This is a genomic window from Actinokineospora diospyrosa, assembly GCF_024171925.1.
GTDB lineage: Bacteria > Actinomycetota > Actinomycetes > Mycobacteriales > Pseudonocardiaceae > Actinokineospora > Actinokineospora diospyrosa.
On sequence record NZ_JAMTCO010000014.1, the window covers coordinates 79380 to 262041 of the forward strand.

The 182662-nt window shown below is 71.1% G+C and carries 173 protein-coding genes and 1 riboswitch (1 of these 174 running past the window's edge); of the genes, 122 read left to right on the forward strand and 51 right to left on the reverse strand.

Annotated features, from left to right (window positions below; genetic code table 11):
- The 7 genes from thyX to LV75_RS26610 form a co-directional block, all read left to right on the forward strand.
- Window positions 1-296 carry the final stretch of an FAD-dependent thymidylate synthase gene (gene thyX, locus LV75_RS26580; RefSeq protein ID WP_253889777.1) on the forward strand. It extends 457 nt beyond the left edge of the window, so only the last 296 of its 753 coding nucleotides appear in the window; the start codon falls outside the window, past its left edge; the stop codon is at window positions 294-296.
- Between the two features lie 3 nt (window positions 297-299).
- On the forward strand, window positions 300-689 hold the full coding sequence (locus tag LV75_RS26585) for an ACT domain-containing protein (protein ID WP_253889778.1): 390 nt from the start codon (window positions 300-302) through the stop codon (window positions 687-689).
- 63 nt (window positions 690-752) lie between these two features.
- Window positions 753-2219 (forward strand): serine/threonine-protein kinase, encoded by a 1467-nt coding sequence (locus LV75_RS26590; RefSeq protein ID WP_253889779.1) that lies wholly within the window; start codon window positions 753-755, stop codon window positions 2217-2219.
- 43 nt (window positions 2220-2262) lie between these two features.
- Window positions 2263-2883 carry a TIGR03085 family metal-binding protein gene (locus tag LV75_RS26595; protein WP_253889780.1) on the forward strand — a complete coding sequence of 207 codons (621 nt, stop codon included), beginning with the start codon at window positions 2263-2265 and terminating at the stop codon, window positions 2881-2883.
- Between the two features lie 105 nt (window positions 2884-2988).
- Window positions 2989-4002: a 4-hydroxy-tetrahydrodipicolinate synthase gene (dapA, locus tag LV75_RS26600; protein ID WP_253889781.1), complete on the forward strand. Its 1014-nt coding sequence runs from the start codon at window positions 2989-2991 to the stop codon at window positions 4000-4002.
- A 73-nt stretch (window positions 4003-4075) separates the two neighbouring features.
- A complete protein-coding gene (locus tag LV75_RS26605) occupies window positions 4076-5776 on the forward strand; it encodes a ribonuclease J (protein WP_253889782.1) in 1701 nt (566 codons plus the stop codon).
- A gap of 238 nt (window positions 5777-6014) precedes the next feature.
- Window positions 6015-6980, forward strand: a complete 966-nt coding sequence (locus LV75_RS26610) for a serine hydrolase (protein ID WP_253889783.1) — start codon at window positions 6015-6017, stop codon at window positions 6978-6980.
- A 72-nt stretch (window positions 6981-7052) separates the two neighbouring features.
- On the opposite strand, the gene LV75_RS26615 is transcribed toward LV75_RS26610, so the two are convergent.
- From LV75_RS26615 to LV75_RS26625, 3 genes are all read right to left on the reverse strand, one after another.
- Window positions 7053-9311 (reverse strand): SulP family inorganic anion transporter, encoded by a 2259-nt coding sequence (locus tag LV75_RS26615; protein ID WP_253889784.1) that lies wholly within the window; start codon window positions 9309-9311, stop codon window positions 7053-7055.
- Between the two features lie 204 nt (window positions 9312-9515).
- Window positions 9516-10478, reverse strand: a complete 963-nt coding sequence (locus LV75_RS26620) for an EamA family transporter (protein ID WP_253889785.1) — start codon at window positions 10476-10478, stop codon at window positions 9516-9518.
- Between the two features lie 69 nt (window positions 10479-10547).
- On the reverse strand, window positions 10548-11372 hold the full coding sequence (locus LV75_RS26625; RefSeq protein WP_253889786.1) for a lysophospholipid acyltransferase family protein: 825 nt from the start codon (window positions 11370-11372) through the stop codon (window positions 10548-10550).
- A 96-nt stretch (window positions 11373-11468) separates the two neighbouring features.
- Between LV75_RS26625 and LV75_RS26630 the strand changes: the two genes are divergently transcribed.
- The 3 genes from LV75_RS26630 to LV75_RS26640 all read left to right on the forward strand — a co-directional run bounded on the left by LV75_RS26630 (window position 11469) and on the right by LV75_RS26640 (window position 15166).
- Window positions 11469-13895 carry a DNA translocase FtsK gene (locus LV75_RS26630; protein WP_253889787.1) on the forward strand — a complete coding sequence of 809 codons (2427 nt, stop codon included), beginning with the start codon at window positions 11469-11471 and terminating at the stop codon, window positions 13893-13895.
- A gap of 148 nt (window positions 13896-14043) precedes the next feature.
- Entirely contained in the window at window positions 14044-14670 is a 627-nt protein-coding gene (locus LV75_RS26635) for a DUF5684 domain-containing protein (protein ID WP_253889788.1), read from the forward strand.
- A 64-nt stretch (window positions 14671-14734) separates the two neighbouring features.
- Window positions 14735-15166 (forward strand): hypothetical protein, encoded by a 432-nt coding sequence (locus LV75_RS26640; protein ID WP_253889789.1) that lies wholly within the window; start codon window positions 14735-14737, stop codon window positions 15164-15166.
- Window positions 15167-15219: 53 nt separating this feature from the next.
- On the opposite strand, the gene LV75_RS26645 is transcribed toward LV75_RS26640, so the two are convergent.
- The 3 genes from LV75_RS26645 to LV75_RS26655 all read right to left on the reverse strand — a co-directional run bounded on the left by LV75_RS26645 (window position 15220) and on the right by LV75_RS26655 (window position 17323).
- The gene (locus LV75_RS26645; RefSeq protein WP_253889790.1) at window positions 15220-15675 is read right to left on the reverse strand and encodes a phospholipase; all 456 of its coding nucleotides are present in this window, start codon (window positions 15673-15675) and stop codon (window positions 15220-15222) included.
- A gap of 140 nt (window positions 15676-15815) precedes the next feature.
- On the reverse strand, window positions 15816-16766 hold the full coding sequence (locus LV75_RS26650) for a MerR family transcriptional regulator (protein ID WP_253889791.1): 951 nt from the start codon (window positions 16764-16766) through the stop codon (window positions 15816-15818).
- A 62-nt stretch (window positions 16767-16828) separates the two neighbouring features.
- Window positions 16829-17323: an amino-acid N-acetyltransferase gene (locus tag LV75_RS26655; RefSeq protein ID WP_308211045.1), complete on the reverse strand. Its 495-nt coding sequence runs from the start codon at window positions 17321-17323 to the stop codon at window positions 16829-16831.
- Window positions 17324-17406: 83 nt separating this feature from the next.
- Here LV75_RS26655 and LV75_RS26660 point away from each other — a divergent pair, with 83 nt between their 5' ends.
- Window positions 17407-18591, forward strand: a complete 1185-nt coding sequence (locus LV75_RS26660) for an acetyl-CoA C-acetyltransferase (RefSeq protein ID WP_253889792.1) — start codon at window positions 17407-17409, stop codon at window positions 18589-18591.
- 411 nt (window positions 18592-19002) lie between these two features.
- Here LV75_RS26660 and LV75_RS26665 read toward each other — a convergent pair whose 3' ends face one another.
- Complete coding sequence (locus LV75_RS26665; RefSeq protein ID WP_253889793.1) at window positions 19003-19341, reverse strand: MmcQ/YjbR family DNA-binding protein; 339 nt, start codon at window positions 19339-19341, stop codon at window positions 19003-19005.
- A gap of 107 nt (window positions 19342-19448) precedes the next feature.
- On the opposite strand from LV75_RS26665, the gene rimO reads away from it, so the two are divergent.
- The 8 genes from rimO to LV75_RS26705 all read left to right on the forward strand — a co-directional run bounded on the left by rimO (window position 19449) and on the right by LV75_RS26705 (window position 27495).
- The gene (gene rimO / locus LV75_RS26670) at window positions 19449-20852 is read left to right on the forward strand and encodes a 30S ribosomal protein S12 methylthiotransferase RimO (protein WP_253889993.1); all 1404 of its coding nucleotides are present in this window, start codon (window positions 19449-19451) and stop codon (window positions 20850-20852) included.
- A 185-nt stretch (window positions 20853-21037) separates the two neighbouring features.
- Window positions 21038-21568 carry a CDP-diacylglycerol--glycerol-3-phosphate 3-phosphatidyltransferase gene (pgsA, locus tag LV75_RS26675; protein WP_372504238.1) on the forward strand — a complete coding sequence of 177 codons (531 nt, stop codon included), beginning with the start codon at window positions 21038-21040 and terminating at the stop codon, window positions 21566-21568.
- Window positions 21565-22038: a CinA family protein gene (locus tag LV75_RS26680; RefSeq protein ID WP_253889795.1), complete on the forward strand. Its 474-nt coding sequence runs from the start codon at window positions 21565-21567 to the stop codon at window positions 22036-22038. Before pgsA ends, LV75_RS26680 begins: the two co-directional genes overlap by 4 nt.
- 190 nt (window positions 22039-22228) lie before the next feature.
- Window positions 22229-22696 carry a helix-turn-helix domain-containing protein gene (locus LV75_RS26685; RefSeq protein WP_253889796.1) on the forward strand — a complete coding sequence of 156 codons (468 nt, stop codon included), beginning with the start codon at window positions 22229-22231 and terminating at the stop codon, window positions 22694-22696.
- A gap of 1200 nt (window positions 22697-23896) precedes the next feature.
- Complete coding sequence (locus LV75_RS26690; RefSeq protein WP_253889797.1) at window positions 23897-24739, forward strand: PspA/IM30 family protein; 843 nt, start codon at window positions 23897-23899, stop codon at window positions 24737-24739.
- Window positions 24740-24749: 10 nt separating this feature from the next.
- Window positions 24750-25526: a phage shock envelope stress response protein PspM gene (gene pspM, locus LV75_RS26695; protein ID WP_253889798.1), complete on the forward strand. Its 777-nt coding sequence runs from the start codon at window positions 24750-24752 to the stop codon at window positions 25524-25526.
- Window positions 25527-25850: 324 nt separating this feature from the next.
- Window positions 25851-26060 carry a hypothetical protein gene (locus LV75_RS26700; protein WP_253889799.1) on the forward strand — a complete coding sequence of 70 codons (210 nt, stop codon included), beginning with the start codon at window positions 25851-25853 and terminating at the stop codon, window positions 26058-26060.
- 151 nt (window positions 26061-26211) lie between these two features.
- Entirely contained in the window at window positions 26212-27495 is a 1284-nt protein-coding gene (locus tag LV75_RS26705; RefSeq protein WP_253889800.1) for a uracil-xanthine permease family protein, read from the forward strand.
- On the opposite strand, the gene LV75_RS26710 is transcribed toward LV75_RS26705, so the two are convergent.
- Entirely contained in the window at window positions 27470-28513 is a 1044-nt protein-coding gene (locus LV75_RS26710; RefSeq protein ID WP_253889801.1) for a quinone-dependent dihydroorotate dehydrogenase, read from the reverse strand. The two genes, LV75_RS26705 and LV75_RS26710, sit on opposite strands and share 26 nt — an antisense overlap.
- A gap of 176 nt (window positions 28514-28689) precedes the next feature.
- Here LV75_RS26710 and LV75_RS26715 point away from each other — a divergent pair, with 176 nt between their 5' ends.
- The gene (locus tag LV75_RS26715; protein ID WP_253889802.1) at window positions 28690-29478 is read left to right on the forward strand and encodes a hypothetical protein; all 789 of its coding nucleotides are present in this window, start codon (window positions 28690-28692) and stop codon (window positions 29476-29478) included.
- Window positions 29479-29944: 466 nt separating this feature from the next.
- On the opposite strand, the gene LV75_RS26720 is transcribed toward LV75_RS26715, so the two are convergent.
- The 3 genes from LV75_RS26720 to LV75_RS26730 all read right to left on the reverse strand — a co-directional run bounded on the left by LV75_RS26720 (window position 29945) and on the right by LV75_RS26730 (window position 32830).
- Window positions 29945-30253 carry a hypothetical protein gene (locus LV75_RS26720; protein WP_253889803.1) on the reverse strand — a complete coding sequence of 103 codons (309 nt, stop codon included), beginning with the start codon at window positions 30251-30253 and terminating at the stop codon, window positions 29945-29947.
- Between the two features lie 920 nt (window positions 30254-31173).
- Complete coding sequence (locus LV75_RS26725) at window positions 31174-31974, reverse strand: DNA-formamidopyrimidine glycosylase family protein (RefSeq protein ID WP_253889804.1); 801 nt, start codon at window positions 31972-31974, stop codon at window positions 31174-31176.
- 4 nt (window positions 31975-31978) lie between these two features.
- Window positions 31979-32830: a ParA family protein gene (locus LV75_RS26730; RefSeq protein WP_253889805.1), complete on the reverse strand. Its 852-nt coding sequence runs from the start codon at window positions 32828-32830 to the stop codon at window positions 31979-31981.
- A gap of 34 nt (window positions 32831-32864) precedes the next feature.
- Between LV75_RS26730 and LV75_RS26735 the strand changes: the two genes are divergently transcribed.
- The 5 genes from LV75_RS26735 (at window position 32865) to LV75_RS26755 (ending at window position 37402) form a co-directional block, all read left to right on the forward strand.
- A complete protein-coding gene (locus tag LV75_RS26735) occupies window positions 32865-33587 on the forward strand; it encodes a class I SAM-dependent methyltransferase (RefSeq protein WP_253889806.1) in 723 nt (240 codons plus the stop codon).
- Window positions 33588-33623: 36 nt separating this feature from the next.
- Window positions 33624-34898 (forward strand): DNA polymerase IV, encoded by a 1275-nt coding sequence (locus LV75_RS26740; RefSeq protein WP_253889807.1) that lies wholly within the window; start codon window positions 33624-33626, stop codon window positions 34896-34898.
- A gap of 150 nt (window positions 34899-35048) precedes the next feature.
- The gene (locus LV75_RS26745) at window positions 35049-36014 is read left to right on the forward strand and encodes a hypothetical protein (protein ID WP_253889808.1); all 966 of its coding nucleotides are present in this window, start codon (window positions 35049-35051) and stop codon (window positions 36012-36014) included.
- A 171-nt stretch (window positions 36015-36185) separates the two neighbouring features.
- On the forward strand, window positions 36186-36623 hold the full coding sequence (locus LV75_RS26750; RefSeq protein ID WP_253889809.1) for an ATP-binding protein: 438 nt from the start codon (window positions 36186-36188) through the stop codon (window positions 36621-36623).
- Window positions 36620-37402, forward strand: coding sequence for a SigB/SigF/SigG family RNA polymerase sigma factor (locus LV75_RS26755; RefSeq protein WP_253889810.1), 783 nt, complete (start codon window positions 36620-36622; stop codon window positions 37400-37402). The genes LV75_RS26750 and LV75_RS26755 overlap by 4 nt, the downstream gene beginning before the upstream one ends.
- A 160-nt stretch (window positions 37403-37562) precedes the next feature.
- On the opposite strand, the gene LV75_RS26760 is transcribed toward LV75_RS26755, so the two are convergent.
- Entirely contained in the window at window positions 37563-37859 is a 297-nt protein-coding gene (locus tag LV75_RS26760) for a WhiB family transcriptional regulator (RefSeq protein ID WP_253889811.1), read from the reverse strand.
- A gap of 214 nt (window positions 37860-38073) precedes the next feature.
- Here LV75_RS26760 and LV75_RS26765 point away from each other — a divergent pair, with 214 nt between their 5' ends.
- The 7 genes from LV75_RS26765 (at window position 38074) to LV75_RS26795 (ending at window position 43487) form a co-directional block, all read left to right on the forward strand.
- Window positions 38074-38400 (forward strand): STAS domain-containing protein, encoded by a 327-nt coding sequence (locus LV75_RS26765; protein ID WP_253889812.1) that lies wholly within the window; start codon window positions 38074-38076, stop codon window positions 38398-38400.
- Window positions 38401-38598: 198 nt separating this feature from the next.
- Window positions 38599-39093, forward strand: coding sequence for an ATP-binding protein (locus tag LV75_RS26770; protein WP_253889813.1), 495 nt, complete (start codon window positions 38599-38601; stop codon window positions 39091-39093).
- Window positions 39094-39141: 48 nt separating this feature from the next.
- Window positions 39142-40500: a PP2C family protein-serine/threonine phosphatase gene (locus tag LV75_RS26775; protein WP_253889995.1), complete on the forward strand. Its 1359-nt coding sequence runs from the start codon at window positions 39142-39144 to the stop codon at window positions 40498-40500.
- A 7-nt stretch (window positions 40501-40507) separates the two neighbouring features.
- Window positions 40508-41545, forward strand: coding sequence for a cobalamin B12-binding domain-containing protein (locus tag LV75_RS26780; RefSeq protein ID WP_253889814.1), 1038 nt, complete (start codon window positions 40508-40510; stop codon window positions 41543-41545).
- The gene (locus tag LV75_RS26785; RefSeq protein ID WP_253889815.1) at window positions 41542-41880 is read left to right on the forward strand and encodes an STAS domain-containing protein; all 339 of its coding nucleotides are present in this window, start codon (window positions 41542-41544) and stop codon (window positions 41878-41880) included. The genes LV75_RS26780 and LV75_RS26785 overlap by 4 nt, the downstream gene beginning before the upstream one ends.
- Before the next feature lie 82 nt (window positions 41881-41962).
- Complete coding sequence (locus LV75_RS35650; RefSeq protein ID WP_253889816.1) at window positions 41963-42571, forward strand: NB-ARC domain-containing protein; 609 nt, start codon at window positions 41963-41965, stop codon at window positions 42569-42571.
- A 40-nt stretch (window positions 42572-42611) separates the two neighbouring features.
- Entirely contained in the window at window positions 42612-43487 is an 876-nt protein-coding gene (locus LV75_RS26795; protein WP_253889817.1) for a hypothetical protein, read from the forward strand.
- 7 nt (window positions 43488-43494) lie between these two features.
- Here LV75_RS26795 and LV75_RS26800 read toward each other — a convergent pair whose 3' ends face one another.
- Window positions 43495-43905, reverse strand: coding sequence for an SCO2097 family morphological protein (locus tag LV75_RS26800; protein WP_253889818.1), 411 nt, complete (start codon window positions 43903-43905; stop codon window positions 43495-43497).
- A 133-nt stretch (window positions 43906-44038) separates the two neighbouring features.
- Window positions 44039-46036, reverse strand: coding sequence for an acyl-CoA dehydrogenase family protein (locus tag LV75_RS26805; RefSeq protein WP_253889819.1), 1998 nt, complete (start codon window positions 46034-46036; stop codon window positions 44039-44041).
- 98 nt (window positions 46037-46134) lie between these two features.
- Between LV75_RS26805 and LV75_RS26810 the strand changes: the two genes are divergently transcribed.
- Window positions 46135-47142 (forward strand): PHP domain-containing protein, encoded by a 1008-nt coding sequence (locus LV75_RS26810; RefSeq protein ID WP_253889820.1) that lies wholly within the window; start codon window positions 46135-46137, stop codon window positions 47140-47142.
- 53 nt (window positions 47143-47195) lie between these two features.
- On the forward strand, window positions 47196-47645 hold the full coding sequence (locus LV75_RS26815) for a MarR family winged helix-turn-helix transcriptional regulator (RefSeq protein WP_253889821.1): 450 nt from the start codon (window positions 47196-47198) through the stop codon (window positions 47643-47645).
- Window positions 47646-48915: 1270 nt separating this feature from the next.
- Here the strand turns inward: LV75_RS26815 and LV75_RS26820 are convergent.
- Genes LV75_RS26820 through LV75_RS26830 form a run of 3 tightly spaced genes read right to left on the reverse strand, consistent with a single transcriptional unit; the run spans window position 48916 to window position 53556 of the window.
- A complete protein-coding gene (locus LV75_RS26820; RefSeq protein WP_253889822.1) occupies window positions 48916-51309 on the reverse strand; it encodes a transglutaminase TgpA family protein in 2394 nt (797 codons plus the stop codon).
- Window positions 51306-52571, reverse strand: coding sequence for a DUF58 domain-containing protein (locus tag LV75_RS26825; protein ID WP_253889823.1), 1266 nt, complete (start codon window positions 52569-52571; stop codon window positions 51306-51308). The genes LV75_RS26820 and LV75_RS26825 overlap by 4 nt, the downstream gene beginning before the upstream one ends.
- Window positions 52572-52581: 10 nt before the next feature.
- Window positions 52582-53556: an AAA family ATPase gene (locus tag LV75_RS26830; protein WP_253889997.1), complete on the reverse strand. Its 975-nt coding sequence runs from the start codon at window positions 53554-53556 to the stop codon at window positions 52582-52584.
- 941 nt (window positions 53557-54497) lie between these two features.
- Between LV75_RS26830 and mraZ the strand changes: the two genes are divergently transcribed.
- The 24 genes from mraZ to LV75_RS26950 all read left to right on the forward strand — a co-directional run bounded on the left by mraZ (window position 54498) and on the right by LV75_RS26950 (window position 86269).
- Window positions 54498-54929, forward strand: coding sequence for a division/cell wall cluster transcriptional repressor MraZ (mraZ, locus tag LV75_RS26835; protein WP_204455291.1), 432 nt, complete (start codon window positions 54498-54500; stop codon window positions 54927-54929).
- Between the two features lie 244 nt (window positions 54930-55173).
- The gene (gene rsmH, locus LV75_RS26840) at window positions 55174-56130 is read left to right on the forward strand and encodes a 16S rRNA (cytosine(1402)-N(4))-methyltransferase RsmH (RefSeq protein WP_253889824.1); all 957 of its coding nucleotides are present in this window, start codon (window positions 55174-55176) and stop codon (window positions 56128-56130) included.
- A complete protein-coding gene (ftsL, locus tag LV75_RS26845) occupies window positions 56127-57590 on the forward strand; it encodes a cell division protein FtsL (protein ID WP_253889825.1) in 1464 nt (487 codons plus the stop codon). The genes rsmH and ftsL overlap by 4 nt, the downstream gene beginning before the upstream one ends.
- A gap of 2806 nt (window positions 57591-60396) precedes the next feature.
- Window positions 60397-62265 (forward strand): peptidoglycan D,D-transpeptidase FtsI family protein, encoded by a 1869-nt coding sequence (locus tag LV75_RS26850; RefSeq protein WP_372504239.1) that lies wholly within the window; start codon window positions 60397-60399, stop codon window positions 62263-62265.
- 271 nt (window positions 62266-62536) lie between these two features.
- On the forward strand, window positions 62537-64132 hold the full coding sequence (locus tag LV75_RS26855) for a UDP-N-acetylmuramoyl-L-alanyl-D-glutamate--2,6-diaminopimelate ligase (protein WP_253889999.1): 1596 nt from the start codon (window positions 62537-62539) through the stop codon (window positions 64130-64132).
- Window positions 64129-65592: a UDP-N-acetylmuramoyl-tripeptide--D-alanyl-D-alanine ligase gene (locus tag LV75_RS26860; protein ID WP_253889827.1), complete on the forward strand. Its 1464-nt coding sequence runs from the start codon at window positions 64129-64131 to the stop codon at window positions 65590-65592. The genes LV75_RS26855 and LV75_RS26860 overlap by 4 nt, the downstream gene beginning before the upstream one ends.
- The gene (gene mraY / locus LV75_RS26865; RefSeq protein ID WP_253889828.1) at window positions 65589-66674 is read left to right on the forward strand and encodes a phospho-N-acetylmuramoyl-pentapeptide-transferase; all 1086 of its coding nucleotides are present in this window, start codon (window positions 65589-65591) and stop codon (window positions 66672-66674) included. The genes LV75_RS26860 and mraY overlap by 4 nt, the downstream gene beginning before the upstream one ends.
- Window positions 66671-68086, forward strand: a complete 1416-nt coding sequence (murD, locus tag LV75_RS26870; protein WP_253889829.1) for a UDP-N-acetylmuramoyl-L-alanine--D-glutamate ligase — start codon at window positions 66671-66673, stop codon at window positions 68084-68086. Before mraY ends, murD begins: the two co-directional genes overlap by 4 nt.
- On the forward strand, window positions 68086-69555 hold the full coding sequence (gene ftsW, locus LV75_RS26875) for a putative lipid II flippase FtsW (RefSeq protein WP_253889830.1): 1470 nt from the start codon (window positions 68086-68088) through the stop codon (window positions 69553-69555). Before murD ends, ftsW begins: the two co-directional genes overlap by 1 nt.
- On the forward strand, window positions 69552-70682 hold the full coding sequence (gene murG / locus LV75_RS26880; protein WP_253889831.1) for an undecaprenyldiphospho-muramoylpentapeptide beta-N-acetylglucosaminyltransferase: 1131 nt from the start codon (window positions 69552-69554) through the stop codon (window positions 70680-70682). Before ftsW ends, murG begins: the two co-directional genes overlap by 4 nt.
- Window positions 70679-72091 carry a UDP-N-acetylmuramate--L-alanine ligase gene (gene murC / locus LV75_RS26885; protein WP_308211046.1) on the forward strand — a complete coding sequence of 471 codons (1413 nt, stop codon included), beginning with the start codon at window positions 70679-70681 and terminating at the stop codon, window positions 72089-72091. Before murG ends, murC begins: the two co-directional genes overlap by 4 nt.
- The gene (locus LV75_RS26890) at window positions 72088-72822 is read left to right on the forward strand and encodes a cell division protein FtsQ/DivIB (RefSeq protein WP_253889832.1); all 735 of its coding nucleotides are present in this window, start codon (window positions 72088-72090) and stop codon (window positions 72820-72822) included. Before murC ends, LV75_RS26890 begins: the two co-directional genes overlap by 4 nt.
- Before the next feature lie 112 nt (window positions 72823-72934).
- Window positions 72935-73450 (forward strand): DinB family protein, encoded by a 516-nt coding sequence (locus LV75_RS26895; protein WP_253889833.1) that lies wholly within the window; start codon window positions 72935-72937, stop codon window positions 73448-73450.
- 214 nt (window positions 73451-73664) lie between these two features.
- A complete protein-coding gene (gene ftsZ / locus LV75_RS26900; protein ID WP_253889834.1) occupies window positions 73665-75020 on the forward strand; it encodes a cell division protein FtsZ in 1356 nt (451 codons plus the stop codon).
- A gap of 65 nt (window positions 75021-75085) precedes the next feature.
- Window positions 75086-75790 (forward strand): peptidoglycan editing factor PgeF, encoded by a 705-nt coding sequence (pgeF, locus tag LV75_RS26905; RefSeq protein WP_253889835.1) that lies wholly within the window; start codon window positions 75086-75088, stop codon window positions 75788-75790.
- Complete coding sequence (locus LV75_RS26910) at window positions 75787-76515, forward strand: YggS family pyridoxal phosphate-dependent enzyme (RefSeq protein WP_253889836.1); 729 nt, start codon at window positions 75787-75789, stop codon at window positions 76513-76515. The genes pgeF and LV75_RS26910 overlap by 4 nt, the downstream gene beginning before the upstream one ends.
- A 111-nt stretch (window positions 76516-76626) precedes the next feature.
- Window positions 76627-77250: a cell division protein SepF gene (locus LV75_RS26915; protein WP_253889837.1), complete on the forward strand. Its 624-nt coding sequence runs from the start codon at window positions 76627-76629 to the stop codon at window positions 77248-77250.
- A 19-nt stretch (window positions 77251-77269) separates the two neighbouring features.
- Window positions 77270-77554, forward strand: coding sequence for a YggT family protein (locus LV75_RS26920; protein WP_372440361.1), 285 nt, complete (start codon window positions 77270-77272; stop codon window positions 77552-77554).
- A 49-nt stretch (window positions 77555-77603) separates the two neighbouring features.
- Window positions 77604-78428, forward strand: coding sequence for a DivIVA-like cell division protein Wag31 (wag31, locus tag LV75_RS26925; protein ID WP_253889838.1), 825 nt, complete (start codon window positions 77604-77606; stop codon window positions 78426-78428).
- Between the two features lie 58 nt (window positions 78429-78486).
- Window positions 78487-79227: a hypothetical protein gene (locus LV75_RS26930; RefSeq protein WP_253889839.1), complete on the forward strand. Its 741-nt coding sequence runs from the start codon at window positions 78487-78489 to the stop codon at window positions 79225-79227.
- 57 nt (window positions 79228-79284) lie between these two features.
- On the forward strand, window positions 79285-80502 hold the full coding sequence (locus tag LV75_RS26935) for an MFS transporter (protein ID WP_253889840.1): 1218 nt from the start codon (window positions 79285-79287) through the stop codon (window positions 80500-80502).
- Between the two features lie 15 nt (window positions 80503-80517).
- Complete coding sequence (locus LV75_RS26940) at window positions 80518-81141, forward strand: hypothetical protein (RefSeq protein ID WP_253889841.1); 624 nt, start codon at window positions 80518-80520, stop codon at window positions 81139-81141.
- Between the two features lie 233 nt (window positions 81142-81374).
- Complete coding sequence (gene ileS, locus LV75_RS26945) at window positions 81375-84512, forward strand: isoleucine--tRNA ligase (protein WP_253889842.1); 3138 nt, start codon at window positions 81375-81377, stop codon at window positions 84510-84512.
- A gap of 152 nt (window positions 84513-84664) precedes the next feature.
- Window positions 84665-86269 carry a penicillin-binding transpeptidase domain-containing protein gene (locus tag LV75_RS26950; RefSeq protein ID WP_253889843.1) on the forward strand — a complete coding sequence of 535 codons (1605 nt, stop codon included), beginning with the start codon at window positions 84665-84667 and terminating at the stop codon, window positions 86267-86269.
- Window positions 86270-86294: 25 nt separating this feature from the next.
- On the opposite strand, the gene LV75_RS26955 is transcribed toward LV75_RS26950, so the two are convergent.
- Together LV75_RS26955 and LV75_RS26960 are read right to left on the reverse strand one after the other, a co-directional pair.
- Window positions 86295-88082 (reverse strand): hypothetical protein, encoded by a 1788-nt coding sequence (locus tag LV75_RS26955; protein WP_253889844.1) that lies wholly within the window; start codon window positions 88080-88082, stop codon window positions 86295-86297.
- Window positions 88083-88726: 644 nt separating this feature from the next.
- On the reverse strand, window positions 88727-89206 hold the full coding sequence (locus LV75_RS26960; RefSeq protein WP_253889845.1) for an SRPBCC family protein: 480 nt from the start codon (window positions 89204-89206) through the stop codon (window positions 88727-88729).
- Between the two features lie 53 nt (window positions 89207-89259).
- On the opposite strand from LV75_RS26960, the gene LV75_RS26965 reads away from it, so the two are divergent.
- From LV75_RS26965 to LV75_RS26990, 6 genes are all read left to right on the forward strand, one after another.
- Window positions 89260-89850, forward strand: coding sequence for a TetR/AcrR family transcriptional regulator (locus LV75_RS26965; RefSeq protein WP_372504234.1), 591 nt, complete (start codon window positions 89260-89262; stop codon window positions 89848-89850).
- Window positions 89847-90134 (forward strand): DUF167 domain-containing protein, encoded by a 288-nt coding sequence (locus LV75_RS26970; protein WP_253889847.1) that lies wholly within the window; start codon window positions 89847-89849, stop codon window positions 90132-90134. Before LV75_RS26965 ends, LV75_RS26970 begins: the two co-directional genes overlap by 4 nt.
- A gap of 85 nt (window positions 90135-90219) precedes the next feature.
- Window positions 90220-91701 (forward strand): potassium/proton antiporter, encoded by a 1482-nt coding sequence (locus tag LV75_RS26975; RefSeq protein WP_344800284.1) that lies wholly within the window; start codon window positions 90220-90222, stop codon window positions 91699-91701.
- 55 nt (window positions 91702-91756) lie between these two features.
- Window positions 91757-91872, forward strand: a riboswitch (SAM riboswitch).
- A 41-nt stretch (window positions 91873-91913) separates the two neighbouring features.
- Entirely contained in the window at window positions 91914-93272 is a 1359-nt protein-coding gene (locus LV75_RS26980) for an aminotransferase class V-fold PLP-dependent enzyme (protein WP_253889849.1), read from the forward strand.
- Between the two features lie 44 nt (window positions 93273-93316).
- Window positions 93317-93925, forward strand: a complete 609-nt coding sequence (lspA, locus tag LV75_RS26985; protein WP_372504235.1) for a signal peptidase II — start codon at window positions 93317-93319, stop codon at window positions 93923-93925.
- Window positions 93922-94851 carry an RluA family pseudouridine synthase gene (locus LV75_RS26990; protein WP_253889850.1) on the forward strand — a complete coding sequence of 310 codons (930 nt, stop codon included), beginning with the start codon at window positions 93922-93924 and terminating at the stop codon, window positions 94849-94851. Before lspA ends, LV75_RS26990 begins: the two co-directional genes overlap by 4 nt.
- Window positions 94852-94954: 103 nt before the next feature.
- Here LV75_RS26990 and LV75_RS26995 read toward each other — a convergent pair whose 3' ends face one another.
- Window positions 94955-95914: an Lrp/AsnC family transcriptional regulator gene (locus LV75_RS26995; RefSeq protein WP_253890005.1), complete on the reverse strand. Its 960-nt coding sequence runs from the start codon at window positions 95912-95914 to the stop codon at window positions 94955-94957.
- 92 nt (window positions 95915-96006) lie between these two features.
- Window positions 96007-96642, reverse strand: a complete 636-nt coding sequence (locus LV75_RS27000) for a nucleoside/nucleotide kinase family protein (protein WP_253889851.1) — start codon at window positions 96640-96642, stop codon at window positions 96007-96009.
- A gap of 129 nt (window positions 96643-96771) precedes the next feature.
- Between LV75_RS27000 and dnaE the strand changes: the two genes are divergently transcribed.
- Window positions 96772-100305: a DNA polymerase III subunit alpha gene (dnaE, locus tag LV75_RS27005; protein ID WP_253889852.1), complete on the forward strand. Its 3534-nt coding sequence runs from the start codon at window positions 96772-96774 to the stop codon at window positions 100303-100305.
- Window positions 100306-100357: 52 nt separating this feature from the next.
- Window positions 100358-101581, forward strand: coding sequence for a cytochrome P450 family protein (locus LV75_RS27010; RefSeq protein ID WP_253889853.1), 1224 nt, complete (start codon window positions 100358-100360; stop codon window positions 101579-101581).
- 49 nt (window positions 101582-101630) lie between these two features.
- On the opposite strand, the gene LV75_RS27015 is transcribed toward LV75_RS27010, so the two are convergent.
- A complete protein-coding gene (locus LV75_RS27015) occupies window positions 101631-102371 on the reverse strand; it encodes a hypothetical protein (protein WP_253889854.1) in 741 nt (246 codons plus the stop codon).
- Window positions 102372-102612: 241 nt separating this feature from the next.
- Here LV75_RS27015 and LV75_RS27020 point away from each other — a divergent pair, with 241 nt between their 5' ends.
- A complete protein-coding gene (locus tag LV75_RS27020; protein WP_253889855.1) occupies window positions 102613-103323 on the forward strand; it encodes a hypothetical protein in 711 nt (236 codons plus the stop codon).
- 57 nt (window positions 103324-103380) lie between these two features.
- Window positions 103381-104649, forward strand: a complete 1269-nt coding sequence (locus LV75_RS27025; RefSeq protein ID WP_253889856.1) for an adenosylmethionine--8-amino-7-oxononanoate transaminase — start codon at window positions 103381-103383, stop codon at window positions 104647-104649.
- Here the strand turns inward: LV75_RS27025 and LV75_RS27030 are convergent.
- Window positions 104646-104888: a glutaredoxin family protein gene (locus LV75_RS27030; RefSeq protein WP_253889857.1), complete on the reverse strand. Its 243-nt coding sequence runs from the start codon at window positions 104886-104888 to the stop codon at window positions 104646-104648. The genes LV75_RS27025 and LV75_RS27030 overlap by 4 nt on opposite strands.
- A 73-nt stretch (window positions 104889-104961) precedes the next feature.
- Between LV75_RS27030 and bioD the strand changes: the two genes are divergently transcribed.
- From bioD to LV75_RS27050, 4 genes are all read left to right on the forward strand, one after another.
- Window positions 104962-105678: a dethiobiotin synthase gene (bioD, locus tag LV75_RS27035; RefSeq protein WP_253889858.1), complete on the forward strand. Its 717-nt coding sequence runs from the start codon at window positions 104962-104964 to the stop codon at window positions 105676-105678.
- Between the two features lie 110 nt (window positions 105679-105788).
- Complete coding sequence (bioB, locus tag LV75_RS27040) at window positions 105789-106841, forward strand: biotin synthase BioB (protein ID WP_253889859.1); 1053 nt, start codon at window positions 105789-105791, stop codon at window positions 106839-106841.
- A gap of 90 nt (window positions 106842-106931) precedes the next feature.
- On the forward strand, window positions 106932-107126 hold the full coding sequence (gene bsaP / locus LV75_RS27045) for a biotin synthase auxiliary protein BsaP (protein WP_253889860.1): 195 nt from the start codon (window positions 106932-106934) through the stop codon (window positions 107124-107126).
- Window positions 107127-107180: 54 nt separating this feature from the next.
- Window positions 107181-107771: a DUF2567 domain-containing protein gene (locus LV75_RS27050; RefSeq protein ID WP_253889861.1), complete on the forward strand. Its 591-nt coding sequence runs from the start codon at window positions 107181-107183 to the stop codon at window positions 107769-107771.
- A 191-nt stretch (window positions 107772-107962) separates the two neighbouring features.
- On the opposite strand, the gene LV75_RS27055 is transcribed toward LV75_RS27050, so the two are convergent.
- Window positions 107963-108643 (reverse strand): LON peptidase substrate-binding domain-containing protein, encoded by a 681-nt coding sequence (locus tag LV75_RS27055; protein WP_253889862.1) that lies wholly within the window; start codon window positions 108641-108643, stop codon window positions 107963-107965.
- A gap of 64 nt (window positions 108644-108707) precedes the next feature.
- The gene (locus tag LV75_RS27060; protein WP_301319848.1) at window positions 108708-109415 is read right to left on the reverse strand and encodes an NUDIX hydrolase; all 708 of its coding nucleotides are present in this window, start codon (window positions 109413-109415) and stop codon (window positions 108708-108710) included.
- 59 nt (window positions 109416-109474) lie between these two features.
- Between LV75_RS27060 and nadA the strand changes: the two genes are divergently transcribed.
- Genes nadA through nadC form a run of 3 tightly spaced genes read left to right on the forward strand, consistent with a single transcriptional unit; the run spans window position 109475 to window position 112940 of the window.
- Window positions 109475-110482 carry a quinolinate synthase NadA gene (nadA, locus tag LV75_RS27065; RefSeq protein ID WP_253889863.1) on the forward strand — a complete coding sequence of 336 codons (1008 nt, stop codon included), beginning with the start codon at window positions 109475-109477 and terminating at the stop codon, window positions 110480-110482.
- Window positions 110479-112101 (forward strand): L-aspartate oxidase, encoded by a 1623-nt coding sequence (locus LV75_RS27070; RefSeq protein ID WP_253889864.1) that lies wholly within the window; start codon window positions 110479-110481, stop codon window positions 112099-112101. Before nadA ends, LV75_RS27070 begins: the two co-directional genes overlap by 4 nt.
- Window positions 112098-112940, forward strand: a complete 843-nt coding sequence (gene nadC / locus LV75_RS27075) for a carboxylating nicotinate-nucleotide diphosphorylase (protein ID WP_253889865.1) — start codon at window positions 112098-112100, stop codon at window positions 112938-112940. Before LV75_RS27070 ends, nadC begins: the two co-directional genes overlap by 4 nt.
- Window positions 112941-112963: 23 nt before the next feature.
- Here nadC and LV75_RS27080 read toward each other — a convergent pair whose 3' ends face one another.
- The gene (locus LV75_RS27080; protein WP_253889866.1) at window positions 112964-113569 is read right to left on the reverse strand and encodes a TetR/AcrR family transcriptional regulator; all 606 of its coding nucleotides are present in this window, start codon (window positions 113567-113569) and stop codon (window positions 112964-112966) included.
- 49 nt (window positions 113570-113618) lie between these two features.
- Between LV75_RS27080 and LV75_RS27085 the strand changes: the two genes are divergently transcribed.
- Window positions 113619-114863, forward strand: coding sequence for a cytochrome P450 (locus LV75_RS27085; protein ID WP_308211047.1), 1245 nt, complete (start codon window positions 113619-113621; stop codon window positions 114861-114863).
- 145 nt (window positions 114864-115008) lie between these two features.
- Here the strand turns inward: LV75_RS27085 and LV75_RS27090 are convergent, their stop codons facing one another.
- A complete protein-coding gene (locus tag LV75_RS27090) occupies window positions 115009-115782 on the reverse strand; it encodes a carbon-nitrogen hydrolase family protein (RefSeq protein ID WP_253889868.1) in 774 nt (257 codons plus the stop codon).
- A gap of 36 nt (window positions 115783-115818) precedes the next feature.
- Here LV75_RS27090 and LV75_RS27095 point away from each other — a divergent pair, with 36 nt between their 5' ends.
- From LV75_RS27095 to LV75_RS27120, 6 genes are all read left to right on the forward strand, one after another.
- Entirely contained in the window at window positions 115819-117312 is a 1494-nt protein-coding gene (locus tag LV75_RS27095) for an ABC transporter substrate-binding protein (protein WP_253889869.1), read from the forward strand.
- Window positions 117297-118478, forward strand: coding sequence for an aminotransferase class V-fold PLP-dependent enzyme (locus LV75_RS27100; RefSeq protein ID WP_253889870.1), 1182 nt, complete (start codon window positions 117297-117299; stop codon window positions 118476-118478). Before LV75_RS27095 ends, LV75_RS27100 begins: the two co-directional genes overlap by 16 nt.
- A 119-nt stretch (window positions 118479-118597) precedes the next feature.
- Window positions 118598-119920, forward strand: coding sequence for a histidinol dehydrogenase (gene hisD, locus LV75_RS27105; protein WP_253889872.1), 1323 nt, complete (start codon window positions 118598-118600; stop codon window positions 119918-119920).
- Entirely contained in the window at window positions 119917-121020 is a 1104-nt protein-coding gene (locus tag LV75_RS27110; RefSeq protein ID WP_253889875.1) for a histidinol-phosphate transaminase, read from the forward strand. The genes hisD and LV75_RS27110 overlap by 4 nt, the downstream gene beginning before the upstream one ends.
- Window positions 121017-121619: an imidazoleglycerol-phosphate dehydratase HisB gene (hisB, locus tag LV75_RS27115; protein WP_253889876.1), complete on the forward strand. Its 603-nt coding sequence runs from the start codon at window positions 121017-121019 to the stop codon at window positions 121617-121619. The genes LV75_RS27110 and hisB overlap by 4 nt, the downstream gene beginning before the upstream one ends.
- Entirely contained in the window at window positions 121619-121771 is a 153-nt protein-coding gene (locus LV75_RS27120; protein WP_253889877.1) for a CG2302 family histidine operon protein, read from the forward strand. The genes hisB and LV75_RS27120 overlap by 1 nt, the downstream gene beginning before the upstream one ends.
- Here LV75_RS27120 and soxR read toward each other — a convergent pair.
- Window positions 121768-122232, reverse strand: coding sequence for a redox-sensitive transcriptional activator SoxR (soxR, locus tag LV75_RS27125; protein WP_253889878.1), 465 nt, complete (start codon window positions 122230-122232; stop codon window positions 121768-121770). The genes LV75_RS27120 and soxR overlap by 4 nt on opposite strands.
- Window positions 122233-122242: 10 nt before the next feature.
- Window positions 122243-122782: an RNA 2'-phosphotransferase gene (locus tag LV75_RS27130; RefSeq protein WP_253890009.1), complete on the reverse strand. Its 540-nt coding sequence runs from the start codon at window positions 122780-122782 to the stop codon at window positions 122243-122245.
- Here LV75_RS27130 and LV75_RS35655 point away from each other — a divergent pair.
- The 6 genes from LV75_RS35655 (at window position 122663) to LV75_RS27160 (ending at window position 125383) form a co-directional block, all read left to right on the forward strand.
- Entirely contained in the window at window positions 122663-122932 is a 270-nt protein-coding gene (locus tag LV75_RS35655; RefSeq protein ID WP_253890019.1) for a hypothetical protein, read from the forward strand. The two genes, LV75_RS27130 and LV75_RS35655, sit on opposite strands and share 120 nt — an antisense overlap.
- Window positions 122925-123311 carry a hypothetical protein gene (locus tag LV75_RS27140; RefSeq protein ID WP_253889879.1) on the forward strand — a complete coding sequence of 129 codons (387 nt, stop codon included), beginning with the start codon at window positions 122925-122927 and terminating at the stop codon, window positions 123309-123311. The genes LV75_RS35655 and LV75_RS27140 overlap by 8 nt, the downstream gene beginning before the upstream one ends.
- 55 nt (window positions 123312-123366) lie before the next feature.
- Entirely contained in the window at window positions 123367-123864 is a 498-nt protein-coding gene (locus tag LV75_RS27145) for a DUF3558 domain-containing protein (protein ID WP_308211050.1), read from the forward strand.
- 95 nt (window positions 123865-123959) lie between these two features.
- Entirely contained in the window at window positions 123960-124352 is a 393-nt protein-coding gene (locus LV75_RS27150) for a hypothetical protein (RefSeq protein ID WP_253889881.1), read from the forward strand.
- A gap of 9 nt (window positions 124353-124361) precedes the next feature.
- The gene (locus tag LV75_RS27155; protein ID WP_308211048.1) at window positions 124362-124895 is read left to right on the forward strand and encodes a DUF3558 family protein; all 534 of its coding nucleotides are present in this window, start codon (window positions 124362-124364) and stop codon (window positions 124893-124895) included.
- Between the two features lie 95 nt (window positions 124896-124990).
- The gene (locus LV75_RS27160; RefSeq protein WP_253889882.1) at window positions 124991-125383 is read left to right on the forward strand and encodes a hypothetical protein; all 393 of its coding nucleotides are present in this window, start codon (window positions 124991-124993) and stop codon (window positions 125381-125383) included.
- A gap of 5 nt (window positions 125384-125388) precedes the next feature.
- Here the strand turns inward: LV75_RS27160 and LV75_RS27165 are convergent, their stop codons facing one another.
- Entirely contained in the window at window positions 125389-125562 is a 174-nt protein-coding gene (locus LV75_RS27165; protein ID WP_253889883.1) for a hypothetical protein, read from the reverse strand.
- On the opposite strand from LV75_RS27165, the gene LV75_RS35950 reads away from it, so the two are divergent.
- Window positions 125477-125944 carry a DUF3558 family protein gene (locus LV75_RS35950; RefSeq protein WP_372504240.1) on the forward strand — a complete coding sequence of 156 codons (468 nt, stop codon included), beginning with the start codon at window positions 125477-125479 and terminating at the stop codon, window positions 125942-125944. The genes LV75_RS27165 and LV75_RS35950 overlap by 86 nt on opposite strands.
- Before the next feature lie 399 nt (window positions 125945-126343).
- Complete coding sequence (locus tag LV75_RS27170) at window positions 126344-126481, forward strand: hypothetical protein (protein WP_253889884.1); 138 nt, start codon at window positions 126344-126346, stop codon at window positions 126479-126481.
- Window positions 126482-126490: 9 nt separating this feature from the next.
- Here the strand turns inward: LV75_RS27170 and LV75_RS27175 are convergent, their stop codons facing one another.
- Window positions 126491-126745: a hypothetical protein gene (locus LV75_RS27175; RefSeq protein WP_253889885.1), complete on the reverse strand. Its 255-nt coding sequence runs from the start codon at window positions 126743-126745 to the stop codon at window positions 126491-126493.
- A 119-nt stretch (window positions 126746-126864) separates the two neighbouring features.
- Between LV75_RS27175 and hisH the strand changes: the two genes are divergently transcribed.
- Complete coding sequence (gene hisH, locus LV75_RS27180; RefSeq protein WP_253889886.1) at window positions 126865-127500, forward strand: imidazole glycerol phosphate synthase subunit HisH; 636 nt, start codon at window positions 126865-126867, stop codon at window positions 127498-127500.
- Between the two features lie 9 nt (window positions 127501-127509).
- The gene (gene priA / locus LV75_RS27185) at window positions 127510-128235 is read left to right on the forward strand and encodes a bifunctional 1-(5-phosphoribosyl)-5-((5-phosphoribosylamino)methylideneamino)imidazole-4-carboxamide isomerase/phosphoribosylanthranilate isomerase PriA (RefSeq protein ID WP_253889887.1); all 726 of its coding nucleotides are present in this window, start codon (window positions 127510-127512) and stop codon (window positions 128233-128235) included.
- 481 nt (window positions 128236-128716) lie between these two features.
- On the opposite strand, the gene LV75_RS27190 is transcribed toward priA, so the two are convergent.
- The 3 genes from LV75_RS27190 to LV75_RS27200 are packed head-to-tail and all read right to left on the reverse strand — an operon-like array spanning window position 128717 to window position 129906.
- The gene (locus LV75_RS27190; RefSeq protein ID WP_253889888.1) at window positions 128717-129094 is read right to left on the reverse strand and encodes a PPOX class F420-dependent oxidoreductase; all 378 of its coding nucleotides are present in this window, start codon (window positions 129092-129094) and stop codon (window positions 128717-128719) included.
- Window positions 129095-129103: 9 nt separating this feature from the next.
- Window positions 129104-129580 carry an SRPBCC family protein gene (locus LV75_RS27195; RefSeq protein WP_253889889.1) on the reverse strand — a complete coding sequence of 159 codons (477 nt, stop codon included), beginning with the start codon at window positions 129578-129580 and terminating at the stop codon, window positions 129104-129106.
- Complete coding sequence (locus LV75_RS27200; protein WP_253889890.1) at window positions 129577-129906, reverse strand: ArsR/SmtB family transcription factor; 330 nt, start codon at window positions 129904-129906, stop codon at window positions 129577-129579. The genes LV75_RS27195 and LV75_RS27200 overlap by 4 nt, the downstream gene beginning before the upstream one ends.
- A gap of 146 nt (window positions 129907-130052) precedes the next feature.
- Between LV75_RS27200 and LV75_RS27205 the strand changes: the two genes are divergently transcribed.
- A complete protein-coding gene (locus LV75_RS27205) occupies window positions 130053-131741 on the forward strand; it encodes an alkaline phosphatase D family protein (RefSeq protein WP_253889891.1) in 1689 nt (562 codons plus the stop codon).
- Window positions 131742-131762: 21 nt separating this feature from the next.
- Here LV75_RS27205 and LV75_RS27210 read toward each other — a convergent pair whose 3' ends face one another.
- The 4 genes from LV75_RS27210 to LV75_RS27225 form a co-directional block, all read right to left on the reverse strand.
- Entirely contained in the window at window positions 131763-132713 is a 951-nt protein-coding gene (locus LV75_RS27210; protein WP_253889892.1) for a hypothetical protein, read from the reverse strand.
- A gap of 52 nt (window positions 132714-132765) precedes the next feature.
- Window positions 132766-133359 carry a S1 family peptidase gene (locus LV75_RS27215; RefSeq protein WP_253889893.1) on the reverse strand — a complete coding sequence of 198 codons (594 nt, stop codon included), beginning with the start codon at window positions 133357-133359 and terminating at the stop codon, window positions 132766-132768.
- Window positions 133360-133450: 91 nt separating this feature from the next.
- Entirely contained in the window at window positions 133451-134176 is a 726-nt protein-coding gene (locus tag LV75_RS27220) for an ABC transporter permease (protein WP_253889894.1), read from the reverse strand.
- Window positions 134173-134886 (reverse strand): ABC transporter ATP-binding protein, encoded by a 714-nt coding sequence (locus tag LV75_RS27225; protein WP_253889895.1) that lies wholly within the window; start codon window positions 134884-134886, stop codon window positions 134173-134175. The genes LV75_RS27220 and LV75_RS27225 overlap by 4 nt, the downstream gene beginning before the upstream one ends.
- Window positions 134887-134986: 100 nt before the next feature.
- Between LV75_RS27225 and LV75_RS27230 the strand changes: the two genes are divergently transcribed.
- Complete coding sequence (locus LV75_RS27230; RefSeq protein WP_253889896.1) at window positions 134987-135505, forward strand: hypothetical protein; 519 nt, start codon at window positions 134987-134989, stop codon at window positions 135503-135505.
- 108 nt (window positions 135506-135613) lie between these two features.
- Here the strand turns inward: LV75_RS27230 and LV75_RS27235 are convergent, their stop codons facing one another.
- Window positions 135614-136189, reverse strand: coding sequence for a TetR/AcrR family transcriptional regulator (locus LV75_RS27235; protein ID WP_253889897.1), 576 nt, complete (start codon window positions 136187-136189; stop codon window positions 135614-135616).
- Between the two features lie 58 nt (window positions 136190-136247).
- On the opposite strand from LV75_RS27235, the gene hisF reads away from it, so the two are divergent.
- From hisF to hisI, 3 genes are read left to right on the forward strand one after another with little or no spacing between them, the layout of a single operon-like run.
- Window positions 136248-137021: an imidazole glycerol phosphate synthase subunit HisF gene (gene hisF / locus LV75_RS27240; RefSeq protein WP_253889898.1), complete on the forward strand. Its 774-nt coding sequence runs from the start codon at window positions 136248-136250 to the stop codon at window positions 137019-137021.
- Window positions 137018-137374, forward strand: coding sequence for a hypothetical protein (locus tag LV75_RS27245; RefSeq protein ID WP_253889899.1), 357 nt, complete (start codon window positions 137018-137020; stop codon window positions 137372-137374). The genes hisF and LV75_RS27245 overlap by 4 nt, the downstream gene beginning before the upstream one ends.
- Window positions 137361-137726 carry a phosphoribosyl-AMP cyclohydrolase gene (hisI, locus tag LV75_RS27250; protein WP_253889900.1) on the forward strand — a complete coding sequence of 122 codons (366 nt, stop codon included), beginning with the start codon at window positions 137361-137363 and terminating at the stop codon, window positions 137724-137726. Before LV75_RS27245 ends, hisI begins: the two co-directional genes overlap by 14 nt.
- Here the strand turns inward: hisI and LV75_RS27255 are convergent.
- Window positions 137707-138312, reverse strand: a complete 606-nt coding sequence (locus LV75_RS27255) for a TetR/AcrR family transcriptional regulator (protein WP_253889901.1) — start codon at window positions 138310-138312, stop codon at window positions 137707-137709. The genes hisI and LV75_RS27255 overlap by 20 nt on opposite strands.
- Window positions 138313-138406: 94 nt before the next feature.
- Between LV75_RS27255 and LV75_RS27260 the strand changes: the two genes are divergently transcribed.
- The 13 genes from LV75_RS27260 (at window position 138407) to tesB (ending at window position 156346) form a co-directional block, all read left to right on the forward strand.
- Window positions 138407-139966 carry an anthranilate synthase component I gene (locus tag LV75_RS27260; RefSeq protein ID WP_253889902.1) on the forward strand — a complete coding sequence of 520 codons (1560 nt, stop codon included), beginning with the start codon at window positions 138407-138409 and terminating at the stop codon, window positions 139964-139966.
- A gap of 76 nt (window positions 139967-140042) precedes the next feature.
- Window positions 140043-140528, forward strand: coding sequence for a Trp biosynthesis-associated membrane protein (locus tag LV75_RS27265; RefSeq protein ID WP_253889903.1), 486 nt, complete (start codon window positions 140043-140045; stop codon window positions 140526-140528).
- A gap of 113 nt (window positions 140529-140641) precedes the next feature.
- On the forward strand, window positions 140642-141451 hold the full coding sequence (trpC, locus tag LV75_RS27270; RefSeq protein WP_253889904.1) for an indole-3-glycerol phosphate synthase TrpC: 810 nt from the start codon (window positions 140642-140644) through the stop codon (window positions 141449-141451).
- Window positions 141430-142695: a tryptophan synthase subunit beta gene (trpB, locus tag LV75_RS27275; RefSeq protein ID WP_372504236.1), complete on the forward strand. Its 1266-nt coding sequence runs from the start codon at window positions 141430-141432 to the stop codon at window positions 142693-142695. Before trpC ends, trpB begins: the two co-directional genes overlap by 22 nt.
- Window positions 142695-143489 carry a tryptophan synthase subunit alpha gene (gene trpA, locus LV75_RS27280; RefSeq protein ID WP_253889906.1) on the forward strand — a complete coding sequence of 265 codons (795 nt, stop codon included), beginning with the start codon at window positions 142695-142697 and terminating at the stop codon, window positions 143487-143489. The genes trpB and trpA overlap by 1 nt, the downstream gene beginning before the upstream one ends.
- Before the next feature lie 83 nt (window positions 143490-143572).
- Window positions 143573-144688: a prolipoprotein diacylglyceryl transferase gene (lgt, locus tag LV75_RS27285; protein WP_253889907.1), complete on the forward strand. Its 1116-nt coding sequence runs from the start codon at window positions 143573-143575 to the stop codon at window positions 144686-144688.
- 188 nt (window positions 144689-144876) lie between these two features.
- The gene (gltB, locus tag LV75_RS27290; protein ID WP_253889908.1) at window positions 144877-149442 is read left to right on the forward strand and encodes a glutamate synthase large subunit; all 4566 of its coding nucleotides are present in this window, start codon (window positions 144877-144879) and stop codon (window positions 149440-149442) included.
- On the forward strand, window positions 149435-150937 hold the full coding sequence (locus tag LV75_RS27295; RefSeq protein WP_253889909.1) for a glutamate synthase subunit beta: 1503 nt from the start codon (window positions 149435-149437) through the stop codon (window positions 150935-150937). The genes gltB and LV75_RS27295 overlap by 8 nt, the downstream gene beginning before the upstream one ends.
- 116 nt (window positions 150938-151053) lie before the next feature.
- Entirely contained in the window at window positions 151054-152178 is a 1125-nt protein-coding gene (locus LV75_RS27300) for a S8 family peptidase (protein WP_253889910.1), read from the forward strand.
- Between the two features lie 200 nt (window positions 152179-152378).
- Window positions 152379-153152 carry an aminotransferase class IV gene (locus LV75_RS27305; RefSeq protein ID WP_253889911.1) on the forward strand — a complete coding sequence of 258 codons (774 nt, stop codon included), beginning with the start codon at window positions 152379-152381 and terminating at the stop codon, window positions 153150-153152.
- Entirely contained in the window at window positions 153149-153811 is a 663-nt protein-coding gene (locus LV75_RS27310; protein WP_253889912.1) for a DUF2461 domain-containing protein, read from the forward strand. The genes LV75_RS27305 and LV75_RS27310 overlap by 4 nt, the downstream gene beginning before the upstream one ends.
- Before the next feature lie 96 nt (window positions 153812-153907).
- On the forward strand, window positions 153908-155332 hold the full coding sequence (gene pyk, locus LV75_RS27315; protein WP_253889913.1) for a pyruvate kinase: 1425 nt from the start codon (window positions 153908-153910) through the stop codon (window positions 155330-155332).
- 123 nt (window positions 155333-155455) lie between these two features.
- A complete protein-coding gene (gene tesB / locus LV75_RS27320) occupies window positions 155456-156346 on the forward strand; it encodes an acyl-CoA thioesterase II (RefSeq protein ID WP_253889914.1) in 891 nt (296 codons plus the stop codon).
- Between the two features lie 111 nt (window positions 156347-156457).
- Here the strand turns inward: tesB and LV75_RS27325 are convergent, their stop codons facing one another.
- Complete coding sequence (locus LV75_RS27325; protein WP_253889915.1) at window positions 156458-156805, reverse strand: hypothetical protein; 348 nt, start codon at window positions 156803-156805, stop codon at window positions 156458-156460.
- 540 nt (window positions 156806-157345) lie between these two features.
- Between LV75_RS27325 and LV75_RS27330 the strand changes: the two genes are divergently transcribed.
- The 4 genes from LV75_RS27330 to LV75_RS27345 all read left to right on the forward strand — a co-directional run bounded on the left by LV75_RS27330 (window position 157346) and on the right by LV75_RS27345 (window position 162501).
- The gene (locus LV75_RS27330) at window positions 157346-158203 is read left to right on the forward strand and encodes a helix-turn-helix domain-containing protein (RefSeq protein WP_253889916.1); all 858 of its coding nucleotides are present in this window, start codon (window positions 157346-157348) and stop codon (window positions 158201-158203) included.
- A gap of 21 nt (window positions 158204-158224) precedes the next feature.
- Window positions 158225-158428 (forward strand): DUF397 domain-containing protein, encoded by a 204-nt coding sequence (locus tag LV75_RS27335; RefSeq protein WP_253889931.1) that lies wholly within the window; start codon window positions 158225-158227, stop codon window positions 158426-158428.
- Between the two features lie 902 nt (window positions 158429-159330).
- Complete coding sequence (locus LV75_RS27340) at window positions 159331-159495, forward strand: hypothetical protein (RefSeq protein ID WP_253890021.1); 165 nt, start codon at window positions 159331-159333, stop codon at window positions 159493-159495.
- A gap of 30 nt (window positions 159496-159525) precedes the next feature.
- On the forward strand, window positions 159526-162501 hold the full coding sequence (locus LV75_RS27345; protein WP_253889933.1) for a helix-turn-helix transcriptional regulator: 2976 nt from the start codon (window positions 159526-159528) through the stop codon (window positions 162499-162501).
- Window positions 162502-162870: 369 nt separating this feature from the next.
- On the opposite strand, the gene LV75_RS27350 is transcribed toward LV75_RS27345, so the two are convergent.
- From LV75_RS27350 to LV75_RS27360, 3 genes are all read right to left on the reverse strand, one after another.
- Window positions 162871-164436: a succinic semialdehyde dehydrogenase gene (locus LV75_RS27350; protein ID WP_253889935.1), complete on the reverse strand. Its 1566-nt coding sequence runs from the start codon at window positions 164434-164436 to the stop codon at window positions 162871-162873.
- Window positions 164437-164469: 33 nt separating this feature from the next.
- Window positions 164470-165534 carry a GNAT family N-acetyltransferase gene (locus LV75_RS27355; RefSeq protein WP_301319851.1) on the reverse strand — a complete coding sequence of 355 codons (1065 nt, stop codon included), beginning with the start codon at window positions 165532-165534 and terminating at the stop codon, window positions 164470-164472.
- 1102 nt (window positions 165535-166636) lie between these two features.
- The gene (locus LV75_RS27360) at window positions 166637-167899 is read right to left on the reverse strand and encodes an MFS transporter (protein ID WP_253889939.1); all 1263 of its coding nucleotides are present in this window, start codon (window positions 167897-167899) and stop codon (window positions 166637-166639) included.
- A gap of 103 nt (window positions 167900-168002) precedes the next feature.
- On the opposite strand from LV75_RS27360, the gene LV75_RS27365 reads away from it, so the two are divergent.
- The 3 genes from LV75_RS27365 to LV75_RS27375 are packed head-to-tail and all read left to right on the forward strand — an operon-like array spanning window position 168003 to window position 170430.
- Window positions 168003-169169, forward strand: a complete 1167-nt coding sequence (locus LV75_RS27365) for a type III PLP-dependent enzyme (RefSeq protein WP_253889941.1) — start codon at window positions 168003-168005, stop codon at window positions 169167-169169.
- Between the two features lie 23 nt (window positions 169170-169192).
- Complete coding sequence (gene speD, locus LV75_RS27370) at window positions 169193-169594, forward strand: adenosylmethionine decarboxylase (protein WP_253889943.1); 402 nt, start codon at window positions 169193-169195, stop codon at window positions 169592-169594.
- Window positions 169591-170430, forward strand: a complete 840-nt coding sequence (locus LV75_RS27375) for a spermidine synthase (RefSeq protein WP_253889945.1) — start codon at window positions 169591-169593, stop codon at window positions 170428-170430. The genes speD and LV75_RS27375 overlap by 4 nt, the downstream gene beginning before the upstream one ends.
- 22 nt (window positions 170431-170452) lie before the next feature.
- Here the strand turns inward: LV75_RS27375 and LV75_RS27380 are convergent, their stop codons facing one another.
- The 5 genes from LV75_RS27380 to LV75_RS27400 form a co-directional block, all read right to left on the reverse strand.
- Window positions 170453-170800, reverse strand: a complete 348-nt coding sequence (locus LV75_RS27380) for a DUF3817 domain-containing protein (RefSeq protein WP_372504241.1) — start codon at window positions 170798-170800, stop codon at window positions 170453-170455.
- Window positions 170801-170802: 2 nt separating this feature from the next.
- A complete protein-coding gene (locus LV75_RS27385) occupies window positions 170803-171156 on the reverse strand; it encodes a hypothetical protein (RefSeq protein ID WP_253889949.1) in 354 nt (117 codons plus the stop codon).
- 47 nt (window positions 171157-171203) lie between these two features.
- Entirely contained in the window at window positions 171204-172070 is an 867-nt protein-coding gene (locus LV75_RS27390; RefSeq protein WP_253889951.1) for a lytic murein transglycosylase, read from the reverse strand.
- A gap of 200 nt (window positions 172071-172270) precedes the next feature.
- Window positions 172271-172762, reverse strand: a complete 492-nt coding sequence (locus tag LV75_RS27395; RefSeq protein ID WP_253889953.1) for a helix-turn-helix transcriptional regulator — start codon at window positions 172760-172762, stop codon at window positions 172271-172273.
- Between the two features lie 232 nt (window positions 172763-172994).
- Window positions 172995-173156, reverse strand: coding sequence for a hypothetical protein (locus tag LV75_RS27400; protein WP_253889955.1), 162 nt, complete (start codon window positions 173154-173156; stop codon window positions 172995-172997).
- A 1664-nt stretch (window positions 173157-174820) separates the two neighbouring features.
- Here LV75_RS27400 and metG point away from each other — a divergent pair.
- On the forward strand, window positions 174821-176335 hold the full coding sequence (gene metG, locus LV75_RS27405) for a methionine--tRNA ligase (RefSeq protein ID WP_253889957.1): 1515 nt from the start codon (window positions 174821-174823) through the stop codon (window positions 176333-176335).
- On the opposite strand, the gene LV75_RS27410 is transcribed toward metG, so the two are convergent.
- Both LV75_RS27410 and LV75_RS27415 read right to left on the reverse strand, forming a co-directional pair.
- Window positions 176332-177462, reverse strand: coding sequence for a CaiB/BaiF CoA transferase family protein (locus tag LV75_RS27410; protein WP_253889959.1), 1131 nt, complete (start codon window positions 177460-177462; stop codon window positions 176332-176334). The genes metG and LV75_RS27410 overlap by 4 nt on opposite strands.
- Window positions 177463-177485: 23 nt before the next feature.
- A complete protein-coding gene (locus LV75_RS27415) occupies window positions 177486-178607 on the reverse strand; it encodes an acyl-CoA dehydrogenase family protein (protein ID WP_253890013.1) in 1122 nt (373 codons plus the stop codon).
- A gap of 153 nt (window positions 178608-178760) precedes the next feature.
- Here LV75_RS27415 and LV75_RS27420 point away from each other — a divergent pair, with 153 nt between their 5' ends.
- The 4 genes from LV75_RS27420 to LV75_RS27450 all read left to right on the forward strand — a co-directional run bounded on the left by LV75_RS27420 (window position 178761) and on the right by LV75_RS27450 (window position 181983).
- On the forward strand, window positions 178761-179375 hold the full coding sequence (locus tag LV75_RS27420) for a TetR/AcrR family transcriptional regulator (RefSeq protein WP_253889960.1): 615 nt from the start codon (window positions 178761-178763) through the stop codon (window positions 179373-179375).
- Window positions 179376-179605: 230 nt separating this feature from the next.
- Window positions 179606-180523: a hypothetical protein gene (locus tag LV75_RS27425; protein ID WP_253889962.1), complete on the forward strand. Its 918-nt coding sequence runs from the start codon at window positions 179606-179608 to the stop codon at window positions 180521-180523.
- Between the two features lie 256 nt (window positions 180524-180779).
- Window positions 180780-181721 (forward strand): cold-shock protein, encoded by a 942-nt coding sequence (locus LV75_RS35660; protein WP_308211049.1) that lies wholly within the window; start codon window positions 180780-180782, stop codon window positions 181719-181721.
- Between the two features lie 121 nt (window positions 181722-181842).
- Window positions 181843-181983 carry a hypothetical protein gene (locus LV75_RS27450; RefSeq protein WP_253889964.1) on the forward strand — a complete coding sequence of 47 codons (141 nt, stop codon included), beginning with the start codon at window positions 181843-181845 and terminating at the stop codon, window positions 181981-181983.
- Window positions 181984-182662: the final 679 nt, after the last annotated feature.

Consider the following 182662-nt stretch of genomic DNA (forward strand, 5'->3'; position numbering starts at 1 on the left):
AGTTCGCCGACGTGCCCAGCGCGACCCTGCGCAAGAAGCAGGCCCGCCAGGCCGCCCGCGCGATCCTGCCCAACGCCACCGAGACCCGCATCGTGGTCACCGGCAACTACCGCGCCTGGCGCCACTTCATCGCCATGCGCGCCACCGAGCACGCCGACGTCGAGATCCGCGCGCTGGCCATCGAGTGCCTGCGCCAACTGCAGAAGGCCGCGGGCAACGCGTTCGCCGACTTCGTGATCTCCGCGCTGCCCGACGGCACCGAGGTCGCCTCCAGCCCGCTCGTCGCCGAGGGCTGAGCCGTGCGCCGACTCGTCATCGACGTGGTCGCCGGTGACTACGCGGTGACCCGGTTCGACCCGGGCACCGCCGTGTCCCCCGAGCTGTTCACCACCGCGGGCCTGGTGGCGGTCACCAGCACCCCCGACGAGCTCTCCATCGTGGCGCCCGCGAGCGCGACCCCCGGGGGCGGCCGGACCGAGCCGGGCTGGCGCCTGCTCACCGTGCGCGGCCCGCTGGAGTTCACCCTCACCGGCATCATGGCCTCGATCGCCGGATCGCTCGCCGCGGCGGGGGTGTCGCTGTTCGCGCTGTCCACCTACGACACCGACCACGTGCTGGTGCACGACGCTGACCTGGACCGCGCGGTGGCCGCGCTGCGCGAGGCCGGTCACGACGTGCACACGAGTTAGCCGGATCGTCCTCGCCAACGGGGGTGGCGCACTAGGATTCCCGCGGCCAGAGGAGGTTTGCCGGTGTCGCAAGATCAGGGTCCCACCGTCGCGCATGGACCCCGGGTGGTGGCGGGTCGCTACGCGATCCTCAACGAGCTCGGCCGCGGCGGCATGGGCGTGGTGTGGCTCGCCGAGGACCGCATGATCGGGCGGCACGTGGCGATCAAGGAGCTGCACCTGCCCGACGGGGTGCCCGGCAGCGAGCGCGCGGTGTTCGAGGAACGGGTGCTGCGCGAGGCCCGCACCGCCGGTCGGCTCAACGACCCCGCTGTGGTCACGGTGTTCGACGTCGTCCAAGAGGCGGGCGCGACCTACATCGTGATGGAGCTGATCCAGGCCCCGACGCTGTCGGACATCGTCCGCGAGCGCGGTCCGCTGCCCGCCGCGCAGGTCGCCAAGCTGGCCGAACAGCTGCTCTCGGCGTTGGAAGCCGCGCACCAGGCGGGCGTGGTGCACCGCGACGTCAAGCCGAGCAACATCATGCTGGCCGCCAATGGCCGGGCGAAGCTCACCGACTTCGGCATCGCCCAGTCCCTCGACGACCCGCGGCTGACCAGCAGCGGGATCCTCATCGGCTCACCCACTTACATGGCCCCCGAACGCATCCGCGGCGAGGAGGCGGGCGCGAGCTCGGACCTGTGGGCGCTGGGCGCGGTGCTGTTCTACGCGATCGAGGGCTACAACCCGTTCGAGCGGCCCACCACCGCCGCGACCATGCACGCGATCCTCGCCGAGGTACCGCACCTGACCAGGGCGCAGGGCGCGCTGGCCTCGGTGATCAGCGGCCTGATGATCGGCACGCCCGCCGCCCGGCTCACCTCGGCGCAGGTGCACGGCCTGCTCACGCACGTGCCGACAGGTCCGCCCACCGGCCCGACGGCGCTGACCGCGGGCGCCCTGCCCTACCCGAACCCCAACTCCACCGCGCCCGCGCCGCTGCCGCCCGGCAGGCCGAAGGCCAAGGTGCTCGCGATCGCCGCGGTGGTCGTGCTGCTGCTCGGCGCGGTCGGCGGGTACTTCCTCAACACCGCGCTCAACGCCCCCAGCGAGCAGGAGCAGGCCGCCCCGATCGCGAAGTTCACCTACGGCGGCGACTCGGGCGACCTGCCGGAGTTCTCGATCTCCGACGGGTACTGCGCGACCAGCAAGCTGCAGAAGTCCACCGCGTTCAACTCCAACGACGACTGCGCCGAGGTGTTCCAGATCCAGGTCTTCGGCACCTTCGAGCCGGGCAGCTCGTCGGCGCCGTGGAGCTACCGGCAGTCCGAACTGGACGCTCTGGGCGAGTCCTACTGCGGCTGGCTGTTCAGCACGGAACGGGTGAAGGACGACATCAAGAAGGAGCTCACCTACGCGGTCATCCTGCCCTCCAAGGACAGCTGGGAGGCCAAGGACTCCTCCTCGGGGCGCGACCACACCGTGCACTGCGCGCTGCTGCGGGCCAACGGCGCGAAGATCACCGGCAGCCAGGTCGAGTCGCCGTCCTGACGGAGCCGCCGCCTCGCTGCTACCTGTCGGTAGGGTGGGTGGCATGGGTGTCGCGAGGGATGAACGCGCGCGGTTGTGCGAGCTGTTCACCGAGGTAGGGCCGGACGCGCCGACGCTGTGCGGCGGGTGGGAGACCAGGGACCTGGCCGCCCACCTGGTCATCCGCGAGCGCCGGGTGGACGCGGCGCCGGGGATCCTGATCAAGGCGCTGGCCGGGCACACCGAGCGGGTCCAGCGCGCCTACGCGACCCGGCCGTGGGCGGAGCTGGTCGAGCTGGTGCGCACCGGCCCGCCGCCGTTCTCGCCGTTGCGCCTGCTCGACGCGCAGGTCAACACCACCGAGTTCTTCATCCACCACGAGGACGTCCGCCGCGCCGTCCCCGGCTGGGAGCCGCGCCCGGCCGACCCGCGCCGCGACGGCGCGCTGTGGACCGCGCTCACCCGCACCGCGAAGCTCCACTTCCGACGCAGCCCGGTCGGCGTCGTGCTGCGCACCCCGGACGGTCGCGCCACCACCGCCCGACCGGGGCCCGACCAGGTGACCATCACCGGCGCCCCCGGCGAGCTGCTGCTGGACGCCTTCGGCCGCGCCCAGACCCGGGTCGACTACACCGGACCCGAGTCCGCCGTGGCCGCCGCGCGGGCCGTGCGCCGCGGACTCTAGGCAGGTCGCCGCCCAGGTGCCCCGAGTTGTCCACAAGCCCCCGAACCGTGCACAAGTTGGCAGTGGTAGACGTCACGCCGGTGCCCAGCGGGTAGCGTCAGCACCATGACCGCATGTCCCACCGCCGCTCCCGGCCGACCCTTCGGCCGGGTGCTGACCGCCATGGCCACCCCGTTCGCCGCCGACGGGTCGATCGACCTCGACCGCGTCCAGGCCCTCGCCGAGCACCTCGTCGAGCTGGGCAACGACGGCCTGGTGGTCAACGGCACCACCGGCGAGTCGCCCACCACCACCGACCGGGAGAAGGCGGACGCGGTCCGCGCCGTGGTCGAGGCGGTCGGGAACCGGGCGACGGTGATCGGGTCGGTCGGCACCTACGACACCGCGCACACCGTGGAGTTGGCCCGCCAGGCGGAGAAGGCCGGTGCGCACGGCCTGCTCGTGGTCACCCCGTACTACTCCCGGCCGCCGCAGGCCGGGCTGATCGCGCACTTCACCGCGGCAGCCGACGCCACCCCGCTGCCGGTCATGCTCTACGACATCCCACCGCGCTCGGTCGTGCCGATCGAGGTCGACACGCTGCGCAGGCTGGCCGAGCACCCGCGCATCGCCGCGGTCAAGGACGCCAAGGGCGACCTGCTCGCGGGCAGCCAGGTCATCGCCAGCACCGACCTGGCCTACTACTCCGGTGACGACGCGCTCAACCTGCCGTGGCTGTCCATCGGCGGCGTCGGCTACGTCAGCGTGATCGGCCACGTGGTCGCCGGTCGGCTGCGGTCCATGTTGGACACCTACGAGAACGGCGAGGTCAGCGCCGCTCGCAACATCCACAACGGACTGCTGCCGGTGCTGCGCGCGTTCAGCCGGGTCGGTGGCGTGGTGTTCAGCAAGACCGCGCTGCGGTTGCGCGGGCAGGACGCGGGCGACCCGCGGTTGCCGCTGCCGCCCGCCACCCCCGACCAGGTCGCGGCCATCGCCGCCGACCTCGCCGAGGCGGGTGTCCCGCTCGCGCAGGCCCCGGCCTCGCACGTGGCCACCGCCAGGGTCGCGCACGCCGACGCCAACGCCGCCTACGTCGCGACCACCACGCACACCAGCACCGGGACGGTGCACCAGTGACGACCCGCCGAACGGCGACCGACGACCAGACGAACGGGCTGGCGAACGGGCTGGCGAACGGGACGGTGCTCCGGTGAGGCAACCGCCCAAGTCCGGCAAGTGGCCCACCAACCCGCCGCCCGCGCTGCCCGAGGGCGGCCTGCGGGTCGTGGCCCTCGGCGGCATCGGCGAGGTCGGCCGGAACATGACCGTCTTCGAGCACGCGGGCAGGCTGCTCATCGTCGACTGCGGGGTGCTCTTCCCCGAGGACCAGCAGCCCGGCGTCGACCTGATCCTGCCCGACTTCCGGCCGATCGAGTCCCGGCTGCACGAGATCGACGCGCTGGTGCTCACGCACGGCCACGAGGACCACATCGGCGCGGTCCCGTTCCTGCTGCGGCTGCGCCCGGACCTGCCCGTGGTCGGCTCCCGGTTCACCCTCGCCCTGGTCGCGGCCAAGTGCAAGGAGCACCGGCTCGACCCGCGGCTGCACGAGGTCAGCGAGGGCGAGAAGGTCACCTACGGCGAGTTCGACTGCGAGTTCTTCGCGGTCAACCACTCCATCCCCGACGCGCTCGCGGTGGCCATCCGCACCCCGGCCGGGATCGTGCTGCACACCGGTGACATCAAGCTCGACCAGCTCCCGCTCGACGGCAGGCTCACCGACCTGGCCGGGTTCTCCCGCCTCGGCGACGAGGGCGTCGACCTGTTCCTGGTCGACTCGACCAACGCCGAGGTGCCCGGGTTCGTCATCTCCGAGCGCGAGATCGGCCCGGTCATCGACGGGGTCATCGCGCGCGCCGGGCAGCGGGTCATCGTGGCCTGCTTCGCCAGCCACGTGCACCGGGTCCAGCAGGTGCTCGACGTGGCCGTCGCGCACGGCCGCCGGGTCGCGCTGGTGGGCCGCTCGATGGTGCGCAACATGGGCATCGCCGCCGACCTCGGCCTGCTGTCGGTGCCGCCCGGGTTGCTGGTCAACCTGGACGAGGCGATGGCCATGCCCGAGGACAAGGTGCTGTTCGTGTCCACCGGGTCGCAGGGCGAGCCGCTCTCGGCGCTGTCGCGGATGGCGCGCGGCGAGCACCGGCAGATCTCCATCCGGCCCGGCGACACCGTCATCCTGGCCAGCTCGCTGATCCCGGGCAACGAGAACGCGGTGTTCGGCGTGGTCAACGGCCTGGTCCGGCTCGGCGCGCACGTGGTGCACCAGGGCAACGCCAAGGTCCACGTGTCCGGGCACGCCCCCGCTGGCGAGCTGCTCTTCCTCTACAACGCGGTCCGCCCGAGCAACGTCATGCCGGTGCACGGCGAGTGGCGGCACCTGCGGGCCAACGCGGAACTGGCGGTCAAGACCGGGGTACCGGCCGACCACGTGGTGATCGCCGAGGACGGCGTCGTGGTCGACCTGGTCGACGGGCGCGCCGCGATCACCGGCCGGGTCGAGGTCGGCCACGTCTACGTCGACGGCCTCTCGGTCGGCGACGTCGGCGAGTCCACCCTGTCCGACCGGCTGGTGCTCGGCGAGGGCGGCTTCATCGCGATCACCATCGTGGTCGACTCCACGACCGGTCGCGCGGTCTCCCCGCCCACCGTCTCCGGCCGCGGCTTCTCCGACGACCCCAAGGCCCTCGACGACGTGGTGTCGCTGGTGGAGATGGAGCTGTCGCACACCGAGTCCGAGGGCATCACCGACACCCACCGCATCGCCCAAGCGGTCCGCCGCGTCGTGGGCCGCTGGGTCGCCGACACCTACCGCCGCCGCCCCATGATCGTCCCCACGGTCATCCCGGTCTGACCCCGCCAGCCCGCTCAACCGATAGCCCGCCCCGCGTCGTGGCACACCTGACGCCGGGCGGGCATCCGGACCTCGGACGGGGAATCGATCGGCCGCCCGCTTTCGCGGACGGCTGGGGAGATCCGTTGTGCCTGGAATCCGTTGTGTGCCTGGAAGCTGCCGGTCGCGCGGGCTCGGGGCGTGGCACGCTCGGTGCCGGGTGTGGGCAGACGGCCCGCTGACGGAGGGGGATCGGGCGATGACGACAGGGATGAACCGGCGGGCGGCGCTGGGGCTGGGGGCGGCCGCGGTGGCCGTGGTGGGGAGCGGGACGCCCGCGGCGGCTGAGCCGTTCACGCCCTTCCCGGTGGGCACCACCCCGGCTCAGCTCATCCAGTGGGTCTACCTGCGCGAGACCCGCGCCGCCCGCGGCGCGTGGCAGTCGCTGATCACCCTCGGCGGCCAGGAGGTCGTCAGCGCGCGCGCCGACGACGTGGTCGAGGCCTACAGCGTCAACAAGGTCGCGGTGGCGGTCGCGGTGCTGGACAAGGTCGACCGCGGCCAGGCGGCGCTGACCCAGCGCCTGGAGGTCACCGCCGACATCATCAACACCGGCGGGGACGGCATCTTCCCGCTCGACGGCGCCTACCCCAGTTCGGTGACCCTCGGCCACGCCATCGCCCTGCTGCTCACCGTCTCCGACGACACCGCGAACCGGCTGGCCGGGCTGGTCACACCCACCACCGAGGTCAACGCCACCCTCGTCGCGAAGGGCTTCCCGAAGACCCAGGTGGTCGGCACCGCCAACCCGAACCGGTTCTACCTGGGCAAGACCACGCCCCGCGAGACCCACGACCTGTTCAACGCCCTCGCCGCGGGCCGCCTGCTGTCCGCCACCTCGACGGCGTACCTGCTCAAGATCCTGCGCTCGCAGGCCGCCCACACCGACGGCGTCCGCCGCAACCTCTCCTCGGACGAGCGCGCCCGGGTGGCCACCAAAGCGGGCTGGTTCAACGACGGTCGCAACGAGGCGGGCATCGTCTTCGACGCCGCCGGGGCACCGGCCCTCACCTACGCCCTCTTCTCCCAGGGCGCGGGCGACCCCGCCGACTTCGGCGGCACCCACGCCGCGGTCAAGGCCCGGGCCACCCTCGGCCGCCCCTTCGTGACCGCCGTCCCCGCGCCCACCGCCCGCGCTGCCTACACCCCCACCAACGGCGGCTGATCAGCGGACGCTCCACTCAGGACAGAACGGGGGCCCGGGGTCGGTCGACCCCGGGCCCCCGTGCCGGGTGGGTCAGCCGGTGAGCGCGGTGTCGGCCAAGGGGGCGATGCGGTCGCCGTCGAGCAGGAGCAGCGAGCCGGTGGGGATGTCGAAGAAGAGGCCGACCACCCGGACGCCGGTGTCGGCCACCTCGGGGATCGCCCGCAGCTTCTCCTGCTGGACCGCCACGTTCACCATCGCCAGCCGGTCGACCTCCGACCAGCCCTCCTCGGCGGCGCGCTCGCCCAGCGGGTGCCCGGCGCGCAGCGCGGCCAGGCTCGGCTCGCCCCAGCGCAGCCACTGGCCCATCGGGTCGTCCTCGGCCAGGGTGGTGCGGTCGCCCAGCAGCGCGGCCATCCCGCCGCAGCCGGAGTGGCCGCAGACCACCAGGGTCGGCACCGCCAGGGCGCGGACCGCGTACAGCACGCCCGCGTGCACCGACTGGTCGCCGGACGGGCCGGGGTCGGGCACCAGGTTGCCCACGTTGCGGATGGTGAACAGGTCACCCGGCCCGGACGCGGTGATCACGTTCGGCACGATGCGCGAGTCGGCGCAGGTCAGGAAGACCGCGTGCGGGGACTGCGAGCCCGCGAGCTTGCGCAGGTGCGGGCGCAGCGCCGGTGCGCCGGTGCGGTGGTACTCGCGGGCGCCCGCCACCAGCGGGCGCAGGATGTGGTCCTCCGGGCCGATGGCGCGCTGGGTCGGGATCAGCAGCCGGTCCTCGGGCTCGGTGTCCTGCCAGTGCGACCACGGCGAGAACCACCGGGGCAGGCCCTCGCGGCGGCGCGGGATGCTGCCGATCTCGTCGACCGCCACCGTCCCGCCGGTGTCCTCGTGCGAGCGCTGCCAGGCCGACAGGTGCTCGTAGGCGGCGTGGTCGAGGTAGTCCACGACCAGTTCCAGCTGCACCGCGCTGCCGTCGGGGACCTGGGTGAGCACCCGGGAGAGCCGGGGCACCGACAGGAAGCTCAGCGTGCCCTCGACGATGACCGCGCACCGGGGCCTGCCGTCCTCGTCGGTGTCATCGCCGGTGCGCACCCGGACCCTGGCCCAGACGACCCGGCGCAGCATGCCCAGCAGCGACACCGCGAGGCCGAGCAGCACGCCCTGCAGCAGGTCGAGCAGCACCACCCCGGCGATGGTGATCAGGTAGACGTGCAGGTCGCCGTGCTTGCGGGCCACCGCGATGTCGGCGGGGCGGACCAGCCGGACGCCCATCACGATCAGCAGCCCGGCCAGCGCCGCGAGCGGGACCTGTTCGACCAGGCCGACCAGCAGCACGGTGAACAGCAGCACCCAGATCCCGTGCAGCACGGCCGAGGCCCTGGTCCGCGCCCCCGCGCGGACGTTGGTGGAGCTGCGCACGATCACCCCGGTGATCGGCAGCCCGCCGAGCAGGCCGGAGGCGATGTTGGCCCCGCCCTGGCCCACCAGTTCCCGGTTCAGGTCGCTGCGGTGCCCCGGGCGCAGCTTGTCGACCGACACCGCCGAGAGCAGGCTCTCCACGCTCGCGATGATCGTCATCGTCGCCACGCCCACGGCGAAGGCGAACCACTGAGCGTCGGGCAGCTGCGGCAGCTGGATGGCCGAGAGCGGGTCGTCGGGCAGCGCCACGTGCGCCACGTCGAGCACCAGCAGCCCGCTGGCGACGGTCACCAGCACGATCGCGACCAGCGGCCCGGGCACGGCGCGCACCCTGGCGGGCATCCGCGGCCACAGCACGAGCAGGCCGATCACCACCAGCCCGGCCGCGGCGGCGGCCAGGTTCGTCGAGCCGGCGGTGGCGGGCAGGTCGCGCACGTTCTCCCAGGCGGTCGCCTCCGCCGCGCCGCCCAGGAGGACGTGCAGCTGGCCGAGGACGATGGTCACGCCGATGCCCGCGAGCATCGCGTGGACGACGGTGGGGGAGATGGCGAGCGCGACGCGGCCGATCCGGCAGGCGCCGAGCACCACCTGGAGCACGCCTGCGAGGACGGTGATCGCGCAGGTGACGGCCCAGCCGAACTGGGCGACCAGCTCGGCGACGACCACGGTCAGCCCGGCGGCGGGGCCGCTGACCTGCAGGGGAGAACCGCCGAGGGATCCGGCGACGACGCCGCCGACGACGGCGGCGATGAGCCCGGCCATGACCGGGGCGTCCGAGGCGGCGGCGATGCCGACCGACAGCGGGATGGCGACGAGGAAGACGACGAGCGAGGCGGACAGGTCGAACCGGGCGTCGGCGCGCAGCCAACGGCTGGCCCGGCGCAGCGGCGGCGCGTGTGCTGGACCGCTGGGGCGGAGCTGGCCCATGGCGGGACCTCCTGGGTCTGGTGAGGGTGATCGCGGGTCGGTCGAACCAGGGGCGGGGATCCGGCCCTAGTGAGCACATGGTGACCGATCGACCACGATGTGTCGCGTCCGTCAGGTAAACGACCCTTTACCTTTCTCGGTTCCGGTGACGGCGTGACAAGGCCCACATTCACTCGTCGGTGTGATTCCGACGTGACCGCGGTCTCATTCGGTGGGCAGTGGTTCTGCTGGTGTGACAGGGACGCGTGCGGCGAGTTGGACCAGCATCGCGCCGGTCAGCAGCACGACCATGCCCGCGATCTGGGCCGGGGCGAGCACCTCGCCGAGCAGCGACCAGGCCAGCAGCGTGGCCACCACGGGCTCGGAGAGCGCGAGCACGCTGGCCACCGTCGAGGGCAGGTGGCGCAGAGAACTGGTGCTCAGGGCGTAGGCGATGGCCGTGCTGATCGCCGCGACGGCCACCAGCAGCCCCCAGATCGGGACCGCCGCGCCGCCGAGCAGCGCGGTGTCGTCGAGCTTGTCGAACGGCAGTTCCCACGGCGGCGCGACGACGAACAGGCCGACCGCGCCCACCGCCATGCCCCAGGTGACCATCCCGATCGGGTGTTGCTCACCGGCACCCTTCTCGCCGAGCAGGTAGTAGCCCGCCGAGCACAGCGCCGCACCGGCCCCGGCCAGCAGCCCGACCCCGTCCAGCCGCAGGCCCGACCAGACCTGCGCGACCAGGGCCAGCCCGCCCAGCGCCAGCCCGGTGCCCAGCCAGGACAGCGCGGGCAGCCGCACCCGGCGCACGAACCGCACCCACAGCGCGACCAGCACCGGCGAGGTGTACTCCAGCAGCATCGCGACCCCGACCGGCAGCCGAGACACCGCGACGAAGAACAGGAACTGCACCGCCGCGACCCCGATGAGCCCGTAGGCGACGACGACCCGCCAGTGCTCCCGGCGGACCCGCAGGACGCGCGGGCGCACCACGGCCACCCCGACCAGCAGCATCAGCGCCGCCAGGCCCGCCCGCGCGCTGGCCACCTGCTCCGGCGCGAACCCGGCCTGCATCACCGGCTTGGCCAGCGGGCCGGAACTGCCGAACGCCGTGGACGCCACGAGGATGAACACGGTGCCGCGGCCGCGGTGCTGACTAACCGGCGTCGTCGTTTTGGTGGTCACGACTGGCAGTCTGTCCGAAGTCGACGGCCAGTGGTAGGACGTTTCCGGCCACCTGTCGGGTGCCCAGCGTCAGGGGCGCCACGGGCTGACCGAGTCGCACGGCCGGGTCGGGTCGTGGAACTTGGGCGCGTCCAGCTCATCGGGGCGCAACGCCACCAGGTCGTCGGTGATCTGCCGCATGATCCGCGCGTGCGCGCGCATCGCGTCGCCCGGCTTGCCCGCCGACAGGTCCGCCAGGTCGACCTCGCCGCCGAAGTGCACCTTGAACACCGGCCGCTTGCGCACCGCCCGGAAGAACGAGGTCACCAGCGGCTTGACGTCGGCTGGCCCGTTGACCACCTCGGTGCCCCAGCAGACGGCCTCGTGCGCGCCCCACTGGCTGACCGTCACCACCGGCACGTTCCCGTGCAACGCCATCCGCGCCGCCCCGGTCTTGCCGCGCTCCGGCCACAGCCCGGGGTCCCGGCTGACCCGGCCCTCGGGGTAGAGCAGCAGCGGCACCCGCGCCGTGGTCAAGGTGTCGGTGGCCCGGCTGAACGCCTCGGCGATGTTGGCCTTGCCCCGGTCGACCCGCAGGTGCCCCGCCTTGCGCAGGAAGTACCCGAGCACCGGCGCGTCCAGCAGCCCGGCGGTGAGCATGAACCGGGGCAGCAGGCCGATCTCGCGCATCGCGGCGATCATGACGAACGGGTCGAACATGCCGATGTGGTTGACCGCGACCAGCACCGGCCGCCCGCGCAGGTGCGCGGGGAACTCGCCGGTGATCTCGATCCGGCCCACCGAGCGCACCAGCGCGGTGTCGATCGCGCACATCGCCCGCCACACCGGCGGGGTCTGCGCGGGCCCGTCCTGGGCGCGCGACGGGCGGGGCGCGGGGCTGCGCAGCGCGGACATGGCGTGAGCATCGCACGGGCGCGCGCGGGTGCCGGTGCGGGGGCGCACGGTGTGGCAAGCGCCGGGCGGGCGGCTCGCCCACTACCGTGTGATCCCATGGCGAGCCGGACGACGACACCGAAGGGCAAGGGCGGGGCGCGCAAACCCGCCGCCTCCCGCGCTCCGGCCAAGCGCACCCCAGCGGCCCGCAAGGCGCCACCGCCGAGCAAGGGGGTCGTGGCCGCCGCCTGGGGCCTGCTCGCCAAGGGCGCGGGCTCGCTGGTCCGCGCGATCAGCCGCACCAAGGAGCTCGACCCCGCGCACCGCCGCGACGGCATCGGCTTCGCCCTGGTCGCCCTCGGGGTGATCCTCGGCGCCGCGGTGTGGTGGCACGTCGGCAAGGTCGGCGGCTACCTCGAGGACGGCGTGCGGACCGTGCTCGGCGCGATGACCGTGGCCATGCCGCTGCTGCTGTTCGTCCTCGGCGTCACCCTGATGCGCACCGACCCGCAGCCGGAGAAGCGCCCCCGCTACACCGTCGGCTCGCTGCTGCTCGCCCTCGCCCTGCTCGGCGTCCTGCACGTCTTCGCGGGCCAGCCCGTGGACAACGACGGCAGGATGTACGCGGGCGGCGCGCTGGGCTACCTGTCCGGCGGTCTGCTCGCCAAGGGCGTCACCGCCTGGGTCGCCATCCCGGTGCTGTTCCTGCTGCTGGGCTTCGGCGTGCTGGTGTTCACCGGCACCCGCATCCGCGACGTCCCCACCCGGCTGCGCGAACTCGGCCGCGACCCGCAGGACGCCGCCGACGGCGCCGACCTGTTCGACGACGAGCCCGAGCTCGTGGAGCCCCCGCTCAAGCCGCGCAAGTCCCCGCGCCGCAAGGTCGCCAGCCAGGCGGAGGACACCGCCGAGCAGCCGCCGCTGCCGCTGGAGGAGCCCGCGCCAGCCAAGCCCGCGCGCAAGCGCCCGGTCGAGGTCAAGGAGACCCCGCAGGTCACCGAGCCCAAGCCGGACGAGAGCCTGATCTCGGTCACCCGGGTCGTCGACGGCGACTACACGCTGCCCGACCCGAACCTGCTCGTCGCCGGGGACGCCCCCAAGGCGCGCAGCAAGGCCAACGACACCATGATCGAGGCCATCACCGGGGTGCTCGACCAGTTCTCCATCGACGCCCAGGTCACCGGGTTCACCCGGGGCCCGACGGTCACCCGCTACGAGGTGGAGCTGGGGCCGGGGGTCAAGGTCGAGAAGATCACCGCGCTGACCAAGAACATCGCCTACGCGGTGGCCACCGACAACGTCCGGCTGCTCGCCCCGATCCCGGGCAAGTCCGCGGTGGGCATCGAGGTGCCCAACGCCGACCGCGAGATGGTCCGCCTCGGCGACGTGCTGCGCTCCTCGACCGCGCTCGGCGACAGCCACCCCATGGTGGTCGGCCTGGGCAAGGACATCGAGGGCCACATGATCACCGCGAACCTGGCCAAGATGCCGCACCTGCTGTGCGCGGGCTCGACCGGGTCCGGCAAGTCGAGCTTCGTCAACTCGATGCTGGTGTCGCTGCTGGCCAGGGCCACCCCGGACGAGGTCAGGATGATCCTGATCGACCCGAAGATGGTCGAGCTGACCCCGTACGAGGGCATCCCGCACCTGATCACGCCCATCATCACCCAGCCCAAGAAGGCGGCGGCCGCGCTGACCTGGCTGGTCGAGGAGATGGAGCAGCGCTACCAGGACATGCAGGTCAACCGGGTTCGCCACATCGACGACTTCAACAAGAAGGTGAAGTCCGGCGAGATCACCGCGCCGCCGGGCAGCGAGCGCGAGTACCGGCCCTACCCCTACATCCTGGCCATCGTCGACGAGCTCGCCGACCTGATGATGACCGCGCCGCGCGACGTCGAGGACGCCATCGTGCGGATCACCCAGAAGGCGCGCGCGGCGGGCATCCACCTGGTGCTGGCCACCCAGCGGCCCTCGGTGGACGTGGTCACCGGCCTGATCAAGACCAACGTGCCGTCCCGGTTGGCGTTCGCGACCTCGTCGCTGACCGACTCCCGGGTCATCCTCGACCAGCCCGGCGCCGAGAAGCTCATCGGCATGGGCGACGGGCTGTACCTGCCGATGGGCGCGGCCAAGCCGGTCCGGGTGCAGGGCGCCTACGTCAGCGACGAGGAGATCGCCGACATCGTGGCGTTCACCAAGGAGCAGGCGCAGCCGGACTACACGGCCGGGGTCACCGCGGCCAAGCCGGGCGAGGCCAAGGAGATCGACCCGGACATCGGCGACGACCTGGAACTGCTGGTGCAGGCCACCGAGCTGATCGTCACCTCGCAGTTCGGCTCGACCTCGATGCTGCAGCGCAAGCTGCGGGTCGGCTTCGCCAAGGCGGGGCGGCTGATGGACCTGCTGGAGACCAGGGGCGTGGTCGGGCCGTCGGAGGGCTCCAAGGCCCGCGAGGTGCTGATCAAGCCGGACGAGCTGGAGAACGTGCTGTGGACACTCCGGGGTGGACCGTCCGCTGTGGAGGACGAGGACGCCGAGTAGGCCGTCCGCTCGGACCGGGGTCCTTTTAGGTCTCGAACAGCTAACGACCCTCGCGAACCGCGGTATCCGGGGCCAGGGTTGGCCAGGGTACCGGCGGATGATTGCGCGCGCCCGCACCCCGGCGCGGCCTGAGGGAGGACCCAGCAGCGTGGACCCGTACGACTACAACTACACGACCACCGAGTTCCCGTGGGGCGTGTTCATCGCCGCCATGGTGGTCGGCCTGGCGTTCGCCGTCATCGGCGTCGTCGCGATGTGGAAGGTGTACACCAAGGCCGGGCAACCGGGCTGGGCGGCGATCGTGCCGTTCTACAACACCTACGTCCTGCTCAAGATCGTCGGGCGGCCCGGCTGGTGGCTGCTGCTGCTGTTCATCCCGCTGGTCAACATCGTGATCCTGATCATCGTGATGGTCGACCTGGCCAAGGCGTTCGGCAAGGACGGCGGGTTCGCCGTGGTGCTGGTCCTGTTCAGCTTCATCGGCCTGCTGATCCTGGCGTTCGGCAGCGCGCGGTACGTGGGCCCGGTCGCCGACCCTGCCTTCGCGGGCGGCGGGTACGGCCCCGGCGGCGGCTACCCGCAGCAGGGCTACGGCGGTTACCCGCAGCAAGGCGGCTACCCCCAGCAGCAGCCCGGTTACCCGGTGCAGGGTGGCTACCCGCAGCAGCAGGGCTACCAGGGCGGTTACCCCCAGCAGCCCCAGCAAGGCGGGTATCCCCAGCAGCCCGGTTACCCGCAGCAAGGTGGCTACCCGCAGCAGCCGTACAACGGCTGATCGACTACTGGTGCAACCCGATCCCTCACCCACACCGTCCAGTGGGTGAGGGTGAGGAGTGGCGATGAAGATGAGTGCGATGACCAAGGTGCTCGTGGCGGTAGGCGCGCTGCTGATGCTGTCCGCGTGCGGCAAGGCCGCGAACGGCGCCACCCCCGGTGGGGGTGGCCCGGCGAGCACACCGCAGCCGACCGTGCAGGTAGGCCCGCCGCTGAACACCGAGTTCGACCTGGAGCGCGGCAAGTCCACCGCGCTGTCGGACTCCGATGTGCTTATCGCGTTCCGCGAGGTGTCGCAGGACAGCCGGTGCAAGCCCGGGCAGGCGTGCGTCTGGGAAGGTGACGCGACCCTGGAGCTGACCCTGGCGGGCTCCGCGGTCCAGGTGCACACGAACAAGCAGTTCCCCACGGAGGCGGAGGCGGGCGGCTACAAGGTCAGCCTCGTCAAGCTCGACGTGCCCGGTGTGGTCGCCACGCTGGTCGTGCGCAAGGCGTGATCCCGGGGGTGTGATCGGGCGCGGGCCCGGTCACACCCGCGGGTCGTCGCTGATCAGCTGTTGCCGAACTGGCGGACCGCCGCGTAGTAGACGTCCGCGGTGCGGTTGCACGACCAGTTGCCCGCGCAGATCGTGTAGAGGTCGGACTTGAAGTTGTTGTCGATCGAGAGCCGCGTGGTCTCGGTGAACCGGCCCTGCTTCTTGTAGTTGCGGTAGCCGAAGTCGTGCCGGTAGCAGGCCTTGACGAAGTTGAAGCCGAACGGGTTGTCGGGGGAGTTCGAGCACCCGTCGGAGGACCAGTCCAGCTGGGTGGCGTACGGGCGGTTCGCGCGCGTGGTCTGGAACTGGGTGAGGCTCTGCGAGAACAGGTAGCTGTCGGTGGTCGAGCGCAGCTGCGCCGGGCTCAGGTCCGCCGCGGCGACCCCGGCTCCGGTGACCAGGGCGGCGCTGACGGCGAACGTCGTGACGACGCCGCGGGCGGCGCGGCGCAGCAGGGTGGGGTTGGGCACGGCGGGCTCCTCGCGGGACGGGGACGCGGTCGGTGGGACAATTACGCACCGCCGGTCCCCGGTCCCGGCACCACCGTTCGGGCGATCCGGGTGGAACGCTCGGTGACCACGTGGTTTCCCTTGTCCGACAAGGGAACCGGTCAACCCGCAGCTCCCCCTTGATCGGCGCCGGGTACCCCTGGTCGTCCACTGTGCTCACTGTGCTCGGTGAACTCACAGTGCTTGGTGGACTCAGTGTGCTCGGTCGGCCCCGGCTCGCTGACGCCGTCGAGGAAGCACTGGATCTCGGCCTCGCTCGGCGCCGGGTCGTCCGGTTCGTCGTGCGGCTGCGCCAGGACCGGCGGTGTGTGCTCGGCCCACGGCGCCTCGCCGTGGTCGGGCAGCAGGCCCTGCTGGGCGGCGAAGTTCTCCGCCGCGGCCCGGATCGCGTCGCGCAGCGCGCCAGCCACCACCGACTGGGCGGTCTCGGTCAGCTCCAGCAGCAGCGCGCGGACCTGCCCCAGTTGGTCCTCCTCGACCGCGTCGGCGGCCAGCGTCGGCCACAGGTGCTTCTCGAACAGCGCGGTGAAGTCGGCGGCGATCGCGGTGCTTGCGGCGTGCACCCGGTCGAAGGTGTCGAGCATCTCGGTCTGCGGGACCCGCAGCCGGGTCAACCGCAGGCCCGCCTCCGCCGCCCACCGCCGGGTGTGCGGCCAGCCGCGGCGCCAGCGCAGGATGCCCACCCTGGTCGCCCGCGCGACCAGGGTCGGTTTCAGCTGCCTGGCGGGCACCGTCGAGAGCAGTTCGCCGACCCGCAGCGGCACCCAGTCGTCCGGCCCGCCCGCCCCGTCGAGGCCGAGCACATCGCCGACGCGGGCCCCCAGGTCTCGCGCGGCGATGAGCTCGGCTATCGCGGGCAGGGAGAAGCCGCGCTGCTGCAACCGGTGCACCAGGCCCAGCCGCTCGACGTGCGTGCTGTCGTAGCGGGCCGTGCGGCCCTGCCGCCGCGGCGCGTGCAGCAGGCCCTTGGTCTGGTACATGCGGATCGTGCTGGTCGGCAGGCCCGCCTCGGCGGCGAGCTGCTCGACGGTCAGCGCGGTGTCCCGTCCCACGATTCGATCATGGCCCGGGTCGGTGGCACGAGTCAAGACTCTTCGAGTGAACACTCGAAGAATCAGAGCTTGAGCAGCATCCTGGTGTTGCCCAGGGTGTTGGGCTTGACGTACTCCAGGTCCAGGAACTCCGCGACGCCCTCGTCCATCGACCGGCGCATCTCGGCGTACACCTCGGGGCTCACCGGTGTCCCGTCGATGGCCACGAAGCCGTGCCTGGCGAAGAAGTCGGTCTCGAAGGTCAGCACGAAGATCCGGCCGAGGCCCAGCTCGCGGGCGACCTCGATCAACTGGCGGGCCAGCACGTGGCCGACCCCCTTGCCGCGCGCCCCGGGCGCCACCGCGATCGTGCGGATCTCGGCGATGTCCTCCCACAGCACGTGCAGCGCGCCGCAGCCGACCAGCTCGCCGCCCACCTCGGCCACCCAGAACTCCTGGATGTCCTCGTACAGCGTCACCAGTGGTTTCTCCAGCAGGACCTTGCCGACGTAGGTGTCGATGACTGCCTTCATGGCGCGGACATCGGTCACCCGGGCCCGCCGTACCAGGGGGTTCACAACGGCCCAACTTAGACCCCGCGACGCGGCGGCCCGGCCACGGGCAGAATCGACACGCCTGCCGAACCAACCAGAGGAGTCCCATGCGCGAGGCCGTGATCTGCGAGCCGCTCCGCACCCCGGTCGGCCGCTTCGGCGGTGTGTTCACCGGGGTCGGGGTCACCACCCTCGCCGCGGCCGTGCTCGGCGAGCTGGTCCGGCGCACCGGCGTCGACCCCGCCCTGGTCGAGGACGTCGTGTTCGGCCAGTGCCACCCCAACGGCGACGCCCCCGCGCTCGGCCGGGTCGCCGCGCTGGACGCGGGCCTGCCGATCTCGGTGCCCGGCACCCAGGTCGACCGCCGCTGCGGCTCCGGCCTGCAGGCCGTCCTCGACGCCGCCATGCGCGTGCAGACCGGCGTCAACGACGTCGTGATCGCCGGTGGCGCGGAGAACATGAGCCAGGTCGAGTTCTACTCCACGGCCATGCGCTGGGGCGTCAAGGGCACCGGGGTGGAACTGCACGACCGGCTGGCGCGCGCCAGGGTGACCGCGGGCGGGGTCAACCACCCGGTGCCCGGCGGCATGGTCGAGACCGCCGAGAACCTGCGCCGCGACTACGGCATCAGCCGCGCGGAGCAGGACGAGCTGTCCCTGCGCTCGCACCAGCGCGCCGTCGCCGCCATCACCGCGGGCCGCTTCGACGACGAGGTCGTCGCCGTCGGCGAGGTCACCCGCGACGAGCACCCGCGCGCCGACGCGAGCCTGGAGTCGCTGGCCAAGCTCAAGCCGATCATGCGCCGCCAAGACCCGGACGCCACGGTCACCGCGGGCAACGCCAGCGGCCAGAACGACGGCGCCGCCGCGTGCCTGGTGACCACCCCGGAGCTCGCCGCCGACCTCGGCCTGCGGCCCTTCGCGCGGCTCGTGAGCTGGTCGGTGTCGGGGGTCGACCCGGCGCGGATGGGGCTCGGGCCGGTCCCGGCCACGGCGCGGGCCCTGGAGCGGGCAGGCCTGACGCTGGCCGACATCGACCTGATCGAGCTCAACGAGGCGTTCGCCGCACAGGTCATCGCGGTCACCCGGGAGTGGAACTTCAAGGACGCCGACTGGGACCGCACCAACGTCAACGGCTCCGGCATCTCGCTCGGGCACCCGCTGGGCGCGACCGGCGCGCGCGTCCTGGCGACCCTGCTGCACCAACTCCGCCGCGCCGACGGGCGCTACGCGCTGGAGACGATGTGCATCGGGGGCGGCCAGGGGCTCGCCGCGGTCTTCGAACGGGTGTGATCACCTCGCCGGTGCCTGGTCTGTGCCGCTGCGCGCTGACCAGGCTCTGCGCGATTCTCTAGCCCGGAGCTTCACCCGTTCCAGCGACAGAAGTTATCCACATGTGGATCTTCGCTGCCCCGCTTCCAAGATCCACTGTCGGCGGGGCCTAGTAGACTGGCCCTGGGGCCGCCCCCCGGAGAGGGTGGGGGCTGCGCCCCCGTCGCGTGTGTGTGCGCGCGGGGTGGGGGAGGGGCGGTAAGGCACCTGGCTCGGCGGGGGCAGGCCTTACGTTGGCGGGCGGGTTCTATAGGTCTGCGGGGCGGGGCCTTGCGTAGGTGAGGACAGGCCAAACCTGGCAGCGTTGCGCACTGCGGCAGAGGGCACGCGGCTCCTCGCACAGGGATCGGACAAGGATCGGGCAGAGCGGGGTCAGGTCGCGTCGAACTCGGCGATCAGGCGGGCGGGGGCTCGGGCGCGCCAGGCTTCCAAGAGGATGTCCTCCAGGTCGGGCACCGCTATCTCCGTCAACCGCACCAGCACCGAGGCGTAGCCGTCGTAGTGCGGGGTGGTGAAGTAGCGCGCGGGGTCTTCGGCGATAAGAGCGTGCTTCTCGGATTCGTCGGCTACCCAGGCCACGAGGGTGGTGGGGTCCTTCAACCGGGCGAAAAGCTTGTCGCGCACTCGGAAGCCCGGGGTGCCGTAAGAGGGCTTCTCGGTCGTGCCAGGTAGTGCCAATGCGGCTGTGCGCACGTCGTCTTCGGTGACCATGGGGTCATCCTGTCCCGGACCCGGTCGGGAAGCACGTGTCCAACCCCTGGACACCGGGCGGTTACCCTTGCCCCGTGTCCTCTCCCACCACACCACGCCGTGTCGCCATGCTCACCCTCGGGTGCGCCCGCAACGAGGTCGACTCCGAGGAGTTGGCGGGTCGGCTGGCCGGGGGCGGCTGGGACTTGGTCGACGCCGAGGAGACCCCGGATGTGATCGTGGTCAACACCTGCGGGTTCGTCGAGTCGGCCAAGAAGGACTCGGTGGACACGCTGCTGGCCGCCGCCGACACCGGGGCCAAGGTCGTCGCGGTGGGGTGCATGGCGCAGCGGTACGGCACGGAGCTCGCCGAGAGCCTGCCCGAGGCGTCCGCCGTCCTGGGCTTCGACCACTACCCGGACCTGGCCGAACGGCTCGGCGACATCGTGGCGGGCCACAGCATCCCCTCGCACGTCCCGGTCGACCGGCGCACGCTGCTGCCGATCTCGCCGGTGGAGCGCCAGCAGACCGACGTCACCGTGCCCGGCCACGCCTGGGGGCCGACGGTGGCCCGCAAGCGGCTCGACGACGGTCCGGTCGCCTCGCTCAAGATCGCCTCCGGCTGCGACCGGCGCTGCTCGTTCTGCGCGATCCCGTCCTTCCGCGGGTCGTTCGTCTCCCGCCTGCCGGACGAGATCGTGGCCGAGGGCGTGTGGTTGGCCAGGGAGGGGGTACGCGAGATTGTGCTGGTCAGCGAGAACTCCACCTCTTACGGCAAGGACCTCGGTCGTGAGCACGCGGGCCAGGGCGCGCTAGAGGCCGTCTTGACCCGTCTAGCGGACATCCCGGGCATAGACCGGGTACGCGTGTCGTACCTGCAGCCCGCGGAGACCCGGCCGAACCTGCTGCGCGCTATAGCCACCACGCACGGCGTCGCGGACTACTTCGACATGTCCTTCCAGCACTCCAGCGAGCCCGTCCTGCGCCGCATGCGCCGCTTCGGCAACACCGAGTCCTTCCTCGGCCTGGTCGAGCAGATCCGCGCGCTGTCCCCGGAGGCGGGCATCCGCAGCAACGTCATCGTCGGCTTCCCCGGCGAGACCGAGGCCGACGTCGACGAGCTCGCCCGGTTCCTCACCGAGGCCAGGCTCGACGCGGTCGGCGTGTTCGGCTACTCCGACGAGGACGGCACCGAGGCCGAGGGCCTCGACGGCAAGCTCGACGCGGACACCATCGGCGCCCGGGTCGCCCGGATCTCGGCGCTGGCCGAGGAGTTGACCGCCCAGCGCGCCGAGGACCGGATCGGCACCGAGGTCGTGGTGCTCGTCGAGCGCGAGGAGACCGACGACGAGGACTGCGTCGGCCGCGCCGCGCACCAGGCGCCCGAGGTCGACGGGGAGTGCGTGGTGCTCGACGGCGAGAAGTACGCCGCCGGGGACCTGCTGCGCGCCCGCGTGGTGGACACCGAGGGCGTCGACCTGGTGGTCGAGGTCATCGAGGTCGTCCCGCGCGCGAACCCGGGGCCGCAATGAGTTCGGCCGCGACCGGCGGCGACACCGTCGGCGGCGAGGACCGCGCCGAGGTGATGACCCCGCTCGTCCCCGACCCGGTCGACCTCACGACCGTCCCGCCGGTCGTCGCGGTGAACGCCACAGCCGTGCCCGAGTTGCCCGAGCCCACCAGGGTCCCGCTGCTGAACGTGGCCAACCTGCTCACCATGACCAGGCTGGTGCTGGTCCCGGTGTTCCTGGCCGCGCTGTTCACCGAGGACGGCACCGACACCACCTGGCGGCTGGTGGCGTTCGCGGTGTTCGCGCTGGCCTCCATCACCGACCACGTCGACGGCAGGCTCGCCCGCAAGCACGGCCTGATCACCGACTTCGGCAAGATCACCGACCCGATCGCGGACAAGGCGCTCACCGGCGCCGCCCTGGTCGGCCTCAGCGCGCTCGGCGAGCTGCCCTGGTGGATCACCATCGTCATCGCCGTGCGCGAGGTGGGCGTCACCCTGCTGCGCTTCTGGGTGATCCGGCACGGCGTCATCCCGGCCAGCCGCGGCGGCAAGCTCAAGACGCTCACCCAGGTCTTCGCCATCGGCGCCTTCCTGCTCCCGCTGCCGGACTGGATGAGCCCGGTCCCCTGGGTGTCGATGGGCCTGGCCGTGGTGCTGACCGTCGTCACCGGCGTCGACTACGTCATCCGCGCCGTCCGGCTGCGCGCCCGCGGCCTGCGCGCCACCGGCAAGTGACCCCGGCCCAGGTCATCGCCGCCCTCAAGGCGGCGGGGCAGACCGTCGCCGCGGCCGAGTCGCTCACCGCGGGCCTGGTCACCGCCACCCTCACCACCGTCCCCGGCGCCAGCGCGGTGGTCCGCGGCGGCCTGGTGGTGTACGCCACAGACCTCAAGGCCACCCTCGCCGGGGTCGACCCGGCCCTGCTCGCCGCCCGCGGCGCGGTGAACGCCGAGGTGGCGGCCCAACTCGCCGCGGGAGCCCGCACCCGCTGCGGCGCCGACATCGGCGTCGGCCTGACCGGCGTCGCGGGCCCGGACCCGCAGGACGGCGTCGCCCCGGGCACCGTGCACATCGCCCTGGTCAGCCCGCGCGGCGAACTCCGCGAGCTGCTCGAGGTCCCCGGCACCCGGGAAAACGTCCGATCAGCGGCCGTCGCGGGCGTCCTCGCGCTCATCGGACGGGACCTCGGTACCCTTTCGGCGTGAACCCAGGGTCGCGCTCCGTGCCCGCCCAGGTCGTTCGCTCTTGGCGGACTACCCGGGAAGTCGCTGCGCGCTGTCTGTTCCCGTGGGTAACGTTGTCGGTGTGACGGCTGCGCGCCGTCCCGCTCCGGCACCTGCTCCAGGGCGGGTGCGGGGCGCGGACCCGGGCCAGTCCGAGGAAGGGAGGTGCGCGATGACCGTGCTGTTGCGCGAGGCGATCGGTGATCGGCTCCGACACGCCCGCACCAACCAGCGGCGCACGCTGCGCGAGGTCTCCCGCTCCGCGCGGGTCAGCCTCGGCTACCTCTCCGAGGTCGAACGCGGCCGCAAGGAGGCCTCCAGCGAGCTGCTGGCCGCCATCTGCGACGCGCTGGAGCTACCGCTGTCGGAACTGCTGCACAAGGTCGCCTCCGACATGGGCGCCCTCACCTCGGTCGAGCACGGCGTCCCCGACCGCGTGGGCCCGGACCCGGTGGAGAAGATCGAGGCCATGGACGCCCTGGCCCCCGACCCCGGCCCAGCCGTCACCGTGGAGGGCGGCCGCCTCCTGCCCGCCGTCATCGGCGAGAACCTGGCCGACCTGCGCATCCAGCCCGTCCTCTCGCACCGCATCGACCCCCCCATGACCAACGCCCACGCAGGCGCCGTCTTCGCCGCCTGACCCAGGCTCCCCGCCCACTGCCCGGGACGCTCGGTGGCCTTTGGCTGCCTGCCCAGCACCACCTGTCGATCCTCGACGCGGCGCAGATCTCTAGGCGCCACGCGGACTGGCCACCCCACTTAGCTGGCTACGGGGCACTCGCTGGTGCCATCCCGGCCTCCGTCAGGTCTGCCCCAGCCCACCTCCGGCCGACCAGCGGACACTCGGACCCGGCGGTGCCACCCGAGCCCCCGCTAGGTCCGCCCCAGCCCACAGTGCCAGCCCGTGGACAGTCGGACCCAGCGGTGCCAACTGGCCTTCCGTCAGGTCCGCCACAGCCCACCTGATCAGCACCTGGACACTCGGACCCCTGCGGTGCCAACCCGCCCCCCGTCAGGTCCGCCCTAACCCACCTTCCCAGCGCCTGGACAGTCGGAACGGCCGGTGCCATCTCAGCCCGTTCTCGGCTGTCCTGCCAGCCCAGCGCCTGGACAGTCGGAGTCGCTGGTGCCAGGTGCTCGATGGGGTGGACCTGTTTTGTGTGGGGGGACGGCACCCGTAGCGTTTCCGCGCGGCAGGGCCAGTCTTTTGGGCCCCTGCTTTGCGGTTCTGCGTCGGGTGTCGTAGGGGCCCCGCACAAAACAGGTCCACCGCATCGAGCTTTTCACCAAAATCGCGGATCGGGCGCCGAGGTCGCCGCTAGGCGACGAGGCCGTCCGATCCGGTGGCCGAGCTCGCCGCCAGGCGACGAGGCCGTCCACCGGAGCCGAAGGCGGAGGCCCGAATCCCTTGCGACGCACTCCCAACCCCGGCCTACGCCAAGATCATCTACCGCAAGAGCCCCCGATATACAGCCTACCGAGCAGCACCGACAAATCGGACACCTCAACCAACCGCCTGTGGATAACTCCCACGGCAAGCCCCGCCAGCCCCCACCACCAGCGACCGCGCAGCGCCACCCAAGCGCCCACCGCAGGACCAGGGTCCGGGGATACCCCGAAGGCCAGTCCGCTTCCTCAGGGGAGATCCATGAGGTGATCCCTGATTTCTGCTGGGTCCGGTGGAACCGCCCGCACGCACCTGACACGATGGAACCCACAGATGGGACCCCCTCCGCCAGCCGGGGGTGGAACCAACATAGGTGCCGGTCCGTTGCCGTGTTGTCGGCACGCGGGGTGAGCAGTGGAACCGGCAGAGGGATGAAGCAGGCGGAGGACGACGATGGCCAACCCGTTCGTGAAGTTCTGGAAGTACCTCATGGCGTCGTTCTCGTCGAAGATCGATGAGCACGCCGACCCGAAGGTGCAGATCCAGCAGGCCATCGAGGAGGCGCAGCGGCAGCACCAAGCGCTCTCGCAGCAGGCCGCCGCGGTGATCGGCAACCAGCGGCAGCTGGAGATGAAGCTCAACCGCCAGCTCGGCGACGTGGAGAAGCTGCAGGCCTCGGCGCGGCAGGCGCTGGTGCTCGCCGACGAGGCGCGCGGCAAGGGCGACGAGCAGAAGGCGCAGCAGTTCGAGAACGCCGCGCAGGGCTTCGCGACCCAGCTGGTGACCGCCGAGCAGGGCATCGAGGACCTCAAGACGCTGCACGACCAGGCGTTGCAGGCGGCGGGGCAGGCCAAGCAGGCCGTCGAGCGCAACGCGATGGTGCTGCAGAACAAGCTGGCCGAGCGGACCAAGCTGCTCAGCCAGCTCGAGCAGGCCAAGATGCAGGAGCAGGTGTCGCGCTCGCTCAACCAGATGAGCGAGCTGGCCGCGCCGGGCAACACGCCCTCCCTCGAGGAGGTCCGGGACAAGATCGAGAAGCGCTACACCACCGCGCTCGGCTCGGCCGAGCTGGCGCAGAACTCGGTGCAGGGTCGGATGATGGAGGTCCAGATCTCCACCACCGAGCTGGCTGGCCAGTCCCGGCTGGAGCAGATCCGCGCCTCGATGGGCGGTGGCCCGGTCGGCCAGGTCACCAGCGGGCCTGCGGCGAACACCGCGGCGGCGTCCAACATCCAGGCCGAGATCCAGCAGCGGGTGGCCCAGGAGCAGAAGGCCAACCCGCAGGCCGGCTCCTGAGCGGGCCGCGATGGGGCCGCGCAGACACGAGCTGATCAGGATGGGCGGCGAGCTGGTCGAGCAGTTGCGCGGCCCGTACGCCCAGCAGGTCCGCGAGGCCATCACCGGCTGGCGCGACCCCCGGGCCAAGGCCCTGCGCCAGCGCCGCCGCGCGCTGCGCCGGGCCCGGCTGTGGACCGCGACCGGCGTCACCACCGGCACCGGCGCGGTCGTGGTCGAGACCGCGGCCATCGCCCCCGGGGTCGCCGCCCCGGCGCTGATCGGGGCGGCGGTGATCTCCGGGATCGCCGCGATCACCACCGGGGTGCGCTCGTGGCGGCTGCACAAGCAGCCGCTGCCCGAGGGCCCACCGCCCCCGGTCGTGCTGCCCGGGCGCGGCTCGCAGGCCCGCGAACCCATGACCCGCCTCGCCGAGGCCGAGGACACCCTGCGCGAACTGCTCGCCCAGCTGTCCCGCGGCGCCCTGGTCCCGCCGGACGCGGTCACCGAGGCCCGCGACACCGGTGCCGAGGCCGCGGCGGCGTTGCGCGCCGTGGCCGCCAAGCTCCAGGTCGTCGAACGGGCCCGCGAACACGCCCCACCCGTGGAGCGCGGTCACCTGACCGAGGGCGTCCGCGCCCTGCGCGTGCAACTGGACAACGGCCTCGACGGCTACGGCGGACTCGTCGCCGCGGCCGCCCGGGCCCTGGCGGCGAGCTCCGTGGCCACCCCCCGGCACGACCTCACCGACGCCACCGACCGCCTCGCGGCGCTGGCCTCGGCCCTGCGCGACCTCTCCCGCGGCTGAGCCGCGACCCCGAACCCGGCGCGGCCCCCCGAGGCGCCCGCCCGGCCACCGCTCAAGAACAAAGCCGCTGAGCAGCCCCCGAATCGAGCCTAGGGGGCTGGGCGGGCGTGGCGGGAGCACGCGGTCGCGATCTGTGGACGGCCACCGACGTTGTGGACAGCTCGGGGTGCGGGTGCGGGTGCGGCCCGGGCTGGGCGCGGGCGCGGAGGACACGGTCGGTGATCAGATGCGTGATCGTCCTCACCTGTTCGGACGCATCATGCGGGCGGTCCGCGTGCGTGTCACCCAGGACGACCGGAGCGCGCTGGCTGAGAGGGGAAGTCGATGGACACCACCGGGATGCGCCGGACCGTGACCGCCGAGATCACCAGGATGGCCGACTACGAGACCGGGTTCTGGGCGATCGTCGACGGCATGGGGGTCGACCGCGGCCAGGCCGGGCGGATGCTGGACGCGGCGGTGGACTGGATCGGCACCGGGCACGGCGCCACCAGCGACCCGTACGCCCTCGTGCTGTCCTGGATGCCGCGCTGACCGCCGGTCACCGAATTCCCAGATCGTCGCAACTGACTAGGTCATCAGTGTGAATATCACGGTGTCGTATCGACTCGCCGACTACGTGCTGTGGCACCATGCACGGCAGTGAGTCGGGGGGCGGGTTCTGCGGGGCGGGGTGGAGGCGGCCTTGGCGTTGTGGTCGGTGCACGGTGACGGCCGCCGTGTGCGTGACGGCGCCGTCGTCGCCCCGGACGAGCGGCTGAGCTGGCCGCTGACCATCGGGTTCGGCGTCCAGCACGTCGCCGCGATGTTCAGCGCGACCGTGCTGGTCCCGGCGATCACCCAGTTCCCGGTGACCACCACCCTGCTGTTCTCCGGGGTGGGCACACTGCTCTTCCTGATCATCACCCGCAACCGGGTCCCGGCCTACCTCGGCTCCTCGTTCGCCTTCATCGGCCCGCTCAGCGCCGCCCAGCACCACGGCATGGCCGCGCAGCTGGGCGGGGTGCTGGTGGCGGGTCTGCTGCTGGTCGGCGTCGGGGTCGCGGTCAAGGCGCTCGGCGTCCGGCTGCTCGAATCGATCATGCCGCCGGTGGTGACCGGCGCGGTGATCGTGCTGGTCGGGTTGAACCTCGCGCCGACGGCCACCAAGGCGTTCGGCGACCAGCCGGTGCTCGCCGCGCTCACCCTCGCCGTCATCGTCGGCTGCACCGTCGTGGCCAAGGGCCTGCTGTCGCGGCTGTCGGTCCTGGTCGGCGTGCTCGTCGGCTGGGTGGCGGCCTGGGCGTCGGGCAACCTCGACGGCACCCGGCTCGACGCGCTCGCGCACGCCGCGTGGTTCGGGCCGCCGCAGTTCACCGCCCCGCAGATCCAGCCCTCGGTCATCCTGCTGGTCATCCCGGTGGTCATCGTGCTGGTCGCGGAGAACGTCGGGCACGTCAAGGCGGTCGCCGCGGTCACCGGGCGCGACCTGGACGGCTCGGTGGGCGACTCGCTCATCGCCGACGGCCTCGCCACCGTGCTGGCCGGGTCCGGCGGCGGGTCCGGCACCACCACCTACGCGGAGAACATCGGCGTCATGGCCGCCACCCGCGTCTACTCGACTGCCGCCTACGGCGTCGCGGGCCTGACCGCGGTCCTGCTGTCGATGAGCCCGAAGTTCGGCGCCCTGGTCAACACCATCCCGGCCGGTGTCCTCGGCGGCGCCACGATCCTGCTCTACGGCATGATCGCCCTGGTCGGCGTGCGGATATGGCTGGCCGACCGGGTCGACTTCGCCGACCCGGTGAACCTGACCGTCGTCGCGGTCGCCGTGGTCGCGGGCGCGGGCAACCTCACCGTGCGCCTCGGTGACGCCGTCTTCGGCGGCATCGCCTGGGGCGCGGTCGCCGTCGTCTGCGGCTACCCGCTGCTGCGCTGGTTGGCCAACCGCGGTGGCCGCGAGGTCAGCGGGCGTCGACCGCGCGATTGATCCGCCGCACCAGCGCCGGACCCTCGAAGACGAACCCCGTGTAGAGCTGCACCAGGCTGGCGCCCGCGTCGAGCATCCGCAGCGCCCCGTCCACGTCGAACACCCCGCCGACGCCGATGATCGGCAACGCGCCGCCGGTCTCGCGCGCCACCAGCGCCACGACCTCCCGGGACCGCTCGGCCAGCGGCCGCCCGCTGAGCCCGCCCGCCTCCTCGCCGGTCGGCGCCTCCGCCGCGGTCAAGCCCGCCCGCCCCAGGGTCGTGTTGGTCGCGATCACCCCGGACACCCGGTGATCGGCGCAGACCTGCAACACCTCGCCGATGGCCTGGTCGGTCAGGTCGGGCGCGATCTTGACCAGCAGCGGCTTCACCGCGGCGCCGCCCGCGAGCCCGTCGGCCTCCCGGCGCAGCTCACCGACGAGCGCGTCGAGCGCCGCCCGGTCCTGCAGGCCGCGCAAGCCGGGGGTGTTGGGGGAGCTGACGTTGATCGCGAAGTAGTCGCCGTGCCGGTAGAGGGCCCGCAACGAGTGCCGGTAGTCCTCGACGGCCTCCTCCACCGGGGTGATTTTCGACTTGCCGATGCTGATGCCCAACGGGATCCCGACCGGCCCCAGCGCCGCCAGCCGCGCGGCGAGCGCGTCGGCACCGGCGTTGTTGAACCCCATCCGGTTGATGATCGCCTCGCTCTCGCGCAACCGGAACAGCCGCGGCCGCGGGTTGCCCGGCTGGGCGTGCCGGGTGACCGTGCCGACCTCCACGTGGCCGAATCCCAGGCCCGGCCAGGCGCGCAGCGCCCTGCCGTCCTTGTCCATCCCCGCCGCCAGGCCGACCACGCCCGGGAAGCGCACGCCGAACACGGTCCGCTCGGCCCGCGACCCGAACAGCCCGCGCAACCCCGAGACCGCGGGGCGGACGCCGCCGAGCCTGATCAACGCCGCCATGGTGCGCTCGTGGGCGATCTCCGGATCGCCGCCGCCGAGGGAGAACAGGGCGCGTCGGAGGAGTTGCTTGTAGGCCACGGCCACCATCGTGTCATTGCCGAGGCGCCCGCCCGGTGGTGGGCGGCATCCGCTGCGCGGGCTCGACTCGGTGCTCGATGAGGTGTTGACACCTGGCGTGCCGCAGGGGCCCGCGCGGCGGTCCACCCCGTCGAGCCCACCGCACTGCCCGCCGCACCGTGGACCATGATGGCGGGGTGAGCGACGTGGACGAGCTGTACGGCCTGCCCAGGGAGGAGTTCGTCCCGGCCCGCCGCGACCTGGTCAAACGCCTGCGCGCGGCGGGGGACCGCGACGCCGCGGCGCGGGTTGAGAAGCTGCCCAAGCCCACCACCTCGGCCTGGCTGGTCAACCGCCTGGTCCGCACCGACCCGGCGGGCGTCGACGACCTCGTGGCGCTGGGCGACGACCTGCGAGCCGCGCACACCCAAGCCGACGGTGCCCGCCTGCGCGAGCTCGCCAAGCGGCGCACTGAACTGGTCGCGGACCTGGTGACCCGCGCGGGCACCGACCTCAGCGAGTCGATCACCCGCGAGCTCGAGGAGATGTTCACCACCGCCATCGCCGACGAGGCCGCCGCGGCCACCCTGCGCGCGGGCCGCCTCGGGTCGGTCCGCGACCTGCAGGTCGAGCAGACCTGGCCCGGCCTGACCCTCGCCCCCGGGCCCACCGCCCCCGCGGCCTCGCCCGCCGCTCCCCGCCGCCCGGCGCGCTCCCGCTCCCGCGAGGCCCTCGCCGAGGCGAAGGCCCTGGTGAAGGACGCCGAGTCCCACCGCGCCGAGGCCGATCGGGCGGTCACCGCCGCCGAGGACGCTGTGACGGCCGCTGAAGAACGGGTCCGCGAACTCAACGCCGAACTGGACGCCGCCGAACACGCGGAACTCGACGCGCGCCGCGCCCTGCAAACAGCCCGCCGCGACGCCAAGGCGGCCGAGCGCACCGCGGGCCAGGCCTGGCGGAAGCTGCAGCAGGTCGAGGCCGAATAGGTTCCTCTGGGTGTCCGGGTCCTGGTCCCGGGCAGCAGACAGCCCCCGGGCGCGCTCCCCCCGACAAGGCGTGCGGGGGGCCCGGGGCGGACTGGGTCCCGGGTGCCCGAGGGCTGGGTGACTGCCTGGTTCTCGCCGGACCACCCCGCCGATGCGGGGTGCCAACCGGCTCCATCGTTCTCGGATGGGTGGTCCTAGCGGACAGCCACCTCACGAGTCCTATGGGAATTCACCGGTGGACCACCTCCTCTCTCGTGTGACCACAACCTATGCGCCGCACCGGACACCGTTCAATCGGTTTTCCGGGCTCCCCCGTGCGGGTGATGCTAGGGTGATCCACCACAAACGCTCGGTGTGTGAATATCACTCACCGTTGGCGAAGGGGGCTCTCGGTGCGCGCTAGTGGGGACCATCCCGGCCGCATCGCCGTCGGGGTGGTGGTGGGGGCCACCGCCGCCGCGCTGTTCTACGAAGGCATCGCAGCGGCGCCACCGGGGGTCCGGCCCGCCGCGGAGTCCGTGTCGGAGCCCATCCCGGCTTCCGCCGAGGCCACCACTGCGCCTGTGTCGACACAGGGATCCACGCTGCCGGTCGTCTTATCCACGTCCTTATCCCCAACGACAGCCCCGACCTCAACCACCTCGGCCACCTCGACGACGTCGACCACGCCCCCGGTCACCACCATCGCGCCAACAACCACGACCACCGCGGTCCCCACCACAACGACCCGGTCGACGACAACAACCACCACGACGACTACGCGCCCGACCCGCACTACGACGCGCGAACCGTGTGGCCTGATCTTCTGCTAGCGGCCCAACTTCGGGCGTTGCGCCCTGCCGAGGCAGTGCGGTGGGCTCGATTTGCGCGGGGACCCTGCAACTCCTCTTAGCGCGCGTCCGCAACGCAGGGGCCCGCAAGCATGGCCAACTCCCCCCCCGCCCCCGCAAAGCATGGCCAGGCTCCCCACGCGCGCGGGTCGGGGGCGCAGCCCCCACCCTCTCCGGGGGGCGGCCCCAGGGCCAGTCTACTGGGCACCACCGACAGTGGATCTTGAAAGAGGGGGCGTGAAGATCTACATGTGGATAACTTTTGTCGCTGGAACGGGTGAATGTCGGGGCGGAGAGGCTGCGGTGACCAGGGGAAACGGGCATTCAGCGGCTACGGCGGGCGGCTGCGGGTGAAACCGGCTCTCGGGTGATCAAGTAGAGCGGGCCCGGAGTCGCGGCACGCCTGCGACCTGCCGCGAGAAACGTTGAGGGTGTTGTCCCAGCGCAGAACGAGTCCGCACAGTCCGAGCAGTTGACGTGGTCGGGGGGCGTTTCGGCGGTGCGGCAGGCGGAGTGAGACGTGTGTCCACGCCGGAGCTGGGAGTGCGGTCGGCTCGATGGGGCCGAGCATCGACGGGGTCCGGTCCGTGCCGGGGCTGGGAGTGCGGTTGGCTCGATGGGGCGAACTTGTTTTGCGCGGGGCCCTACAACACCCGTGGCAGGTCCGCAAAGCAGGGGCCGAAAAGCATGGCCCTGCCGCGAGAAACGCTACGGGTGCCGTCCCCCCGCGCAAAACAAGTCCGCCCCATCGAGCAAGAACAGGAGGCGGGGTTGGTGGGGGTGGGGGCGGGACGTGAGAGGTGGGGGTGAGCACGGCCGGCCCATTGAGCAGGAACAGGAGTGGGGGATGGGGGGCGGGGGTGGGCTAGTGGGCCACTGGGCCGGGTTGGCACACCGGGCAGAAGTAGGCGATCCGTTCTTGCACGTCAGAGCCCTGGGTGGCCGCCACGATCTTTCCGCCGCAGACCAGGCACGGTGTGGTCCTGCGGCCGTACACCCACAGCCGCCGGTCGCGGCGGGGGTCGCCGGTGGTTACCCGGTCGGTGGTCAACTTGTTGCGGTCCAACAGGTCCCGGCTCACCGCCACCGCTCGGTCCAGGTCCACATCGGACACCGGGGTCCACGGTGACACGCCGAGCACGAAGCAGATCTCGGCCTTGAACACGTTGCCCACGCCCGCCAGCACCCGCTGGTCCAGCAACGCCACCCCGATCTCGCGCGCCGGGTCGCTGCCCAGTCGCGCCACCGCCTCGGCGGCGTGGGTGGGGCCCCAGCGCGGGTCCAGCAGGTCCGGTCCCAGGTGCGCGACCAGCCGGTCCTCGTCGGGGGTCGCCACCAGGTCCATCTCCTGCAGCAGGAACCCGATCGCCTGCACGTCCTCGGTCATCAGCACCGCGCGGGCCTGGTGGGCGGGCCGCCGCCAGCGGGTCCGGGCGGCGGCGACCTGCCAGACGCCGTCCATCGCCAGGTGGCTGCGGAAGCTCAGGTTGGTCGAGAAGCGCAGGAACAGGTGCTTGCCGACCGTGCGGGTGCCCAGCACGGTGCGGCCCCGCAGCTCCACAGTGGACAGCCGGGGGTGGCGCAGCTCACCGCCGGTCAGCACCCGCGACACCAGCGCCTCCGCCAACACGGCGGCGGTGCGGTAGACGGTGTCGCCCTCGGGCATCGGCTCAGTCGTCCGCGCTGTCGTCGGGGGACTCGTCGTCCGGCCAGGCGATGGCCTGGTGGCGGCCGCGGCCCCCGGTGCGCAGCACCCGCGCCAGCAGCAGGTTGAACGCCAGCGCCACCTCGCGCGCGCCCGGGGTGTGCCAGTGGTGGATCGGCAGGCACGCACCCTGCGCCTGCTGCACCGCCAGCCGGTCCGGCAGCGCGACCGGCATCACCAGCGACCCGAAGCTCTCCCGCAGCTCGGCGATGCGGAACTGGTGCTCGTAGGAGTGCGTGCGCACCTTGTTGACCACCACGCCCAGCGGCACCAGGTTCGGGTTCTGCTCGCGCCGGGTGTCCTCGACCGCCTCGAACGCCCGCTGCGCCCCGGACACCGCGTACATCGTGGGCTCGGTCACCAGCAGCGCGCCGTGCGCGGCCACCAGCGCCGACCGGGTCAGCCTGCCCAGCGAGGGCGGGCAGTCCAGGAGCACCAGTTGGTAAGGAAGCTCACCCTCGGCCAGCAGCGACCCCAGCTCCGCCAGCGCCCGGCCCAGCTTCTCCAGCCTGCGCAGCCCGGGATCGGGGTCGTTGAGCGATTCCAGCTCCTCCGAGCCGACCAGCACGTCCACCTCGTCGCCCCAGGCGCTGGGGGCGATCGCGGCGCGCAACACCGCGGGGCGCGGGGTCTCCAGCACGTCGGCCAGGGTGGCCTCGGTGTCGGCGGGGTCCAGGGTCGCGGTGGCGTTGCACTGCGGGTCGAGGTCGACCACCAGCGTGCGCGCGCCGCGGCGCAGGGCGGCCGAGGCCAGGCCGAGCGCCACCGTGGTCTTCCCCACGCCACCCTTGAGGCTGAGCACTGCCACCGTTTGCACGACCTAGACCTTAGAGTCTCTACAGTTCGTGTCCATGCGACCCGATGCTGTCCGCCGTGTGCTCGACGCCGAGCTGATCGCCGCGCGCGAGCGCCGAGGCGGGGCGCCGCGCGTCCTCGACGTCGGGGGTGGCAGCGGCGTGCTGGCCGTCCCGTTCGCCGTCGACGGCTGCTCGGTCACCGTGGTCGACCCGAGCCCCAACGCGCTGGCCACGCTGCACCGCCGCGCCCAGGAGGCGGGGGTGTCGGACCGGATCACCGCCGTGCAGGGCGACAGCGACGTGCTCGGCGAGCTGGTCAAGCCCGCCTCGGCCGACCTCGTGCTGGCGCACGGGTTGCTGGAGTTCGTCGACGACCCGGTCGCCACGCTGTCGGCCATGGCCGGTGCGGTCGCCCCGGGCGGCGCGCTGTCGGTGCTGGTCGCCAACCGCTACGCCGCGGTGCTGCAGCGGGTGCTCTCCGGCAAGTTGATCGACGCGCGGCGGCTGTTCGACCACGAGACCGGGGCGCTGGGCGTGTCGGGGGAGGCGCTGCTGCGCCGGTTCGACACCGAGGGCCTGCGCGCGCTGCTGACCGGCGCCGGGCTGACCGTCGAGCTGCTGCAGGGCCAGTCCGTGGTGTCCGACCTGGTCGGCGGCTCGGTCCTGGAGAGCAGCCCCGCCGCGGTCGAGGCGCTGGCGGAGCTGGAGGCGCTGGCCGCACTCACCCCGCCGCTGCGCGACATCGCCACCCGGCTGCACGCGGTCGGCCGCGGCTGAGCGGGGACTGTCGGGGCGCTGTGGTTCGCTAAGCCCATGGGGCGCAGCGGCGACCTGCCCAGGGGGCTCGTCGAGCGGTACAAGGCCGGACCGGACGGGTGGCCGGACGACGCCGGGTGCCCGGTGCTGCACGTCGACATGGACGCCTTCTACGCCTCGGTCGAGATCCGCGAGCGGCCCGAGCTGGTCGACCGGCCGGTCGTGGTGGGCGGGGTCGGCCCGCGCGGGGTGGTGTCGTCGGCGAACTACCTGGCCCGCGGGTTCGGGGTGCGCTCGGCCATGCCGACCAGCCACGCGCGCAGGCTCTGCCCGCAGGCGGTGTACCTCCCGCCGACCTTCGCGCTCTACCAAGAGGTGTCCGCCGCCGTGCAGGCGCTGTTCCGCGAGATCACGCCGCTGGTGGAGCCGCTGAGCCTGGACGAGGCGTTCCTCGACGTCTCCGGGGCGCTGCGGCGGTTGCGCAGCACACCGGCGGGCATCGGCGCCGAGATCCGCCGCCGGGTCCGCGCCGAGCAGGGGCTGGTGTGCTCGGTGGGGGTCGGGCCGACCAAGTTCGTCGCCAAGCTGGCCTCCGGGCTGGCCAAGCCGGACGGCATGCTCGTCGTGCCCCGCGGGGAGATCACCGCGTTCCTGCACCCGCTGCCGGTGTCGGCGCTGTGGGGTGTGGGCAAGCGCACGGCCGAGCGGCTCGCCGACGTCGGCCTGGAGCGGGTGGCCGATGTCGCCGCCGCGCCGCTGCCCCGGTTGCGCAGACTGCTCGGCACGGCGATGGCCGAGCACCTGCACGCCCTCGCGCTCGGGCACGACAACCGCGCGGTGGTCCCGGACACCGCCGAGAAGTCCATCGGCGCCGAGGAGACCTTCGAGGTCGACCACTTCGACCGCGACCTGCTGCGCCGGGAACTGCTGCGGCTGGCCGAGCGCACCGCGGCCACCCTGCGCGACCGGGGCCTGCGCGGGCGCACCGTCTCGATCAAGGTCCGGTTCGCCGACTTCACCACCATCAGCCGGTCCAAGACGCTGCCCGTGGCCACCGACGTGACCCAGGAGATCTACCGCACGGCCGCGCAGTTGCTCACCGAGCAGACCCCGCCCGGCGCGGTCCGGCTGATCGGCGTGCGGGTCGAGCAGTTGGGCACCGGCGGGGCCGAGCAGTTGCTCATCGACGCCCCGGCCCAGGGCTGGCGCGAGGCCGACCAAGCGGCGGACAAGGCGCGCACCCGCTTCGGCGCCGCCGCGATCCGACCGGCGGCGCTGCTGGGGGAGCGACCCGGCCGGGTCGGCCGGACCGAACCCCGCCCCGAGCGCTGACCCCTACCCCTGGTCCCCCTGGCGGTCGTGGCGGTCGGTGACCGCTCGCCCACCGGCCGCGTCCGGTTCGTGCCAAGGCCACCCCGGCGCCCACCCGCTCCGGTAGTCCAACTCGAGACCGAGTTGTCGATCACCGGAGGTAGCCCGCCGATGAGCCGCACCCGCACCCTCGCCGCACTCGCCACCAGCACCGCGCTGGCGTGCCTCGCCCTGGTCCCGCTCGCGCCAGCCGCCCAAGCCGCGCCCGCCGCGGTCACCGACCTGGCGCTGGCCACCCGCTGGGCGCCGATCCACTACCAGGACACCGACTCCAGCGACTACGACGCCGACTACCTGACCAAGGTCGACTTCGACGGGGAGTGGAACACCCTCAACAACTGGGAGGCGCAGGACGACTCGCTCGCCCGCCTCACCGGCGCCGCCTACTTCTCCGTCGTGGAGACCGGCACCCACTGGTTCGTGACCTACTCCTTCTACCACCCGCGCGACTGGGAGGACTTCCCCGACCCGCTCAGCCTCTTCACGCACGAGAACGACATGGAGGGCATCCTGCTCACCGTGCGCAAGGACGGCTCCACCTACGGTGCGCTCGAAGCCATGGTCACCGTGGCGCACACCGACTTCTACTCCTACGTCCCCGCGGGCAGTCCTTACGTCAGCGGTCGCGAGAGCGTCGACGGCCCACTGCAACTCCAGACATACAACGGCGCCGCGCACCCCACGACCTTTCAGGAAGCCAAGGGGCACGGCATCTATGCCAAGAACGCTGACCACGCCCCGGACAGTGACGGCGTCGTCTACTACCCGAGCGGAACGGCAGAGGTACCGGCCAGCGGTACGGACAGCTTCGTCGGGTACACCCTGATCGACGTCTTCGCTGCTAGCGGGCTCTGGGCTCGCCGGGCCAACGCGGAGACCTTCGCCTCTTACGGCACCTTCCGCGGAGACAACGGCAAAGACAACGCCGCCAACGCGCCGTGGGGCTGGGACGACGGCAACGACGGCAGTGACATCCCCCGCGGTTTCCTCGCCACCGACCCCGCGTACCTGGTCACGCAGTACTTCAACGGCGAAGGCACCTTCTCCACCGCCTACACGCGAAATTCATACCGTTAGGAGGGTTTGAGACCTCCCGGTAGCGGGTAACAAGCACCAGGGTCCTGCCCCGCGATCTTCTCGCTGTGGGGCGGGGTGGCCGAAGGCACGACCAGTGCGAATCCCACCCCGCTCCACATTTTCCCGTGTCGCGGTACGGTCCACCGCAGTGTCAGGACGGCAGGAGGAAGCGTGTCTGAGCTCGAAACCAGTCCGGTCACCCGCACCCACGGGGTTCGCGACGTCGAGGTCCGGGTGTGGGCCGATGCCGAGCAGGTCCCGCTGCTGCGGTCCTTCGCCGCCGACATCGCCATGCGGATGGACTTCGACCTCGACTCCATCGAGGACCTGCGGATGGCCGTGGACGAGGCGTGCTCGCTGCTGGTGCGCGCCGCCGCCCCCGACAGCGCGCTGCTGTGCTGGTTCGAGCCCGAGGAGCTGGGCATCCGGGTGCGCGTGCGGGTCGACGCCGAACACGGCGTCGCGCCCTCGAGCGACCCCATGGGCTGGCAGATCCTGACCGCGCTCGCCGCCACCGTCACCGAGTCGGTGGACGCCATCGACGGCGGCTATCGCATCAGCGTCGAACTGCTCGCCGTCCCGGGCCCCGCCGAGGTCGATCCCCGGTGAACACGACCCCCGATCCGCAACGCCCGGCCGACAAGGGCGCGGACGGTCACGCCGACCGGTTCCGCGAACTGGCCGCGCTCGACCCCGCCGACCCCAGACGGGCCGCGTTGCGCGGCGACCTCGTCGCCGACCACATGGACCTGGCGCGCAACCTGGCCCGCAAGTTCGACCGGCGCGGTGACCAGTTGGAGGACCTGATCCAGGTCGCCACCATCGGCCTGATCAAGGCGGTCGACCGGTTCGAGGCCGACCGGGGCAACTTCTACGCCTTCGCCATCCCCACCATCATGGGTGAGCTGCGCAGGCACTTCCGCGACACCGGCTGGGCCGTGCGGGTTCCCCGCCAGCTCAAGGAGTTGCACGTCACGGTGGCCGCGGGCCGCAACGAGCTGAGCCAGAAGCTGGGCAGGGCGCCCAAACCGAGCGAGTTGGCCGAGCACTTAGGGCTGACCAAGGAACAGGTGTACGAGGCGCTCGTCGCCAGCGCGGCCAAGCAAGGCACGTCGCTGGACGCGCGGCTGGCCGAGCCAGCCGGGGACCGCTTCGGCTACGAGGACGACCGGCTCGCCGAGGTCGACAACCGCAGGGCACTGGGCCCGCTGCTGGCCGAACTGCCCGAGCGGGAGCAGAAGATCATCGTGCTCCGGTTCTTCCGCGGCATGTCGCAGGCCGACATCGCGCGCCGGGTCGGGGTGTCGCAGATGCAGGTGTCGCGGCTGCTGGCCAAGACGCTCGAGCGGCTGCGCGCCGCTCTCGGCGAGGACACCCTGGCGGGCTGAGGTGCGCCACCCGCTCGCCGCCACCCGCCCGGAAGTCTCCCGACCGGGAGGCTTCCGCTCATCGGGTACTACCGGCTTCGCACTTCGCGCGCGCCTCCGCGGGCACGCGCGACCACCAGGAAAGCTGAGTTCTTCAGGAAGCCGTCGTTCAGGACACGCTTCAGGAAACGCGCAGTGCGCGCCTGCGCTGCGCGATCAGCGTCCGCCGCTCGCCCTCGCCCATCGCACCCCAGATGCCGTAGGGCTCCTGCACGGCGAGCGCGTGCTCGCGGCACTGCTGCAGCACCGGGCAGGCCCGGCACACGGCCTTGGCCCGCTCCTCGCGCGCGTGCCTGGCCGGGCCGCGCTCGGCGTCGGGGTGGAAGAACATCATGCTGTCCGACCCCCGGCACGAGCCGTTGAGCTGCCAGGCCCACTCGTCGGAGACGGGCTTCGGAAGACGGGTGATCTCGGCCATGGCGCTTACCTCCTCGGTGCCCGCTCCGCACAGCGGGTTCGACCGGGAACTACCCCCGGCTCCGACGGCCGAAACGGCCCAGGGCAACACCGGCCATCCGGCCCAAGCGAGCACCCGGCGGACGGCGCGTCCACCGGGCAGGCCATTACTGTGACCACGGCGTGGACGGCCGTGCGCGAGCGCGGCGACACGCCGCGGTGAGGAAGGACCGATAGTGGAGATCAACAGCGAGGGCACCGACCCGGTCGTCGTCTCGGTCACCGGTGAGGTTGACCTGGCCACCGCGCCCCAGTTGGAGCAGGCGCTCGACGCCGCGCTCGGCGTGGCGGGCAGCAGCGGCGTGCGGGTGGACCTCTCGGCGGTGGAGTTCATGGACTCGGCCGGGCTGCGGGTGCTCGTCGCCGCGCTGCGCAAGGCCGAGGACAGCGACCGCGCCCTGGTGCTCGACGCCCCGCACGAACGGGTGCGCCGGATCATCGAGATCACCGGTCTCGCCGAGGTGTTCGGCCTCGCCGGGTCCCCCGGTCAGGGCACGACCTGATCGGCGGCTGATTCACCCGACCGCCCCCGGGGTACCTCACCCGGCGTGAACACTGAGGTCGTGGCCGTGGCCCCCACCCCCAAGGGGCACGCTGTGGGAAGCGGTGGGGGTGGGCCGGTGCGCAGGGGCACCCGTGGTCCGGCCGCGGTGCGGTATCGATGGCGCGCAACCCGCGCTCGAGGGGTGGTGGCAGGTGACGTGAGCGAGGCGGCGGCTACTGAACGGGTGCTCAGGCTGAGTACCCGGTTGCCACCGGCCACCACCTCGGCGGGGGAGGCCCGCGACTTCGTCGGCACCGCCCTGAGGTCGTGGTCGGTGGCCGAGGAGCTGGTGTGCGATGTCGTGTTGGCGACCTCCGAGTTGGTCACCAACGCCATCGAGCACAGCGGTGGCGACATCCGGGTCGAGCTGTCCCTGGCGGGGGGCCGGGTACTGCTGCGGGTCGGCGACGACGCCGAGGCGACGCCGGTGCGCAAGGCACCGAGCCTGCTCTCGGAGCGCAGCAGGGGACTGACCATCGTCGCGGCGATGAGCCTCGCCTGGGGGCACGAGCCAGACGGCGACGGCAAGTGGGTGTGGGCTGAGTTCGCGCAGGTGGGGGCCAACCTGAGCTCGGATGCGGGCGAGGACGTGCGTGGCGGAGCGAGCGGGTACGCGCGCGAGTCGGCGGCGTCCTTGTCGGGGGACAACTAGTACGGTGGATCGCGTCAGCACTCGCCGAACGGGAAGCGTGGCGTGACCATGGCCGGACCGAAGTCGATCGCGGGGACCGCCCCGGCGGCCCCACCGCCGCTGGGCGCGCACACCGCGCACGCACCGACCGAGCACCAGTTGCTCGACCAGGCCAGGCAGCGCGCGTCCCTCGCCGGGGAGATCACCAGCCAGCTGGCCGGGTCGCTGAACCTGCGCCGGACGATCCTGCGGTTGTTCGCGCTGATCACCCCGGAGCTGGCCGACTGGGCGATGCTCGCCATGGTCGACCACCGCACCGGCCGGGTCGCCCTGCACGGCGGCCACGACCACACCTTCGCCACGACGGTCGACCGCGACCGCACCGAGGACCTCGGCGTCGGCCGGGTGCTGCGCTCGGGGCAGAGCGAGTTGCTGCACGTGGCGCTGGCGCCGGAGGGGCAGACGCCCACCGCGGACGGCCTCGACAGCATGATCCCGCACGACGCGCTGCGCGCCGAGGCCACCGCGCTGCGGCCCGCCGACGTGCTGGGGCTGGCGCTGACCGCGCGGGGCACCACCGTCGGCATGCTCGTGCTGGTCCGCGGCGCCGGGCGCGGCTTCCCCGAGGACGACGTCGCGCTGGCCGAGCAGATCGCCGGTCGGGCCGCGATGGCGCTGGACTCCGCCCGGCTCTACGAGGACCGCAACCGGGTCGCGTCGGTGCTGCAGGCCAGCCTGCGCCCGCCCGCGCTGCCGCGGGTGCCCGGGCTGCGGTTGGCCGCCCGCTTCCGCGCTGCGGCCGAGCACCTCGACATCGGCGGCGACTTCTACGACGTGCACGGCTCCGAACGCGACTGGCTGCTGGCCATCGGCGATGTCTGCGGCAAGGGCGTCGAGGCCGCTGTGCTCACCGGTCGCGCTAGGCAGAGCATCCGCACCGCCGCGCACTTCGACCGCAGCCCGCGCGGGGTGCTGGCCGCGCTCAACGCCGTGCTCTACGAAGAGGAGTCGGACAAGTTCGTCACCGCCGTGTGCGCGCGGGTCCGCCCCGCCCCCGACAGCCGCACGGCCGAGGTCGACCTCGCCGCGGCGGGCCACCCGGCGCCGCTGGTGCTGCGCGCCGACGGCACCGTGGAACAGGTCGACGTGGCCGGGACCGTCGCCGGTGTGCTGCCCGAGGTCGGCTACCAGGAGACCACCATCGCGCTCGGGCCAGGCGACACGATGCTGATGTTCACCGACGGCATCTACGAGGCCCGCGGCCCCGAGGGCTTCTACGGGCTGGACCGGGTGATCGGCCTGCTGCCCGCCTACGCCGGTGCCGGGCCGGAGGCGGTCTGCGAGGCGTTGGAGCAGGACGTGGTCGAACACCTCGGCGGCCGCGCCCACGACGACATGGCCCTGTTCGCCGTGGCCTGCGGGAGGTAGCGCGGCGGTGACAGTGCTCGACCCCGTTCTCGACGCCCTTGCCCGCTACGACGGCGCCCTCGCCTCGGTCGACGCCGACAGAGCCGTCGACCTGGTGGAGGGCCTGCTCGACGACGGCGTGGACCCGGTCACGGTGCTGGTCGACGTCATCGCCTCCGCCCAGCGCACCGTCGGCGACCGCTGGCAGCGCGGCGAGTGGACCGTCGCCGAGGAACACGCCGCCACCGCGGTGTCGGTGTCGGCCACCGAGGCCGTCGCCCGCCACGTCCGCCGGACCCCCGCGACCCGCGGCCGCGTCGTGGTCGCCTGCGCGGAACGGGAGTGGCACGCCCTCCCGGCCATGATCGTCGGCACCGCGCTGCGCGCCAACGGCTGGGACATCACGCTCCTCGGCGCCTCGACCCCGCCGGTGCGGCTGAGCCAGTACCTGCACGACCTCGGGCCCGACGCCACCGCCGTGAGCTGCTCGGTCCTCGGCGCGCTGCCCACGACCCGCCGGTTCATCGAGGCCAGCACCGCCGCGGGGATCCCGGTCGTGGTCGGCGGCTCCGCCTTCGGCCCCGACGACCACCGCGCCAAAGCCCTGGGCGCCACGGCGTGGGCCTCAGGCGCCCGCGAAGCCGTCGCGGCCGTCCGGTCGTTGCCGACCGTCGTCCCCGCCGCCGACCCGGTGAACGGCTCCGCCGCCGCCGAGCAGGCCGCGATGGAACTGGCCCACCACCGGCTCGTCACCAGCCTGCGCGAACGCTGGTCGCTGGCCGCCCAGATCGTCACCACCGAACGCCTCCCGCTCGACAGCGTCCACTCCGTCGCCGCCGACGTGGTCAACCAGGCGCTGCACGCGGTCTGGGCCGCCCTGCTCACCGACGACCCGCGCGCCCTGTCGCACACGGCCGCCTGGGTGGCCGACCTGCTCGCCGCCCGGGCCGTCGAGCCGACCCTGGTCGGCGAACTGGGCCGCCTGCTCGCCCGGGACCTGCGCGACTACCCCCTCGCCAGGGCCCTCGTAGAACACCACTGGACAGCCACGACTGGATCCCGATGACCGAGTTCTCCCACACCACCACCGAGACCCCCGATCGCGTCGTCGTCAGCGTCACCGGGGAGTTGGACACCCACACCTCGATCGGGTTCAAGCAGGCCCTGCTGGACCTGGTGGCGGCGAACGAAGAGGTCGTGGTCGACCTGGGCGGCCTCACCTTCATCGACTCCAGCGGCCTGAGCGTGTTCATCGCCGCGCACAAGCGGACGCTGGGCCGCGACAAGCGGGTGCTGCTGGACCGGGTGCCCGGGTTCCTGGCGCGGATCCTCGCGATCACCGGTCTCGGTCAGGTCATCCCGGTCCTGGGTGCCGCCGAGAACGGGTTGCCCCAGCGGTAAAACGCCATGCGGGGCGGCGCGGCCACCGGCTGTCGACCGCCGGCTACGTTCCCCGGGAATCCGATCTTCGGGGGTGTCGCGGGTGCAGCGCCAGACCTGGGCGGCCGGTGCGGTCACGGTGGTCAACATCGGGGTGGCGATCGCGGTCAACCTGCTCACCACCAACTGGAGTTGGGTGCTGTTCGCCCTGCTCGCTGCTCTTGGCGCGCTGTGGGCCGGTTTGGAGATCTGGCGTTCTTCCTCGCAGCAGCCTGGCCGAGTCGCCGCTGCGGTGCCTATAGGCGTCGACGGCTTCGTGCCGCGACCGGAGTTGACCGACCAGATCGTGCGAGCCCTGCTCTCTGGCGGTAAGAAGCGGGTCGGCATCACGACAACGCTGGCTGGCGCGGGCGGTTTCGGTAAGACGACCCTCGCCGCGGCGGTGTTGCCCTTGCCGCAGATCAAGACGGCGTTCCCGGACCAGTACTGGGTCACCGTCGGCCAGGAGATGCACGGCGCCGCGCTCGCCGACGCCGTCAACGACGTGATCGAGCAGGTGACCGGGCGCAGGCCCGGGTTCACCAGCCCCGAACAGGCCGGACTGCACCTGGCGGGTCTGCCGGGCGAGCGGAACCCGTTGCCGCTGCTCGTGGTCGACGACGTGTGGACTGCCGATCAGCTGCGGCCGTTCCTCAACGCGGCCCGGCACTGACAGCTCGGTTGTGGTCCACGACCCCGAGACAGCGGCACCCGTGACGACGTTGCGGTTCGGGCGCTATGCCCGAGGTCTGGCCGCGGTCGGGTCGGACACCCTGGTGGTAGGTGAGATCGAGGAGTTCTTCGTCTGCCACCGCAACGATTGGCGGGCGTCGCGGTCGGTGTTCCTCCCGGACGGCTGGAACGTGGCGGCTGTTGCCTCGGCCGCGGGCCTGGTCGTGGCGGTGGAGAGGCGAACGAACACCGCTGCGGGCGTGTGGGACATCGACCACTGGTCGTCGCCCACCTACGCGAAGATCTCCGAGGGCGTGCGGCAGCTACCGGGGCCACCTGCTCCACCAACCCGACCACGCCGCGGGGGTGCCCGCCGCGGGCCGACGGGATCATTGGCACTGGCCCCCGATGGAACCTGGCTGGCGGTCCGCCACGGCCAGCGCCTCGACGTCGTGCACCCGCGGACCTGGGAACCACTCGCGTCGTGTGAGCCCGAGGCGGCCTTGCGGATGCTCCCGTCACCCGACGGGACACGGCTGTTGCTGCTGCTCACGCGACGGCGGGCACGCATGCTCGACACCGCCACCTGGCAAGTCGACGCCGGGTTCGGGACCGTTGAAGGGGCGGAGCGGTGGGAGGACATCGCCTGGTCGCCGGACAGCTCCATGCTGGCCACAGTCGCCAACGACCGCGCGGTGCGGGTGCACGACAGCCGGGATTGGCGGGTCCTCGCGGAGTTCCCGGTCGACGGTGAGCTCAGCGCGATCACCTGGGTGACAAGCGAGCGGGCTCGTGGCGGTGGGTGGGCGCGGCGTGTACTGGCTGGCCTACACGCCGGGGGAGGGGCCCTAGAAATGGCTCAGCGCCGACTCCAAGGTGCTGGGGTCGGCGCGCGGCCTGTGTGGGGGACCTGCTGAGGGGTGGTTAACGCTCCTCGTCGAAGCGCTTCTTGAAGCGCTCCTCCATGCGTTGGGAGAACGAGCTCCGGCGGTGGTGGGCGGTCGCGCCGCCTCCCCCGCCGGGGGACTCTTGACCTGACTCCGGTTCGGAGCCGCCCTGGCGCAGGGCCGTCAGCGTCAGCAGAGCACCGACGAACATCACCAGGAAGCCGAGCAGGCTCACCACGGGGATACCAGCCGGTTTGAACGGCAGCATCACACCGAGCACGAGGAGGGCGACACCCAGCACGAACAGGGCGATGCCTTGCAGCCTGCGCCGTCGCGACGGCTTGCGCAGGCGGGCTCCTCGGACGGTGGAGGCGAACTTGGGATCCTCGGCGTAGAGCGCGCGCTCGATCTGGTCGAGCAGTCGCTGCTCGTGCTCGGAGAGTGGCATATGTTCCTCCTCCGGCACAGCGGTCGCGGGCGCCGGGCGATCACGGTTGCCGCCGGACCCGGCGGGCACCCCTCGGTGGAGGTGTCGCCTCCAGGATACGGGGCGTTTCCCCCCGCGACTACCCGATCCCGGATCACGACGCGGTCGCTCTCCCGGAGTCCTCCTTCCGGGGTAGTCGATCCTGGTCGTGGCCGCGCTGCGCGTCCTGGCGATCTCGCTCGGCACCCGAGGCGATCGGCGCGGCGACCAGCGGGTCCGGGATGGCGAACGCCCCGACCAACACCGCCGCGTGCGGGCGGAGGTGTCGGCACAGGTCGTTCACCGCCCCGGTGACGGCCTTGGCCTTCGCGGTGCTCACCCGACCGTGGCCGAGGAACCAGTCCAGGTCGGCCTCGACGGTGCTGAGCACGTGCAGGTCGCAGACCCGGCCCAGCAGGGCGGCCGCGTCCGGGTCGGCGCACCGGTCGACCGCGGCGACGAACGCCTCCAGCACGACCCGCTCGATGTGCACCCGCGCTGCCCGCAGCACGTGGTCCTGCGCGGCGTTGAACACCTCGAACGCGTCCGCGCCCGGCTCGCCCGCGCGCCGCAACCGGCGCGCCAGCGTGTCGAGGACGTGCTTCTCCCGGTCTTCGAACAGCCGCAGGTGCCAGCCCCGGTCGAGCAGGTCGGCGTCCTCGTCCCGAGCGGTGACCGCACCCACCAGCCGTTCGATCAGCGACCGGGCCGCCGTGCGCTCGATCACCGTGCCGACGAACTGGTCGGCGATGAACCGGGCCATCCCGACGCTGCCCAGCTCGTGCAGGTGCTGCTGGTAGCCGGTGAGCAGGCCCTTCGCGACCAGCTGGGACAGCACGGTGTTGTCGCCCTCGAACGTGGTGAACACGTCCGTGTCGGCCTTGAGCTGGGGCAACCGGTTCTCGGCGAGGTACCCGGCGCCGCCGCAGGCCTCGCGGCAGGTCTGGATGGTGTGCGTGGCGTGCCAAGTCGTGGCCGCTTTGAGACCCGCGGCGCGTGACTCCAGCTCGCGTTGGCGGTGGTCGTCGGTGGTCAGCTCGTGGAGCGTGGTGACCAGTTCCTCTTGGGCGAAGTGCAGTGCGTAGGTGGTCGCCAGCGCGGGTAGGAGCTTCCGCTGGTGCGCCAGGTAGTCGAGCAGCACCACTTCGTCATCGCTGTCGGGCCTGGTGAACTGGCGGCGCTCTAGGGCGTATCGGATCGCGATCGTCAGGGCACTCTTGGTAGCGCTACCTGCCGCCCCCGCCACACTGATCCGCCCGCGGATAAGAGTGCCGAGCATCGTGAAGAACCGTCGCGAGTCACCCTCGATCGGACTGGAATACGTCCCGTCCTCGGCGACGTCGCCGTACCGGTTGAGCAAGGCATCCCGAGGTACGCGCACTTGGTCGAACCAGATGCGACCGTTGTCGACCCCGTTCAGTCCCGCCTTACGCCCGCAATCCTCGATAGTGATGCCGGGCAGCGTTAGCCCTGCCTCGTCGCGCAGCGGCACCAGGAGCGCATGCACCCCGTGCTCGGAACCCCCGGCGATCAACTGGGCGAACACGACCGCGATCCGCCCGTCGCGGGCCGCGTTGCCGATGTACTCCTTGCGCGCCGCCTCGTGCGGGGTGTGGACGACGAACTCGCCGGTCGCCGGGTCGTAGGTCGCGGTGGTCCGCAGGTGCTGGACGTCGGAGCCGTGGCCGGTCTCGGTCATCGCGAAGCAGCCGGGCAGCCGCAGCTCGATGATGTCGCGCAGGTACCGGTCGTGGTGGCGCTCGGTGCCCAGCGCCTCGACCGCCCCGCCGAACAGCCCCCACTGCACCCCGGCCTTGACCATCAGCGACAGGTCGCCGAAGCCGAGCATCTCGAACGAGGTCAGCGACCCGCCCAGGTCGCCCTCGCCGCCGTGGCTGACCGGGAAACCGACCCGGGGGTAGCCGGACTTGGCCAGCTCGTGCAGCTCGGCGAAGACCTGCTCGCGGTGCTGCTCGGTGGTCAGGTCGTAAGTGGCGGGGGAGGGCAGCGCCGCCATCCGGACCCGGGCCTCGCGCCGGACGTGGGCCCAGCGGCCGTCGAGCAGGTCGGTCAACACCGCCGGTGCGACGGGTTGGCTGGCCGGGATGGGCATGCGGGTCCTCCTCCAGCGGTGGGGTGCCTCGACGCTAGTGCGGTGACAGGTGGCGCGCCGGTTGTGCGGGACCGCGCCGGGTGCGATACCTATGGCCCATGGACCCCGTCGCGGCGTTGAAGCAGATCGCGCTGTACCTGGAGCGCGCGGGCGAGGCGACCCAGAAGGTGCGCGCGTTCCGCCGGGCCGCCGCGCGCGTCGCCGAGATCGACGCCGCCGAACTGCGGGCCAGGGCCACCGCCGGGACGCTCACCGAGATCCCCGGCATCGGCAACACCATCGCCCTGGTCGTCGCCGAGTCGGTCCTGGGCGGCGAACCCAGCTACCTGGTCAAGCTCGCCGGGACCCAAACCGCCCCGGTCGCGGGCGGCGGCGCCCTGCGCGCGGCCCTGCGCGGCGACTGCCACACCCACTCCGACTGGTCCGACGGCGGCAGCCCCATCCGCGAGATGGCGGAGGCGGCGATCGCGCTCGGCCACGAGTGGATCGTGCTCACCGACCACTCACCCCGCCTGCGCGTCGCCCACGGCCTCAGCGCCGACCGCCTGCGCCGCCAGCTGGAACTGGTCGCCGAGCTGAACGTGGAGCTGGCGCCGTTCCTGATCCTCACCGGCATCGAGGTCGACATCCTGCTGGACGGGTCGCTGGACCAGGAGGAGGACCTGCTCGCCGAACTGGACGTGGTCGTCGCCAGCGTGCACTCGAAGCTGCGCATGCCCAAGGCCGAGATGACCGAGCGGATGCTCACCGCCGTGGCCAACCCGCACGTGGACATCCTCGGCCACTGCACCGGTCGACTGGTCGTCGGCAAGGGCCGCCCGGAGTCGGAGTTCGACCCCAGAGCGGTGTTCTCCGCCTGCGCCGCCCACGGCGTCGCCGTCGAGATCAACTCCCGCCCCGAGCGCCTCGACCCACCCCGCCGCCTCCTGCGCGAAGCCGCCGACCTCGGCTGCGACTTCGCGGTGAACACCGACGCGCACGCCCCCGGCCAACTCGACTGGCTCCCCTTCGGCTGCCAACGCGCCGAGGAGTGCGGCATCGGCCCGGACCGCGTGATCAACACCCGCACCGCCGACGAGCTGCTCACCGCCATCGCCGCGCGATAACCGGCAACCGGGGATGGGGCCACCCACGCCGCCCCGTGTGCGAAAGTTGACCCATGGCGCTGCGGCAGGTGGACGAGGTAGCCGAGACCGAGGTGGCCGCCCGAGCCCTGGGCCTGGTCCTCACCAGGGCGAACACGGACGTGTACCCGAAGGTGCCGCCGATGCAGCTGCGCGCGCTGCACTTCGTGGAGTCCCTGGAACCGGTCAACCTGACCCGGCTCACCGAGGAACTCGGCACCATCCCGTCCTCCACCAGCCGCCTCTGCGACCGCCTCCAATCAGCAGGCCTCCTCGACCGCCGCCCGGCCACCACCGACCGCCGCGAGGTCGAGATAGTCCTAACCCTCCCCGGCCGAGAACTCCTAGACCGCCTCCGAGCCGCCCGCCGAGCCGACCTGGCCCAAGTCCTAGCCGCCATGCCACCGCAATCCCGAGCCGCCCTCCTCCACGGCCTCCGCGAATTCACCGCCGCCTCTCAACACCGCTCCCCAGTCACCACCTAGCCCCCGGTTTCCTCTTTCGCCGAGGCCTTTCGCATCCAGCCCCACCCGACCTCCTAGCTACCGGTCGCGTGCCTCTAGGGCCCCTCTCCTTTGATGCGGAGTCGACCCTCAGAAATCATCAACGCATTCCCCCTGCCCGACCCCGCCCCGCTTAAGCACCTCCGCGCGCCCCGAAGTCGTTGGCACCAATCCACCCCTCGACTCCGCTAGACATCAGGAGTCTCTGGTGCCATCCCACCCTCCGCCAGGTCCGCCCCAACCCACCTAGCCGACCCCTGGACACTCGAAAGCCGCTGGGTTCTGCTTGCCCCGCAAGATCATCTGCCACAAGAGCCCCCGATATACAGCCTAACGAGGACCCTGACAGAACCGGGCCAGCGACCAATGCCTGTGGACAACAGAACACGTTGTGGACAACCGCCCACCAGCCCAGCCCCTGAACACTCAAAAGCCAACGTGTCAGCCCAACCCTGTCAGATCCGCCCCAACCCACCTGATCAGCCATTGGACACTCGGACCCGGCGGTGCCAACCCAACTGCCGTCAGGTCCGCCCCAACCCACAGTGCCAACCACTGGACAGTCGGACCCGTCGGTGCCATCCCAGCCCGCCCTCGTCAGCCCACTTTCCCAGCGCCTGGACAGTCGGAGTCGCTGGTGCCAGGTGCTCGATGGGGTGGACCTGTTTTGTGTGGGGGAGCGGCACCCGTAGCGTTTCCGCGCGGCAGGGCCTGCTTTTGGGCCCCTGCTTTGCGGTTCTGCGTCGGGTGTCGTAGGGGCCCCGCGCAAAACAGGTCCACCGCATCGAGCAAAGCTCGAAAGTCGCGGATCGGGCCCGATGTTGCCGCCAGGCAACGAGGCGTCCGATCCCGGGTCGCGATGCCGAAGGCGAGCCGACCCCGAAAGCCACCGAACCCCTTCCCCCGCACTCCCAACCACGGCCTACGCCAAGATCAATCTGATCGAAAGCCCCCAAATACACAGCTTACCGTTCAGCGCCGACACAACGGGAGCGGCGAACGGAGCCTGTGGACAGCCAGAACCGTTGTGGACAACCAAATCACCCACAACCAGCCCCGCATGATCAACTAAACCAAGAGCCCCCGATATACAGCCTACCGAGAACGCCCGACAAACCGGAACCAGCGAACAACGCCCTGTGGGCAACCGAACCCGTTGTGGACAACCGAACGCGTTGTGGACAACCGAACGCGTTGTGGACAACTGAAACCGTTGTGGACAACAGAAGACGTTGTGGACAAGCAGGGAGAACTACTCCCCCCGTCCCTTCTTCCGAGGCGCCACAACCGATCGCGGTAGCAATCGTCCCCGCCAATCCAGCGGCGACGATTTCCGCATCCCTGATACCACCTCATCGAACGCCCGTGCCAGTTCCGGATCCCGCTCCGAGCGTCCTCCATACCAAGACCGCTCCACCGAGTTCACCACCGTCCGCAGGGCCTGCTTGCTCCCCTCATCCAGACTGTGCTCCTTGGCCAACCGCCGAGCCGCAGTCCGGACCGTGTCCGTGTCGGACGTCTCTGCCCCGCGGTCCCAAGACTCCGCCATAAGCTCTGTCCACGCCGCAGTAGCGGCATCGTCCGGACCAGCCATGGCAGTCCTTCGCTGACGGCGATACAAGTCGCGTACGGCAGCAGGGATTGCGGATAGCGCAAGAACCACGAACAACCCGCTGAGCCACCAAGAGAGCAGCGACAGCAAGAACACTCCAGCCAAGAATCCGGCTGTAAGAGCGAACGTGCGCGTGGATGAGATGCGGCGGGTGGTGGTGAGACTTACGAGCAGCACGGCGATAAGACCTAGGCCGATCCCTGCCCATGCCTGCCAGGGCCAACCCTGGTCGCCTTGGGCTCGTTGGCCTAGGTTGCCAGCTTGCTGGTCTGGGTCTGGGCGGTCGCTTCGGGGGGCGGCCGTTGTGGAGGCTGAGTTGCTTGGCAGCTTCTCGGTGCTCACGGTGGTTGACGGGCCGGTGCTGGGGTCGGCGCTGACGTAGGGGGGTTCGTAGGTGCGGCCGTCGGCCAGGGGGGTGGGGTCGAAGGTGACCCAGCCCTGGCCGGGGAAGAAGATCTCGACCCACGCGTGGGCGTCCTGGGTGGTGATGGAGCGGTAGTCACCGGACAGGAAGCCCGCCGTGTAGCCGATGGCGACGCGGGAGGGGAGGCCCGCTGCTCGAGCGAGGATGGCCATCGCGGAGGCGTATTGCTCGCAGAAGCCGGTCTTGGAGTTGAACAGGAACTCCTTGAGCGCGTCCTCGTCGCTGGTCAGTGCCGTCTGGGTTTTGTACTGGAAGCCGTTGGACGTCTCGAAGTGCTTCTTGAGGGCCAGCGCCTTGTCGAACGCCGACGCCTGGCCGTTGGTGATCAGCTTCGCCAGGGTCACGACCTCCGGATCGATGCCGTCGGCCACCAGGTAGCCCGGGTCGATCTCGTCGTAGTCGCCCTCCGCCTGCCGCAACTGGTCGGCGGTCGGCTCGCTCAGGTCGGCGTCCTCGATGTAGCGGTCGAGCTTGCGCATGCTGTGCGAGAACACCATGCCGCCCGCCTGGTCGTAGAACATGCCGTCGGGCAGGTCGCGCAGGTTGCGGGGGTTGCCGTAGATCGGCGCCCACAGGTCCTCGTAGTTGACCGGCTCGATCTCGATCCGGGTCTCCTGGCCGCCACCCCGGTCACCCGGCGCGGGCGGCATGCCGAGACCGGCCGGGACATCGCTGGGCAGGGCGTCGGCGGCGACCCAGCCGCCGTTGCGGTCGAAGCGGGGGAGGGTGATCGCGCGCAGGTAGCGGCTCTGGTTGCCCAGGCCGCGCACCCGCAGCAACTCCACGTTGTTGCCCTGGTCGAGCATGCCGCGCAGCTTCGTGAACGGCTTCAACGCCAGACCACCGCCGCTGCCACCGCCGTTGCCGCCGCCCGGGAGGCTGCCGACCGTGCCGATGCCGGTGATCAGCGCACCCGCGAGCAGGCCGAGCGCCAGCGCCGAGGACACCATCACGACCGGCGACCCGACACCGGTCCCGGTGCTGGGCAGCGCGGGCCGGTTGCGCCACAACCGGTGCCGGTGCGTCCCGTCCACGGCCAGCAGCACCGCGAACGAACTCGCGCCCAGCACGAACGACCACCAGGGCAGCAGCTCGTCGGCGAGCGAGGCGGGCACCGCGTAGACGCACAGCAGCACCAGACCGCACGCCGCCGGGGCGCCCGCAGCGACCGCCAAGGTGTCGACCAGCACCGCGACCAGCCCGATCGCGATTACTACCAGGCACAGCACCGGTCTCGTCTCGGCCACCGGCGGCACACCCGTGCGCACCGCCTCCACCGAGTCGCCCAGCACCGCGCCGAGATCGCTCAACGCCTCCGGGCCGGGGAAGATCCCCAGCACCCCGCTGTCGGTGAACAACGCGACCAGCAACAGCAGCAGCGAGAACAGCTGCGCGATGCCCACCACCAGCGTCGGCGCCCGCATCGCGCGCAGGCCGAGGCCCACCGCGGCCACCACGATCACCGCGATCCCGGCGTGCCCCAGCCAGCGCGCCCCCGAGATCACCCCGGAGAGCGCGGTCGAGGCGCACAACGTCGTCAGCGCGGCGACCACCGGGGTGACCGTGGTCGACCACTGCGCCTGCGCCGTCGGCACTGGTTGCTCGCTCATGTCCCGGCTCCCGCGATCATCGTGTCCCCGCGCCGGTTGCCCGTTCGGCAGACCCCGGCCCAGACCTGGGTCATCGGCGCGTCCGGCCGGGCGATCGTGACGCCCCAGCCCGCCCCGCTGAGCAGCGTCGCCGCCGCGGTCGGGTCCACCTCCGGGCCGTCGCCCGCGCCCCACGCCGGGGTGTCGAGCAGCACCGCGAGGCTGCGCGTGCCCCGGGTGCGGTAGCGGATGAGCTGGCTGACCGACTCCGGCGTCGCCGCGCCCAGGATCGCGATCAGCTCCTGGCCGTGACCGGGGTCGGCCGGGCAGGAGATGTCGCGCTGGTGCACCGGCTGCAGCGCGGCCAGCGCGTCGAGCACCGCGTCGTCGCTGTGCGCGCCGTCGCCCGCGTCGCTGACCAGGACGCCGCCGGTCTCGGTGACCAGCCGGATCTGGTGGCCGTGCCGGTGCAGGTGCACGCAGACGCTCGCCGCGAAGGACACCGCCCACTCCAGGCTCGACCCGGCGCCGGTGCCGCGGTGCCCGCCGACCCGGCGGTCCAGCAGCACCGTCGTGCCGCCGCGCCAGGGGCTCTCCTCGACCCGGACCATCATCTCGTCGCGCTTGGCGGTCGAGCGCCAGTGCACCTTCCGCAGGTCATCGCCCTGCCGGTAGGGCCGCACCACCGCGTCGTCCTCGCCCTGGCCCGCGTTGAGCCGCACCGAGCCGTCGTCACCCGAGCCGAGGCCGGACCCGCCGGGTACCCCGGACAACCGCACCACCCTGGGCACCACGACCAGCCGCGACGACCCAGCCAAGTCGCGCTCGAACTCGGCCAGGCCGAACGGGTCGGTGACCGTCGCCTTCAACGGCCCGATCTGCTGGATCCCGCGCAACATCGGCTGCAGCGTGTAACGCAGCTGCGTCCCGGTGTTGCGGGGGAGGTGCTCTATGAGGAACCGCGGCTTCCCGCCGAGCGCGTAAGGCACGCCGTCAGAGACAAGAAGGCCGACCGTAGGAAGCCTGCCCGTGCTCCGGACAGACAGCACTACCTCGGTGCGACCCCCCACCGGCACCCGCACAGGAGATATGTGTCGCTGGGCGCTTAGCCCTACCCGCGAAACCGCGGTCAACACGCACACGAGCAGCGGTAACGCCACGACGAACACGGACACGCGCATCAGGTCGCGCTCGTTGAGCACGATCGAGCACAGCGCGGCGGCGAGCCCGGCCGCGATCAGGCACCGTCCACGGGTGGTCAGACCCGACAGGGCTCCGCGCATCCGATGCCCCCTAGCGCCCGCGGTTCCCGGTCCACTGCGCGCCACCCACGTCCGGGGTGGCCTGCGGCACCGGGACCCGCTGGAGCAGGCCGCGGATGAGGTCGGCGGGGGAGCGGCGCGACGCCTGCGCCTCGGGGGTCAGCACCAGCCGGTGCGCCAGCACCGGGATGGCCACCACGTGCAGGTCGTCGGGGACCACGAAGTCCCGCCCGGACAGCGCGGCCTGGGCGCGCGCGGCCCGCACCAGGTGCAGCGTCGAGCGCGGCGATGCGCCGATGCGGATCTCCGAGAGCCGCCGGGTCGCCGACACCAGCTCCACCGCGTACCGGCGGACCTCCTGGGCGATCTGGACCGTGCGCACCGCCTCGATCAGCCCGCGCACCTGGTCGGCGTCCGACACCGGGCGCAGCGTGGCCCACACGTCGTGGCCCGCGTGCTCGTCGACCATGGCCAGCTCGGCCTGCGGGTCCGGGTAGCCGATCGATACCCGCGCGGTGAACCGGTCGCGCTGGGCCTCGGGCAGGGCGTAGGTGCCCTCCATCTCGATCGGGTTCTGCGTCGCGATCACCATGTACGGCGAGTCGAGCGTGTAGGTGTTGCCGTCGACGGTGACCTGGTGCTCCTCCATGCACTCCAGCAGCGCCGACTGGGTCTTGGGCGAGGCCCGGTTGATCTCGTCGCCGACCACGATGTTGGCGAACACCGGGCCGGGCCGGAACTCGAACTCGTTGGTCTGCCGGTTGAAGATGGAGACGCCGGTCACATCGCTGGGCAGCAGGTCCGGGGTGAACTGGATGCGGCTGACCGAGCAGTCGATGGAGCGCGCGAGCGCCTTGGCCAGCGAGGTCTTGCCGACCCCCGGCACGTCCTCGACCAGCAGGTGCCCCTCGGCGAGCAGGGTGACCAGCGCGATGCGCACCACCTCGGGCTTGCCGACCAGCACCCGCTCCACGTTCTGCGCGATGCGCTGCGCGGTGGCGTGCAGGTCGTCGAACCGGCCGGGGTGGCGCTGGTGGCCCTGGTCGTGCTGCGGGCCGGGACCGACCTGCGACCCCTGCCCGACCTGCGGTCCGTGGCCACCCGGGGCGCCCGGCTGGGCCGGGTACGCCCCGTTCTGCCCCGCGAACGGTTCGCCGCCCGGTGCTCCGTAGGGGTTGCCCGGCAGTGCGGCATGCGGGGTGCTCGACGTCACGCGACCTCCTGGTGTTCCTCGGCGGCAGTCCGCTCCCGCCGCCGCCCGGTCCGGGCGCGGTCGGGACGGCGCGCGGCGGCCCGCCCCCCACGTGCTCGCCCGCCACGCCAGCGTGGCCGCGACAGCCTGCCATGGAGTGTGTCAAACGAGGGCGAAGTACCCAACGGTTCGACCCGGCCAACCTGACCGGCGCCGAGGCCGCGCCCGGTCCGCGCCAAGGATAGGCCGCCCCCGCGGCCGGTGGCCCCCGCCGGGCGCCGCCGCCCGCCATGTGGATCTTGTCACGGGTCGGTGCGCGTGGGCGGACCGGGCGGCCCCGATCGTCCGGGTGGCCGCCGCGCCCACCCGCCGGGATGACACTCGGTGATCGATCGGCGACGGCGCGAGCGTTACCCGAATGGGTGAGTCCGCGCGGCGCCCCCACGGCGCCCCACCTGCGGGCCCCCGAGTTCCCCACATCACCCCACATATGGCGTTGACATGCGGTTCGGGCCGCTATAGCTGACCCATTTGTCCGTTATCAACGTCCATTGTGGCTCGTCCGGCGCGGGTGGGTCCCCACCACCCCCCACGGTGAACCCACCGGCCCTAGCTGCGGAAACGCGGATCGCCCCGGTCCGAATCCCGCGTGATTCGCGTTGACTGTGGTGAAAAGTGGGGTACTGTGGCGCCAAGTGGGGCAGACGGGGGCCTCATGGCCGATCCGTTCGGTTCGGTGGGGAGGTGGGTGTCGGATGTTCCTCGGCACGCACACCCCCAGGCTCGACGACAAAGGGCGGCTCACACTGCCCGCCAAGTTCCGGGAAGCGCTCGCGGGTGGGTTGATGGTCACGAAGGGTCAGGATCACTGCCTCTACGTGTTCCCACGCGCGGAGTTCGAGGAGATGGCACGCAAGGTCGCCGCGGCCCCCCTGACGAACGAGGCGGTCCGCGCCTACCAGCGGTACCTGTTCGCCGGAACCGACGAGCAGCGACCCGACGGGCAGGGGCGGATCGCGGTCGCGCCCGAACTGCGCAAGTACGCGGGACTCACCAAGGACTGCGTGGTCATCGGCGCGATCACCAGGTTGGAGATCTGGGACGCCCAGGCGTGGCAGACCTACCTGGACGAACACGAGGACAGCTACTCCCAAGCCCGGGAGGAGGTCCTGCCCGGCGTGTTCTGACGTGGGACGTGGAACGCGGGTGCCGTGAGGCCTCGGTCCGCTCGCCTTCGGCCCTGACACACCTTCCCCGGTGCCAGGTCCGACGAGCGGGCGGGGACCTGGCGGCACCCGGTCGCGTTCCGGGAGATGTGGTGCGGAGAGGGGTGGTTGCCATGGCGGCGCGGCGCGCGTCCGGTCGGTCTGGTCGCGTGCAGAGGTCTGGTCGCGTGTGTGAGGTCCGTGTGTGTGAGGCCGAGGTGAGCTGGTGACCGAGCGCCCCCGTCACGACCCCGTTCTGCTGCGCCGGGTGCTGGAGTTGCTGCACCCCGCGCTCGCCGACCGCCCCGCCGTCCTGGTCGACGCCACCCTCGGGCTCGGCGGCCACTCCGACGCACTGCTCTCGGCCCACCCCCAGCTCACCTTGGTCGGCCTCGACCGCGACCCCAACGCCCTCGCCCTCGCGGGCGAGCGGCTCGCCCGCCACGGCGACCGGGTGCACCTCGTGCACACCGTCTACGACGGACTCCCCGACGCGCTGGTCGGCCTGGGACTGTCGCGTGTGGATGGCGTGCTGTTCGACCTCGGCGTGTCCTCGATGCAGCTCGACGTCGCCGAGCGCGGCTTCGCCTACGCCAAGGACGCGCCGCTGGACATGCGCATGGACCAGACCACCGGCCCGACCGCCGCCGACGTGCTCAACGAGTACTCGGCCGGTGACCTCGCCAGGGTCCTGCGCGAGTACGGCGAGGAGCGCTTCGCCGCCCGCATCGCCCGCGCCGTGGTCGCCGAACGCGACCGCGAGCCGTTCACCACCAGCGCCCGGCTGGTGGAACTGCTCTACGCCGCGGTCCCGGCCGCGAGCAGGCGCACCGGCGGCCACCCCGCCAAGCGCACCTTCCAGGCGCTGCGCATCGAGGTCAACGCCGAACTCGACGTCCTGCGCCGCGCCGTGCCCGCCGCGCTCGCCGCGCTGTCGGTCGGCGGCCGGATCGTCGTCGAGGCCTACCAGTCGCTCGAGGACCGGATCGTCAAGCGCGCGATCACCGACCTGGCGAGGTCGACCGCGCCGCACGGCCTGCCCGTGGAGCTGCCCGAACACGCACCCCAGCTGCGCCTGCTCACCCGAGGCGCCGAGGTGGCCGACGAGACCGAGGTCGCCGCCAACCCCCGCGCGCAGTCGGTCCGACTCCGCGCAGCCGAACGCGTCCGGGAGGCCCCATGACCGCCCCACCGAGCAGTACCGGCCGCCTGCCCGCCCAGTCCCGCCGCACCGCCGACCCGGACGACCTCGTCGGCGGTACCGCCGCGCCCACCGAGCAGCGCCCCACCCGCCGTCCCCGCCGCACTGGAACCCCCAGCACCGATACCGACCGCCCGACCGCGGGCAGCTCCCGGGTGGCCGACCCCGACACCACGGACCGGTCCCGTCGCGCCACCCGCCGCACCGCCGACCCGGCCGACCACGACGCCGGTACCGCCGAGCCGGACTCCGCGCGCCGTCCCCGCCGCTCCGCCACGCACAGCACCGACACCGACACCACGGACCGCGACCGGGCTGCCCGCCCCCGCCGCACCGGCGACGACCCGGCCGCCAAACCCCGGCGCCGGTCCACCCGGTCCGCGAGGTCCACCACGTCCGACAGGGGCACGGCGACCGGCAAGCCCACCGCGTCCGGCAGCCCCACGGTGACCGGCAGGCCCGCCAGGTCCAGCCAGCCCACCGCCTCCGGCAAGCCCGAGGCGTCCGGCAAGGCGACCACCACCGGCAGGGCCACGGCCACCGGTCGAGCCACCGCCACCGGCAGGCCGACCGCTTCCGGCACGGCAACCGCCTCAGCCCGCTCCGGCGGGCCCACCGCCCGGGCGTCGTCGTCCGGCAAGGCGTCGTCCGGCAAAGCCGCGCGCCCAAGCAGGTCCACGGCGTCCAGCCGCGCCGGGGCCGCCACCGCGGAGCCCGCAGGCCAGGTGGACCTCCTCGAGGCCCCCACCAAGCCCCGCCGCGCCGACCGCACCGCGCAGCGCCCGCGCACGGCCGCCGCCGAACGCGCCTACGCGCGCCGAGCCCACCGCGACGGCGTCCGCCCGCACACCTCCTCCGCTGCCGCGGCGACGGAGGAAGCCAGCTCCGGCCGCGCCTCGTTCGTGGTCCTGATCATCGTTCTCCTCGCGGTCGGCGTGGCGGCCACCCTGTGGCTGACCACCCAGGCCATCGCCGACTCGTTCCGCCTCGAGTCCGCCAAGCGGGAAACCACCCGCCTCGCGGAGGAAGCCGCCCAACTCCAGCAGGACGTCACCCACCAAGAGGCCGCCCCTGCTCTCGCCGAGCGGGCCCGAGCCCTGGGCATGGTCCTCGCGGGCGACGCCGCCTGGCTCCGCCTCAAGCCCGACGGCACCGTCGAACTGGTCGGCACCCCCAAGGCGGCCGAGGCCCCCGCCCCGGCCGCCACCGCACCCCCCGCAGCCGACGCGGCGGTACCCCCCGCTGCCGACCCCGCCACGGGCCAGACCAACGCCGGTCAACCGAACACGGGCCAACAGCCCCCCGCAGCAGGCCAGGCGGTCCCCGCCCCCGGGCAGACCGCGCAGCCAGTCGGCCCCAACCAGCCCCGAATCGACACCGGCACCCAGCCCACCGAGGGCACGCCAGGCACCACCAACCAGCCACCGGCGGGCGGCGGCTGATGCCCGCCCGCCGCTCGGCGACCGCGAGTCCGGAACCCCCCCGGACCAGGCACCGCCGAGCCGGGCGACCTGACTCCGCGTACCCGCCCGACCCACACAGCGCTGCCACCCCCCGCAGCGCCGCTGTTCCGAGCCCCACCCCAGCCGCCCTAACCGGCCGCGTGTTCGCGCCCATCGAGCCGGACACCGCGCGCCCCACCCGATCCAACGGCACCATGCCAGCCAATCCCAACTCGACCGGCAGCGACCAGACCGCTAGCCCCTGCAACGGTGCCGCCACCGAAATCGCTGCTGCCGCAAGCACCATGGCCAGCTACACCTGGCTGGCCACTCCTGGCCGGACCGCCAGCCCCCGACCCGCCAACACACACAGTGCCGGACCCGACAGCCGCGAAGACGCCGACACGAGAATCGACCGCGTGGCCGCCGCGGGCTTCGCGGTGGGCAGCACCCGGGAGGCTGCCGCCCCTGTCCGCGTCGGTCGTAACTCGATCGCGAGCCCGCGTCGCGTCACCCGCCGCATCGGCGTGCACGACACCGGATCCGTCGGTCGTGAAGCCCCCGACACGGGAGCTGACCGCACGGCCGTCGCGGCGGGTAACACCCAGGTGGCTGTCACCTCTGGCTGGGTCGGCCGTAACTGGTTCGCGAGCCCGCGTCGCGCCACCCGCCGCGCCGGTACGCACGGCGCCGGATCCGTTAGCCGTGAAGTCCCCGGTACGAGTGCTGATCGCGTGGCCGCCGTGGGTTTCGCGGTGGGCAGCACGCGGATGTCTGTCGCCTCTGGCCGGGTTGGCTGTAACTGGTTCGCGTGCCCGCGTCGCGCCATCCGCAGCCTTGGCGTATTTAGCACCGCGCCCGTCAGCTGTGGGGCCCCTGGTACGAGAGTTGACCGCGTGGCCGCCGTGGGCTTTGCGGTGGGCGGCACTCGGGTGGCTGTCGCCTCTGGCTGGGTCGGCCGTAGCTGGTTCGCGTGCCCGCGTCGCGCCACCCGCCGCGCCGGTACGCATGGCGCCGGATCCGTCAGCCGAGAAGCCATCGCTACGAGAGCTGACTGCGTGGCCGCGGTGGGTAGCACGCGGGTGGCTGTCGCCTCTGGCTGCGTTGGTCGCGACTGGATCGTGAGCCCGCGTCGCGCCACCCGCCGCGTTGGCGTAGCTAGCACCGTGCCCGACGGTTGTGGAGCCGACACGGGATCGGACGGCGTTTCGGTGGTGCGCGCTGCGATGGGCAGCACTGTGGTGGCTGGTCTTGCCACGGACCACGACCGGATCGCGAGTCCATGCCGCCCCCGCGCGGGAATGTGCGGCCTTGGAACGTCCGGCGCTGGTACTGACGGCGGCAAGGCCGCCAGTGCCGCAGTAGCGGGGAGCATTTGGGTGGTTGGCTCCGTCAGCAAAGACAGTGGCCGGGCCACGAGTCCTCGCTGCGGCACCCGGAGTTCCTGCGTGGGAGCGCACAGCACCGGGATGGCTAGTCGTGAGTGGACTGTGAGCCCTCGTTGCGCTGGTGACGGCCTGGTGTCTGAATCTTGGCTGCAGTCGCCCCGCGTTTCCAGGTTCACTGTGTCTGGCCCGGCGACCACCGCTGAGGCCGTCGTGTCTCCTAGGGGTGGTGCGAGCAGGAGTAGCGCGGCCAAAGCCACGGTGTTCGGTAAGTCGAGCGCCTTCGATGGCATTGCGGTGACCAGCGGGCGGGCGCTGACCTGCCGAGCCGTGCTGCCGTGTGGGACGGCTGAAGTCCGGGCACTGCGGAGCTTGGGTGACGTGAGGCTTGGGTCGGTTGGCAAGCGGAGCATTCCTGGCGGCACCGCGATGGCTGGTAGGCGGGCTAGGTGTAGTTGGTTCACCGGCCGTTGGACTGCGCAGGTCGGCCAGGTCGGGGCTGTCCGTCTAACAGCGCCGCCCCATCGGGCTGTGCTGTCGCGTGGGGCGGCTGTAGTCCGGGTCCTGCGGGGTGTGGGTGCGGTGGGGCTCGGCGTTGGCAAGTGGAGCGTCGCTGGTGGCGCTGCGGTGACCCGTGGGCGGGCCAGATCTAGTTGGGCTACCGGTTGTTGGACTGGGGAGGTTGGCAGGGCCGGGGCGGTCCGCCTAACAGCGCCGACTCGTCGGGTTGTGCTGACTTGTGGGGCTGTGCTGTCGCGCGGGGCGGCTGTAGGCCGGGTATTGCGGGGTGTGGGTGCGGTGGGGGTTGGGTGGGTTGGCGAGTGGGGCGTTGCTGGTGTTGCGGTGGTTGGTGGGTGGGTTAGGTCTAGTTGGGGCACTGGCAGGTGGAGTGGGGGGATTGGCCAGGTTGAGGTGGTCGGCCGGGCTGTGTTGTCTGGGGGGACTGCTGTAGGTCGGGGCAGCGCGGGGGTTGGGCGTGGTGCGGTGGGGTTGGGGTGGGTTGGCAGGCGGAGCTCAGGGGTGTGGGGGTGCCTGGGTGGGACCAAGGCGGCAGGTGGGGGAGTGGGGGCTGGGCAGGCGGCGGTGAGTCGAGGTGGGGGCATGGGGATGCGCAGGTACGGGGGCGGTCGGAGCGGGTTGGTGGTTTCGGCGGGACTAGTGGGAATGGTGGGCAGGGGACAGTGAACGGTGGGCGCGGTAAGGCGGGCGGCGGGCGGGGGAGTGGTGGTCACGGCCACGCCCCGACCGGGCGGGGTGCTGCGGGTGGGGAGCACCGGCGTCGGGTGACGACTTCCGGTGTGGGCAATGTCCGCCGGGGTGGTGGTTCCGGTGGGGGTGCGCACAGCTCGGGCGGGTCCAAGGCCAAGGCGACCGGTCGGCCCAAGGGGCAGGCTGGTGCGCAGGGGCCGTGGCGGGAGGGGATCTCGCCGGGGCGGTTGCGGCGGGTGACCAAGCGGGCGGCCGGCACCGATCACCGGGTGCGGGTGGTGGTGGTGCGGTTCGTGCTGATCGCCTCGCTCGTGGCGGCCGGGCTCAAGCTCGTCCAGGTCCAGGGGTTCGAGGCCGAGGCGCTGGCGGCGCGCGCGGAGAAGCAACGCCGGGAGACGCTGCCCATCCCGGCCACCCGGGGCTCCATTGTGGACCGCAACGGGGTGGAGCTGGCGTTCAGCGTCGAGGTGAAGGCGCTGGCCTACCGGCCCGTCGCGCAGCGCAAGCTGCTGGCCGACGAGGCGGCCAAGCCCCAGGCGAAGAACGTGGTGACCTTCGACGAGGAGACCGCCTCGATCGCCTCGGACATGGCCAGGATCCTGGGCACCCGGGTGTCCGAGCAGGACCTGTTGGCCAAGCTGCGCTCCGAGGACAAGTTCACCTACCTCGACACCGAGGTGGAGCCCGCCAAGGCGCGGGAACTGGTCAAGCTGCACCCCTCGCTCAACGTGGAGGACCGGGCCAAGCGCGAGTACCCCGGCGGGTCGCTGGCCGCCAACGTGCTCGGGTTCGCCAACTGGCGCACCGACGACCCGGACCCCAAGAAGCACAGCCTGCACGGCCTGTTCGGGCTGGAGAGCCTGCGCGACAACCAGCTCGCGGGCACGCCGGGCAGTCAGAAGGTCGAGACCGCCAGCGGCACCGACGTGGTGATCGCGGGCTCCGGCACCAACCTGCAGCCCGCCGTCGACGGCACCGACATCGAGCTGACCATCGACGCCGACCTGCAGTACTTCGTGCAGCAGAAGGCGGCCGAGTACGGCAGGCGCAGCCAGGCCAAGAGCGTCAGCGTCGTGGTGATGGACGCCAAGACCGGGGAGGTCTACGCCCTGGCCAACGACAAGACCTTCGACCCCAACGCGCCGGGTGGCCTGGACGCCAAGCTGCTCAACGACCGCACGGTCACCACGCCCTACGAGCCCGGCTCGGTCAACAAGATCGTCACGGCGATGGGAGCCATCGAGTACGGGGTAACCACCCCGGAGGCGGTGCACTCGGTACCCGGGTCGATCCAGGTCGCCGACCGCAGGGTCGACGACGCCTGGCCGCACGGCCGGATCAACTTGACGACCACCGGGATCTTCGCCAAGTCCTCCAACGTGGGCACGCTGATGCTGGCCGACGAGGTCGGTCAGGACCGCTTCGCCGCGCTGCTGGACAAGCTCGGCATCGGCAAGCGCACCGGTGTCGGCCTGCCCGGGGAGAGCCCGGGCAAGCTGCTGCCGCGCAACCAGTGGTCCGGCAGCACTTTCGGCAACCTGCCCATCGGCCAGGGCTTGTCGATGACCGTGCTGCAGATGGCCGGGATGTACCAGACCATCGCCAACGACGGCGTTCGCGTGCCGCCCAGGATCCTGCGCGCGAAGATCGCGCCGGACGGGACCCGGATCGAGGAGCCGCGACCCGAGGCGGTGCGCGTGGTGAGCCCGGAGACCGCGCGCACGACGCGCGACATGTTGCGCGCCGTGGTGCAGAAGGGCACCAACGGCAACAGCGGCACGGCGCCCGCCGCGGCGCTGACCGGTTACCAGATCTCCGGCAAGACCGGCACCGCGCAGCAGTACGACCAGGCGGCGGGCCGCTACAGCGACTCCAAGTACTGGATCACCTTCGCGGGGATTGTGCCTGCCGACTCGCCCCGGTTCGTGGTGGGCATGGTCTACGACACGCCCGCCTACTCCACTCCGGACGGTCACTCCGCCGCCCCGTTCTTCCACGACGTGGCCTCGTTCCTGACGCAGCGGTACTCCATCCCGCTGTCGTCTGCGCCCGCGCCGGTCGTGCCGCTGGTCGAGCCGTGACGGGGCCGAACGTCCACCGAGGACGCTGAAGGCGGTGTGCGGGAGCGGACCCGGCGACCAGTCGGGCCCGCTCCCGTTTGACGCGCGCCCGGCGCGCTGGATTGAGCTGAACACCTGTTCGACTCTACGCCGATTCGACGGCCGCTGACCTGGGAAAACAAGCACCACTCGATCGTGTGATGGGGACCGCTGGATCGGGGTGGCGCGATCACTGTGCGCTCATCTACCGCATCCCGCCCGGGTCCCGCGATCGAGGGGCCGCGTGGTCGCCCTGCGTGCGCAGGTAGCCTTCCGCGACGTGCCCGCCAAGCTCGAAGGCAAGGCTGTCACAGCGCCGCCTCGCCCCACCCGGATCCAGCCCGTTCCGCTCGCCACCCTGATCGCGCGCGCGGACGCGCGGCTCTCGGCTGGGGACACCACATCGGACGCGGTGTCCGATGTGGCCGTCACGGGCGCGACGCTGCGCGCACAGCACGTCCTTCCCGGAGACCTGTTCGCCGCGCTGCTCGGTGCCCGCGCGCACGGTGCCGACTTCGCCGCCCAGGCGATCGCCGCCGGGGCCGTCGCGGTCCTCACCGACGCCGCGGGCGCTGATCGGCCCGCCGTGCGCGATTCCGGTGTGCCGGTGCTCGTGCACCCCGACCCGCGTGCCGCGCTCGGCCCGCTCGCCGCATGGATCTATGGGGAGCCGTCGTTGGCGCTGAGCGTGCTCGCGGTGACCGGCACCTCCGGTAAGACCACCACCAGCCACCTGGTCGAGTCGGGGCTGGCAGCGGCGGGTCTGACCACCGGGCTGATCGGGACCGTCGAGACCCGCATCGCGGGCAACCGGCTCGCCAGCGCGTTCACCACGCCCGAGGCCCCGGACCTGCAGGCCCTGCTGGCCGTCATGGTTGAGCGCGGCGTCACGCACGTGCCGATGGAGGTCTCCAGCCACGCGCTGAGCCTGGGAAGGGTGGCTGGCACGCGGTTCGCCGTGGGCGCCTTCACCAACCTCTCCCAGGACCACCTGGACTTCCACCCGGACATGGAGGACTACTTCCAGGCGAAGGCCCTGCTGTTCGACGGTCGTTCGACGGCCGAGGTTGTGTGTGTCGACCAGGACTGGGGTCGCAGGCTGGTCCATGAGGGCACGGTGACCGTGTCGACCACCGGCGAGGCCGACTGGACTGCGTCGAACGTGCGGGTCTCCCTCAGCGGCGAGCAGACCTTCTTGATCCACACACCCGGCGGAGCCCGCGTAGAGGCGACCCTGCCGATGCCGGGGACCTTCAACATCGCCAACGCGCTCGTCGCCGCTGCCATCCTGGACAAGGCAGGCATACCGATCGAGGCCATCGTCGATGGGCTCGCCCAGGTTCGGGTACCCGGCCGGATGGAGCGGGTCGCGCTAGGTCAAGACTTCACCGCGGTGGTCGACTACTCGCACAAGCCTGAGGCTGTCGCGCTAGCTCTCGACGCCATGCGGGCGCGCACTGACGGTCGCGTGATCGTTGTGCTCGGCTGCGGTGGTGACCGCGATACCGCTAAGCGCCCGCTGATGGGGGAAGCGGCCGCCCGGCGTAGTGACCTGCTTGTGGTCACCGACGACAACCCGCGAAGCGAGGACCCCGCCACCATCCGCTCGGCGATGCTCACCGGCGCTACCGGGGTACCGGCGGCCGAACGCGGCGAGGTCGTCGACATCGGTGATCGCAGGCGCGCCATCGCCACCGCTGTGGCCAACGCGCGCTCCGGCGACGTGGTGGTCATCGCGGGCAAGGGCCACGAGACCGGCCAAGAGGTCGCGGGCGTGGTCCACCCCTTCTCCGACCGCGACGAGCTCGCCGCGGCCATCCGCGAGCGACTGGGGACGGTGGCTGAATGATCACGTTGACCCTGCGGGAGGTCGCCGACGCCGTCGGCGGCACCCTGCACCAGGCGGACCCCGAAGCGGTGATCACCGGGACGGTCGAGTTCGACTCCCGCGAGATCACCCCGGGCGGGCTGTTCATCGCCCTGCCCGGCGACAAGGTCGACGGCCACGACTTCGCCGCTAAGGCGATCGAGTCGGGCGCTGTCGCCGTCCTCGCCGCACGGGAGGTCGACGCCCCCTCGGTGATCGTGCCTCCGGTGTCTGAGGCGCACACCCGCTCGGTAGCGCTAACTGGTGACAAGGACGGTTCTGGCGCGGCGGTCCTCGCGGCTCTCGGCAGTCTCGCCCGGTACGTCGCCGACAAGCTCACGGCCAGTGGTCTGACGATCGTCGGTGTCACGGGATCTTCGGGTAAGACCTCCACGAAGGACCTCATCGCCCAGGTGCTGGCCCCGCTTGGCCCCACCATCGCTCCTCCAGGATCCTTCAACAACGAACTCGGCCACCCCTGGACCGTGCTGCGAGCGGACGAGCGCACCAAGCACCTCGTGTTGGAGCTGTCCGCGCGCGGGCCGGGCCACATCGCCGCGCTGTGTGACACCGCTCCGCCGCGTATCGGGGCCGTCCTCAACGTCGGTACCGCGCACCTAGGTGAGTTCGGCAGCCGTGAGGACATCGCGCGTACCAAGGGCGAGTTGGTGGAGAAGTTGCCCGAGGACGGGGTGGCGATCCTCAACGCGGACGACCCTCTAGTGGCCGCGATGGCCTCTCGCACCAAGGCACGGGTCGTACTCGTCGGTGAGGCCGAGTCCGCTCACGTGCGCGCTGTCGACATCGTCCTCGACGATCAGGCTCGCGCCAGCTTCCTGCTGCGCACCCCTGTAGGCGAGGCTCAGGTCTCTCTTGGACTGCACGGTCTCCATCACGTGGGCAACGCCCTTACCGCCGCCGCAGTGGCTCTTGAGCTGGGTGCGACGGTGCAAGAGGTGGCGGACAGCCTCAGCGACGCGCAGCGGGTCTCCGCGCGACGGATGGAGGTCGTGACCCGCGCTGATGGCGTCACCATCGTGAATGACGCGTTCAACGCCAACCCCGAGTCGATGCGCGCGGCGCTCAAGACGTTGGCAACGATGGCCCGGTCAGGCAACCGCCGCCGGTCCTGGGCCGTCCTCGGGGTGATGGGCGAGCTAGGCGACGAGTCCGTGCGGGCGCACGACGACATCGGCAGGCTCGCCGTTCGACTGGACATCAACCGCTTGGTGGTCGTCGGCGAGCAGGCTCGCGCGATGCACCAGGGGGCGAGCCTGGAAGGCTCGTGGGGAGAGGAGTCGGTGCTGGTGCCGGACGTCGATGCCGCGGTGGCGCTGGTGCGCGCCGAATTGGCCCCCGGTGACGTAGTGCTCGTGAAGGCGTCGAAGGTGGCCGCCCTGTGGCGGGTCGCCGAGGCGCTGCTGGCGGAGGACACCCGGTGAAAAGCATCCTGATCGCGGCGGCGATCGCCATGGTCATCTCGATCCTGCTGACCCCTTACCTGATCCGGGTCTTCTCCCGGCAGGGCTTCGGGCAGGAGATCCGCGAAGAGGGCCCCGAGGGCCACAAGAGCAAGCGCGGTACGCCCACCATGGGCGGCGTGGCGATCATCATCGCCATGTGGGCCGGTTACGGCACCTCGCACATCGTCAACGCCTGGTCCGGGCGCGGTGATTCACCCACCGCCTCCGGTCTGCTGGTGCTGATGCTGGCCACCGGGTTGGGCCTGGTCGGCTTCCTGGACGACTTCATCAAGATCCGCAAGCAGCGCAACCTCGGCTTGAACAAGACCGCGAAGATGGTCGGTCAGCTCGTCGTGGCGATCGCGTTCGCGATCCTGGCGCTGCGCTTCCCCGACGAGCGGCAGCTGACCCCGGCGTCGGACAACCTGTCCTTCGTCCGTGACATCACCATCGTCTCCTTCGGCGGCATCGGCTTCATCGTCTTCTGCTACCTGGCCGTGTCGGCCTGGTCGAACGCGGTGAACTTCACCGACGGCCTCGACGGCCTCGCCGGTGGCTCCTCGGCGATGGTCATGGGCACCTACGTGGTGATCTCGTTCTGGCAGTTCAGCCACGACTGCTCGCGGGTGGCCGAGCCCGCCTGCTTCGACGTGCGCGACCCGCTGGACCTGGCGATCGTGGCCGCCGCCGCGATGGGTGCCTGCATCGGCTTCCTGTGGTGGAACGCGGCACCGGCCAAGATCTTCATGGGCGACACCGGCTCGCTGGCGCTCGGCGGCCTGGTCGCAGGCCTGTCCATGGCCACCCGCACCGAGCTGCTGATGATCGTGATCTCCGGCCTGTTCGTGGTCGAGATGGTCTCCGTGGTGCTGCAGATCGCGATCTTCCGCACCACCCGGCGGCGGTTGTTCCGGATGGCGCCCTTCCACCACCACTTCGAGTTGGCCGGGTGGGCGGAAACCACGGTCATCATCCGGTTCTGGCTGCTCGCGGGCGTGTGCGCGATGTTCGGCCTCGGCCTGTTCTACGCGGACTGGCTCGCCCTCGGTGGCGGGGTGTGACCGGGACCTTCGCGGGCCTGGTCACCGGACGCGTGCTGGTGGCGGGCGCCGGGGTGACCGGGCGGTCCGTCGCCACCGCGCTGGTGGAGATGGGCGCGGAGGTCACCGTCACCGACGGCAACGCCGAACGGCTGGCTGAGCTGGCCGACACCGGCGCCACGTTGGTACCTGGGCTGACAGAGCCACCTGAGGGAACCTCCCTCGTGGTGACCAGCCCGGGGTGGAAGCCGACCAGTCCGCTGTTGGCGTCAGCGGTCGCCGCGGGCATAGACGTGGTTGGTGAGATCGAGCTGGCGTGGTGGATGTCGGAGCGGTTGCCGCAGCCACCCGCGTGGCTCGTGGTCACGGGCACCAACGGCAAGACCACGACCGTTGGCATGCTCGCCGAGATCCTTCGGGCTGGTGGGCACAACGCGATCGCTTGCGGCAACGTAGGCCTAACGGTGATCGACGCGATCCGCGCTGGACATTCGGTACTCGCGGTAGAGCTGTCGAGCTTTCAGTTGCACTGGCAGCGCTCACTGCGTGCCCATGCCGCCGTTGTGCTCAATCTCGCCGAGGACCACCTCGACTGGCATGGCTCTATAGAGGAGTACGCCAAGGCCAAGGGCCGGGCCTACGCCGGTGCCAAGGTCGTGGTGCGCAACATCGCCGACGAGTGGTCGACCAACCTGGCCGCCGAGCACGAAGGCACCCCGGTGGGGTTCGGGCTCGGCGTCCCGCGTCCCGGCGAGCTCGGTCTGGTCGAGGACCTTCTGGTGGACCGGGCGTTCGTCGAGGACCCGGCCGCCCAAGCGGAGGAACTCGCCGAACTCGCGGACCTCAACGTGCTTGGCTCGCACAACGTCGCCAACGCTCTTGCCGCCGCCGCGCTCGCCCGCGCCTACGGGGTGTCACCAGAGGCCGTTCGCGCGGGTCTGCGCGCGTTCCAACCGGGTGCGCACCGGGCAGTCCACCTCGGCGAGGTCAACGGCGTCTCTTACGTCAACGACTCCAAGGCGACCAACCCGCACGCGGCGGGTGGGTCTTTGCTCTCGTTCGAGTCCGTGGTGTGGATCGCCGGTGGTTTGCTTAAAGGCGCGACCGTGGATCAGCTGGTCGAGGCGGTCGCCGGGCGGCTGCGCGGTGTCGTGCTGCTGGGCGCCGACGCCGACGTGTTCGCCGCCTCGCTGGCGCGACACGCCCCGGATGTCCCCGTGCGGCGGGTGGCCTCGGGAGACCATGACCCCATGATCGCAGCGGTCAGCGCGGCAGGCGCCATGGCACGTCCGGGTGATGTCGTGCTGCTCGCGCCCGCTGCCGCCTCCATGGACATGTTCCGCGACTACGCCCACCGAGGGGACACCTTCGTCGCGGCGGTCGCCCAGTTCGCCCAGGTTGGCGAGGACGACGGCGCTACCGGGGTGCGGTGATGGCCGCCCACGATACGGCCACCGCCCCGAGCGCAGCGGCTGCGCGGACGCAGAGGGCTCCTAGGCGGGCCCACGCCGTTCGCACCGCGCTCACCGCCTGGCTGGGGCGTCCGCTGGCCTCGTTCCACCTGGTTCTGGCCGTGTTCGGTTTGCTCACCGTGCTCGGCTTGGTGATGGTGCTGTCAGCGTCGTCCGTGGTTTCCCTCAACACACCAGGGTCCGGGCTCTACACGGTCTTCAAGAAGCAGCTGCTGTATGTCCTGATCGGCACGGTGCTGTTCTGGATAGGCCTGCGCGTTCCTCTTGAACGCATTCGAGCCATGAGCCCCACCGCGCTCGCGATCAGCATCTTGCTGCTGATCGCCGTTCTTACACCGCTCGGCACCACGCTGAACGGCACGCAGAGCTGGTTCAAGTTCGGGCCCTTCTCCTTCCAGCCCGTCGAGGTCTGCAAGCTCGCGTTGGCGCTGTGGGGCGCGCACGTGCTGGTGCTTAAGAGAGCTGTTCTGCACCGGTACCGCCACCTACTGGTGCCTGTCGTGCCCGTCGCCCTGCTGATGTTCGCGCTGGTCATGCTGCAGCCTGACCTCGGCGGCACGATCACCCTCGGTGTGGTCTTGATCGCGCTGCTCTGGTTCGCCGGGGCCCCACTGCGCCTCTTCGGCGCACTCGCTCTCGGTGGCCTCGCCGGTGTCGCGCTCTTGGCGGTGGGGACCAACTACCGCCTTGTACGGGTGCTGAGCTTCCTCAGCCCCGAAGAGGACATCAAGGGCACCAGTTACCAGGCGTTGCAGGCCAAGCTAGCGCTCGCCGACGGCGGTTTGTTCGGCCGTGGTCTTGGGCAGGGGTCGTCCAAGTACAGCTACCTGCCCAACGTGCATAACGACTTCATTTTCGCCCTCATCGGCGATGAACTCGGCTTCCTGGGCTGCGGTCTGGTGCTCGGGCTGTTCGCGATGCTCGCGGTGGTGGGCATGCGCATCGCCACCCGCAACATCGACCCGTGGGTCCGGATGGTGGCCGCGACGCTCACCGTCTGGCTGGTCGCCCAGGCCGCGATCAACATCGGCTACGTCGTCGGGATCCTCCCGGTCACCGGCATCACGCTGCCGCTGATCTCCTCGGGTGGTACCTCGATCGTGGTCACCATGCTGGTGTTCGGCATCCTTGCCAACTGTGCGCGCCACGAGCCGGAAGCCGTGTCCGCACTACGCTCACAGGGCCCCGGCAGGTTCGGCAAGCTGATGAAGCTGACCGCGCCAGAGCCCTACAAGCCACCTAAGAAGCGCAAGCCCGCCCGGCCCACCACCCCGCCCAGGGGGAGCTCGCAGCGGCGGGGTGTGCCGCAGGCCGAACCACGTAAGCGCGCGCCGGAGCGACAGGGATATTCACGGGCGGGTGGTGCGAACCTTGCCCGACAGAAGACAAGCCGCGGTAATCCGCGGAACTCCAAAGGAGGACGTCGTTGACCGTTGGTCCCACCGGTGCAAGTCAGCCCACCCGCACGGGTCCGTGCGTGGTGATCGCGGGGGGTGGCACTGCCGGGCACATCGAGCCCGCTCTGGCACTGGCCGACGCGGTCATGAGGCTGCGCCCGGACGCCCGTGTCGTCGCCCTGGGGACCGAGCGCGGCTTGGAGAAGACCATCGTCCCCGCGCGGGGCTACCCGCTGGAGATGATCCCGCCGGTCCCCATGCCCCGTAAGCCCAATGTCGACCTGTTGAAGCTGCCATTGAAGGTGCGCTCCGCGGTCAAGACCACCCGCGAGGTCCTAGAGCGGGTCGGCGCGGACGTGGTTGTGGGCTTCGGCGGCTACGTCGCCCTCCCCGCATACCTCGCCGCGCGTGGCCGCGTGCCGATCGTCGTGCACGACTCCAACGCCAAGGTTGGCCTGGCCAACAAGGTCGGAGCCCGCTTCGCCGAGCGGGTCGCGGTCGCCGTCGACGACTCCGGCCTGCCCGGCGCCGAGGTCATCGGCATCCCGCTGCGCGAGTCGATCATCAACCTCGACCGCGCCGCACTGCGCGCCCAGGCCCGTGCGTTCTTCGGCCTCGACCCGCACGCGCCGACCCTGCTGGTGTTCGGCGGTTCGCAGGGTGCCCGATCCATCAACACCGCCGTGTCCGGCGCGGCGCGGCAGTTCGCCGACGCGGGCATCGGGGTCCTGCACGCGCACGGCCCCAAGAACACCTTCGCGGTGCAGGCAGTGCCCGGTTCGCCTGCGTATGTCGCCGTGCCTTACCTGGAGCGGATGGACCTCGCCTACGCCGCCGCCGACGCGGCTCTGTGCCGCTGCGGCGCCATGACCGTCGCCGAGGTGTCCGCGGTAGGTCTACCGGCGGTGTACGTGCCGCTTCCGCACGGCAACGGGGAGCAGGCTCTTAACGCGCGTCCGGTGGTCAACGGTGGCGGCGCTGTGCTTGTTGATGACGCTGACCTCACCGCGGCCAAGGTGGCGGAATTGGTCATCCCGATGCTGACCGACCCACGCCGCCTGGCCTCGATGAGCACGGCGGCCCAAGGCACCGGGCACCGTGAGGCAGCCGACGTGCTGGCCCGCATGGTCCTCGACGCCGCGGCCAAGGGTGTGTCGTGACCAGCACAGTGACGGGTCCGCTGGAGCGCGCGCACCTGATCGGCATCGGCGGGGCCGGGATGAGCGGGATCGCCCGCATCCTCCTCGCGCGGGGGGCCGCGGTGTCGGGATCCGACGCCAAGGAGACCCGCACGTTCCTGACCCTGCGCGCTCAGGGCGCGCAGATCGCGGTCGGGCAGGTGGCCGAGAACCTCGACCTGCTCCCCGGTGGGCCTACCGCGGTGGTTGTGTCCACCGCGATCAAGGACACCAACCCTGAGTTGGTCGAGGCGCGCAAGCGCGGGCTGACCGTCCTGCACCGCTCGCAGGCGCTGGCTGAGCTGATGGTGGGCCACCGGGTGGCCTGCGTCGCGGGCACACACGGCAAGACCTCCACCACGTCGATGCTCACGGTGGCGCTCCAGCACTGCAGGCTCGATCCGTCGTTCGCCATCGGTGGCGACCTCAACGAGTCCGGTGCCAACGCCCACCACGGCACCGGTGGCAGTTTTGTGGCCGAGGCGGACGAGAGTGACGGATCGTTCCTGGTCTTCTCCCCGTCCGTGGCGGTGGTGACCAACGTCGAGGCCGACCACCTCGACCACCACGGCACTGTCGAGGCCTACGTCGCTGTCTTCGACGCCTTCCTCGGCCGGATCACCCCCGGCGGCGTGCTTATCGCGTGCGCGGACGATCCCGGCGCCGCCGCGCTCGCCGAGCGTGCTCAGGCCAAGGGGATCCGGGTGCGTCGTTATGGCCGCCTGGCGACCGGGCCTGAGGACGCCACCCTCCTCGATTACCGCCCGGCAGACGGTGGCGGCCACGCCAGGCTCACCTTGGACGACCAGGAGATCGAGCTCGGGGTAGCCGTACCTGGCGAGCACATGGCGGGTAACGCCATCGCCGCCCTCCTTGCCGGCCTTGAACTGGGCGCTCCACTGGCCGAGTTGGGCGAGGGCATCGCCGCCTTCGGTGGAGTTCGTAGGCGCTTCGAGTACAAGGGCACCGCCGCGGGCGTACGCGTCTACGACGACTATGCCCACCACCCCACCGAAGTCGACGCCCAACTGAGGGCAGTACGTCCGGCGGCGGACGGGGGACGTGTGGTGGTCGTGTTCCAGCCGCACATGTACTCGCGAACCGAGACCTTCGCGACCGAGTTCGGTACTGCGCTGGGGTTGGCCGACGAGGTCGTAGTGCTGGACGTGTTCGGTGCCCGCGAAGAGCCCAAGCCCGGCGTCAGCGGCCACCTCGTCGCGGACGCGGTACCGCTACCCCCGGAACGGGTGCACTACGAGCCCGCGTTCGACCGTGTCCCGGCGTTGGTCGCGGGCCTGGTCAAGGCGGGTGACCTGGTGCTGACCATGGGCGCGGGTGACGTGACCATGCTCGGCCCGGAGGTGCTCGCTGCCTTGGAGCGCCAGTCGTGACTGACACCGTCCCCGGCGGACGACGCCCCCGGCGCAGGCCACGGGGCGCTAAGCGGCCCGCGCGCAGGCGCGTGCAGCGCCGCTACCTCGTCCGCCGGTGGACGGTGCTCGGATCGCTGCTCGCGGTCACCGGGCTGGTCGTGCTCATCTTCTTCACCCCGGTGCTCGGTGCCAACACCGTTGAAGTCACCGGCATCAAGGACCTCACCGCCGACGAGGTCCGCGCGGCCGCCGCGATCGAGCCGGGCACCCCGTTGGCCCGCTTGGACGCCGACGAGATCGCCGAGCGGGTCCGCCAGTTGCCCCGGGTCGGAGCGGTCGATGTCCGCCGCTCCTTCCCGGCCACGGTCGAGCTCGTCATCACCGAGCGCACGCCGGTAGCGGTCATCGTCCGCGACGACGGGGCGCACTTGCTCGACGCGAGCGGTGTCGACTACGGCACGATCAAGGCAGCCCCGCCCGGCCTGCCGACCCTCGACGCGAGCGGCGAGTTCGCCACCAAGGCGGCCACCACCGTGCTCGCGACGATCCCGCCGCAGCTGAGCGAGATCGTGGTGGCGGTGACCGCCCGCACACCGACCGATGTCCGGCTCACCCTCGCCGACCAGCGGGTCGTCAAGTGGGGCGACGCCGAGAACGTCCCGCACAAGGCGGCCGTGCTCGGTGCGCTGCTGACCCAGAAGGGCAAGACCTTCGACGTCGCCGCCCCGGACTTCCCCACGATCTCGTGACCCGCCTCCCGCTGTGGTCTTATGCCCCGCCCCCGGTCCACAACCTCCTGAGCTGTCCACAGGGGACGCAAATGCGGTGCGCGGCCGCTCCCCGGTCCACCACACTGCGCACATGACCGACACCTCCGCCCAGGACACCCGGGTAGACCCCCCGTTCCACGGCGACGAACGTGAATTGTTGTCCGCCTTCTTGGACTACCTGCGCGGCACGATCGCGCACAAGTCCGCGGGATTGTCCGAAGAAGACACTCACCGCTCAGTGCTGCCCTCACCGCTGATGACCGTCGCCGGGCTCTTGTCCCACCTGCGCTGGGTCGAGGCGTACTGGTTTGAGGTGGCTCTTAGCGGCCAACCCGATCGTGCGCCCTATAGCGCTGAGCACCCCGACGGAGAGTTCGAGATCGCGGCGAACCTCACGACCGCCGAGCTGCTCGCCGACTACGCCGGGCAATGCGAGCGCAGCCGGGAGATCACCGCCGGCCTCGGGCTCGACGACACCGTGGCCTTCCGCGACGGCAAGCGGCTCAGCCTGCGCTGGGTGCTCATCCACATGGTCGAAGAGACCGGTCGGCACGCGGGTCACCTCGACGTGATCCGCGAGCTGCTCGACGGTGCCACCGGCGAGTGAACCGGGTACTTGCACGGTCGGTGACCAACAACCGGGAGCCCGCACGGCGTGGCGGCTGGATCGCGGCCAGTCCTATGCCTACCTTCCTTGCCAGGTCCGGGGTTGACATAACTCTCACTCTCTGGTTGAGGTCGAGGGTTCCCCGGGCCGGGCACCCGCACTGATCTCGACCTCTCAAGACGACCCGCAGAAGACGACAAGGAAGGCGGCTTCGATGACGCCCCCGCACAACTACCTCGCCGTGATAAAGGTCGTCGGCATCGGTGGCGGCGGTGTGAACGCCGTCAACCGGATGATCGAGGTTGGTCTCAAGGGTGTCGAGTTCATCGCGGTGAACACCGACGCGCAGGCGCTGCTCATGTCCGACGCCGACGTCAAGCTCGACATCGGCCGGGAGCTGACCAGGGGCCTCGGCGCGGGCGCCAACCCCGAGGTCGGGCACAAGGCAGCCGAGGACCACCGCGAGGAGATCGAGGAGGTCCTCAAGGGGGCCGACATGGTCTTCGTGACCGCGGGTGAGGGCGGCGGCACCGGTACCGGCGGCGCCCCCGTGGTCGCCTCCATCGCCCGCAAGCTGGGCGCGCTCACCATCGGCGTGGTCACCCGCCCGTTCTCCTTCGAGGGCAAGCGGCGGGCCCGCCAGGCCGAGGACGGCATCACCGAGCTGCGCAACGAGTGCGACACGCTCATCGTCATCCCCAACGACCGGCTGCTGCAGCTCGGCGACGTCGGCGTGAGCCTGATGGACGCCTTCCGCTCCGCCGACGAGGTGCTGCTCTCCGGTGTCCAGGGCATCACCGACCTGATCACCACCCCCGGTCTGATCAACCTGGACTTCGCCGACGTCAAGAGCGTCATGTCCGGCGCGGGCAGCGCGCTGATGGGCATCGGCTCGGCGCGCGGCGAGGGCCGCGCGGTGACCGCCGCGGAGAAGGCGATCAACTCGCCGCTGCTCGAGGCATCGATGGACGGCGCGCACGGCGTGCTGCTGGCCATCGCAGGTGGCTCCGACCTGGGCCTGTTCGAGATCAACGAGTCCGCGTCGCTGGTGCAGGAGGCCGCCCACCCGGAGGCCAACATCATCTTCGGCACGGTCATCGACGACTCGCTCGGCGACGAGGTCCGGGTCACCGTGATCGCCGCGGGCTTCGACAGCGGCGGCCCGACGCACAAGAAGCTGGACCCGACCGCCTTCGGCACCAAGGGCTCCCAGCACACGACGGCGTCCGCGCAGGCCGGGCAGGTCAATACCCAGCCCCAGCAGCCCCCGGTCGCGCACACCGCGCACCCGCCGCAGCCGGAGCCCGCTCCCGCCCAGCCGGTGTCCCTGCCGGAGCAGGGCTACCAGCAGCAGCCTGTGCAGCACCAGCAGCAGGTCCAGCACCAGCACCAGCAGCCGGTGCACCAGCAGCCCGCTCAGCAGCAGGCCCCGACCTACCGCCAGGACTACGCCCAGGGCGGCGCACCCGCGCAGCCGCTGCCGAGCGTGCGCGCCAGCCACGGCCGGGCTGTCCCGGTCACCGAGGACCCCGACGACGAGGTGGATGTACCGCCCTTCATGCGGCGGTAGCTCCCCTGGCTCCCCGAGGACGCTAGGTTTGGGATGTAGGTACTCCTAGCGGTGTGGGGTGTGGTGTGCGGATTCGACGCGTGGTCACGACACGCGAAGGTGGGGCGTCCACGGCGCCCTACGACACGTTCAACCTGGGCGACCACGTAGGTGATGACCCGGCGGCCGTCTCCGCCAACCGCGACCGGTTGGCAGGCGAACTCGGTCTGCCCGCCGACCACCTCGTGTGGATGGAGCAGGTGCACGGCCGCACCGTCGGCGTCGTCACCGGCCCGGTCGAGGACAAGCTCGAGGCCACCGATGCGGTCGTGACCGCGCGGCCCGGCCTCGCCCTCGTCGTGCTCGTCGCCGACTGCGTCCCCGTCCTGCTGGCCGACCCCGAAGCCGGGGTCGTCGGCGCCGTGCACGCGGGTCGGGTAGGCGCGAGGGTCGGCGTCATCCCCGCCGCGCTGGAGGCGATGGCAGGTGCGGGGGCCGACGTCCAGCGCGTTGAGGTCCTGTTGGGCCCCTCCATCTGCGGCGAGTGCTACGAGGTGCCGCAGGACATGCAGACCGATGTGGAGAAGCACCTGCCCGGCACCGCGTGCCGCACCCGCAAGGGCACGCCCGGGCTGGACCTGCGGGCAGGCCTGTGGCGCCAGCTCGCGGACGCCGGGGTCGCCCGCATCGGGATGGACCCGCGGTGCACCAACGAGGACCGCGCGCTGTTCAGTCACCGCAGGGAAGGCACCACTGGGCGATTGGCCGCCGTCACCTGGGTCGAGCCGTGACGGACCGGTCAGCCGAGATCGCGGCGAACCTCGCCGACGTCCGGGCCCGGATCGACGCCGCGTGCGCCAAGGCCGGGCGCGACCCCGCCGACGTGCGCCTGCTGGCGGTCACCAAGACCTTCCCGGTGCAGGACGCGGCCACCCTGGTCGACCTCGGCGTGCTCGACCTGGCCGAGAACCGCGAGCAGGAGGCCGGGCCCAAGGCCGAGGCGATGGCCGACCTGCGCCCCGGCGCCGCCGTGCGCTGGCACATGGTGGGCCGCCTGCAGCGCAACAAGGCCAGGTCCGTGCTCCGCTGGGCCACCCAGATCCAGTCCGTGGACTCCGACCGGCTGGTCGACGCGCTCGCCAAGGCCACCACCGCCGCGCTCGCCGCGGGGGAGCGCACGGCGCCCCTGGAGGTGCTGCTGCAGGCGAGCGTCGACGGCGACCCCGAGCGCGGCGGTTGCCCGCTCGAGGGCTTGCCCGCACTGGCCGAACGGGTAATTCGATCGAGTGATCTTCGCCTCCGCGGGATCATGGCCGTGGCGCCGTTGGGCATGGAACCTTCGGCCGCCTTCGAACGTCTTGCGGGTGTGGCAGGCAGCCTGCGCGCCGAGTTCCCCTCGGCCGTGGAACTGTCCTGCGGCATGAGTAACGACCTGGAGCAGGCGATCGACTACGGGTCGACGTGCGTGCGTGTCGGAACCGCGCTGCTAGGGGGACGCGGGCTAGCCTCCCCATAGCAAGAACGGGCCCCGGCGGGCAAGATCGCCACCCCCGGGGTTGAGGCTTGCGGGGACGTGGTAGTCGGACAAGCACACGCACGACCACGCTCGGGGAACCGGAGGAACGGCATGAGCACGCTGCAAAAGCTGAAGGCCTACTTCGGCATGGTCCCGGCGGATGAGCTCGAAGACTACGACGCCGAGGAGTACGACCGGCGGGGTTACCGGCCGGAGTACGCCGAGGACGAGTTCGAGGACTACCCGGGCGGGCGCCGCCGGTGGTTCGGCGGCCAGCGCGGTGGCTACCGCGACGAGGTCGAGGACGACTACGAGCCAGCCGAGCGGAGCAGGCCGCGCCCGGCGTGGACCCCCGCCGCGGTGGCGGACCCGCCCACGCACGGCGCGCTCGCGGTCGAGCCGCGGCGGGAGCAGCCGAGCAGGCCGCGCCAGCCGGAACCGGCCGCCGGATATCCACTCGGACGGGTGATCACACTGCACCCGCGCAGCTACATCGAGGCGCGCACGATCGGTGAGCACTACCGCGACGGCCGACCGGTGATCATGAACCTCACCGAGATGGACGACGCGGACGCCAAGCGCCTGGTGGACTTCGCCGCGGGCCTCGCGTTCGCCATGCGCGGCTCGATGGACAAGGTCACCAACAAGGTGTTCTTGATCTCACCACCCAACGCCGACCCCACCGCGGAGGACAAGCGGCGGTTGGCCGAGGGTGGGTTCGCCACCCGAACCTGAGTGATGGCACAGTTGACCCGTGGAACCACTGCTGCTCGCCGCCTTCTGGGTGTTGTTCGCCTTCTGGCTGCTGCTCACCGCGCGGGTCGTGGTGGAGCTCGTCCGCACGTTCGCCAGGGACTGGCGGCCGGCGGGTGGGGTTGCGGTAACGCTGGAGACCATCTACACAGTGACCGATCCTCCGGTACGTCTGGTCCGTCGGCTCATCCCGACGATCCGGATCGGAGGCGTGGGCCTGGACCTATCGATTATGGTGCTGCTGTTGGTCGTATTCATTCTGATGCGACTGGCGTATCCCGGGTGACGGGGAAACCCGGGATGGCCCGCAGCCCTGGAGTGCGTGAGGTGATCAGATGTCGTTGACCCCCGCTGACGTGCACAACGTCGCGTTCAGCAAGCCTCCCATCGGCAAGCGGGGCTACAACGAGGACGAGGTGGACGCCTTCCTCGACCTGGTCGAGGTGGAACTGTCCCGCCTGATCGAGGAGAACAACGACCTGCGTGCGCAGGTCGAGCAGCTCGACGCGCAGCTCGAGTCGACTCGCGCCGACCTGGAAGACGCCCGCACGGCCGGAGCCACGGTCGCCCCGGTCCGCGCGGTGGAGGAGCCCCGGCGACTGCAGCCGGTCCCGCCGCCGAGCTCGCTGGAGCAGACCAGCCCCGGCGGTGGTGGCGACCACCACGTGCAGGCGGCCAAGGTGCTCGGCCTGGCGCAGGAGATGGCCGACCGGCTCACCGGTGAGGCCAAGGCCGAGGCGGACGGGATGCTCGCCGAGGCGCGCACCAAGTCCGAGCAGCTGCTCTCCGAGGCCAGGGCGAAGTCCGACACCATGGTCAACGAGGCCCGCACCCGGGCCGAGACCATGCTCAACGACGCGCGGACCAGGGCGGAGACGCTGGAGCGGCAGGCCCGTGAGAAGGCCACCACGCTCGAGCGCGACGCCCAGCGCCAGCACACCGAGATCATCGGCGCCGTGCAGGCCGAGCGGACCACGCTGGAGAAGAAGATCGACGAGCTGCGCACCTTCGAGCGCGAGTACCGGACCCGGCTCAAGACGTTCCTGGAGTCCAGCCTGCGCGAACTCGGCGACCGCGGTTCCGCGGCGCCGACCACCGAGGGGCGCGGCGCGGGACAGCAGAGCGGCTACTCCTTCGGCCCGCGCGCCGAGGCTGGCTGACCGGTCCTGGGCAGGCGGCGGGTCTTGACGCCCGCCGCCGCCAGGCTGGACACGCATCGTGCTGTTCATCGTCTTAGCGCTGGTGCTCGGGGCCTTCGGCCTGCTGGTCGCCGCGCTCACCACGGCCAACACCGTGTGGGCGTGGATCTCGGTCGTCATCTCCGTGGTGGCGGCCGCGATCCTGCTGGTCGACTGGCTGGGTGCTCGACGGAACCGGGCACCGGCCACCACCGCGCCACCGGGGCCGCTCGGCGCCCCGGACATCGAACGGATCGACCCGGCAGTACCGGTCGAACCGCACACGTTCTCCGCACCGCCGTCCTTCGCCGACCAGCGGACCCAGGTCGACCGGTTCCCCGCCGCCGACCAGGGCCCCGACGGCACCGCGGTGGACAGCGGCTCGGCGGGCAGCTTGACGGACAGCGGCTCGACGGACGGCGGCTTGGCGGACGCCAACTCGGCGCGCGTCGACCTGGCTGACCACGCCGGGGTGGACGCTGCCCCGGTCGACCAGGACCGGGAGCCGGACGAGGAGTCGACCGACGCCGCGGACCTGCTCGTGGTCTCGGACCTGCGGGTCGACGTGCGGGTGCTCGACGAGCGCCCGCGCTACCACCTGACCCGCTGCGGCTGGTTGGGCGGCCGGTCGTCGATCCCGCTGCCGGTCGCCGAGGCCAGGCAGCTCGGCTTCACCCCGTGCGGGCACTGCACGCCCGACGCGGTCCTGGCCGCCCGCCACCGCGCGGGCCGGGGTCCGCGCCGACCCGGTGAGGGTGCGCCGCAGACGAACACCGAGTGACGGTTGTCACCGGAGGTTCTCCCCTGCGGGGGGAGCCCCCCTCGGCATCCTGGCGTGGTGACCACCACCACACCGAACCTCGGGCCCGACTTCGCCCGCCTGTGGGCGACCTCGGCGGCGACCAACGTCGCCGACGGGATCATGATCGCGGCGGGGCCGCTGCTGGTGGCCCGGCTCACCGACGACCCGGTGGCCATCGGCGCGGTGGCCTTCGTCGGCCAGTTGCCGTGGCTGTTGTTCTCGTTGATCAGTGGCGTGCTGGTGGACCGGTGGGACCGCCGTCGGGTCGTCGTCGCGGTGAACCTCTACCGCGCGGTGATCGTCGGGGCTCTTGCCCTAGCCGTGTGGGCTGACGCTGTCTCGGTCTGGTTGGTCTACCTCGCGTTCTTCCTGATCGGCGTCGGCGAGACTCTTGTCGATACCGCCGCCAGCGCGCTCGTGCCGGACATCGTCGCTGTCGCCGCGTTGCCGACAGCCAACGCCCGGCAGCAGGCGGTGAGCATCGTCGCCAACCTGTTCGTCGCGCCGCCGCTGGGCGCGGCCCTGTTCGTCGCCGCGGCGATGCTGCCGTTCAGCCTGGAGTCCGCGTTGTTCCTCGTCGGCGCCGCGGTGGCGGCGACCGTGCGGTTCCGGCAGCCGCCGCGGCCGGTCGAGCGGCGCGCGCGGATGCGCGACGAGATCACCGAGGGTCTGCGGTGGGCTTGGTCGCACAAGCTGCTGCGGGCGATGGCGGTGTCGCTGTGCTTGATGAACATCGCGCTGATGGCGACGATCGCGATCCTGGTCCTCTACGCCGAGCAGCGGCTCGGCCTCGGCGAGGTCGGGTTCGGCCTGCTGTTCGCGGCGGTCGCCGCGGGTGGTCTGCTCGGCTCGGCGGTCGCCCCGTGGTTGCAGCGCCGGGTCGGTGACAGCCTGCTGGTGCGGGTCGGGCTGCTCATCGAGACCGCCACCCACTTCGGGCTGGCGCTGACCACCGACGCGTGGGTCGCCGGGGCGATCAACTTCCTGTTCGGCGTGCACGGCGCGGTGCTCGGTGTCGTGCTGACCTCGGTGCGGCAGCGGGCGGTGCCCGAGCACCTGCGCGGCCGGGTGGGCAGCGTGTACTCGCTGCTGATCATCGGCGGTGCGGCGATCGGGTCGCTGGTCGGCGGGTTCGTCGCGCGCGGGTTCGGGATCACCGCGCCGTTCTGGGCCGCGGGCGTGGCCATGGTGGTGCTGACCGCCGTAGTCTGGCGCGGGTTCCGACCCGCCGCCTTCACCGCGCAAGTGCCCTGACGGAGGTAGCTCGACATGCCGGTCGACGGGTACTGCGAGCGCACCGGGCCGGAGTTCTGGTCCGAGCCCGTCAACGCGTGGACGAACGTCGCCTTCCTGATCGCCGCCTTCTTTGCCTACCGGCACATTCGCGGCAAGGGCGTGCCATGGTGCGTCACCGCGCTCGTAGTGATCCTTGTGGCGATCGGCCTCGGTAGCTTCACCTTCCACACAGTGGCCACGAGGTGGGCTGCCTCTCTGGACGTCGCACCGATCATCGCGTTCATGCTTACTTACGTCGTCATGTTCCCCAAGCTGTTCTTGGGCTTGCGGTGGCGTTGGGCATGGTTGGGCGCGCCTCTCTTCATCGCGTTCGCCTTGTTGGTCAACCTTGTCGTCGCCGGTGGTACCTATCTACCCGCGCTGCTGGGCATGGTCGTGCTCGCGGTGATCCTTGCGATTCGGGGCGAGCGCGGCGACGCCCTGTGGTTCGCCGGTATCGCCGCTGTCTTCGGGGTGTCGCTCACTCTGCGCACGGTTGACCCGTCGGTGTGCGGCGGCTTCCCGCTGGGTACGCACTTCGCCTGGCACGTGCTCAACGCGGTGGTGCTCTACCTGCTCATCCGGGTGGCGGCGAACCGGGTTGCGAGCCGGGTCTAGACTCGGTCGTACAGGCTTGGATCCGGCCATCACCGGGGAGCCTCCGGAAGAACGGGCGCGAGCCCCAGTAGAACCGGACGGGGCGGCCCGTCACAGCCGACCGAACGAGTGGTCAGCGCGGTCTTGACGGCCCGCGGCTGGCAAGCGGGGTGGTACCGCGGCACGCGGCGGCAGGGAGTCGCCACGGGTCGTCCCCGTGTGGGTCCGACCGATCCGTACGAGGAGTACCACCCATGGGATACCCCAGGGCTTTCACCGGCGAGCCGACCGTGCCCGCCCAGCCGTCCTTCCCGCACCTGGAAACCGCCGTCCTGGACTACTGGTCCGCGGACCGGACGTTCCAGGCCTCTGTGGACGCCCGGCCCGCGGGCGACAACGGCGGCAACGAGTTCGTCTTCTACGACGGCCCCCCGTTCGCCAACGGCCTGCCGCACTACGGGCACCTGCTGACCGGCTACGTCAAGGACGTGGTCCCGCGCTACCAGACGATGCGCGGTCGCCACGTCGAGCGCCGCTTCGGCTGGGACACCCACGGCCTGCCCGCCGAGGTGGAGGCCGAGAAGCAGCTCGGGTTCTCGTCCAAGAGCGACATCGAGACCTTCGGCATCGAGAAGTTCAACGACGTGTGCCGCACGTCGGTGTTGCGCTACACCGACCAGTGGCGCGACTACGTGACCCGGCAGGCCCGCTGGGTGGACTTCGACAACGACTACAAGACCCTCGACCTGGACTACATGGAGTCGGTCATGTGGGCCTTCAAGTCCTTGCACGACAAGGGCTTGGTCTACGAGGGTTTCCGCGTGCTTTGGTACTGCTGGCGTTGTGAGACGCCGCTGTCCAACACCGAGACCAAGATGGACGACACCTATCGCGACCGGCAGGACCCCGCAGTCACGGTAGGGCTAAGGCTGCAAGCGCCGGGTACCGACCTGGATGGCGTGCAGGCCCTGGTGTGGACGACCACCCCATGGACGTTGCCGTCGAACCTTGCCGCGGCAGTGCATCCGGACGTCGACTACGTAGTGGTGGAATCCAACGGGCAGCGCTACCTGCTCGCCGAGGCGCGGGTTGGTGCCTACGCGCGCGAGTTGGGCGAGGACGTTCCTGTTGTCGCGCGGTACAAGGGCAGCGATCTGCTCGGTACGCGCTACCTGCCGCCGTTCGACTTCTTCGTGGGCCGCACGAACGCACACCAGGTGCTCGCGGCGGACTACGTCACCACCGAGGACGGTACGGGCATCGTCCACATCGCCCCTGCCTTCGGTGAAGAGGACAAGGTTGTCACCGACGCGGCGGGCATCGAGGTCGTCATCCCGGTCGACCCGCACGGCAGGTTCACCGGCGAGGTGGCGCCTTACGAGGGCCAGCACGTCTTCGATGCGAACAAGCAGATCATCCGCGACCTCAAGGACGCGGGTCTGCTGCTGCGCCACGAGACCTACGACCACCCGTACCCGCACTGCTGGCGGTGCGACAACCCGCTGATCCAGCGCGCCGTGTCGTCCTGGTTCGTCGCGGTCTCCCGGTTCAAGGACCGCATGGTCGAGCTGAACCAGCAGATCAACTGGGTGCCCGGGCACATCAAGGACGGCCAGTTCGGCAAGTGGCTGGAGAACGCGCGGGACTGGAACATCTCCCGCAACCGGTTCTGGGGCTCGCCGATCCCGGTGTGGGTGTCCGACGACCCCGACCACCCGCGGGTGGACGTCTACGGCTCGCTCGACGAGTTGGAGCGCGACTTCGGCGTGCGCCCGACCGACCTGCACCGGCCCTCGATCGACGAGCTGACCCGGCCCAACCCGGACGACCCGACCGGGGCCTCGACCATGCGCCGGGTGCCCGAGGTGCTGGACTGCTGGTTCGAGTCCGGTGCGATGTCCTTCGCCCAGGTGCACTACCCGTTCGAGAACCGCGAGTGGTTCGAGGACCACTACCCGGGTGACTTCATCGTCGAGTACAACGGTCAGACCCGCGGCTGGTTCTACACGATGCACGTGTTGGCCACGGCCCTGTTCGACCGGCCCGCTTTCACGAACTGCGTCGCGCACGGCATCGTGCTGGGCGACGACGGGCAGAAGATGTCCAAGTCGCGCAAGAACTACCCGGACGTCAATGAGGTGTTCGACCGGGATGGCTCGGACGCGATGCGCTGGTTCCTCATGGCCAGCCCGATCCTGCGTGGTGGCGATCTAGTCGTAACCGAGCGCGGCATCCGTGATGCGGTCCGGCAGGCCGTACTGCCGCTGTGGAACTCTTACTACTTCCTTGCCCTCTACGCGAACGCCGAGGGCAAGGAAGGCACGTGGCGCACCGACTCGACGCACGTGTTGGACCGCTACGCATTGGCTAAGACTCGACAGCTGGTCGAGTCGGTCACCGCGGCGCTGGACGACTACGACATCTCCGGTGCCTGCCAGACCGTGCGCGAATACCTGGAGGTGCTGACCAACTGGTACGTGCGCCGCTCCCGGGACCGCTTCTGGGACGGCGACACCGACGCGATCGACACCTTGCACACCGTGCTGGAGATCGTGTCCCGGCTGACCGCGCCGCTGCTGCCGTTCACCGCGGAGGTCGTGTGGCGCGGGCTGACCGCGGGTCGCTCGGTGCACTTGGCCGACTGGCCCGCCGCCGCCGACCTGCCCGGTGACGACGCGCTGGTGGCGGGCATGGACCGGGTCCGCCAGGTCTGCTCGGCCGCGCTGGCGCTGCGCAAGGCGAACAAGCTGCGGGTCCGGTTGCCGCTGGCGCGGCTGCTGGTCGCCGCGCAGGACGCCGCGGTGCTGGAGCCGTTCACCGAGCTGATCCGCGACGAGGTCAACGTCAAGGCGGTCGAGCTGACCACCGACGTCGCCGCGCACGGGCACTTCGAGCTGGCCGTCAACGCCCGCGCCTGCGGGCCGCGACTGGGTCCGGACGTGCAGAAGGTGATCCGCGCGGTCAAGGCGGGCGAGTGGTCGACCGCCGAGTCCGGCGCGGTCGTGGCCGCGGGCATCGAGCTGCGCGACGGCGAGTACGAGCGGCGCTTGGTGGCCACCGACGCGGGCGCGACGGCCGAGCTCCCGGCGAGCTCGGGCCTGGTCGTGCTGGACACCGAGGTGACCGCCGAGCTGGCGGCCGAGGGCGTGGCCAGGGACCTGATCCGGATCGTGCAGCAGGCCCGCCGCGACGCCGGGCTGCAGGTGTCGGACCGGATCGCGCTGACCGTGGACACCTCCTCGGCGCCCGAGCTCGACGCCGTGCTCGCGGTGCACCGGGACTTCGTCGCGGGGGAGACCCTGGCGGACGCGGTCGGCACCGGTGCGGCCACCGCGGCCGAGGGCACCGTCGGTGACGGTCTCGCAGTGCGCGTGGATGTGCGCAAGGTGTGATGGTGTGGTGCCAGTGCCGTGGCTTTCCGCAGGTTTGTCTGGTAGCGGGAGGCCACGGCCTGGCATCGTGTGCCCCGACCGTGTGAGAGGCACACGGACGCGGGGCGCACTGGGGGTAGGGCGTGTCGGAAACGCGCAGACGATGGATCCTTATGGTCGGTGGGATCCTCGCTGTTGTCATTGTCGGGTTCGCGGTGTTCGTCTTAGTGCCGGGCGACCCGTCACCTGCGAAGACCGGTGTGCAGAAGGATGCCGTTCAGGGCGATGTTGCCGTCCCGGCGCAGCCCTCGGCCGCCCAGGTAGCAGGAGAGTTCCTGCGAGCCTTCTCTACACAGCAATACAACGTCGCGGCGCAGCTGACTGATGATCCTGCCGGGGCTGAGGGCGTGCTTACGACTGTTAACACTGCCTTACGTCCTGAGGTGGTCCTCGCGACCATGAGCGTGCTGCCGGAGGACACGGACGCACAGCCGAGGGCCACCTTCAAGTTCAGCTGGCAGCTCAGCGGTGGGCAGACCTGGACCTACCCGAGCGAGTTCGGGCTGGTCCGGTCCGGGGCGCGCTGGGTGGTGCACTGGGTGCCGACGCTCGTGCACCCCCGCTTGGTGCCCGGTACGCAGCTCGCGCTGATCGGCGCCGCGGGGCAGACCAACGCCGTCCTCGACCGCGATGGCACGCCCGTGCTGACCTGGCAGGGCGCGACCGCCAGGACTGCGGACCCGAAGCTGGCGCCGATGCTGGTCGGGGCGCTGTCGCGCACGGTGATCGCCCCGAACGGGGCAGGGCTCAGCCGGATCGCGCTGGTCGACGGCGGGGGCAAGGAGATCGAGAACCTGTTCGGCACGGTGACCAAACCCGCCGAGCCGCTGCGCACGACGGTCAGCGTGAAGATGCAGAACGCCGCGCAGGCTGCTGTGGACTCGGTGTCCGCGCCCGCGTACCTGGTAGCGATCCAGCCGTCCACCGGTGGGATCCTCGCGGTGGCGCAGAACGCGACCGCGGGCACCGCGCCCAAGGCCCTCAACGGTCTCTACCCGCCCGGGTCCACCTTCAAGGTCGCGACAGCCGCTGCTGTGTTGGGCTCGGGCAAGGCGACAGTGAACTCGGTGGTGCCCTGCCCGGGGACCAAGATGGTGGGCACCCGCACGATCCGCAATGCCGACTTCGACCTCGGCGACGTGCCGCTGCACACTGCGTTCGCCAAGTCGTGCAATACGACCTTCGCCTCGCTGGCAGCCGAGTTGCCGCTAGACGCGCTGTCCAAGTCCGCCGCGCAGTTCGGGCTCGCTGCCGACTTCGAGGTGCCAGGATTGACGACCGAGACGGGTCGGGTCGACGCGGCGAGCGGGATCGCGCAACAGGCGGAGAACAGCATCGGTCAGGGCACGGTGCAGGCAAGCCCCTTCGGGCTCGCGCTGATGGCAGCGACCGTGTCCAAGGGCAGCGCGGTGACGCCAGAGCTGTTCACCACGGTCAAGACGACCGTGAAGACTGGCTACAAAGGACCGTCTGCGGCCGTGATCGGTGACCTGCGGGCGATGATGCGCGAGGTCGTGACGGCTGGTCGCGGCGAGGCGCTGCGCGGATATGGCGCTGTGCACGGGAAGACGGGTACGGCGCAGTTCGGGGACGGGTCGCAGGCGCACGGGTGGTTCGCCGGGTACCGCAATGACGTCGCCTTCGCCGTGTTGGTGGAGAACGTGGGTGCCGCGGCTCCCGCGGTGGCGGTGACCGGCAAGTTCCTCGGTGCCATCTAGCAAGCGCCATCTAGCAAGGTTCCATCTAGCCGAACGGGATGAGAAGACCCGCCGGGGTGCCCGCGGGGTAGCGGATCAGCACGCCTTCATTGGTGGTGGTGACCGACTCCGGGCGCAATACGCCGTTCTGACTCGTGAAGAACTGCGCGATCGCGTCTGCGGGCTCCTCAGCGGCTGTTAGCAGTGCCTGGCGTCGTGGTTGATTGGCCGCGTCTTCTCCAGCAACCGGGGGCAATGCAGTCACTCGCACCGGGCGTGTTTGAGCTAACGCGGACAGCGTCGTTAAGAGGCGGGGATCGGTGCGGCCGGCTCTTAACGCCTGATCGACAGTGTTGGGCGCCGCGACACGGGGAGAGTCGGCGATCTTCATGCCGGCATCCATCCGTGCTTGGCGCTCCTCGGTGTCCGGTGCGCCTGCCATGGCGGGGCGGTGGATCTCGACGCGGTCGTAACCGATACCGAAGACGGCGACCACTTCAGCGGTGGCTGCGGCTTCGGCCAAGTCGGGGCGGTTCGGTAGGAGCAACCGCAATCCGGGGGTGACTACCAGCCAGGACTGGGTCGCGCAGGTGGTGGTGCAGTCGCCGGGGCGGGTGGCAGCGGTGGGAAGGCGGCCGGTGCGGACCAGTTCCACCCAGGTGATCCCGTCCGTGACGACCGGGGTGGTGGGCAGGTTCTCTTGGAGCCAGCGGGAAGCGTCCGCCATGGGCTTGGGGTTGACGCCGCTGGTGGTGACGATTCGAAGGCCGTCGATCCAGGTGGGGACCGCTGCGGCGGCGAGGGCAACGGCTAGGACGGTCGCGGGAATGCGGATCGGGCGGGACGCGCGCTCTATGGATCCTGCGATGAGAAGTGCGGCAGGGGGAACAGCCAGGATTAGCGCTGCTGTGCCTGGGCCGCCGGGGATTAGTGCAACGGCGGTGAGGGCTAGGACGCCAACTGCCAAGGGGCGCAGGCGGTAGGAGAAGAGGGACAAGGCGGTCGCAAGAACGCCTGCCACTACGAAGAGGGGATCGGCGGCTGCCCAGGTTGAAGCCGGTGATCCTTCCGAGGCGATGCGGAGACCAGCTAGCGCGGCTGCTGCGCCCATTCCGATACCGGTGCCGAGGACGAATAAGGACGACAGCATGAGAGACAGCCGTCGGCGGCCGCGGCGCCACAACAGCCAGGCTGCTGTGACGATCAGCAGGAGCGCCACCGGGGCGGTGATTACGGCGATCACGAGAAAGAGCGTCGCCCACAGGTCTGGTGCGAGTCTGCGGTGCTTGCGTGGCGTCCAAAGGAGGGTGATCCCGGCCAACGCCCACGGCATGGCGACGTTCTCCGGTCTTACGCCTACCTGGAGTCCCAAAGCCATGGGGGACACAGCAACCACGGCAACCGCTATTGCGCCTGTCAGCCGCGATAGGCCCATCCTGCGCGAGAGCACCCACAGCAGCACAGCGGTGATCGCGGCGGTAAGGACCATCGGCTCGCGAGCGGCGCCAATAGCTGTTGTGTGCCTTACGAATGCGTCGGTCAGGGCTGTATAGCCGCCCGCCTGCAGCCATGCGAGGGGGGACGCGTTCGAGTCGAGCAACGTCGCCAACGAATCGACGGCGAACACCTGCGCGACGTTGCGCCCCTCGCCGGGCTGCGCGGGCGAGTCGAGCGCGCCGATGCGCAACACCGCGGCGAGCGCCGCCAGACCCGCCACCGCGGTCACGGTGAGGATGTCGAGGTCCAACGCCCGTGCCCGCGCTTGCGCGGCGGCCCACAGGCCCCGCACGCCGAACCGGTCGGGCGACTCCACGCTCCAGCGGTGAGAGGTCATGTGGCTGCCCGCTCGGCCGTCCCGGTGAGCCACCGGGGAGCGAGCCGGAACCCCCTTCGGTGGCCGATCCGGCGAGACGATCGCACCATCGTAATCCCGTGCAAACGCAAGTGCACAGTGCAACTTTGCGTGGTGGTGCGGGGGTCCTTACGAGTGATGCAGCAGTGCGTACTGGGCCATTTGGGGGTCGGGCTGGTGGGGTGACTTCGTCGCTGTCGGGTCCGCGGTTGGTCCACGATCGAGTGAATCCGCGCGGTGGTCGCGCGGCTCCCCGGGGCGCCGCCAGGTCAGCGGTGGGATGCGGTTGTCCACAACGGTTCGAGTTGTCCACAGCGGATTCGCCCGCCGCCGAATCGGGCCGGGAACCGATAAACTGGCACCGGGGTCGCCCCCCGGGACAGGGTGGGGGCTGCGCCCCCGTCGTGTGTGCGCGGGGGCGGGGCTGGGGTCGGGGGGCGTGCGCGGGTGGGCTGTGGCGTTGGCGGGCGTTGGCGCGGGCAGGCAGTGGGGTCAGCTGGCGGCGGGTCGGGGGGGCGGGGGCGTGCGGGAGTGGGGTGTGGCGTTGGCGGGCAGTGGCGCGGACCGGCGGCGGGGCAGTGGGGGTCAGGTGGCGGCGGGGTCAGTGGGCAGTGGGATCGGCGGGGTCAGCGGGACTTGAGGCGGCGCAGGAGGCGGACCCAGGGGGACCAGCGGGCTTTGTGGGCGGGCGGGTGGCCCACGGCGCGTTCGGCGTTGTCCAGGAGGTCTTCGACCAGGGCGTCGTGGAGCCAGCGGATGACCAGGGGCCAGAGAAGGTGCCCGGCGCCGCGGGGGCGGGCGGTGATGTCGTGGCGGAGGACGGAGGTGCCGGGGGTGGGGCCGGGTAAGAGGGTGAGCGCGTGTTCGCCCACGAGCGGGCCGTCGGGGGCGAAGGTCAGTTCGACGCGGCGGCCGGGGATGTAGTCGACGCAGGTGTAGCGGATGGGGCCGTGGCCGCCGGTGGCGCCGATGGCGAGGGGGCGGTCCAGGGCCAGGGCGGGCCAGCCGCCGGGCCAGATCCCGCCCGGGGTGGCCATGTCGTCGATCAGGTGGGCCGCGGCCGCCGGGGCGACCGGGAGGGGGCGCTGGTGCCGGTTGTGGATCATGGCTGCTCCTTCCATACGGTTCCGTATGGTTCACCGTACGCTAACGTATGGTCGTGCCGCGCCGAACGAGGGATGACTGGACCGCGGTCGCGCTCGCTGCGCTGGCCGAGGGCGGGCTGGCCGCCGTCGCCGTCGAGCCGCTCGCGGCGCGGGCCGGGGCGACCAAGGGGAGCGTCTACTGGCACTTCCCGACCCGCGACGCGCTGGTCGAGGCGACCCTGGCGCGGTGGGAACTCGAGCACACCGAGGCCGTGATCGCCCACGCCGAGCAGGGCGCGACCCCGCCGGAGCGGCTGCGCAGGCTGATCGGCGCCGTGCTGCACCCCGAGCGCGGGATCGACATCGAGATGGCGCTGCACGCCAGCCTGGGCGACCCGCTGGTAGCCGCGGCCGTCGCCCGGGTTGGTCAGCGGCGGATGGACTACGTCGTCACCCTCTTCACCGAACTCGGCTTCACCAAGACCCAGGCCCGCCGCCGCGCGGTCACCGCGTACGCGGTCTACCTCGGGCAGGCCCAGCTGCACCGCACCAACCCCGACGTCGCGCCGAGCACGCCCGCCGCGAAGCGGGCCTACATGGCCGACGTCATGGGGGTGCTCCTCGCCGACCCGGGGCCACCCCGCCCCGCCGAGGCGGACGGGTGAGCGCGTTCCGGTTCGGGGTCCGGGTCAAGCCGGGCGCCCGGCGGGAGTCGGTCGGCGGGCGGTGGGGCGACGCCGGGGCGCTGGTGGTCGCCGTGCGGGCGGGGGCGGTCGAGGGGAAGGCGAACGACGCCGTGCTGCGGGCGCTCGCCGCGGCGTTCGGGGTGCCGCGCCGGGACGTCGTGATCGTGGCGGGGGCGTGGGGGCGCGACAAGGTCGTGGCCATCGACCCGGTCCCGCCCGCGGCGGCGGACGTGCTGGAGCGGCTGCTGGGGGCGGCTTCGTGATGAACGCCTCACCTTCGGGTGGGGGTCGGGTTGCCGCGGGCGACAAGGGACAATGCTCGCGATACGGACGGGAACTGGAGGTGGCGTGCAGGAGCTGACCTTCGCGTTGGGGATCGGTGCGGCCGTTCTGCTGGTCGCGGTCTTCGCGGTACGTGCCTCGGTCCGGCTCGGATTGCCGTCGTTGTTGCTCTACCTGGGACTCGGGCTGGTCATCGGCGAGGCGGGGCTGGGCATCCAGTTCTCCAACGCCGAGCTGACCCAGTCGCTGGGGCTGGCCGCGCTGGTGCTCATCCTCGCCGAGGGTGGCCTCACCACCCGGTGGACCGAGGTGAAGTCCTCGCTGCTGCCCGGCATCGCACTGTCCACAGTGGCGGTGGTGATCACCATCCTGGTCACCGGCGCCGGGCTGCACTGGATACTCGGCTTCGAGTGGCGCTACGCCCTGCTGTGGGGGGCCGTCCTCGCCTCCACGGATGCCGCAGCGGTCTTTAGCGTGCTGCGCAGGCTGTCGGTGTCGCGCAAGGTCGTCGGCTCGTTGGAGCTCGAGAGCGGCATCAACGACGCCCCCAGTTACATCGCCGTCGTTGTCCTTGCCTCGTCCGACGAGGTTGATTGGCTGCTTTCACTTACCGCCGCCTACGAGCTCTCCGCCGGTGCGGCCATCGGTCTGGTTCTTGGTTGGCTTGGCGCGCACGGCCTTCGGCGGGCAGCGCTACCGGCAACCGGCCTATACCCGCTCGCCACAGTGGCCGTGTGCGTGTTGGCATTTGCCGCAGGGCAGAGCGTTCACGCGTCAGGTCTGCTAGCGACCTATCTGGCCGCTCTAGTGCTGGGCAACGCAAGGTTGCCCCACCGCTCCGACACCCTTTCTTTCGCCGAAGGACTCGGTTGGCTGGCCCAGATCGGCTTGTTCGTCCTCTTGGGACTCTTCGCCTCGCCATCGCGGTTGATCGACGCGATCGTGCCGGGTCTTGTCGCGGGCGCGGTGATCACGCTGATAGCCCGGCCGCTGTCGGTGGTGCTATCCCTGCTCCCGTTCCGCATGCCTTGGCGTGAACAGGTATTCCTATCGTGGGCAGGCTTGCGCGGCGCCGTTCCGATCGTGCTCGCCATGATCCCGCTCTCGCAGAACGTGCCCGGCGCGCAGCGACTGGTGGACGCGGTCTTCGTCCTCGTGATCGTGCTGACCCTCGTGCAAGGCACCACCCTCGGCGTGCTCGCCCGACTACTCGGCCTCGACAGCGGTGCCCGCGCGAAGGAAGTCGAGGTAGACGTGGCCACCCTCGATGAGCTCGACGCCCAATTGCTGCAGTTGACCATCCCAGCCGGTTCCAAGCTGCATGGCGTCTACCTGTCCGAGTTGCGGCTACCTACCGGTGCGACGGTCAGCCTGGTGGCTAGAGGCGGCGAAGGCTTCACCCCGGTGCCCACCACCCGCCTGCAAGAGGGCGATCAAGTCCTGATCGTGGCGACCCAGCAGGCCAAGGCGGCCACCGAGCGGCGCATCCGCGCTGTGGACCGCGCGGGCCGCTACGCGCGGTGGCGGGGTGAAACCGGCGAGGGGTGACGCGCGCCTCACCCCCTCGAGCGAGCGCCTCCGCGTCCGATAGAGTGCTCGACAAGGTAATGAGCGCCAGCGTCAAACCCCGGTTTGCTGGCCGGCAACCCTCCTCCGCGGTGGGGTGCCCCGGGTGAATACCTGGTCCTCCCGCGCAGTGCGGGCGGACAAGCGCGGACCCGTCGAACCACGCCCCGGGTCCCCGGACCTGGAGGTCGGCCATGACGCTCGCTGTACCCACCGCCCGTGTCGAGCAGGCGCCCCTGCCCACACCCACCGTGCCCGGGGTCGCGGGCGCTCGCCTGCGGGTGCCGCTGGTCGACGGCCGCACGGTGTCCTACGCCAACCTCGACCACGCGGCCAGCGCGCCCTGTCTGGACGCGGTCCGCGACGCCGTCGACGAGCTGCTGCCCTGGTACGCCAGCGTGCACCGCGGTGCCGGGTTCGCCTCCCAGGTCAGCACCAAGGTCTACGAGCGGGCGCGCCGCGTGCTGCGCCGGTTCGTCGGTGCCAACGACACCGACACCGTGGTGTTCACCCGCAACACCACCGACAGCCTGAACCTGCTGGCCAAGGCCCTGCCCAGGGGCACGTCGGTCGTCCTGTTCGACACCGAGCACCACGCGGCGCTGCTGCCCTGGCGCGGCCCGAACGTGCTGCGCGTGCAGACCCCGGCCGTCGCCGACGACGCGGTCGCCGTCCTCGACGAGGCGCTGCGGTCGACGCCGGTCGGACCCCGGCTGGTCGTCCTGACCGCCGCGTCCAACGTCACCGGTGAGGTCTGGCCGATCAAGGCGCTTAGCGCGGTCGCCCGTTCACACGGTGCCCGGATCGTCCTCGACGCGGCGCAGTTGGCTCCGCACCGGCCTATCGACATCCGCGCCTTGGACGTCGACTACGTCGTGCTCTCCGGGCACAAGCTCTATGCCCCGTTCGGCGCCGGTGCGCTTATTGGTCGCGCGGACTGGCTCAAGGCCGCTGAGCCCTACCTGGTCGGCGGCGGGGCTACCGCCCAGGTTGTGGACAGAGGCGACCAGCTCGGTGTCGCGTGGGCAGCTGTGCCCGAGCGGCACGAGGCCGGTTCACCCAATGTCGTTGGCGCGCACGCGCTTGCGGTTGCCTGCGAGACCTTGGCCCGGGAGTGGGACGCGGTCATCGCGCACGAGCGGGCCCTGCTGCGCAAGCTGCGCGCCGGTCTCGCCACAGTGCCGGGTCTGCGGTCGCTGAGCCTGTTCGGCGCCGAGCACGACCGGGTCGGCGTCGTCAGCTTCACCGTCGACGGGATCGAGGCCGGGCTGGTCGCCGCGGCGCTGTCCGCGGAGCACGGCATCGGCGTGCGCGACGGCGCGTTCTGCGCGCACATCGCGACCCGCAGGCTGCTCGGCCGCGCGGGCGCGCAGGAGGAGCGGGCGGTGCGGATCAGCATCGGTCTCGGCACCCGCGCCGAGCACGTCGACCGGGTCGTCGCCGCGCTGCGCACGCTGGTCGCCGACGGTCCCGCGGTGGAGTACGCGGTGGTCGACGGCCGCTGGTCGCCGGTCGAGGACGTGCGGCAGCTGCCCGCGTTCCTGTCCGAATAGCCCGCCCGCGTCGGTGCGCGACGACCTCGGTGGACAATGGGTCGGTGAGCGCTGAACGTGACGATGACCGCCCGGTGGACGACCGCCCGGTGACCGAGGTCGAAACCGAGCTGGTCGAGGCCGGCCCGCTGCCGCGCAAGCGGGGGCTGATCCTGGCCGTCGCGGCGCTGCTGGTCTACGCGGCCGACCTGGTCACCAAGGTCATCGTCACCGCGACGCTGGAGGGCGAGGCCCCGATCCGGCTGCTCGGCGGCGCCGTCTACCTGCAGCTGGTGCGCAACCCCGGCGCGGCGTTCTCCATGGCGACCGGCATGACCTGGCTGTTCACCCTGATCGCGGCCGGGGTGGTGGTCGCGATCATCTGGATCGTGCCGAAGCTGCGCTCGACCGGCTGGGCGCTGGGCCTGGGCCTGGTCCTGGCTGGCGCGATGGGCAACCTGACCGACCGGATCTTCCGCGCCCCCGCGGTGTTCCAGGGCCACGTCGTCGACTTCGTCTCGGTCTTCGCCCCCAACGGCGACTTCTTCCCGCTGTTCAACGTCGCCGACGCGGGCATCTCCGTCGGTGGTGTGCTGATCGTGCTGATGGCCCTGCTCGGCCGCGACTACGACGGCACCATCGCCCGCAAGACGCGCAAGGGGGAAGACGCATGAGCGACTCCAGGACCCTCCCGGTCCCCGATGGTCTCGACGGCATGCGTGTCGACGCGGGACTGTCCAAGCTGTTGGGCCTGTCCCGCACAGTTGCCGCTGCCCTCGCCGAGGCGGGCGACGTGCTGGTCGACGGCCGCCCCGCGGGTAAGTCGGATCGTTTGCTGGCAGGCACGTGGCTGGAGGTGACCCTGCCGGAGCCCGCGCGGCCCGTCGAGGTCAAGGCCATTGAGGTCGAGGGCATGGTGATCCTCCACCAAGACGACGACGTAGTCGTGGTGGACAAGCCTGTTGGTGTTGCCGCCCACCCCAGTCCGGGGTGGAGCGGGCCGACGGTGATCGGCGGTCTTGCCGCTGCCGGGGTCCGGGTATCAACCTCCGGCGCCGCCGAACGCCAGGGCGTCGTCCACCGGCTCGACGTTGGCACTACCGGCGTGATGGCGGTCGCTAAGAGCGAGCACGGATATACGGTTCTTAAGCGCGCCTTCAAGGAACGGACCGTCGAGAAGCGCTACCACGCTCTCGTGCAGGGTCATCCCGATCCGAGCGTTGGCACTATCGACGCCCCCATCGACCGCCACCCCCGACACGACTACCGGTGGGCCGTTGTAGCTGGCGGTAAGCCGAGTATTACGCACTACGAGACGATCGAGGCTTTCCGCGCAGCCTCGCTGATGGACGTCAAGCTGGAGACTGGTCGCACGCACCAGATCCGCGTCCACTTCTCCGCCCTTAGGCACCCGTGCGTCGGCGACCTCACCTACGGCTCTGACCCGGTGCTGGCTAAGAGGCTGGGGTTGAACAGGCAGTGGCTGCATGCGCGGTCGCTGGGCTTCCACCACCCCGCAGACGGTCGCTGGGTGGAGTTCACCAGCGAGTACCCACCGGACCTGGCGGCCGCGCTAGCGGTGCTGGAGGCGGACTACTAACCGGTTGATCACAGGTCGCCGACCAGGCGACCTGTGGGGTGTGAGGACGTTTCGGCGCCTTGCCCGCCACACCGATACACGGCCTGCGTCCTGGTCCGAGCCGCTAGTCGACCGACCAGGTCAGGGTCAGTGCTTCCTCGTCTGGGCGCGGGCTCCAGCGCACCGAGCTGATCACCGTCTGTTCCGGCACCACGTACACCGTGTGCCCGCTGGCGATCTCGCCCGGCTGCACCCCGATCCGGTGCGGTGGCCGCGACGACAGTGAGACCGGGGCCTTGGAGATCGACTGGCCGTCCGGGCTGACCAGCACCAGGTACAGGTCCGGCAGGGTCGCGAACGGCACCGTGCCCCGGTTGGTCAGCTCGGTGTGGACGACTATCGACCGTTCGCCTGGTTGCAACCGGTAGCCCGCGGCGGTGAAGAGGTAGTCGGCAGGGTCAACGACCTCGACGAGTTGGATCGCGAGTCGTTCACCTTCCAAACCGGACGTCTCTAGTGATGCTCCGACCTTGCCTTGCCGGGTAGCCCTTACCGCGGGTTGCGTGCGGTCCATAGGGCCACCGGCAGCGGGCTGGTCGCCGCGTGCCCAACTGGAACTCTGCGGCGGACCCCACATGCTGATCGGCTCGCTGACCGCGGGGAACGGCTGGCTGGGCGGACCCGTTGGCACCGGGAACGGCGTGCTCGGCGGACCCGTGCGGATCGGTCCGCTCGGCGGCTGCTGGTACGCGTAAGGGTCCTGCTGCTGCGGCGGCGGGTACTGCGGCGCGACGGGCTGCTGTTGGTAGGGCTGGGCGTAGCCGGGCTGGGGCGGGTAACCCATCGGCGCGGACATGGGCGCTGACATGGGCGCGGACATCCGCGCCAGCGCGGCCCGCAGGCCGTTGGGGTCGCACTCGACGCCGACCAGCAGGGGGAGCCCCGAGCCGGACAGCGCCACCAACCGCGCGGCTGCCTCCCTGGGGTCCATGCCCAACCGCGCGGCGACCTCGTGCACCGCGGCCCGGCCCATCTCGGCCACAACACCGAGCAGGCGGGCGTCAACCGGATCCGTCACGCCCACGGACGCTACCCGGTCGCCCACCGGCCCGCCCCGGAAGCCGTGGCTGACGCGGCGGTCCTGGCCCTCGGTGATCATCCGCTCACCCGGGGCAGTCACCGCGGCGCGTCGTCGAGCACCGCGGGGTGGCGCGGGTCGTCCACCCGCACCCCGAGATCGGCGGTGTGCAGCGGCCGGACCTCGGCGTCGTAGCGGGCGAACGCGGGCAGCGCCCAGTGCTCGTCCTCGGGCAGCCGCCGGGCCAGCGCGGGCGCGGACAGCCACAGGTGCGCGGTCACGTCCAAGGGCAGCCCGCGGCCCAACAACAACTCGCCGTCGATCAGCACCACCCCGCCCGGCGGCAGGACGACGTACTCGGCGCGGGTGGCTCTATCCGTGGTGGCATTCCACAACGCGGGGAGAACCTTGCCGGTCCCACCTACGCCGAGTGGCGCAAGGACCTCGCGCCGCAATCCGCCCTCGTCGAGCCAGAGCTCGTACCGCGCGTCCGGGTCCCGCTTGCCGCGTTCAAACCGCAACGAGGCGGGGCGCAGGAAGTCCGCCGCCGACACCCGCAGCACCGGGTGGCCCAGCACCCGCAGCCGCTCGCCGACCGCGTCGGCCAGCTCACCCGGCGCGCTCGGCGGCGCGCCGTCGACCGCGACCCCGGCCCACCCGGCCCCGGCTCGGGAGTGGACCATCGCGGTCAGCTCATCGGCCACCACGTCGGGTGACACCGGGCGCAAACGCATGCCCCCACTCTGCCCCCTCGACCGACCCGCGATCACCCGCGGGCCCGGTTTCCCAGTGGTAGCAAGAACTTCCGGCGAGTCGCGCACCCAACGCGCCGGGTTGACGGTGCGGGTCGCTAGGGTGGCCGGGTGGCTGACTCCTTCGCTCATCTTCACGTGCACACCGAGTACTCGATGCTCGACGGAGCGGCCAAGCTCAAGGACATGTTCGCCGAGTGCGAGCGGCTCGGCATGACCTCGGTGGCCATCACCGACCACGGCCACACCAACGGCATCTACGACTTCTTCCGCCAGGCGACCGCCGCGGGCATCAAGCCGGTGCTGGGCATCGAGGCCTACATCGCGCCGGAGTCGCGCTTCAGCAAGGAGCGGGTCCGCTGGGGCGACCCGAGCCAGAAGTCCGACGACCTGTCCGGTTCGGGTGCCTTCACCCACCAGACGATCTGGGCGCGCAACGCCACCGGCCTGGCCAACCTGATGAAGCTGTCCAGCCTCGCCTCCATGGAGGGCCAGCTCGGCAAGTGGCCGCGGATGGACCGCGAGCTGATCGCCCAGCACTCCGAGGGCCTGATGGCGACCACGGGGTGCCCCTCCGGCGACGTGCAGACCCGGCTGCGGCTCGGCCACGAGAAGGAGGCCCTGGAGGCCGCCGCCGCCTGGCGCGACATCTACGGCAAGGACTACTTCTCGGTCGAGCTGATGGACCACGGCCTGTCGATCGAGTCGCGGGTGCGCGGCGGGCTGGTCGACATCGGCCGCAAGCTCGACATCCCGTTCGTGGTGACCAACGACTCGCACTACACCTACAAGTCCGACAGCTCCGCGCACGACGCGCTGCTGTGCGTGCAGACCGCGAGCACCCTGCAGGACCCGAACCGGTTCCGCTTCGACGGCGACGGCTACTACCTGAAGTCGCCCGACGAGATGCGCGCGGTCGACTCGTCGGACCCGTGGCAGGAGGGCTGCCGCAACACGCTGCTGGTCGCCGAGAAGGTCGACACGACCGGCATGTTCGAGTTCCGCAACCTCATGCCGCGCTTCCCGATCCCGGACGGCAAGAGCGAGGACGAGTACTTCCGCGAGCAGGTGTGGGAGGGGATGCGCCGCCGCTTCCCCGAGGGCGTCGACGAGGTGCACACCAAGCAGGTCGAGTTCGAGATCGGCGTCATCCTGCAGATGGGCTTCCCGGCCTACTTCCTGGTGGTCGCCGACCTGATCCAGTGGGCGAAGAACAACGGCATCCGGGTCGGTCCCGGCCGCGGTTCGGCCGCGGGCGCGCTGATCGCCTACGCGATGGGCATCACCGACCTGGACCCGCTGGCGCACGGGCTGATCTTCGAGCGCTTCCTCAACCCGGACCGGGTCAGCCCGCCCGACATCGACATCGACTTCGACGAGCGCCGCCGCGGCGACGTCATCCGCTACACCACCGAGAAGTGGGGCGCCGACAAGGTCGCCCAGGTGATCACCTTCGGCACGATCAAGGCGAAGGCGGCGATCAAGGACTCCGCCCGGGTGCTCTACGGCCAGCCCGGCTACGCCATCGCCGACAAGATCTCCAAGGCGTACCCGCCCGCGGTCATGGCCAAGGACATCCCGCTCAACGGCCTGTTCGACCCCAGCCACAAGCGCTACGCCGAGGCCACCGAGATCCGCGAGCTCTACAACAGCGACCCGCAGGTCAAGGAGATCATCGACACCGGGCGCGGCCTGGAGGGCCTGATCCGCAACGCGGGCGTGCACGCCTGCGCGGTGATCCTCTCGGCCGAGCCGCTGATGGAGACCATCCCGCTGTGGAAGCGGCCGCAGGACGGCTCGATCATCACCCAGTTCGACTACCCGACCTGCGAGTCGCTCGGCCTGCTGAAGATGGACTTCCTCGGCCTGCGCAACCTGACGGTCATCGACGACGCGCTGCGCAACATCGAGCGCAACGGCAAACCGGTGCCCGACCTGGAAACCCTGAGCCTGGACGACAAGAACACCTACGAGCTGCTCTCCCGCGGCGACACCCTCGGGGTGTTCCAGCTCGACGGCGGCCCCATGCGCGACCTGCTGCGGCTCATGCGCCCCGACAACTTCGAGGACATCTCCGCGGTCGGCGCGCTCTACCGGCCGGGCCCGATGGGCGCCAAGTCGCACACCAACTACGCGCTGCGCAAGAACAAGCAGCAGGAGATCACCCCGATCCACCCGTCGCTGGCCGAGGCGCTCGAAGACATCCTCGGCACGACCTACGGCCTGATCGTGTACCAGGAGCAGGTCATGGCCATCGCGCAGAAGCTGGCGGGCTACACGCTCGGCCAAGCGGACCTGCTGCGCCGGGCGATGGGCAAGAAGAAGAAGGAGGTCCTGGACGCGGAGTTCGTCAACTTCTCCGGCGGCATGGAGAAGAACGGCTACCCGAAGGACGCGATCAAGACCCTCTGGGACATCCTCGTCCCGTTCGCCGACTACGCGTTCAACAAGGCGCACTCGGCCGCGTACGGGCTGGTCTCGTACTGGACGGCCTACCTGAAGGCGAACTACCCGGCCGAGTACATGGCCGGTCTGCTCACCAGCGTCCGCGACGACAAGGACAAGGCCGCGGTCTACCTGTCGGAGTGCCGCCGGATGGGCATCACGGTGCTGCCGCCGGACGTCAACGAGTCGGAGAAGGACTTCGCCCCGGTCGGCCACGACATCCGCTTCGGCCTCGGCGCGATCCGCAACGTCGGCGCCAACGTGGTCGACTCGATCATCAAGGCGCGCGCGGAGAAGGGCGAGTTCGTCGACTTCTCCGACTACCTGCGCAAGGTCGACGCCTCGGGCTGCAACAAGAAGGTCGTCGAATCGCTGATCAAGTCCGGCGCGTTCGACTCGCTCAAGCACCCGCGCAAGGGCTTGTTCCTGATCCACACCGACGCCATCGACGCCATCATGGAGACCAAGAAGGCGGAGGCGGTCGGCCAGTTCGACCTGTTCGGCGCCGCGGGCGGGGCCGACGAGAGCGTGTCGAGCGTCTTCGACGTGCGGGTGCCCGACGACCTGTGGGAGACCAAGCACCAGTTGGCGCTGGAGCGGGAGATGCTGGGCCTCTACGTCTCCGGGCACCCGCTCAACGGCGTCGAGCACATCCTCAGCTCCCAGTCCGACACCACCATCGCGGCCATCCTCGAGGGCAACATCCCCGACGGCGCCCAGGTCGTGATCGGCGGCATCCTCGCCTCGGTCAACCGCAGGGTGAACCGCAACGGCGAGTCGTGGGCGTCGGCGCAGCTGGAGGACCTGGCCGGTGGCATCGAGGCGCTGTTCTTCCCCAAGACCTACGCGGTGGTCGGGATGGGGGTGCTGGAGGACGCGATCGTGCTGGTCAAGGCGCGCGTCGCCAAGCGCGAGGACCGCATCTCGCTGATCGCCAACGACCTCGCGGTGCCGGACCTGTCCAACGCCGCGGGCGCCCCGTTCCGGCTGAGCATGGCGGCGACCAAGTGCACGCCCCCGCTGGTCGCCCAGCTCAAGGACGTGCTGGGGGCCTACCCGGGCACCACCGAGGTGCACCTCAAGCTGATCAACGGCCCGCGGCAGACCCTGCTGCGCCTCGACGACGCGCTGCGGGTCACCCCGTCGCCGTCGCTGATGGGCGACCTGAAGGCGTTGCTCGGTCCGGGTTGCCTTTCCTGACCCCCGGTGTGATCGCGGGTACGGTGGGTGGTGAGCTCACCTAGGGGGAACAGTGACCGTTGAGGATGAGGCGGTCCGCATCGGCGCGGACTTCTTCCAGGACCCGCACCGGCTCTACAGCGAGCTCCGGCGCACCGGCCCGGTGCGCCGGGTCGTGCTGCCGCGCGGGGTGCTGGGCTGGCTGGTCACCCGGCACGCCGACGCCAAAGCGGTGCTGTCGGACCCGAGGCTCAGCAAGGACTTCGTGCGGGCCGGGGAGTTGCTGGAGCGCAACCGCGAACCGGGCAGCCCGCGGCCGGAGTTCGGCGAAGAACTCCAGGCGCACATGCTCAACATGGACCCGCCCGACCACACCCGGCTGCGCAAGCTGGTGAACAAGGCGTTCACCGTGCGCGGCGTCGGTCACCTGCGCCCCCGGGTCGAGCAGATCACCGAGTCGCTGCTGGAGGCCATCGCCGAGGCCGACGAGGTCGACCTCATCCCGGCGCTCGCCTTCCCCGTCCCGATGACGGTGATCTGCGAGCTGCTCGGCGTCCCGGCGGCCGACCGCGAGGCCTTCGGCGGCTGGACCCGGGTCCTGCTGTCCACCTCGGCCAGCACGGTGGAGATCACCGAGGCCGGGGTCGCGGTCGGCGCGTACGTGATGGAGCTGATCGAGTCCAAGCGGTCGGCGCCCGCCGAGGACCTGCTGACGGCGCTGGTCGAGGCCCGCGAGGACGGCGACCGGCTCAGCGAGAACGAACTGCTGTCGATGACCTTCCTGCTGCTGCTGGCAGGCCACGAGACCACGGTGAACCTCATCGCGAACGGCGTGCTGTCGCTGCTGCGGGCACCGGCGCAAGCGGCGGCGCTGCGGGCGAACCCGGCCCTGTTGCCGCGCGCGGTGGAGGAGTTCCTCCGCTTCGAGAGCCCGGTCAACACCGCGACGATGCGGTACACGACCGAGCCCGTCGTGGTGGCGGGAGTGGAGATCCCGGCGGACGAGTTCGTCGTGGTCGCCATCGGCTCGGCCAACCGGGACGCGGCCGCCTTCCCCGACCCGGACACCGTCGACATCGAACGCGAGCTCAACGCCCACCTGGCCTTCGGCCACGGCATCCACTACTGCGTCGGCGCGCCGCTGGCCAGGATGGAGGCCGAGGTGGCCATCGGCGGCCTGCTGGCCAGGTTCCCCGACCTGGCGCTGACCGGAACCCCGTTGCAGTGGCGGGAAAGCACCATCATCCGCGGGCTGCACTCCCTGCCGGTCCGCCTCGGTCGCACACCGGCCCAGTAGGCCGGTTGTACGGTGATCAGGCAGCGGGTCTAGAGCCGCAGAACGGCGCTTAGGAGAAGTCGAGGGTGATGTACTCGTACTCGCCGCCGTCGATCACCTGGTTGAAGTCGCTGTCGCGCCACACGACCAGGTAGAGGTCCTCGTGGACGTCTTGCAGCGGAACCAGTGACTCCTTGCTCGGTTCGTACACGCCGGTCGGGAACTCGGTCAGCCGCGTCGGTTTCGGGTCGTCCAAGCGGGAGTAGTACACACTGGACTTCTTGTTGTCCGCTTCCTCCGCGCGCTGGCTGCCGATGGCGTTGAAGGTGCCGCCATCGGACATGAACAGCGTCGCGCTGCCGCGTCCGGTGTCGACGTGGCCGCGGCCGAAGTGGAAGGGAGCGTCATAGGGCTCCCCCTTCGTGTTCGTGCCGTCCTTGATGGAGAAGCTCGAGTCGTCCTTCTTGGCCTCTATGTAGAGGCCATCATCGGGCTCTAGGGCAGGGAAGCGGATCTCGAACGGCGCGGACTTCAGCGTGACCCTGACCCGGCTCACCAAGCCCTCGACGTCGACGCTGATGTCCTTCATGGTCGCCGCGCGGTCGTCCTGCCAGAACGACAAGCCCAGGTCCGGGGTCCTGCTGAGGTCCGACGGTTCCCGCTCGTCCGGCGAGCCCGGGATGGCGATGATCGCGACCACCAGCGCGGCGACCGCGATCAGGGCGCTGAACGCGGCCACGATGCCGTTCATCGACAACCACCACGCCGCGCTCGTCCACGCCTTGGCCGCGACGGCCTTGCGCTGCTTCACCGGGTCGTCACCGACGGCGTGCGTACTTCGACCACTAAGGCCATCCCGGAGTCAGGTGTGGGTTGTTCGTCGCCACTCGTATCACCCGACACCGGCACGGCGTGTCGTGATCGCGCCGGGTGTCACCCCTACGGAGTAGTCGCCCCGGTGCGCGCCACCCGACCCGGCAGTCGCGACGTCGGGGGGTTGACATGGGTCGTCAATACCGTGTTTCCGGGGTGGCGTTGGGTACCGTGGCCCGGTGCGGGGGCGTGATGAGCAGGTGACAGGTGGGGTGGTGGCTGCCCGGTTGCGGGCGGTCCGGCCGCACCTCGCGCTGGTGACCGCCGGTGGGCCGGTGGCGGGGGGCGTGGCGACGGCGGTGCTCGGTGGCTGGTTGCCCGGGCTCGTGGTGCCGGTGCTCCTGCTGGCGGCGGGGGTCGCGTACTTCCGCAGTCGACGGTTCCGGCCCCGGCGGTGGCCGACGGCGGGCGCGGTGCTCGGGGCGCTCAGCGGTGCCTACCTCGCGACCACGACCCCCTGGTTGTCGCCGACCGCGGTCCTCTTCGGACTCGGTGGCTGGGTGGTCGCGCGTCGGGCGCGCGAGAGCGTGTTGCAGCCGTACACCCCGGAATTGGCGGACTCCCCGGTCGAGGTCCCCTGGCAGGCGCGGGGGGCGCGCGGGCTGGAACTGCTCGTGTCGCACGACCGCATCACCCTGTCCGGCGGGCGGGGGCCCTTCCGCCTGGTGCGGCCGATGGTGGCGTTGAGCGGCGTCGGCTCGGTCGAGCAGGTGATGGTCGCCCGGCGGGCGACGTTGCCGGTGCCGGGGGTGGGGGAGTTGCGGGTCACGGTGACGCCCGGCCCCGCGGTGCGGATCACGGTGCCACCGGGGGAGTGGATCGTGCCGACCGACCACGGCCGCGAGATCGCCCGCTTGGTCGCCCGCCGCAAGGAACTCGCCGGGGCCTAGTCCCCGGCGCGAGGGGGCGGGCGGTGGGCGGGATCGGTCACTGCTTAGCCTGCGGACGTGACTCCCGATGAGCTGGTCGCGCTGGACCGCGCCCACGTGTGGCACCCGTACGGTCCGATGCCGGGCACCCAGCAGCCCCTGGTGGTGGACTCGGCGGAGGGGGTTCGCCTCCGCCTCGCCGACGGGCGCGAGCTGGTCGACGGGATGTCGTCGTGGTGGGCGGCGATCCACGGGTACCGGCACCCGGTGCTGGACGCGGCCGTGACCGGTCAGCTCGGCCGGATGAGCCACGTCATGTTCGGCGGTCTCACCCACGAACCGGCGGTGCGGCTGGCCGCCCGGCTGGTGGAGATCACCCCGGAGCCCCTGCGGCACGTCTTCCTGTGCGACTCCGGATCCGTCGGCGTCGAGGTCGCGATCAAGATGGCGCTGCAGCACTGGCGCTCGGTCGGCGACACCCGCAAGACCAAGCTGCTCACCTGGCGCGGCGGCTACCACGGCGACACGTTCAACCCGATGAGCGTGTGCGACCCCGAGGGCGGCATGCACAGCCTGTGGCGCGGCGTCCTGCCCGTCCAGGTCTTCGCCGACGCGCCGCCTGCCGCCTTCGACCACGACTACGTCGCCCAGCTCGCCGAGCTCATCGAGACCCACGCCGACGAGCTCGCCGCGGTCATCGTCGAGCCGGTGGTCCAGGGCGCGGGTGGCATGCGCTTCCACGACCCGCGCTACCTGCACGTGCTGCGCGAGCTCACCCTCGCCAACGACGTCCTGCTGATCTTCGACGAGATCGCCACCGGGTTCGGCCGCACCGGCGAGCTGTTCGCCGCCGACCACGCCGGGATCAGCCCGGACATCCTGTGCGTGGGCAAGGCCCTCACCGGCGGCTACCTCAGCATGGCCGCCACCCTGTGCACCGCCCGCGTCGCCGACGGCATCTCCCGCGGCGAGGTCCCGGTCCTGGCGCACGGCCCGACGTTCATGGGCAACCCGCTCGCCGCCGCCGTGGCCCTCGCCTCGGTCGACCTGCTGCTCGCGGGCGACTGGAAGGGCACCGTGAAGCGCATCGAGGCCGAACTCACCCACGGCCTGGCCCCGGCCCGCGACCTCCCCGGCGTCCGCGACGTCCGAGTGCTTGGCGCGATCGGCGTCGTCCAACTCGACCACCCCGTGGACATGACCGCCGCGACAGCCGCAGCAGTGGCGGCCGGGGTATGGCTCCGCCCCTTCCGCGACCTCGTTTACACGATGCCCCCGTTTGTCAGCACCACCGAGGACATCGCGACTATCACCGCGGGTGTACTCGCCGCGGCTGCGGCAGGCTAAGAGAGGGCTGCGGCCAGTTCGGTGGTTGTTGGCTCTACCAGGATCTCGCCACCGGGTAGAACCACCACTGGGATCTCTTGCCGCCCACCCGCCAAAGCGATAGCGCGTTCTCGGGCAGCGTCGTCGTGCTCGACGTTGATCTCGGTGAAGGGGACCGCGTTGGCGGTGAGCCAGGACTTGGCGCGCCTGCAATCACCGCACCACTCGGCGCTGTAGATCACCACGGGTTCGTTGGTCACGCTCCCGACCCTAACCCCAGTCGTGACCCGGTCGGGGTTCTCCGTTCAGCACCGGCCGCTAGCCTGTCTGCCCGTGAGTGTCCTCGTGATCACCGGGACCGGCACCGGCGTCGGCAAGACCGTCGTCACCGCCGGGATCGCCGCGCTCGCCGCGGCCAACGGCCAGCGGGTCGCCGTGCTCAAACCGGCGCAGACCGGGGTCGGGGCCGCCGAACCCGGCGACGTCGACGAGGTCCGCGCCCGGGTCGCCGGGATCACCACCCGCGAACTGCGCCGCTTCCCCGACCCGCTCGCCCCCGACACCGCGGCCCGCCGGGTCGGCATGCCGCCGGTGCGCCCGTCGGAGGTCGCCGGGGTGGCGGTGGAGCTCGACCACGGCCACGACCTGGTGCTCGTCGAGGGCGCGGGCGGTCTGCTGGTGCGGTTCGACCCCGACGGCGGCACGCTCGCCGACGTCGCCTGGGCCCTGGGCGCCCCGGTCGTCATCGTCGCCCAGGCTGGGCTCGGGACGCTCAACGCCACCGCGCTGACCGCCGAGGCGCTGCGCCGCCGCGGGGTCGTGTGCACCGGGGTGGTCATCGGCGACTGGCCCGACGCGCCCGACTTGGCCGCGCGGTGCAACATCGATGACCTGCCGGTCGTCGCCCAAGCCCCGTTGATCGGCGCCGTCCCCGAGCGCGCGGGCGAGCTCGACCCGGTGGCCTTCGCGCAGGTCGCCAGGGCCGCGCTCGGGCCGGTGCTGGGCGGCACCTTCGACGCCAAGGACTTCGCCGACACGCACCCGGCGTGACATTCATCGCTCATCCCGACCACCCCCATGGGGCAGACTGTTCGCTCGGGTCACAGAATCGCGGAGCCACCGACTTCGTGGTCCTGTGAGCACATCCCACAGGCCGCCCCATGAGGAGGACACCCGTGACCGCCGCCGCTGAGCGCACCCACGACAGCACCATCGAGGCTGACGTGCTCGCCGTCGCCCGCGAGCAGGTGCTCGAGCGCGGCGTCGGCCTGTCGCAGGAGCAGGTGCTCGCCGTGCTGCGGTTGGCCGACGACCGGTTCGAGGACCTGCTGGCGCTCGCGCACGAGGTGCGGATGCGCTGGTGCGGCCCCGAGGTCGAGGTCGAGGGCATCATCAGCCTCAAGACCGGCGGCTGCCCCGAGGACTGCCACTTCTGCTCGCAGTCGGGCCGCTTCCCCACCCCGGTCCGCTCGGCCTGGCTCGACATCCCCGGCCTGGTCGAGGCGGCCAGGCAGACCGCGCTGACCGGCGCGACCGAGTTCTGCATCGTCGCCGCCGTGCGCGGCCCCGACGCCCGGCTGCTCTCGCAGGTGCGCGACGGCATCAAGGCGATCCGGGAGTCCGGCAACGACATCCAGATCGCGTGCTCGCTGGGCATGCTCACCCAGGAGCAGGTCGACGAGCTGGTCGGCATGGGCGTGCACCGCTACAACCACAACCTCGAGACCGCCCGCTCGCACTTCCCGAACGTGGTCACCACGCACTCCTGGGAGGAGCGCTGGGACACGCTGCGGATGGTCCGCGAGGCGGGCATGGAGGTCTGCAGCGGCGGCATCCTGGGCATGGGGGAGAGCGAGGAGCAGCGCGCCGAGTTCGCCGTGCAGCTGGCCGAGCTGGACCCGCACGAGGTCCCGATGAACTTCCTCATCCCGCAGCCGGGCACCCCCTACGAGGACTACGTGCCCATCGAGGGCCGCGAGGCGCTCAAGCTGGTCGCCGCGTTCCGGCTCGCCCTGCCGCGCACCATGCTGCGCTTCGCGGGCGGGCGCGAGCTCACCCTCGGTGACCTGGGCGCCGAGCAGGGCATGCTGGGCGGCATCAACGCGATCATCGTCGGCAACTACCTGACCAACCTCGGTAGGCCCGCCCAGCGCGACCTGGACATGCTCGCCGACCTGAAGATGCCGATCAAGGCGCTCAGCGACTCGCTGTGACCCCGTAGGGCTAGCGTGCGGCTCGACGGGGCGAAGCAGCCCCGTCGAGCGGTTGGCACCAGCGAGTTCCGAGAGCTAGGAGTGCTCCCCATGTTCTGCGTGCACTGCGGTCGCCCCGACGCCGAGGGGGAGCACCCCGGTTGCCGGGGCGCGCGGGCCGCGCTCGAGCCGCCCCGCTTCTGCCCCGAGTGCGCCCGCCGCATGGTCGTGCAGATCACCCCGGTCGGCTGGTCCGCCCGGTGCAGCAGGCACGGCGAGACGACCAGCGCGGTGCCGACGGGCTAGTCTCGCGGGCGGACCGAACGCGGTCCGCTGGGGTTCGCGAGTGGAGGTCGACGGGTGGCGGAGCAGCCGGTGCGGACAGAGGACGCGCGGGACGCACCACCGCCGTACCCGGTACCGCCCGCGGACCAGCGGCGGGTACCGGTGGCCGTCAAGCGCGACGTGCTGCCCGCGATCAGCGTGCTGTCCACGATCTCGCTGCTCGGCCTCGCGGTCGGGTTCCTCTGGTCGCGGCTGGCGCCCGGCCTGCTGGTGCAGATCATCGAGGACGGCAAGCCCGCCGCGTTGCGCACCGAGAGCTACCACCGCTTCGACGACCTCGTGCTGTTCCTGCTCCTCGGCCTGGCGGCCGGGATCATCACCGGCGCGGCGCTGTGGCTGATGCGCGAGCGCCGGGGCCCGGTGCTGCTCATCGCCGCGGTCCTCGGGTCCGCGCTCGCGGCGTGGTTGGCCTACCAGGTGGGGCTGTCCTGGGCGCAGGGCCGGTTCGAGCTGCCCGCCGCCCCGCAGGTCGGTGACGTGCTCACCCTGGCGCCCCGGCTGGAGTCCATCTGGGGCATCCTCGCCTGGCCGCTGGGCACCGCGCTGAGCTACGGCCTGGCCGCCGCGTGGAACGGTCGCGACGACCTCGGCCGCAGGCTCGGCTAGCACCTCAGGCGCGGGCCCGTCCTTTGCGCGACAGGGGTTCCCCGGGGTCGCGCGCTGCCTGGTCCCGGCACGGTCCGGTTCGGACACGGTCCAGGTCAGACTCGGCGCAGTCCAGAGACGGCGCAGTCCAGACACGGCACAGCTCAGTTCAGGCACGGCTCAGTTCAGGCACTGGTCAGTTCAAGCACTGGTCAGTTCAGGCACAGCGGGGTGTTGAACTCCGTCGGTGGCGCGGGGACCGCGTGCAGCGCCGAGAGGATGCCCGCCTCCCGGTTGAGCAGTTGCCCGACCATCCGCAGCCGGTGCAGCGGACGGGTCTCCTCCAGCAGCCGCTGGCGGTCCTCCAGGCTCAGCAGGCAGTCCGCGGCGAGCGCGTGCGCCAGCTTGTAGGTCTCGGTGTCGGCGTCCGGTTCGGTCCAGTCGTCGCTGCGCCACGCCGCGTTGCAGTAGCGGCGGTGCGCGGCGCGGGCCGCGTCGACCAGCATCGACACCGACTCGACCGCCGCGGTGGGCTGCTCGGTGTCGGGCACCCACTCCACGGTGCCCATCAGGTAGGGCGCCGCGGTCGCGTCGATGTCGAGCAGCCGGAACCGGCGGTCGCCGGTGGCGACGATGTCGAAGCGGCCGTCGGGCAACCGCTTGGCCTGGCGCAGCGCCGCGGCGCAGCCGATGTCGCGCAGCTGCGAGATGTCGGTGACCTCGTGGTCGGTGGACGGGCGCAGCGAGACCACGCCGAACACGCGCTCGGGCAGCGCGCCGGTGACGAGGTCGACGGTCAGCTGCCGGTAGCGGGGCTCGAAGATGTGCAAAGGCAGGTTCGCCCCGGGAAGCAGCACCGCCCGAAGCGGGAACAGCGGAAGCGAATCGGCCACGCGACAACGCTACGACGAAGCGCAACCGCCCGCTGTCCGATGGTGGCCCCCGGCGCGCAACCGGTCACCGCCCCCGCTCCTGTGCGGGGGGTTTGAGCACCGCGAACGGGTCGGTGACCGCCATTGTGCTGTCGGCGAACCGGAATTGCGCCGCGGGCCGCCCACCGGCCCGGCCGGGCCGCGCGGTCCCCCCGGTCGGCTCCAGCAGACCCCGCCGCGACAGCACCCGCTGCAGGTTCGTGGCCGACACCCGGTAGCCCAGCGCGGCCGAGTAGAGCGAGCGCAGCGCCGAGATGGTGAACACCGGCGGGGCGAGGGCGAACCCGATGTTCGTGTAAGACAGCTTCGCGCGCAGCCGATTACGAGCGCGTAAGACGATCGCGCCGTGGTCGAAGGCCGTGTCCGGCAGCGTCGACACCGGCTGCCACGCGGTGTCCTCGGGCAGTTCGGGGTCCATGTGGGAGGGGACCAGGCACAGGAAGGCGGTGGCGACCGCGCGCGGCCCGGGGACCCGGTCCGGGGCGCTGAAGACGGCGAGCTGCTCGACGTGCGACACCTGCCGGACGTCGACCTTCTCGGCCAGCTGCCTGCGGATCGAGGTCTCCACGTCCTCGTCGGCGCGCAGCCTGCCACCGGGCAGTGACCAGCGGTGCGCGTGCGGTTCCATGGCGCGCTCCCACAGCAGCACGCGCAGTGATCCCTGCCTCACCTGCAGCACCGCGGCCAGTACTTCGTGGACGAGCGGTGGTGCCGCGGTGGTAGCATCGGTCATGTTTTCGATCCTAAGGCGAAAACCTCGGGATCGGAAATCGGACACGACAGGAGGACCCCATGACCGCGGACACGATCGACCTGACCCCCTACAGCGGGGTGGAGGCGGACGCCGCGTGGCGGGACGAGGTGCGCGAGCTCGCGCGGCGGCGGGACGCGGTCCTGCTGGCGCACAACTACCAGCTGCCGGAGATCCAGGACATCGCCGACCACACCGGTGACTCCCTGGCCCTGAGCCGCATCGCCGCCTCCAGCTCGGCGTCGACGATCATCTTCTGCGGCGTGCACTTCATGGCCGAGACCGCGAAGATCCTCAGCCCGGAGAAGACGGTGCTGATCCCCGACGAGCGCGCGGGCTGCTCGCTCGCCGACTCGATCACCGGCGCCGAGCTGCGCGCCTGGAAGGCCGAGCACCCCGGTGCCGTGGTGGTGTCCTACGTGAACACCACCGCCGAGGTGAAGGCCGAGACCGACATCTGCTGCACCTCGTCCAACGCCGTGGACGTGGTGGCGTCCATCCCGGCCGACCGCGAGGTGCTGTTCCTGCCGGACCAGTTCCTCGGCGCGCACGTCAAGCGCGAGACCGGCCGGGAGAACATGCACATCTGGGCCGGGGAGTGCCACGTGCACGCGGGCATCAACGGCCCGGAGCTGGCCGAGCGGGCGGCGGCCAACCCGGAGGCGGACCTGTTCATCCACCCCGAGTGCGGGTGCGCCACCTCGGCGCTCTACCTCGCGGGCGAGGGCATCGTCGCCCCGGAGCGGGTCAAGATCCTCTCCACCGGCGACATGGTGACCCAGGCGCGCGCCACCAAGGCCAAGTCGGTACTGGTGGCCACCGAGATCGGCATGATCCACCAGCTGCGCAAGGCCGCCCCGGACGTCGAGTTCGCCGCGGTCAACGACCGCGCCTCGTGCCGGTACATGAAGATGATCACCCCGGCCGCGCTGCTGCGCTCGCTGCGGGAGAACCGCGACGAGGTGCACGTGGACCCCGAGACCGCGGCCAGGGCGCGCGGCGCGGTGCAGCGGATGATCGAGATCGGCCAGCCCGGCGGTGGGGAATGAGCCCCTGCTGGGAGGCGCGCGCGGACCTGGTCGTCGTCGGCACCGGGGTCGCCGGGTTGACCGCCGCGTTGCGCGCGCAGTCGTTGGGGCTGCGGGTGCTGGTGGTGACCAAGGCGTCCGCCGGGGACGGCAACACGCGCTGGGCCCAGGGCGGCGTCGCGGTGGTGCTGCCCGGTGAGCACGACGAGGGCGACACGGTCGAGCGGCACGTGGCGGACACGCTGGTCGCCGGTGCCGGGCTGTGCGACGCCGACGCGGTCCGCGAGATCGTGTTCGGCGGCCCGGACGCGGTGACCCGGTTGCGGGAGTTGGGCGCGGTGTTCGACTCCGGCGCCGACGGTCGGCTGGCGCGGACCCGCGAGGGCGGGCACAGCGCGTTCCGCGTGGTGCACGCCGGTGGCGACGCGACGGGGGCCGAGGTCGAGCGGGCGCTGCTGGGTGCCGCGCGCGACGGCCGGATCCCGGTGCTGGAGAACCACGTCGCGGTGCAGGCGCTCAAGACGCCGTCGGGCGCGGTCGCCGGGCTGCACGTGCTCGACGGTGCCGGGGTGCCGGGGGTGCTGACCGCCGCGGCCGTGCTGCTGGCGACGGGTGGGCTCGGGCAGCTCTACCAGGCCACGTCCAACCCCGAGGTCGCGACCGGCGACGGGCTCGCGCTGGCGCTGCGCGCGGGGGCGCCGGTGGCCGACGTGGAGTTCGTGCAGTTCCACCCGACGGTGCTCTACACCGGTCAGGGCGCGCGGGGGCGGTGCCCGCTGGTGACCGAGGCGGTGCGCGGCGAGGGGGCCGTGCTGGTCGACGCGACCGGGGCGCGCGTGATGGCCGGGGTGCACCCGCTGGCCGACCTCGCCCCGCGCGACGTCGTGGCCGCGGCGATCACCCGGCACATGGCGCTCGAGCGCGGCGGGATCGACGACCACGTGTTCCTCGACGCGACCCACTTGGACGCGGCGACGTTCCGGACCCGGTTCCCGACGGTGTACGCGGCGTGCGTCGCCGCGGGCGTCGACCCGGTGGTGCAGCCGATCCCGGTCGCGCCAGCGGCGCACTTCGCCTGCGGTGGCGTCGTGTCCGATGTGGATGGTCGGACGCCGCTGGTCGGGTTGTACGCGGCGGGGGAGGTGGCCAGCACCGGGTTGCACGGGGCGAACCGGTTGGCGTCGAACAGTTTGCTGGAGGGGCTCGTGGTGGGCGCGCGCGCGGCCGAGGCCGTCGCGGCGGACCTGGCGGTCGGTCGGTTGGCCGACCCGCGGGCGGCCGTGGTGGGCGACCTGCCGGTCGCGCCGGTCGCGGAGCGGGACTCGTTGCAGCGGGTGATGAGCCGGTACGCGGCCATCGGTCGGGAGGCCGAGGGGTTGGCCGTGGTCGGCTCGGTGCTCGATGTGTCCGCTGTGGACCGAGTGCTCGATTCGCGCACCGCCGTGGAGGACGCGGCTTTGACGCTGGCGAGCCGGGCGTTGATCGCCTCCGCCGCGCAGCGCCGGGAATCGCGCGGCTGCCACGTCCGCACCGACTTCCCCGACCGCGACGACGCGTGGCGGCGCAGCCAGTGGGTCCGCCTGACGCCGTCGGGCCAGCCGGTCCTGGGCGGCGTGACGGTGCTGCGGGGTGTCGCGTGATCGACCGCGATGACCTGGCCCGCGCGGTGTCCACGGCGCTCGAAGAGGACCTGCGCTATGGGCCGGACGCCACGACCGAGGCCACGGTCCCGGAATCCGCGGTGGCCGTCGCCGAGTTCACCCCGCGCCGCGCAGGCGTGGTCGCCGGGATCCCGGTGGCGCTGGAGGTCCTGCGCCGGGTGGTGTCGGACCTGGCCGTCGAGTCCTGTGTGGAGGATGGCTCGGCCGTCGTCCCCGGCAAGCCGGTCCTGGTGGTGCGCGGCAACACCCGGCAACTGCTCACCGCCGAGCGCACGGCCCTCAACTTCCTCTGCCACCTCTCCGGCATCGCCACCACCACCGCCGCCTGGGTCTCCGCGGTGGCCGACACCGGCGCCCAGATCCGGGACTCGCGCAAGACCCTCCCCGGCCTGCGCCTGCTGGAGAAATACGCCGTCCGCTGCGGCGGCGGCGTCAACCACCGCCTGGGCTTGGGCGACGCCATCCTCATCAAGGACAACCACGTCGTCGCCGCGGGCTCGGTCACCGCGGCCCTGGCCGCCGCCCGCGCCCACGCCCCACACCTGTCGGTCGAGGTCGAAGTCGACACCCTCGACCAACTCGACGAGGCCCTGGCCGAGAACGCCGAACTGGTGCTCCTGGACAACTTCACCATCCCCCACTGCGTCGAAGCCGTCCGCAGGGCCACCGCAACCCCCACCCGCCTAGAAGCCTCCGGCGGCCTAACCCTCGACGCCGCCCCCGCCTACGCCGCCACCGGCGTCGACTACCTGGCAGTAGGCGGCCTGACCCACTCCGCACCCGCGCTAGACCTGGGCATGGACCTACGCGAGGGCTAGGCCTGAGACTTCCGCGATCGACCTCAGCCTCGGCTTGGGTTCGGGTCGAGCCCCCTGGTGCCGGAGAGCGCGATCAGGCCCGTGAGGCCGTTGACGAGGTCAGTGGGCCGGGGGCTCGCGGTGGGGTCGAGGAGCCATTGCATGGCCAGGCCGTCGCAGACGGCTAGGACGAAGCTGGCTACGGCGGTGCAGCGGGGGTCTTCGGGGGCGCAGCCGTAGGAGAGAGCGACGATCTCGGCGATTCGGGTGCGGGTGCGGTGTTGTTGGGCGGCGAGTTGCTCGCGCAGGGCCGGGTCGCGGTCGGCCTGGGCCATGGCTTCGACGAAGCTGAGGAGCAGGGCGCGTTTGTCGGTCAGACCGCGCAGGACGGTCGCCCAGGTGAGTTGGGCGCGGTCCAGGGGTGAGGCGTGCGGGTCGGCCAGGGCTATCTCGGCGAGTTGGCTGGTCCACTCCTCGAAGACCAGGCCGAGCGCTTCGTTGAGCAGGCCCGCTTTGGAGCCGAAGTGGTAGCCGATGGAGGCCAGGTTCGTGTCCGAGGCCGCCACCAGGTCGCGGGCGGTGATGTGCGCGTAACCCTTGTCCTGCAGCAACCGCCTGGCCGCGACGAGGAGTTGCTCCCGGTGTCCCACGGGGTGCAGCGTAGTTGCCCGTCGATCTACACGGATGTATAAAACCGGGGTGCGCGAGTCCCTCCCCGCCGGGCCGAGGCTGCCCAGGTCGGTGCAGACGCTGATCTTCCTGCGGGCGCGGCACCGGTTCGCGCCGCGGTGGGCCGTCCGCTACGGCGACACGTTCACCATCCGGTTGGCCGCCGGGCGCACGGCGGTGGTGGTGAGTCGGCCGGCGGACATCCGCGCGGTGTTCGCGGGCGACCCGGCCAGGTTCCGCGCGGGCGAGGGCAACGCGATCCTGAAGCCGGTGATGGGCGAGCACTCGGTGCTGGTGCTCGACGGGGACGAGCACCTGGCCCAGCGCAAGCGGCTCATGCCCGCGTTCAACGGCGCCGCGCTGCGCGGGTACGACGACATGATGACCGAGGTGGCCGACGCGCAGGTCGCGCGGTGGCGGCCGGGCCCGTTCGGCGCGCACCGGGCGATGACGGCGATCACCCTGGAGATCATCCTGCGGGTCGTGTTCGGCCTGGCCGACGGCGAGCGGCTCACCCGGCTGCGGCCGCTGATCACGAAGGTCACCGACATCGGCCCGCTCGACCTGCTCGGCTGGACCTACCCCCGCCTCACCCGCGTCTGGCCGTGGCGGCGCAACACCGCCACCCTCGCCGCCGCCGACGCCCTGCTGCACGCCGAGATCCGCGACCGCCGCGGCGCACCCCCCGGCACCGACGTGCTGTCCCGGCTGCTGGCCGCCGACCCGGACACCCCCGCGGTCGAGTTGCGCGACCAGATGATGACCCTGCTGCTGGCCGGGCACGAGACCACCGCGACCGCGCTCGCCTGGGCCCTGCACGAACTCGCCCGCCACCCGACCATCCAGCACCGAGCCCGCGAAGCCGACGACGAGTACCTGGAAGCCGTCGCCAAGGAGGCCATGCGTCTACACCCGGTGATTTACAGCGTCGCGCGCGAACTGGCCGAGCCGACGGAGATCCGCGGCCACCTCCTGCCCGCCGGGACCATCGTGACCCCCAGCATCGGCCTGGCCCACCGCGGCTGGCCGGACCCGGACACCTTCGACCCGGACCGCTTCCTCAGCGCCGCCCCCGCCCCCTGGATCCCGTTCGGCGGCGGCGTCCGCCGCTGCCCCGGTGCGGGCTTCGCCCTGCGCGAAGCCACCATCATCCTGCGCGCGGTCCTGCGCCGGTTCGGCCTGACTCCGGTGGGCCGACCCGAGCGGGCCCGCTCCCGCAACATCACGCTCATCCCGGAACGCGGCGCCCGGGTAGTGCTCACTGAGCGCCCGTGATCCCGAGTGTGCTTGGTGACGGCGTGCGGCTGGCTTGATTCCTGAGCAAGTCGCCGCCGAATGGGCGAGGTCGAGCGCCGGGTTGGTCGTTCGATCCCGGCCCTCCGACCTCGCCTGCCCCCGCGAAGCCAGCGCTGCCCAGCAATCACAGCCGCCGGTTGGCCAAGACCGGGATGGCCGCCCGGACGTCCTCGACGTCGCTGATGTCGACCAAGATCAAGCCCGGTTCACCCGCGAGCTGCTCGACGACCTCCCCCCGAGGCCCCGCCGCGGTGCTGTAGCCGATTCCCAGCGGCGTTGTTCCCTCCACCGGGCCCGGGTCGGCCTGCCCCGCCGCGAGTACCCACGAGGTCGAGTCCATCGCTCGGGCTCGCACCAGCAACTCCCACTGCTCCCGCTTCCCCGGTCCCGCCCCCCACGAGGCCCCCAGCAGGATCGCCGAGGCGCCCTTGTCGGCCAAGGCGCGGAACAGTTCGGGGAAGCGCACGTCGTAGCAGGTGGCGAGGCCGAAGGTGGTGCCGTCGAGGTCGAAGGTGACCACATCGGCGCCCGGGGCGACGGTGCGCGACTCCTGGAAGCCGAACGCGTCGAACAGGTGGATCTTGTCGTAGCCCAGGTGGTGGCCCTGGCCGGTGGCCAGCAGCGTGTTGAACACCCGGCCGTCGGTCGACGGGGTGAACATGCCCGCCACGACCACCACCCCGGCGGCGTCGGCGATCTCGCGGACCGCGGTGGCCCAGGGGCCGTCCAGCGGTTCGGCGACCGGGGCGAGGGGCACCGCGAAGTTGACCATCGTCGCCTCGGGGAACAGCACGACCCGGGCGCCCTGGGCCGCCGCCGCGGCGACCTGGGTGCGGACCTGGTCGAGGTTGGCCGCCGGGTCGGGGGTGGAACTGATCTGGCACAGCGCTACGCGCACGGGGGCTCCCTCGGGTGTGGACTAGTGTCGGTGCCTGTGTCGATCCTGCCTCGCCGATCGCGTCTCGTCATCGTGGTCGGGGTACTTGCCTGCGGGATGGTGGCCTGCACCCCCGACCCGGCGCCGCCCGCCTCGGGGGACCCCGCGGGAACCTCGCTGGTGATCGGGGTCGCGCACGAACCCAAGTCGCTGGATCCGGCGTCCGGGTACGCCCGGTACGGCGCGGCGAAGATCTTCGACGGGCTCGTGGAGCACCAGCCGAGCGGAACCGTGCGACCCGCGTTGGCGGCAGCGCTACCGGAGCCGAGCGCGGACGGTAAGTCGTGGACGGTGCGGTTGCGCGACGACGTGTCCTTCACCGATGGCGCCGCACTAGACGCTGCCGCAGTCGCTGCTGTCTACCGGCGGGTGTTAGACCCGGGCAGCGAGTTGCGCAGCCAGTTCTGGATGCTCGACAAGGTCAACGTGGTCGACACGCGCACCGTGCGGTTCGACCTCACCCAGCCTTACGCCGGTTTCCTCGACCTCCTCGTGCTCGGCATCCCAGCGCCGACCAGCACCGCGACCAAACCCATCGGCACCGGTCCTTACCAACTCGTCGACTGGCAGACGGGTGCGCGGATGACGTTGACCGCCAACAAGGCGTACTACGGCGGCAGGCCTGCCATCACCACCGTGACGATCGAGTTCATCCAGGAAGACGAGTCCCGGGCCGAGCGCATGCGTGACGGCAAACTCGACGGGGCAGAGCTACCGGCGCGGTTGGCTCGAGAGTTCAGCCAGTCCAACGGGCTCACCGTGGTCGAGCAGCGCAGTGCGGATGTCCGCGCGGTCGCGTTCGACGACAAGGGCGTTACCGCCGATCCGGCCGTCCGGCTCGCTCTTAACCTCGCCGTGGACCGGCAACAGATCGTCGACCAGGCACTTGTGGGTAAGGGCGCGCCATTGTCGCTACCTGTGCCGCCGGTGCTGGCTGAGTTCGTTGAACCCGGTGCGCACATTGACCACGACCTCGCTCGGGCCAAGAGCGTTCTAGACGCTGCCGGGTGGGTGCCCGGAACGGACGGGATTCGTGCTCGGGCGGGGGAGAGGGCCGAGTTCACCCTGGCCTACTCGACGTCCGATGTGATCGATCGTGATCTGGCATCGGCGTTCACCAAGGCAGCCTCAACTCTCGGAGTCAAGGTCACCGCAGACCCGGCAGGAAAGGGCCCTCCCGGTCTGATCTCTTACGGCGACCCGTTCGACCCCGACCCGGCGATCTTCCCGCTACTGCACCCCGTCGGCGGCGAGACTGCCGCAGCGTTGGACGCCGCGCGCGCGACCACCGACCCAGCCCAACGGGCCGTCGCGTTCCGTGCCTTGCAGCGCGCCTACGCCACCGCTCCGACCATGGTTGTGTTGGCCGTGCCGACCCACACTTACGTACTGCGCGACAACTGGACCGGTTATACGTCGGTGGTGGATGCCGCTGGCGCTGACTACACCTGGGGGCCGTGGTGGAACCTGCAAGCGTGGACGCCGAACTGATCCCGGTAGAGCTAGCGCAGGCTGACACGCCTGCCGCTGTCAGTCAGGTCTTCCTCGACAGTGCGGGCTCGTCTCTCCCGCCTCGCCCGGTCGTTGACGAGGTAGTCGCACACCTGCGCCGCGAGGCTGAGGTCGGCGGTTACCGTGCCTACGAGGAGCGGCTAGAGGAGCTCGAGGAGGGCTACGGGCTCACTGCGGAGTTCTTCGGGTGTGACCCCGACGAGATCGCCTTCACCGATAGCGCCAGCCGGTCCTGGTTGGCCCTCCTCGACGCGGTACCTCTAGGTCCCGGCGACCGGATTCTCACCACCGAGGTCGAGTACGGCGGTAACGCCATCGCTCTGCTGAACCTCGCGCAGCAGGCAGGGGCAACAGTCGAATTGGTGCCATCTGGCGCCGATGGCGTTCTCGACCTCCAGGCCCTGCGAGACACCCTGGACGAGCGGGTCAAGCTCGTCTCCCTGGTCCACGTGCCCACCAACGGCGGCGTGGTCAGCCCGGTCGCCGCCGCTGCGGCCGCCGCCAAGGAGGTCGGGGCGCTGGTGTTGCTCGACGCCTGCCAGTCCATCGGGCAGCTGCCGGTGACCTTCGCGGGCACCGGGGCCGACATGATCACCGGCACCGGCCGCAAGTGGTTGCGCGGACCCCGCGGCACCGGCCTGCTCGCGGTCCGCCGAGCGGCACTCGCCCAGCTCAAGCCCCGCCTCATCGACCTCCAGGGCGCCACCTGGACCGGCCCGGACAAGATCGACATCCGCGCCGACGCCCGGGTGTTCGAGCTGTGGGAGAACCCGGTCGCCGAGCGGCTCGGCCTGCTCGTCGCCCTGCGCTACGCGCTCGACCTGGGGCTCGACCGCATCGCGGCGACCGTCACCGCCCGCGCCGACCAGCTGCGCGCCGGACTCGCCGCCCTGCCCAGGGTCACCGTGCGCGACCTCGGCAGCGCCCCCAGCGGCATCGTCAGCTTCACCGTCGACGGGATGGCGCCCGAGGCGGTCAAGGCCGCTCTCGCCGAGCGCGACATCACCGTCACCGTCAGCAGGGTCACCTCCACCCGCTACGACATGACCCGGCGCGGCCTGGAGCAGGTCGTTCGTGCCTCGCCGCACTACTTCGTGGCCGACGGGCAGGTCGACCGGGCGGTGGACGCGGTCGCGCGGCTCTGACACCGGCTGACACGGCTGGCTGACACGGCAGGCGGGCGCGGCTGTGACCTGCGGTACCGAAGTCCCCGCGCATATGCGCAGCGCATATTCTTGACGGGTCCCGTCGATGGAAGGACCCCATGCTCTCCCGTACCGACCTGCGTTCCGCCGTCCCGTCGCCCGCCGCGCTGCGCACCGCGCTGCCCCGGGCCGAGGTCGACGTGGACCAGGTGCTGCATCGGGTGCGGCCGATCGTCGACGACGTGCGGACCCGGGGTGTCGAGGCCGCGCTGGAGTACACCGAGCGCTTCGACGGCGTCCGCCCCGCGGGCGTGCGGGTGCCGGTCGCTGAACTGACCGCCGCGCTGGCCGGACTGGACCCGGCGGTGCGCGCCGCCCTGGAGGAGTCGATCGCCAGGGCCAGGCTCGTGCACGGCGCCCAGCGGCGCACCGACGTCACCACCCAGGTCGTGCCCGGCGGCACCGTCACCGAGCGCTGGGTCCCGGTCGCCAGGGTCGGCCTCTACGTCCCCGGCGGGCTCGCGGTCTACCCGTCGAGCGTGGTCATGAACGTGGTGCCCGCCCAGACCGCGGGCGTCGAGTCGCTGGTCGTGTGCTCGCCGCCGCAGTCGGACTTCGGCGGCCTGCCGCACCCGGCGATCCTGGCCGCCGCGGCGCTGCTGGGCGTGGACGAGGTGTGGGCGGTCGGCGGCGCGCAGGCCGTCGCCCTGCTCGCGCACGGCGGCACCGACACCGACGGCGCCGAGTTGGCCCCGGTGGACACGATCACCGGGCCGGGCAACATCTACGTCACCGCGGCCAAGCGCCTGCTGCGCGGCCTCATCGGCATCGACTCCGAGGCGGGCCCGACCGAGATCGCCATCCTCGCCGACGCTGGCGCCGACCCGGCGCACGTCGCCGCCGACCTGATCAGCCAGGCCGAGCACGACCCGCTCGCGGCCAGCGTCCTGGTCACCGACTCGGTCGAGCTCGCCGACGCGGTGGACGCCGAACTCGCCCGGCAGGTCAAGGCGACCAAGCACAGCGAGCGCGTCACCACCGCGTTGACCGGCCCGCAGTCGGGCACCGTGCTGGTGTCCTCTGTGGACGACGGGCTGCGGGTGGTGGACGCCTACGCCGCCGAGCACCTGGAGATCCAGACCGCGAACGCGCGCGAGGTCGCCGCCCGGGTGCGCAACGCGGGCGCGGTCTTCGTCGGCGCGTACGCCCCGGTGTCGCTCGGGGACTACTGCGCGGGCTCCAACCACGTGCTGCCCACGGGCGGCTGCGCGCGGCACTCGTCCGGGCTGTCGGTGCAGACCTTCCTGCGCGGCATCCACGTCATCGACTACAGCGAGGACGCGCTGCGCGAGGTCGCCGGGCACGTCGTCGCCCTCGCCGAGGCCGAAGACCTGCCCGCGCACGGTCAGGCCGTCACCGTGCGCTTCCGGGACAACGCGTGAGCGCCCCCGGCGAGCGCGTGGCGCTGTCCGACCTGCCGCTGCGCGACGACCTGCGCGGGCGTTCCCCTTACGGGGCACCGCAGTTGGACGTCGCGGTCCAGCTCAACACCAACGAGAACCCGTACCCGCCACCGCCTGAGCTGGTCGCCGACCTCACCGCGGCCGTCGCGGAGATCGCGGGCACGTTGCACCGCTACCCCGACCGCGACGCGGTGGACCTGCGCACCGACCTGGCCGCGTACCTTGCCGGGGCCACCGGCGCGCCGCTGACGGTGGCGAACCTGTGGGCCGCCAACGGTTCCAACGAGATCCTGCAGCAGATCCTGCAGGCTTTCGGTGGACCGGGGCGCACCGCGCTCGGCTTCGAGCCGTCGTACTCGATGCACCCGATCATCGCCGCGGGCACCCGGACCGAGTGGGCGCCGACGCCGCGGCGCGCGGACTTCTCGCTCGACGTCGACACCGCCGTGGCTGTGTTGGCCGAGCGGTCGCCAGACGTGGTATTCGTGACGAGCCCGAACAACCCGACCGGGCAGTCGATCCCGTTGGGGGACTTGCGGAAGCTGGTCGAGGCGACCTCCGGGATCGTGGTGGTCGACGAGGCCTACGCCGAGTTCTCCCCGCAGGAGAGCGCGGTGCACCTGATCGATGAGTTCCCCACGCGGGTCATCGTCAGCCGGACCATGAGCAAGGCGTTCGCGTTCGCCGGTGGCAGGCTCGGTTACCTTGCCGCCGCACCCGCCGTGGTCGACGCATTGTTGTTGGTACGCCTTCCCTACCACCTGTCGTCGCTAACCCAGGCCGCCGCTCGCGCCGCGCTGCGGCACGCCGAGGGAACGCTCGCGTCGGTGCACGCCCTCGCCGCCCAGCGGGATCGGGTGGTCGGCGAGCTGGCCGGGCTCGGTTACGCCGTCGTGCCAAGCGATGCCAACTTCATCCTCTTCGGACCGTTCGCCGACCCGCGCGCGGCCTGGCAGTCCTATTTGGACCAGGGCGTGCTGGTCCGCGATGTCGGCATCCCCGGCCACCTGCGGGTCACGGTGGGAACCCCGGCTGAGAACGACGCCTTCCTGGCCGCCAGCAAGGAGATCGTGCGATGAGCAACCGCGTCGGCCGCGTCGAGCGGGTCACCAAGGAGTCCTCGGTCCTGGTCGAGGTCAACCTCGACGGCACCGGTGAGGTCGAGATCGACACCGGGGTGCCGTTCTACGACCACATGCTCACCGCGCTGGGCACGCACGGCGCGCTGGACCTGGTCGTGCGCGCCACCGGCGACACCCACATCGACGCGCACCACACCGTCGAGGACGTCGCCATCGTGCTCGGCCAAGCGCTGCGCGCGGCCTTCGGCGAGAAGAAGGGCATCCGCCGCTTCGGCGACGCCTGGATCCCGATGGACGAGACCCTCGCGCACGCCGCGGTGGACGTGTCCGGGCGCCCCTACTGCGTGCACACCGGCGAACCGGACGTCATGGTCGGCTTCACCGTCGGCGGCAACTACCCGACCGTGCTCAACCGGCACGTGTTCGAGTCCATCGCCTTCCACGCCCAGATCGCCCTGCACCTGCGGGTGATCCACGGCCGGGACCCGCACCACATCACCGAGGCCGAGTACAAGGCGTTCGCCCGCGCGCTGCGCGCCGCGGCCGAACCCGACCCGCGCATCGGCGGCGTCCCGTCCACGAAGGGTGTGCTGTAGTGCCGAGCGAGGTCGTTGTCGTCGCCCTGATCGCCCTGGCGGGCATCCTCGTCGGCGGGGCGTACACGACGTGGAAGAACTCCCGGGTGGCCGCCGTCGTGCTCGCGGTCCTCGCCCTGCTGGCCCTCGGCGGGGCCATCGCCTGGTACTAGTCTATTCCGCCCTCACCGGCGGCCTTCAGCCTCGGCGCGCCGGGTCCGAAGGCCGCCAGGCGGTCGTCGGTGTTGACCAACAGGCACGACTTGAGCGACAGGCACCCGCACCCCACGCACGAGGTCAGGTTGTCGCGCAGCCGCTGCAGCGCGTCGATGCGCGCCTCCAGCTCCGTGCGCCACGCCTTCGACAACCGCGCCCAGTCCACCTTCGTCGGCGTCCGCCGATCCGGCAACGTGTCCAGCGCGTCGTGGATCTCCTCCAGGCTCAACCCGACCCGCTGCGCGGTCCGGATGAAAGCCAGTCTGCGCAACACCGCGCGCGGGTACCGCCGCTGGTTGCCCGCCGTCCGCTCGGAGGCGATCAGCCCCCGCTCCTCATAGAACCGCAGCGCCGTGTGCGGCACCCCGCTGCGCTCGGCGACCTCGCCGATGGTCAATGACTCGGGCAGTGTGGACACCCCCTCGACACTACCCGGCAGCTCCAGGTAGGTCGAGGTACTCGACCGGCACGTGCGCGGTCAGCCACACGCCGTTCGCACTGAGCAGGAACACGTGCCCGGCCTGCGCCATCCTCCCGGCGTCCACCTCGAGAACGATCGGCTTGCCACGCCTGGAACCGACGTTCACCGCGGTCTCGGTGGTGGCGGACAGGTGCACGTGGTGCCGCTTCATCGGCTTAAGCCCCTCGGCGCGGATTCCGGGCATCGCCGCCGCGACGGTGCCGTGGTAGAGCACCGGGGGAGGGGGCGCTTCGGGGAGTTCGAGCTCGACCGCGACGGTGTGCCCTTGGCTGGCGCGGATACGGGCACCGGTGCCGTCGAACGCGAAGCGGGACTTGTTGTTCTCGGCCACCACGCGGTCCAGAGTCGCTCTGGACATCCTGGTGCCATGCGCCGCCAGGGCCTTGAGCAGATCATCGACATCAACCCACCCGGCCGCGTCGAGAGTGACGCCGATACTGCCGGGATCGTGCCGGAGAACTTTCGAAAGCCTCTTGGAGAGGCGAATTATCATCTTGTCTTCCATGTCGCCGTAGTAGACCACGCGCCTCTGACCCCGCACACCCCATTTGTGTTCGGCATCGCCACGTTCGGAGTACCCGGGCTCGTTCACGGGATGCGGCTCGTGCAACCTGGTTACGGTCGTTGCCGTGAGTGAGTCGCCCTCTCCAGAAGCCCTTCCCGTCATCGGGGCGAGCATGGCTGCCTTCGCGGCTCTCGCCGCCCAGGGTTCCTTCACCGTCAACCCCCACGGCGGCCAAGCCCTGCTGAAGCCCATCCGTGACTTGGTGGCGTGGATCGACCGCGAGCGCCGCGTCTTTGATCGGCTGCGCCAAGTCCCCATGCTCGGCAGCTCGAACAACGCGGAGGTGATGAAGCCGTTCATGCAGAAGGTCGCTGGTGACGAGGCTGGCTTCATCACCCAACTGCTCGCGCTCCGCGAGTCCTTGATCGTGGCGGAGCAGGCCGTCACAGAAGCGATGGCACACTACCAAGAAGCCGACGACCAGGCTGCGAACCAATTTGGGGAGAGGTGAAGTCGATCCAGTGCGGCGTGCATGGCTGCTAGGAGTCGCGTCGGTGGTGCTGATTGTGCTGGGTGGTTGCACATCACAGACCCCGGGAAGCCCGAGTGAGGTGCCCGGGGGTGTTCCTGGCGCCACGTCGACGACGGCGCCCGGGCCGAGTTCGGGGCGGCCTGTCTCGATCGCACCTTGTTCCCTGCTGTCCGGCGCGGACGCCAAGGCTTTGGGGATCACCGATGGTGGTGAGGCGGACGAGATCAAGGGGGCCAGTTCGTGCCTGTGGCGGGTCGAGAAGCCGCTGGCGGCGGATAGCTATTCGATCGACGTGACTTACTACGAGCGGCGTTCGGTGGCTGACCTGGTCACCGACCACGAGCGGGTCCCGGTCGAGGTTGGCGACCACAAGGGGGTCAAGGCGCTCGGTGATATGGACTCGGGGTGCATCATCGCGCTGGAGGTGACGGCGACGTCGCGGGTGGATGTTCGGGCTATTGGTGGGGATTCGGCTGGGTTGTGCGGGGTGGCGATGGCGGCGGCGGAATTGGTGGAGGTGCGGTTGCCGTAGGGCAGGATGTCCGCCGAGGCTGCGGGTCGCCACGTTCGGAGTATCTGGGCCCGTTCAGGAGTTGCGCCCCGGGCAACGTCGCTACGGTCGTTGCCGTGAGCGAGGAGACGCCGCCAGATATTGGTACCGCAGCTGCCATCAGCTCCGCTGTGGGCCACTTCGCCGCCCTTGCCGCCCGCGGCGGCTTCGCCGTCAACGACCACGGTGGCCAAGCTCTGCTGAAGGCCATCCGTGAGATGCTGGCATGGATTGACCGGGAGCGCGTCAACTTCGAGCGGTTGCGCCAAGAGCCGATGCTGGGCAGCTCGTACAACGCCGAGGTGATGAAGCCCTTCATGCGCAAGGTCGCAAGCGATGAGTCCGGGTTCATCACTCAGATCTCCGAGTTCCGCGAGTCCCTGGTCTCGGCGGAGAAGGCCATACTGCAAGCTATGGCCAACTACCAGGAGGCCGATGCGCAGGCTGCGGATCGACTCGCGAAAGGGTGAAGCGACATAGTGAGGCGCTCATGGTTGATCGGGGTCGCTCTGCTGGTTGCTGGTTGCACCTCTCAGACGCCGGGCAGTCCGACTCAGGTGGCAGATGGCGGGACTTCCGCCGCTGCGAGCACGACGTCTGCGGGACCGAGCTCGGGACGTCCGGCTTCCATCAAGTCGTGTTCATTGCTCTCCGCGTCAGACGTCCAGGTGCTTGGTATCTCGACTGTGGGCGAGGAGCAGGAGAGCAAGAGCAGAAGCTCCTGTTTGTGGCGGGTTGAGAAGCCAGTCGCGGGCAACAGCTACTCGATCGACGTGAGCTTCTACAAGGAGCGTTCGCTGGGTGAGTTGGTGAGCGACCACGAGCGAACGCCGGTCCAGGTGGGCGAGCACAAAGGGGTGAAGGTGCTTGGGGACATGGATTCGGGTTGCATCATCGCCCTGGAAGTCACGGCGACGTCGCGGGTGGATGTTCGGGCTATTGGTGGGGATTCGGCGGGGTTGTGCGGGGTGGCGATGGCGGCGGCGGAGCGGGTTGAGGCTCGGTTGCCGTAGGGCCGGATGTCCGTCGAGGCTGTGGGTCGCCACGTTCGGAGTATCTGAGTCTGTTCAGGAGTTGCGCCCATGGCAACGTCGTTACGTTGGGTGCCGTGAGCGAGGAGACTCCACCGGACATCGAGACTGCGGCTGGCATCAGCGCTGCTGTGGGCCAGTTCGCTGCTTTGGCCGCGAGCGGCAGCTTCGCCGTCAACGACCACGGTGGCCAAGCCCTGCTTAAGGCCGTCCGGGAGATGCTGACCTGGATCGACGGCGAGCGCCGCAACTTCGAGCGCCTCCTCCAGATCCCGAAGCTGGGGAGCTCGAACAACGCCGAGGTGATGAAGCCGTTCATGCAGAAGGTCGCTGGTGACGAGTCCGGGTTCATTACCCAGGTGCTCCTGCTCGGCGACTCGTTGGCCGCGGCGGAGCAGGCCATCGTGCAAGCCATGGCGAGCTACCAGAAAGCCGATGAGCACGCCACCAACCTCCTCGGTGGAAGGTAAAATGATCAAGTGAGGCGTTCATGGGTGTACGGGGTCGCGGCGGGCGTCATGGTGACCTTGGTCGGGTGCACCGCGCAGACCCAGGGGAGCCCGATCGAGGTACCGGGCGGTGCGACCCCTCCCACTAGTTCGCGCGCGACCTCCGTCGGGCCGAGTTCGGCGCCTCCAGATTCGATCAAGCCGTGTTCCTTGTTGTCCGCCGCGGATACCGCGGCATTGGGGATAACGGGCAACGGCAAGGGCGATGAGGTCAAGGGGGCGACCTCCTGCCTGTGGCGGGTGGAGAAGCCGCTGGCGGCCGATAGCTACTCGATCGACGTGACCTTCTTCGGAAAGCAGTCGGTCGGGGATTTGGTGGCTGGTGGGGAGAAGACTCCGGTGCGGGTAGGTCGGCACGATGGGGTCAGGGCTGTCGGTGTTTACGGTCCGGGTTGTGTTGTCGCTCTTGAGATCACGTCTACATCGCGGGTGGATGTTCGGACGATTGGCCGGGGTGATTCAGCGCTGTTGTGTGAGCGTGCGGTGGCGGTGGCGGGGCGGGTTGAGGCTCGGTTGCCGTAGGTGGGCTTGCCCCCGGTGCTGGGGGCGAGCGGGGGGTACCCCCTGGACTTACCCGCGCAAGGGTCGATGTCCTGGGTGGTGGCGCCCGCTTGGGGGGTGAGGATGGCGAACAGGGACAGCAGCGTCGTCAGGCTGAGCGCTGCGCGGCGCACGGCACGTCGGGGCGCGGGGTCTCCGATCCACGGGGGCTGATTCCGCGCGGTAGAAGGAAATCGCACTCGCGGCGAACTCACTGGGCGTTCCAGCGCCACCTCGTCGGGGATCGTGTGCAGTTGAACCGGGTCGGCCTGGGTGAGGATCTCGAGGAGGCACGGATGGTGGTCGTGACGTTGTCGGCGAGGCGGAGTTCGGGGAGATCACCCGGGAGATCGTGCGGACCTGCGCATCGCGGCGTGGGGCATGGAGTTCGACGACCACGCGGCCGTTGTCAGCGAGGACGGCTCGATCCGGCTCAGCGTCCAGTCCGCGGAGCACGCGCTGGTCGCGTTCGGCGGACGCGCGGAGATCACGCCGCACGTGGTGTGGGTGGCCGAGTAGTTGTCCGGCCTAGCGGGTCGCGAGGCCTGCGGGGAGGTTCCAGCCCTCGAGGGCGAGGGCTTCCCGGGCGGTGCGCGGTGCGGGGACCTCGACGGGCTCCGCTGCGGGGAGCAGGAGCGCGGCGGCGAAGCCGATCCAGACCACCGCGAGTGTTAGGGGCCACCAGACGCCCTCGGAGAGGGCTAGGTATGTGTCCACGGCTGCCGCTGCGGTCAGTACCGCGGCTAACGACCAGCGGACCGGTCTTCTGTCCAACCTCGCCATGGGTGCCTCCCAGCCCCAGAACCCACCGAACACTCCGGTGATTACCCGGTAAGGGGGACTGCTAATCATATGCGCATGTCACGGTTTTGTCACGGCCGTCGGCGGCTAGGCTGACCTGCGTGGCATCAGTCGTCGTCTTTGATTACGGGTCTGGGAACCTCCGGTCGGTCGAGCGCGCGTTGCGCCGGGTGGGGGCCGAGGTCGAGGTGACCGGGGACTTCCAGACCGCGCTCGAGTGCGACGCGCTGGTCGTTCCCGGGGTGGGTGCCTACGCGGCGTGCATGGCGGGGTTGTTGGCCGTGCGCGGTGAGCGGATCATCGGGCGTCGGCTCGCCGGTGGGCGGCCGGTGCTGGGCATCTGTGTCGGCATGCAGATCCTGTTCGACCGGGGGATCGAGCACGGCGTGGAGACGGCCGGGTGCCGGGAGTGGCCCGGGGTCGTCGACCGGCTGGAGGCGGAGGTCGTGCCGCACATGGGGTGGAACACCGTGCGCGCGCCGGAGAAGTCCGTCCTCTTCAACGGGATGGCGCCGGACACGCGCTTCTACTTCGTGCACTCCTACGCCGCCCGCAGCTGGGAGCTCAATCCCGAACCGCCGATGCCCGCGCCGCTGGTGACCTGGGCCACGCACGGCGACGATTTCGTTGCCGCCGCGGAGAACGGGCCGCTGTCGGCGACGCAGTTCCACCCGGAGAAGTCGGGGGACGCGGGCGCGCACCTGCTGGAGAACTGGCTCGCGAACGTCACCGGTTAGGCTGTCCGGGTGAGCTTCCAGTTGCTGCCCGCCGTCGACGTCGCCTACGGACAAGCCGTCCGCCTGACCCAGGGGGAGGCCGGGACCGAGACCGAGTACGGCTCCCCGCTGCAGGCCGCCCTCGCCTGGCAGGAGGGTGGTGCTGAGTGGGTGCACCTGGTCGACCTCGACGCCGCTTTCGGTCGCGGTGACAACCGGGCGCTGGTCGCCGAGGTCGTCGGGACGCTGGACGTGAAAGTCGAGCTGTCCGGCGGCATCCGCGACGACGACACCCTCGCCGCCGCGTTGGCCACCGGCTGCGCCCGGGTCAACCTCGGCACCGCCGCGCTGGAGCACCCCGAGTGGTGCGCTCGCGCGATCGCCGAGCACGGCGACCGCATCGCCGTCGGCCTCGACGTCCGCATCGCCGATGGGCAGCACCGCGTCGCCACCCGCGGTTGGACCAAGGACGGCGGCGACCTCTGGGAGGTCCTGGCGCGCTTGGACCGCGACGGCTGCGCCCGCTACGTGGTGACCGACGTCAGCAAGGACGGCACCCTGCAGGGCCCCAACGTCGACCTGCTGCGCGAGGTCTGCGCCAAGACCTCGGCCCCGGTGGTCGCCTCCGGCGGTGTGTCCAGTGTGGACGACCTGGTCGCGTTGTCGAAGGTGTCCGGTGTGGAGGGCGCGATCATCGGCAAGGCCCTCTACAACGGCAACTTCACCCTGCCTGAGGCGTTGGCGGCGGTCGTCTAGGCGGGTCTCCGCCTAGACGCCTTCCGGCCAGCTGCTTGCCTTGTGTGGCAACGAAAGCAGCTGACCGGAGGCTTTGTGATCAGACGTACGTCATGTCGTGTGGGAGATGCGCGTCTGGGAGGCGTCGTCCGTCCGGGGTGCCGTCCACGGTTCTCGCGCGACCGACCCGGGCGGTCAGTCGCGGCGCTGATCGCCCGATCGTCTGGTGTGGACTGATTACCGCCACGCCGGATTTCCCTTGCCCCATCGGCGAACCACGCGCGGCGCCAGTTCACCGCGCCTCGCCGCCCTTTCCGGAGGCCCTCCCCGTGCGGCCCCGCCCCCCGCCACACCACGGGGGGCGTCCCCGGTGCCAGTCTACCGGTGTTGGGGCGCGGGAGGGGGGTCGGCGGAAAGCTGTGGATGGGGCGGGGGGTTGTGGATAAGTGCGACCTGGGGATCTGGTCGGGGAGCGGGTGGGGTTCACCCGTTAGGGATGGTGCTACGCCGGGCTGATGGCGACGCCGATGGTGCCCTTGGTGCCTCGGCGGAGGCGGCTGCCGCCGACGGTGAGCCAGCCGAGGATGCCGTACTTGCGCTGGATGAGGCGGCGGACCCGCTCGGAGTCGGGGTTGTCGAGGAGCCGGGCCGTGGCGGGCCTCGACTCGCCGAGCGGGTTTCCGCGCAGGTCGCACGGGCCGACCTCGACGCGGGGGTCGCGGCGGATGCGCTTGACCTTCCACGAGTCGCGGACCGTCCAGAAGACCAGGTCCGCGCCGTCGCCCGCGACCCACACCGGGGTGGCGACCGGGGTCCCGTCCCGCTTGAACGTGGTCACCAGCAGGTACTTGCCCTCGCCCAGAGCGGTCCACGCGTCCATCCGGCCAGGCTAGCCCAGTGTCGCCAGGAGCTCGCCGAGCCGGTCGTAGGAGTCGCGCACGCCGTGCTCCATGCCGCTGGCGAGGAACTCGTCGCGGCTCTCGACCGAGAAGCCGACGCTGATCGAGTGCACCGTCGTCTTGCCGTCGACCTCGGTGAAGGTCACCCGCTCCAGCGCGACCTGCCCCGGCGCGCCCTCGAACTCGAAGGTCTGCACGAAGCCGTCCTCGACCGACGGGGTGCCGTGGAAGGTGCCGCGGAAGTGGTACTCGCCGCCCTCGGGGTCGAGGTGGGTGTAGCGGTAGCCGCCCCCGTGGCGCAGGTCCCAGTGGTCGACCTTCATGGTCAGCCTGCGCGGGCCGAGCCACTGCGCGACCAGGTCCGGCTCGGTGTAGGCGCGGAACACCAGCGCGGCGGGGGCGTCGAAGTCGCGGGTGATCTCGACGTACGGGCTGCCGGGCTCGGCGGTGATCACGGTCTCGCTCATGTGTCCTTCTCCTGTAGTTCGGTGAGCAGGTCGTCGAGGCGGTCGTGGCTCTCCCGCCAGTACGCGCGGTAGTCGCCCAGCCAGTCGCGGGCCGCGCGCAGCGGCTCGGCCCGCAGGTGGCTCAACCGGGCGGTGGCCCGCCGGGTCCTGGTGATCAGCCCGGCCTGTTCGAGCACCTTCAGGTGCTTGGACACCGCGGGCTGCGACATCGCGAACGGCTCGGCCAGTTCGGCCACCGTCGCCTCACCGTCGCGCAACCGCGCCAGGATCGCCCGGCGCGTCGGGTCGGCGAGGGCGGCGAAGACCGCGCTGAGCTGGTCGACCATCCCCGATCCGCCTCCATAACCATTTCGTTCTGAAACCAACGAGTTAAGAATGCGGGACGACCGCGCCCGAGTCAAGGGCGAGTTCTGACGATGTTCACCCCGGCGGTAGCTGTGACACTTACCTTCCCGGTGTATCACTGTCAGGCGTGACTCCCACTGGGTCTACCCCCACCACGCCCGCCCTGGACATGCCCACCCCCACCGCCCCCACCACGCCGAACCGCCGCGTCTTCCTGAAGTCCTCGGCCATCGCCGGTGGCGCCCTGCTGGTGCCCGCCGCCCTCGCCGGGACCGCGTCCGCCGCCGCCGTGCCCCAGTTCGCGCACGGCGTCGCCTCCGGTGACCCGCTGCCCGACGGCGTCCTGCTCTGGACCCGCGTCACCCCCACCCCCGAGGCCACCCCCGGCTCGGGCGCGGGCCCGACCGTCGAGGTCCGCTGGGAGGTGGCCACCGACGCCGGGTTCGCCGCCGTCGTCCAGTCCGGCGCCGCGACCACCGGCCCCGACCGCGACCACACCGTCAAGGTCGCCGCCGCGGGCCTGGCCGCCGGGACCGCCTACTACTTCCGGTTCACCCTCGACGGCGTGCGCTCGGCCACCGGCCGCACCCGCACCGCCCCCGCCGCCAACGCCGACGTCAGCAAGCTGCGGCTGGGCCTGGTGTCCTGCTCCAACTGGCAGGCGGGCTACTTCTCCGCCTACCGCCACCTCGCCGCCCGCGCCGACCTCGACGGCGTCCTGCACGTCGGCGACTACCTGTACGAGTACCAGGCGGGCGGCTACGGGGCCCGCGGCGTCACCATCCGCCCGCACGTCCCGGCGAACGAGATGCTGTCCCTTTCGGACTACCGCCGCCGCCACGCGCAGTACAAGACCGACCCGGACCTGCAGGCGCTGCACGCGGCCCAGCCCTGGTTCATCACCTGGGACGATCATGAATACGCCAACGACACCTGGTCCGGCGGCGCGGAGAACCACCAGCCCGCCGAGGGTGACTGGAACGCGCGCAAGGCCGCCGCCCGGCAGGCCTACTTCGAGTGGATGCCGGTCCGCCAGGGCGCGGGCGGGGAGATCTACCGCCGCTTCCGCTGGGGTCGGCTCGCTGAACTGTCCCTTTTGGACCTGCGCAGCTACCGCTCGAAGCAGACCACCCCGTCCAGCGGCGACCCGGGCGACCCGAACCGCACCATCACCGGCGACCCGCAGATGAACTGGCTCAAGAGCGGACTCTCCGGCACCGACGCCAAGTGGAAGCTGGTCGGCAACTCGGTGATGATCACCCCGATCTCGCTGGGCAACGTCGAGTCGAGGTTCCTGGAGTCGCTGGGTTCCCTGCTGGGCCTGCCGATCGGCAGCGTCGCGGCCAACGCCGACGCCTGGGACGGCTACACCGCCGACCGCCAGGAGCTGCTCGGGCACCTGCGCGACAACCGGGTCAAGAACACCGTGTTCCTCACCGGCGACATCCACTCCTCGTGGGGCGCCGAGGTCCCGATCGACCGGTCGAGCTACTGGTGGAACGGCAACTCCGTGGCCACCGAGTTCGTCACCACCTCGGTCACCAGCGACAACATCGACGACCTGCTCAAGGTCGAGCCGCGCACGCTCTCGGTCGCCGCCGAGGCCGCGCTGCACGTGGGCAACCTGCACGTGCGCTACGTGGAACTCGACTCCCACGGCTACTCGGTCGTCGACGTCAACCCGCAGCGCGTGCAGACCGACTGGTACTACGTGGCCGACCGGCTCAGCCCGACCTCCGCGGTGCGCCACGCCAAGTCGCTGGCCACCGCCGACGGGTCGCAGAAGGTCAAGTCCGTGTCCGGCCCGGTCGTGTGAGTCCCCGGTGCCGCCCGCCGATCACGCGGGCGGCACCACCGGCCAGATCTGCTCCGCCATCAGCACGGCTTGGGCGCAGGTGGCCGCGGTGTCGCGGGTGCCGCGCAGGGTCAGCGCGAGCGAGGCACTCTCCACCTGCCCGTCGGTACGCCCGGCCGGGCGCCCGTTGGTCGACAGGATGCAGGTGGAGTCGTTGCCGCTGGGGATGTCGAACTTCTCGGTTTGCCTGCCCGCCACGGTGATCATCGGGAACGGCGTGTGCAGCGACGGCGAGGTGAGTCCGAAGATCACCCGTGCCGTGCTCTGCGCGGGGTCCGACCACTCGCAGGTGTGCTTGGCGGGCCAGGACTTGCGCGTCGGGAACGCCGCGACCGCGGCGGGCGGGACGACCGCGCACGGGTCCAGTGCCGCCATCGAGCCGGGCGCGAACGTGCTGTGCTTGACCACCTTCGGGTTCTTCCGCAGGCGCTGCAGCATCTTGTCGAAGCCCGTGGCGATCTGCGGGCACACGGCGGTGCCGCTGCCCTCGCCCGGTCGGAGCACGTGCACCGACAGCGCCGTGCCGTCGCCCAGGTGCAGCAGCCTGCCGCACGGGGCCATCGGACTGGAGTAGACCGAGGTGGTGAAGCCGTCCTTCTCCTCCGGTGTGGACACCGCGGCGAAGGCCTCGACCTTGTCGATCGCGCCGACGGTCACCGTCACCTGCCCGGTCCCGGTCGGCAGCGTCAGCGGGCACTCGTCCCAGGAACCGGAACCGATGATCTTCCCGCCGCCGAAGTCCGCTGGCTCGATCAGCGAGCACGGGTCCAGCGTCGGCAGATCGCCGAGGATCTTCTTCACGTCGACCGGTGCGGGCTTGTAGTTCGGCACCGGTTTGGCCTTGTGCGGTGGTGGTGCGACCACCTGCGTGCAGCCGGACACCGCCATCAGCACGGCGATCCCGAGCACGGCTAACCGACCTGGACGACCCATGACTGCCCCCGAATGATCCTCGTGTCTCCACTCGGGAACGGATGGTAGGCGATCACCCCGTGTACAGGACCAGACCATAGGCGCTGAGGGTGTGGCGGATCGGCAGGAAGTAGCTGGTGCCGCCAGAAGTGCAGTTCCCGGAGCCGCCGACGATGACGCCTTGGGCCTGGTTGCCCGCCAGCACCGGGCCGCCCGCGTCACCGGGTTCGACGCACATGCTGGTGCGGGTCAGGCCGGTGACCGTGCCGCCGGGGTAGTTGACCGTCTGGTTCTTGGCCTGGACCACGCCGCAGCGCCAGCCGGTCGTCGGGCCGTAGCGGCAGACCTGCGCGCCGATCGCGGCCTCGGTGGCGCCCTTCACCACCGCCGTCGAGGCGGGACCGGTGCGCACCAGCGGCGTCGAGGTCGAGTCGGCTGGCGCGTCGACCACGCCGACCGGGGCGGTCGTCCCCGCGCAGGCCCCGGACGTGATGATCTTGCGGGCGCCCGCGGGGGTGCGCGCGTTGAAGCCGATCACGCAGACCTTGCCGTTGAGCACGATCCGGTCGCCGCCGACCAGGATCTGCCCCGCGGACGCCGTCGGTGCGGTGAGGACGATGAACGCGATGGCGCACAGCGCAGTGAGGAACCGTGCCGAGAACCGCATGGGAGCCGCCTTTCCCGGAAAGGGCAACACCCGACGGTACGGCCCGAACCGGACACACCGGAATCCGCTGATCGGACTAGGTCGTTCCCGTTCAGGCCGTCTGGCGCCGCAGTGTCCCCGCGCCGAGCCCGAGCGCGACCACGACGCAGCCCGCGACCACCACCAGGTCGCGCACCAGCGTGCCGTCGAAGTCCGCGGACCGGGTGACCCGGGTGAGGGCGTCGACGGCGTAGGACAGCGGCATCACGTCCGACAGCCACTCCAGCAACCAGCCCATCCGCTCCCGCGGCTGCAACAGCCCGCACAGCAGGAACTGCGGCAGCACGAACAGCGGCATGAACTGGATCGCCTGGAACTCGCTGGTCGCGAACGCGCTCACGAACAGGCCCAACGCCATGCCCAGCAACGCGTCCAGGACCGCGATCAGCAGCAGTGTCCACACCGAACCGACGACCGACAAGCCCAGCCACAGCACGCTGACCACCGTCGCGATCCCGACCTGGACGACCGCGATGGCGCCGAAAGCGATGGCGTAGCCCAGGATCAGGTCCAGCTTGCCCATCGGCATGGTCATCAGCCGCTCGAGGGTGGCGGTGGTGCGCTCGCGCAGGGTGGTCACCGAGGCGACCAGGAACATGATCACGAACGGGAAGACGCCGAGCAGCGCGGGCGCGGTGCGGCTGAAGGCGTGCTCGTCGTTGAAGACGAACCGCAGCAGGGTCATCAGCAGGGTCGGCACCAGGAGCAGCATCACGATGGTGCGCGGGTCGTGGCGCAGCTGGGTCAGCACCCGCCGCGCGGTGACGGTCGCCTTCACGCCGCCGCCCTCGCCAACCGCAGGAACGCCTGCTCCAGGTCCGCCTGCCCGGTCTCGGCGCGCAGGCCGTCCGGGGTGTCGTCGGCCAGGACCGCGCCCTCGCGCAGGAACAGCAGCCGGTCGCAGCGCGCGGCCTCGTCCATCACGTGGCTGGACACCACGAGCGTGGTCCCGGCCGCGGCGAGGCGGTGGAACAGGTCCCACAGGTCCTCGCGCAGCACCGGGTCCAGGCCGACCGTCGGCTCGTCGAGCACCAGCAGCTCGGGGGAGCCGAGCAGGGCGACGGCCAGGCTCGCCCGGCCGCGCTGACCGCCGGAGAGGCTGCCGACCAGCTGGCCCGCCCGGTCGGCGAGGTCGACCTCGGTGAGCACCCGGTCGACGTCGGCGGCGGGGGCGCCGAGCACGGCGGCGAAGTAGCGCAGGCACTCGGCGACGGTCAGGTCCGCGTAGACGGCGGGGTTCTGGGTGGCGTAGCCGACGCGCGAGCGCAGGGCCGGGTGGCCCGCGGGCCTGCCCAGCACCTCGACGGTCCCCTCGGCGACGAGCTGCACGCCGACGACGGCGCGCATCAGGGTGGTCTTGCCGCAGCCACTGGGGCCGAGGAGCCCGGTGACCGAGCCGCGCGGGATCTCGAACCCCACGCCGCGCAGCACGTCGCGGCCACCGCGGACGACCCGCAGCCCGGTGACGGTGACGACAGAATTAGCCATGCGTTTAATTCTGCGCGCGATGAGTTTCCCCCGTCAAGGTCTTCACCCGGTGCGTGCCAGGTCCTAGCGTGATCACCCTCACCAAACCGGAGGTCCTCCGATGCCCGCCGACTCCGCCCTGACCGCCCTCATCGACGAGTTGGGCAGGACCCCCTTGCGCGGCGACCCCGCCCCGGACACCTTCCTCACCCGGCTGCGCGCCGCCATCGCCACCTGGGACTCGGCCATCGCCGACCTCGACGCCGGTGGCGCCGCCGCCGACGCCCTCGAACGCGTCCTCGCCGCCTTCGACATGGACGACGACTTCGCCACCCGCACCCGAGAAGCCCAAGAAATGGCCCGCCTCGACGTCAGCACGGCCGCGCACCGCTTCCTGGTCCTGCTGATCCCCCTGCGCCGCGAACTCGTCCGCGCCGACCACCGCGCCATCTCCCAACTCCGCCGGGCCGTGTCCCTGGAGAAACGCGCCCAAAGCCGCTGGCGCAGCCCAGACGGCCGCGCGGCGGCGATGGTGGATCGGGACCTGGAGTTGGAGGAGGTCCGGGTGAGCGCGAAGACGATGCTCGACCAGGCGGGTGAGGTGGCTGATCGGTTCGCTCGGTGGCGGGCGGGGGTTTAGCTCTCTGTCCCGTGGATTGGTTGCTGGCGGTGGATCTGCCCCAGAGTGCGAGGCGTGATCACTGTGACAGCACGCGGAGCAGGCGGCTCGTCACCAAAGGAGAGAGGGCTAGTCCTTGGTGAGGTACAGCCGCAGGACTGGGGTTAGGAGGGCGACTACTTCGTCGTCGGTGGCGGAGGCTAGGGGTTCTACCTTGATGATGTAGCGGACCAGGGCCAGGCCGACCAGGTGGGACGCGATGGCGGTGGCGCGCAGGCGGGGGATGCCGAGGGCTTCGGTGACCTTCGCGAGCATCGCGCGTTCCAGGAATTGGCGCAGCATCGCGGCCGCGGCTTCGCTGGTGGAGATCGAGCGGATCAGGGCGTGCAGGGACTTCGACGACTCGGGGGCCGACCACAGGGTGAGGAACAGGCGGACCAGGCGTTCGGGGATCTCGTCGCGCGGGCCGGCCAGCAGGGTGGTGACCACCAGGTCCGGGTTGAGCGGGAGGTCGAGGGCGGCGGCGAAGACCTTCTCCTTGCTGCCGAAGAAGTGGTGCACCAGCGCCGGGTTGACGCCGGCGTCGGTGGCGATGGCGCGGATGGTGGCGCCCCGGTAGCCGTGCGCGGCGAACTGGGCGCGGGCGGCGGCGAGGATGTGCGCGCGGGTCTCGGTGGGGCCTGGTCGGCGGCCGCTCCTGGTCATCTGGCTCCGTTTCGCCCGGTCACTCGGTCCAGTATCGCGGCCCCGTAGGCTCGGGGGCATGCCAGTAGCGGTCCGTGTGATCCCCTGCCTCGACGTCGACGGTGGGCGGGTGGTCAAGGGGGTCAACTTCACCGATCTCGTCGACGCCGGGGACCCGGTCGAGCTCGCGGCGGCCTACGACGCCGAAGGGGCCGACGAACTGACGTTCCTGGACGTCACCGCGTCCTCTTCGGACCGCGAGACCACGCTGGACGTGGTGCGCCGGACCGCCGAGCAGGTGTTCATCCCGCTGACCGTCGGCGGCGGCGTGCGCACCGTCGAGGACATCGACCGGCTGCTGCGCGCTGGCGCGGACAAGGTCGGCGTCAACACCGCCGCCATCGCCCGGCCCGAGTTCCTCGGCGAGGCCTCCCGCCGATACGGCGCCCAGTGCGTCGTGCTGTCGGTCGACGCCCGCCGGGTGCCCGAGGGCGCCCAGCCGACCCCGTCCGGGTTCGAGGTCACCACGCACGGCGGGCGCCGGGGCACCGGCATCGACGCCGTCGAGTGGGCCGCCAGGGGCCAGGAGTTGGGCGTCGGGGAGATCCTGCTGAACTCCATGGACGCCGACGGCACCAAGGCCGGGTTCGACCTGGAGCTGATCCGCCTCGTCCGGGCCAGGGTGGACGTCCCGCTGATCGCCAGCGGCGGCGCGGGCGACCTGTCGCACTTCCCGCCCGCGGTGGCCGAGGGCGCCGACGCGGTGCTCGCGGCCAGCGTGTTCCACTTCGGACAGTTGCGGATCGGCGAGGTGAAGGACACGCTGCGCGGCGCCGGGGTCGAGGTCCGGTGACCCGCCCGCTGGAGGTCAAGGTCGCGAGCCTGCTGCTGGTCGGCGCCGCGCTCGCGTTCGTCGGCCTCGGGTTGGCGCGCAACGACTCCGGCGCGTTGACCTTCCCGGTGCTGCTCGGCGCCATCGGCGTGCTGGCAGGCGCCAGCGTGTTCGCCGGGAAGTTCGCCACCCCGGTCGTGGTGTTCGCCGCGCTCGCCGCCGTCGCGCACGCCGCGATCGCGTTGAGCGCCGTGGCGCTGTGGATCCGGATCGGCTCGGGGGTGTTGGCCGCGGCGCACGTGTACGCGGTCGTGTTGGTGCTGACCCGCCCGGCGCGGGTGTTCACGGGAAAGGTGACCGGTGACCAGTCTTGACCCGGCGATCGCGGGGTTGCTCAAGCGCACCGCGGACGGCTTGGTGTGCGCGGTGGCGCAGCAGCGGGGGACCGGCGAGGTCCTGATGGTGGCGTGGATGAACGACGAGGCGCTGCGCCTGACGCTGGCCACCCGCCGGGCCACCTACTTCTCCCGCAGCCGCGGCGAACTGTGGGTCAAGGGCGCCACCTCGGGCAACACCCAGACCGTGCACGACGTCCGCCTCGACTGCGACGGCGACGCCGTGCTGCTCGTCGTCGAGCAGACCGGCGGCGCCTGCCACACCGGCGACCGCACCTGCTTCGACGCCCGCCCGCTGCTCGACCCGGGGCTCAGTCCAGCGGACCGGTGAGGTAGCGCTGCAGCGTCGGCCCCACCGCCTTGACCACCGCCTCCGCGTCCGAGGTGGTGATCGGGTCGAACCGCGCGACGTAGCGGACCACCCCCAGGCCGATCATCTGCGAGGCCACCAGGTTGGCGCGCAGTTCGCCGTGGTCCTCGGCCACCCCGGCGAACTGGCTGAACACGTTGTCGTGGAAGAACTGGCGCAGGGCGTTGGCGACCTGCTCGTGCGCGGCGACGCTGCGGATCAGCGCGGCGAAGACACCGCCGCCGTGGGCGTCCCAGATGGTCAGGAAGGTGCGCACGATCCGCTCGCCGAGGGTGGCCGGGTCGCCGCCGCCGAGCACCTCGGCGATGCGCTCGCGCGGGTTGAACGGCAGTTGCAGCACCGCCTCGGCGAACAGCGCCTCCTTGCCGCCGAACCAGTGGTTGACCATCGCCGCGTCCACCCCCGCCTTGCGGGCGATGGCGCGCACGGTGGCACCGTCGTAGCCCTGCTCGGTGAAGACCTCGCGGGCCGCGGTCAGCAGCGCGGTCCTGGTGTCGGTGCCACCGGGCCGCCTGCCCCGGCGGCGTTCGCCGTTCGCCGTTGTCACCCGACCATCATGCCCTGTCGGCCCGTGGTGCTCAACGCGTGTTGAAATATGGCCCGGGCGGAAAGCGGTAGCGGCCGCACGGCAGAATGACGCCATGGTGAGCGCGATCGGTGTCCCGTCCCGTCCCGCCCTGGCGACGGGCGGCATGGGAGAGGTGAGTCCCACCAGGGAGCAGTTCCACGCCCTGGCGGCCGACCGGCGGGTCATCCCGGTGGTCCGGCGGGTGCTCGCCGACGCCGAGACCCCGGTCGGGGTGTACCGCAAGCTCGCGGGCGACCGGCCGGGCACCTTCCTGCTGGAGTCCGCCGAGAACGGCCGCTCCTGGTCGCGCTGGTCCTTCGTCGGCGTGCGCAGCCCCGCCGCGCTGACCGCCACCGGCGGCGAGGCGCACTGGACCGGCACCCCGCCGATCGGCCTGCCGCAGGGCGGTGACCCGCTCGACGCGCTGCGCGAGACGGTCCGGCTGCTGCACACCGACCCGCTGCCCGGCCTGCCCCCGCTGACCGGCGGCATGGTCGGCTTCATCGGCTACGACGCGGTGCGCCGCCTGGAGCGGCTGCCCGACCTCGCCGAGGACGACCTCGACCTGCCGGAACTGGTCATGCTGCTGGCCACCGACCTGGCCGCGCTCGACCACCACGAGGGCACCATCACCCTCATCGCCAACGCGGTGAACTGGGACGACTCCCCGGAGCGGGTCGACGCCGCCTACGACGACGCGGTGGCCAGGCTCGACGCGATGGTCCTGGGCCTGCAGACCCCCGCCGCCCCCACCGCGGCCACCTTCGACCGGCCCACCCCCGAGTACACCCGCAGGCGCGAACCGGCGGAGTTCCAGGCCGCGGTGCTCTCGGCCAAGGAGGCCATCCGCGCGGGCGAGGCGTTCCAGATCGTGCTGTCGCAGCGCTTCGAGATGCGCACCCAGGCCGACCCGCTCGACATCTACCGGGTGCTGCGGACCACCAACCCCAGCCCGTACATGTACCTGCTGCGCCTGGACGGCTTCAGCATCGTCGGCTCCAGCCCGGAGGCCCTGGTCACCGTGCGCGACGGGCGGGCGACCACGCACCCCATCGCCGGGACCCGGTGGCGCGGGGTGGACCCGGAGGAGGACCAGATCCTGGAAAAGGACCTGCTCGCCGACGAGAAGGAGCGCGCCGAGCACGTCATGCTGGTCGACCTGGGCCGCAACGACCTGGGCCGGGTCTGCAAGCCGGGCACCGTGCAGGTCGTCGACTTCTTCCGGGTCGAGCGCTACAGCCACGTCATGCACATCGTCTCGACCGTCACCGGCGAACTGGCCGAGGGCAAGACGGCCTTCGACGCGGTCGCCGCCTGCTTCCCCGCGGGCACCCTCTCCGGGGCACCCAAACCGCGCGCGATGGAGCTCATCGAGGAGCTGGAACCGACCAGGCGCGGCCTCTACGGCGGCGTGGTCGGCTACCTCGACTTCGCGGGCGACGGCGACACCGCGATCGCCATCCGCACCGCGCTGATCCGCGACGGCGTGGCGTACGTGCAGGCCGGGGCCGGTGTGGTCGCCGACTCGAACCCCGCGGCCGAGGACACCGAGTGCGTCAACAAGGCGGGCGCCGTGCTCGCCGCCATCGCCACCGCCGAGACCATGCGTCCGGCGACCGGTGCCCGTGACTGACCCGGCGGCAGGGCCGGCACCAGTACCGGCACCCGACCCGGCGCCCGGCGCGGCGGGAAGACGTCCACTGTGGATCGTGGCGGTCCTGCTCCCGGTGTCGGCCGCCGCCCTCTGGGGCGCCGCGCGGCTGCCGTGGGAGCACACCGTGCGCGCCAGGCCGGGGACCGACGCCACCACGACCGCGGCCGTGCCAGGCGAGGAGCTCGTCCCCGCGCTGGTGCCCCTCGCCGTGCTGGCCCTCGCCGCGATCGCCGGGGCCCTGGCGCTCAGCGGGCTCTGGCGGCGGCTGCTCGGTGCCGCTGTGGGCCTGCTGGGCCTCGTTCCGGTGTGGTCCGGCCTCACGGTGGGCGCCGAGTTCGCTGGCCGGGCGCTGGCCGTGGCTGGCGGGGTGCTGATGCTCGCCGCCGGGGTGCTGCTCGTCGTCACCGGGCACCGGGCTCCCCGCCTCGGTGGCCGCTACCGCAGCCCGGGAGCGGCGAAAGAGTCCGCGCGGGTGGAGGAAGACCTGTGGGCGGCGCTGTCGGAGGGCCAGGACCCTACGCTCCGGCGACCGCCGAACTGAGAGCGAGGACCCGGTTCCGAGGTGGGGGAAGGGCCGGAGTTAGCATCAATTCGGCGGGAAGGGGCAGTGGTTGTGAGGGACTACACCAGCCAGACATCGGTTCGAGGTGCGCGGTGAGCACTCTGGACACGATCATCGACGGCGTCCGGGAAGACCTCGCCGCGCGTGAGGCGACCATCCCGTTCGACACCATCAAGGAGTTGGCGGCCAAGGCGGCGCCACCGCGCGACGCGCTCACCGCGCTGCGCGGCTCCGACGTCGGCGTCATCGCCGAGGTCAAGCGGCGCAGCCCGTCCAAGGGCGAGCTGGCCGCCATCGCCGACCCGGCCGCGCTGGCCAAGGACTACGAGGCGGCGGGCGCGCGGGTCATCAGCGTGCTCACCGAGCAGCGCCGCTTCGGCGGGTCGCTCGCCGACCTCGACGCGGTCCGCGCCCAGGTCGACATCCCGTTGCTGCGCAAGGACTTCATCGTCAGCCCGTACCAGGTGCACGAGGCCCGCGCGCACGGCGCCGACCTGGTGCTGCTGATCGTGGCCGCGTTGGAGCAGAACGCGCTGGCCTCGCTGCTGGACCGGGTCGAGTCGCTGGGCATGACCGCGCTGGTCGAGGTGCACACCGCGGAGGAGGCCGACCGCGCCTTGGAGGCGGGCGCGCGGGTCATCGGCATCAACGCGCGCAACCTGCACACCCTCGAGGTCGACCGGGACGTCTTCGGCAGGCTGGCCCCCGGGCTGCCGATGGAGACCATCAAGATCGCCGAGTCCGGTGTTCGCGGGCCGAGCGACCTGATGACCTACGCGGGCGCTGGCGCGGACGCCGTGCTGGTCGGCGAGGGCTTGGTCGCCACCGACGACCCCAAGGCCGCCCTGGTGCAGCTGGTCACGGCTGGCTCGCACCCGGCGTGCCCGAGGCCGGGTCGATGACCGGGGAGCACCAGGTCCCGGCCGCCGCGGACCCGCACCAGCCGGGCCAGCACGACCCCGACACAAAGGGCCACTTCGGCCCCTACGGCGGTCGGTTCATGCCGGAGGCGCTGATCGGCGCGCTCGACGAGCTCTCGGCCGAGTACGACAAGGCGCGGCTGGACCCGGAGTTCACCGCCGAGTTCACCCGGCTGCTGCGCGACTACGCCGGTAGGCCGTCGCTGCTCACCGAGGCGCCGCGCTTCGCCGAGCACGCGGGTGGGGCGCGGGTGTTCCTCAAGCGCGAGGACCTCAACCACACCGGGTCGCACAAAATCAACAACGTGCTCGGCCAGGCGTTGCTCACCAAGCGGATGGGCAAGAAGCGGGTCATCGCCGAGACCGGCGCCGGCCAGCACGGGGTGGCCACCGCGACCGCGTGCGCGCTGATGGGCCTGGACTGCGTCGTGTACATGGGCGAGGTCGACACCCAGCGGCAGGCGCTCAACGTCGCCAGGATGAAGCTGCTCGGCGCCGAGGTCATCCCGGTCAAGTCCGGCTCGCGCACGCTCAAGGACGCCATCAACGAGGCGCTGCGCGACTGGGTGACCAATGTGGACTCCACGCACTACCTGCTCGGCACGGCGGCCGGTGGGCACCCGTTCCCGGTGATGGTGCGCAACTTCCACAAGGTGATCGGGATCGAGGCGCGCGCCCAGTTCCTGGAGCTGACCGGCAGGTTGCCCGACGCCGTCGCCGCGTGCGTTGGCGGCGGGTCCAACGCGATCGGCATCTTCCACGGGTTCATCGACGACCCGGGTGTGCGGCTGGTCGGCATCGAGCCCGGCGGCAAGGGCATCGAGACCGGCGAGCACGGCGCGACGCTGAGCGAGGGCAGCCCGGGCATGCTGCACGGCGCCCTGTCGTACCTGCTGCAGGACGAGGACGGCCAGACCATCGAGGCCTACTCGATCTCCGCGGGCCTGGACTACCCGGGCGTCGGCCCGGAGCACGCCTGGCTCAAGGACACCGACCGCGCCGAGTACCGGTCCGCGACCGACGCCGAGGCGATGCACGCCTTCCAGCTCTTGTCGCGCACCGAAGGCATCATCCCGGCCATCGAGTCGTCGCACGCCCTGGCCGGTGCGCTCAAGCTCGGGCAGGAACTCGGGCCCGACGGGCACATCCTGGTGAACCTGTCCGGTCGCGGTGACAAGGACATGGACACCGCGGCGAAGTACTTCGGCTTTTACGAGGAGTCCTGATGGGCGGGCTGGACCCGGTGTTCGAGCGGACCCGCGGCGAGGGCCGGGGCGCGCTCATCGGCTACCTGCCCGCCGGGTTCCCGACCGTCGACGGCTCCATCGACCTGCTCAAGGGCATGATCGACGCGGGCTGCGACCTGGTCGAGGTCGGCGTGCCCTACTCCGACCCGGTCATGGACGGCCCGGTCATCCAGGCCGCCGCCGAGACCGCGCTGAAGGCGGGCTTCCGGCTGCGCGACCTGTTCACCGTCGTCGAGGCGGTGTCCCAGGCGGGCGGCAAGGCCGTCGTGATGACCTACTGGAACCCGGTCTTCCGCTACGGCGTCGACGCGTTCTCCCGCGACCTCGCCGCGGCCGGTGGCCTGGGCGTCATCACCCCGGACCTGATCCCGGACGAGGGCGCCGACTGGCTGGCCGCATCCGAGGCGCACGGCCTCGACCGGATCTTCCTGGTCGCCCCGTCCTCCTCGGAGGAGCGCATCGCCAGCACCGTCGCCGCCTCCTCCGGCTTCGTCTACGCCACCGCGGTCATGGGCGTCACCGGCGCCCGCGACCAGGTCGGCGGCGCGGCGGCGGGCCTGGTGGAGCGGACGCGGGCACACACTTCCCTGCCGATCGGCGTCGGTCTCGGCGTCCGCTCGGGCGCGCAGGCCGCCGAGGTGGCGTCGTTCGCGGACGCGGTGATCGTGGGCTCCGCCTTCGTCACGCGCGCCGAAGAAGGCGTACCCGGCGTGCGGGCTCTGGCGGCGGAACTGGCCGACGGGGTGCGCACCGCCAGGGCGCCAATCGGGTGAACTGGAGTGCGTGCCCTTCCCATCGCTGCCGGTAGGGGCACCACTTCACGGCAAGGCCACCCGGTCCCGTTACCGTAGCCCCCGTGACGAGCGCCTCGACCCACATCCTCGCGAGCATCCCCAGTCCCGACAGAGGTGTCTGGGAGCTCGATCTGGGGATCTTCACCCTCCCGCTGCGGGCCTACGCGCTGTGCATCATCGCGGGCATCATCGTGGCCATCTACTGGGGTGAGAAGCGCTTCGTCGCGCGCGGTGGGCAGCCGGGCACGGTGCTCGACGTGGCTGTGTACGCGGTGCCGTTCGGGCTCGTCGGCGGCAGGCTCTACCACGTCGCCACGGACTACTACCGGTACTTCGGTGAGGGTAAGAACCCGCTCAACGCGCTGCGCATCTGGGACGGCGGGCTGGGTATCTGGGGTGCCATCGCGCTGGGCGCTGTGGGTGCGTGGATCGGGTGCTGCCGCAAGGGGGTGCCGCTACCGGCGTTCGCCGACGCCATCGCGCCCGGGATCATCACGGCTCAAGCGATCGGTCGCATCGGCAACTACTTCAACCAAGAGCTCTACGGCGGGCCTACCGACCTGCCCTGGGGCCTGGAGATCTACCGCCGCGTCAACGAGTTCGGGCAAGAAGACCCGCTCAACGGCGTCGCCATCGACCACACGCTCATCGACGGCAGCCCGGTCCACCCGACGTTCCTCTACGAACTCGTCTGGAACCTGCTGATCGCGGTCCTCGTGGTGCTGCTCGACCGCAAGCTGCGACTGGGCCACGGCCGCGCGTTCGCCATCTACGTGGCCGGGTACACCCTGGGCCGCGGTCTCATCGAGATGATGCGCACCGACCCGGCGACCATGGTGCTCGGGCTGCGGATCAACGTGTGGACGTCCATCCTGCTGTTCCTCGGCGCGCTGGTGTACTTCGTGCTCGCCGGGCGGCGCGGCCCGCGGGAGGACCTGTCGGTGCTGACGGCGCCGTCCCAGCCGGACGACGCGGCCAAGGCCGAGGGCGAGCCCGACACCGCTGACGATGACATCGACGACGAGTCGGACGACGAGCCAGACGGCGACACCCCGGGCAGTGGCACGGACAGCGACACGGACAGCGGCACGGACGACGAGGACGCGCCCAAGAAGGACACCGTGTCCCAAGGTGACCGTGCCGAGGCGGGCGACAAGGACGTGCCCAGCAAGTCGTAGGGGTGTCGCCCGCGACGGGTGACTCCGCCTGCGACGGGTGTCGCGCCCCGCGACGAGTGTCGAGCCTGTTTCCGGGCTGTTAAGCTCGAACCACACACCTCGCGGGCCGCTGCCGTCCCGCGCCCAGCACCGGTCTGCGCCCCGTGCGCCACCGGCTGAGCGCGCGATCGCAGACAGGAGGCCTTCCCATGCTGTTCTCGGCCTTTCCGCGCCCGGACGGCCTCTACGACCCGGCGGCCGAACGGGATTCCTGCGGCGTGGCCATGGTCGCCGACATCCAGGGCCGCCGCTCGCACGGCATCGTCGTGGACGCGCTGACCGCGTTGGCCAACCTGGAGCACCGCGGCGCGGCCGGGGCCGAGCCGACCAGCGGCGACGGCGCGGGCATCCTGGTGCAACTACCGGACGACCTGCTGCGCGCCGAGGTCGGGTTCACCCTGCCCGACCCGGACGAGCACGGCGCCCACGGCTACGCCACCGGCCTGGCCTTCCTGCCCGCCGACCAGGACCGCCGCGCCGAGGCGATGGCGCTGGTCGGGCGGATCGCCGAGCAGGAGGGGTTGCGGCTGCTGGGCTGGCGGCCGGTCCCGGTCGACCCGGACGCCGCCGACATCGGTCCCACCGCGCGGTCGGTGATGCCGCACTTCGCGATGCCGCTGCTCACCGGGTACCCCGACGCCGAGGGCGTCAGTCCGACCGGGATCGACCTGGACCGGCTGGTGTACTGCTTGCGCAAGCGGGTCGAACACGACAGCGTCGCCGCGGGCTGCGGGGTGTACTTCCCTTCGCTGTCCTCGCGGACGCTGGTCTACAAGGGAATGCTGACGACCGCGCAGCTGCCCGCGTTCTTCCCCGACTTGCGCGATCCCCGGCTGCGCAGCGCCATCGCGCTGGTGCACTCGCGCTTCTCCACCAACACGTTCCCGTCGTGGCCGCTGGCGCACCCGTTCCGGTTCGTCGCGCACAACGGTGAGATCAACACGGTGCGCGGCAACCGGAACCGGATGCGCGCGCGTGAGGCGCTGCTGTCGGCCAGCCTGCTGCCCGGTGACCTGAGCCGGTTGTTCCCGGTCGTCGACCCGGACGGCTCGGACTCGGCGTCGTTCGACGAGGTGCTCGAGCTGCTGCACCTGGGTGGCCGGAGCCTGCCGCACGCGGTGCTGATGATGATCCCGGAGGCGTGGGAGAACCACACCGCGATGGACCCGGCCCTGCGGGCGTTCTACCAGTTCCACGCCAGCCTGATGGAGCCGTGGGACGGGCCCGCGTGCGTGACCTTCACCGACGGGTCGCTGGTCGGCGCGGTGCTCGACCGCAACGGGCTGCGGCCCGCGCGGTGGTGGCGGCTGGCCGACGACCGGGTGGTGCTGGCGAGCGAGACCGGGGTGCTCGACGTGCCGCCGGAGCGGGTGGTCGCCAAGGGGCGGCTGCAGCCGGGCCGGATGTTCCTGGTCGACACCGCCGCCGGTCGGGTGGTCGACGACCAGGAGGTCAAGGCCGCGCTGGCCGCCAGGCACCCGTACGAGGAGTGGCTGCACGCCGGGCTGCTCAAGATCGCCGACCTGCCCGACCGCGAGCACGTGGTGCAGCCGCACGAGTCGGTGCGCCGCAGGCAGCTGACCTTCGGCTACACCGAGGAGGAGCTCAAGATCCTGCTCACCCCGATGGCGGTCACCGGGGCGGAGCCGATCGGGTCGATGGGCACCGACACCCCGCCCGCGGCGCTGTCGCAGCGGGCCCGGCTGCTCTACGACTACTTCAAGCAGATCTTCGCCCAGGTGACGAACCCGCCGCTGGACGCCATCCGCGAGGAGATCGTCACCTCGGTGCAGCGGATCATGGGGCCGGAGCAGAACCTGCTGGAGCCGGGACCGGCGTCCTGCCGCCACATCCAGCTGCCGTACCCGGTGATCGACAACGACGAGCTGGCCAAGCTCATCCACGTCAACGACGACGGCGACCTCCCCGGCCACGCCTGCACCGTCCTCTCCGGACTGTACGAAGTGGACGGCGGTGGGGCCGCGCTCGGCTCGGCCGTCGAGCGGGTGCGGCGGGAGGCCTCGGCCGCGATCGCCGCGGGTGCGCGGACCCTGGTGCTGTCGGACCGCGACTCCGACCACCGGATGGCGCCGATCCCGTCGCTGCTGCTCGTCTCCGCCGTGCACCACCACCTGGTGCGCACCAGGGAGCGGCTGCGGGTGGCGCTGGTGGTGGAGAGCGGTGACGCCCGCGAGGTGCACCACGTCGCGCTGCTGCTGGGCTACGGCGCGGCCGCGGTGAACCCGTACCTGGCGTTCGAGACCATCGAGGACCTGATCTCGCACGGCGCGATCACCGGTGTCGAGCCGGTCACCGCGGTGCGCAACTACGTGAAGGCGCTGGTCAAGGGCGTTCTGAAGATCATGTCGAAGATGGGCATCTCGACCGTCGGCGCGTACACCGCCGCGCAGGTCTTCGAGTCCTTCGGCCTGGCCCAGGGGGTGCTCGACGAGTACTTCACCGGGACCACGTCGAAGCTCGGCGGAGTCGGGCTGGACGTCATCGCCGCGGAAGCGCGTACCCGACACCGGCGGGCCTACCCGGACAATCCCGCTGACAGGGTCCACCGGCGTTTGGACGTGGGCGGTGAGTACGCCTATAGGCGCGAGGGTGAGCTGCACTTGTTCACCCCAGAGACCGTGTTCCTGCTTCAGCACGCCACGCGTACCGGCCGCAATGAGGTCTACCGGGAGTACAGCGCCGAGATCGACCGGCTTAACCGTGCTGGTGGAGCGTTGCGTGGGATGTTCCGGTTGCGGAAAGCTGCGACGCCGATCCCGCTAGACGAGGTCGAGCCGGTTGAGGCCATCTTGGCGCGGTTCAACACGGGCGCGATGTCCTACGGCTCCATCTCAGCTGAGGCGCACGAGACGCTGGCGATCGCTATGAACATGATCGGCGGTAGGTCCAACACCGGTGAGGGCGGCGAAGACCCGGAACGGCTCTATGACCCGGTGCGCCGCTCGGCGATCAAGCAGGTTGCGTCCGGTCGGTTTGGGGTCACCAGCGAGTACTTGGTCAACGCCGACGACATCCAGATCAAGATGGCGCAGGGTGCGAAGCCGGGCGAGGGCGGGCAGTTGCCGCCGAACAAGGTGTACCCGTGGATCGCGCGCACCCGGCATTCGACGGCCGGGGTGGGGCTGATCTCTCCGCCGCCACACCACGACATCTACTCCATCGAGGACTTGGCGCAGCTGATCCACGACCTTAAGAACGCCAACGAGCGGGCACGAGTGCACGTGAAGCTGGTGTCTGAGGTCGGGGTCGGCACGGTCGCTGCAGGTGTTTCGAAGGCGCACGCGGACGTGGTGCTGATCTCCGGGCACGACGGCGGTACCGGTGCCTCGCCGCTGAACTCGCTTAAGCACGCGGGAACGCCGTGGGAGATCGGGCTAGCCGAGACGCAGCAGACGTTGGTGCTCAACGGGTTGCGCGACCGGATCACCGTGCAGGTCGACGGCGCGCTCAAGAACGGCCGCGATGTCGTCGTCGCCGCACTGCTTGGCGCCGAAGAGTACGGGTTCGCGACCGCGCCGCTGGTCGTCGCCGGGTGCGTGATGATGCGGGTGTGCCACCTGGACACCTGTCCGGTCGGCGTGGCGACGCAGAACCCGGTGCTGCGCGAGCGGTACACCGGTCAGGCCGAGCACATCGTCAACTACTTCCGGTTCGTCGCGGAAGAAGTCCGGGAATACCTGGCGGCACTGGGGTTCCGCACGCTCGATGACGCCATCGGGCACGCGGACCTGCTGGAGGCTGATGACACTGTCGAGCACTGGAAGGCGCAAGGGCTTGACCTGACGCCGGTGTTCACCGTGCCCGCCACGCCTTACGGCACAGCTCGACGTCGTGTCCGAACCCAGGACCACGGACTGGCGCACGCGCTGGATCGAACCCTGGTGCAGTTGGCGGAAGTCGCGCTAGAGGACGCCCTCCCGGTGCGGTTGGAGCTACCGGTGCGGAACGTGAACCGGACCGTTGGCACGCTGCTCGGTTCTGAGGTGACTCGCCGTTTCGGTGGGGATGGCCTACCGGACGGCACGATCCAGGTGCGGCTGACCGGCTCAGCCGGACAATCGCTGGGCGCGTTCTTGCCGCGCGGCATCACCATCGAACTGCTCGGCGACGCCAACGACTACGTGGGCAAGGGGTTGTCCGGTGGGCGGATCGTGGTGCGCCCGCACGCCGACGCGGTGTTCGCGGCCGAGCAGCAGGTCATCGCGGGCAACGTGATCGGCTACGGCGCCACCGCGGGTGAGGTGTTCCTGCGCGGCCGGGTCGGTGAGCGGTTCGGTGTGCGCAACTCCGGCGCCGTGCTGGTCGCCGAGGGGGTGGGCGACCACGCCTTCGAGTACATGACCGGCGGCCGGGCGGTGGTGCTCGGGTCGACCGGGCGCAACCTCGCGGCTGGCATGTCCGGCGGCATCGGCTACGTGCTCGACCTGGACCCGGCGCTGGTCAACCAGGACATGGTGGAGCTGCAGCGACCCGCAGCCCAGGACATGCGCTGGCTGCGCGAGGTGATCACCCGCCACCACGAGCTCACCGGCTCGGCGGTCGCCGCCTCGCTGCTGGGCGACTGGACCCGCCGCGGCGCCGGGTTCACCAAGGTCATGCCGCGCGACTACCAACGGGTGCTCGCCGCGGTGCGGTTGGCGCGCGCCGAGGGCAGGGACGTGGACGCGGCGATCATGGAGGCCTCCCGTGGCTGACCCGAGCGGATTCCTGCGGCACGGCCGTGAGGACGCGGCCAGGCGCCCGGTCGACGAGCGCCTCGGCGACTGGCGCGAGGTGTACCGGGAGCTGCCCGCGGCCGAGCGCGACCAGCGGGTCGGCACCCAGGCGGGCCGCTGCATGGACTGCGGCATCCCGTTCTGCCACTCCGGGTCCGCTGGCTGCCCGCTGGGCAACCTCATCCCCGAGTGGAACGACCTGGTCCGGCGCGGCGACTGGGCGATGGCGGGGGAGCGGCTGCACGCCACCAACAACTTCCCCGAGTTCACCGGCAGGCTGTGCCCCGCGCCGTGCGAGGCGGCGTGCGTGCTGGCCATCTCGCCGGACGCCGGTGGGGCGGTCGCGATCAAGCGGGTGGAGAGCACGATCGCGGACGTGTCCTGGGAGCGCGGGTACGTCGAACCGGTCCGCCCCGCGGTGTCCTCCGGTCGGCGGGTCGCGGTCGTGGGCTCCGGTCCGGCCGGGCTCGCCGCGGCGCAGCAGTTGACCCGCGCCGGGCACGAGGTGACCGTGTTCGAGCGCGACGATCGGCTCGGTGGGTTGCTGAGGTACGGGATCCCCGAGTTCAAGATGGAGAAGAAGGTCCTCGACCGGCGGTTGGCGCAACTGCGGGCCGAGGGGACCCGGTTCGTGACCGGCTGCGAGGTCGGCGGCGCCGGGCTCCCGGTGTCCCAACTGCGGGCCGACTACGACGCTGTCGTGCTCGCTGTGGGGGCCTTGCGCGGGCGCGACACAGACCTACCGGGCCGGTCGCTGAGTGGCGTGCACTTGGCCATGGACCACCTCGTCCCCGCGAACCGGGCCTGCGAGGGCGATGGGCCCACCTCGATCGACGCTCGCGGCAAGCACGTCGTCATCATCGGCGGCGGCGACACTGGCGCTGACTGCTATGGAACGGCGGTGCGCCAAGGGGCGCTGTCGGTCACGCAGCTCGACCAGTACCCGATGCCGCCTTCGCAGCGCGACGACTCGCGGTCGCCATGGCCGGTGTGGCCGTGGATTCTGCGCACCTACGCCGCGCATGAAGAGGGGGGCTCGCGGAGGTTCGCTGTTGCCGTGGAGTCCTTTGAGGGCGATGGCGCAGTTAGCTCTATCCGGCTGCGTGAGGTCCAGGTGCGTAAGGACCCGGCGACGGGAGCGCGCTCTGTTGTGCCTGTGGGGGATCAGGTGCAGGAGTTGCCCGCAGACCTAGTGCTGCTGGCGATCGGGTTCGAAGGCGTCGAACACATGCCGTTGCTGGACGGGCTGGGGTTGACTCTTAGCCCGCGCGGGACCGTGTCCTGTGGGCAGGATTGGCAGACTGCGGCTCCGGGCGTGTTTGTGTGTGGTGACGCGCATCGGGGGGCTTCGTTGGTGGTGTGGGCTATCGCTGAGGGAAGGTCGGTGGCTCACGCCGTCGACGCGTACCTGACCGGGGCGTCGGATCTGCCCGCCCCTGTTAGGCCTAACGCGTTGCCTTTGTCCGTGGTCTGATTTCAGCTTTAACAGCGCGGAAATGTCCGGACTTTATGTTGGGTTCGGATGACCTCTTTGCTCGTGCGCGTGGCTACTTTCGGGCTGTTCGCCCTGCGCATGAACAGGAGAAACCCATGAAGTTGCTCGCGCTGTTAGTGGCTAGCTTGCCGTTCGTTGGACTACCGGCAATTGGTGACACTGCTGTCGGCTCTTACCTCGTGGCGGTGAAGGACGTCCGATCCGCTTCGGCGTTGACCGCTCAATACGGCGGGTCCGTCGTACAGACCTATAGGCACGCGCTCGTGGGGTTCGAGTGGCGCGGTTCCGCTGCCGCTGCTCGGCGTTTGGCTGCGGATCCGGCCGTGCGTTACGTCGAGCCAGATCATGAGGTACGGATCGTGGGAGTCCAGACCCCTACGCCGTCGTGGGGCCTCGACCGAATCGATCAGCGCGGCGTCACAGGGGACAAGAGCTACACGTACCCCAACGGCGGTGCAGGTGTGACGGCGTACATTATCGACACGGGCATCCGGATGTCCCATCAGGACTTCGGCGGCCGGGCGGTGTCGGGCACCGACAAGGTGGACAACGACGCGGACGCAAGCGATTGCAACGGGCACGGCACGTTCGTCTCCGGAGTTGTCGGCGGCGCGGCGCACGGAGTTGCTAAGCAGGCGAGGTTGGTGGGCGTCCGGGTGTTGAACTGCTACGGGTCCGGCCGGTGGGTCAATGTGATCGCCGCGATCGATTGGATGATCGCCGATCACCAAGCCGGTAGACCTGCCGTCGCCAACATGAGCCTGTCGAGCGGGAAGATCCAATCCGCGAACGACGCGGTTGCCGCTGCCGTCGCCGACGGGATCGTCATGGTGGTCGCCGCCGGTAACGACAACGGAGCCGATGCCTGCACCCGGTCTCCCGCCAGCACCCCGACCGCGATCAGCGTTGGCGCTACCGACAGGACGGACAAGCGCTCCACCTTCTCCAACATCGGGCCATGCCTCGACCTCTTCGCCCCCGGCACCGCGATCGTTTCCGACTGGCACACCGCCGACGATGCCCGAACCGGTGGCAGCGGCACCTCTTACGCGTCGCCGCACGTGGCTGGTGCGGCCGCTTTGGTGTTGAACGCGCGCCCTGCTTTCACACCGCAGCAAGTTCGCGACGCGCTCGTCGCCGATGCCACTACCGGGGCGCTCACGTCCATCGGGACGGGGTCACCCAATCGTCTCCTGTACATCGGATCAGCGTTGAGCTAGATGGTATCTAGATAATGGACAGGGGAGCGGCGGTGGTGGGGGCTGCTGGGCCGTGAGGCCGGGTTCCACGCCGTCCAGACGTGTTGTCGGGTTCGGGTTCTGGTCCGCCGCCGCTCCGTGAAAGGCGCAATGAGGGGGTGAGCCGTCCGGCAGGAGGAGGCGGGAGACCAAGTGCGGGAGGGCGTGCGAGACTGCGGGCGATGAGTGCGCAGCCTGACATCCCCGCGTCCCTGGCCCTGGTCAACTACGGGCACTTCACCTCCATGCTGCTCACCGCGGGCAGAGCCAGGGGCCTCTCCCGGCACCTGGAGCGGCTGGACCGCGACGCCTGGGTGGTGTTCGGGCGGGGGCTGGACGAGACGGTCGTCCGGCAGGCGATCCGGGCGGCCATCGTGGACGTCGAGGGCACCGTCGCGGTCCGGGTCACCGTGCACGCGCCCGGGTTCGACCCGCGCACCCCCGAGGTCGACGTCGAGCCCGAGGTCGTGGTGACCACCGGCCGGGCACCCGCGGTCACCGGGCCGCTCAAGGTGCGCACCGCCGGGTACCAGCGGGATCTGCCGCAGGTCAAGCACGTCGGCACCTTCGGCCTGTTCTACCAGCGCAGGCTCGCCCGCCGGGCCGGGTTCGACGACGTGCTGTTCATCGGGCCGGACGGGCTGGTCAGCGAGGGGTCCACCTGGAACGTCTGCTTCCTCGACCAGGACGACACCTTCGTCGTCCCGACCGCGCCCGCCCTGCCCGGGATCGCGCTCGGCCTCATCCAGGGCGGCCTGGCCCGCCTGGGCGCGAAGGTGCAGACCCGGCCGGTGTCGGCGGCCGACCTGCCCGGCTTCCGCGCCGCCTTCGCCACCAACGCCCTGCAGCCCGTGCGCGCGATCAGCCACATCGACGACGTCGAGTACAAGGTGGACGACGCGGCGACCGCCCGGCTGCTCAAGGCGCACGACCTCACCGCGGCGGAGCGGGCATGAGCTTCCAGGGCTTCGGCGAGTACGCGGTCGACTTCTACGACGGCCTGGTCGTCGACAACTCGAAGGCCTACTGGGACGCCAACAAGGCCACCTACGACAACGACGTCAAGATCCCGATGACCGAGCTGCTCGGCGAGCTGGAGAAGGAGTTCGGCGGCGAGTTCGGCAGCCCGAAGGTCTTCCGCCCGCACCGCGACGTCCGGTTCGCGAAGGACAAGCGGCCGTACAAGGACCACTGCGGCGGCGTGATCGAGTCCGGCCGCGGCGCGGGCGCCTACTACGTCGAGGTCGGCCCGGACGGGCTGCGGGTCGGCGGCGGCTGCTTCCACATGGAGTCCGACCAGCTGGCCCGCTTCCGCGCCGCGGTCGCCGAGGAGATCCACGGGGACCCGCTGCGCGCCGTTCTCACCAAGCTGGAGCGCGGCGGTTGGGCCATCCACGGCGACCGGCTGCGCACCGCCCCGCGCGGGTACGCCAAGGACCACCCCCGGCTCGACCTGCTCCAGTACCGCTCGGTGTACGCGGTACGGGTCTGGCCGCCGGACGACACCCTGCACGAGCCGGGCTGCCTCACCCGGGTGCGCACCGCCTGGCGGCAGCTGCGGGCGTTCAACGAATGGGCCCGTGACCACGTGGGGTCGTCCGATCGCGGTCGGTAGCTGACACGTAACCAGAGGTAGAACACTCTGAATCGAGTCGGCCAATCGGCGAGTTCGTCCTGATCGGTACAGCAACGGCGGCTAAGCTGTTCAGGTGTGAACCGACGAGCGAAGATCGTGTGCACTATGGGCCCGGCCACCGCCACCCCGGAGCGGGTGCGCGACCTGGTGGCCGCGGGCATGGACGTGGCGAGGATGAACTTCAGCCACGGCAGCCACGGTGACCACAAGCAGGTCTACGACCTGGTCCGCGCCGCTGGCGACGAGGCGGGGCGCGCGGTGGGCATCCTCGGCGACCTGCAGGGCCCCAAGATCCGCCTGGGCACCTTCGCCAACGGCCCGGTCGAGTGGCGCACCGGCGACGTCGTGCGGATCACCGTCGAGGACGTCGCAGGCACCCACGACCGGGTGTCGACCACCTACAAGGGCCTGGCCAACGACGCCAAGGCGGGCGACCGGCTGCTGGTCGACGACGGCAAGGTCGGCCTGGTGGTCACCGCCGTCGAGGGCCAGGACGTGGTCTGCGAGGTCACCGAGGGCGGTCCGGTCAGCAACAACAAGGGCCTCTCGCTGCCCGGCATGGACGTCTCGGTGCCCGCCCTGTCCGAGAAGGACATCGAGGACCTGGAGTTCGCCCTGCACCTTGGCGTGGACTTCATCGCGCTGAGCTTTGTGCGCTCGCCAGCCGACATCGACCTGGTGCACCAGGTGATGGACCGGGTCGGCCGGGGCAGGCTGCCGGTCATCGCCAAGCTGGAGAAGCCGGAGGCGGTGGACAACCTGGAGGCCATCGTGCTGGCCTTCGACGGCGTCATGGTCGCCCGCGGTGACCTGGGCGTGGAGCTGCCGCTGGAGCAGGTGCCGCTGGTGCAGAAGCGGGCCATCCAGATCGCGCGGGAGAACGCCAAGCCGGTCATCGTGGCCACCCAGATGCTGGACTCGATGATCAGCAACTCCCGGCCGACCCGCGCCGAGGCCTCCGACGTGGCCAACGCCGTGCTCGACGGCGCCGACGCGCTGATGCTCTCCGGCGAGACCAGCGTCGGGCGCTACGCGATCGAGTCGGTCAAGACGATGAGCCGCATCGTGGAGGCGGTGGAGGCCGAGGTCCCGACCGTCCCGCCGCTGACGCACGTGCCGCGCACCAAGCGCGGCGTGATCTCCTACGCCGCCCGCGACATCGGCGAGCGGCTCAACGCCAAGGCCCTGGTGGCCTTCACCCAGTCCGGCGACACGGTCAAGCGGCTCGCCCGGCTGCACACCCGGCTGCCGCTGCTGGCGTTCACCCCGGAGCCGGGCGTGCGCAGCCAGCTGGCGCTGACCTGGGGCACCGAGACGTTCCTGGTGCCGGAGGTCGACTCCACCGACCGGATGGTCCGCCAGGTCGACCAGTCGATGCTGTCCATCGGCCGCTACCAGCCCGGCGACCTCGTGGTGATCGTCGCGGGCTCGCCGCCGGGGACGGTGGGTTCCACCAACCTGATCCGCGTCCACCGGCTCGGCGAGGAGGACCACGCCTGATCGGTGCCCGGTGCCGGGGCGCCCGCCTCGGCACCACGTCGCGCTTGGGTCCACAGTGGACTTCGCAGCGATCGCGGTCCGGCCCACCGGCCCGGTGGTCCCCGGCGCACTAGCCTGGGTGCCATGACCGAGTTGGCGGAAGACGGGGTCCCGCGCGGCCAAGCCGTGCTGGAGCGGTTGGTCGAGCTGCTCGACCTCGAGCGCATCGACGACGACAGCTACCGCGGTGTGAGCCCGGAGCACTCCTCGGTCCGCGTGTTCGGCGGCCAGGTGGCGGGCCAGGCGCTGGTGGCGGCCGGGCGGACCGTGCCGCCGGAGCGCGGCGTGCACTCGCTGCACGCGTACTTCATCCGCGGCGGCGACCCGAGCGTGCCGATCGTGTACGAGGTGGACCGCATCCGCGACGGCCGCTCGTTCACCACCCGCCGCGTCGTGGCCGTGCAGCACGGCAAGGCGATCTTCGCGCTGTCCGCGTCGTTCCAGACCGCCGAGCAGGGCATCGACCACGCCGAGGACATGCCGGTCGTGCCGGACCCGGAGGCGTTGCCCACCCAGGGCGAGCGGATGACCCCGGACCTGCGCGCCAAGTTCGGCGCGTGGGCGGACCGGCCGCGGCCCATCGACATCCGCTACGTCAGCGAACCGCCTTGGCTGTCGAGGGAGACCGGGCCGAGGGACGCGCGCAACCAGGTGTGGATGCGCGCGGACGGCAAGCTCGCCGACGACCCGCTGCTGCAGGTGTGCGTGCTCGCCTACGCCTCCGACCTGACCCTGCTCGACGCGGTCCTCGCCCGCCACGGCGTCTACTGGGGAACCGACAAGGTCATGGGCGCGAGTCTCGACCACGCGATGTGGTTCCACCGACCGTTCCGCGCCGACGAGTGGATCCTCTACGACTGCGCGTCGCCTAGCGCGTCCGGCGGGCGAGGACTTGCTACTGGCCGGTTCTTCACGCGCGACGGCAGGCTCGTGGCGACGGTGGTGCAAGAGGGCTTGTTGCGGTTGCTCGGCTAGACAACGCCTAGTAGCCCGAGAGGGTGGGGCCCGGACCGTCGGGGGAGAGGCCCGGGCCCCACAGTCGGGGCGCGGCGACGTGGGGTGGGTATCGCGGCGCCCCGGGTCTTCTCAGCCCGCGAGGTATTCGCGGTAGCTGTCCACGTAGTCCAGTGTGCTGTCGGCGGGCTCGTCCACCGGGCTGTCGTCGTTGATCAGTAGGCACAGGTGTGCGGTGAGGTAAGCGCGGCACGGCGAGGGTGCCCGGGTGAACAGCCGCGTGCGGCAGGTGGGGCAGCGGCCGTCCGAGTCGGGCCGGTGCTCGTCGAGGAGCGCACCCAACGCCGCCACGACCCTGGGCAGCTCCGCGCGGGCCAGTTGGGCCGCGGCGACGTCGCCGTCGTCGCGGGCTTGGTCGCTGAGGTCGCTCAGGTAGCCCCGCAACGAGGACTCCATGTGCCCGAAGATCGACCCGCTCACCCTGTGGCCTCCCGCCATCCGTGACCTACGCCGTCCTTGACCTACGCCGTCCGTGCCCTGCCCGTCGACCCCGCACCCGGGAGCGCCATCCCCGACCGCGCACCGCGAACCCGACCGCGGGTGGGGGGAAACCATCACCGGAACCCCGCTGGATCCGTGACCGGTCAACGATCCCGCGTCGCTCTCAAGCGGACGGCCGATTCGGCCGATGACCCCTCTGGTGCGCCCCACGTCCCCCGACGGGTTCATTTCCGCTGTCCGTCGCGTCCGTTTCGGCCGCGCCCGCGATTTCATAGGCAGAATGCATTGTGGCAGCACCATTTTGCAAGTTGCACCACTCGATCGGGTGACGGCGACCGATCTCCGGACGCGATCGGACTGAGCGGGATCTCGCACCGCCGCACTGCTTGTGTTCGACATGATCAGCACCGACACTTGCCCACGGCGCGCGGTCGACCCGCGCCGAGAAGGTCCGGACATCCTGGACGCCCAACACGCTGTGACCGCTGGAGTTGGCGCGGTCGGAAACGAGGTGCGGACGTGACCCGTGGACCGAGTCCGACGGTTCGGCGGCGCAGGCTCGCCGCCGAACTGCGGCGTTTCCGGGAAGCGGCGGAACTGACCATCGACGAGGTCGCCGAGAAACTCGAATGCTCCGCCTCCAAGATCAGCCGAATCGAGACCGGCCACGTCAGCGTCACCCCGCGCGACGTGCGCGACCTGGCCGAGCTCTACGGCATCGTCGACGAGCAGCGCGACGCGCTGGTGCAGCTGGCCAGGGAGGCGCGGCAGAAGGGGTGGTGGCACGCCTACAACGAGGTGTTCACCGGCGCCTTCGTCGGGCTCGAGGCCGACTCGTCGGCGCTGCGCGCCTACCAGGCCCTCATCGTCCCCGGCCTGCTGCAGACCCCGGCGTACACCAGGGCGGTGCTGCACGCCATCCGCCCGGACGCCCAGCAGGCCGAGATCGACATGCGCGTCGAGGCCAGGCTCACCCGCCAGCGGCTGCTCACCGACCCGCACCCCCCGGAGTACTGGGCGGTCATGGACGAGGCGGTGCTGCGCAGGCTCACCGGCGGCCCCGAGGTGATGCGCGAACAGCTGCTCAAGCTCGTCGAGGTCGCCCGCCTGCCCAACGTCACCATCCAGGTCGTGCCGTTCTCCGCTGGCGCGCACGCGGGCATGGAGGCCCCCTTCCTCATCCTCGGTTTCCCCGACCAGGTCGACCCCGACGTCGTCTACGTGGAGAGCACCGCCAACGGCGTCTACCTCGAATCCCCAGCCGATGTCCACAAGTACTCGTTGTTGTTCGACCACTTGCGTGCGGCGGCGTTGCGACCGGACGACTCAGTCGCCCTGGTCCAACGGGTCACGGAGGAGTTGATCCGTGATTCCTGAATAACACGAGAGGAGTGGGGCGTGACTGTTTCTGACCTCGCGAGCGCCGAATGGCGCAGGAGTAGCCGCAGTTCGGGCAATGACTGCGTCGAGCTCGTGATAGGCGGAAGCGGCGCGACGGTGCGCGACTCCAAGAACGCGGAGTTCGGGCACCTGTCGTTCGCGGACATCGAGTGGACCGCCTTCGTCGGTGCCGTGAAGGGAAACCTTCTCGCCGCCAGGTGATCCAGACCGCGCGGCCCCCGCGCCCGGGATGATCGACAGCACCCCGGTCCGGGACCCACTCGGTGGCGGGGCCACGGCACGCCGTGGCCCCGTTCCCCCTCACTCCCTCGCTTTCTCATCCCCCGGTCCCCTCCCTCCGTCTCTCCCTGGATTCGCCCCCACTGGGATTCTCGGAACCCACCAGGTCCGCCCAGCCCACCCACTTAGCCCTGGCCACTCGGAAATTTGCGGTCGGAAGTCGCGGCGCCAACCCAGCCCTCGTCAGGACCGGCCCCGACCCACCTACCCAGCCCGTGGACACTCGGACTCGGCGGTGCCAACTCGCCCCCCGTCAGGTCCGCCCCGACCCGCCTGATCACCCCGCGCCCCTCGGACCCGTCGGTGCCAACTCGCCTTCCGTCAGGTCCGCCTCAGCCCGCCTTCCCAGCCCCGCGCAGTCGGAGTCGCTGGTGCCAGGCCGGCTCGATGGGGCGGACTTGTTTTGCGTGGGGGGACAACACCCGTAGCGTTTCCACGCGGCAGGGCCTGCTTGTGGGCCCCTGCTTTGCGGTTCTGCGTCGGGTGTTGTAGGGGCCCCGCGCAAAACAAGTTCGCCCCATCGAGCTTTCCGCATTGTCGCGGATCGGACGCCGAGGTTGCCGCTAGGCAACGAGGCCGTCCGATCCCGGGTCGCCGAGCTCGCCGCCAGGCGACGAGGCCGACCCTGTGGCCCAGCCCAGCCACCCCTTACCCAGACGCCCCCCACACCCCCCTTACCCCGTCCATCGACCCACCCCACCCGCCCCACCTAAGGCCCCCCAACGCCAGAACCACGCGATCACCCGATCCCCGCGCCCCCACCTCAGCACCACTGTTGCTCTCAACCGGGAACCACCCCGGCGACCAACAGAGGAGTGATCCACGTGGAGTGGACGATGGAAGCGGTCCAAGCCGAGGTCAACTACCGCAGGCACGGGACCCTCGACCGGACCAGCCGCCTGCACCTGCGCGAGGTGCGCAGGGCGCCCTGGTGGCGCAGGCTCTCCGGGCAGCGCCCGGACCCGAGGCAGGGCGATCGCGCCGCGTGAGCGCCGACGGCGTCGGTGGGGTGTGCGAGCATGCTGGACATGCCGCGTCTTGGTTCGGGAATACCCCTGGTCGCGCGCGGTCGTGAACTGCGCAGGCTCCGCTCGGCGGTCGAGGCCGCCGTGGCGGGGCGGGCCTCGGCGGTGCTGCTGGCCGGGGATGCCGGCGTCGGCAAGACCAGGATGACCGAAGAGGTCGGGTCCATCGCCAGCGACCTGGGGGCATTGGCGCTGACCGGTCGCTGCCTGGACGCCGGTGAGACCGGGTTGCCTTACCTGCCGATCGCTGAGGCATTGGCCGCGGTGCGTGAGCGCGCCGCGGCCCGCCCGGCGTTGGGCAGGCTGTTCCCCGAGATAGCGCTACCGGCGCGCCCAGACCCCGGCAGGGTCGCCTCGGGGATGGCGATCCCGGTGGTCGGGCCCCGCTATGAGCAAGACATCGGCCAGTTGCAGCTGTTCGACGCCGTGCACGGGCTGCTGACCGACCTCACCGAGCAGACGCCGGTCCTGCTGGTGCTCGAAGACCTGCACTGGGCCGACGCGTCGACCCGCAGTCTGCTGTCGTTCCTGCTGTCGCGGTTGCGGTCGCAGCGGCTGCTGATCCTGGGCACCTACCGCGGCGACGACCTGCACCGCCGCCACCCGCTGCGCCCGTTGCTGGCCGAGTTGGTGCGGTTGCCGCAGGTGGAGCGGATCGACCTGGCCCCGTTCGGCACCGCCGACGCGCGGACCTTCGTCACCGCGCTGGCCGAGGACCGGCTCTCCGAGCGGGTGCTGCGTGAGGTCGCGGGGCGGTCCGAGGGCAACGCTTTCTTCGCCGAGGAGCTGCTGGCGGCCTATTCCGCCTCGGACGACACGGGCATCCCGGCCACCCTGGTCGACGTCCTGCTCGCCCGGGTGGAGCGGCTGAGCCCGACGGCCCAGACCGTCGTCCGGGTCGCTTCCGTGGCGGGCAGGCGGGTGCCGGACGCCCGGCTGCGCGCGGTGGCCGAGCTCGACGAGACCGAGTTGGACGCCGCCCTACGCGAAGCGGTCGCCCACCACGTTCTCGTCCCGGCTGACGGCGACGTCTACATGTTCCGGCACGCCCTGATGCGCGAGGCCGTCTATGGCGACCTCCTGCCGGGTGAGCGGGTCCGTTTGCACGCCTCTTACGCCCGCCAGCTCGCAGACTCCGGTATGCGCGGCACGGCCGCCGAACTCGCCCACCACAGCATGGAGAGCCACGCGCTCCCCGCCGCGCTCGCTGCGTCCGTGTCCGCCGCCTGGGAGGCCGAGCGGCTCGGTGCGCCTGCCGAGTCGCTAGAGCACGTCGAACGCGCCTTGAAGCTCTGGGACGCGGTGCCACCCGAGCAGCGCCCCGACGATGTCGACGAGAAGAACCTGCTGCAGCACGCGTCCTGGGTGGCGGGCATGTCCGGCGACCCGGAGCGGGCCATAGCGTTCGCCAAGTCCGCGGTGCGCGCCGCGGACACCCCGGTCGCCCCCGAGCGGGCCGCGAAACTGCGCAGGCGGCTGGCGCAGTCGTTCTACGCGGTCGACGGCCGGGAAGGTGACGCGCTCGACAGCATCGAGCAGGCGTGGGAGCTGGTCGCCGACCGGCCGCCGAGCCCGGACAAGGCGTGGGTGCTGGCCGCGTACGCCACGATCCTGCGCGGGCTGCGCCGCAACGCCGACTCCCGCGAGCGCGCCGAACACGCGGTCGCCGTCGCCAGGCAGGTCGGTGCGGGTGGTCCGGAGGCGGACGCGCTGACGACGCTGGCGATCCTGGCCGAGGCCGACGGGCACGCCGAGGAGTCGCGGGAGCGCCTGGTGGCCGCCATGGCCCGCGCCGAGGACGTCGAGGCCATCACCGTCGAACTGCGCGCCCGGTACTCCCTGTGCGTCAACCTCTACGAGTCCGGCCGCCTCGACGAAGCGGCCGAGGTGGTCGACGCCGGTGTCCTGCGAGCCGGGACGACCGGGCTGACCTGGAGCACGTACGGCCTGGAACTGCGCGTCGTGCAGGTGGTGATCCGCTACGCCCGCGGCGACTGGGACGGCAGCGAGGCCGCCGCGGAACCCCCGGGGCACAAGGTGTCCAGCACCGTGTCGGCCCGCCTCGCCGCGGTCGGCGCGTACGTGGCCGTGGGGCGCGGTCGCTTCGCCGAGGCGGAGCGGCTGCTGGCCGAGTTGCGCGCGGACTGGCACCGCGACCTGCAGATCCCGCTGGCCACCGGCGCGGTCGGGGCGGAACTCGCGGCCTGGCGGGGGCGCCCGGACAAGGCGGTGGAGGCCGTGCGGGACGCGCTGGACTGGGTCGCGCGGGCGGGGGAGCAGTGGGTGCTCGCCGGGATCCGCATCGGGGCCGTCGGGATCTCCGCGCACGCCGACCAGGCGGTGGCCGCGCGCCGCGCCGGGCACGCGGTGGCGGAGTCGCTCGCGGAGGGCGAGAAGCTGATCGGGATGGTCCGCAAGACCGCCGAGTGCGGCAGTCCGCGCACCGGGTCGCTCGGGCCGGAGGGCCTGGCCTGGCTCGCCCGCGCCGAGGCCGAGTACACCCGCCTCGTCGACGCCAACGACCCGGCCGCCTGGCGCGTCGCCGCGGCCGCGTTCGACTACGGCGCGGTCTACGAGCAGGCGGTGTGCCGCCGCAGGCTCGCCGAGGCCCTCCTGGCCACCGACGACCGCGACGGCGCCACCGAGGCCCTGCGCCTGGCCGACGAGGTCGCCACCCGGCTGGGCGCCAAGCCACTGGCCGACGCGATCCGCAAGATCGCCCGCCGCGGCCGGATCTCCCTGCTGGAGTCGGTGCAGGTGCGCGACGAGGTGGACCCGTTCACCCCGCGCGAACGCGCCGTGCTCGGGTTGGTCGCGGCGGGGCGGACGAACCGGCAGGTGGGCGAGGAGCTGTTCATCAGCGAGAAGACGGTGAGCGTGCACCTGAGCCGGATCATGGCGAAACTCGGCGCCAGCCGCCGCGCCGAGGCAGTGGCGGTGGCCTACGACCGCGGCCTGCTGTCCACGTGAGCGCCCGGTTCGGCGGGCTTGACCAAGATCGAACTAACGGAAAGCCCCCGAATGCACAGCTTACCGAGGGCGGCCGACAGAACTGGGCGTTCGGCGGGCGGGCTGTGGACAACTCGTGATCATGTGATTGGCCATTCGGGTGGTGCGGTGTGGAAGGGCGGAATTCCCGGGCTGGAGCATTCGTGCGTTGAGGGGCGGATGCCACGGGTGTTCGCACTGGAGAACGGGAGCGGCACCTTCTGCCTGCACCGTGGTGGGGTTGTTGCCTTCCCAGTCGGGGCGTTCGGCTGGGCGTGCAAGTTGCTCTCGTGGTGAGTGGGGGTGCTCTCCGGATCGCCTGCCTGAGTGGGTCCGAAGTGGACGGGCGGGTCAGCGGGGGAGGCGTTTGAGCGCGCGCAGGCCGAGGGTCAGCCCGGCGGTCCACAGCCGGGCCGGGATCGCGCGGCCGGGGCGCAGTGGCAGCACCCGTTGCGCGGCAATCGTTTGCGCCTCGGTGTACTTGAGCAGTCCCTCGGCGCCGTTGCGCCGCCCCACGCCGGAGTCGCCCATCCCGCCCATCGGGGCGTCCAGGCTGCCGAACGCGGCGCCGTAGCCGTCGTTGACGTTGACCGTGCCCGCGTGCACCCGCGCGGCGACGGCCTCGCCCGCCCGCACGTCCCGCGTCCACACGCTGGCGTTGAGGCCGTAGCGCGTGCGGTTGGCCAACTCCACCGCCTCGTCGACCTCGGTGTAGCCGTACACGGACACGACCGGGCCGAAGGTCTCCTCGGCGTGCAGCGTCATGCTCTCCCGCACGTCACCCAGGATCGTGGGCTCGTAGAACAGCGGTCCGAGGTCCGGTCGCGCCCTGCCGCCCGCCAGGACCCGGGCACCCTTGCGGACGGCGTCCTCGACGTGCTCGGTGATCGTCGCCAGTTGCTCGGGCGAGGTCAACGACCCCACGTCCACGCCGTAGTCGAGCGCCGAACCCAGGCGCAGGGCCGTGGTCTTGGCCGTGAACGCCCGGGTGAACGCCTCCCGGATGCTCTCGTGCACGTAGATCCGCTCCACGGAAACACAAAGCTGGCCCGCCGAGGAGAAGCACGCGGTGACAGCGCCCGCCGCCGCGCGATCCACATCGGCGTCCGGTAGGACAATCATCGGGTTCTTGCCGCCGAGTTCCATCGAGTAACCGGTCAGCAACGCCGCTGCCTTGGCGGCCAAGCCCTTACCCGTCTCGGTGGAGCCGGTGAAGCCGAGGTAGTTCGCCTCTTCAATCAGCGCGTTGCCGATACGCGAACCGCGACCGAGCACGATCTGCCACACGTCGTCCGGTAGCCCTGCCTCGCTTGCCAACTCGTGCAACCAAAGCGCGCTCAACGCAGTCTGGTTGTCCGGCTTCTGCACGAGAGCGTTGCCCGCCACTAGAGCCGGGATCGCATCCATCCCCGTAAGAGCCAGCGGGTAGTTCCATGGCGAGATCATGGCCACCACGCCCTTGGGGTGGCGGACCTCGGTGGTCTTCGTGAAGACCGGCAGCGCGCCCGCTTTGCGCTTAGGGGCAAGCAAGCGAGGAGCCTTGCGCCCGTAATAGGCCGCCGTCATCGCCGTTACCGCTACCTCGTCGTAGGCGTCTAAGCGGGACTTACCGGTCTCGACCTGCATGAGATCCAGCGCTTCCGCCTGCCGGTCCAGGATCAGGTCGTGCAGCCGTAGGAACACCTGCGCGCGCTCCGCCACCGGCGTCGCGGCCCATGCCCGCTGCGCTTCGCGCGCGGTGACAAACGCACGTCGGACGTCTGCGTCGTCGATCTGGGGGAGCGCGACGAGAGGCGCACCGGTGAACGGCGCGTTCATCGTGACCGTCGTCGGGGCCGCACCGGCGACCGCGCGCGCGACCAACCGCTCGGCCCTGGTCGCGGTGGGCGCGCCGGGGACCGTGCCGATCGTGGTCATGGGGGCTCCTTCTGCCGGGGCGGAGCCCCCATGTTACTTCTGAGTAGGGATGCTCGTCACCTGGTCCCGGTCCGCTGTCACAGCGGCACGCACGGTCAGCGCCACCCGCAGCACGTCGTCCTCGCGGCGGATCGCCACCGGCAGCCCGGACGCGGTCGCCGCCCGCGCGAACCCGGCCTCCGCCGGGAGGCACCAGGCCACCATCCGGTCGTGCCCGGCCGCCCTGGCCAGCGCCGCGAGCCGGTCGATCATGGCCGTCCCGAGGCCCTGCCGCTGCCAGCCGTCCTCGACCAGGACCGAGATCTCGGCCTCGGCAGGGTCCGCGGTCCGGATCAACTGCGCGATCGCCACCACCTCCGCGCCGCACAACGCCAGCAGCGTCGTGCCCCGCGGCGGTTGCAAGAGCCGGTGCAACCAGCGACGGGGAAGCGTCCGCAAGCCCGCGTGGTAGCGGGTGAACAAGGTCCGCGCCGAGCAACGCGCATGCAGATCCGCGACTGCTTCGGCGTCGGTAGGCGTACCGGTGCGCAGCACGATTCCTGCGCCCGTGCGGGTAATCACTGCGGTAGCGGTGTCGTGATTGGGACGCAGTACCTCGCCGAACGCGCCCACCCTGGCCAGTTCTACCTCCGTGAACGGCGCCCATCCGCGCCGCGCCACCAGGGTTGTGCCCTCAGACAGCGCTACCACCGCGCGGTGACCGCCGTCGTCTGCCCGGTCGGTTTCCGCGTCGGCCGGGACAACCGAGTCGGCGCCGAGCAGCAGGCGCACCGCTTCGGCTGTGGTCGCCGGATCCTGTAGAGCCGCACCTGCCGCGCGTAGGGCAGCGGTGGTGTGGTCGACCAAGTGGTGCAAGTCCGCGCGGGTGATCGCGACGCAACGCCCACCTTCAGCGCGGAGGTCGGACACCAAGTCCGCCGGTGCGCAGTCCGCCGGCGTGTTCACGACGATCTCGTCGACAACCCCGCCGGGTACGGGTAGTACTGAGAGGCCCAGAACGTTGCAATCACGCGCGGCCAACCGCGTGGTCACGCGGGCGAGAGTGCCTGGTCGGTCATCTAGGCGTACCCGGAGGCGCCACGTCGTGGGTCTGCGCATGGGGACAGCGTGCGCGGGCAGTGTTGCCGATGGGGTGTTCGCGTGTTTCGGTCGTGTGAGCGGGTGGGTCCTCCCTTGTGGCTGTCCTGATGGGCAGCCGTTTCGCCTACGAAGGTCGTACGGTCAGGGGTAGTGGGGTGCTTGTCCGCTGCGAGGGCGTGGATGAGGAGGCGCGTGCCCGGCCGCGCGCGCCAGCCCCTGGGGTGTTCGGTTGCGGGGTCGGCCTCGTTGCCTGGCGGCAACCTCGGCCACCGGGATCGGACGCCTCGTCGCCTGGCGGCGACCTCGGCGCCCGATCCGCGACAATGCGTAAAAGCTCGATGCGGTGGACCTGTTTTGCGCGGGGCCCCTACGACACCCGACGCAGAACCGCAAAGCAGGGGCCCAAAAGCAGGCCCTGCCGCGCGGAAACGCTACGGGTGCCGTCCCCCCACACAAAACAGGTCCACCCCATCGAGCACTTGGCACCAGCGAGTCCGACTGTCCAGGCGCTGGGCTGGCAGGACAGCCGAGAACGGGCTGAGCTGACACCGCCAAGTCCGAGTGTCCATGGGCTGGGCAGGTGGGCTGGGGCGGACCTGACGGAAGGCCAGTTGGCACTGCAGGGTCCGAGTGCCCACGGGCTGGCACTGTGGACTGGGCGGACCTGACGGGGAGCGGGTTGGCACCACAGGGTCCGACTGTCCAGTGGTTGGCACTGTGGGTTGGAGCGGACCTGACGGAAGGCCAGTTGGCACCGCTGAGTCCGAGTGTCCAGGTGCTGGGTTTGTGGGTTGGGGCGGACCTGGCGGGGGCGGGTTGGCACCGTCGGGTCAGAGTGTCCAAGGGGCTGCGTTGGCACCGCTGGGTTCGAGTGTTCAAGGGGTTGGGCTGGGGCGGCACCTTGGCTTCCGTGTGTCCAGGTGCCGGGCTGGCGTGTGGTTGTCCACAACGTGTTCTGTTGTCCACAGGCCTCAATCGCTGGCCCGGTTCTGTCGGGGTTCCTCGTTAGGCTGTATATCGGGGGCTCTTGTGGCAGATGATCTTGCGCGGGGTGGGATGGAGCCAGCGGGGGTGCTATTGCACGTGCGTGGCGTCCAGTTCCTATAGGCAGAGCGAGGTGTTAGCGGGCGTCGTCCTTTGAGGACATGAAGGGGAGGGCAGCGAGGGCCAGGATGGCTGGGATCAGGGTGAAGCCCAGGACTATGGCGAGGTGGGCCGACGGTGGCTGATCGGGGGAGCCGCCGGGGGTGTAGGAGCCTAGGGCTAGGAGGAGGCCGTATAGGCCTGGGCCCAAGGCCAGTCCGAGGGTCTCTCCCGCTGTCCAGATGCCTGACAAGAGGCCGGCTTGGGTGGTGTTGGTGCGGCGTTCTTCGGCGGTGATGATGTCGGGGAGCATGGCCATGGGGAAGACCTGGAGGCCTGCGTAGCCGACGCCGGTTAGGGCTACTAGGGGGACTAGGAGTGCCATCGGGGGGACGAAGACGACGGCGGCGATGGAGAGGGCGAATAGTGCTGTCGCGATCTGGTAGCCGCGGCGTTTGCCCCAGTGGAGGCCTACTCGTTGCCACAGCGGCATCACCAAGAGGGCGGGGGCGACGAAGGCGGCGAAGAGGGGGGTTTGGGCGCCGGGGTCTTTGAGGACGACTCGGGCGAGGTAGTCCACTCCGGCCAGGAGGGTTCCTATGCCGACCGCCTGGATGGTGAAGGCGGTGAGGAGACGGCGGAAGGGGCGGGAGGCTCGGATCGCGGTCACGAGGTCGCCGAAGCGGGCTCCGGCGGGTGTGATGCGCGCAACAGGGGCCTTCGCGGTGCCGAAGTAGACGCCGAGGGTGCCCAGGGCTATCAGGGCGGCGACGGCCAGGCCCATGGGGCGGTAGCCGCCGAGGGAGTCCCGGATGAGTGGGGCTCCGGCGCCGCAGAGGAGGATCGCGATGGCCAGGGTGGCGACCCGCCAGGCGATGAGGCGGGTCCGCTCGTGGTAGTCGTCGGTGAGTTCGGCGGCCATAGCGACGTAAGGCACCTGGAAGAACGCGTAGGCGGTCGCGCAGGCCAGGAAGGACACCGCGACCCAAGCGCCGTCGCCCGCCGGGGTGCCGAAGATCGGGGGGAGGAACATGACGGCGAACAGGGCGGCGAGGGTGAGGCCGCCGCGGAGCAGGAACGGGCGGCGATTCGTTGCCCGGTCACTGATTCGGCCCGCGACCGGGTTGAACGCCACATCCCACGCCTTGGGCACCAACACGAGCACGCCAGCCACCGCCGCCGGGACGGCCAGCCGGTCGGTCAGCAGCGGGAGCAGGAGCAGACCGGGCACGGTCCCGAACGCCCCGGTGGTAAGCGATCCGAGCGCGTAGCCCGCGCGGATCCCTGGCGTCACGGCCATGTCGCCTCCCGCCGACCGAGGGTCCCCCGGGCGCGATAGTACGACCAGTGTGATCGAGTCGGTCATTGCCGGCCCATCCGGATCCGGGCACCTCGGTATTACAGTGCTCGCCGTGCTCGACTCAGAGGGGTCACCGGGACTGTCCACCCGGCTGCGCGCGTTCCTCGACGACCGCGCGCCCCAGACGCCGTGCCTGGTGCTGGACCTGGATGTGGTCCGGACCAACTACCGCGCGATGCTCGCGGCGCTGCCGGAGGCCTCGATCTTCTACGCGGTCAAGGCGAACCCGGCGCCCGAGGTGGTGCGGGCCCTGGTCGAGGAGGGGTCCTCGTTCGACGTGGCCAGCACCGGCGAGATCGACCTGTGCCTGGCGCAGGGCGCCGACCCGGCCGCGCTGTCCTACGGCAACCCCATCAAGAAGGCCAGGGACATCGCCTACGCCCACTCGGTCGGCGTGCGCCGGTTCACCTTCGACGCCGAGGGCGACCTGGCGAACCTGGCCGAGCACGCCCCCGGCGCCCGGGTGTGGTGCCGGTTCCTGGTGGACGCCCCCGCGTCGGGCACCCCGTTCGGCGCGAAGTTCGGCTGCTCCCCGGAGATGGCGCTGCGCCTGCTCGGCAAGGCCGCCGACCTGGGCCTGTCGGTCGACGGGGCGTGCTTCCACGTGGGGTCCCAGCACACCGACCCGGCGGCCTGGACCGCCGGGATCGCCCAGGCGGGCGCGATCGCCCGCGGGCTCGCGGACGCGGGGGTGGCGACCCGCTCGCTCAACCTCGGCGGCGGGTTCCCGGCCTCCTACCGCGACCCAGCGCCGCCGCTGACCGCGCACGCCGGGGCCATCCGGGCCGCGGTCGCCGCGCACTTCGACTCCCCGGTGGAGCTGGTCGTGGAGCCCGGTCGGGCAATCGTGGCCACCGCCGGGGTGATCAGGTCCGAGGTGGTGCTGGTGTCGCGCAAGTCCGACACCGACGCCCACCGGTGGGTCTACCTCGACATCGGTCGCTACTCGGGGTTGGCCGAGACCGAGAACGAGTACATCGCCTACCGGCTGCGCACCGCCCACCCGGCGGAACCGAGCGGGCCGGTCATCATCGCGGGACCCACCTGCGACGGCGATGATGTGATCTACCAGAACACCCCGTATCGTCTTCCGACGGCGCTGCGGGCAGGCGACCACGTCGACATCCTCGACGCGGGCGCGTACACCGCGAGCTACTCCTCGGTGTCGTTCAACGGTTTTCCGCCCCTTCCGACGCATTTCGTCGGCTGATTTCCTCGCAGGAGGTAAGACAGATGTCGTATGACCGTGCGCCTGAACCGGGCGTGGGTTTCTTCGCGGGCCGACACGTGCTGGCCGAGTTCGACGGGGTCGATCCGTTGCTGCTCAATGATCTGGGCTTCCTGCGGGAGGCCCTGGAGTCCTCCCTGCGGGACGCGGGCGCCACCATCTGCGACGTGGTCGCCAAGCAGTTCGAGCCGCAGGGGGTGACGGTGCTGGCGCTGCTGTCGGAATCGCACGCCTCCATCCACACCTACCCCGAGATCGGCTCGATGTTCGTCGACATCTTCACCTGCGGCGAGACCGCCGACCCGGAGCTGGCCGCTGGCCTGCTGCGCGACCGGCTCGGCGCGCTCGACGCCAGGATCAACACCGTCCACAGGGGACACCCAGTGCCTTCGGAGACCGCCCGATGATCGTTGAACCGCTCGGCCCCGGCCTCACCCGGACGTGGGACATGCCCGAGGTCCTGGTGGACACCAAGACCGATTTCCAGCACCTGGTCATCGGCCGGACCGCCCAGGGCGTCAGCCTGTTCTGCGACGACGACCGGCAGAGCACCGAGTTCAGCCAGCTGACCTACCACGAGGCGCTGCTGGTGCCCGCGCTGCTGCTGGCCAAGACCCTGGACCGGGTCCTGGTCGTGGGCTCCAGCGAGGGCGTGGTGTCGCAGATCTCGGTGGCCGCCGGGGCGAGCGTGGTCGACCACGTGGACATCGACCAGAAGGCCGTGGAGCTGTGCGCCGAGCACCTGCCCTACGGCTACACCAGCGACGAGCTGGCCAAGGCCGTCGCGCACGACGGCCCGGTGCGGGTGCACTACGCCGACGGCTGGCAGTTCCTGGCCGAGACCCAGGACCGCTACGACGTGGTGCTGGTGGACCTGCCCGACGAGCGGCCGGAGTTCGCCCAGCACAACCGCCTGTACGAGGAGGAGTTCCTCACCCGGTGCCGCTCGGTGCTCACCGAGGGTGGCGTCGTGGTGTGCCAGGCGGGCTGCCAGACCATGTGGCGCAACGAGACGCTCATCCGCTCGTGGCGCCGGTTCAACGACGTGTTCGGGTCCACGGTGTACTACGGCTCCGACGAGCACGAGTGGGCGTTCCTGTTCGGACTCGCCGAGTCCACCCCGGACACCACCGCGCGGATGCTCGAGCGCCTCCAGACGTTGCCGTACCGGCCGGAGACGATCGACGCGGACGCGCTGCGCGGCAACACGATCCCGCCATACACCGTACGCAAGTCGCTGTAGCGCACCGGCGGGCCGGGGGCTCCTAGAGCTTCTGGCCCGCCTGCGTGCGGCGGGTGACCCGGCGCTCCACCACGAAGGAGACGAACGGGACCATGCCCGCGACCAGCACCAGCAGCGTGCCCTTGACCGACCAGCGGGCCTTGAGCGCCAGGTCGAAGGCGAACAGCAGGTACACCGCGTAGAGGAACCCGTGCGCGGGGCCGACGATGGCCACCGGCGTGGTGTTGTCGAACGCGTACTTGGCGACCATGGCCGCCACCAGCGCGAGCAGGCCGACGCCGACGACGTAGGCCAGCACCCGGTAGCGGGCCAGCGCCCCCCGCACGCCCTTGGCGGCGACCGCCTGGGCCGGGTTCTCCTCGTCGGTCATGCTCATCGGGACTCCTGGTTCGCGTTCAGGGCGGCGAGGTAGCGGTTGTAGGCCGTGAGCTCGTCGTCTTCTTCGTCGTCTGGCCGCACGACCGGCCTGGGCGGCGGCGCGGGGGCGGGCTCCGGCACGGGTTCGGCGGCCGCGCGCTGGCGCAGCTTGCGGAAGCGCCAGAACATGTAGGCGGGGGCCAGGCCGAACAGCGGCCACTGCAGGACGTACCCGAGGTTCTGGAACGTGCCGTTGGTCGAGGAGAAGCGCTCCCACTGCCACCAGGCGAGCCCGCAGCAGACGGCCAGCGCCAGCACGGACACCCCGACCACGAGGAGTTTGCGTGCCACGCCCGGTCGTTCCCGCACCCGCCGATGCTAACCCGCGGTCCCCGGCGGCTTGCTGAGAGCCGTTCTCAGCTTGCCGCGGCGCGGGCGTAGTGGTCGGCCAGGCCGTAGACCCGCTGGCCGTAGGGGACGGAGTTGTTGTACGAGAAGACGCCCTGCCACCAGCCCTTGGCGCTGGTCATGTCGCGGCCGTCGGCGCACAGGTAGCGGGCCGCGGCGAAGGCGGCGTCGTCGATCTGCTGGGGGTCGCCGACCCCGTCGCCGTCGCCGTCGGAGGTCCAGGTGCGCCAGGTCGAGGGGATGAACTGCATGGGCCCGACGGCGCGGTCCACGGTCGCGTCGCCGTCGTAGCGGCCGCCGTCGGTGTCGGCGATGGCGCGCACCCCCGCGGAGCCGTCCAGCGGGACGCCGATGATCGGGATCGACGGTCGGCCGTCCGCGCCGAGGGTGGCGTCGCCGTAGCGGCCGTGGTCGGACTCGACCCGGCCGATGGCGGCGAGCGTGGCCCAGGACAGCCCGCAGCGGGGGCTGGTGGCGCGCACGGCGAGCTCGGCGTTGCCGTAGGCCATCAGGGCCCGGGGCGGGATGTCGGTGGTGCGACCGAGGCGCTCAGCCCAGGGGCGCAGCGCCTCGGGACCGGTGCGCGCGCCCGGCTGGCCCTGCCCGGCTGCGGGCGGCACGGCACCGGCGGCCTCGACGGGCGCGGCGGAGTCCGGGTCGACCGCGGCTGGCTCGACCGAGTCGGCGGGCGCGTCAGCGGCGGAGGCGGGCACGGACGCGATCCGGACAACCCAGATGACCGCGGCCGTGACCAGCAGCAACAGCGTGACGAGGGCCAACCGCAGCAGCAGTTCGGGGCCGCGTCGGGACCTTCGGTGGGGCTTGCCCGCGGGGTTCGTGGTCGCCACCGTGCTCCAGCCTGACTCGCTGTCCATGCCGGGGCGCGGTGCGCGCGCCCGGTCGTCAACAGCATCGACGAGGGAGCACAGTGGCGTTACGCGGGGGTGGGGGTGCTGGGCGCCGTGTCACGCGACGCCGTAGCAGCTCTATGTGGCGCCATCGCGACTGTTAGGCGGCACCGCCATGACTATTACGCGATGCCGTCACGACTCTTACGCGGCACCGTCCGCGACCGTTATGCGGCGCCGTCTCGGCGCTGACGCTGCAGGCGGGCCACGCACCAGGCGGGTGCGCTGCCGCGGCGCAGGTGTTCCAGGACGGTGAGGGGACCGAGCCGTCGGGACAGGTCGGATGGCGCCAGGCCAGCCGCGCGGTAGTCGAGGGCGCGCTGGTCCAGCGGGCTCATCCCCGCGTCCCACCACTCCTCGGCCTCGGCGACGCCACCGACCATCTGCCACCAGCCCGCGGCGGCGGCGATCAGGTCGTGCGGCACGTCGGGCAGCCGCTTGCGCATCGCGGAGAGGTAGCGCGGATCAGCCGCCTCTACCGTCGCCCAGCGCGAGGCCCCGGCACGGGCTCGCTGGCCGGGGATGCCCGGCGAGGCGATGATGGGGGCATCGGCGAGCCACTCGGACGCGATGCGGTGGGCCTCGTCGGCGTCCGCGTCCTGCGCGCGCTCGGCGGTCCACTGTCGGACCAGGGCATCGACCCCGGGATCGTCGAGCATTCTGCCTCCTGGAGGTCTCATGATCACTCGATGGCTGAAACCGTAGGGGCAGGGACCGACAGATCGCCAGAGGCAAAACGGACCAGTTCGCCGAACGGACCCCCAAAGCAGGCAGATCCACCCGGACGGTCCAATATGGATCTTCGGTCCACCAAAGATCATCACCGATCGTGACGGCGTGGCGGCTCGACCGACGGCCCGGCGGGCGCTCGGCGGTCGCGGCCAGGGCCACTCAGGCGAACAGGTTCTTCAAGAACGTGATGATCGCCTCGGCGCCGTCGCGCAGCCAGGAGAACAGCCCCTGGACCGCCTGCGCGGCCTGGGTGGGCTGGCTGATCACGTAGAACAGCACCAGCGCGACCGCGACCAGCAGCACGACTTTCTTGGCGTTCATCGATCCACTCCAGTCCTCATACCCGGCCTCGCGGCGCCCCCGGCACGGCTCCCGACCCCGGCGCCCGGTCCATGATCCCCCATCCTGACCACCGCGCGCGGGATTTCGACGGGCGCGGTCGCCGTCGGTGAAACCGGAGACCCTCTTCGGACCAGCCCCGACCACCGCCCGCGTCGGGTCGGTCACCCTACGGGCCGAACGCGCCGATCACCCGGTGACCACGCCAAGATCGACCCGCCATCCCAGAAACGGTGTCACCTTTGGGCCGACGGCCGGGTTGGGACAGCACGGGGCCCGGTGACCGGGTAGAAAGTCGAGGCGCGCTGCTGGGGTCACCTGCCTGGCGCGCGGGGCCGGAAGGCCCTCGGTCCCCGCCCAGCAGGCGGGCGCCGGGCAGGCCGCCACAGCGCGGCCGTGCCGGAGGCTGTGAGGACGCCACAAGCACCCTCACAGCCGTTTTCCGTTTGAGGCGCTTGAGCGTGTGCGCTTGTGTGGGGGTTGTCCACAACCTGGTGCTTCGTCCCCAGGGGCTGGTTGACGCTCCCGTTCTGTGGGGGTGCGTCGGTAGGCTGTATATCGGGGGCTTCTGGGGTAGTTGATCTTGCTGGGGGGCTGGGTTGTGGCGGCGGGTGGGGGGTTGGTTGTCCACAACGTCTTCTGTTGTCCACAGGGCGTTGTTCGCTGCTCCCGTTGTGTCGGTGCGTCTCGGTAGGCTGTGTATTTGGGGGCTTTCGATCAGGTTGATCTTGGCGTAGGCCGGGGTTGGGAGTGCGGGGCAAGAACTTCGGGCCTCCGCCTTCGGCTCCGGTGGACGGCCTCGTCGCCTGGCGGCGACCTCGGCCACCCGGGGATCGGACGCCTCGTTGCCTGGCGGCAACCTCGGGCCCGATCCGCGATTTTCGAGCTGTGCTCGATGGGGTGGACCTGTTTTGTGCGGGGCCCCTACGACACCCGTGGCAGGACCGCACAGCAGGGGCCGAAAAGCATGGCCCTGCCGCGAGGCGACGCTACGGCTGCCGTCCCCCCACGCAAAACAGGTCCACCCCATCGAGCAGTTGGCACCAGCGAGTCCGACTGTCCAGGCGCTGGGTTGGCAGGGCAGCCGAGGGCGGGCTGGGTTGGCACCGGCCGTTCCGAGTGTCCAGGGGCTGGCCAGGTGGGTTGGGGCGGACCTGACGGCAGCTGGGTTGGCACCGCTAGGTCCGAGTGTCCAATGGCTGATCAGGTGGGCTGGGGCGGACCTGACGGGGGGCGGGATGGCACCGCTGGGTCCGAGTGCCCAGGTGCTGGGTTGGCAGGGCTGACTCGGTGGCCTGGGCTGGCACCGACTGTTCGAGTGTCCAGGGGTCTGGGTTTGTGGGTCGGGGGCCAGTCCTGCCGGGGATGGGATGACAGCCCTACTCCGCCGTGGGCGAGGCCCTCAGAAGTTGCCGGTGCCATCGCAACCCGTGCAGCCCAGCCGCTGGGCGCTCGAAAGTTGCCGGTGCCGAGATGGAACTGCCACGTCCGGCCAGGTGTCCAGCGCGGATGGTGTTGTGCTGCAAGGGATGCAGGCTTGGTGGGGGCGAGGGTTCGGCTTTTCCGGTTGGCGTGCCCGCTACGCTGGGGTTCTCGCCAGAATGGGTCTTTGGGCCGCGCCGGAGCTGGAACGCAGGAGTCTGCTGATGTCACGTCGCTACATCACTACTGCCATTCCCTATGTGAACTCCAAGCCGCACGTGGGGTTCGCGATGGAACTGGTCGAGACCGACGTCATGGCTCGGCACTGGCGGCATCGGGGGCATGAGGTGCACTTCCTCACCGGGACCGATGACAACTCGTTGAAGAACGCGATCGCCGCTGAGGCTGAGGGGGTGCCGACCGAGGAGTTGGTGAACCGCAACGCGGCGATTTTCCACGATCTTCGGGGGCCGTTGCAGATCAGCTTCGACGACTTCATCCGGACGAGTTCGGATCCTCGGCACAAGGTGGGGGTCGAGCGGTTGTGGCACGCCACGGACGAGAACGGTGATCTGTACCGGAAGCACTACGAGGGCCTGTACTGCGTTGGCTGCGAGCAGTTCTACACCGAAGCTGAGCTGCCGGGCGGTCTGTGCCCCGAGCACCTGACCGCGCCGCAGTTGGTCAATGAGGAGAACTGGTTCTTCAAGCTCTCTAACTACCAGGACCGGCTCCTCGACCTGGTCGAGTCGGGCGAGTTGCGCATCGAGCCGCCCAGTCGTCGCAATGAGGTGCTCGGGTTCATCAAGGGCGGGCTGCAGGACTTCTCGATCTCGCGTTCCACGGAGCGCGCCCGTGGTTGGGGTATCGCGGTACCCGGCGACCCCGGTCAGGTGGTCTACGTCTGGTGGGACGCGCTCGGGAACTACATCACCGCGCTCGGGTACGGCGCCGACAGCGAGGACTACCGCCGTTGGTGGGTGGACTCGGACGTCCGCACGCACGTCATCGGCAAGGGGATCGTCAGGTTCCACGCCGTCTTCTGGCCCGCGATGCTCATGAGCGCGGGGCAGCCGCTGCCGACCACGATCTTCGTGCACGACTACCTGACGGTCGAGGGCAAGAAGCTCGGGAAGAGCCTGGGCAACGCGATCGACCCCGTCGCGATCGTGGAGCGGTTCGGTGCCGACGCGCTGCGGTGGTGGTTGGTCCGCGAGGTGCCGCGCACCGGGGACGCGGACTTCACCGTCGAGCGCCTGGTCAACCGGTACCACGACGAACTCGCCAACGGGCTGGGGAACCTGGTCAACCGGACCGTCAGCATGGTCCACAAGTACCGCGACGGGGTCGAGCCCGCGCTGCCCCCGCAACTCCCGGCGGGGGCACTGGCGGACGCGCTGGCTGCGGTTCGCGGTGACGTCGACAGCGCCCTTGAGCAGTTCGACTTCCGGCAGGCGACCGGGGCGGTCTGGCGGATCGTCGATGAGGCCAACCGGTACGTGGTGGAGGTTTCGCCGTGGACCCTCGCCAAGGCCGAAAAGGCGGGCGACGCGGACGCGGCAGCCAAGCTCAACGACTCGCTTGCGTTGCTCTTGAAGGCCATCCGCGTCGTGGCGGACGAGTTGACCCCGTTCTTGCCGGAGGCGGCTAAGCGGGTGGCCGCCCAGGTTGAGCTTGCGGAGGGGGTTCTCCCGAAGCCCCTGCCGCTGTTCCCCCGTATCGAGGACCTGACTGCTTAAGCGATCACCGCGGCGTCGCGCAGGCGGGTGATCTCCGAATCAGGCACCCCGAGCTCGGCCAAGACCTCAGCCGTGTCCGCGCGGGGAGGGCGTGGCGGAGTGGGGGCGGTGGCGGGGGTTCGGCTGAAGCGCGGCGCTGGTGCGGGCTGGGTCTTGCCGCCGACCTCGACAAAGGTTGAGCGGGCGGTGTTGTGCGGGTGGTCCGGGGCCTCGCCGGGGGTGAGGACCGGGGTGAGACACGCGTCGGTGCCTTCGGCGAGTTTGGTCCACTCGTCGCGGGTGCGGGTCAGGACAGCGGTGGCGATCTGGGTGCGGAGGGCGGGCCAGGTCGACGGGTCCAGGTGGTTGGGCGGGTCTTCCAGGCCAAGCACGTCAACCAACGCGGCGAAGAACCGGGCCTCGATCGCGCCGATGGCAACGTACTTGCCGTCGGCGGTCTCGTAGGTGTCGTAGAACGGCGCGCCACCGTCGAGGAGGTTGGCGCCTCTTGCACCGGGCCAGAGTCCCAGGTTGCGCAAGCCATGCAGGCTCGTAGTGAGCAAAGCAGCGCCCTCGACCATAGAGGCGTCCACAACCTGCCCTCGCCCGGACGTCTGTCGTTCAAAGAGGGCGGCGAGTACGCCCATAGCGAGCAACAGCCCTCCGCCACCAAAGTCGCCGAGGAGGTTGAGAGGCACGGTGGGCTTACCGCCTGCGGGACCGATCGGCTCAAGAGCTCCAGCGACCGCGATGTAGTTGATGTCGTGACCCGCGGCAGTCGCAAGAGGACCTTCCTGCCCCCACCCGGTGATGCGGCCGTAGACCAACCCGAGGTTGCGCGCCAACAACGCGTCCGGCCCAAGACCCATGCGTTCGGCGACGCCGGGGCGGAAGCCCTCGATCAGGACGTCCGCGCGGTCGACGAGGCGCAGGACCAGGTCGAGGCCCTCGGGGGACTTCACGTCGACGCCGATCCAGCGGCGGGAGCGGGTGAGGGGGTCGTCGGGGAAGCCCAGGACATCGGCACCGGGGCGGGCCCGGTCGACCCGGACCACCTCGGCGCCGAGGTCGGCCAGGACGGTGCAGGCGAAGGGGGCGGGGGCCAAGCCTGCCAGCTCGACCACGCGCAGACCGGTCAGTGGTCCCATGGGTGTTTCTCCTGGAAGAGGGGTCACAGGGAGCGGGAGATGATCTCCTTCATGATCTCGTTGGTCCCGCCGAAGATGGGCTGCACGCGCTGGTCGAGGTAGATCCGGGCGATCGGGTACTCGGTCATGTAGCCGTAGCCGCCGTGCAGCTGCAGGCACTCGTCGATCGCCTTCATGGCCCGGTCGCTGGTCCACCACTTGAGCATCGCCACGGTCGGGATGTCGAGTTCGCCGCGCAGGTGCTTGGCGAGGCAGTCGTCGAGGAACACCCGGGCGACCCGGGTCTCGGTGGCGATCTCGGCGAGGGTGAACTTGGTGTTCTGGAAGTGGTACACCGGGCGCCCGAACGCCTGCCGCTCCTTGGTGTAGCTCAGGGTCAGCTCCAGGGCGACCTCCATGGCCACCACCGAGGAGATGCCGATGATCAGCCGTTCCTGCGGCAGCTGCTGCATGAGCTGGACGAAGCCCTGGCCCTCGACCCCGCCGAGCAGGTTGCCGACCGGGATCCGCACCTCGTCGAAGAACAACTCGGCGGTGTCCTGCGCCTTGAGACCGATCTTGTCGAGCACCCGGCCGCGGCGGAAGCCCGCGCGCTCGGTCTCGACGATGACCAGCGAGGTGCCCTCGGCGCCCTTGGTCGAGTCGGTCTTGACCACGACTATGACGAAATCGCACTGGCCGCCGTTGGTGATGAACGTCTTGGCGCCGGAGACGACGTACTCGTCGCCGTCGCGCACCGCCTTGGCCTTGATGTTCTGCAGGTCGGACCCGGCGCCCGGCTCGGTCATCGCGATCGCGCCGACCCACTCACCGGAGGCCAGCTTGGGCAGCCACGCGTGCTTCTGCTCCTCGGTCCCGTAGGCGAGCACGTAGTGCGCCACGATGCCGTTGTGCAGCGACACGCCCCAGCCGCTGTCGCCGGAGCGGGCCTGCTCCTCCAGCAGCACGGTCTCGTGCGCGAACGTGCCGCCCCCGCCGCCGTACTCCTCGGGGATGGACAGGCAGAGCAGGCCGACCTCGCCCGCCTTGGTCCACAGCTCCCGGTCGACCTGCTTGTTCTCGATCCAGCGCTCGGTGTTGGGCGTCAGCTCCTTGGCGCAGAACGTGCGCGCCAGGTCGCGGAAGGCGTCCAGGTCGTCGTCCATCCAGGGGGATCGCTGGGTCACCGGAAGGCCTCCTCGCGGCAAAAACAATCCGATCTGCATGTAAGTTCCCCTGTGAAGGTACATGCCGACCGAACTGACCGTAAAGTGCCAGCACACCCCGATGTGGGAGGCCCGGCGCGAGGAGGTCCGGAGGTGGCCGTGCGCACGCACCGCACTCAGCAGGAGCGCAGCGAACAGACTCGCGAAGCGCTGCTCGACGCGACCATCGGTTGCCTGGTGGAACTGGGGTACGCGCGCACGACCGTGCAGGAGATCTGCCTGCGGGCAGGGGTCTCCAGGGGTGCCCAGCAGCACCACTTCACCACCAAGGCCGAGCTGATGACCGCCGCGCTGGAGCACCTGTTCGCCCGGCTGACCCGCCAGCTGCGCGAGGCGGCGGTGGACCTGCCGCCGGGGCCCGCGCGGGTCACCCAGGGCATCGACCTGCTCTGGGAGGCCTACTCCGGGACGCTCTCGACCGCCGCCGTGGAGCTGTGGGTCGCCGCGCGCACGGACCCGGAGCTGCGCGAGACGCTGCGCCCGGTCGACCGCGCCCTCGGCCACGCCACGCTGGAGCTCTACCGGGAGGCCGCGGGCGTGGAGCTGCCCGAGGCCGAGCTGGAGACGTTGTTGCTGCTCAGCGTCAACCTGGTCCGCGGCTTGGCGCTGGACGCGATGATCGGTGGCGACGCGGGGCGGCGCGGCAGGCTGCTGGAGGAGTGGAAGGCGACCGCGCTCGAGCGCTACACCTCGGCGAGCGGCGCCTGAGGCCGCAGGCGACTGGGTGTGGCACCCCCAGCCGTGCCCATCCGGTGCAGGCGGACGGGCACGGCCGCGGCTGTGCCTGACTTGCTGGTTTGCGGTGGCCGACCCGGCCCTCGCTCGGGTCGGCCACCGCTACTCATAGATGAGGGCCGCGGGACGCTTACGGGACGTTCGCTTCCGCAAACAATATGGCGGGCGTCATCCGGCGGCCCCCACCTGCCAGGATCGCCCGCGTGACAACCGCACCCGACAGCCCCGCGCCGGACGGCCCAACTCCCGATGGCCCGGCTCCTGGCAGCCCAACTCCTGACGGCCTGGCTCGCGGCGGCTCGGCTTCTGACGGACCGGCTCTTGGCAGCCCTGCTCCTGACGGAGCGGCGCCGCAGGGCCAGGTACCCGCTGCGCAGCCGCCCGCCTCGATCGACGCCACGGTGCGGGCGCCGCTGTGGTGGCCGGGCATCGTGACGGCGGGCGGCCTGCTGACGGCCGGGGTGCTCGCCGCGCTCGGGGCGGCGTTCCCGTTGGTCGACTTCGCCGACGAGGGGCCTGCGGCGGGCTTGGCCACCGGCGGCCTGGACGATCCCGGACCGGACGACCCGGGTTTCGGCATGGACGTCACCGGACCGGACGACGCGGGTTTCGGTGGGATGAGCGGCGAGGTCCCCTTCGAGGAGAGCCTGTGGTCGGGCCCCGGCCCCGGCGCGAGCGACCTGCCCGGCGCGTTCGGGCTGGTACCGCTGGACAGCTGGCTGCCGGTGACCGCGGGCGCCGTGCTCACCCTGCTCGCGGGCCTGATCGCGGTGTTCGCCGTCGCGCGCACCGGCCACGCGGTGGTCACCGCCACCAGGGTCGCCGCGGCGCTGAGCACGGGCGTGCTGGTCACCGGCTCGTTCCTGGTCCTGCGGTCGGTGTTCAGCCTCACCGCCTGGTTCGGTGCCCTCGGTGCCGAACTCGGGAACCCGCTGCCCAGCCCGTCCGCGGGCGCCGGGGCCATCCTGCTGCTGGTGGCGAGCGTGGTCGCCCTGGTGGGCATGGTGCTGTCCTGGGGACCGGTCCCCAGGCGCACAATCGGCGGCGCATTCCCCGGCATCGCTCCCCACCCGCCCCTGGCCACCGAGCCCCGGCAACTGCCCAAAGAGGACGACCAGTAGCGGTTCGACCTGCGAAGATCAGCGGCGTGTCACTCGCACCCACCGGTCATGAACCGGCCCCACCGGCTCCCGCCCGAACAACACCGAGATCAGCGACAACCCCTTAAGACCCGGTCTCGAAACTCGGCGTGTCGCTAGGTGAACCATCGGCCCGCCCCTGGCTCCGCACCGCCCGCCTGCGGGCCCGGCCCGACGGACCGGAAGGCCGTCAGAGAGACTGGGGGCCACTGCCCGCCCTCTCGACCTGGAGCCTTTGATGCCGCAAGGGACCGTCCGCTGGTTCGACGCCGAACGGGGCTTCGGCTTCCTCGCGCCCGAGGACGGCTCGGCGGACGTGTTCGTGCACGCCTCCGAGATCGTCGAGGACGGCGGCGCGAAAGTGCTCCGCGAGGGTCAGGCCGTCGTGTTCGAGGTCGGCGAGAACGACCGCGGGCCCCAGGCGCTGCGCGTTCGGGTCACCGCCGATGCGGCCACCGGCAGCGCCGTGGGCCTGCTCGGCACCGTCAACTGGTACGAGCCGGGCAAGGGGTACGGCTTCGCGTCGCCGGACGGCGGCGGCGCCGACATCTTCGTGCACAGTTCCGCCATCGTGACCGGCGGCGTGGTCACCGAGGGTCAGCGGGTGGCCTTCCTGGTCGTCGAAGGCGAGCGCGGCCCGCAGGCCGGGCACGTGATCCCGCTGGGAGCAGGGGCAGGCTCACCCGCTGCGGCTGGTGTCGCGGACGGTGCCGACGGCACGGTGGCCTGGTACGACGAGGACAAGGGCTTCGGCTTCATCAACCCCGACTCCGGCGCCGGGGACGTCTTCGTTCACGCCCGTGCCCTGACCGAAGGGCTGACGTGGCTCGCGGAGGGCGACCGCGTCGCCTACGAGGTGGCCAGTGGGGACAAGGGCCCGCAGGCCCGCGACGTGCACCTGGTCCGGGGCGCCGAGCCCCAGACGGCGCCGCAGCGGCCGGCACCTGCCGCGGGGCCTGCCGCGCGGGACGTGCCCGCCCGAGGCGGCGAGGGCGTCGTCGCGCGCTTCGACGGCGACCGCGGCTTCGGCTTCATCACCCCGGACGCAGGCGGCGACGATCTCTTCGCCCACGTGTCCGTGGTCATGGGGTCGGAGCCGCTGCAGAAGGGTGACCGGGTCCGGTACGCGGTGCGCCAGAGCGACCGGGGCCCGCAGGCCGACCGCATCGAACGCCTCTGATGAGGCGGCCCCACCGACGGGAATGGACGCGTTAGACCTGGTCGCAGAGCTCGATCTTCATGAGCAGGCGGACGTTGATCACGGTTCGGGCCAGCGTGAGTAGCGCCAGCGTGGTGCGTCGGTGCGAGTACTCCCGGAAGTATCCACCGGCCCCGCCGGAACCATCCTGATCGTCGCCTGCGCCGTGACGCTGATCGGCCTGGCCCTGCTACCTACGACCAAGCGGCAGCCCACTGGACACTCGGAAGCACCGCTGCTGTAGCGGCCCCGCGCAAGTTCGCCCCCACCGAGCTCCTCACCTTGCCGCGTCCAGCCGAAGACCCGAAATCCCTTGCCCCGCAACCCAATCCCGGCCAGCGCAAGATCATCTGCCGCAAGAGCCCCCGATATACAGCCTAACGAGGAACCCCGACAGAACCGGACCAGCGACTAGGGCCTGTGGACAACAGAACACGTTGTGGACAACCGCCCGCCAGTCCAGCACCTGGACACTCAGAAGCCAAGGTGCCACCCCAGCCCAACCCTCTGGACACCCGAACCCAGCCGTGCCAACCCAGCTCCCGCCGGGTCCGCCCCAACCCACAAACCCAGCCCCTGAACACTCGGACCCGACGATGCCAACCCGGCTGCCGTCAGGTCCGCCCCAACCCACCTACCCAGCACCTGGACACTCGGACCCTGTGGTGTCATCCCAGCCCGCTCTCGGCTGCCCTGCCGGCCCAGCGCCTGGACTGTCGGACCCGGCGGTGCCAACTCGACTGCCGTCAGGTCCGCCCCAGCCCACCTGCTCAGCGCCTGGACAGTCGGAGTCGCTGGTGCCAAGTGCTCGATGGGGCGGACTTGTTTTGTGTGGGGGGACGGCACCCGTAGCGTCGGTAGCGGACAGGGCCATGCTTTTCGGCCCCTGCTGTGCGGTCCTGCCACGGGTGTCGTAGGGGCCC

What these genes read in the sequence shown, in the direction of transcription:
- ileS (WP_253889842.1), top strand. Translation starts at nt 81,375, where the DNA reads ATGGGATACCCCAGGGCTTTCACCGGCGAGCCGACCGTGCCCGCCCAG.
- LV75_RS26690 (WP_253889797.1), top strand. Translation starts at nt 23,897, where the DNA reads ATGGCCAACCCGTTCGTGAAGTTCTGGAAGTACCTCATGGCGTCGTTC.
- LV75_RS27260 (WP_253889902.1), top strand. Translation starts at nt 138,407, where the DNA reads ATGGTGAGCGCGATCGGTGTCCCGTCCCGTCCCGCCCTGGCGACGGGC.
- LV75_RS26940 (WP_253889841.1), top strand. Translation starts at nt 80,518, where the DNA reads ATGCCGGTCGACGGGTACTGCGAGCGCACCGGGCCGGAGTTCTGGTCC.
- bioB (WP_253889859.1), top strand. Translation starts at nt 105,789, where the DNA reads ATGAGGAGGACACCCGTGACCGCCGCCGCTGAGCGCACCCACGACAGC.
- rimO (WP_253889993.1), top strand. Translation starts at nt 19,449, where the DNA reads ATGCTCACCCTCGGGTGCGCCCGCAACGAGGTCGACTCCGAGGAGTTG.
- LV75_RS27350 (WP_253889935.1), bottom strand. Translation starts at nt 164,436, where the DNA reads ATGACCACGATCGGCACGGTCCCCGGCGCGCCCACCGCGACCAGGGCC.
- LV75_RS26595 (WP_253889780.1), top strand. Translation starts at nt 2,263, where the DNA reads ATGGGTGTCGCGAGGGATGAACGCGCGCGGTTGTGCGAGCTGTTCACC.
- mraZ (WP_204455291.1), top strand. Translation starts at nt 54,498, where the DNA reads ATGTTCCTCGGCACGCACACCCCCAGGCTCGACGACAAAGGGCGGCTC.
- nadA (WP_253889863.1), top strand. Translation starts at nt 109,475, where the DNA reads ATGACCGCGGACACGATCGACCTGACCCCCTACAGCGGGGTGGAGGCG.
- LV75_RS26640 (WP_253889789.1), top strand. Translation starts at nt 14,735, where the DNA reads ATGAAGATGAGTGCGATGACCAAGGTGCTCGTGGCGGTAGGCGCGCTG.
- LV75_RS26955 (WP_253889844.1), bottom strand. Translation starts at nt 88,082, where the DNA reads ATGACCTCTCACCGCTGGAGCGTGGAGTCGCCCGACCGGTTCGGCGTG.
- hisD (WP_253889872.1), top strand. Translation starts at nt 118,598, where the DNA reads ATGCTCTCCCGTACCGACCTGCGTTCCGCCGTCCCGTCGCCCGCCGCG.
- LV75_RS27195 (WP_253889889.1), bottom strand. Translation starts at nt 129,580, where the DNA reads ATGAGCGAGACCGTGATCACCGCCGAGCCCGGCAGCCCGTACGTCGAG.
- LV75_RS27310 (WP_253889912.1), top strand. Translation starts at nt 153,149, where the DNA reads ATGAGCTTCCAGGGCTTCGGCGAGTACGCGGTCGACTTCTACGACGGC.
- LV75_RS26825 (WP_253889823.1), bottom strand. Translation starts at nt 52,571, where the DNA reads ATGCGCGGAGCCCTGTCGGGTCTGACCACCCGTGGACGGTGCCTGATC.
- bsaP (WP_253889860.1), top strand. Translation starts at nt 106,932, where the DNA reads ATGTTCTGCGTGCACTGCGGTCGCCCCGACGCCGAGGGGGAGCACCCC.
- ftsL (WP_253889825.1), top strand. Translation starts at nt 56,127, where the DNA reads ATGACCGCCCCACCGAGCAGTACCGGCCGCCTGCCCGCCCAGTCCCGC.
- pspM (WP_253889798.1), top strand. Translation starts at nt 24,750, where the DNA reads ATGGGGCCGCGCAGACACGAGCTGATCAGGATGGGCGGCGAGCTGGTC.
- LV75_RS27215 (WP_253889893.1), bottom strand. Translation starts at nt 133,359, where the DNA reads ATGCGGTTCTCGGCACGGTTCCTCACTGCGCTGTGCGCCATCGCGTTC.
- LV75_RS27400 (WP_253889955.1), bottom strand. Translation starts at nt 173,156, where the DNA reads ATGAACGCCAAGAAAGTCGTGCTGCTGGTCGCGGTCGCGCTGGTGCTG.
- LV75_RS27300 (WP_253889910.1), top strand. Translation starts at nt 151,054, where the DNA reads ATGAAGTTGCTCGCGCTGTTAGTGGCTAGCTTGCCGTTCGTTGGACTA.
- LV75_RS27235 (WP_253889897.1), bottom strand. Translation starts at nt 136,189, where the DNA reads ATGACCAGGAGCGGCCGCCGACCAGGCCCCACCGAGACCCGCGCGCAC.
- LV75_RS26685 (WP_253889796.1), top strand. Translation starts at nt 22,229, where the DNA reads ATGACCGTGCTGTTGCGCGAGGCGATCGGTGATCGGCTCCGACACGCC.
- LV75_RS26700 (WP_253889799.1), top strand. Translation starts at nt 25,851, where the DNA reads ATGGACACCACCGGGATGCGCCGGACCGTGACCGCCGAGATCACCAGG.
- LV75_RS27375 (WP_253889945.1), top strand. Translation starts at nt 169,591, where the DNA reads ATGATCGTTGAACCGCTCGGCCCCGGCCTCACCCGGACGTGGGACATG.
- LV75_RS27305 (WP_253889911.1), top strand. Translation starts at nt 152,379, where the DNA reads ATGAGTGCGCAGCCTGACATCCCCGCGTCCCTGGCCCTGGTCAACTAC.
- LV75_RS27380 (WP_372504241.1), bottom strand. Translation starts at nt 170,800, where the DNA reads ATGACCGACGAGGAGAACCCGGCCCAGGCGGTCGCCGCCAAGGGCGTG.
- LV75_RS27360 (WP_253889939.1), bottom strand. Translation starts at nt 167,899, where the DNA reads ATGGCCGTGACGCCAGGGATCCGCGCGGGCTACGCGCTCGGATCGCTT.
- LV75_RS26810 (WP_253889820.1), top strand. Translation starts at nt 46,135, where the DNA reads ATGGACCCCGTCGCGGCGTTGAAGCAGATCGCGCTGTACCTGGAGCGC.
- trpA (WP_253889906.1), top strand. Translation starts at nt 142,695, where the DNA reads ATGGGCGGGCTGGACCCGGTGTTCGAGCGGACCCGCGGCGAGGGCCGG.
- LV75_RS27190 (WP_253889888.1), bottom strand. Translation starts at nt 129,094, where the DNA reads ATGGACGCGTGGACCGCTCTGGGCGAGGGCAAGTACCTGCTGGTGACC.
- hisB (WP_253889876.1), top strand. Translation starts at nt 121,017, where the DNA reads ATGAGCAACCGCGTCGGCCGCGTCGAGCGGGTCACCAAGGAGTCCTCG.
- wag31 (WP_253889838.1), top strand. Translation starts at nt 77,604, where the DNA reads ATGTCGTTGACCCCCGCTGACGTGCACAACGTCGCGTTCAGCAAGCCT.
- LV75_RS27355 (WP_301319851.1), bottom strand. Translation starts at nt 165,534, where the DNA reads ATGCGCAGACCCACGACGTGGCGCCTCCGGGTACGCCTAGATGACCGA.
- hisF (WP_253889898.1), top strand. Translation starts at nt 136,248, where the DNA reads ATGCCAGTAGCGGTCCGTGTGATCCCCTGCCTCGACGTCGACGGTGGG.
- LV75_RS27070 (WP_253889864.1), top strand. Translation starts at nt 110,479, where the DNA reads ATGAGCCCCTGCTGGGAGGCGCGCGCGGACCTGGTCGTCGTCGGCACC.
- LV75_RS26660 (WP_253889792.1), top strand. Translation starts at nt 17,407, where the DNA reads ATGCGCGAGGCCGTGATCTGCGAGCCGCTCCGCACCCCGGTCGGCCGC.
- LV75_RS27395 (WP_253889953.1), bottom strand. Translation starts at nt 172,762, where the DNA reads ATGCTCGACGATCCCGGGGTCGATGCCCTGGTCCGACAGTGGACCGCC.
- speD (WP_253889943.1), top strand. Translation starts at nt 169,193, where the DNA reads ATGTCGTATGACCGTGCGCCTGAACCGGGCGTGGGTTTCTTCGCGGGC.
- ftsW (WP_253889830.1), top strand. Translation starts at nt 68,086, where the DNA reads ATGGCCGCCCACGATACGGCCACCGCCCCGAGCGCAGCGGCTGCGCGG.
- LV75_RS26745 (WP_253889808.1), top strand. Translation starts at nt 35,049, where the DNA reads ATGAGCCGCACCCGCACCCTCGCCGCACTCGCCACCAGCACCGCGCTG.
- LV75_RS27060 (WP_301319848.1), bottom strand. Translation starts at nt 109,415, where the DNA reads ATGACCGATGCTACCACCGCGGCACCACCGCTCGTCCACGAAGTACTG.
- LV75_RS26775 (WP_253889995.1), top strand. Translation starts at nt 39,142, where the DNA reads ATGGCCGGACCGAAGTCGATCGCGGGGACCGCCCCGGCGGCCCCACCG.
- LV75_RS27200 (WP_253889890.1), bottom strand. Translation starts at nt 129,906, where the DNA reads ATGGTCGACCAGCTCAGCGCGGTCTTCGCCGCCCTCGCCGACCCGACG.
- LV75_RS26610 (WP_253889783.1), top strand. Translation starts at nt 6,015, where the DNA reads ATGACGACAGGGATGAACCGGCGGGCGGCGCTGGGGCTGGGGGCGGCC.
- LV75_RS26625 (WP_253889786.1), bottom strand. Translation starts at nt 11,372, where the DNA reads ATGTCCGCGCTGCGCAGCCCCGCGCCCCGCCCGTCGCGCGCCCAGGAC.
- LV75_RS26820 (WP_253889822.1), bottom strand. Translation starts at nt 51,309, where the DNA reads ATGAGCGAGCAACCAGTGCCGACGGCGCAGGCGCAGTGGTCGACCACG.
- LV75_RS27170 (WP_253889884.1), top strand. Translation starts at nt 126,344, where the DNA reads ATGGAGTTCGACGACCACGCGGCCGTTGTCAGCGAGGACGGCTCGATC.
- LV75_RS26915 (WP_253889837.1), top strand. Translation starts at nt 76,627, where the DNA reads ATGAGCACGCTGCAAAAGCTGAAGGCCTACTTCGGCATGGTCCCGGCG.
- LV75_RS35660 (WP_308211049.1), top strand. Translation starts at nt 180,780, where the DNA reads ATGCCGCAAGGGACCGTCCGCTGGTTCGACGCCGAACGGGGCTTCGGC.
- LV75_RS26805 (WP_253889819.1), bottom strand. Translation starts at nt 46,036, where the DNA reads ATGCCCATCCCGGCCAGCCAACCCGTCGCACCGGCGGTGTTGACCGAC.
- LV75_RS26630 (WP_253889787.1), top strand. Translation starts at nt 11,469, where the DNA reads ATGGCGAGCCGGACGACGACACCGAAGGGCAAGGGCGGGGCGCGCAAA.
- tesB (WP_253889914.1), top strand. Translation starts at nt 155,456, where the DNA reads ATGACCGAGTTGGCGGAAGACGGGGTCCCGCGCGGCCAAGCCGTGCTG.
- LV75_RS27000 (WP_253889851.1), bottom strand. Translation starts at nt 96,642, where the DNA reads ATGCGTTTGCGCCCGGTGTCACCCGACGTGGTGGCCGATGAGCTGACC.
- LV75_RS27410 (WP_253889959.1), bottom strand. Translation starts at nt 177,462, where the DNA reads ATGGGACCACTGACCGGTCTGCGCGTGGTCGAGCTGGCAGGCTTGGCC.
- gltB (WP_253889908.1), top strand. Translation starts at nt 144,877, where the DNA reads ATGCTGTTCTCGGCCTTTCCGCGCCCGGACGGCCTCTACGACCCGGCG.
- LV75_RS26615 (WP_253889784.1), bottom strand. Translation starts at nt 9,311, where the DNA reads ATGGGCCAGCTCCGCCCCAGCGGTCCAGCACACGCGCCGCCGCTGCGC.
- ftsZ (WP_253889834.1), top strand. Translation starts at nt 73,665, where the DNA reads ATGACGCCCCCGCACAACTACCTCGCCGTGATAAAGGTCGTCGGCATC.
- LV75_RS26665 (WP_253889793.1), bottom strand. Translation starts at nt 19,341, where the DNA reads ATGGTCACCGAAGACGACGTGCGCACAGCCGCATTGGCACTACCTGGC.
- LV75_RS26950 (WP_253889843.1), top strand. Translation starts at nt 84,665, where the DNA reads ATGGTCGGTGGGATCCTCGCTGTTGTCATTGTCGGGTTCGCGGTGTTC.
- LV75_RS35655 (WP_253890019.1), top strand. Translation starts at nt 122,663, where the DNA reads ATGCGCCGCCAGGGCCTTGAGCAGATCATCGACATCAACCCACCCGGC.
- dapA (WP_253889781.1), top strand. Translation starts at nt 2,989, where the DNA reads ATGACCGCATGTCCCACCGCCGCTCCCGGCCGACCCTTCGGCCGGGTG.
- LV75_RS26960 (WP_253889845.1), bottom strand. Translation starts at nt 89,206, where the DNA reads ATGATCCACAACCGGCACCAGCGCCCCCTCCCGGTCGCCCCGGCGGCC.
- LV75_RS26725 (WP_253889804.1), bottom strand. Translation starts at nt 31,974, where the DNA reads ATGCCCGAGGGCGACACCGTCTACCGCACCGCCGCCGTGTTGGCGGAG.
- LV75_RS26740 (WP_253889807.1), top strand. Translation starts at nt 33,624, where the DNA reads ATGGGGCGCAGCGGCGACCTGCCCAGGGGGCTCGTCGAGCGGTACAAG.
- LV75_RS27230 (WP_253889896.1), top strand. Translation starts at nt 134,987, where the DNA reads ATGCCCGCCGACTCCGCCCTGACCGCCCTCATCGACGAGTTGGGCAGG.
- LV75_RS26895 (WP_253889833.1), top strand. Translation starts at nt 72,935, where the DNA reads ATGACCGACACCTCCGCCCAGGACACCCGGGTAGACCCCCCGTTCCAC.
- LV75_RS26980 (WP_253889849.1), top strand. Translation starts at nt 91,914, where the DNA reads ATGACGCTCGCTGTACCCACCGCCCGTGTCGAGCAGGCGCCCCTGCCC.
- LV75_RS27225 (WP_253889895.1), bottom strand. Translation starts at nt 134,886, where the DNA reads ATGGCTAATTCTGTCGTCACCGTCACCGGGCTGCGGGTCGTCCGCGGT.
- LV75_RS26785 (WP_253889815.1), top strand. Translation starts at nt 41,542, where the DNA reads ATGACCGAGTTCTCCCACACCACCACCGAGACCCCCGATCGCGTCGTC.
- LV75_RS27345 (WP_253889933.1), top strand. Translation starts at nt 159,526, where the DNA reads ATGCTGGACATGCCGCGTCTTGGTTCGGGAATACCCCTGGTCGCGCGC.
- LV75_RS27415 (WP_253890013.1), bottom strand. Translation starts at nt 178,607, where the DNA reads ATGGACGACGACCTGGACGCCTTCCGCGACCTGGCGCGCACGTTCTGC.
- pgsA (WP_372504238.1), top strand. Translation starts at nt 21,038, where the DNA reads ATGACCAGGCTGGTGCTGGTCCCGGTGTTCCTGGCCGCGCTGTTCACC.
- LV75_RS26760 (WP_253889811.1), bottom strand. Translation starts at nt 37,859, where the DNA reads ATGGCCGAGATCACCCGTCTTCCGAAGCCCGTCTCCGACGAGTGGGCC.
- LV75_RS27210 (WP_253889892.1), bottom strand. Translation starts at nt 132,713, where the DNA reads ATGGGTCGTCCAGGTCGGTTAGCCGTGCTCGGGATCGCCGTGCTGATG.
- metG (WP_253889957.1), top strand. Translation starts at nt 174,821, where the DNA reads ATGTCACGTCGCTACATCACTACTGCCATTCCCTATGTGAACTCCAAG.
- LV75_RS26990 (WP_253889850.1), top strand. Translation starts at nt 93,922, where the DNA reads ATGAGCGACTCCAGGACCCTCCCGGTCCCCGATGGTCTCGACGGCATG.
- LV75_RS26800 (WP_253889818.1), bottom strand. Translation starts at nt 43,905, where the DNA reads ATGCCACTCTCCGAGCACGAGCAGCGACTGCTCGACCAGATCGAGCGC.
- LV75_RS26815 (WP_253889821.1), top strand. Translation starts at nt 47,196, where the DNA reads ATGGCGCTGCGGCAGGTGGACGAGGTAGCCGAGACCGAGGTGGCCGCC.
- LV75_RS26735 (WP_253889806.1), top strand. Translation starts at nt 32,865, where the DNA reads ATGCGACCCGATGCTGTCCGCCGTGTGCTCGACGCCGAGCTGATCGCC.
- LV75_RS27390 (WP_253889951.1), bottom strand. Translation starts at nt 172,070, where the DNA reads ATGGACAGCGAGTCAGGCTGGAGCACGGTGGCGACCACGAACCCCGCG.
- LV75_RS27175 (WP_253889885.1), bottom strand. Translation starts at nt 126,745, where the DNA reads ATGGCGAGGTTGGACAGAAGACCGGTCCGCTGGTCGTTAGCCGCGGTA.
- LV75_RS26860 (WP_253889827.1), top strand. Translation starts at nt 64,129, where the DNA reads ATGATCACGTTGACCCTGCGGGAGGTCGCCGACGCCGTCGGCGGCACC.